The sequence below is a fragment of the Burkholderia sp. AU28863 genome (genome assembly GCF_002223195.1).
GTDB classification, from domain to species: domain Bacteria; phylum Pseudomonadota; class Gammaproteobacteria; order Burkholderiales; family Burkholderiaceae; genus Burkholderia; species Burkholderia sola.
In genome coordinates this window covers 973,172-1,203,279 of record NZ_NKFE01000005.1, presented here as the reverse complement: position 1 = coordinate 1,203,279, position 230,108 = coordinate 973,172, and the positions used below count along the sequence as shown (strand labels likewise).

The following is a 230,108-nucleotide window of genomic DNA, read 5'->3' as shown; positions in this document are numbered from 1 at the left end:
GCGCGACGTCCGCATCCTCGGCGACGATCACCGGCGCGTGCCCGCCCAGTTCCATCGTCGCGCGCTTCATGTGCTGGCCCGCGAGCGCGGCCAGCTGCTTGCCGACCGGCGTCGAACCCGTGAACGTGACCTTGCGGATCACCGGGTGCGGAATCAGGTACGACGAGATTTCAGCGGGATCGCCGTACACGAGACCGATCACGCCCGCCGGCACGCCCGCGTCGACGAACGCGCGCAGCAGCGCCGCCGGCGACGCCGGGGTTTCTTCCGGCGCCTTCACGAGGAACGAACAACCGGTGGCGAGCGCCGCGCTCAGCTTGCGAACGACCTGGTTGACCGGGAAATTCCACGGCGTGAATGCCGCGACCGGGCCGACCGGCTCCTTCACGACCATCTGCTGCGCGCCGAGATTGCGCGGCGGCACGATCCGGCCGTACACACGGCGCCCTTCGTCCGCGAACCATTCGATGATGTCGGCCGCCGACAGCACTTCGACGCGCGCTTCGGTAAGCGGCTTGCCCTGCTCCTGCGTCATCAGTTGCGCGATCGTGTCGGCGCGCTCACGCACGAGCGCGGCTGCCTTGCGCATCGTCGCCGCGCGTTCGTGCGCGGGCACCTTGCGCCATGCTTCGAAGCCGCGCTGCGCGGCGGCGAGCGCACGGTCGAGATCGGCGATGCCCGCGTGGGCCACCTTGCCGATCGCCTTGCCGGTCGCCGGGTTGACGACGTCGATCGTCTTGCCGCTCGCGGCGTCGACCCACTCGCCGTCGATCAGCAGTTGCGTATCCGTATAAGTCACGTTAGCCATCCAGACACCCCTACATTGCGTCGATAAAACGCGCGCTGCCGCGAACGGCCGCACGCCGGTTGACAGAAAAAGCCAAGCCGCCGGGGCAGGCACGCACCCGGCGGCGTCGACGGCAGGCACGGCGGCCCGCCCTCGTTGCGCGGCGCGCCGTGCTCAGTGCGCGGCCGCCGTCGCCTTGCGGAGTTTCGCGACGTCCGCCGCCTGCACGGCCGGCGCGCCGTTGTTCCAGCCGGCGCGCATGAACGTCAGCACGTCGGCGATCTGCCGGTCGTTCAACTGGTTCGCGAACGCCGGCATCGGATACGCGGACGGCACGCCGCCGATCACGAGCGTGTCGCTACCGTTCAGCGTCACGTTGATCAGCGACGACGCATCGGTCTCGAGCACGTTCGGATTGCCGGCGAGCGGCGCAAGCAGCGGCGCATAGCCGCGCCCGTCCACACCGTGGCAATGCAGGCAGTAAGCGTTATACACCTTCGCGCCCGGATCCGTTGCCGGTCGGCCCAGCGCGGCCTGCGTCGCCTTCGGATCATAGCGGTACGGCGGCGCGCCCGTGCCGCCTGCCGCCGGCAGCGATTTCAGATAGCGCGAGATCGATGCCAGATCGTCGTCGGTCAGTTCCTGCGTGCTGTGGTTGATCACGCTCACCATCGAGCCGAACGCGGTCGCGTGCTGGTTCGCGCCGGTCTTCAGGAACTGCGCGACGTCGGCCTCGTTCCAGCGGCCGAGCCCGGTGTTGTGCTCGCCGGTCAGGTTCGACGCGAACCAGTTGTCGATCGCCGCACCCGACAGGAACGCCGCGCCGCTTTCGTCGAGCGCCTTCTCCTGGAAGCCGACGCCGCGCGGCGTGTGGCACGACCCGCAGTGCCCGAGCCCCTGCACGAGATACGCGCCGCGGTTCCACATCGCGTCTTTCGCCGGCTTGTCCGCGTAAGGCGTCGTGTCGAGGAACACCACGTTCCACAACGCGAGCGGCCAGCGCATGTTGAGCGGCCACGGAATGTCGGACGGCCGGTTCGCCTGCTTCACCGGTTCGACGCCGTGCATGAAGTACGCATAGAGCGCCTTCACGTCGTCGTCCTTCAGCTTCGCATACGACGGATACGGCATCGCCGGATACAGGTTGTGACCGTCCTTCGCGACGCCCTTGCGCAGCGCGCCGGCGAACTCGGCTTCGGTATAGCCGCCGATACCCGTCTCCGGGTCGGGCGTGATGTTGGTCGTGTAGATCGCGCCCATCGGCGTGACCATCTTCAGGCCGCCCGCGAATGGCGTGCCGCGCGGCGCGGTGTGGCACGCGACGCAGTCGCCGGCTTTCGCGAGATACGCGCCGCGCGCGACGAGCGCACTGTCGGCGGGTGTCGTTTGCGCGGCCTGCGCGGCCGTGCCGGCCATCAATGCGGACAGCGCGAGCAGCGACGCGCGGAGCGCAGTCAGGTTCAGGGTGATATGTCGCATGGTCGTCCCCTCCCCTCAGGCCGTTTTCAACTGGTTGCCGACCGGCAGCTTGCGCAGCCGCGTGCCGGTCGCCGCGAAGATCGCGTTCGCCAGCGCCGCCGCGGTCGCGGCCGTGCCCGGCTCGCCGATCCCGCCCGGCGCCTCGCCGCTCTTCACCAGATGGACTTCGATCGGGGGGACCTCGTTGATTCGCATCATCCGGTAGTCGGTGAAGTTGCTCTGTACGACGCGGCCGTCCTCGATCGTGATCTCGCCGTACAGCGCGCCCGTGATCCCGAAGATGATGCCGCCCTGCACTTGCGCCTCGATCGTGTTCGGATTGACGAACATCCCGCAATCGACCGCGCACACGACGCGCTTGACCTGCACCTCGCCGCCATCCACCGCGACGTCGATGACGATCGAGAAGAAGCTGCCGAACGCATGCATCACCGATACGCCGCGTCCTTGCCCCTTCGGCAGCGACGCACCCCAGCCGGCCGCCTTCGTCGCGACGTCGAGCACGTTGCGTGCGCGCGGCGTCTTGTCGAGCAGCGCGCGGCGGTACTGGACCGGGTCGGTCTTGGTTTGCACGGCCAGTTCGTCGATGAAGCTTTCGACGACGAACGTGCTGCGCGTCGGCCCGACACCGCGCCAGAACGCGGTCGGTACGTGCCGCGGCTCCTGGCGCACGTAGTCGACGAGCTGGTTCGGCAGGTCGTAAGGCAGCTCGGCCGCGACCTCGACCGCGTCGGGATCGACGCCGTCCTTGACCGCGGGCGGCGCGAAGCGCGCGAGAATCGACGAGCCGACGATCCGGTGCCGCCATGCGACCGGCTTGCCGTTCGCGTCGAGGCCGGCCGAGATCGTGTCGTAGTAGCACGGCCGGTACATGTCGTGCTGGACGTCTTCCTCGCGCGTCCAGATCACCTTCACCGGTGCATTGACCTGTTTGGCGACCTTCACGGCCTGCCCGATCATGTCGGTCTCGAGCCGCCGGCCGAACCCGCCGCCGAGCAGATGGTTGTGCACGACGATCTTGTCCGGCGACAGGCCGGTGAGCTGCTGTGCGGTATCGCGCGCCCGCGTCGGCACCTGCGTACCGACCCAGATCTCGCAGCCGTCGCCGCGCACGTGCACCGTGCAGTTCACGGGCTCCATCGTCGCGTGCGCGAGCAACGGCTGTTCGTAGACGGCGTCGACGCGCGTCTTCGCGTTCGCGAACGCGTTGCCGACGTCGCCCTCCTTGCGTGCGACCGCGCCCTTGCCGTTCGCCGCCGCCTGCGCGAGATCCGCGAACAGATCCTTCGTCGACACCTTCGCGCCCGCGCCTTCGTTCCACTTCACGACGAGCGCCGAGGCGCCGCGCTTCGCGGCCCACGTGTGATCGCCGACCACCGCGACCGCGTTGTCGACGCGCACGACCTGGCGCACGCCGGGGATCTTCTTCGCGGCCGTGTCGTCGACGCTCGCGACCGTGCCGCCGAACACCGGGCTGTTCACGATCACCGCGTACAGCATGCCGGGCAGGCGCACGTCGAGTCCGAACTGCGCGGTGCCGTCGACCTTCTCCGGCGAATCGAGGCGCTTCGCGGGCGTGCCGATCAGCTTGAAATCCGCCGGCTGCTTCAGCGCGACGTCCTTCGGCACCGGCAGCTTCGCCGCGGCGTCGGCCAACTGGCCGTACGATGCGCGCCGGCCGCTCGGCGGATGTTGCACTTCGCCGTTCGCCGCGCGGCAACTGGCCGGATCGACGTTCCATTGCTTCGCGGCCGCCGAGACCAGCAGCGTGCGCGCCGTGGCGCCCGCGCGGCGCAGCGGTTCCCACGCGTAGCGTACCGACGTCGAGCCGCCGGTGAGCTGGCCGCCGAGCAGCGGATCGAGGAACAGCTTCTCGTTCGGCGGCGCATGATCGAGCGTCACGCTCGACAGCGGCACCTCGAGCTCTTCCGCGATCAGCATCGGCAGCGCGGTATAGACGCCCTGCCCCATCTCGACCTTCGGCATCACCAGCGTGACCTTGCCGGCGCGGTCGATCTGCACGAATGCGTTCGGGGCGAACACGCCCGACGGTGCGGGCTCGGCCGCGTCGCCGCCGATCACCGAGCGGCGCGCATCGTCACCCGCCGCCGGCAGGCTGAAGCCGAGCAGCAAGCCCCCACCGGCCGCCGCGCCGAGCGACATGCCGAGTTTCAGAAACGACCGGCGCGACACGCCCGCGCCGGCCCGACCTGCTTCGATCAGTCCTCGGGACATGTCATGCCTCCTTAGCGGCTTGTTTGACGGCCGCGCGAATCCGGTGGTACGTGCCGCAGCGGCAGATGTTGCCGGCCATGGCCGCGTCGATGTCGGCATCGCTCGGGTTCGGGTTCGACGCGATCAGCGCGGTGGCGGCCATCACTTGGCCCGACTGGCAGTAGCCGCACTGGACGACATCGAGCTCGCGCCACGCCTGCTGGACCTTGTGGCCGGCCGGCGTCGCGCCGACGGCTTCGATCGTCGTGATCTTGCGGCCCGCGACGGCGGCGACCGGCAGCACGCACGAACGCGCGGCCACGCCGTCGAGATGCACGGTGCACGCGCCGCATTGCGCGATGCCGCAGCCGAACTTGGTGCCGGTCAGGCCGACGACGTCGCGCAGCACCCAGAGCAAGGGCATGTCGTCGGGGGCGTCGACCGAGCGGGTTTCGCCGTTGATGTTGAGGGTGATCATTCAGCCTCCGGGGCCGTTGTATTGGGGAGCGGCGCGAACGATGCGCGCTGCGTCATGGGGGCGTCGCCGTTGCGTCGTGCGCAACGGGTGCCGCGCGGCCCGGGTGCGGGCGAGCCGCGGCGGCGGTGTTGCGGGCTTGCGTCGTTACTCGGCCACGTCGATGGCCGACAGCACCTTGATGACGGGCGGTGCGGTGAACCAGTCGGCCGACTTCGTGCGGAATTCGCCGAAATACGGGCTCGCGAGATGCGCGTCGAACGCCGCCTGGTCGTCGTAGATCTCGTACAGATGCAGGGTTGGCGAGCCGTCCTGCTCGCGGAACAGGTCGTAGCGCCGGTTACCCGGCTCGGTGCGCGTCTTCGCGACCATGCTGCGCAGTTCGGCCTCGGCGGCCTGCGCGTGTTCGGGTTTCAGGAACAGCGAAGCAATCACGTGAAGCGCCATTTTCTACTCCTTTGAAAACGGAAACGAGCATGCCACAAGCCGGCGTCTCGCGACGCCAGCGTGCAGCGGTTGTCTGTCGCCGAGCGGCGGGATCAGGCCAGTTCGTCCGGGCCGACGCGCACGACGACCTTGCCGAAATTCTTGCCGGCGAGCAAGCCGATCAGCGCTTGCGGCGCGTCGGCGAGATCGGGCACGACGTCCTCGAGCGTCTTGACCTTGCCCTGCGCGACCCACTCGCTCATGTCTTTCAGGAACGGCGCATAGCCGGTTGCATAGTGATCGAGGATGATGAAACCCTGCACGCGGATGCGCTTGCGCAGGATCGCGCCCATCAGCGCCGGCACGCGGTCACGGCCGGTCGACACGGCGTTGTCGTCGTATGCCGCGTCGTTGTAGTGCGCAATGATGCCGCAGACGGGCACGCGCGCATGGTCGTTCAGCAGCGGCCACACCGCGTCGAACACCGCGCCGCCGACGTTCTCGAAATACACGTCGATGCCGTTCGGGCACGCGTCCTTCAGCTTCGCGGCAAACGCCGGATCGCGATGGTCGACGCACGCGTCGAAGCCGAGCGTACCGGTCACGTATGCGCACTTGTCGGCGCCGCCCGCGACACCGACCACGCGGCAACCCTTCAGCTTCGCGATCTGGCCGACCACCGCGCCGACCGCGCCGCTCGCGGCCGCGACGACCACGGTTTCGCCGGCCTTCGGTTCGCCGATCTTCAGCAGCCCGGTATATGCGGTGAAGCCCGGCATGCCGAGCACGCCGAGCGCATATGACGGGTGCGCGAAGTCGCGGCCGAGCGGGATCAGGTCGCGTCCGTCGGACAGCGCGTAGTCCTGCCATCCGGCGCCGGCAACGACGAGATCGCCTTCGCGAAACGCGGGCAGATTCGACGACACCACGCGGCTGACCGTGCCGCCGACCATCGGCTGGCCCAGTTCGGCGGGCGGCGCATAGGACGGCGCGTCGCTCATCCGGCCGCGCATGTACGGGTCGAGCGACAACCAGACGGTACGTAGCAGCACCTGACCGGGGCCGGGAACCGGCACGTCGCCGGTTTCGGCGCGGAAGTTGTCCGGCGTCGGTGCGCCGACCGGGCGCGAATTCAGGACGATCTGGCGGTTTGCGGTCTTGCTTTGCGGCATGTGAGCCTCCGTCAACAGGAATGAACGTGCTTCGTGGGCACGATCGGATCAGGGATGGACCAGCGGAAAGTGCACGCCCGCGACGGCATCGGCGGTCGGGCCGGTGCGATCGCCGGCAGGGGTGGAAACGATCGGGACAGCGTAACGCGGCGTGAAGCGTTCGTCATGAATGATTGAGTAGACCAGTCGTCTAGGATCAACGCAAAAACAAGGCGCGCCCACGCGCGCCCGGGCTACGACTGCGCGCCGCCGGGCGCAGCCGGCGGCAGGTTCAGCATGCGCCGCGTTTCCGCCATCGCCCTTTCGAGCGGCTGGCGGTTGCGGTGAATCTTTTCCAGCAGCGTCGCGCCCAGCCACAGCTCGTACAGGATCGCGGCCGTGTGCGACGGATCGTCGACGCCGCTCAGCGAACCGTCGGCGAGCCCGGCCTCGATGCCGCACGCGAGCCGCTCGATGATCTGGCTGGTGCCGCGCCGCAGCACCGCGCGCATCGCTTCCGACAGATCCGACACCTCCGCGCCGAGCTTCACCGCGAGGCACTTGCCTTCCGGATCGTCCGCGCATTGCGTGTGCAGCCAGTTGCCCCAGTACGTCATCAGACGCTCGGCGCCCGTGCCGGCCTGCTGCTCGAGCAGATTGTCGAGATGCGCGAGATAGCCTTCGAAATACGATTCGAGCAGCGCTTCGCCGAATGCCTCTTTCGAGCCGAAGTAATGGTAGAACGAGCCCTTCGGGATGCCCGCCGCGGCGAGAATCTCGTTCAGACCGACCGCCGAGAACCCCTTGTGGAGCATGATCGGCTTCGCGATGTTCAGGATGTGCTGGCGGACTTCGGCGCCTGAAGATGCATTCATGATGGCGTATGGTAGCAACGATTAGACCGGTCGTCTAGTAACGTCGAGCCGGCATGTTGAGCGGCACTTTACCCGATCCCCGTCTCCTGCCCAATGCTTGGCCGGCGCGCGCCTCGCCCGCGTGTACCGTCTGCGGGTGACGCGTCATGTCGACGGCTCGGTTTCGCCGTCAGCGCGGCGCTTCGTCTGCGCGTTTTCTCGTGCGCGCCCGCCGCTCGCTCCGCTCGGCGGCCGGGATGGTCTTGATGCCGCGTAACGGCGGCCGGCGCACCAGCGCCGCCAGCTCGCGCCTCAGCGCATCGAGTTCGGTGCTGCGCGCCGCGTCGGCCGCCAGTGCGCCGTCGAGCTGCCCCTGAAGCACGCCGCAGCGATGCAACGCATCACCGAGTTGTGCCTGTAGCGCGGCCGCTTCCTTCCGCTGCTGCGCGTCGCGCTGTTCGGCGCGCGATGTCGCCGCGTCGAGTTCCTTTTGCAAGCGCGCGGCCGCGAGCCGCTCGCGATCGATTTCCTGAAGCGCCCGCTTCTCCGATGCACGCAGCCGCTCTTCGGCGCGGCCGGCGTCGTCGCGCAGCCGGTCGAGCTGAATGGTGAAGTCCGCACGAGCCTGCGCGAGTGCACGATCGCCCTCCGCGTTGTCGGCCTTCAGGCGTTCGATATCGGCTTGCATCGCTCGCCGCGATGCATCGTCCGCGGCTCTCACCTGCTCCAGTTCCTGAATGCGGACCTGCGCGGCCAGCAGCGCGGCCGTGCGTTGCTCCAGCGCGGTTTCGGTGCGGGCCAGTTCGGCTTGCAGCGTCGCCACTTCCGTCCGCGCCGCTGCCCGCTCGGCCTCGACTTCCGCGCGCAGCGCGTCGAGTGCGGCGGCCGCGTCGGTACTCGACCGGTTCCACAGCGCCGCGACCAGTTCGCCGGCTGCCGCCTGCAGATCGGCCGGCAGGTCCGGATGCTCGATGCGCACACGGCTCTTTTCCCGCAGCTCGGCCCAGAACTCGCCGAGAACCGCTGTCGGCGTGCTCATGCTCCCCTTGCGCACGAGCTGGTACAGGCGGTTGGCCGTCGGCGTGATGCCGAAACGGAAGAACAGCAGTGCGCAGGCTTCGCGGTACAGCTCGCGAGTTTTCGGGAAGTCGGCCTTGAGGCGCTCGATTTCGGCGGTCAGGCGGAGTTCGTCGGCAGCGAGATCGGACATGATCGGTTTAGGAGGAAATTTCGTCAATAATATAACGTAAACCGTTAAATATCCAATTACACTGAGATAAGTTTTGACATTATTTCTATAATGTTGAGAGTTTGTGAGCGGAGGCCTGTCCGGCTTGGCTAGTTACGGCGGCGTGGCACGGTGCGGCAACAAAACGCTGGAATCCCCTATCGGGTCATGGGCCGCAGATTCATTGAGTGTCTCGGGGACGCCGCCGGATCGAGACGGCCGCTATGTGCGCGGCTGGCGACCCGGTGCGATGGCGTCACGCGCCACACGCCCCGCAGGGCAACATAGGCATGCGTGCGATGGCCGCTCAGGGCGCGACGCGTTACGGCCGTGGGCCTCAGCGGCCGGGGGCGGCTTCCGTGAAGAAATCGATCAACTGCCGCGTCAGGAAGGCCGGATTTTCGTCCGGCAGCCAATGACCCGTGTCCGGCGCAACCGCTCCGCGAACGTCCAGCGCCAGTTCTCTCGCCATGTCGAACTCCTTGGCGCCATTGCTCTTGTCGCCGGCAAGCGCGAGCACCGGCATCGGGAGCTTGTGCTTCATGAACGCCTTGAACTGCGCCTCGTCCTGCGAGAATGCGCGATAGAGTTCGAACCCCGCGCGTAGCGCGCCCGGCGCGGCATAAGCATCCGCATAGACGGCGATATCGTCGTCCGACAGCGACGTGGGTTCGCTTCTTGTAGAAATCGAGAATGTAGGCGTGCTCCCTGCCCGCGATCAGCATCTCGCCGATATCGCGCTGCTGATGCAATCCGAAATGCCAGATCTGCGGATCGGAACGCGCCTTCGCTTCGTCCCAGATGCGCGTCCCCGGCACCGGAACGTCGAGCATCGCCAGCTTCAGGATCTCGGCGGGCCATTGAGCAGCGTACGCGTAGGCGACCATCACGCCGATATCGCGGCCGACCAGGTTGATGCGCGTCGCGCCGAGGTGGCGAACGAGTGCGCGGATGTCGCCTGCCATCGATGCTTTGTCGTAGCCGCCGAGCGGCTTGTCGGATTCGACCGCGCCACGGTAATCGACCGCGACGACCCGATATCCCTCTTCCGCCAGCGCCGGCATCACGTGACGCCACGTGTACCAGGTTTGCGGCCAGCCATGCAGCAGGATCACCATTTCGCCGTCGTCGGGGCCACCGGTCACGTAGTGGAGGCGAACGTCGTTGACGAGCGCGTAGCGTCGGCTGAATCGTCGATCGAAACCGGCCGGCAGGCCGGGCGCGGGCACTCCACGCATCGTGTCGGGCGGAGAAAGGCGTTGGCTGCCGAGCATCGGGTTGCTCAAGCGAGTAGGCAATGCATGTCGTTGCCCGACGGCGCTCGATGGCACTCGATGGCACTCGATGGCACTCGATGGCACTCGATGGCACTCGATGGCACTCGATTGCGGCCGAGAAGGACCTTCGATACGCCGTTTGGACGAACACGCCGGGCTGTCGCGCAAGCAACTCACGGCCCCGCTCGCAGGCCGGCCGCGTCGCTCATCGCAGGTCGGCGCGCCATCGGACGGCCTGCGTCGATGGCGCCGCAGTCCCACGCGACGCCGCCGAATTCGCCACCACATGAACGTGCGCTGTAATTTTTTCAGCACGATCGAAAGCGTTGAGCGCTACGGGTTGTCGGTCAGCGGATCGCCCGCCGTGCGCCGAATCCTCGCCCGGCGCCCGCGTTTCGTCTGTCATTTGCGTGCCACCGTAGGCCGGTAGCGTTCGAAGTCGTCCCCGATTCCGACAAGCGATCCGCCATGCAGCGCCCATCGCGCGCCACGTCCCACGTTTACGCAGCCACGTCCCGAGCCCTCGCCGTCAGCCTCGCGATCAACCTGCTGCTGCTCGCCGTCGAGGCGGCGGCGGCATGGTTCGCGCATTCGTCGGGATTGCTCGCGGACGTCGCGCACGCGGCGATCGATCTCGCGGCCGATGCGCTGATCCTCGTCGCCTGCCGGTTCGACGCACGCCTGCCGCCGGAGCGTCGTCCGACTTACGAGCCGCTCGCGCTCGCGGGCCTCGGCGCATTACTGGCCGTAACCGGCGCGCAGATGATCTGGCATGCGCTGACCCGGTTCAATGCGCCGCTGATCGTGCAGCCGGGCGCGGCCGCGCTCGCGCTGGTTGTCGTCACGCTCGCCGGCAAGGCCGTGCTGTCGTACTGGATGCTGCGCAAGGCGCGCGAGACCGGCTCCGCACTGCTCGAGGCGAGCGGCTGGCACGTGCGGACCGATGCGCTGTCGTCGTTGCTCGCGGCGCTCGCGATGGGTGCGGCGCTGGTCGGCTTCGGCCGTCTCGACGACCTCGCCGCGCTGGTGATCGGCGCGTTGGTGATACGCACGGGCGCGGGGTTCGTCCGGCGCGGCTGTGGGCAGTGGCCGGCGTTGGCCGACTGGGCGAATCGCTCGACGCGCGGGTCGTGAACGCTGCGGATGTCGCCCAACGTCCGATTCGCGCCCTTCCCTGGACGATCGGTCTCCGCATAACAGGCTATCGTTTGTTTTTGTTGATACAGGCTATGATTTGTATTTCTTCAATACATGCCATAGACTGTATTTTCCGATTACAAACGATCGCCTGTCATCTCGCGGAGCGCCCGATGGCCTTTCCTGTCCAGACCCTGACCCAGTTGCGCCCGATACTCGTCGGCTTCCGGAAATCCGCGGGGCTCACTCAGGCGCAACTGGCCGCCCGCCTCGGCATCACCCAGCAATCCTATGCCCAGCTCGAAGCCAACCCGTCGGCCGTCAGCATCGAGCGGCTTTTCAAGGTGCTGAACGCGCTCGGCGTTCGGATGATGCTCAGCCTGGACGAACGGGATGCGCCGGCGGAAGCGGCCGATTCGGCTTCCGGCGCCGAGCCGACGGCGCGCCGCAAGCCGGTCGCGAGCAAGCGCGGCACCACGGCCGCCAAAACCCCGACCGGCGCCGCGCGGAAGCGCCCCGCAGCAACGACTCGAGCCAGCCCGCGCGTGTCGAAGCGGGAGGACTGGTGACGATGGCCGCACGCGCCCGCCATGATCGGCTCGACCTATGGATGAACGGCATTCCCGTCGGGTACTGGGAAATCCGCCGCGGCGTCGAACGTCTCGTCTACCTGCCGGACTGGCTCGACGATCCCCAGGGCCGGCCCCTGTCGTTGTCGCTCCCCTTCACGCCCGGCAACCAGCCGCATCAGGGCGCGATCGTGGCCGATTATTTCGACAACCTGCTGCCGGACAGCGAGCCGATCCGCCGCCGCATCGCGCAACGTTACCGGCTCGGGTCGACGGCGCCGTTCGAATTGCTCGCGTCGATCGGCCGCGACTGCGTCGGCGCGATCCAGATGCTGCCGCCGGGTGAGACGCCGGTCGATCTCGAGGCGATCGAAGGCGCGACGCTCGACGACGCAGCCGTCGCCGACGTGCTGCGCCACGCGACCGCCGCACCGCTGCCTGGCAGTCGGGAGCCGGACGCCGACCTGCGCCTGTCGATTGCCGGCGCGCAGGAAAAGACCGCGCTGCTGCGTCAGCGTGATCGCTGGCTGCGTCCGTCGGGCAGCACACCGACGACGCACATCTTCAAGCTCCCGCTCGGGCGTGTCGGCAACATGCAGGCCGACATGCGCACGTCCGTCGAAAACGAATGGCTGTGCTCGAAACTCGTCGCCGCGTACGGCCTGTCGGTGGCGCCGTGCGAGATCGGCCGGTTCGACGACCAGAAGGCGCTGATCGTCGAGCGTTTCGACCGGCGTCCGTCGCGCGACGGCTCGTGGATCCTGCGGCTGCCGCAGGAGGACATGTGCCAGGCGACCGGCACGCCATCGGGGGCGAAATACGAATTGGACGGCGGCCCCGGCATCGAGACGATCATGAGCATCCTCGCGAATTCGGCTGACGCTTCCCGCGACCGGATGAATTTTTTCGTCGCCCAGATCGTGTTCTGGGTGCTGGCGGCGATCGACGGCCACGCGAAGAACTTCAGCATCGCGCACCTGCCCGGCAATGCATATCGCAGCACGCCGCTGTACGACGTGCTGTCCGCGCATCCGATCATCGGTACAGGCCGCAACCAGATTCCGCCGCGCCGCGCACGTCTCGCGATAGCTGTCTGCGGGAAGAACCGGCACTACGTGATCGGCGAAATCCAGCCGCGCCACTGGATCGCGCAGGGCCGCCGCGTCGGCCTGACCGAAGACGACGTGCGCGCCGCGATGGCGGCCGTCGCCGCACGGACGGAGCCCGCGATTGCCGAAGCCGCAGCGCAGATCCCGGCGGATTTTCCGGCGGACGTGGCCGACGCGATCTTCGACGGCATGCGTCGGCACAGCCGCAAGCTCGCGGCGGCCGATCGGGCGTGATCGAAGGCATGCGCGGCGGCGTAACGGCCGCCGGCGCCTGATCGTTCAGCCGGCGTCGCGCGCGCGGGCGAGTGCCGCGAGGTTGCCCTCGCCGAACCCGTGGTGCCCCTTGCGCTGCACGATCTCGAAGAAGATCTCGCCGGGGCGGCGTTTGACGAAGGTCTGGAAGAACAGCTTCGGCACGCCGTCGCTGCCGATTTCGCCGTCGACCAGCACCGCGCGGCGGCGCAGCGCATCGAGATCGACGCCATGCGCGGGCAGCCGCGCATCGACGTCGTCGTAATAGCGTGCGGGCGGTTCGATGAACTCGACACCGTTCGCACGCAGCGCATCGACGCACGCCAGGATGTCGTCGGTGGCCAGCGCGACGTGCTGCACGCCCTCGCCCGGATGGTCGGGCAGGTATGCATGCATCAGCTCGGTGCGCCGCGTACCTTCCTCGTACACCGGAATCCGTACCGCGCCGCACGGCGACACCATCACGCGCGATTCCTCCGACACATGCCAGTGCGCGTCGATCTGGTGGATCTCGCGGAAATGCAGCAGGTCATGGTAGAAATCCAGCCACTCCTGCATGCGGCCCGCGCCGACGGTTTGCGTGAAATGGTCGACCTGCTGCAGGCCGACGCCCGCGCAATCGAGATCGGTATGCGCGGTCGCGATGTCGATCGGCCGGAAATCGATGTCGAAGATCGAGATGTCGCCGACGCCGCCGCGCTGGCCGTCCCGCCCGCGCCAGCGGTCAACGAAATACAGGTGCGAATCGCCGATGCCCTGGATCGCCGGAATCTTCAGTTCGCCGACGCCGACCTTTTCGCCCTCGAACGCCCAGGCACCGAGCTGGATCGCCCGCTCGAACGCGCGCCGGGCGTTCGCCACGCGCAGCCCGATCGCGCAGACGCCCATCCCGTATTCCTCCGCATAGCGCGCGGCGAACGAATCGGGCTCGGCGTTGATCAGGAAATGCATCTGCCCCTGCCGGTACAGCGTGACGTTCTTGCTGACGTGCCGCGCGATCGCCTTGAACCCGAGCTGCTCGAAGCGCCGCGCAAGCGCGTCCGGCACGGGCGCCGCGAATTCGACGAATTCGAGGCCGGCCATCCCGAGCGGATTGTCGGCCGGATCGGCGACGGGCGGCGTATCGCTGGACAAGGGGTGGGAATTGCCGGGCATTCCAGTCTCCGGGGGCATGCGGTCGATGGGGGAATGGTGCCTGTCGCGTGCGGCATGCGCGGCCGATGTAGCGGCCCCGCTTCCGCCCCGGACGGGCGAGTTGTCGATGCTGCAGATTTTAACCAGATCGTTCACGGCGGCACACCCCGGCCGAACGGGATATCGGTGTGCCGCCTAGTGCAAACCCGAAAATCGTTCGATAATCGCACGGAATTGAACGATCATCGCGCACATTGTCCGATTGGCCAATTGCCGCCGTGCGGCGCGAGCCCTATTCTCCATTCACCCATCGACTTCAATGCAGCATCGGACGCGGCGCCGCCACGATTCCACGATGCGCCGTGCCAGGAGACATCGCCATGACCCCCACCTTCGACACCCTCGACGCCGCCGCCGGCGCCCGTGCGCGCAGCCAGGCCCGCAAGGCCGCGATCGGCAGCTTCGTCGGCGCCGTTGTCGACTGGTACGACTTCCTGCTGTACGGGATCGTCGCCGCGCTGGTATTCAATTCCGAGTTTTTCCCGAAGGTCAGCCCGACGATGGGCACGCTCGCGGCGTTCGCCACCTTCGGCGTCGGTTTTCTGTTCCGGCCGCTCGGCGGCATCGTGTTCGGCCACTACGGCGACCGGCTCGGCCGCAAGCGGATGCTCGTGCTGACCGTGATGCTGATGGGGCTGTCGACGGTCGCGATCGGCCTGCTGCCGACGTTTTCGACGATCGGCTGGTGGGCGCCCGTGCTGCTGGTGCTGATGCGCGCGATCCAGGGTTTCGCGGTCGGCGGCGAATGGGGCGGCGCGGCGCTGATGGCCGTCGAGAGCGCGCCGAAGCAGAAGAAGGCGTTTTACAGCAGCGGCGTACAGGTCGGCTACGGCGTCGGGCTCGTGCTGGCCACCGGCATCGTCTCGATCCTGAGCCATACGCTCGGCGAGGCCGCGTTCAAGTCGTGGGGCTGGCGCCTGCCGTTCGTGTTCAGCATCGTGCTGGTGCTGATCGGGCTCTGGGTGCGCAAGAACATGGACGAATCGCAGGAGTTCGTCGAGAAGGTCGAGCACGGCAACCGCAAGCTGCGCCTGCCGGTGCTGGAAGCGCTGACGCGCCACCCGAAGGCGTTCCTGCTGATCGTCGCGCTGCGGCTCGCCGAACTGTTCACGATGTACATCGTCACCGCGTTCGCGCTCAGCTATTCGACGACGAACCTCGGCATGTCGCGCGACCTGTTCCTGAACATCGGCCTGCTGGTCGGCGCGGTGAGCTGCGTGACGATCCCCTGCTTCGCGTGGCTGGCCGACCGCTACGGCCTGCGCCGCATTTATCTGGTCGGCGCGCTGATCGGCCTCGCGTCCGCGGTGCCGTTCTTCGTCGCGCTGGAGTCGCGCTCGATCGCGTGGATCGTGATCTTCTCGATCCTGCTGGCGAACGCCGCGCACGACATGGTCGTGAGCGTCCAGCAGCCGCTGTTCACCGAGCTGTTCGGCGCCGAATACCGCTACAGCGGCGCGGGCGTCGGCTACCAGTTCGCGAGCGTCGTCGGTGGCGGTTTCACGCCGTTCATCGCGGTCGGGCTCGTCAGCGTGGCCGGCGGTTCATGGCATCTCGTCGCCGGCTATCTGGCAGTCGGCTGCCTGATCTCGCTGGTGGTCGCCGCGCGGATGCGGGCGGCGCAATGACGCAACGAGCGCGTGGCGGGCCCGATACGCGGGCGGCCACGCGATCGGCCATTTCGCCATGCCGGCCGGTATTCGGCCAGCTACATCGCGGACGCGACGTCAAACACTGTCAGTTACGCGCTCCGATTCCCCTTTTTCCCCTCCGAACATTCCACGCCGCGTGCCGACCAATGGCATCATATGGGCCTACGTCAGTCACCGATACGCCCCCATATCATGTCGAATCTCATCGTCCACGGCGGCACTCCGCTGCGCGGGGACATCAAGCCGTCCGCGAACAAGAACGCCGTCCTGCCGATTCTGTGCGCCACCCTGTTGACCGATCAGCCGCTGCGCCTCGTCGGCGTGCCGGACATCACCGACGTGCGCAAGATTCTCGATATCTTCCGCACGCTCGGCAGCGACGTGTCGGTCGATTTCACGACGGGTCTGCTCGAGCTTCACCATCGCAACACGAAGTTCGATCCGGCCGTTCATCGGCTGCCCGAGGCGATGCGTTCGTCGATCATGCTGATTCCGCCGCTGCTCGCGCGCTTCGGCGTCGCGCGCCTCGAGAACGACGTGAAAGGCTGCACGCTCGGCGTGCGCGAGATCGATCCGCACGTCGAGGTGTTCGAACGTTTCGGCGCGCACATCGAACGCACGCCTGATTCACTGATCGTCCGTACCGACGGCCCGCTGACGGCCAACGATCACTGGCTCGACTACGCGTCGGTAACGACGACCGAGAACTTCGCGCTGTGCGCGACGGCCGCGAACGGCACGTCGACGCTGATGAACGCGGCATCCGAGCCGCACGTGCAGGAGTTCTGCCAGTTCCTCGCGATGATCGGCGTCGCGATCGAGGGCATCGGCACGTCGCGGCTTTGCGTGACGGGCGGCGGCAAGCTCGGCGGCGGCGAGTTCCGCTTCGCCGAGGATTTCCATGAAATCGCGACGTTCCTCGCGCTCGGCGCGATCACCGGCGGCGACATCACGGTGCGCAACTCGTCGCCCGAGCATTTCCCGCTGATCGACCGCACGTTCGCGAAGTTCGGCGTCACCGTCACGCACCGCGACGGCTGGTCGCGCGCGGAACGCGACGGCCCGCTGCGCGTGCGCCGGCCGTTCACGCAGAACATCCTGACCAAGGTCGAGGCTGCGCCGTGGCCGTACCTGCCGGTCGACCTGCTGCCGATCTTCATCGCGCTCGGCGTGCGCGCGGAAGGCAGCGCGATGTTCTGGAACAAGGTCTACGACGGCGCGCTCGGCTGGTCCGGCGAACTGTCGAAGTTCGGCGCGCACGTGCTGTTGTCCGATCCGCACCGGCTGATCACGTTCGGCGGACTGCAACTGACGCCGGCGCGCGTCGAGAGCCCGTACATCATTCGCGTCGCGATCGCGCTGCTGATGGTGGCCGCGAGCATCGAAGGCCGTTCGGAAATCATGAACGCGTTGCCGATTCGCCGCGCGCATCCGCATTTCGTCGAGAACCTGCGTTCGGTCGGCGCGAACGTCGAGTGGACGAGCAGCGAATAAGGTCATGACGGATGCGGCGCGCGTAATGGTCGCGTCGCATCCAGTTCCTTCGCTTTTCATGCCGTATCGGTCATTTCATGCGCGGCCGCGCAGCGTTCTGCCATCGGCCGCCATCTGTCCGGCGTCCGCACACTGCGTGCTGCTTCACGCCTCTTCCCGTAGTCGGCGCCAGTCCGACGACGCGTCATCGGGACGTTTACTCATGCGCCCCGCCGGCTTTTTCTCGCTCGCGGAAAGCGAGATTCAGACCCGTCCAATTGCCGAAACGTGAGTCCGGCCACAGACTGCCTTCCCGACCCGGCGGATACCGCCAAAAACCGCGCACCTGCGCGATAATCGCCCACTCCTGCGCGAATACCGCGCGCCACCGCCCATCCGTGATGACGAAAAAGCCGGAACTCGACCGACGCGACTGGATTGCCGGCCTCGAAAAAGGCCTGATGATCCTGGAGGCATTCGACAGCCAGCACGCGCGCATGACGCCCACGCAGGCCGCCGCACGCACCGGCCTCACGCGCACGGCCGCGCGGCGCTACCTGCTGACGCTCGAGTCGCTCGGCTACGTGTACACCGACGGCAAGCTGTACGGCCTCACGCCGCGCGTGCTGCGGGTCGGCTGGTCGTACTTCGATTCGGCGCGGCTGCCGCGTACGGTCCAGCCTTATCTGCAGCAACTGAGCGCGTCGCTGAACGAATCGGCGTACGTCAGCGTGCTCGACGGCTGGGAGCTCGTGTTCATCGCCCGCAACGGCGTGTCGCGCGTGATGACGACGGGCTTCGTGCTCGGCGCGCGCGTGCCAGCGCCGCTGACGTCGCCCGGGGTCGTGCTGCTCGCCCATCATCCCGATCGCGAAGCCGTGCGCGCGTGGCTCGACGAGACCGAGCTGCCGCCGTTCACGCCGCACACGATCACCAACAAGGCGCGGCTGCTCGAACAGGTCGACCGCGCGCGCGACGCCGGCTACGCGGCGATCGAGCAGCAACTGCAGGTCGGCGTACGCGGAATCGCGGTGCCGCTGAAGAATCGTCACGGCGAAGTCGTCGCCGCGCTGAGCACGAACATGCCGATCGGCGCGGAGACGACCGATGCGGCCGTGCGACGCGTGCTGCCGCATCTGCAGGAAGCCGCGCTCGCGATGCTCAACGTGTTGTAGCGGCCGGCGCCGCCGCCGTCACCCGATCCGCCACCACCGCGGCAGCAGGCTGCGCACTTCGCGCCGTCGGTAACGGTCGTCGATCAGATGCACGACGCCTTCGTCGTGCTCGGTGCGGATCACGCGCCCGGCCGCCTGCACGACCTTCTGCAGCCCCGGATACAGGTACATGTAGTCGTAACCGTTGCCGAAGCGCGCGTCCATCGCGCGCCGCATCTGCTCGTTGATGTCGTTGACCTGCGGCAGCCCGAGCGTCGCGATGAACGCGCCGATCAGCCGCTCGCCGACCAGGTCGACGCCTTCCGAGAACGCCCCGCCCAGCACCGCGAAGCCGACGCCGCGTCCGCCCGCGTCGAAGCGCGCGAGAAACGCGTCGCGCTCGCTTTCGGCCATGCCGGGCGCCTGAGCCCACACGGGGACGTCCGGATGGCGCGTCTGCATCAGCGCGACCACGCGCCCGAGGTAGTCGAAGCTGCTCAGGAAGCCGAGATAGTTGCCGGGTCGCGCTGCGTATTGCGCGGCGATCAGGTCGGCGATCGGTTCGAGCGAGCGGTCGCGGTCGCGCCAGCGCGTCGACACGTGGCTCGCGACGCGCACCGTCAGTTGCTCGGCGCGGAACGGCCCGTCGACGTCGAGCCAGCCCGTATCGCCGGGCAGCCCCAGCGTATCGCGATAGAAATGGAACGGGCTGAGCGTGCCCGAGAACAGCACGGTCGCGCGCGCAGCTTCGTAGCGCGGCGCGAGGAAACCGGCCGGGATCACGTTGCGCACGCACAGCGTCGACTGGACGCGGCGCCGGCGGCCAGCCGTCGCGACGCCGTCGAGTGCGGGCTGCCGCGGCATCGGTTCGCCATGCAGCGTCGCGTCGAAGATCGACGCGCTGTCGAATGCTTCGGCCAGCACGCCGAACTGGATCGCCTCGAAATGGAAACGCAGCAGCGCGTCGCCGTTCGCGCGCGGCGCGTCGGTCAGGTGCTCGCCGATCGCCGCGACGAGGTTTTGCACGGCCGACACGATCGGGCCGGGCACCTCCGGATAAGCCGCATAGCGCTCGGCCTGCGCGCGATTGAGCGTGCCCCACGCGCGGCCGAGCCGGTCGAATGCCTTGCGCAACGCCGCCGGCGCGGCTTCGCGCGCGGCCGCGAACGCGAACGGGTCGAGCGACGCGCTGTACATCTTGCGGGCGCGGTCGAGCAGGTTGTGCGCTTCGTCGACGAGCACGCCGACGCGCCACTGGTTCTGCTGCGCGAGCGTATGCAGCATCGCGCTGCCGTCGTAATAGTAGTTGTAGTCGCCGATCGCCATGTCCGACCAGCGCGCGAGCTCCTGCGCCAGATAGTACGGACAGACGTCGTGCGCGAGCGCGGCGGCGCGCACGGTATCGCGATCGAGCAGCCCGGCCTCGATCGCCGCATCGCGCGCGGCCGGCAGCCGGTCGTAGAAGCCTTTCGCGAGCGGGCACGATTCGCCGTGGCACGCGAGGTCCGGATGTTCGCACGCCTTGTCGCGCGCGACGAGTTCCAGCACGCGCAGCGGCAGCGCGGGCGTGCCGGCGCCGAGCGTCGCCGCCGCTTCGAGCGCGAGCGCGCGGCCGGGGGTTTTCGCGGTCAGGAAGAATACATGGTCGAGCTCGCCCTCGCCGCATGCCTTCAGCAGCGGGAACACGGTGCCCAGCGTCTTGCCGATGCCGGTCGGCGCCTGCGCCATCAGGCAGTGTTCGTCGCGCGCCGCGCGATAGACGGCCACCGCCAGCTCGCGCTGGCCGCTGCGGAACTGCCCGTGCGGGAACGCGAGCGCGCGCAGCGCCGCATCGCGCGCGGCGCGATGGGCCGTCTCGCGTTCGGCCCAGCCGACGAAGCACGCGCACTGCTCGGCAAAGAACGTCGCGAGCGTGGCGGCATCCAGCGTTTCCGTCAGCACCGTCTCGCGCTCGGACACGATGTCGAAATACACGAGCGCGACGTCGATTTCCTTGAGGTCGCGTGCGTCGCACATCAGGTGCGCATAGACCTTCGCCTGCGCCCAGTGCAGCGCGCGATGATTGGCCGGCATCGCGTCGAGGCTGCCGCGATAGGTCTTGATTTCCTCGAGCCGGTTCGCCACGGGATCGTAGCCGTCGGCGCGGCCGCGCACGGTAAGCGTGCCCCACGTGCCCGTCAGCGCGATCTCGGTTTCGTAGCGCGCGCCGCGCTTCGACGTGACCGCGCCGTGGCCGGCGATGCCTTCGAGCGCGGTCGGCGCGGGCGTGAAGCGCAGGTCGAGATCGCCGCGCCGCGCGGTGAACTCGCACATCGCCCGTACCGCGACGACGTAGCTCATGCGGACAACCCCGCCGCCTCGGCATGCGCGACGCCGTCGCCGGCCCACTCGACGTCGACGACGCGCACGGGCATCCGGTGGGCGAGGCAGTAGGCGAGCCAGCGCGTCTGGTTGTCCTGCAGCCGGTCGCCAGGGCCCTTCACCTCGATCAGCTCGTAGCGGCGCTCGTCGGGCCAGAAGCGGACGAGATCCGGCAAGCCGGACCGGTTGCTGCGGATATCCGCGAGCAGGCGCGTGAACCACAGCCGCAGGTGCTCGGGCGGCAGGCAGGCGAGCGCTTCGTCGAGCAGCGCGTCGGTCAGCACGCCCCAGAACACGAACGGCGACTGCAGCCCGGCCTTCGTCGCGAAATGCCGGCGGATCGTGTCGCGGTACGCGCCCGAATCGAGCTGCGCGAAGCAGGCGTCGAAGGCCGCCGCGCGCCGCATGGCGAAATCGGGTGCGTGCAAGTCGGCCGGGCCGCGCTGGAACGGGTGAAAGAATGCGCCGGGCACGGCCGCGAACACGGGTTCCCAGCACAACAGCCCGAACAGCGAATTGATCAGCGTGTTTTCGACGTAGTGGACCGGCGCAGCCGGCTGAGCGAGATGGTCGCGCACCGCGAATTCGACGCTGACGGACGCGTCGGGACGCGCGAGCACGAGCGTCTCGCGCGGCACGTTCGCGGCAGCGGCCGCGCGCTCGACGTGCTGGCCGGCGCGGCGCTGCAGGCGCGGCAGCATGCGTTCGACGCGCTGACGCTCCTCGTCGCTTTCGAAGCCGCCGCGGGCGTCGAGCGCCAGCGCGAGCGCGTCGTCGTCGCGCCCGCAGCGTTCGAGCACGCGGATGCGCCGGTGACGGCTGCCGGGCCATGCGCTGCGCGCGTACGCGTCGAGTGCGGCAGACCAGTCGGCGCGGCGTTCGCACGCCTGGCCGAGCGCGAACAGCAGCTTCGCGCGGCGCGTCGCGAGCCACGGTTGCGCGCAGTCCACCGCATCCAGCGCGCGAATCAGGTCGTCGAACGGCAGATCGTCGGGCCATGCATCGAGTGCGTCGCGGCACATCTGCAGCGCGAGATACGCGTCGACGTCGCCGCGCTGCTGGAACGCGCGCGACGACGGCGCGATCGGCACGCTTTCGTACTGGAACACGCCGAGATCGGCGAGCACGAATTCGCTCCAGTCCTGATGCAGATTGCCGAAGAACATCAGCCGCAGCCGGTCGCACAGCGCGCCGACCGTCACGCGCAACACCCGATCATCGGGCTGCGCGCACCACGCGTCGAGCGGTTGCGCGACGTCGTGCGCGGGCCGCAGCCGGTCGAGCCAGTCGGCCTTGCGCTCGCCCGCATGCGCGGCGAGCGCCGGAAAGATGCGCAGCAGATCGGCCTTGGTGGACAGCGCGAACAACTCGTCGAGCGTGAGCGCCGGCGCGGGATCGACCCAGCCGAGCGCGACGAGCGGCGCGACGGCGTCGAGCGTGCAGCCGATCTCGTCGTACACGAGCTTGCTCGCACGGAAATCGGACCCGTTGCGCATCAGCATCCGTACCAGTAGCGCGCGCGACGCCTGCGGCAGCGTCGCGAACTGCCGGACGAACGCGTGCTCGTGCGCGTCGAACAGGTCGTCGTAACGCTCGCCGAGCCAGGCCAGCGCACGTTCGAAATTGGTCAGGTAGTAAAACGCCGGAGGCGTCGGCGAGGCAGGCGTCACGGGGATCGATCACTGTACGTTTGTACAGGTCGCAATCATATCAAATATGACGGGCAATGCCGCACGCGGCGTCGCCCTTCCACCGCCCGGCCCCGGTCAGAACTGGTAATTCACCGACATGTCGAACACGCCGTTGGTCGACTGCTGCGTGATCGGGCTGCGCGCCGCGCGGCCGACGAGCTGCTCGAGCGCGCCGTCCACCGTGACGAACCAGTGCTTGTTCACGAACCACACCATCGTCATGCCCACGCCGGCCGACTTGATCCCGGCCCCCGACGAATAGGCCGGTAGCCCCGAGCGCGCGGCCGCGCCCGGGTTCACGCCGAACCAGCTGTTCATGTAGCGGGAGTCGGCGAACGTCACGGTCGGCCCGGCGAACCAGAAGAAGTGCTCGTTGCTGCCGGGCATCGGCATGTACGCGGAGAAATCGCCGGTCCAGCCGTTCGACCCGCCGATGCTGCGCCGGACGTCCGCGCGCAGCACGAGCGGGAAATCCTTCGAGACCACGTAGTCGGCCGCGAGCTTCATCACGGGCGCGGCGTTGATGTTGTCGAGACCGTTCAGATGACCGAGATCGTCGGCCGACCGGCGCCCGAGGTCATAGCCGACCGACAAGCTCACGCGCCAGTTCGGCCCGCGCAGCACGTTCGCGCCGAGGCCCTCGCCCGTCGACAGGAAGAACAGGTCGCGATAGCGGATGTCGAAGTTTGGGCCGCCCATCACGCGATAGCGGTCGGAGCCCGCGTAGCGTGGCTGCAGCGTCATCGCGGCGCCGACGCTCACCTGCCACGTGGGAATGTTCGGATCGAAGAGTTTCTGGAGCGGTACGCCCGCCGTGTATTGCCATTCGCCGAGCGGCGAAGGCGTCTGGGCCGACGCGTCACGGGCGCCGGCGGCGAGCGCCGCGAGTGCCGACAGGCCGGATACGAACCGGCGTACGCCGGGGGACAGCAACAGGCGAGCAACAGTGGTCAAGGCGGTCTCCGTCGGTTGCACGAAACGAACCTGAAGGAAAGCGCGTCGCGCTTCATCGGCTGCAACGGCAGGCAGCCTGCGGCGCGAACGTAGCATGCGCTGAATTAACGGACATCCTACGCGACGCGCGCGCGGACGCAAAGCGCCCGCTGTATGCGGGCACTTTGCCGGAAGCCGGCATGAGCCGGCGAATGATTGCGGAATCAGAAACGCTCGACGTGATAGTCGCCGGCGAGCGCGGCCGGACTGCGGGTCGACATCATCCGCGAGAAGCCGTCGGCGAGCCGGCCGAGCGCGAGCTGCTTCTGGCTCGCGTCCCAGTGCGTGTAGGTGTCGTAGGCGGCATCGTCGAACGAAACGGTGACGGCGACCGGACGGCCACTCGCGCGAAAGCCGATCTGCAGCACGCCGCCCGGCAATTCCTCGATGTGATAGCGGAGCGAACGCGATTCGAAATAGCGGCCCAGTACCTGAGCGATCGCGCGCTTGTCTGGCGATTGCACGTGAATGTCCATGACGGTCCTCCTTTTCAATGTTCGCGTGGCCGGTCGCCGTGCACGGCTCCCGCCCGGCATCCGCATCGGCGGCGGGTTCGACGGCGGGTCGCCCTGCGGCAGCCCGTCGGGCACGGGCGGATCGACCGGGTCGTCGTGCCCGAGCGGCGGCGGATCCGGATCGACGTCGGGTGTCGTCGGTTCGGGGCGGTGCAGCATGGATGGCGTGTTCATGTCACTCCTGCGCGACGGCGCGCGCCTTTCGATGGCAAGGCGAGCCCCCGCAAGCGCCGTACCTGCTCCGGCGCCGTGACCCTGGGTCGCTCGGCTTACTCGTCGTACGCCGCCATGACGAGCCACATCGTGCGCCCCTCGGCGGCCAGTTGCACGGCGAGCGCGAACGGATCCGACGGTTCGCATTGCGCGACGAGCGCCTGCTGCGCGCGTTCCGGGCCGTCGTAGACGGTGTCGTTCAGTTCGCGTACCTCGTCCTTGCCGTCGAACATGCGCCGCTCCGGTCGATAGACTCGCGATTCGCGCTTCCACGTATCGAAACGCTCGCGCACGTGGCCGAAATCGCCGCCGCATACGTTCGCGTCGTAACGTATCCTTTTCCTGGCTGCATTCATCACGATGCCCTCTCGTTCATCCCGGACGCGTGCCCGGCCGGTTACCGCCGGCTTGCAAGCGCCGTGCCGCGGCTGCCACGGGTACGGCGCTTGCGCGTTCTCATCCACAAGGAGGTTCGACCATGACCGTACACGCCACCGGCCGCCGCGACGCCGTGTCACCGGCCGCCGGACTGCTCCGGCTCGCCCCGTCGCGTCCGCCGTCTGAAGACAAGACGGAGGAGCGCATCGACGAAGGGCTCGAGGAGACGTTTCCGGCCAGCGATCCGCCCGCCGTCGGCGGTGCGACGCGTATCGACCCCACCAAGCCGTCCGGCGAGCACGAACGTCGCGCGCCGCACGTCCCTTCCCCGCCCCGCGATCACGGCTGACGGCGGCACCCGGCGCGCGTTGCGTGGCAGCGCCCCCGCGTCGGCCCAATCAGGAGCGATTCGATGAAAGTCCTTGAACGAAGATGGCACGAAATCAGTGGGGCGGCCGGCGTCGCGGCGCTCGCCGCGATCGAAAGTGCCGTGGTGCTGGTGATCGTCACGATGACGGGCATCGGCCACTGACGGCCCGTCGACAGCCCCCGGCTGCCGCCGTGGAAGATGTACAAGGGCGCTGGCAAATTTCTCCGCGCCCGACACCCCGGTGCAGGTCGGTGGTGGGCGTGAACAGGTCTTGGCCCCGGCGTGCGCGCCGCATGCGTGGCACGCGCGGTGCTCCCGTATCGTCCCGATCACCCAGGAGGCGTTCATGTATCGCGTCAACGAAATCATGTCGCGCGACGTAGTGTGCGTCGCGCCGACCGACACGATTCGCCATGCGGCCGAATTGATGCAGCGCTTCGATATCGGCGTGCTGCCGGTTTGCGACGGCGCCGAGCTCGTCGCGATCGTGACCGATCGCGACCTCGCGGTGCGGGCGCTGGCGCACGGCCATTCGCCCGATACGCCGGTGCAGGCGGTCGCGTCCAGGCCCGTGCAATGGTGTGTCGAGGACGACGGCGTCGGCGACGTTCAGCAGCGCATGGCCGACGTGCAGCTGCACCGCCTGCCGGTGCTGGACCGCAGCCTGAAGCTCGTCGGCATGGTGTCGCTCGGCGACATCGCGACGCGCGCGGGCGGCCCGGCGCGCGACGAGCTCGCCAATACGCTCGAGGACGTCTCGTTGCCGCGCCGTCGCTGACCGGTCGGCGTGCCCATCATCCCGCGGCCTGCTGCCCCGGCGCATTAGCCGCGCAACGAATTTGCGCGCGGGCCGGGTTGCCGCTTCGACCAGGAGGTTTTCGATGACAACGGACAAACCATCGCGCGACGCCGCGCGCATCGTCGGCGCGAAGCCGCGCACGGCCGCCGGCGGGCCGGGACCCGACGTCATGGCCGCCCGCACGCTCGAAGGCGATCGCGTGCTGACGATGGACGGCGACGACATCGGCAAGGTCACCCACATCATGCTCGACGTGCGCGCCGGGCGGATCGCGTATGCGGTCGTGTCGTCCGGCGGCTTGCTCGGGATCGGCGACAAGCTGCTCGCGGTGCCGTGGAACGCGCTCGTCCTCGATGCCGAACGCGAATGCTTCGTGCTGCCCGTCGGCACCGCACGTGTGCGCGAGGCGCCCGGCTTCGACAAGAGCCGCTGGCCGACGATGGCCGACCCCGAGTGGGCCGAAGCGCTGCATGCGTATTACGGCCGTTCGCCGTACTGGCTGATCGAGGAAGGCGAAACGGCGCTCGATTCGCCGCCGTACGAGGCGTCGCCGGGCGGCCCCGAAGACGGTACGCGGCAGCACTGAAGAAGCCTGTTCGAACTGCCCGCCCGACAGCGGGTCACTGCGCGGCTGCCACCGCCTTCGCGAGTTGCCGCGCGGCGCCCAGATGCGCGTTCAGCATCGGCAGCGTGCGGGCCGCGAACGCGCGAAGCTGCGGGTCGCGGCCTTCTTTCGCCTCGGTTTCGTAAAGCCGGATCGCCGCTTCGTGCGCGCGTGGTCCGGCCAGCGCCACGTACGCCGTATCGAAGGCGCGCCCGTCCTTCGCCCGCAATGCCGTCACCGCCGGGTCCACGAGCATTCGTGTCTGGACGGGCACACCCTTTTGCGCGCCGATGTGCCGCAATTCGTCCGTGATACGCGCGTGATCGTCGACCATCCGGCGCGCGAAGGCCTTCACGTCCGCGTTCGACGAGCGGTCGAGCGCCAGTTGGCCGGCTTGCCGTTCCACCTTGCCGATCATGCCGGCCTTGTCGACGAACTCGGCGTCGATGCCGGTCGGCCGCTGCGTCATGCCGGGCTCGTCGGCGGTCGGGCCGGGGAGGATGACGCCCGGGGCGACCTGCGCGGACGAGGCCGGCGTCTGCGCGTGCGAAGACGCGCACGCCAGGACGCCGGCGATGGCAGTCAGCCCGCTGGCCAGCGGCCGACGCGTGCGTTGCATGATCCGGTTTTTTGTCATCCGGGCCTCCGGGTGGGACGACGGAGCGGGGCCGGCCGCGCCGCTTGCCGTCACGCGGGACGATGGTCCGACGTGAAGAAATCGGTCCACGCGCCGTTGTGCCATGCGCCCTCGGTGCGCTCCACCGACAGCGCGCCGGCGGCGAGCATCGTCCGCTCCGCGAACGCGATCGTGCGCCGCGTCACATGCGCGGCCAGCACGACGCCGTTTTCGCATTGCTTCAACGCGCCATGCCCCTCCGGCGCATCGCCGCGCATCCGGCCCAGCGCGCCGCACAACGCACCGACATAGCCGCCCACGAGCGGCACGCCAATCCACGCGAGCGGCGAATGAAGGCCGCCCAGATACAGCAGTGCGGCCCCGGCGAGCCCGACGACCGCGCCGACGGCCACGCCTTCGAGCGCGCCGAGGCCGCCCGGTCGCGCGGCGGAGTCCGCATAGACATCGCCGCCGAGCCAGAACAGCGCGTGCTGCCCGGGCGGATTGAGAAAGAAGACCTTCACGTCGTCCCGATGGATGGCGTGGCCGCGCAATTGCTCCGCGCAGCGCTCCGCCTGCTCGAGCCGCGAGAAACGGCCCGCGATGATGGTGTCCATGTCGACCTCCTGCCCGGTGACGCGCAGGGTCGCGGGCGCGCGACGCCCGATCGGCCCGGCGCTGGCCCGCGCATCACGTTACTTCCGGCGAATCTGCAGCTTGTCGCGCACGCCGCTCACGCCGCTCACGTCGTGCGCGACGCGGATCGCGGTCGCGCGCTGCCGCTCGTCGGGCACGTTGCCCGTGAGTTCGACCACGCGGTCGCGAACCTGCACGTCGATGTCGCCGGAGGCCAGGCCGCGTTCGGCGACGAGCGCGGCCCGGACGCGGGACGCGAGCGTCGCATCCCGGATCTGGCCCCCGACGGCAGACGCCTGGCTCGCCAACTTGGCACGGGTGCCGTCGTCGGCCGATGCGTCGCCGGGCGTCGCGATCCATGCACACGACAGCATCAGTATGCTCGCGATCGGCACGACCGGCGTCCTGCGTCGGGTGCGTGCCGGCTTGCTGCCCGTGCCGTCGCGCCGCGTGTTGTCCGTTGCGTCCATCGTGCCTCCTTTTTCGTATGCGGTCGGCGGCCAGGCAACCAGAGTGCCTGCGCGGTCCGTGTGCGCCGCTACCGCTCGCGCGGCTTCCCGCCGCCCGCGTCGCGCCTGTCGTCCGGTACGACGTCGACGATCACGCTCGCGAGCGTCGGCATGTCGACCGGCTTGCACAGATACGCATCGAACCCGGCGGCCATCACGCGGCGCCGGTCGGCCTTGCCGGCGTGCGCGGTCACCGCGACGACCGGCAGATGCCCACCGCCGTCCGGCAGGCGCCGGATCCGGTCCAGCAGCCAGTAACCATCGCCATCCGGCATCGCGAGATCCGACAGCACGACGCTCGGGTGCTGCTGCCGCTCGAGCGCGTCGAGCGCATCGTGCCCCGATCGCGCGGTCGATACCTGCGCGCCCATCGTTTCGAGCGCCACCGCGAGGCTCGTCCGCGACGTCGGATCGTCGTCGACCACCAGCACGCGCTGGCCGTCGAGCGCGACCGTATCGGACCTGCCCTTCGCGCGCGGCGGCCGCTCCACCGGATCGTCGGCGTCCCAGCCGGCCGGCAGTGTCACCGCGACGGTCATGCCGCGTCCGACGCCCGCGCTCGTCGCGACGACTTCGCCGCCGTGCAGCTGCGCGATGTTGCGCACGATCGACAGACCGAGCCCCAGGCCGCGCTTCGGCGACGTGAACGCGCCTTGCGGCCGGCTGAATGTCTCGAACAGGTGCGGCAGGTATTCCGGCGCGATGCCTTGCCCGGTGTCGGAGACCGACAGCCGCACGCGCTCGCCGGCGCGCGTCAGCGACACGTTGACGCGTCCGCCCGGCGGCGTGAACTTGATCGCGTTCGACAGCAGGTTCGACAGGACCTGGCGCAGGCGTTCGCCGTCCGCCGGAATCACGCAGGCCGGCATCGCGTATTCGGTCGACAGCACGAGCCCGTTCGCCTCGGCCGTCGCGTCGAATTCACGCGCGGCGTCGCGCACGATCCGCACGACATCGACCGGCACGCGTTCGAGGCGCAGCCGGCCGGTCGCGAGGGACGACGCGTCGAGCAGGTCGGCGACCATGTGCGACAGCGACCGCGCGCTGCGATCGATCGCATCGACCGCCTGCTGCGTGAAACCCTGCCCGTCGGCGTTGCGCAGCACCTCGACCCAGCCGTAGATCACGTTCAGCGGCGTACGCAGTTCGTGCGACACCGTCGCCAGCAGTTCGTCCTTCAGCCGGTTCGACGCGTCGGCCTGCACGCGTGCGTCGCGCGCGCCGCGCAGCGAGCGAAGGTAGTGGCGTTCGTTGCGGCGGCGTTGGCCCGCTTCGCGCAGCGTCAGCGACAGGCCCGCGCAGTGACCCTGCGCGTCGACGATCGGCGACGCGGCGAAGGTCGCGCGGAAACGGCCGCCGTCGCGGCGCACGCACAGTACGTCGAGCGGCCCGACCGGCGCGCACAGGTTCGCGAACGACGCGGGCACCGCATGCCGGCGCAGCCAGCGCGGCGCGATCATCGTGACGATGTCGCGTCCGCTCGCCTGTGCCGGATCGACGCCGAAGATGCTTGCCGCGGCCGGATTCCAGCTGGTGATCCGGCGCTCGGCGTCGGTCCCGACGATCGCATCGGGCGACGCATCGACCACGTGGCGCAGCAGTTCGTCGTCGGACACGCGTGCGACGGACGACGGCTCCCGATGCGGCGGATACGGATCGCCGTCGTGGTCGCCGGTCCCGTGCGGACGATCGTTCGCGAGCAGCGGCTTCACGGCGGCCACCAGCACGCATTCGACGAAACCGATCGCGACGAACGCGCCGGCTTGCGTCAGCAGCGCCGCCAGCGGCGCGTCACGCCACCACCATGCGGCGATCACACCGGCGCTCGCGGCGGTCGCGACGAGGCCACCGCCGAACGACGTCAGCCATGCGGCGGCCGCCACGCCGGCATAAAAAGGCAGCGGCGCAAAGGGCGCGTGCTGGCCGACAGCCTGAATCGCCCACGCCTGCAGCGCGGACGCCAGCCCGACGGCCAGTACGACCCATGCACCCTGCCGGAACAGCTCGCGGGTCAGAGTCCTCATTGCGTCCTTGCATCGCGCCGGCTCCCGTCGTGCGGGGGGATGCCGCCTTTCGGCCATCCGGCATACCGTCGAGCGCGCCGGGCGAGCGTGAATGCGTCAGCAAACAGCGTACCCGGCCGCGGCTCCACATCGTATTCGTGGCACTGGATGGCTAGGCCTTGCGCCCGCGCGGGTGGTGGCCCGGGCGGTCGCGGTCGGCATCGCCGCGCGCGCCGCCGCAATGGGGCGTCGGCCGCTTTTTTCATCGGGTTTCTGTAAAAAAGCGCCGATCCGACCGGGACGCGGGGTCATGCCAAGGCGCCCGACAAAATCGATGGCCTGTTTCTTTCGCTGGTGCCGCCCATATTGGAATTTTCTATTCCGCGGCACCTTCACGGTTGTTTCGCTGTCGATGATAAATATTGCAATCAACGGGACGTGTGATGCCGTTTTGCAAAACGGCCCGCGAACGCCTATGGGTGAACCAGCCAACCGGACGAAGCAGCGCGCAGACGGCCGCCGGCTGTCCGGCCGGTCTGCCGCGATGCGCACGCTGCTCGCCCGTATCGACAAAATCGCGCCGACCCGCGCGAGCGTGATGATTGCCGGCGAAAGCGGGGTCGGCAAGGATATCGTCGCGCGCCGGCTGCACGATCTGAGCGCGCGGCGCGACGGCCCGTTCGTGCCGATGAACTGCGGCGCGATTCCGCCCGACCTTGCCGAGGCGCACCTGTTCGGGCACGAGAAAGGCAGTTTTACCGGCGCGATCGCGCAGCGCGAAGGGTTCTTCGAAGCCGCGCGCGGCGGCACGCTGTTGCTCGACGAGGTCGCGGAAATGCCCGCCGCGCTGCAGGTGAAACTGCTGCGGGCGATCGAGTCGAACACGATCGTGCGCGTAGGCGGCACCGAATCGATTCCGCTCGACGTGCGGTTCGTATCGGCCACCCGCCACAATCCGGCCGACGCGGTGCGCGACGGCCGGCTGCGCGAGGACCTGTTCTACCGGCTCGCCGCGTTCGCGATCTACGTGCCGCCGCTGCGCCAGCGCGACGGCGACGTCGAGACGATCGCGCAGGAATTCGTCGACACGCTGAACGCGCGGCATCGCGCGCACAAGCGGCTGACCGACGCGGCGATCGCCGCATTGCGCGCGTATTCGTGGCCCGGCAACGTGCGCGAACTGCACAACACGATCGAGCGCGCGTACATCCTGTCGGACGAAGGCATCGACGTCGCCCTGCCGAAGCAGCCGATGCCGGACGCCGACAGCACCTCGGAAGGCGCGATGGCGCTGCCGGTCGGCGCGACGCTGCACCACGCGCAGCAGCGCTTCATCGCGGCGACGCTGCGTCACTTCGACGGCAACAAGCCGCGCGCGGCGAAGGCGCTCGGCATCAGCCTGAAGACGCTCTACAACCGGCTCGCGCTGATGCGCGACCAGGACGGTTCGTAAGCGGCGCGGGCCGCGGGCCCCTGCTGCGTCAGGCGACCTTGAACTGCCCGACCGTCGTCGCGAGCGCGTTCGCCTGCGACTGCAGCGCGGTGGCTGCGGCGGTCGACTGTTCGACGAGCGCCGCGTTCTGCTGCACCATTTCGTCGAGCTGGCTGACCGCGCGGTTCACTTCCTGGATCCCGCGCGTCTGCTCGTTCGCCGCATGCGTGATCTCGGAGATGATGGTCGTCACGTTCGCCACGTTGGACACGATCTCACGCATCGTGTCGCCGGCCTGGCGCACCTGCCCAGACCCGGCCGACACGCTCGCGACCGTCGATTCGACCAGCACCTTCACTTCGCGCGCGGCCTGTGCGCTGCGTTGCGCGAGGCTGCGCACTTCCTGCGCGACGACCGCGAAGCCGCGGCCCTGTTCGCCTGCCCGCGCCGCTTCGACGGCCGCGTTCAGCGCGAGGATGTTGGTCTGGAACGCGATCCCGTCAATCACGCCGATGATGTCGCCGATCCGGCTCGACGCTTCCTCGATCTTCCCCATCGTCGCGACGACGTCCGACACGACCACGCCGCCGTGCGACGCGATCCGCGACGCGGCCGCCGCGCGCTCGTCGGCCTGACCGGCCGCCGCCGCCGACTGACCGACGGTCGCGGTGATCTCTTCCATCGACGCGGCGGTTTCCTCGAGGCTCGCCGCCGCCGATTCGGTACGCGACGACAGGTCCTGGTTGCCCGCCGCGATCTCGTTCGCGGCCGTGCGCACCGATTCGCTCGCGTCGCGGATCTGGCGCATCACGTCGTTCAGCTTGTCGACGAAACTGTTGAACGAGCGCGCGATGTCGGCGACTTCGTCCCGGCCGTCGGCCGGCAGCCGCTGCGTCAGGTCGCCGGCGCCCGAACCGATCGCGGCCATCGCCTGGCGCACCTGCGACAGGCGGCGGAACGCGGTCGCGGTGATTGCGCCGATGATCAGCGACGCCACGCCGACGATCACGATCAGCGTGATCAGTGAAGCGGTCAGCAGCGAACGCATCCCGGCCGTCGCCTCGGCCTTATCGAGCAGCACCAGCGCGTACCAGTCGGTGCCCGGCACCGGTTTCGCGCGCACCAGCTTCGCGTCGCCGCCGACACTGACCTCGACTGGCGCGTTCGCCGCCGCGATCGACGCCACGCCGAGCGAGCCGAGTTCGGGCGACACGTCGGCGACCGGCTTCAGCGTGAGCTTCGCGTCCGGGTGGGCGACGACGTGGCCGCTGCTGTCGATCAGCATCCCGAAGCTCGCCGGCGTCGGGCGGATCGACTTGACGTTCGCGATCACGCTGTCCATCGACAGGTCCGCGGCGACGACGCCCTTCAGCGAGCCGTCGCGCAGGATCGGCACCGCGAACGTGACGACGAGGTTGCCCGTGCCGGCATCGACGTACGGCGGCGTAACGACCGGCTTGCCGGCCTGCGCGGCCTGCTTGTACCACGGGCGGCCCGTCGGGTCGTAGTCGGGCGGGATACCGGTGGGGTCGGAGAAGTGGAACGCCTTGTCTGCGTAGCCCGCATAGACGTTCGTGAAGCCGCCGGCCGCGGCCATCTGCTTGAACACCGGCAGCGGATCGGGCGTCAGCGCGGCATCCTGCAGCGACGCGATCATCCGGCTGCGGGTCGCGACCCAATCGGCGATGCCGACCACGTGGCCGCTGGCGACGGAGGTCAGGTTGCGGTCGATCGCGTCGTCGTTGTACGCGCGTGCGATGAAATAGTTGATCAGGGTCGTGGCGACGAGCGCGAATACGACGATGGCGACGCACGCGGCAAGAATGCGGGCGCGAATGGACGAGAACATGGCAACGACTCGGTAAGAGAACGGGGAGCGCCCGGTTGGACGAATTCACCGGGTAAACGGCAAATCGGGCCACTTACTTGAGGTCGTTGTGACGGTTCGATGAAACGTATGACGACAGGCGTCCGAGACTGTCGGCCGATCGTCAGGATGGCCGGGTTCGACGGACGGCCTGCGCGCGGGCCGCGGCGCGCGGCCACCGCACGCTACAGCCGCTGGCCCGGACGCGGATCGGCGTCCGCGGGCGCCGCATCGGCCCGGGGGTCGCGGCTCAAATCGTCCTTCTGGCGCATCCGCTCGCGCAGGTGCCGGATCGCGAATACATGGATGTAGTCGTGCACGCGCGCGCCGGACGACAGCGCGCGCACTTCGTCGTCGAGCATCGCACGCAGCTGATCCGCGCCGATCGCGCGCCGTTCGGCGGCTTCCTTGAGTGAATCGAGCAAATTGTCCTTGGACATCGACAGACTCCTGACGGTCGAGGAACGAAAGATGACGGTACTGGAAGCTTAAAGACTGGACAGACGCGCGGCGTACGATGCGCCGGCGCGGGTTTGCGCGCGATCAACGGCACGTTGCGTGCCGCCCCGTCGATCCGTTTCCGAACCGTTCGCACAGGATCCGCGGCGCACATGGCCCGCGAACGAAACTGGAAGCCTTGCCACGCCACCCCGGGGCGCGGCATGGGCGACGGGCGGCGGGTAGACCGCCGGGCGACGCCGATGCAGTGGGGAAACTTAGACCGTCCGAAATCATGCGTCAAGCGCACCCCTGTCATGCATTCATCGGACGAACGCGGCGGTCCCGGCCGATCGGCCGTCGCGCGTGTCAGCGGATTCCGATAGCGTCGCGCAATTTCCTGACAGCGACTTCAGCGCGCGCCGCTTGGCAGCGCGCCGTCGCCACACGATACTGATCACATGAACCAGGCGTTCATACCGGAACATCGCTCAGTCGGCCATCGAGCCGGCACGCGGGGTCCGGCGCAGGAGACCAACCATGGCACATCGCAACTTCCCGGGCCGGGACGGCCAGCGGCGCGCGTCGGGCAACGCGCGCGCCCTGCCCGCCCGGGCCGCGTCGGCCGGCAGCCGTTCGTCCGACGACCTCGACACCTTGCTCGCGCTCGCACGCGAGGCCGGGCTGCTCGTCACGCTCGATGGGCAGATCGGCCGCGAGAAGTATCAGAGCGTCGCGGGGTCGGTCCTCGCGTTGCAGCGATTCGCCGCGGCGCTGTCCGCGCGCAACGCAGCCGACGCGCCGGCCGCGTCGGAGCCCCGTCGCAAGGCGCGCCCCGGCTGGCCGCATGCGAATCGTTTGCGCAGCCGCACATGCGGCGCATGTGCGCCGCTCCATGTCGTGCGTCCGCATGCACGGGTGCGTCGCTGCACGGGCCGCCGGCACGACCTGCGATCGATTCTTCGCTCCCTCTGATCGGCGCACGTCACCGACGCACGGCACGGAGCCGTGCATCGGTCGCGCGTCACGACACGCCCGCCATGCCGGGCCCGTCCTGCATGCGCCCTGTCCGCGACCCGTATCGAGGTGACCGCGCGCGATGACGCGCCGCTCGACGCGGCCGCATTCCAAACCATTCGTGCGGGGAAATGAATTCGACGGGGCCAGGCGGAAAGCGGACGGGGTGACTTCCACCCCGCCCGTCCTCCAAGGCAACCGTCGGTTGCCTACCCTCGTGCCAGAGAGTTTCCGGTCGGATGACGCGCCGGACAAACACGCGGCGCGGCTCCCGAACATGATGTGGCGGCGAGTGCGACAGTGATCGCCTTTCGCATGCGGGCGCGGCCATGGTCCCGCATGCATGCGAAGGCCAGTCGCGTCGGGGGACGCTTCGTCACTGTCTCACGCGATATGCGCCGCGTTTCTGATGCAGGTCAATCCGCGCCCGCTTCGATCGCGACGACGCGCGATTCATTCCGCACCGCGCACCAGCAGCACCGGCACCTGCGCGAGATGCGCGACCCGCCGCGCGACGCTGCCGATCAGCCAGGCGGCGATGCCGCGACGGCCATGCGTGCCGACCACCAGCAGCTCTGCCCGCCAGTGCACGGCATCGCGCATCAGTGCATGGGCCACGTCGTCGCTGGTTGGATGCGTCTCGACGATGCCGCGCTTGGTCGGATTGCCGGTCGCATGAAACAGCGGGCCGATCTTCGCGAGCGCATCCTCGCCCTCCGCGCGGTATGCATCCTCGAGCGCGCGCACCGGCACGACATCGGTCAGACGAACCGCGCGATCAACCACGTACGCCGCATACAGCAACGTCGTCGGCGCCGCGAAGCCGAGCCCGACGCGCACCGCGTGCAGCGACGGCTCGCTGCCGTCGACCGCGAACATCAGCCGCTGCAGCGGGCCGTCCGACGTCCGTGCATAGGCGGACGGCACGATCAGCAGCGCGCAGCGCGCGCGTTTCGTCAGCGTGTCCGACATCGCGCCTTCGACGAGCCGCAACAGCCCGTGATGCGGATTCGCGCCGATCGCCAGCACGTCCGCGTGCCACGTCGACGTATCGTTGACCAGGGCGTCGGCGACCGAGCCGCCCGTGACCGACGTATCGACGACCACCTGTTCGACTTCGATCCCGCTGTCGGTGAACAGCGCGGCGATTCGCGCGCAGGTGGCCTGCGCTTCGCGCATCATGTCCTCGCGTGCCGACGTCAGCAGCGCGTCGATGCGCGGAATGTCGGGCAACACGAGGCGCGGATTGTCGATCGCGCAAATGATGCGCAATCGCATGCCGGGACGCAGCAGCGTGCGCACGTAACGTGCGGCGGTCAGCGATTCGGGCGTCGGATCGACGGCCAGCGCGATCCGCGCGAGCGTCGGGATGGGCTGGGCAGGCTGCATGGCGAAGGTCTCCGTGCGTGCACGTCGTCGCCGGGCGACGACGGGGCGCTTCGCGCGGCGGCCGGACAGCCGCTGCGGTCGGGGATCGGCGGGATGCCACGCGAAGCGCGGACAAGCGATGCGTTCGTTCAGCATAGGCCGTCCGGCCCGCACGCGCATGATCGCGATCAACGATCGCGAACGGTCGCGCGGCACCCTGCCCGCGCGGCTTACGACTTCGTCGGCATCGACGCGGCCGGACGGTTCGCATGGAACAGCGTGTATGCGATGCCGAGCAGTACGATCCACACCGGCCCGATCACGAGCGCGACGCGCGTATCGGGCGTGAACGCCATCAGCACGACGACCAGCGCGAGAAAGCCGAGCGCGACGAACGAACCGAGCGGAAAGAGCGGCACGCGGATCGGCAGGCGCGCGATCTGGTCGGCCGACAGCGTGCGGCGAAACCGCATCTGCGCGATCAGGATCACGCACCACGTCCAGATCGCGCCGAACGTCGATACCGACGTGAGCCACGTGAACACGTGCTGCGGCGCGAGATAGTTGAGCAACACGCCGATCAGCAGCAGCGCGACCGACACGGCCACGCCATACACGGGCACGCCGCTGCGGTTCACGCGACCGAGCGCGGCCGGCGCCTGGCCCTGCTGCGCGAGGTTGTAGAGCATCCGCGCGGTGCTGAACAGCCCGCTGTTGCACGACGACAGCGCCGCGGTCAGCACGACGAAGTTGATGATGCCGGCGGCGGCCGGAATGCCGAGCCGGGAGAACGTCATCACGAACGGGCTGCCCTGCGTGCCGATCTGGTCCCACGGATAGAGCGACATGATCACGAACAGCGCGCCGATGTAGAAAATCAGCACGCGCCAGAACACCGAATTCACGGCCTTCGTCAGCGACTTCTCCGGATTACGCGCCTCGCCGGCCGTGAGGCCGAGCATCTCGACGCCGAGATACGCGAACATCACGATCGGCAGCGCGGCGATCACGCCGTTGATCCCGTTCGGCATGAAGCCGCCGTGCGACCACAGGTTCGAGATGCCGGTCGCGATACCGCCGTTGCCGATGCCGAACGCGATCATCAACCCGCCGCCGATGATCATCAGCACGATCGTGACGATCTTGATCAGCGCGAACCAGAATTCGAATTCGCCGTACAGTTTGACCGCGATGAAGTTCACCGAGCCCATCGCCAGCAGCGCCGCGAGCGCCCAGATCCAGTTCGGCACGCCGGGAAACCACATGTGCATGTAGACGCCGACCGCCGTGATTTCCGCCATGCAGGTGACGATCCACACGAACCAGTAGGTCCAGCCGGTCAGGTAACCGGCGAGCGGGCCGAGGTAGTCGCGCGCATAGCGGCTGAAGGCGCCGGCGACCGGGTTGGTGATCGCCATCTCGCCGAGCGCGCGCATGATCAGGAAGATCGCGAGGCCGCCCAGCAGATAGGTCAGCAGAATGGCCGGGCCGGCCGTGCGGATCGCGGTGGCCGAGCCGAGAAACAGGCCGACGCCGATCGTCGCGCCGAGCGCCATCAGATTGATGTGCCGTTCTTCCAGCCCGCGGTGCAACTGGTCTTCTGGTTGTTTCAAATTCGTCTCCTGGCGGCCGCGAGCGGGCCGCCGTCATTGTGTCGATGACAATGCGCGTCCGTTCATGCCGATTTCGGCAGCCGAAAACGAAATAATCCCTGCTGTCGATTTCTGAATGAGAAACGACGTGGATACCGCTTCAATTCGGTTGGAATTGCTGCGGATTATCCGTATTCCCCGGAACAATCTGGAAGTACGGATAGGGCCTTTCACGGAATACACCCGAGCGCCCCGCGTGACACGGCTGTGCGCGGGACGAGCGGTAACGGGATCCATCGCTTTCGGCGCGAACGAACGCGCGTCGAATGTGCGCAATCAAACGCACGCAATATGCAGGCGGGATTATAGGGAGGATCGGCGGTTTCACGCCAGACGATTTTGGGGAAAATCGCGGCAGGTGAAAGCGGTGTTGGATTGGAATGCGTGCGACGCGGCGGACGTATTTACGGCGGGCGTATTTATTTCGACAACGTCGCCCGTACCGTATATTCGCCTTCCAGCCCACCATGATCGGGCCGCACGAAATACCGCGACGAATCCAGATCGGCCGGCAGCGGCTCGACCGGATAACCGTGCTTTTCCCACGCATCGAGGCCGCCCTTCAGCGCGCGGATGTTGTGGATCATCTTCTTGCGCTGCATCTTCGCGATGAGCCGCTTCGCGGTCGCCTCGTTCGGGCACACGCAATAGACGACGATCGGCCGCTTCAGCACTTCGGGGGCCAGCAGGTCCGGCGAATCGAGATCGACCGGCACCGCGCCGGCAATCCGGTACGGCTCGCGTTCGCGAATCGCTTTCGGCCGTGCGTCGAAGATCAGCGGCGGTTCGTCGGACGTCATCATCTCGACGAGCTGCGGCGGCGAGATGCGCACCTGCGCGAGATAGCGGCGGAACTGCACGCGGCGCACCCAGCGGTACAGCAGGAACGTGATGAAGATCGCGAGGAACGCGTCGAGGATCGTGCCGCCGCTCGCGCGCACCCACAGCACGAACTGGACGATCTGGTCGTGAATGGCCGCGCCGCCGATCAGCCAGAACGCCGCCCACAGCGACGCGCCGGCCAGATCCCAGAACAGGAACACGCCGATGCCGATCGCGGTCGTGCCGAGCAGCGGCGCCGATACGAGGCCGAGGCCCGGCAGGAATTTCGACAGCACGAGCAGCGGCGCGCCGTACCTTTCGAATACATTACGCGCGAAGCGCAGCGTCGTGTCGAGCGACAGCGAGAAGCGCACGAGGCCGTTCAGCAGGCGCCGGCCGCGCGTGCGGCCCATGAAGAACCACAGCGAATCGGCCAGCATCGTCGCGCCGATCGCCGCCGCGAACATGCTGACCCAGGACGCCTGCCCCATCGCCGCCATCGTGCCGCCGAGGATCAGCATCGGCACGGCCGGCACCGGCACGCCGAGCTGCGTGATCAACACGCTCGCGAACACGGCCCACGGGCCGAGCGACGATGGAATTGCAATGGGAAAGTGCCACACGGCGGCGCTCCTCGAAGACATGCGGGCCGCGCGACAGGGCCGTCGGTACGGCGGCGCAACGGCCGCCGCGGCATGTCCGCGACCGACCGGTGCATCCTGCGCATTCTAAACGGGTTTGGCCTCGACCGCGCGGAACACGGGCCGTCCGCACGGGCTTTGCGCCCGGCGTGACGCGACCGTGACAGTCACGCGTCCGGGCGCTGCGCAAGCTGCGCGACGTGTTCCGCGTAGTCGGGAAACTCGGCCGCCAGCGCGGCCGCATCCGCCAGCTCGAATTCCGCGAATTCGAACCCCGGCGCCACCGTGCAGCCGACGAGCGCGACGTGCTCCGGCGACGCGCAGCGCGCGCCGAACCAGCTTCCGGCCGGCACGACCGCCTGGAACACGGTGCCCGGATGCGTGAGCGGGTTGCCGAGCCGGTGAATCGTCAGCCCGTCACGCGCGTCGAGCACCCACACTTCGATCGGATCGCCTGCGTAGAAATGCCAGACCTCGTCGGAGCGGATGCGATGCCACGACGAATACGCGCCGTCGCACAGCAGGTAGTAGATCGCCGTCGATGCGGCACGTGGCGCGCCGTCGGCCGGACGCACGACCGAATCGGTCGCGCGGTAGGTTTCACGGAAATAGCCGCCTTCGGGATGCGGCTGCAGGTCGAACTGGCGAATCAGGTCGGTCGCGGAAATCGGCATGGCGGATGACGTCGGTAAGGGTGGAAACCGGCATCCGGCGGGCTGCCCGATCCTCATTCTCGCGATCGCGTGCCGCCGGATGTCCCTGCGTCGATCGCCGCGGCCATGCACGCGGCGAACAAGCGGACACCGGCCGATGCTGCCAGAACTGCGTGCCGGGAGGCAACCGCCGACGTGCAATCACGCACCGGCGAACGTACCGGTCGCACGGCGCAGTACGTCGATCACGCCCGTAGGCGGCCAAGCGTGCGGCGCCCTGCGGCCCGCCAATGCGCGGGGCACGCAGCGTCGGCCGCCGTACCGCGTCGCTTACGCGGCCGCCGACGTCCCGGCCTCGTCGTGCCGCACCAGCAGCACGGGCCGGTCGGCCGCGCGCAGCAGCGACTCCGCCACGCTGCCGAGCAACAGCCTGCGCAGACCATGCCGCCCGCTCGTGCCCATTACGACCAGGTCGGCGTCGGCTTCGGCCGCCGTGCGCATCAGCACCGTCGCGATGTCCTCGCCGTACGCGTCGAGCGCGCGCACCGTGCCTCGCACATGCTGCTGCGCGAGCGCGGCTTTCGCGTCCTCGAGCACCGGCGTCGCGGCATCGGTCGCGGCGACGTCGCCGTCGCGCTCGGCTGCGAAGCCGGCGTCGACGTCAACGAGCTGCGGCCGATGTTCGACGACGTACGCACACGTCACTTCGCCGCCGGACGCGGTCGCGATCCGGATCGCCTCGTTCAGCGCGAGACGCGCGCTCGGGCTGCCGTCGAGCCCGACGAAAATCCGCTTGTACATAGTCCGTCCCTCCGACCGGCCGTGCGTCGCGCGTTGCGCCACCACGGCCCGTTACCGCGAACCGGCCCGGCGCCGGCTTGCCTGCCGAACAGTCTGCCCCACGTACCGACGCGTGCGTTGACGCGCGTCAAGCGTGGCCGGCGCGCCTGCGGCTGCACGCCGTTTGCCGCAATTTCAACTGCCCCCATTACAAAAAATGTGTAAAACGCGCACAATTTCGTCCTGAAAATAGTCGTTGCACGCAGCCGGTGCGAGTTTCCCCCGGTTTTGCCGCGCTGCCCGCGTGCCCCGGGCAGCCCGAACAACAGAATGGCCATCGAATGACCGTCAGTGGAACCCCGACGCGGGACGCCCGAGAGCCCACGCGCCTCGAGATCATGTTACGCCAGCCGTTCGCGGCCGGCGTCGTTGCGCTGTGCGCGGGCGCCGTGCTGTCGCTCGGCGTCGCGCTGCTCGTGCGCGAGCAGTGGCAAACCGCCGTTCATACGCGTTTCGAGCGTCGGACGACGCACGTGACCGCGATGCTGCGGCATGAACTGCAGGCCGGTGTCGCCGTGCTCGAAGGTGCGCGCGGCGCGTTCGGCCTCGTCCCGGACATGACGCCCGGCCAATGGCGCCGGTATGCGGAGACGCTCGATCTCGACAGCGGTCGCTCGCCGGTCCAGCAGATCGGCTATGCGCCGCTGACGCCCGCGGCGCGCGGCGCGCTGGCCGGCGCGAAGCCGCTGCCGGCCGATCCGCTCGCGGCAGCGACGCTCAGCGCCCCCGTCTCGAATTCGCCGGTCGTGCGCTTCGGCGCGTCCGACGCGGCGCCGCTCACGCGCGCGCTGCGGACCGGCGATATCGCGCTCGGCGTCCACCCTGCCGACGACGACGCGTCCCGCGACGCCCGCACCCTGACGCTGTTCCTGCCCGTGACGACCTCGCCGGTGGCCGCCGCCACGCCGTCCGGCACGCGCGAAGCCGGTGTCGACGGGATGCTGTTCGCGGCGCTGAGCCCGCGGCGTCTGGTCGAGCGCGCGCTCGACGCCGAACGCGGGATCGATATGTGGATGACCGCCAGCGGCGATTCGCGCGCGATCGTCAGCGTCGAGACGACGACCGACGAAGCGTCGGCGTCGCCCGACCTGATGCGGCGCACCGACGTGCTGAATTTCGGCGGCACCGCGCTGACGCTCGCCTATTCCGCGGACGGCCGGCCGAGCGCGACCGGCGCGCAGCGGGCGGCCGGCACCGTGCTCGCGGCCGGGCTGATCGCGTCGTTCGGGTTCGCGGCGCTCGTCCATGCGCTGCTGCGCGGCCGGGCCGATGCCGGCGCGAGCAGCCGTGGCAGCCTCAACGAGGCGCGGATGATGGGCATCATCCGTTCGTCGATGGAAGCGATCATCACGATCGACGAGAAGCAGACGGTCGTGATCTTCAATCCGATGGCCGAGCAGGTGTTCGGCGTGTCGGCGATGGAGGCGATCGGCGCGCCGCTGTCGCGCTTCATTCCCGAGCGGTTCCGCGCGGCGCACGCGAAACACGTCGACCAGTTCGGCGTGACGGGCGTGTCCGAGCGGCAGATGGGCCGCCAGCGCGTGCTGTTCGGCTTGCGGGCCAACGGCGACGAGTTCCCGATCGAAGCGTCGATCTCGCAGATCCGCGACGCGTCGGGCAAGCTTTATACGGTAATGCTGCGCGACATCACCGAGCGGCTGCGGGCCGAGAACGCGCTGAAGCAATCGCGCGAGGAATTGCGCGAACTGTCGGCGAACCTGCAGAACGTGCGCGAAGAGGAAAAGACCCGTATCGCGCGCGAGCTGCACGACGACCTCGGGCAGCAGCTCACCGCGCTGAAGATGGACCTGTCGGTCGTCGAACAGCAACTGCGCATGCCCGGCCGCGCGCAGCCCGACGCAGGCCTGCAGACGCATCTGCAAGGCATGCGGCGGCTGATCGACGCGACCGTCGCGTCGGTGCGGCGCATCGCGGCCGACCTGCGGCCGGTGATGCTCGACGACCTCGGCCTCGTGCCCGCGATCGAATGGCTCGCGAACGATTTCACGAACCGCTACGGGATCGATGTCGAGCGCCACATCGAAACGGGCGGCCTCACGTTCACCAGCACGGGCGCGACCACGCTGTTCCGGATCGTCCAGGAAGCGCTGACGAACGTCGCGCGCCATGCGGATGCGACGCGGGTGGCGTTGCGGCTCGACATCGAGGAAGGCAATTGCGTGCTGCGCGTCGCGGACAACGGCCGCGGCGCGGCGCCCGGCGGCCCGGCTCACGAGGACAAGTCGTTCGGCCTGATCGGCATTCGCGAACGCGCACACATGCTGGGCGGCACCGTGACCATCGACACCGCGCTCGCGCGCGGTTTCTCGATTACCGTCTCGTTTCCGCTCGGCACCGTTCAACAGGACACGCTCATCACATGATCAAGGTGCTCATCGCCGACGACCATACGCTCGTACGCGACGGTCTGCGGCACATCCTCCAGAACGCCACCGGATTCGAGGTGGCCGGCGAAGCCTGCGACGGCCCGTCGACGATCGCGCTGGTGCGGGCGACGCCCGCGCAGGTACTCGTGCTCGACCTGTCGATGCCGGGCCGCAACGGCGTCGAACTGATCAAGCAGATCAAGGACGAGAAGCCCGCGCTGCGCGTGCTCGTGCTGACGATGCACGCGGAGCAGCAATACGCGGTGCGTGCGTTCCGCGCGGGCGCGTCCGGCTATCTGACGAAGGAAAGCGCGAGCGCGGAGCTGGTCGGCGCGGTCACGAAAGTGGCGTCGGGCGGCGTCTACGTGAGCCTCGCGATGGCCGAGCAGTTCGCGCAGAGCCTGAACGAGCCGGCCGAAACGCTGCCGCACCAGCGGCTGTCCGACCGCGAATTCGACGTGTTCCGGCGGATTGCCGCCGGCCAGACGCTGACCGAGATCGCGAATGCGCTGTGCGTGAGCGCGAAGACGGTCAGCACCTACAAGACCCGGATCCTGGAAAAGATGCAGATGCCGCACGAAGCGGCGCTCGTGCGTTACGCGATGCGGCACAAGCTGCTCGACGAAACGGACGACGTGTAACCGACGACGTGTAACCGACGTGGCGCGGGCCTCGGCGGGCCCGCGCACAACGCGTTACTTCGCGGGCACCGGGCACGCGAGGTCGCCCTCCTCGCAGGACAGATAGCCTTTCAGCGTTTCGGTGCGCGCTTTGGTCAGATCGTCGAGGCAGGTTGATACGACCATCGGGTACGCACTGCCGCCCTCGGCATTCGCACTCGAGAAATGGCATTCGGCGTCGCGGTACGCGATCCACGCGCGCTGCGCGTCCACGAGCTTGTCGGCAAGCGGCCGCGCGTCGCGCAGGCGCGCGGTGACGGCCTGGTAGATCCGGTTCAGTTCCCCGTCGGATTTCTTGTACGCGCGATCGGCACACGCCGTCATCGTCGCCTGATCCGTCGCGTCCGCACAATTCGCCTGCGCATGGGCGACGCTCGCCGCCAGCGCCAGCGAGCCCAGCAGACCGGTCAAGACACGCATGGATGCTCCTTGTTGTTCGTTGAAGTGTGGAACCCGGTGCCTTGTTGCGTCCCGTGTGCATGGGTCGCGCCACCGCGGCGACATCGACGGCGATGCTAGCGCACGCGCGACGGATTGTCAGCGGGGTGCCGGGCTGACGCCCGAGACGCGATTTCGCTGGTTGTCGCGTTTTCCTGACGGCGAGCGCATCCGATCGTTGCGCAGCCATTGAAAAAGCCCGCACTCGTCACCGAAACGAGGGCGGGCTTTCTCGACATGCTTCCGGCCACGGCCCCCAAGGGCCGCGACACAACAGCCGGCTTAGTGGCCGAAGTACACCGACGAGCGGTCGTTGACGGCCGGCACGACCGCGCGCTGGCCCGACTGCGACGTCGCGACCGGGTTCGAACCGTAGCCGGTTGCGTCGGCTTGCGCGCCAGTGTTCTGCGCGGCGGCGATCTTGGCCTGGGCGGCCTGGATGTTTTCCGGATAGTTGATCCAGTCGTTCGGGTTGTAGCCGGCCTTTTCGAGCTGGACCAGCTCGGCGCGCACTTGTGCGCGCGTCAGCGGCTGCGGGTTCGATTGGGCGAACGAGACGACCGGTGCGGCCACCAGGGCGGCCAGTGCAACTGCCTTGATCAGCGATTTCATGATGCGTTACCTCCAGGATTGTTTTGTCAGGCGCTTCGGACTCGGGGTCGTTGCGCATGAGTAGAAGTCTAGGAGGCGCGACTATCAGGGTAAATACTTAAATCGCAAATTCACTGTTGATCGAAACCGTACAATCGCACGGGAATAACGCAATTCATCAGACGATTATCGACGCTCGCGCACCGAATGCCGCGCTTCGGCATCCAGCCCGCTCGGCAGCGCGTCAGCGCAGGCGATCGGTATTCACCGACGCCATCTGCCTGTCGAACAGCAACGCCTTGAGGCGCACCCGATCGTCGGCATCGATGTCGCCGAACGCCGCATGATGCAGCGTCAGCGTCGGGGCCGCCGGGTCGGCATGCACGGCCCGCACCGTGCCGTCGAGCGCCAGTTGCTCGACGCGGCCGCCGGTTTCGTACGGAAGCAGCACGCGCAACGGCTCGCCAGTGGCGGCGATCGGCCGGTCGACGGCGATCGACAAGCCGCTCAGGCTGATGTCGTGCACCATCCCGATGCTTTCCGCCCCCTGCGTCGCGCCGCTGCAGCAGGCCGCGATGCGCACCGGCACGCGCGGCTCCGCGCGCGCACGCAGCCGCTCGACGAAGCCGGGCGGCGACAGGATCATGAACGGCGCGGCGCCCGACGCCTGCACCGATTCGACCGTCGCGCCGAAACGGAATACCGCGGCGGCGCCGATCGCCACCGCTTCGATGTCGTCGCCGCGTGCGAACTCGAGCGCGGCGGCGGGTTGCGGTTCGACGAACAGCTCGCCCGACGCACCGACGCCGATCAACCGGCAGCGTTGCAGCGCGCGCGCCGTGCCGACCCGGCGGCGAATGCCGATCGCGGCGCCCGCCGACAAGGCCATGCGCGTGGCGGGTGTGCCCACCGTCCCGGGCACGCTCGGCTCGGTGTCGGCGTCCTCGCGGCGGCGTACGGGGTGGAAATGGTCGAACAGGAAAGCATGCTGCGCGGCATCCTGCAGCGTCGTGCCGGCCGGCAGGAGCGCGGCGCCGTCGGCGTCGTAGAGGTCGAAGCCGAGCGGGACGCCGGCGGAAAGATCGTCGCGCGCGAGCGCGACGTAGTCGGTGGAAAGCCGCATCGGAGAAGCGCGGAGCGACCGCGCGAGCTATCGTGACAACTTGATTACGGCAACATCGCGCGGATCTGAACGGCTTCGTTACTGCGAAGCGCCCGTGGTATCGGGCGCGGCCGGCACCGGCACCGGCACTGGCGGAGCGGGAGCGGGAGCGGGAACCGGAGCCGGCACGGCCGACGGCGCCGCGCCGATCCCGACGCTGCTTCCGCTCGTCATGCTGGCGCCTGCCGGCGGCTGCGCAGGCTGCGATGCACCCGCCGACAGCGCGGCGGCCGACGCGGCCACTTCGGACGCCGGCACCCATTCCTCGACGATGCCGCCGGACGCGGCATCCGGCGCCGATACGGCGGAAGCCGCCGACGCCGCCTCTTCGTCGGTCTCGGCCGGGCGCTCGATACGCTGCGTCCTGACCGGTGCGGGCGCCTTCTTCGGCTCGGGCGGAAACCACGTATCGAACAGGTCGGTCACGCGCTCGCGCAGCGATCCGAACCAGCCCGGCGACGGCTCGGTATCGAATTTCGCCTTCGTATCGACGATCCGGGCGCGCTGCGCGCGCTGGAAGAAATCGCCGACGATCGGCAGCGCGCTGTGCGCGCCCTGCCCCCAGTAATCGCTGCGCAGCGTCACGCGGCCGTCGTCGAATCCGACCCACGCGCCGGCGACGAGGCCCGGCTGCATCAGGATGAACCAGCCGTCCGCGTTGTCCTGCGTCGTGCCGGTCTTGCCGGCCACGTCGCCGCGGATCCCGAAGCGCGTGCGGATGCTGCCGCCCGTGCCGCGCGTCACGACGTCGCGCATCACGTCGAGCAGCGTCTTGTCGGTTTCGGCATCGAGCGCACGCTCGGGCGGCGCCGGCGCGCATTCGGCGAGCACCTCGCCCTGGCGGTTCTCGATACGCGTCACCATCTGCGGTTCGACGTACAGCCCGCCGTTGGCGATCGTCGCGTACGACACGACCATTTCCTTCAGCGTGACGGGGCTCGTGCCGAGCGCGAGCGACGGCACGCGTTCGAGCGGACTTTCGCGCACGCCCATGTCCCGCGCCAGCCGCGCGACGGCGGCCGGCCCGACCTTCTCCATCACCTGCGCGGTGATCCGGTTGCGTGACAGCGCGACGGCGTCGCGCAGCGTCATCGGCTTGCCGGTCGGCGGCGCATCATCGTTCGGCCGCCAGATCTCCCCGCCCTTCAGCGGGATCTCGACCGGCTGGTCGATGAACGTATCCTCCGGCTTCATCCCGCCCGCGAACGCGGCGCCATAGACGAACGGCTTGAACGTCGAGCCCGGCTGGCGCCGCGCCTGCGCGACGTGGTCGAACGGCTCGCGGGTGAAGTCGCGGCTGCCGACCCACGCGCGGATCTGCCCGTCGCGCGGATCGATCGCGAGGAAGCCGGCCTGCACGTCGGTCTTCGCCTTGCACAGCGCGTGCAGGAAGCCGCGGTCGGCCGCGAGCATCTTCATCGCCGCGGCATCGTCCTTGCCGGCATCCTGCGCGGCCTTGTACTCGGGCGATTCGCGCATGAACGTGCGGAATACCTCGTTGTCGGTGCCGCAGCCGTCGCGGCCGCTCCACGCGTTGTTCGCGATGCCCTGCAGCTGATTGCCCTGCAGCGTGAGCGCCTGCGTCGCCATCTGCTGGAGCCGCGAATCGATCGTCGTGCGCACGATCAGCCCGTCCGAGTAGATGTTGTAGTCGTTGCGGTCGGCCCACGCGATCAGCCACTTGCGCAACTGCTGCGCGAAATGCGGCGCCGGCCCGGGCGGCTCCTTCTGGCGCTCGAAGTCGATGCGCAGCGGCCGGCGCTGCAGCTGCGCGAACTGCGCCGGCGACAGCTTGCCGTACTTCACCATCTGGCCGAGCACCGTGTTGCGCCGCTGCAGCGCGCGCTCGGGGTTCAGCACCGGGTTGTAATAGCTGTTGCCCTTCAGCATCCCGACGAGCGTCGCGCTGTCGAGCACGTCGAGTTCGTCGGCCAACTTGTCGAAATAGGTGCGCGCGGCCATCTCGACGCCGTACGCGTTGTACAGGAACGGCACCGTGTTCAGGTAGGTCTCGAGGATCTGGTCCTTGCTGTAGACGGCCTCGATCTTCAGCGCGGTGATCGCCTCCTTCACCTTGCGCGTGAGCGTCGGCGCGCGGCCGATCTCGTCCGGATACAGGTTGCGCGCGAGCTGCTGCGTGATTGTCGAGCCGCCCTGGCGGCTGCCCGAGAACGTATGGAGCGCGGCCGACGCGGTGCGCTTCCAGTCGAGGCCGTGGTGTTCGTAGAAGCGGTGATCCTCGGTCGCGATCAGCGCGTCGACCATGTGCGGCGAGATCTGCTTGAGCGACACCCATTCGCGGTTCGACGGCTTGAATTCGGCCAGCAGCTTGCCGTCGGCGGACAGCACCTGCGCGGGCTGGTCGACGCGCGCCTTGCGGATGTCGCCGATGCCCGGCGTGAACGGGATGAGCGCGACGACGTACACCGCGAACAGGGCCGGCACGGCGGCGGCCGCGAGCAGCGCGCCACGGCGCGTCGGGTGGCGGACATGGCGCCACGCGGTGGCGGCGAGAGGCTTGACCCGCGCGACGGCGGCCGCCGCGACGGGTTGGGCGCGCGCGACCCATCTGGCACACAAGGCACGCACTGACGACACGTTTCGGCGATTCACGCGGGTGGAGCTCGGCTGAAAAGGCTGCATCGTACCAAACTCGCGCGGCCGGCCGGCCCGCGGCGGCCCTGGGCCGGCACACGCGGGGCGGGATGACGACGGCGCTCAAGCAAAAAAGGCGCGTGTCCGGCAACCGGAGCGACGCGCCAAACCTGGTACGACAACCTGAACGCCGCGCGACGGGGCGCGACAGCGGCGCGAGCCGCGCCGCGGCTCAGCGCACGAGAAATCCGTACGTGAGCGGATCGCGCTCGTCGACGATCCAGTTCGCGAACCCGCAGATATGCGCGCTGCCTTCCACTTCCGGGATCACGGCCGGGATGTCGCCGACCGTCGTTTCGCGCAGCACGCGGCCCTTGAAGACCGTGCCGACGATCGATTCGTTGACGAGCGTATCGTCTGCGGCGAGCAGCCCGCGCTGGTAGAGCTGCGCGACGCGGCCGCCGGTGCCGGAACCGGTCGGCGAGCGGTCGACCTCGCGATCCGCGAACACGCAGCAGTTCGCCTGCGTCGAACCCGCGTGGCGCGGCGCGTTCGCGATGATCGTGCCGTAGATATGGTTGATTTCCGGGATCTCCGGATGCGCGACCGGATATTTCGCGTTCGCGGCGGCCTTCACCTCGGCGCCGAAGCGAATCAGTTTCTCGACCGCCGATTCGCGCACCGGCAGGTCGAACGACGCGCCGTCGACGTAGAAATAGAACGCGCCGCCATACGCGATGTCGCCGGTCACGGTGCCAAACGACGGCGTGTCGACCGACACGTCGCGCCGCCAGATGAACGACGGCACGTTGACGAAGCGCACGGGCCCCGCATGCTCGCCATCCCACCGGACGAACGCCTCGATGAAGCCGCACGGCGCGTCGATGCCGACCCGCGTTTCCGGCACCGTGCGCTGCACCCAGCCGAGTTCGACGGCCGCGGTCGACAGCGCGATCACGCCATGTCCGCAATGGTCGCTGTAGCCTTCGTTGTGCACGAAGATCACGCCGAAATCGGCGTTCGGCGAGACGGGCTCGGTCAGATAGCCGCCGTACATGTCGGCGTGGCCGCGCGGTTCGAACATCAGCGCACGGCGAATCTCGTCGGCGTGCTCCTTGAGCCACGCGCGGCGCTGGACGATCGTGTCGCCGGGTAGGCGCGGCAACCCGCTGGTGACGATGCGGAACGCCTCGCCGCCGGTGTGCACTTCGACGGTGGACAGGGATCGGGAAATTTTCATGGCGGATCGGATGCGTTGAAACGAAAGACGGCGGCACGGCCGCCGTCCGATGAGAGGCGCGCGGCAATTACTTCGCGTACGGTGCCGGCAGCCCGTTGCGGATCACGTAGACGGTGGTCGGCGCGCCTTTCAGGTCGCCGTTCGCGTCGAACGAATAGGTGCCCGCGACGCCCGCGTAGTTCGACTTCGCGAGCTGCGCGCTCAGCTTCGCCTTGTCGGTGGTCGTGCCGGCCTTGACCATCGCGTCGGCGAGCAGCTTCACGCCGTCGTAGTAGTTGACGCCGTAGACCTGCGTATCGGTGTGATAGGCGTCGTGGTACTTCTTCAGGAATTCGCGCCCGGCCGGCGTCTTCTCGAGCGCGACGCCGCCCTGCGCGCAATAGACGATCGACGCGGCCTCGCCCGCGACCTTGCCCATGTCGGCCGAACAGATGCCGTCGCCGCCGAGCAGCTTCGCGCGCAAGCCGCGCTGCTTCATCTGCTTGGCCATCGGCGCGCCCTGCGCCGCATAGCCGCCGAGGAAGATCACGTCGGGGCTGGCGGCCTTGATCTTGGTGAGAATGCCGAGGAAATCGGTGGCCGACGAGTTCGTGTATTCCTGGTCGACGATCTTGATCCCGTTCGCCTTCGCGACGTTCATGAATTGCTCGGCGACGCCCTGCCCGTACGCGGTGCGATCGTCGATCACGGCGGCGGTTTTCGCGTTCAGCGTCTTCGCGGCGAACGTGGCCATCGTGCCGCCGAGCTGCTCGTCGCTCGCGCCGATCCGGAAGATGTTCTTGAAGCCCTGCTTCGTCAGCGCCGGGTTCGACGCAACCGGCAGGATCGGCACCCCGGCAGTCGAATACACGCGCGAAGCCGGGATCGCGACGCCCGAGTTGTATGGCCCGAGCACCGCGACGACGCCTTTATCGACGAGGTTCTGCGCGACCTGCACGCCTGCCTTCGGATCGGCCTGGTCGTCTTCGGAAACCAGTTTGAAGGTCACGGTCTTCCCGCCGACCTTCACGCCGGCCTTGTTGAGCTCGTCGATCGCGAGCCGCGCGCCGTTTTCGTTGTCCTTGCCGTTGGCGGCCTGCGGGCCCGTGAGCGGCGCCGAGTGGCCGATCATCACGACTTCCTGCGCATGAGCGGAAGTCAGCGCGCCGGCGGCAACCGCCACCGAAAACGCGGTCACGAGGTGTCGCATGATGTCTCCTGATTGGTTTTGTGTGAAACCAATGTAGGACATTCGTGGTCACATCTCAAGCAATTTCAAAATAATTATCGGGATTTTGGTCATATTGAAGACCAACGCCAATGGCGGGCCGGGCGCATCATTTCGGCGCAATATCGCGCCGCACGCGGCGAATGTGCTGTTCGACATAGAACGCGGCCGCATCGGCATCCCCGGACACGATCGCCTCGTAGATCAGCCGATGCTCGGACACGTAGAGCCGGATCCGGCCCGCGTCGTAGATGCCGTCGTCCTTCAGCCGCTTCCACAGCGGCTGATCCATCGTCTTCGCGACTTCGTCCGCGATCTTCACGATCAACGCGTCGCCGGTCATCAGCGCGAGCTGCCGGTGGAACAGACGGTCGCTCTCGTTCCACAGCGCGCGCTGATGCGGATCGTCGACGTCGGTGATGGTTTCCATCTGCGCGAGATAGCGCTCGGCGCCGGGGTCGGCGCGGCCATGGGCGGCCGCGAGGCGCGCGATCGCGGGCTCGAGGATCAGCCGCACGTCGAGCGTCGACGTCGGGCTGAAGTCCGCCTCGGATGCCGCGTGCGCGTCGCCGCGCTGGGCGAGCACGTCGAGCGGGGCCGCGACGACGTAGGTGCCCGAATTGCGCTTCGTGAACACGAGCCCTTCGTTCTGCAGCGCGCCGAGCGCTTCGCGCACGGCCGGCCGGCCGACCTGGAACAGCGCCGCGAGCTCGCGCTCGGACGGCAGCCGCGACTCGGCCGCGTAGCGCCCCGCGCGGATCTCGTCGCGGATCTTTTCGGCTACCTGCTCGTAGATCTGCAGCGGCCTGAAACCGCCTTCGAGTGAGTCGGGACGCGCGGACATCATCGTGTGGCTCCTGCCCGTTCGCGGGCGTGGATCTGGAATGGGTTCGCACTATACCGGAGCGGCGGGCGCAGCGCGGCAGCGGCGAGCCTTCTGGCCAGATATTAGAACCAAAATCGGCGGGGCGCTTTATTTTCTGGGTTGCAGGCGCGCCAGCAAGTGGTATAAATTCGACCCACACTGCCCTGTGTCACGGTACCCGGCAGACCTGCGGCGGCCGCGGCATGTGGCCGCCGTCCACGCTCACCGACGCCCCGACGTACACGATGACCGCCTTTTCCCCGATTCCCGTTTTCGATGCGGCCGACACGGCCGCGCTGCTCGACTACCCGGCGCTGCTCGCCACGCTCAGGCAAGCGGTCGTCGACTATGCGGCAGGCGACATCGTCAGCCCCGAACGCCTGGTCGTGCCGCTGCAAGGCGGCGGTGTGATGCTGTCGATGCCGTCGAGCGCACACGACCTGGCGAGCCACAAGCTCGTGAACGTGTGTCCCGGCAACGGCGCACGCGGGCTGCCGACGATTCTCGGCCAGGTCACCGCGTACGACGCGACGACCGGCGAAATGCGCTTCGCGCTCGACGGCCCGACCGTCACGGGCCGCCGCACGGCGGCGATCACCGCGCTCGGCATCCAGGCGCTGCATGGCGCCGCGCCGCGCGACATCCTGCTGATCGGCACCGGCAAGCAGGCGGTCAATCACGCGGAAGCGTTCGCGGCGATCTTTCCGGACGCGCGCCTTCACGTGCGCGGCACGAGCGCGGACAGCGCGGCCGCCTTCTGCGCCGCCCACCGCGCGCATGCGCGTCGACTCGCGCCGCTCGACGGCGACGCGATTCCCGACGCGATCGACGTGGTCGTCACGCTGACGACGAGCCGCACGCCCGTCTACCGCGAAGCCGCGCGCGAAGGCCGGCTCGTGGTCGGCGTCGGCGCGTTTACCGCGGATGCCGCCGAGATCGACGCGAACACGGTGCGGGGCAGCCGGCTCGTCGTCGACGATCCGGCCGGCGCGCGCCACGAAGCCGGCGACCTGATCGTCGCGCAGGTCGACTGGCAGCACGTCGCATCGCTCGCCGACGTGCTGAACGGCACCTTCGCCCGCGGCGGCCCGCTGCTGTTCAAGAGCGTCGGCTGCGCCGCGTGGGACCTGGCCGCATGCCGCACCGCGCGCGACGCGCTGGCCGCGCGCCGCGCCGGCTGACCGGGCCGCGCAACCGGTCGCGCCGCTCGCGCGGCATCGCATCGTCGGATTCATACCGGCGATTTCCCGTACGCGGTGTAGGAAACGCCCTACACCGCGTCGAAGCGGCCTACATGAAGTTCCAATTCGGCCGATTTCAATTTCGGCGGCGCACCACGATACTGCCGGCATGAATGTCAGCCTGTCGCCCGCCGCACTCAGGGTGTTTCTCGTCGATCACGCGGTTGCCGTCCGCCAGCGGATCGCGCTACTCGTCGGCGCGATCCGCGGCGTCGCCGTCGTGGGCGAAGCGGAAGACGGCCAGGACGCGTGGACGCATATCCGCAGCAGCCGTGCGGACGTGGTGATCGTCGACGTGCGGCTCGCGGACGGCAGCGGTCTCGACCTGATCGGGATGCTGTCGAAGGCTGCGCCGCGCATCGTCACGATCGTGCTGACGAACCACTCGGCGCCGGCATTCAGAGAGGCATGCGCGACGGCGGGAGCCGACTACTTCTTCGACAAGACCGTCGAATTCGACGCCGCATGCCGTGTCATCGAATCCCTGGTGCACGCGCGCGTGCGCCGCCCTTGACGAGCCGGAGCGCCTCATGTCCACCGCCACCGCCTTCGCCGACGTGTCCTTCGTACCCCGGCCAACGATTCCGCTGCGCCCGGCCGCGCGCGCCGACGCCGCCAAGCATCCGGCCGCACGCTGCTCGGCCTGCGCGATGCGATCGATGTGCCTGCCGCCGCACCTGACGCCCGCCGAATACGGCCGCCTCGACGCGATCATCTGCACGACGCGGCAGGTTCGCCAGGGCGACGCGCTGTTCCGCACCGACGATCCGTTCCAGAGCATCTATGCGGTGCGCGCGGGTTCGTTCAAGACGGTGATGATGCATCGCGACGGCCGCGAGCACGTGACGGGCTTCCAGATCGCCGGCGAAACGCTCGGGATGGACGGCATCGGCAGCGGCCAGCACTGCTGCGACGCGATCGCGCTGGAGGACAGCGTGGTGTGCATCATCCCGTTCGGCGCGCTCGAAGCCGCGTGCCGCGAGATCAAGCCGATGCAGCACTTCCTCTACCAGATGCTGAGCGGCGAAATCGTCCGCGAATCGAGCCAGATGTTGTTGCTCGGCACGATGTCGGCCGAGCAGCGCGTCGCGCATTTTCTGCTGAACCTGTCGTCGCGGTTCGAAGCGCGCGGCTATTCGGCGACCGAATTCAACCTGCGGATGACGCGCGAGGAAATCGGCTGCTATCTCGGGATGAAGCTCGAAACCGTCAGCCGGATGTTCTCGCGGTTCCATCGCGACGCGCTCGTCGAAACGCGCGGCAAGCGCGTGCGCATCATCGACGCGCAAGCGCTCGCGCGGGTCTGACACGCGGCGCCTGAGGACGGGCGCCGCGTCACTGCATCGCGTCGCCTGTCGCCGCGTCGCGCAGCGCGACCGTTGCGGCGCCTGCCTGCCACGTGAGCAGCGCCCGTTCGGCCTGCGCGAACGCGCGACGCAACGCGTCGTCCACGTCGGCTCCGACGCACGGCGGCAGCGGCCGGCGCGTCGCGTCGCGCATCACCAGGTCCAGCCGTACGTCGTACCGGCGCGCGCCATCGGTCGCCGTGCGCGATTCGATCGCGAGATGGCAGCCTTCGATCCACGCGCGAAACCGCTCAAGTCGCACCAGTTGCGCGCCGGCTTCGGCCTCGACCGCAGCCGAACCCGTGAATCCGAGGCAGGCGATCTGCATGCCCACGCCCATGTCGTCTCTCCTGACGGGGCCGCCCGCTCGTCGACCGCCTTGCATGTACCGGCCGCCTCACGATGTGGCGGCCCGTGTTTCCCGTGGCGCGGCGCGCATTTTTCGATCGCTGCCGGCCGATAGTCTGCCCGCGCCCGACAGGCGCGGGACCGTTCAGACGTTGAAGGTCTGCGATGCCTTCATCTCGATCCACGTCATGCCGGCCCGCAGTCCTTCGATCATCGCCTCGCGCTCCGTCGGATACGCGTGGCTGTGCTCGAACGTATGATGAAACCGCGCGGCGCCGGCGCCGTGCTCGACCGACACGCGGCAGCGGAATTCGCCCGATTCGCACGGGCGCGTCTCCACTTCGACCGACCAGTCGCGTTCGTGAATGTTGCCCTGCAGTGTCATGCGCCCTCCTGCGGTATCAGCCTTCGAGCCGGAAGTGCCCGCTATGCAGCAGCACCGGCCGGCCGCCGATTTCCTCGAGCATTCGTCGTGCCATCGCCTCGATGGCCGACCGGTGCGCGTCGAATGCGCCCAGTAGATCGCGTTCGAGCAGCGACCGCGCACCGAAATGGTCTTCCAGCGCCTCGGCCGTGACCGCGCACTGAACGCAACGCCCGTCGACCAGCGCCGAAAACGCGACGACCAGATCGCGCGCGCAGTATTCCGGCGGTTCGGACGGGAAAACGATGTGCATCGGTCGGTTCGTCATCGTCGTGATGGCTCCATGACGAGAGCATAGTGGCGCGCGCGGCCGCGCGCTTGACCCACGTCAACGGGCTCGCTGCACCGCACGATCGCGGTGCCGCCGCGCGCCCCCGCTTCAGCCGGCGCCGGGCTCGATCGCCGCGCCGCGCTGCGCGAGCAGCTCGCGCAGCACGCTGCGGTGACAATGGTTTTCGTCGTCGCAGTAGCAGCCGATCGAGAACGCGGTCGTCGCCGACAGCGCGGCCAGCAGGTCCAGCACCTTGGCCGGATCGCCGTGCGCCATCTCCGCGCGGAAGCGGCGCTTGAACGCGTTCCATTCGGCGTCGGTTTCGGCGGCCTGCGCCTGCGCGACGAGCTCGGGGCTTGGCGACAGCGTCGGCAACCATACATCATAGTAGTCGCGCGACGCGAATTCCGCCTTCGGTACGCCGCGCGGCGGCCGCCGCACCGTGCCGATCCTCAGGCCCTCGCCGGCCGCGCGCGGCGTGCCGAGCTGGATGATCCGGATGCCCATGTCGCTCCTCTGCATGGCGTACGATCCCGTGATCGTACCGCCGCGCCTGCCCGTGCGTCAGCCGCGCATCGCACATGACGGCCGCCCAACAAAAAACCGGCTGTTCCCGCGACGGGAAACAGCCGGTTCTTCACCGTTGCGCGCCGGGGCGCGCCGCGTTCAGACGCCGCTCTTCAGCACCTTGCCGATCGCGTCCGCGACGATGCCGACATTCGAGTCGTTCAGGCCCGCCACGCACATCCGGCCCGAGCGCAGGATGTATACGCCGTGCACCTCGCGCAGCGCGTCGACCTGCGATTCGGTCAGGCCCGTGTACGTGAACATCCCGCGCTGCTTCACGTAGCGCGTGAGCGCTTCGCCGCTCACGTGGTCGCGCAGGCCGTCGTGGATCGACTGGCGCATCCGCGCGATGCGGCGGCACATCGCCGACAGTTCCTCTTCCCACTGCTTGCGCAGCGCCGGCGTGCCGAGCACGGCCGCGACGACCTTCGCGCCGTAGGTCTGCGGGTTGCTGTAGTTCGAGCGCACGGCGCCGGCCAGCTGGCCGAGCACGCGCTCGGCCGCGGCCGCGTCCTCGCAGACGACGCTCAGGCCGCCCACGCGCTCGCCGTACAGCGAAAAGTTCTTCGAGAACGAGTTCGCGACGAGCGTCGGCACGCCGCGGCGGGCCAGTTCGCGCACCGCGAACGCGTCCGCGTCGAGCCCCGCGCCGAAGCCCTGGTACGCCATGTCGACGAACGGCAGCAGCCCGCGCGCCTCGATCACGTCGATCAGCTTCTCCCACTGGCCTTCGTCGAGATCGACGCCGGTCGGGTTATGGCAGCACGCGTGCAGCAGCACGATGCTGCGCGCCGGCAGCGCGTCGATCGCCGCGAGCATCGCGTCGAACTTCAGGCCGCCCGTGGCCTCGTCGTAGTACGGATACGTGTTCACCGTGAAGCCGGCGCGCTCGAAGATGAAGCGATGGTTCTCCCAGCTCGGATCGCTGAGCCACACCTGCGAATCCGGGAAATAGCGCTTCAGGAAATCGGCGCCGACCTTCAGCGCGCCCGAGCCGCCGAGCGTCTGCAGCGTCGCGATGCGGCCGGCCGCGCGGGCCGGATGATCGGCGCCGAACACCAGCGATTGCACGGCGTCGCGGTACGCGGCCAGGCCAACCATCGGCAGGTACGGCTTCGGGCCGCTGTCGCGCTGCAGCGCGGTTTCGGCTTCGCGCACGGCGCCCAGCACCGGAATCCGGCCTTCGGCGTCGAAATAGATCCCGATGCTCAGGTTGACCTTCTGATCGCGCGGATCTTTCTGGAAGTTCTCGTTGAGCGTCAGGATCGGGTCGCCCGGGTACGCGTCGATGTGTTCGAACATGGCTTGAGTCGGTCTCGTTTGAAGAATGGTCGGTCGTGTCCTGCGTCAGCGTGCGGACGCGCCGTCGTGTACCGCAAAGCCGGCATTCTTCTGACGGAAGCGATACCCGATCGCGAGCACCGCGAGCCATACCGGGATCAGGTACACCGACAGACGGAGATCCGGCGTCAGGTACATCACGACGAGAATGCCGGCCATGAACGCCAGGCACAGGTAATTCGTGAAAGGATAGCCCAGACTGCGGAAGGAAGTCTGCTCCCCGGCAGCACGCTTGGCCTGGCGGAACTTCAGGTGGATCACCGTGATCATCGCCCAGTTGATGATCAGCGCCGATACGACGAGGCCCATCAGCACTTCGAACGCCTTGCCCGGCATGAAGTAGTTCACCAGCACGCACACGCCGGTCGCGAGCGCCGACGCGCCGAGCGCGGCGAGCGGAATGCCGCGCTTGTTGACCGAGCACAGCACCTTCGGCGCGTTGCCCTGTTGCGCGAGGCCGAACAGCATCCGGCTGTTGCTGTACACGCCGCTGTTGTAGACCGACAGCGCGGCCGTCAGCACGACGACGTTCAGCACGTTCGCGACCAGGTTGCTGCTCAGCGCGTGGAAGATCAGCACGAACGGGCTGCCGCCGGTGACGACCTTCTCCCACGGATACAGCGACAGCAGCACGGCCAGCGCGCCGATGTAGAAAATCAGGATGCGGTAGATGACCTGGTTGGTCGCGCGCGGAATGCTGCGATTCGGATCGTCGGCCTCGGCCGCGGTGATGCCGATCAGCTCCAGCCCGCCGAACGAGAACATGATCGCGGCCATCGACATCACGAGCCCCGACACGCCGTTCGGGAAGAACCCGCCGTGCTGCCACAGGTTCGCGACACTCGCTTCCGGCCCGGCGTGGCCGCTCACGAGCAGCCAGCCGCCGAAGCCGATCATCCCGATGATCGCGGCGACCTTGATGATCGAGAACCAGAATTCCGTCTCGCCGTACGACTTCACGCTGGCGAGGTTCAGCAGGTTGATCGCGACGAAGAACACCAGCGCCGACACCCAGGTCGGCACGCCGGGCCACCAGTACTGGACGTAGATCCCCACGGCCGACAGTTCGGCCATGCTGACGAGGATGTACAGCACCCAGTAATTCCAGCCGGACAGGAAGCCGGTGAAGTGGCCGACGTATTTGTTCGCGAAGTAGCTGAACGAGCCGGCGACGGGCTCGTCGACGACCATCTCGCCGAGCTGGCGCATGATGAAGAACGCAACGATGCCGGCCACCGCATAGCCGAGCAGCACGGACGGGCCGGCCATCTTGATCGTCTGCGCGATGCCGAGGAACAGCCCGGTGCCGAGCGCGCCGCCGAGCGCAATCAGCTGGATGTGCCGGTTCTTCAGCCCGCGCTTCAGGCCGTCGCTCTCGTTTCCAGAAACCATGTCTTCTCCATTCTGCCCGCCTCCGCCGGAAGCGGTGCGGCGCGCCTCGGTGTGCCGGGCGCTGTTTTGCTGTGCCGGCGGCCGTTCGTGGAGCCGCCGGGTTGGGGACTGCAATTTTCGCGTGGCGAGCAGCCGATTCGCGTCGGTGTGCGGCCTGGCTGGCCGCCGACTCGTCCGCCCGCGCCGCACTGCTGCGGTCGTACACGAAAATCCGGCGTCAGTTTAGCGTCGCGACCGCGAAATCGGGTTGCGTAACCCGCTCATGCAAACCCTACATTATGAGATAAGATTGCATCCGGGAGACGAATGAGGAAACAAAAATGCCTGACCCGGTTCTCGATCGTATCGATCGTCAGTTGCTGTCGGTGCTGCAGGAGAACGGCCGCGCGTCGAACCTCGATCTGGCGAAGGCCGTGGGACTGTCACCCGCGCAAACGCTGCGACGTCACCGGCGGCTGGAGGAAATCGGCGCGATCCGCCGCTACGAAACCCGGCTCTGCCCCGACACGCTGGGCTTCGGCGTCACCGCGTTCGTGCACGTGACGATGGAACGCGGGCATATCCGCGATTTGTCGAAATTCCAGAAACTCGTGTCGGATCTCGCGCAGATCCAGGAATGTTTCTCGGTGACGGGCGATATCGATTACGTGCTGAAAGTCGTCGCACACGATCTGAAGGGGCTGTCGCGATTCCTGCTCGAGACGCTGATGCGCATTCCCGGCGTGAGCGGCGTGCATTCGAGCGTGTGCCTCGACGAGATCAAGTGTACGAGTGCGATGCCGGTGGAAAGCTGACCCGCCCGGCGCGCATCAGGCCGATGCGCTCACCGCACCGCCTCGAACGCACTGATCAACAACGCTCCGCAAGCAATCACCAGACACCCTGCCGCCCGGCGCGGCGTCAGCCGCTCGCCGAGATACACGCGCGCAATCAGCGCCGCGAATACCACGCTCGTCTCCCGCAGCGCCGACACCGGCCCCATCGGCGCGCGATCCATCGCCCAGATCACGATGCCGTACGCGAGCGCCGCGAACACGCCGCCGCAGGCGGCCTTCGCCGTCTCGCCGACCTCCTGCGTCAGCCGCAGCGGCCCCGCCCGCAGCCGGTAGTACGCGGCCATCATCGCGCCCGTCAGCACGAACATCCACGCGGTATAGCCGACCGTGCTGCCGCTCTCGCGCACACCGATCCCGTCCACCACGCTATAGGCCGCGATCGACACGCCGGTCGCGAACGCGGTCGGCAGCACCTGCATCATCCGGTGTTTCGCGCCGCGCCCGCGTTCCAGCCCGATCGCCATGATGCCCGCGCAGATCAGCACGAGCCCGCCTTGCGCGCCGAGGTTCAGGCGCTCGCCCGCGAACGCCGCCGCGCCGAGCGTGACGAGCAGCGGCGCCGTGCCGCGCGCGACCGGGTACGCGACGCTCAGGTCGCCGTGCTCGTACGCGCGGACGAGCAGCAGCGTATAGACGATGTGGATCACGGCCGACGCGACGACGCAGAGCCAGCTCGCCGGCGCGATCGGCGCGGCAGCCGGCAGGAACAGCAGCGCGAACAGCCCGATCGCGATCTGCAGCACCGTGGCCGAGCGCAACCGGTCGCCGCTGCTGCGCACCAGCGCATTCCATGACGCATGCAGGAACGCCGCGCACAGAACGGCAAACAGGACGGGAATCGGCACGCTGAAACCTCGCTGACGGGGCGGAGGCCGCGCGGTGCGCGGCAGGCGTCCATCGTAGTATGAATGCGTCACCAGATTGTCAAAAAAGCGACGCACGGCGCACCCTAAACGATCCGGCCGCGGCCCCCCATCGCCCCGCCCGGCGCTGCTTGCGCCGCAAGCAGCGCCACGCCCCGGCATGCGACGTGGACGTTGCTGGCGGTCCGCCCCTTTCCGTTCTCTTTCGCCTCGCGCTGCGCCGTAATGAAACCGATACCGCAGCGCAACCGTCGCGAAAACACTCCGTCCCCATATCTTCATACGCGGCTGTTCCAATGCGCGTGCTCCGTCACGAGCTTCGCGCCGAACCGACACGGCGACGGGGCCGTTCTCCACCATCGAAGACCTTACCTGGAGTTTCCCGATGTTCCGTCAAGCCTTGCTCGTCACCGCCTGCGCAGCCGCAGCGCTTGCGCTGTTCGCCTGCGGCGGCAGCGACGATTCCACGCCGACGCCCGCCGTGTCGTCGCAGGATGCGCTGCAGACCGCCACGCCGATCAAGCACGTCGTCGTGATCTACGGCGAAAACATCTCGTTCGACCACTACTTCGGCACCTACCCGAACGCGACGAACCCGTCGGGCGAACCGGCGTTCACCGCGAAGTCCGGCACGCCGACGCCGAACGGCCTGACCGGCACGCTGCTCACCGCGAACCCGAACTTCACGAATACGGCCAACGGCACCGACGCGGCGAACCCGTTCCGTCTCGACCGCACGCAGGCCGCGACCGCCGACCAGAACCACGCGTACACGGCCGAACAGCAGGCCGAGGACAACGGCCTGGCGGACCTGTTCCCGAAATACACGGGCAAGGGCTCGTCCGGCGGCGCCGGCGCATTCGGCACGAAGGGCCAGGTGATGGGCTACTTCGACGGCAACACGGTGACCGCGCTGTGGAACTATGCACAGCGCTTCGCGATGAGCGACAACACGTTCACGACGGTCTACGGGCCGTCGACGCCGGGCGCGCTGAACATCGTCGCGGGGCAGACCAATGGCATGCAGATCGTCAAGACGTCGAAGCAGCCGTCGACGCTCGCCGCGACCTCGTACTACATCAATGACGGCCAGGGCGGCCTCACGATGATCAACGACGTCGACCCGGGCTTCGACGTGTGTTCGAGCACGACCGACCAGGCGATGATGACGGGCAAGAATATCGGCGACCTGCTGAACGCCGCGAAGATCACGTGGGGCGGCTTCATGGGCGGCTTCAACCTGTCGACGACGAACGGCAACGGCACGACGGGCTGCGCGCGCAGCACGGTCGCGACCGCCGTGAACGCCGCGACGGCCGACTACATCCCGCACCACAACTGGTTCCAGTACTACGCGTCGACCGCGAACCCGCAGCACACGCGCCCGAGCTCGATCGCGGCGATCGGCTCGAGCGTCGAGACCGACGGCAAGACGGCCGAACCCGCGAACCACCAGTACGACACGGACGACTTCTTCGCCGCCGTGAAGGCCGGCAACTTCCCGTCGGTCAGCTACCTGAAGGCGCCGGCCGCGCAGGACGGGCACGCGGGTTATTCGGATCCGCTCGACGAGCAGGCGTTCGTGACGAAGGTCGTCAACTTCCTGCAGCAGCAGCCGGACTGGCAGAACACGGCCGTGATCGTCACCTATGACGACTCGGACGGATGGTACGACCACGTGTACACGCCGCCGACGCACGCGTCGTCGGACCCGGTCGACCAGCTCAACGGCGCCGGCAAGTGCGGCACGGGCGGCACCACCGGCGTGAACGGCGCGACCGTGAACGGCCGCTGCGGCCCGGGCGTGCGCATTCCGCTCGTCGTGATCTCGCCGTATGCGAAGCAGAACTACGTCGATCACACGATGCTCGACCAGGCGTCCGTCGTGCGCTTCATCGAGGACAACTGGCTCGGCGGCCAGCGTATCGGCGGCGGTTCGTTCGATGCGACGGCCGGCGACCTGCGCAACCTGTTCGACTTCACGTCGAAGCCGAACACGACGCCGCTGTATCTCGACCCGACGCTCGGCACCGCATTGAGCGCGGCCCCGGCGATCTGACCGGCACTGCCTGACCGCATGGCCGGCGCATCATGCGCCGGCCGTTTCCATTTCAACGCGTCGCCTCGTGCGACGCCCGATTTTCGATCGACAGCATGACAGCTCGCCCTGCGTTTCCGTCTCCCGATGCCGCCGGCACGCCCGTGCCGCGCGCCCCTTCCCGCCTGCTGCGCCGCGCGGCGGTCGCGCTCGGCGCGGCCGTGCTCGGCTATGGCGCATTCGCGATCGCGTTTCCCGCGCGGGTGCCGGCGGCGATCGGCACCGTGGTCGCCGACTGGACCGGCGCGAACCCGCATCCGGTCGTGCTGCAGCGGCCCGCCGCGCAGCCGCTGTCGGCGGTCGCGCAGCTCGGGCGCGCGTTGTTCAACGATCCGTCGCTATCGGCGTCGGGCAAGCAGTCGTGCGCGTCGTGCCACAGCCCCGATCACGCGTACGGCCCGCCGAATGCGCTGGACGTGCAGCCGGGCGGCCTCGCGATGACGCAGCAGGGCTATCGTCCGCCGCCGTCGCTGATGTACCTGTACCGCCAGCCGAATTTCAGCATCGGCCCCGATGCCGGCGAAAACGACGCCGCGCCGAGCGTCGCGCAGCAGGCCACGGCGGCGGCCGGCGTCGTCAAGGCGCAGAAGGTGGCCGGCACGTCGGCCGCGCCGCAGCTCGTGCCGCAGGGCGGCATGTTCTGGGACGGCCGCGCCGATACATTGCAGCAGCAGGCGTTCGGCCCGCTGTTGAATCCGGTCGAGATGGCGAATGCGAGCGTCGACGATGTCGCCCGCAAGCTCGCGCAGTCGTCGCATCGCGCGCAGTTCGAGCAGTTGTTCGGGCCGCGCGTGTTCTCCACCCCGCAGCTCGCGGTATCGGAGGCGATGTTCGCGATCGCGCGCTATCAGGTCGAGGATCCGTCGTTCCATCCGTACGACAGCAAGTACGACCGCTGGCTCGAAGGCCGTGCGCGCCTCACGCAGGCGGAGTTGCGCGGGCTGCGCCTGTTCAACGATCCGGACAAGGCGAATTGCGCGGGCTGCCACCTGTCGAAACCCGGCAAGGACGGGCTGCCGCCGATGTTTACCGATTACCAGTACGAGGCGCTCGGCGCGCCGCGCAACCGGGCGCTCGTGCAGAACCGCGACCCGGCGTTCTACGATCTCGGCGTGTGCGGGCCGTTCCGCGACGACCTGAAGGACCAGACGCAGTATTGCGGGATGTTCCTGACGCCGACGCTGCGCAATTCGGCGACGCGCCACGTGTTTTTCCACAACGGCATGTTCCACACGCTCGATCAGGTGATGGCGTTCTACAACGAGCGCAGCATTTCGCCGCAGAAGTTCTATTCGCGCGGCGCGGACGGCAAGATCGACGAATACGACGACATCCCGCCGAAATATCGCGCGAACGTCGACGTGACCGACGCGCCGTTCGATCGCAAGCCGGGCGACAAACCCGCGATGACGGCGCAGGACATCAAGGACATCGAAGCGTTTCTCGGCACGCTGACGGACGCCCCGGCGCAGCACTGAGCGCCGGCCGGGCGCCGTGCCGCATCAGCAGCACGCGCGAATGCACAGGAAGGCGGGCGCCAGCGTCAACTCCGCATGGAGCCGTTCGGATACGACCTTCATCTCCGGCAGCGGCGTCGGTTCGACGAAGCGGTCGAGCCGCCAGCCGCCGTCGGCGACCGCGTTCAGGATGTCGGCGAGCGGCCGCCGCCACGCTTCGACGTAGGGCCTCGGTTCGCCGAACCCCGACCAGTGGAAACCGAAACGCGAAGTATCGAAGTACGTGCCGTCGCCGCGCGTGCGTTCGTCCATCCAGTCGCGCATCGGATGCGCCATCGAGAACACGAGCGTTGCCCCCGGACGCGCGACGCGGCGGAATTCGCGCAGCGTCGGCGCGAGATCGCGCACGTAGTCGAGCGCGAGCGAGCACAGCACCTTGTCGACCGATGCGTCGGGCAGCCACGCGAGCGGCGCCTCGAGATCGCCCTCCGTGACGTCGACCGCCAGTCCCGCGCACCGCGTTCGCGCGAGCGCAACCATTTCCGGCGTCACGTCGAACGCATGCACGGTCGCGCCGTGCGCGGCGAGATGCGCGCTGCAGATGCCGGGCCCGCAGCCGGCGTCGAGCACCGTCAGGCCGTCGACGTCGCCGAGCAGCGCCATCGTTGCCGGACGTTCGTAAAGCGCGTTGTGCGCCTTCGTCGGCGCGAGGTCCGCATAGCGTTGCGCGAAGCTGGCGTACGCGCGGCGGCCGAGTGATTCGTTCGGTTCGGTCATGCGGCATCCGTCGGTCGAAACAGGGCAGGCCGATTCTGCCCGATCGGACGGCGAATGGCGACTACCGTCGCGCCTGCATCAGGACAGGCTGTCGAGCAAGCGATACCAGGCGACGCCGGCCGCGATATAGAAGCGCTGCAGCCCGTGCAACGGGATCGGCCGGATCGGCGTGACCCGGAACGGCAGCGGCAGTTGCGCATCGCCCGCCAGATGCGCGGCCAGATGCTTGCCGAGCGTCGTCGCCATCGCGATGCCGCGGCCGTTGTAGCCGAGCGCGATCGTCACGCCCGGCGCCGGCTCGTGCACGTGCGGCAGGAAATCCGCGGTGATCGCGACGCGCCCCGCCCAACGGTATTCGAACCGGACGCCTTTCAGTTGCGGATACAACAGCGTCGTCGCGCGTTCGAGATGTCGCCAGTCGCTCGGCGCGCGCGGGTCGGCAAACGGGCCGCGGCCGCCCATCAACAGACGCCCGGCCGCGTCACGGCGGAAGTACAGCAGCAGACGCCGCGCATCCGATGCGACCTCGCCACCGGCGAGGATGTCGCGGCCAAGCGCCGGCGCGAGCGGCTGCGTCGCGACGATGAAGCTGTTCGCGGCGATCACCGACTGGCGCAAGCCGGGCCATAGCCCGTCCGTGTAGCCGTTGGTGGCAACCACCACGCGCTCGGCCGATAGCGTCGCGCCGCCGGACGTCGCGATCCGCCAGCGGCCGTCGGCACGTGTCAACCCGACGGCGCGGGTCGAGCCGTGCACGACCGCCCCGCTCGCCTGCACGGCGCGCACGAGGCCGCGCGTATAGCTGAGCGGCTGCACGCTGCCCGCTCGGCGATCGATCCAGCCGCCCGCATACGCCGGCGTGCCGAGCCGCCGCGCGACGTCGTCACGGCTCAGCACGTCGACCGGCGCGCCGCGCGCGGCCCATTGCTGCGCGCGGCGCGCGACCGTGTCGAGCATCGCGGCGGTCGGCGCCGGCTGGATCCAGCCGTGCCGACGCGCATCGCAGTCGATTCCGTGCCGTGCGATCAGGTCGAACACGGTATCGGCCGCGCCGCCGACAATGCCGGCAAGCTGCTCGCCCGTCTCGTCGCCGAACCGGCGCACCAGTTCGTCGGGGTCGTATTTCAGCCCGGGAATCACCTGCCCGCCGTTACGGCCCGATGCGCCCCAGCCCGGCTGCGCGCCGTCGATCACGCGAACGTTCACGCCGCGTTCGGCCAGGTGAAGTGCGGTCGACAGGCCCGTGAAGCCGGCGCCGACGATCGCCACGTCGCACGACACGGACGCGTCGAGCGCCGGTGTATCGGGCGCCGGCGCGGCGGTCGCCGCCCACAGCGAATCCGGCCACGGCGAGTCGGGCCATCCGGGTGCCGCGTTCGTTGCGCTCATGTTCGATCCGGGTGGTCGGCGCCGTCCGACGCCAGCAGGCGACGCAGGAATTCCTGCGTGCGGGGATGGGCCGGCTGCGTGAGCACGTCGCGCGCCGGCCCGCTTTCGCAGATGGTGCCGTCGTGCAGGAAGCACACGCGGTCGGCCACTTCGCGCGCGAATGCCATTTCGTGCGTGACGACCACCATGGTCATCCCGTCGCGAGCGAGCCCGCGCATCACGCCGAGCACTTCGCCGACGAGCTCGGGGTCGAGCGCCGACGTCGGCTCGTCGAACAGGATCGCCTGCGGCGTCATCGCGAGCGCGCGGGCGATCGCGACGCGCTGCTGCTGCCCGCCCGACAGCTCCGACGGATATGCATTCATCCGGTGCGAAAGCCCGACCTTGTCGAGGAGCGCGCGGGCCTGTTCGCGCGCCTGCGCGGCCGGCATGCGCCGGACGTGCACCGGCCCTTCCATCACGTTCTCGAGCGCCGTGCGGTGCGCGAACAGGTTGAAACGCTGGAATACCATGCCGACCCGCATCCGCAGTTCGTGAATCCGCTTCGAATGCGCGTCGACCTTCACGCCGTCGATCGTGATCGACCCTTCGTCGTAGGTCTCGAAACCGTTGATACAGCGCAGCACGGTCGACTTGCCGGACCCGGACGGTCCGATCAGGCACACGACTTCGCCCGGCTGCACGTCGAGGCTCACGCCTTTCAGCACCGCGTGCTGCTGAAACCGTTTATGGATGGAATCGATCCGGATCATGCGCCTCTCCTCAGTGCGAGCCGCTTGCCGAGCCGGTTCACGCCGAACATCAGCGGCAGGCCGAGCGCGAGATACAGCAGCGCGACGAGCGTGTAGACGCTCATGTTCTGGAACGTCGACGACGCGATCAGCTGGCCGGCGCGCGTGATTTCCGCGACCGTGATCGTCGACGCGACCGACGAATCCTTCAGCAACATCACCAGCGTGTTGCCGTACGGCGGCAGCGCGATGCGGAACGCCTGCGGCAGCACCACGCGCCGCATGATCATCGGGCCGCGCATGCCGATCGCGTGAGCGGCTTCGATCTGGCCGCGGTCGATCGCCTCGATGCCCGCGCGGAAATTCTCGGCCTGATACGCCGAATATGCGATGCCGAGCCCGAGCACGCCGGCCTGGAATGCCGACAGTTGCACACCGAGATCGGGCAGCACGAAGTACATGTAGAACAGCTGCACGATGATCGGCAGCCCGCGGATCACGTTGACGATCGTGCTGCCGGCCGTCGAGACGGCACGATTGCGCGACACCTTCAGCAGCGCGAGGATCAGCCCGAGCACCGAACTGAGCACGAACGCGCATGCGGTGATCTCGATCGTGACCACCGCGCCCTTCAGCAGGATCGGCAGGAAATCGATCGCGTTCTGAAAAAACATGAGGCCTCCTGTGCGACGGCCGGACGGCCCGCCGCTGGGGATGCCCGCGACGCGCGGGCGATGCCGGTCGGGAATCGAATGCCGACGCTCAGCTCATGTGCCACTTCTGCAGGATCTGCTGCAGCGTGCCGTCGCTCTTCATCTTGCGGATCGCGCCGTTGAGCTGTTCGAGCGTCGCGGTGTCACCCTTGCGCACGATGAAGCACACCTGCCCCTTCACGACGCTCTGGTATTCCGGCACGAGCCGCACCTGGCGATTGACGCCGTGCTCGATCTGGTACGCGACGATCGGCTGGTCGGCGAAGCCGGCCTTGATGCGCCCGAGCGCGACGTCGCGCATGATGTCGGCGATCGAATCGTAGGTCCGGACTTCCTTGAAGATGCCCTTCTTGTTGAGCGCATCGACGAACGCCGTGCCCACCTGCGCGCCGACCACCTGGTCCTTGAAATCGTCCATCGACGTATAGCGGCCGGGGTCGTCGGCCTTCACGATCAGGCCTTCGCCGAACGAGTAGACGGTGTCGGAGAAATCGACGACCTGCTGGCGCGCCGGCGTCTTCAGCATCGCGGCCGAGATGATGTCGATCTTCTGCGTGGTGAGCGACGGGATCAGCGCCGAGAACACGGTCTGCTGCACGTCGACGCGAAACCCGGCCGACTTCCCGGCCGCGGTGATCGCATCGACCATCATCCCCTGGATCGAATTGCTCTTGACGTCGAGGAACGTGAACGGCACGCCGGTGGCCGTCGCGCCGACCTTCAGCGTGGGCTCGGCCGCCCCGGCGCTCGGCGACGCCGTGGAGAGTGCGATACAGGTGGCGAAACCGGCGGCCAGTGCGCCGAACCGCTTGATGAACGGAACCATGGTGACTCCTTCTCGAATAATCCGGGCGCCGGCCGGTCGCTGATCGACACTGCGACGATGACTTGATCTTAAAACGAATCAAAAACATCGCAAATAGATTTTTGTGTATCGATATTCGATACGATATGATGCGGTATCGAATCGATTCCGCCCTTCGCCATGGAAACGTCACCCGACCAAGCAAACGATCTGCTGTTCAACCAGTCGCTGGAAAAAGGGCTGAACGTGCTGCGCGCGTTCAGCGCGAAGCGGCGCACGATGACGCTGGCGGAAGTGGCCGACGCGGCGGGGATGACGAAAAGCTCCGCGCAGCGGATGGTCTATACGCTCGAGAAGCTCGGCTACATCCGCAAGCATCCGGTCACGCGGCGTTACCAACTCACGCCGCACGTGATGCGGATCGGCTTCAACTATCTCGCGGCCGATACGTTGATCGACGTCGCGAATCCGTTCCTGTCCGAACTCACGAACCTGACCGGCGAAACCACCAACCTCACCGAGCCGGACGAGGATGAAATGGTGTATGTCGCGCGTTTCGTGTCGACGAAGTTCGTGCCGATCCACATGCCGATCGGCAGCCGTATCCCGATGTACTGCACCGGCTCCGGCCGCGCGTTCCTGAGCGCGTTGCCGCCGGAAGAAGCGCGTGTGCGGCTCGACGGCATGGCGCGCACGCCGCATACGCCGCGCACGGTCACGGCGCTCGACGAGCTCGTCGCGCTGCTCGAGGGCGCGCGGCGCGAAGGCTACGCGACCAACCAGGAAGAACTGTTCATCGGCGACATGTCGATCGCGGCGCCCGTGCTCGGCAGCCAGGGGCAGCCGGTCGCGGCCGTGCACGTGGTCGCGCCGACGAGCCGCTGGACGTTCGACGACGCGCGCCGCAAGCTCGCGCCGGCGGTGATCGACTGTGCGCGCGGGATCAGCAATTCGATCCGGACGCTTGAATAGCGGCGGCGAAGTGGCATGCGGCGCGCCCGCGCAACGGCGTTCGATCGCTACTGCGGCTTCGGCGAATGCTCGGTGCGGTAGGTACGGTTCGGGCGCGATACGAATTGCTTCGCTGCAGCGTCCAGTTCCTTGCCGTGATACAGATCGATGCACTTCAGGAAGTCGAACTTCACATCCGCAACTTCCGATTCGACAACCGGATTCCGGTAGTCACGAGCCGGATACTTCGCGACCAGCGCGTGAACGACGTCCGGCGCACGCTCCATGTCGTAGTAGGTCCAGTCGCGCAACGCGCTGATGCTGCTGCCGATGTCCTTGCTCGTGCCGGGCGCCGGCTTGTACGCGGTAGCCAGGCACTCCGCGAGCACCATGTCCTTGAAGTTCTGCAGATAAGTACGTGAGCCGGCCTCGGGCGAGGGTTGTGCGACATCCTTCGCCACGACCATCGCCGGTTGAAACGCGATGCACGCCAACGCGGCCGCGATCCGGACTCCCCTCATGACAGGCTCCAAAAGTTTGCGCGACCGGAACGATACCGCGCGCCCGGTTCGTTGAAGTAACCATGGTCGCGCCCCCGCATGCTCGCCTCCGTCGCCCTCCGACGCCGGGCCTCGAGGATCGGATCAAACCCCGACGGGAAAAGTATTGCCGACTGTCGCCGACAGCCTCTTCGTCCACCCACCCCCTCGTTTTCCCCGATCCCGTTCGCCTTGACTCCGCCGCCCCGATCGACAAAACTTCGCACATCGTCAGTGTGATCACAGATCGCAGATCAAACCCAGGAGCGCCCCTTGCCGCCTCGTATCGTCCCGCCCGCACTGAAAGCCATCGAACAGGAAACGATGGCCGACAAGGTCTACCAGCAACTGCGCGAAGCGCTGATGAGCGGCCGGTTCGCGCCCGGCCAGGCGCTGAGCCTGCGCAGCGTCGCCGAAGCCGTCGGTTCGTCGACGATGCCCGTGCGTGCCGCGCTCACGCGGCTGCGCGCCGAACGCGCGCTCGTCGATGGCCCGAATCGCGCGCTCGTCGTCCCGCCGATGACGCTCGACATGCTCGACGAACTGCGCGACGTGCGGATCGCGCTCGAAGGCTGCATCGCCGAGCGCGCGTGCGAGCGGATGACCGACGCGCAGATCGCCGCCGTGCGCAAGACCTGCGAAACGATGCAGGCCCACGTCGAGGCCGGCCGCTCGCGCGCCTACCTGCAAAGCAATTTCGCGTTCCACAGCGCGATCTACGCGCACGGCGCCAGCGAAAACACGCTCGCCATCGTCGAGAACCTGTGGATGCGCGTCGGCCCGTTCCTCAACATGGTCGCGCTCGACATCCCGCACATGCGGCGCTCGATGGACGCGCACCGCGCGATCGTCGATGCGCTCGAACGGCGCGACGGCGCGGGCGTGCGGGCCGGCATCGCGCTCGACATCGGCGGCGCCGCGCACGATCTCGCCGAGACGCTGCGGGCCGAACGGACGCCGCGAACCGTGAACGCGAAGCCGTAGCGGCCGCTTGCGACGGCCGCCCGACACGCGCGCGACCGCCCCAATACATCAACGATGGAGACAACCCGGCATGACAGCTTCCGACCTGCTGAAACCCTATGACGGCCTGCGCGTCCTCGTGACGGGCGGCGCGTCGGGCATCGGTCTCGAAATCGCCGACGCGTTCGCCGAATGCGGCGCGCGCGTGCACGTGTGCGACGCGTCGCAAGCCGCGATCGCGGCGCTCGCCGACCGGCCGCCGCGCGCCGCGGCCGGCGCGATCAGCGCGACGCTGGCCGACGTATCCGACCCGGCCGCCGTGGAGCGCGTGTTCGCCGACGTGTCGACGCGGCTCGGCGGCCTCGACGTGCTGGTCAACAACGCCGGTATCGCCGGCCCGACCGGCGGCATCGACGAAATCGACCCCGTGCAGTGGGAACAGACCGTCGCGATCAACCTGAACGCGCAATTCCAGTTCGCGCGCCGCGCGGTGCCGCTGCTGCGCGAGTCGAAACACGGCGGCGCGATCATCGCGTTGTCGTCGGTCGCCGGCCGGCTCGGCTATGCGTTCCGCTCGCCGTATGCGGCCACCAAATGGGCGGTGGTCGGCCTCGTGAAGAGCCTCGCGATCGAGCTCGGGCCACTCGGCATCCGCGTGAACGCGATCCAGCCCGGCATCGTGCGCGGTCCGCGGATGCGCCGCGTGATCGAGGCGCGCGCGCAGCAGCTCGGCATCGGCTACGACGAAATGGAGCGACGCTATCTCGAGAAGATCTCGCTGCGGCGCATGACCGACCCGGCCGAAATCGCCGCGACCGCGCTGTTCCTGTGCTCGCCGGGCGGGCACGGCATCACCGGGCAGGCGATCTCCGTCTGCGGCAACGTCGAAGTGCTCTGACGCGTCCTGCATCGTTCATCGAAAGGAATCCATCCGTGGCAAACGCTCGCAAAGTCATCATCACCTGTGCGCCGACCGGCGCGATCCATACGCCGTCGATGTCGCCGTACCTGCCCGTGACGCCGCACGAAATCGAAACGGCCGCGGTCGCGGCCGCGCAGGCCGGCGCGGCGATCCTGCACCTGCACGCACGCAACCCGTCCGACGGCAAACCGACGCAGGATCCGGCCGTGTTCGCCGAATTCCTGCCGCGCATCAAGGCGCAGACCGACGCGGTGATCAACCTCACGTCGGGCGGCAGCCCGCACATGACGGTCGACGAACGGCTGCAGCCTGCGCTGCATTTCCAGCCCGAGGTCGCGTCGCTGAACATGGGCTCGATGAACTTCGGGCTGTATCCGATGCTCGAGCGCTTCCGCGAACTGAAGCATCCGTGGGAGCGCGAACATCTCGAGAAGAGCCGCGATCTCGTGTTCAAGAACACGTTCGCGGACATCGAGACGATCCTCACGCGCTGCGGCGCGAACGGCACGCGGTTCGAATTCGAGTGCTACGACATCTCGCATCTGTACAACCTCGCGCACTTCGTCGATCGCGGGCTCGCGAAGCCGCCGTTCTTCGTGCAAAGCGTGTTCGGCCTGCTCGGCGGAATCGGCGCGCATCCGGAGGACCTGACGCACATGCGCCGCACGGCCGACCGCCTGTTCGGCAGCGATTACGTGTGGTCGATCCTCGGCGCCGGGCGCAACCAGATTCCGCTCGCGACGATCGGCGCCGCGCAAGGCGCGAACGTGCGCGTCGGGCTCGAGGATTCGCTGTGGATCGCGCCCGGCAAGCTCGCGGAATCGAGCGCCGCGCAAGTCCTGAAAATGCGGCAGGTGCTCGAAGGCCTGTCGCTCGAGATCGCGACGCCGGCCGAGGCGCGCGCGATGCTCGCGCTCAAGGGCGGCGACGCGGTGAACTTCTGATCGCCGGGGTGCGCCCCCAACACGAGAATCCGCAAGCGCAGTGACAAGGCGCCGGCCCGAGCCGGCCGGCGCCAGGACGCCCTCGATCGCCCCGCTCCGTTCGAGCGCCGCCGGCGCGGCTCCGTCGACTGCCCATCCGCTGCCTGCATCGCAGCGGCATTTGCCGAACATGGCGCGCCGTGCTTGCCGTGCGCGCCGGTTCGCCCCTACCGGAGTCGTCCGCATGTCCACTCATCACGCTCAGGCCTTGTCGTCCGCCGCGACCGACGCGAATGCGTCGCTGAACCGGCTGCTGTTCCGCAAACTCATGCCGCTGCTGATCGCCGCGTATGTGATCAGTTTTCTCGACCGCACCAACATCGCGTTCGCCAAACATTCGATGGGCGTCGATCTCGGCATTTCGTCGGCCGCGTACGGACTCGGCGCGGGGCTGTTCTTTCTCACCTACGCGCTCTTCGAGATCCCGAGCAACCTGATCATGCATCGCGTCGGCGCGCGCTTCTGGATCACGCGGATCATGATCACGTGGGGCGCGCTGTCGGTTGCGATGGCGTTCGTCCGCGGCGAGACGTCGTTCTACGTGATGCGCCTGCTGCTCGGCGTGGCCGAAGCCGGCCTGTTTCCCGGCGTGATGCTGTATCTGACGTACTGGTTCGGCCGCGAGGAGCGGGCACGCGCGACCGGCTATTTCCTGCTCGGCGTGTGCATCGCGAATATCGTCGGCGGGCCGCTGGCCGGCGCGCTGATCGAACTCGACGGCACGCTCGGTTTCCACGGCTGGCAATGGCTGTTCGTCGTCGAAGGCATTCCGGCGATCCTGCTCGCGTTCGTCGTGTGGACGCGATTGCCGGATCGGCCGAGCGCCGCGCCATGGCTCTCCGCGGAAACCGGCCGCGCGCTCGAGCGCAAGCTGGCCGCCGAACAGGACGCGGGCGTCGCCGCGCACGACGGCCATGCGTTCGGCGCCGCGCTGCGCGATCCGCAGATCTGGCTCGCGATCTTCGTGTACTTCTGCCACCAGCTGACCATCTACACGGTGATCTTCTTCCTGCCGGGCATCATCGGCGCGTCGGGGCGCCTGTCGCCGGTCGCGGTCGGGTTGCTGACGTCGCTGCCCTGGCTCGCCGCCGCGCTCGGGGCCGGGACGCTGCCGCGCTTCGCACGCGAATCGCGTCATTCGCGGCGGATGCTGTGTGCGGGGCTGGTGGTCATGGCGGCCGGGATGGTCGGCGCCGCGCATGCGTCGCCGTTGGCGGGGCTGCTCTGCGTGTGCGTGGCCGCGTCGATGTTTTTCGTCGTGCAGTCGATCGTGTTCACGTTTCCGGCGTCGCGGCTCGCCGGCAGCGCGCTGGCCGGCGGGCTCGGGCTCGTGAATACCTGCGGTTTGCTCGGCGGCTTCGTCGGGCCGACCGTCGTCGGCGCGATCGAACAGGCGACCGGCAATGCGAAGAACGGGCTGACGCTGCTGGCGGCGGCACTCGTCGTCGCGGCGTTCGCGAGCCTCGCGTTGCGTCACGGGCACGAGCGCGCCGACGTTCGGTCGCGCGGCTGAAGACAGCGAGATTCGGGCTGGCGAGATGCGGGTTTGAGGGGCGGCCGGGATTCGTGAAATTCTCGCCAAAATTGCCTTAAGCGGCTGATTTGAAAGCGAAATCAAAGTCGATCGTCGGATCGAGCGGCGGCACTTTCCGCTGGAGGTCGAGCAGATAGGAGCCGAACCGGTTGATGTGGTCTCCGCGGTATGGCGAGAGCGCCTCGAGCAGGACGTTGACGATGTCAGGTAGTTCAGCCTTGGTGCGCGCGGCGCCTGCCACCGGTTGCGGGCGCGCCGCAGGCGAGAGCGCAACTACCGGCGCTGGGCGGATGGCGAAGCCGACGGGCAATATCCTGATGGATAAGGGGTCGATTCCACGATGGGCGGGCGCGCCTGCGGCAAGCCTGCCGGCCCCCGGCCTTACCCACGTTGCATCGGCGATACGTCGCGACACCCCCGGACGTTTCAGCGCCGAAACATTTCTCGAGGCCGGGCTCAGCGCCCCGCTTGCGCCACGGCGACGGTTCGCCACCGCCCCGCTGCCCTGCCATCTTGATCCGCGCACGAGAGCGTGAGCGCCGCCGCACATCGCGCCGCGCACGTCCGCAACGCCACGCGCATTCATTCGTATCAGATCCGAAACAAAATCGCCATTCGCGCCGGCCGGCCGGCTCGCGCAAGCACGCACCGTCATGCTGCGCGCGCCCACCACGCCATCTGGCCCGCTACTTGCTGTTGCTCCGACGTAAGGCAGTAGTCGACAAGCAGTCGCACCAAGCGACGGACATCGAACGAACAACATCGGGGTAGCGCATGAGCAAGACAAAGCGCTTGACGGCGGGGATATCCGCGCCGGGGGGACTGCCGCACCAGTCCGACCGTCACCTGCGTGGCGGCGTGTAATGCACGCCGCCACGACGGAAGCCGCGGCAGGCGCGCGTGCATGGGAGCTGCCCCACGGATCGGGCATCGAGGACGATCCGCTGCTGGGCTGCCTGCTCGTGCTGACGCGGCTGTTCGACCGGCCCGTGGGCGCCGACGCGCTCGTGGCCGGCCTGCCGCTGGCCGGCCAGCGCCTGACGCCGGCGCTGTTCATCCGGGCAGCGGCGCGCGCGGGCCTTTCCGCCAAACTGGCCCGGCGCGCGCTCGACGACATCCCGGACGCGGTCTTGCCCGTCGTGCTGCTGCTGAACGACGGGCAGGCATGCGTGCTGGTTCGCAGAAACGCGTCCGGCACCGTGCAGGTGATCCTTCCCGAAACCGGCTGCGGCGAGGCAACGCTCGCCCCGGCCGAGCTCGCGCAACGCCATGCCGGCCTTGTGCTGTTCGCGCGCCCCGCCCACCGGTTCGACGCGCGCGACGCGGAAAGCGCCGTGCCGCGCCCGCGCAACTGGTTCTGGGGCGTGGTCGCGCAGTCGTGGCCGATCTACGCGGAAGTGATGCTCGCGTCGATGCTGGTCAACCTGTTTGCGCTGGCCATGCCGCTGTTCACGATGAACGTCTACGACCGGGTCGTGCCGAACCACGCGCTCGAGACGTTGTGGGCGCTGGCGGTGGGCATCGTGCTCGTGATCGTGTTCGACGTGGTGATGCGCACGTTGCGCGGCTATTTCATCGACATGGCCGGCAAGAAGATCGATGTGATCCTGTCCGCCAACCTGTTCGAAAAAGTGCTCGGCATCCGGATGGCCGCGCGCCCGCCGTCGGTCGGCGGATTCGCGTCGCAGATCCAGGAATTCGAAGCGGTGCGCGATTTCCTCACGTCGGCCACCGCGGCGGCGCTGATCGACCTGCCGTTTTCGGTGGTGTTCATCGCGGCGATGTTCTGGGTCGGCGGCGGGCTCGGCTGGCTGCCGCTGACGGCGCTGCCGCTCGTGATCGGCGCGGGCGTTGCCGTGCAGGGGCCGCTCGCGCGGGCCGTGCAGGCCAGCCAGCGCCACGCGAGCCAACGGCAGGCGCTGCTGATCGAAACGCTGGTCGGCCTCGAAACGATCAAGGTCAACGGCGCGGAAGGGCCGATGCAGGCCCGCTGGGAGCAGTTGCTGGGCGAAATCGCGCGGCTCGGGCTCAAGTCGCGCCTGCTGTCGGGATGCGCGGTCAATTTCGCGATGTTCTCCCAACAGGCGGCCTATCTCGCCGTCGTCCTGTGCGGCGTCTATATGATTGGCGACGACCGCCTCACGACCGGCGGCCTGATCGCCTGCACGACCCTGACGGGCCGCGCGCTGGCGCCGATGGGCCAGGTGGCGTCGCTGCTGACCCGCTACCACCAGTCCCGCAGCGCGCTGGCGTCGATCAGCGGCGTGATGAACCTGCCCGGCGAGCGCCCGGCCGACCAGCGCTTCGTGCACCGGCCGGCGCTGCGCGGCGAGATCGAATTCCGGAACGTCGGCTTCGCGTACCCGGGCCAGAGCGGCACGTCGCTCGACGGCGTGTCGTTCCGCATCGCCGCGGGCGAGCGCGTCGGCATCATCGGACGCGTCGGCTCGGGCAAGACCACGATCGAAAAACTCATCCTGGGGCTCTATCCGCCCGCTTCCGGTAACGTGCTGATCGACGGCGTCGAGCTGCGCCAGTACGATCCCGCCGCGCTGCGGCGCGGGATCGGCCACGTGCCGCAGGACGTGATGCTGTTCAACGGCACCGTGCGCGACAACATCGTGCTGGGCGCGCCCGGCGTGGACGACGACGCCGTGCTGCGCGCCGCGCAGGTCGCCGGGGTCGCCGACTTCGTCAACCGCTTGCCGAACGGCTTCGATCTCGCCGTCGGCGAGCGCGGCGAAGCGTTGTCCGGCGGACAGCGTCAAGCGGTCGCGATCGCCCGCGCGATGTTGCTGTCGCCGCAGGTGCTGTTGCTCGACGAGCCCAGCAGCGCGATGGACAACCGGTCCGAGGAACTGTTCAAGGCGCGGCTCGCGGCCCGCCTCGAGGGCCGCACGCTGCTGCTCGTCACGCATCGCCCGTCGCTGCTCACGCTCGTCGACCGCCTGATCGTGATGGATCAGGGCCGCGTCGTCGCCGACGGCCCGAAGGACCAGATCCTGGCCGCGCTTGCAGGGAGGACGCTCCATGTCGCTGCTGGCTGAACCCGACGGCGCGGATACGCCGACGATGAACCGCGCCGCGGCGCTCAAGGCGCTGGCCGCACGGATCGGCGCAGCCCTCAGGCCGCGCGCCGACGATACGGCGTTCATGCGCGAACGCTGCGCTGCGGCAATGGAAGGGCCGCGCTATTTCAGCCACTGGATACTCTGGGCGACGCTCGCCTTCGTCGTTGTCGCCCTCGCCTGGTCCGGGTTCGCCGAAGTGGACGAAGTGACCGTCGGCGAAGGCAAGGTGATCCCGTCCAGCCGGGTGCAGGTGGTGCAGAACCTCGAGGGAGGCATCGTCTCCGAGATCATGGTGCGCGTGGGACAGGTCGTGCAGAAAGGCCAGCCGCTGATGCGCATCGACGATACGCGCTTCACGTCGTCGTACAAGGAAGGACAGGCGAAGGATGCCGCGCTGCTTGCCCGGATCGCGCGCCTCACCGCCGAGGCGAACGGCGCCGCGTTCGTCGCACCCGATCGGCTGGCGCAGACGAACCCCGGCCTGCTGGACGAGGAGCGCTCGCTGTTCGCATCGCGCCAGCGCGAATTGCAGGCCAATCTGGACGTGCTCAGGCAACAGGCCGAACAGCATCGCCAGGAGCTCGCGGAGAAACGTTCGCGCCAGGCGCAGCTGCAGCATAGCTATGGCCTCGTCGCGAAGGAGCTGGCGCTGACGAGCCCGCTCGTGCAGAAAGGCGCGGTATCCGATGTCGAAGTCCTGCGGCTCGAACGGCAGGCCAACGACATGAAAGGCGACCTCGACGCGACGCGGCTGGCGATGCCGCGGCTGGAAGCCGCCTATCGCGAAGCGCGCCAGAAGATCGACGAAACGACCGCGCACTTCCGCGCCGACGCGATGAAGGAGTTGAACCAGGCGCGCGCCGAACAGTCCGCGCTGAGCGCGGCCAATGTGGCGCTCGAGGATCGCGTCACGCGCACGCTGGTGCGGGCGCCGCTGAAGGGCATGGTCAAGCAGATCAAGATCAACACCGTCGGCGGCGTGATCCAGCCGGGGATGGACCTGCTGGAGATCGTGCCGCTGGACGACACGCTGCTGATCGAAGCGCGCGTGCGGCCCGCGGACATCGCGTTCCTGCATCCGGGGCAGGACGCGACGGTCAAGCTCTCCGCGTACGACTTTTCCATCTACGGCGGCTTTCCGGCCGTCGTCGAGGACATCAGCGCCGACACGATCGTGCCCGACCGCCCCGGCGAGAAACCCGACAGCTACTACCGCGTGCTGGTGCGCACGCGGCAGAACAAGCCGAGCGGCCGCAGCCAGCCGGTCGCGATCGTGCCGGGCATGATCGCGACGGTCGACATCCGGACCGGCCGCCGGACCGTATTGCATTACCTGCTCAAGCCCGTCATCAAGACCAAGGACATGGCGTTGCGCGAGCGCTGACACGACGACCGATTTGCAGTTCCGCGGGCGAGCGTCGCATCGGGCGGCGGAACGCCTGCATCAATACACATCAGACAGGACGAGGAGCACGACATGGCGACGACTTCGAACGGCACCGCGGTGTCCATGGGCAATACGCCTCAGGCGACAAACGACGTGTTTACGTCGGCGCAGACCGGGCTCACCGACAATACGCTCACCACCGTCTACCTGAACGTGATGGCGAACGATCTCGGTGGCGCGGCCAAGACGCTTTACTCGCTCGACTCCGGCACCGAAGCGACCGTCGCGCTCGAGCAGACTGCGCTGCTGACGCAGGACACGGCGAGAGCCGAAGCCGTGAGCATGGATTACAGCGCGCACGGCGCGCACATCTGGATCACGTCGGACGGCAAGGTCGGATACGATGCGAGCCACCTCGATGCGTCATGGCTGTCGAACAGCTTCAATACGCTCGGCTATGCGCAGGACAGCTTCACGTACGCGATCCGGCTGGGCAACGGCACGCTGAGCTGGGCGACCGCCTATGTCAACATTGCGCCGCCCGCCCCTGTCGTCGCGCTGGCGCACGACACGGGCTGTTCTGCCGCCGACAACATCACGTCGGACTGCACGCTTTCGGTCGGCGGAGTCGCACACGGCGCGACCATTCAGTACAGCACCGACAACGGCGCGCACTGGAACACGAGCTTCAGCGCGGTCGAGGGAACGAATACCGTGCTGGTCCGGCAAATCGATATCGCCGGCAATGCGTCGTCGGCGGCGTCCTGCTGTTTCACGCTCGATACGGCCGCGGCTGTGGCGCCTGGCGTGGCGCTGGCGGTCGATTCGGGGAGCAGTGGCGTCGATCACGTCACGAATGTCGGTACGCTGAATGTGACCGGGGTCGAGAGCGGCGCCACCGTGCAGTACAGCGTGGATGGCGGCGCGCATTGGGGCACCAGCTTCGGTGCGATCGAGGGCACGAACAACGTGCAGGTGCGGCAGGTTGACGTTGCAGGCAATGCGTCGGCGGCGACGTCGTTCAGTTTCACGCTCGATACGTCGGCTGCTGCGCCGGGTGTCGCGCTGGCGGTCGACTCGGGCAGCAGTGCCGTCGATCATGTCACCAAGGTCGGTACGCTGAACGTGACCGGGGTCGAGAGCGGCGCCACCGTGCAGTACAGCGTGGATGGCGGCGCGCACTGGAGCACCAGCTTCAGCGCCGTCGAAGGTATGAACAACGTGCAGGTTCGGCAGGTTGACGTCGCGGGCAATACGTCGGCGGTGACGTCGTTCAGCTTCACGCTCGACACGTCGGCTGCCGCCCCTGGCGTCGCCCTGACCACCGATTCGGGCAGCAGTGCGTCCGACCACGTCACCAACGTCGGCACGTTGAACCTGTCCGGTGTCGAAACTGGCGCCACTGTCGAATACTCGACCGACGGCGGCCATACCTGGAACACCAGCTTCAGCGCGGTCGAAGGCGTGAACGACGTGCAGGTCCGGCAAACCGACATCGCCGGCAACACGTCGTCGGCGACCTCGTTCAGCTTTACGCTCGACACGTCGGCTGCCGCCCCCGGTGTCGCTCTGACTACCGATTCCGACAGCAGCGCGTCCGATCACATCACCAACGTCGGCACGTTGAACCTCACCGGTGTCGAGAGCGATGCGACCGTCGAATACTCGACCGACGGCGGTCACACCTGGAACACCAATTTCAATGCCACCGAAGGCGTGAACGACGTACAGGTCCGGCAGACCGACATCGCCGGCAACACGTCGTCGGCGACTTCGTTCAGCTTCACGCTCGATACGTCGGCCGCCGTACCCGGTGTCGCACTGACCACCGATTCGGGCAACAGTGCCTCCGATCACATCACCAACATCGGCACACTGAACCTCACCGGTGTCGAGACCGGCGCCACCGTTGAATACTCGACCGACGGCGGTCACACCTGGAACACCAGCTTCAGCGCGGTCGAAGGCCTGAACGACGTACAGGTCCGGCAGACCGACATCGCCGGCAACACGTCCGTTCCGACTTCGTTCAGCTTCACGCTCGATACGTCGGCCGCCGCACCGGGTGTGGCGCTCGCCACCGATTCCGGCAGCAGTGCGTCCGACCACGTCACTAACGTCGGCACGCTGAACCTGACCGGTGTCGAGACCGGCGCCACCGTCGAATATTCGATCGATGGCGGCCATACCTGGAGCACCAGCTTCAGTGCCGTCGAAGGCCTGAACGACGTGCAGGTCCGGCAGACCGATATCGCCGGCAACACGTCGTCGGCACGTCGTTCAGCTTCACGCTCGATACGTCGGCCGCCGCCCCCGGTGTCGCTCTGACCACCGATTCCGGCAGCAGTGCGTCCGACCACGTCACTAACGTCGGCACGCTGAACCTGACCGGTGTCGAGACCGGCGCCACCGTCGAATACTCGACCGACGGCGGTCATACCTGGAGCACCAGCTTCAGTGCCGTCGAAGGCCTGAACGACGTGCAGGTCCGGCAGACCGACATCGCCGGCAACACGTCGTCGGCGACGTCGTTCAGCTTCACGCTCGACACGTCGGCTGCCGCCCCCGGTGTCGCTCTGACTACCGATTCCGGCAGCAGCGCGTCCGACCACGTCACCAACGTCGGCACGTTGAACCTCACCGGTGTCGAGAGCGATGCGACCGTCGAATACTCGACCGACGGCGGTCATACGTGGAACACCAGTTTCAATGCGACCGAAGGCCTGAACGACGTGCAGGTCCGGCAGACCGATATCGCCGGCAATACGTCGTCGGCAACGTCGTTCAGCTTCACGCTCGATACGTCGGCCGCCGCACCCGGTGTCGCACTCGCCACCGATTCCGGCAGCAGCGCGTCCGACCACGTCACTAACGTCGGCACGCTGAACCTGTCCGGTGTCGAGACCGGCGCCACCGTCGAATACTCGATCGACGGCGGTCATACCTGGAACACCGGTTTCAATGCCACCGAAGGCGTGAACGACGTGCAGGTCCGGCAAACCGACATCGCCGGCAATACGTCGTCGGCGACCTCGTTCAGCTTCACGCTTGATACCTCGGCGGCTGCCCCCGGTGTCGTCCTGACCACCGATTCCGGCAGCAGCACTGTTGATCACATCACCAACGTCGGCACGCTGAACCTGTCCGGTGTCGAAACCGGCGCGGTCGTCGAATATTCGACCGATGGCGGCCACACCTGGAGCACCAGTTTCAATGCAACCGAAGGCGTGAACAACGTGCAGGTCCGGCAGACGGACATCGCCGGCAACACCTCCAACCCGACCTCGTTCAGCTTCACGCTCGATACGTCGGCTGCCGCACTCGGTGTCGCACTCACCACCGATTCGGGCAGCAGCGCCTCCGACCACGTCACCAACGTCGGTACGTTGAACCTCACCGGCATCGAAACCGGCGCCACCGTGCAATACAGCGTCGATAACGGTTCGCATTGGAACACCAGCTTCAGCGCGGTCGAAGGCACGAACAACGTGCAGGTCCGGCAAACCGACGTCGCCGGCAATACGTCGTCGGCAACGTCGTTCAGCTTCACGCTCGACACGTCGGCGGCCGCACCCGGCGTCGCCCTGACCACCGACTCCGGCAGCAGTGCGTCCGACCACGTCACTAACGTCGGCACGCTGAACCTCACCGGCATCGAAACCGGCGCCACCGTGCAGTACAGCGTCGATAACGGTTCGCATTGGAACACCAGCTTCAGCGCCGTCGAAGGCACAAACAACGTACAGGTTCGCCAGATCGACGTCGCCGGCAATACCTCGTCGGCGACGTCGTTCAGCTTCACGCTCGACACCTCGGCGGCCGCCCCCGGCGTCGCCCTGACCACCGATTCGGGCAGCAGTGCCTCCGATCACATCACCAACGTCGGCACACTGAACCTCACCGGCATCGAAACCGGCGCCACCGTGCAATACAGCGTCGACAATGGCGGCCATTGGAACACCAGCTTCAGTGCAGCCGAAGGCGCGAACAACGTCCAGGTCCGCCAGATCGACGTGGCAGGCAACATCTCGAACGCGACCAGCTTCAATTTCACGCTCGACACGTCGGCGGCCGCCCCCGGCGTGGCCCTGACCACCGATTCGGGCAGCAGTGCCTCCGACCACGTCACTAACGTCGGCACGTTGAACCTCACCGGCATCGAAACCGGCGCCACCGTGCAGTACAGCGTCGACAATGGCGGCCATTGGAACACCAGTTTCAGCGCCGTCGCAGGATTGAACAACGTACAGGTCCGCCAGATCGACGTCGCCGGCAATACCTCGTCGGCGACCTCCTTCAGCTTCACGCTCGACACCTCGGCCGCCGCCCCCGGTGTCGCGCTCACCACCGATTCCGGCAGCAGCGCCTCAGACCACGTCACTAACGTCGGCACGTTGAACCTCACCGGCATCGAAACCGGCGCCACGGTGCAGTACAGCGTCGACAATGGCGGCCATTGGAACACCAGCTTCAGCGCCGTCGAAGGCGCGAACAACGTCCAGGTCCGCCAGATCGACGTGGCAGGCAACATCTCGAACGCGACCAGCTTCAATTTCACGCTCGACACCACCGCCCCGTCCACGCTGTCGTGGCAATACAGCGGGAACACGCTCACGGCCAACACCGACACGTCGAACGTCTGGAAAGTGACGGTCCACGACAACACCACCAACGCCGACTACAGCGCAACGCAACAAAGCGCCGGTACCTGGGCCTTCATGCAACAGAGCCTCAACCTCAACAAGGACTCCCTCACCGTGACCGAGTGGGACACGGCAGGCAACACGCGATCCTCGACGCACACGGCACCCGCCGGCGTCGCCGGATCCGAGATCAATCTGGCGCTGGCCGATCCGTCCGGCCATGCGTCCGACCTCGCGGTGACGATCGCCGGCATCCCGTCCGGCTGGACGCTGAACGCCGGCACCGACCTCGGCAACGGCGCATGGCTCGTCCCGACGAACGATCTCGGCGCACTCACCGTCACGCCGCCCGCGTCCTTCACGGGCGCCACGGTGCTCACCGTGACCGAAACCTGGACCGCCGCGGACGGCAGCCACCAGGCCGTCACGGTCGCCGACAACGTCGAAGCGTTCGCGGCCAACGCGCCGATCTTCGCGTGGTCCGGCGACGATCAGCTCACGGGATCCGCCGGCCACGACCTGTTCGTGTTCGCGCAGCCGATCGGCAACGACACGCTGCACAATCTCGACCTCGCCGCCGACAAGATCGACCTCGTCGGATTCACCGGCATCACGAGCTTCAGCGACGTCCAGGCCCACATGACGGACGACGCCAACGGCAACGCGGTGATTGCACTGGGCGACGGCGCGACCGTCACGGTGGCGGGCGTTCACGCCACCGACCTCACCAGCGACAATTTCGTGTTCGACCAGGAGGCGGTCACGACCAACGCCGGCGTCATGACGGTCAACGACGGCGCGATGCTTCCCGTCGGCGGCACGATCGACAACACGGGCACGATCGCGCTCGGATCGACGGGCGACCTGACCCGGTTCGAGGTGCTGGTCAGGAGCGCGACGCTGGAAGGCGGCGGTCACGTGACGCTGTCGGACGACAGCCACAACGTCATCTTCGGCAGCACGCCGGACGCGACGCTCGTCAACGTCGACAACACGATCGCCGGGGCCGGCCAGCTCGGCGCCGGCCAGTTGACGCTCGTCAACGAAGGGACGATCGTCGCCAGCGGCGCCAACGCGCTCGTGATCGACACGGGCGCCCACGCCGTCGTCAATACGGGCACGCTCGAGGCAACCGGTAGCGGCGGCCTCGTGATCGACAGCGCCGTGGCGAACACGGGCAACCTGTGGGCCAACAACGGCAACCTGACAATCCACGGCGACGTGACGGGCGCCGGTGGCGCGACGATCAGCGGCGCCGCGACCCTGGAGTTCGGCGGCGCGTCCGCGGAAAACACGACGTTCGCCGACGGCGCCGCCGGTACGCTCAAGCTGGACCAGTCCGCCGGCTTCACCGGCACGGTCAGCGGCTTCGGCGCGGCCGATACGCTCGATCTCGCGGATGTCCTGTTCAACGACCACACGACGCTCAGCTTCACGGCCAACGACACCGGAACGGGCGGCACGCTGACCGTCAGCGACGGCGCCCACACGGCGCAGGTTGCGCTGCAGGGCAACCTGTCGGCCGGCGGCTTCCAGCTTTCGCACGATCAAGGCAGCGGCACCGTCGTCACTTACACCCCGCCGCCGCTGCCCCACGTCCAGGAGGTCTAGCCGGCCGGAACGCCCCGCGAGCGACGCATGCACGCACGATCGAATGCAGCACGTCGTCGCTCGCGGCGGCAGGTCCGACGCATCCTGCGCAGCGCACCGACGCGAATATCTTCACGGGAAATCCGTCGAATGGACTAAGCTGCTAGAAGGCGCAACGTGATTCCGGCGAGCTGCGCCGGCCGCATGATTCCGAGCATCGCGAAATATCCGATCGTGCCTGAGCCGTGCTGCTTGCTGGCAGCCGTCAGGCGACAGGCGACAGGAAACCGAGTCGATGAACCGAAACTGCCCGCTGCTAGCCGTGCTCGCACTCGCGTCGGCGCTTGCCGCCGCCTCGTCGCTCGCCGCCGAGCAAAGTCTCCAGGAAGCAGTCGAGCAAGCGATCAGAACCAACCCCGAAGTCCGCGCCACCACGTATAACCGCGAAGCGGCCGATCAGGGCCTGAAGCAGGCGCGGGCCGGCTACTGGCCGCGCGTGGACGTCGACGCGTCGATCGGCAAGGAGCAGCGCGACGATGTGGAGACCCGCCTGCTCGGCCTGAACCGGACCACGTTCACGCATCGCAATGCCAACGTGACGTTGTCGCAGATGCTGTTCGACGGCTTCGCGGTCAGGAGCGAAGTGGCGCGTCAGCAGGCGCGTATCGACTCGTCCGCCAATCGCGTCGCCTCCACGTCCGAGGACGTGGCGCTGCGCGTGGTGGGCGCCTATCTCGAGGTGCTGCGCCGCCGGGAGACGACGGCCGCCGCCGAGGACAACCTCGAATCCCATCGCCGGATCCACGACCAGATCAAGCTGCGCAGCGACCGCGGCGTCGGGCGCCGCGCCGACCTTTACCAGGCTGAAAGCCGGCTGGCGCTGGCCCAGGACAACTTGCGCACCGAGCAAAGCAGCCTGAAGGATGCCGAAGTGGCTTACGCCCGTCTCGTAGGCTCGGCCCCGGATGCGCTCGTCAAGCCGGTGGCGCCGGAAGGCGCGCTGCCGCCGACCGAACGCCTCGCGCTGGACGCGGCGCTGGCGAACCACCCGTCGCTCGCCGGCGCCGAGGCGGACGTGGCCCAGGCACGCGCCCGGTACGACGGCGCCAAGGCCGCGCTGTGGCCGCGCCTCGACCTGGAGCTCAGCGCGAGCCACGACCGCGACGGCGTGCTCGGCCCGACCAACGACCGCCGCGTGATGCTGCGTCTTCGCTACAACCTGTTCCAAGGGGGCGCCGACAAGGCGCGCATCGGCGAAGCGCACGCGCAGATCCGCGAAGCGGAAGAGGAACGCAATCGCACGCGCCTCGAGATCCAGGAAAGCGTTTCGCATGCGTACAACGCGTACCTCACCGCGCGCGACCGGATGGTCGTGCTCAAGCAGTACGTCGATTCCAGTGCGGCGACGCGCGAAGCGTACATGCTGCAGTTCGGCATCGGGCAGCGCTCGCTGCTCGATCTGCTCAATGCCGAGAACGAGTATTACAGCGCGCGCATCGATTACATCGGCGGCCAGTATGCGGAAGCCGCGAGCGCCTACCGGGTGTTCGCCGGCATGGGACAGTTGCTCGATACGCTGCACGTCGGGCGGCCGGCCGAGGCGTGGGGAGCCGGCAGCGCGCGGCCGGCGGTCGCCTTCAATCGCGGCGCACAGGACACCGGGAAATGACACTCGCCCGGGCGGCGCGGCTGACCGGACCCGGCGCGCTCATGGGGGATGAACACGGTAAGCGCTTATGCTCTGCAGAGCATAATCACGAACCTTGTTGCCCCCCATATTTGGCGCGGTCGCCACGATGAAGGCCGTCCTGCCATACATGCGCGAGCGCCGCCGCGGCCACATTCTGAATATCACGTCGATGGGCGGCTACATCACGATGCAGGGAATCGCTTATTACTGCGGAAGCAAGTTTGCGCTGGAGGGCATCTCCGAGGCGCTTGGCAAAGAGGTCAAGCCCTTCGGTATTGCCGTGACAGCCGTGACAGCCGTGGCGCCGGGCTCATTTCGCACTGACTGGGCGGGCCGCTCGATGACGCGCACGCCCCGCTCGATTGCGGATTACGACGATATCTTCAATCCCATCCCGGGCCCGCGAGGAAAAAAGCGGCAAGCAATTGGGAGATCCCGGGAAAGCGGCGCGCGCAATGCTGGCCGCCATTGCTGTGGATCACGCGCCCTCGCATCTTTTGCTCGGTAGCGACGCACTCGGGCTCGTGCAAGACAAATTGTCGGCGTTGAACGTTGAAATCGGTGCGTGGGAGGCCACCACCGTTTCGACGGACGGCTGAAGAATGCGAAGCGCGACTTTCGCACTTCGCTCGTGACCGTCTCTTCAGGGTTGCGGACACTTAGCGCTGCCGTGCTCGGGTTAGGCCTTGCGAGACACCGCACTCGACCCCGGCGTGCCCACCACCGAACGAATTTCTCTTGCTGATCAATGCGTTAAACCGTTATTGGCGAAAATTTCACGAATCCCGGCCGACCCTCGGTTTCGCCCCGTCCGCCTCTCGCCCCGCTCCGTCCAAACAGATACATCCCCGCGACGAACACGACGCCCGAGAACAGCAGCGTCGTCACGCAATATCCGATGATGTCGCGCACGCCGAGCCCCGCGATGGCGCCCCGCTCCCAAGCGCCGGTCCCATCATGCATGTGCGATACCGTGAGCCGACGAACGCCCGTCTCGCCGATTCTCTTTCGGCAACCCCTGCCGCTAGCGCGTGTTCACGCCCTAGCGCAGTAGCGCAACGTTCTCGTCGATTCGACGCTGAATGTCCGTCAGGGTGTCTTCTGTGATGATCCGCTCGTAGCGGCGCTTCGCGCATGCTCTTCCCGTACGCACCAGTCGCCCTCCAGCTACGTCACATCGTGGATGGATCGCCGCGCTCATCGATACGTATACGCGCCCTGGCGTGAGCCCGCTAGCGAGCAACCGCCTCCGGCGTGCCGACGGCTGCGATCGCTGTCGCGCGCCGCTCCGCCAGCTTCTGCGCAAGCCGATACGCCACAAGCGACCCCGCCACGGCCAGCAGCATCGGCACGAGGCTGTCGTGATTCGCACGCGTGAATTCGAGCATCAACACGACCGCCGTGATCGGCATCTGCATCGACGCGGCGAGAAACGCGGTCGCGCCGATCAACGCGCATCCGCCGAGCGATGCACCCGGCCACACCACGCTCCACAGCCCACCGAGCACGACACCGAGCAGCGCGCCGTTCGCGAGACCCGGCGTGAGCAGCCCGCCTTCCGCGCCGGCCCGCAGGCTGCCGGCCTCGATCAGCACCTTCAGTACGAGCAGCGTCGCCGCGAGGCCGATCGTCAGCGTGCCGTCGAAACCCAGCGCCGCCGGGCCCTTGCCGTTGCCGAGCAGTTGCGGAAACCCCATCGCGAGCACGCCGATCACCGCGAAGTTCAGCAGCGCGAACACCGGGAGCCGCCAGTCCTTCGGCGCGTTCGCGCGCGCGCGGCTCGTGAGCCGCACGAAACCGTACGCGGCGAAGCCGAACAGCGGCCCGCAGACGATCGACCATGCGACGAGCGGCGTGCTCAGCACGAACGCCGGCACCGTGTACTGATGCTCGTTGCCGAGGCCGACCCACGCGACGACCGCCGCGATCGCGGACGTCACGACCGCCACGATCAGCGCCCGCGGTTCGAACGTGCCGAGCAGCACCTCGAGCACGAAGATCGCGCCGCCGAGCGGCACGTTGTAGACGGCCGCGAGCCCCGCGCCGGCGCCGCACGCGACCATCAGCCGGCAGTCGTCGGGCGTGAGCCGCGCCGCGTGGGCAAACCGCCCGGCGAGCAGCGAACCGATCTCGCGCGGCGCGACTTCGCGGCCGAGCGGCGAGCCGAGCGCGACGGTGACGATCTGCAGCAGCGCGTGAACCGTCGTGCTGACGAACGGCATCCGCGGATCGGCCGCGCGCACCGCGCGACGGATGCTGACGAGCGGCCGGCCATACCGGTAAAGCGCCCACCAGCCGCCGCCGGCGACGATCCCGCAGACGGCCAGCACCGCCAACCGGCGCAGCGGCTCGGCGCCGCTCACGCCACCGAGGAAGCTCTCGGCCCCGATCACGTGCGCGATGCTGTAGCCGTATGCGACGTGCTGGATCGCATGCAGCAGCAGCGCGAGCAGCATGCCGCCGAGACCCGCGCCGATGCCGGTCAGGACCGTGACGACGGCCATGCGCGCGAACGGGCTGGCGGTCGGTGAAGAAGCAGCGGGGGCGGACGGAAGATCGAGGCGCATGGGGTCGGCGAGCGAAGAGGGAAAGGACGGTGCGCACGTTGCACGCCGTCGTCAGGACCGAATCGTAGGCCCTCGCCTCTCATGAAACAAACGTATTTTTTGAATCGACTGATGCATTCCGCGAATACTCAAGGCCGGCGGTCGGCGAGCGCCCGCCTTCCCGTCAATCCGGATACGTCACGCGCTCCGGTTCGCGCCGCATGATGACCTTCCCGTCGCGCATCGACAGCGTGGCCTTCGCCTGCCGGCGTACGGCTTCGTAGTCGCTGTCCGCGTCGAGCACGACGAGATTGGCCGGCCGCCCGACCGCGATGCCGTAGCCATCGCCGAGATGCATCGTCGTCGCGCTGTGGTCGGTCACGAAGTCGAGGCAGCGCTGCAGGTCCTGGTAACCCATCATGTGGCAGATATGGAGGCCCGCGTCGAGCACGCGCAGGATGTTGCCGTTGCCGAGCGGATACCACGGGTCCTTGATCGAATCCTGTCCGAAGCACACGTTGATCCCGGCACGGTCGAGCTCCGCGACGCGCGTGACGCCGCGCCGCTTCGGAAACGTGTCGAAGCGCCCTTGCAGATGGATGCTTTCGGTCGGGCACGAGATGAAGTTCAGCCCCGCCCGCTTCAGCAGCCGGAACAGCTTCGAGCAGTACGCGTTGTCGTACGAACCCATCGCGGTCGTGTGGCTCGCGGTGACGCGCGCGCCCATGCCGCGCACGCGCGCTTCTTCCGCGAGCACTTCGAGAAAGCGCGAATGCGGGTCGTCGGTCTCGTCGCAGTGCACGTCGACGAGGCAACCCGTGCGTTCCGCGAGATCCATCAGGAAGCGGATCGAGCTGACGCCCTGCTCCCGGGTGTTCTCGAAATGCGGAATCCCGCCGACGACGTCCGCGCCGAGCTCGATCGCCTGCTCCATCAGCACGCGGCCGCCATCGAACGATTCGATGCCCTCCTGCGGGAACGCGACGATCTGCAGGTCGATCAGCCCGCGCGCCTCGTCCTTCACTTCCAGCATCGCCTTCAGCGCGGCGAGCGTCGGATCGGTCACGTCGACGTGCGTGCGCACGTGCTGGATCCCGTGATCGCGCAGCATGCCGATCGCGGCATGCGCGCGTGCTTTCGTGTCCTCGTGCGTGATCGTCGCCTTGCGCTCGGCCCAGCGCTCGATGCCCTCGAACAGCGTGCCGCTCATGTTCCACGCGGGTTCGCCGGCCGTCAGCACCGCATCGAGGTGGATATGCGGCTCGACGAGCGGCGGAATCGCAAGACGGCCGCCGCCATCGATATGGTCGGGATTCGTCGACGCGATCGGTCCGGTTTGCGCATCGATCCGCGCGATCTTGCCGGCATCGACGCCGATCGTGAACAGGCCGTCGCGGCCGCGCAGGCGTACGTTGAACAGGTTCATGGGGGCCTCTTGTCGTATGCGTTGACACGACCGCGCGATCTGCGCCGGCGGCCGTGCGGTCCGGGTGACCAGTATGGAGTAAAAGCGGCGATGCGCGCACGTACCGCGCATGTTGCATCGACACGACAGCCGGGCCGCGCCGGACGGAAGCCGCGGGCCGGCCGTCACGCAAGAATCGCCTGCCCGGCGCGCGCGCGACACGTCGTGTCGGTTTTGTGAACGACTCTTGCAGGATCTGGAACAGTGCGCTCGCGGCCGCCCGGCCCTTGCGCGCGACGCGCATTTCTATACTTGCGCCGAACTTTGATTTCCCGTCCCACACGCAGGAGCTCCACCATGAAAAAAACCCTGATCGCCGGCGCGTGCGCCGCCGCCCTGTTCGCGCCGCTCGCCCACGCGCAAAGCTCGGTCACGCTGTACGGCCTGATCGATGCCGGCATCGCCTATACCAACAACGTGAACGGCGCGTCGCAGTGGCGCATGGCGAGCGGCACGATCAACGGCAGCCGCTTCGGCCTGCGCGGCACCGAGGATCTCGGCGGCGGCCTGAAGGCGCTGTTCGTGCTCGAGAACGGCTTCAACGCGAACAACGGCGGGCTCGGCCAGGACGGCAAGCTGTTCGGCCGGCACGCGTATGTCGGCCTCAGCCAGGCCGGCTACGGCACGCTGACGCTCGGCCGCCAGTACGACACGATGGTCGACTTCGTCGCGCCGTTGTCGGCGACGTCCGGCGATTTCGGCGATGCGGGCTTCGCGCATCCATTCGACAACGACAACCTGAACCACTCGCTGCGCATCAACAACGCGGTCAAGTACACGAGCGATACGATCGCGGGCTTCAAGGTCGGCGCGCTGTACGCGTTCTCCAACTCGGCGAACTTCAGCGCGAACCGCGCGTACAGCGTGGCCGCGAGCTACACGAACGGCCCGCTGAAGCTGGCCGGCGCCTACCTGCAGATGAACGGCACGAAGGGCTCGACGAGCGCGAGCCCCGGCGCGACGGATTCGGCCGAAGCGAAGAGCCTGAACCAGGGCGGCTGGTCGATCGGCTCGGACCGCATGCGCACGTACGGCGGCGGCGTCAGCTACGTGTTCGGCCCGGCGACCGTCGGCTTCGTCTACACGCGTTCGCAGTACGACAACACGGGCGCGTTCGGCTCCAGCGGCCAGATCGCGTTCAACAACTACGACGTGAACGTGCGCTATGCGGTGACGCCGGCCGTCAGCGTCGGCGCGGCGTATGTGTACACGGACGCCAGCGTGTCGAATCCCGACAGCAAGCACGGCAGCGATCCGAAGTGGCATCAGGCCAACCTGCAGGCCGTGTACAAGCTGTCGCGCCGCACCGACCTGTACGCGGAAGCGATGTTCCAGCATGCGTCGGGCCGCGGCTACCAGGCGTTCATCAACACGTCGGGCGGCGCATCGAGCACGGCGAATCAGGTGGTCGGCACGATCGGCATGCGCACGCGGTTCTGATCGGCATCGCGCGACGTCGTCCGCCTGCCGGGGGGCCGTGTGCACGGCCCCCGTGTGCGCGGCGCCCGTGTTCCCCCACGGGTTCGGTGGCCCGCGGGCGACGCCGCCAATGTTGTTCCTTCTGGAACGCAGCCCTCCTGGAATCGGGGTGTTTGCACGCGGACTCGCTACGTAGACTGACGTCGAAGGTCGGCGCCGCGCGTCGCGTGTCGATCCGGCCACCCACCCCCTATTCAGGAGAACCTCGTGAAATCGCTCGTCGTTACCGCCGCCGCTGCCGTCATGCTTGCCGCACCGGCCCTGTCGTTCGCCCAGCAGGCGAAGTCGCCCGTCACGCGCGCACAGGTGCTGCAGGAGCTGGTCGATCTCGAATCGGTCGGCTACAACCCGGCGCGCGGTGAAGTCGGCAACTATCCGGACGACATCCTCGCGGCGCAGGAACGACTGCAGGCGAAGCGTCTCGCCGAGCGGAAAGCGGCGCGGGCCGCCTACGGCCCGGCCGGCGAGCCGGCAACCGAATCGGGCGCGGCGGCCAAGCCCGCGCTGTGACGGCGCGCGTCGCTCGCATCCGGCACGTGTGGCGAGCGACGCCGTTTCGGCATGGGCATGAAGCAACCCGCCGCGCGCCGATGCGCGCGCGGGGTCCAGGCGGCCTGCGCTCAGGCGGCCTGCGGCTCGCGGTCGATCGCGTTCAGCATTTCGACGTCGCGCGCGATCATCGTCGGCACCTGCGCGCGCAGCATCTCGACCCAGGTCCGCACCTTCGCATCGACGAAGCGGCGTGACGGGTACAGCGCATACACGTTCATCTTCTGCAGGATATGCGCGGGCAGCACACGGACGAGCGTGCCGTCGCGCAGCGCGTCGATCGCCGAATACAGCGGCAGCATGCCGATCCCGATGCCGTCGCGGATCGCGAGCGCGAGCGATTCGGCGGTATTGGTCTGCACCGGCCCGGCGACGTGGATCTGCTCGACGCCTTCGGGCCCTTCGAGCACCCATTCGTGCGTCGGAAACGCCGGCGTACACAGCGTCAGGCACGCATGCGCGGCGAGATCCTGCGGGCGGGCCGGCGCGCCGTGCCGTTTCACGTAGTCGGGCGATGCACACAGAATGCTGAACGTCGAGCCGAGCAGGTGCGACACGAGTTCCGAATCGGGCAGCGACGACGCGGTGACGACGGCCGTGTCGCTCGTGCCGTCGAACAGGTCGGGCATGCGCTGCGACAGCGACAGCTCGATCGACACGTCCGGAAACTGCGCGTGATAGCGCGTCAGCGTGGGCAATACATAGTGATGCCCCACGCTCGCGAAGCTGTGCATGCGCAGCACGCCGGCCGGGCGCTCGTGCGCGCAGCTCGCCTCTTCTTCCGCGCGATCGACGTCGGCGAGGATCTGGCGGCAGCGCCGCAGATAGCTTTCGCCGGCCGACGTGAGCGCGAGACGGCGCGTCGAGCGATTCATCAGACGGGTGCGCAGGCGCGCCTCCAGCTCGGACACCGCGCGCGACATCGCGCCCGTCGTCGAATTCAGCGATTGCGCGGCGGCGGTGAAACTGCCCGTTTCGACGACGCGCGAAAACACCCGCATGTTTTGTAGGGTATCCATTCCTGTGAGCGACCTGTAGCGGAGCCGCCATTTTCCTCCACTGGATGCGACAGATTGTTACTCCAGCTGCAACTATCGTTTCCCCGCAGCTGCGTTAATGCGCGAGCGCCGCACTCCTACAATCGGCGCCTCACCAGTCGAACGGACCCGTTCGGACGCGCCGCGGCACCTCGCGCGGTCGGCCTTGGGCCCTCTTTCCATGAAGCCACAACCTGCGATCGCGCGACCTTCCATCGAACCGGCACGATGGAGGCGATGGCTCGATCCGCTCGGCAACGCGGCGCGCGACTGGGCCATGACCGACGGGCTGATCTGGCTGCACCTCGCGAAAACCGTGCTCGCGGCGCTGCTTGCGATGGGTATCGCGATGCGTCTCGAGATGTCGCAGCCGCGCACCGCGATGACGACCGTGTTCGTGCTGATGCAGCCGCTGTCGGGGATGGTGTTCGCGAAGAGCTTCTATCGCGTGCTCGGCACGGCGGCCGGCCTTGTCGGCGCGCTCGCGCTCGGCGGGCTGTTCGCGCAGCAGCCCGAGCTGTACATGGCCGGCATCACGCTGTGGATCGGCGGCTGCATCGCGCTCGCGGTGCGCAACCGCCACTTCCGCTGGTACGGCTTCGTGCTCGCCGGCTACACGGCCGCGCTGATCGGCCTGCCGGCCGTGATGACGCCGCAGACGCTGTTCCAGTCCGCACTCACGCGCGCCGCGGAAGTCGCCCTCGGCATCGCGTGCTCGGGCGCGGTCAGCGCGCTGATCCTGCCGTTGAGCTCCGCGAAGGCGCTGATGCGCTCGTTGAGCGCGCGCCACGCGACGTTCGCGGCGTTCACGGCCGGCGCGCTCTCGGGCGACGTCGCGCGCGGCGATTTCGAGCGGCGCTTCGCCGATTTCGTCGACGACATCGTCGGCTTCGAAGCGAACCGCGCATTCGCGTCGTTCGAGGATCCGCACATTCGCGCGCGCAGCCGCCGGCTTGCGCGGCTGAACAGCGAGTTCATGAACGCCTGCACGCGGCTGCATGCGCTGCACCAGCTCGTCAAACGGCTGCGAGCGAATCGGTCGGACGCGGTACTCGATGCGCTGGCGCCGCACGTCGACGCGCTCGCCCTGCGCTTCGCCGCGTTGCGCGACGAACGCCAGCGCGGCATCGCGCCGGCCACCGGCGCGCTGCTCGAACTGCGCCGCTTTCACACTGCGTTGCCGAAGGCCGCGCGCGCGTCGCGGCGAGCCATCGAGGACCATGCGGCCGGCGGCCTGCTCGACTTCGATACCGCGATCGAGCTGCTGTACCGGTTCATCGGCGAATATCTCGGCTACGTCGACACCTACGCGTCGCTCGACCAGGATGATCATGCGTTCGAGCGCTCGGTCACGCATTACGCGGTGAAAACCAATGCGTTCTTCGTCGGCTTCGCGTTCCTGCGCACGGTGGTCGCCGTCGGCGCGATGAGCGCGTTCTGGATCGCATCCGAATGGCCGAGCGGCTCGCTCGCGGTGATCGCCACCGCGATCGCGTGCGCGCTCAGCTCGACGTCGCCGCGCGCGCCGAAGTTCGTCGCGCAGATGGGCGTCGGCGCGGCGTTCGCGACGGCCGTGGGCTACCTGTTCCTGTGCTACGTCTATCCGAACATCGACGGCTTTCCGCTGCTGTGCGCGGCGCTCGCCCCCGTCCTCGGCCTCGGCGCGTTTCTCGCGATGCGGCCCGGCCTGTCCGGCTACGGGATCGGCTTCGCGGTGTTCTTCTGCCTGCTCGCGGGCCCCGACAACACGATCGCGTATACGCCCGAAGTGCTGATCAACAACGGGCTGGCGGTCGTCGTCGCGATGCTTGCGTGCTCGCTCGTGTTCGCCGTCGTGTTCCCGACCCACATGCCCTGGCTCACCGGCCGGATCGCGCACGACTTGCGCCGCCAGGTGACGCTGGCATGCGAAGGCGCGCCGGAGGGCCTCGCACAGCGCTTCCAGTCGAGCACGCACGACCTGATGGCGCAACTGCGTACGCTGCTGGTGCGCCGCACGCGGCAGCATCGCGATGCACTGCGCTGGATGCTGTCGACGCTCGAGATCGGCCACGCGGTCATCGACCTGCGCGACGAGCTGCACGCGTTCCGCGCGGCGAAACCGCCGCAGACGCTGCGCTGGACCGGTTCGATCGATGCGGTGCTGCTCGAACTGCCGCGCTTCTTCGACGATCCGACGCCCGCCCGCCATGCGCGCACGCTGAAATCCGTGAATCTCGCGATCCGCGCGGCGCAGCACGCGCTGCAGGCGTGGTACGCGGTGCCCGACGCGCGTCGCAACATGCAGCGGATCGTCGGCTGCCTGCACTTCATGCGCAGCGCGCTGCTCGACAAGGACGCGCCGTTCAACCGGCATCGCCATTGAAGATCGATGCGCGCGCAACGGGATCGTTGTTCCCGATGGAAATAAGCTCTACAGGCGCGGCGATTAATCTTTAAGCAGTGCGAGCCTATAGTTTCCTCACTGCCAGCGAGACTGGCACTCACCCAGGAGAAACAAAATGAAGCCGCTGCACCTCGCCCTCGTTGCCCTGTCGCTCACCGCTGCCGTCGCTCACGCGCAGCCGGCGCCGGCAGACGCCGCACCGCAACAGGCGAACCGCGCCGAGGCCGTCAAGGCCGCAGGCCGCGTCGATCGTGCGCAATCGAAGCAGGAAGACCCGAACGCATGCGTCGGCCCCGTCAGCTTCTGCAACATCTACTTCGGCAGCTGAGCATGACGCCGCGTCGTCACGGCCAGGCCCGCATCGCCCGCACCGCATGCATGACATGCGCGGTCGGACGGCGGTCCGGCCGATCGCCGCATCGCCGTCCCGCACCACGCCGCTTCGATTGAAGCGGCGCTTGCCGTTTCAGGCGCCGCGCCCCGGCCGCCAGCCCACTTCGCGTAACGCATCCAGCAAGCGCGCCCGCCCGAGCCCTTCGACCCGCGCCCCGCGCGACTCGACGTCGCCGCCCGCAACCAGCGCATTCACGATCGCTTCCTCGACCGCTTCCGCCGCCGCGACGAACAGCGCGGAAATGTGGTCGTTGTTGACCATCCGCACGTCGGCGGTCGGCGTGCCCTTGCTGCCGTAGTTCACCGCCGGCAAGCCGGCGTTGCCGGTCGCGAACGCGAGGAAGATGTCGCCGCTCGAATCCTCGGTGCCGCCGCCGACGCGGGCGAGCCCGACACTCGCGCGCTGCGCGAGACGCGTGCATTGATGCGGCAGCAACGGTGCGTCGGTCGCGATCGTGACGACGATCGACCCCATGCCGGCCTCGCCTTTCGCTTCGGCTTCGCGGAACGGCGAATGCACGTGCCGCAGCACCTCGCCGACCGGGTAGCCCGCCACGCGCAGCATCTCGCGCACGCCGTAGTTCGCCTGCACGAGCGCACCGACGGTCCAGCCGCCCGCATCGGCCGCCAGCACGCGCGACGCGGTGCCGATGCCGCCCTTGAACTCGTGGCAGATCATGCCCGTCCCGCCGCCCACGCCGCCTTCGGCGACCGGCCCCGGCTGGGCGGCGGCCAGCGCGCGCTGCACGTGCGCGGCGTTCACGTGCTGTCCCCAGATGTCGTTCAGCAGCCCGTCGTAGGTCTCCATCACGACGGGCATGCACCAGTACACGCGGCCGGCCGCCGCTTCCCGTTCGTTCGCGACCAGCGCGTCGCGTACCACGCCGACGCTGTGCGTGTTCGTATAGGCGATCGGCGTGGTCAGCAGGCCGGCTTCGCGGATCCATTCGAGCCCGGTCGCGTCGCCATTGCCGTTCAGCACGTGCACGCCCGCGAAGCACGGCGAATCGTGCGCGGCGCCCGCGCGCGGCTCGATGACGGTGACGCCGGTGCGGATCGATGCGTCGCCGTTCTCGACGTTCAGCGTGCAATGCCCGACCCGCACGCCCGGCACGTCCGTGATCGCGTTGAAGCGGCCCGGCGTGCCGAGTCCGATGCGGATGCGGAGATCCCTCGTGCGCATGATGCAATTCCTCCTGTCTTTCAATGGTTCGGTGTATCGGTGCTGCCCGGTGTCGATCCGATGCTCAGAGCGCGCGGAATGCCGCGCTGTGGCGCGCCCACACCACGTACATCACGAGCGCCGCGGCCAGCAGCCCGGCGATGATGATCAGGTCGGTCGGCTTCGTCGCCGTCGCGAGCGTCGTGTAGAGCGTGTACGCAGCGCCCGCCACCGCGACGAGCGGCGTCACGGGCCACAGCGGCATCCGGTAATGATGCTCGACGTCGCGACGCACGAACCGGCTCGCCAGCGCGGCCAGCCCGACGACGAGGTAGATCAGCAGCAACAGGTCGACCGTGAACGCGGTCAGCGCGTCGAGGCTCGACACGAACACGAGCCCGGCCGACGGTATCGCGAGCGCGATCGTCGCGAGCCACGGCGATTCGAGGCGCGGATGGATCGTCGAGAACGCGCGGTTGCAGGTGCGCGACCAGAGCGCATGCCGGCCGCTGCTGTACAGCAGGCGGCCCATCGCGATCACGATCGCGATGATCGCGTTGAACACCGACAGGAAGATCCCGCCGCTGACCACGCGCGACACGGCCGGATTGCTCAGCGAGCGCACGACATAGCCGATCGGATCGCCGCTCTTCGTCAGTTCCGTCAGCGACGGTGCGCCCAGCACGATCGCGGTGAGCGGCACCAGCTCGACGACGAGGATCACGAGCAGCGAATAGATCACCGCCTTCGCGACGTTGCGGTTGCCGCCGCGCAAGTCTTCCGCGAGATAGGCGGCCGAGCCGAAGCCGTTGTAGCAGAAGATCGCGGTGCCGATCGCGGGCACGATGGCCGCGAGCGTTGCCGGCACCAGCGCGTTGCCGCTCGCGACGACCGGTGCGATCAGGACGTCGGCGCCGCGATGCGGCGATCCGAAGCCGAGCCCCGCGATCAGCATCAGCACGCCGATTTCGACGACCAGGAACGCACCGGTGATCCACGCATTCGTCTTGATGTTCAGCATGCCGAGCAGATAGCTGAGCAGCACGATCGTCAGCGCGACCGACTGGTTGCCGAAGTGCGTGCCGAGCGCGCTGTTCAGGTACGGCGCGGCGCCGCTCGCGAGCACGGCCGGGATGAACACGCTGACGGACAGCACCGTGATGAAGGTCAGGTAGCCGGGCAGCGTGCCGAACACGCGCTTGGCCATCACGTATTCGCCGCCCGCGCTGCGATGCGCGGCGCTGAGTTCCGCATAGCAGAGCGCGAACGCCAGCGCGAGCACGCCGCCGAGCACGAACGACAGCACCGCGCCGCTGCCGGCCTGCTGGATCGCGAACGGCGCGATCACGAAGATCGAGCTGGCCGGGGTCACGCCCGATACGGTGATCATCACTGCGTCGCGCACGCCGAGCGTCTGCGACAGCGCGCGTGGCGCATCTTCCGTTGCAGAGGCCGCTTGCAGCGTGCCCGTCGATTCCGACATCATCGCCATTTCGTGCTCCTTTGTTCCTTTGCCGCCTTTTTTTGAACACCCATACTCGGGCCCGATTGATTGCGTGGCAGTCTAGGAAGCCAATTTCAGGACCGCTATTCCCCCTTCGTGTTACGCCCTTCCGGTGGTGGTATGGATCGTCTCTTTTCCGAAATCGCGATGCACCAGGCACTCGGCCGCGCGATCGATCATCTCGGCCAACCGCGCTTCTGGCGGTTCCTCGTGCTGTTGCTCAATGAAATGGCGCCGTTCGACAACGCGCTCGCGACCGCGATCGGCCGCGACGGCGTGCCGCTCGTGCTCGACGAATACGACACGGGCGGCGCCGACACCGCGTCGCCGGTGCCGCTTTACCTGAACGGGTTATATCTGCTCGATCCGTTTCTGCAGGCCGCGCACGACGGGCTCGCCGACGGCTGCTACCGGCTCGAGGAAGTCGCGCCGGACCTGTTCCGGCAGAGCGAATATTTCCTCAGCTACTTTCGCGATGCGGTCGGCGACGACGAGATCCAGATTCTCGTGCGGCCGAACGCCGATACGCTGCTGTCGCTGTCGCTCGGTGCGTCGACGCGCTTCGACGTCGAGCCGCTCGGCAAGCTGACGGCCGCGATGCCGTGGGTGCTCGCCGTTATCCGCCAGCATTGGCGGCTGGTGGGCGATGCCGCGCGCGCCACGCCCGACGCGGACCTCGGCGCGCGCGTCGAGCAGGCGCTCGCGCGCTTCGGCGCGGGTGTGCTGACCGATCGCGAGATGGCGATCGCACGCATGGTGCTGCGCGGCAATTCGTCGAAGGCGATCGCGGAGCGGCTCGCGATATCACCCGAAACGGTGAAGGTGCATCGGCGGCACCTCTACGCGAAGCTCGGGATCTCGTCGCAGCCGGAGCTGTTTTCGCGGTTCATTCAGGCGCTGGGGGAAAACGACGCAGCCGGTTGAGCGGCGCGCGCGCCGTCGACCGGCGACGCCCCGGCAGGCAGCCCTTCGCGGGCGGCTCGCGACGGCGAAACGTCAGCTTCGCGCCGTGCGATTGCGTTCACGTGCCCGATTCGATGAACCCGCCATCCGGCGCCGGGTGCGGCACGTACCAGCCGAAATACACTTCGGCCTCGACGATCCGGCCATCGCGCACGCGCAACCGTTCGGCATTGCGGAACCGCCTGCCGGCGGTCGTGACGGCTTCGTATACGACGTACACGTATTCGCCGTGCACGGCGACGTCGACGAATGCGAAACCGGCGAGCATCGCGCTGTTCGGCCAGCAGCGCGCCAGATACGCGTCGCGATCGAGCCGGTTGTCGAGCGGGCTCGTGAAATGGAAGTCCGGCGCGATCAGCGCTTCGATCGCGTCGCGGTCCTTGTCGACATACGCGCGATAGCTGGCGCGCGCTACATCGCCTGGATCCTCAAGCATCGTCGTCACCTCCCGGAAGGATCGGCGCGAGCCCGGCCCGCGCTGACGGAAATATTCCGGCGGAATCCGCGCGATGTCATCCACGCAAACCCGTATCGGGGTCGTTGTCGTCGCAACGCATGCGCGGCGTACGTTCGGGGACGGATGCGGAATACCCGGGCACGACGACGATCGTCGCGCCGTTGCGCGCGGCGTGCAGGCCGCCGATATGCCCCCCGATCTTCTCGCAGCCCCGCCAAAAACCGCCTATCGTGAATAAGGCGCTCCGTTTGCCGCCAGTCGCCCGGGCGTCGCTCACGCGGGCGGGCGGCGACGGCGCCGTGCTCCGGCACCATTCATCGCGATTCCGGCGCACGCTCGCCCGTGCACGCGATCGCGGCCGCCCACCGGATTATCAGGAGGCACTCATGAAAGCCGCGCTGCTCGTCAGCTCCGCCCTGCTCGCCATTGCGTCAGCTTCGGCCACGGCCCAGGGCTCCATCACGAAGGAAGAAAACGGCGCACTCGTCGCCGCGAACGGGATGACCGTCTACACGTTCGACAAGGACAAGCCCAACGCCGGCACCAGCGCCTGTTCGGGCCCATGCGAAACCCTCTGGCCGCCGTACAAGGCCAGCGCGACCGACGTACCGGTCGGCCCCTACACGATCGTCAAGCGCGACGACGGCAGCCCGCAATGGGCATACAAGGGCAAGCCGCTGTACTTCTACTCGAAGGACATGAAACAGGGCGAACGCAACGGCGACAACTTCAAGAACGTGTGGCACGTGGTCGCGCCTTGAGCCTGCTTTCGCCGCGTTCCGCGCGTTTTGCGGGGACGTAAAAAAGCCCGCCTCCGATCGTCGATCGGGGCGGGCCGCGGCGGCGCCTCACGTCGCGCCGGCTGCATGCAGCCGGTGCGCACGTCGACTCAGCGGTTCGACGGGAAGCTGAACACCGTCCCTTCGCGCACGCCGGCCGACGGCCAGCGCTGCGTGATCGTCTTGCGCTTCGTGTAGAACCGCACCGCATCCGGGCCGTAGGCGTGCAGATCGCCGAACAGCGAACGCTTCCAGCCGCCGAACGAGTGGTACGCGACCGGCACCGGCAACGGCACGTTGATGCCGACCATGCCGATCTGGATGTTGTCGCTGAAGTAGCGCGCCGCCTCGCCGTCGCGCGTGAACAGGCACGTGCCGTTGCCGTATTCGTGCGCGTCGATCAGCGCCATCGCGTCGTCGAGCGACTTCAGGCGGATCACGCCGAGCACCGGCCCGAAGATCTCGTGCTGATAGATCGGCATGCCGGGCTTCACGTTGTCGAACAGGCACGGGCCGAGGTAGTAGCCGCCGTCGTGACCGTCGACCTTCACGCCGCGACCGTCGACGACGAGCGTCGCGCCCGCTGCCACGCCCGCTTCGACGAAACCCGTCACCTTCTCGAAATGCTGCTGCGTGACGAGCGGGCCCATGTCGACGCCCGCGCCGTTGCCCGGGCCGACCTTCATCTTCTCGATCTCGGCCTTCAGCCCCGCGACGACCTGGTCGCCCGTTTCGTCGCCGATCGCGACGACGAGCGGAATCGCCATGCAGCGCTCGCCGCACGAGCCGTACGCGGCGCCCATCAGCGCGTTCACCGCGTTGGGGATATCGGCATCCGGCATCACGATCGCGAAGTTCTTCGCGCCGCCGAGCGCCTGCACGCGCTTGCCGTGCGCGCAGCCGGTCGCGTAGATATATTCGGCGATCGGCGTCGAGCCGACGAAGCTCACCGCCTTCACGCGCGGATCGGTCAGGATCGTGTCGACCGCTTCCTTGTCGCCGTTCACGACGTTCAGCACGCCCGGCGGCAGGCCGGCTTCGAGCGCGAGCTCGGCCATGCGCAGCGTCGACGACGGCGTGCGCTCCGACGGCTTCAGCACGAACGTGTTGCCGCATGCGACGGCCATCGGCCACATCCACAGCGGCACCATCACCGGGAAGTTGAACGGCGTGATGCCGGCGGCAACGCCGAGCGCCTGGAATTCGCTCCACGAATCGATCGCGGGACCGACGTTCTTGCTGTGCTCGCCCTTCAGCAGTTCGGGCACATAGGACGCGTATTCGACGTTCTCGATCCCGCGCTGCAGTTCGCCCATCGCATCGGCGAGCACCTTGCCGTGCTCGGCCGTGATCAGCGCGCACAATTCTTCCGCGTGCTCCTCGAGCAGCGTCTTGAAGCGGCTCATCACGCGGGCGCGCTTCAGCGGCGGCGTGTTGCGCCATGCCGGGAACGCGGCCTGCGCGGACGCGATCGCGGCTTCGACGGTCAGCTTGTCGGCGAGCGCGACGCTCTTGTGCGATTCGCCGGTGGCCGGGTCGAACACCGGCTGGACCCGGCTGCCGCCGTCGACACGCTTGCCGTCGATCAGGTGGCCGACGGTGGAGGTCACATTGCTGTCGTGTTTCATGTGTCTGGCTCTTTGGTGGATTCGGTTGTCGCTGCGGGCGAGCAGTGGCTCAGTCCACTTCGTTCAGCGCGTCGGACAGCGCGTTGACCAGGTTGTCGATCTCGCGCTTCTCGGCGATGAACGGCGGCGCGAGCTGGATCGTGTCGCCGCCGTAGCGCACGTAGAAGCCCTTCGCCCAGCAGCGCATCGCGATCTCGTACGGGCGCCGTGCCGGCTCGCCCGGCAGCGCGGCGATCGTCAGGCCGGCGGCCAGCCCGTAGTTGCGGATGTCCGCGACGTGACGCTGGCCCTTCAGCCCGTGCACGGCCGCCTCGAAATGCGGCGCGAGATCGCGCACGCGGGCCACCGCGTCTTCCTTCACCAGCAGGTCGAGCGCCGCGACGCCGGCCGCGCACGCGACCGGGTGCGCCGAATACGTGTAGCCGTGCGGGAACTCGAGCATGTACTCGGGGCCGCCCGCGGCCATGAACGTGTCGTAGATTTCCTTCGTCGCGATCACGCCGCCGAGCGGCTGCACGCCGTTCGTCACCTGCTTCGCGAAGTTCATGATGTCCGGCACCACGCCGAAGGCGTCGGCGCCCGTCATCGCGCCGGCCCGGCCGAAGCCCGTGATGACCTCGTCGAAGATCAACAGGATGTCGTGCGCGGTACAGATGTCGCGCAGGCGCTTCAGATAGCCCTTCGGCGGCACGACCACGCCCGCCGAACCGGAGAACGGTTCGACGATCACGGCCGCGATGTTCGACGCGTCGTGCAGCGCGATCAGCTCGAGCAGGCGGTCGGCCAGCTCCGCGCCGTGTTCCGGCATGCCGCGCGAGAACTTGTTCTCGGCCAGTTGCGTATGCGGCAGGAAATCGGCGTCGAGGCCCTGGCCGAACAGCTTGCGGTTCGGCCCGATCCCGCCGACCGAGATGCCGCCGAAGTTCACGCCGTGGTACCCCTTCTCCCGGCCGATCAGGCGCGTCTTCGTGCCCTTGCCCTTCGCACGCCAGTACGCGCGGGCCAGCTTCAGCGACGTGTCGGCCGCTTCCGAGCCAGAACCCGTGAAGAACACGTAGTCGAGCCCGGCCGGCGTCAGTTCCTTGATCTTGTTGGCGAGCTCGAACGATTTCGGATGGCCGAACTGGAAGGCCGGCGCGTAGTCGAGCTGCGCGACCTGACGGCTCACGGCTTCGACGATTTCCGTGCGGCCGTGACCGAGGCCCGTGCACCAGAGGCCCGACAGGCCGTCGAAGATCTTGCGGCCTTCGCCGTCGGTGTAATACGCGCCCTTGCCGGACACGATCAGGCGCGGGTCGGCCTTGAACTGGCGATTGGCCGTGAACGGCATCCAGTGCGCGTCGAGCCATGCGGCGTCGGTGCGGAGGTTCGTGTCGTCGTGCTGCGCGGTGGTGATGTCGGTCATGTCGGTCGGCGCGGCGCGCCCCTCCTTCTCGTATTGATATTGCGCATTGTCGGGACGCCAATTAGTCTTTTGAATATCGCAATATCAATGTTCACTTGCGCAACTATGCAAGCAAAGAAACCGAAGAGCCGCGCGTTGCTCGGGCAGCTCAGCGACATGGATCTCCGCCTGCTGCGGGTCTTCAAGGGCGTCGTGCAGTGCGGCGGGATGGCCGCCGCCGAACTGGAACTGAATATCGGCATCTCGACGATCAGCCGGCACGTGAAGGATCTGGAGACGCGGCTCGGCCTCGTGCTGTGCCGGCGCGGCCGCGCGGGCTTCACGCTGACGCCCGAAGGGCAGACGGTATACGAGGAAACGCTGCGACTGCTCGCGTCAATGGAGGCATTTCGCAGCAGAATCGATGGCATTCACGACAAGATGGGCGGAGAACTGCATATCGCGGTGTTCGACAAGACGGCGACCAACCCGCATGCGCGCCTGGGCGACGCGATTCGCCAGTTCGCCGACGAAGCGCCGGACGTCGCGCTGAACCTGCACGTCGCGTCGATCAACGAGGTCGAGCGCGGGGTCATCGACGGCAGCTACCACGTCGGGATCATTCCCGCGCACCGCAACTCGGGCAGCCTCGTGTATTCGGCGCTGTTCGACGAACGGATGCTGCTCTACTGCGGCCGCCAGCATCCGCTGTTCGACGCGCCGCACGGCAAGCTCACGTGGACGACGATCCGCCACCACGCGTTCGCGGGGCTCGGCTTCCATTCGCCGAACATGGAACTCAGCCATCGCGCGAAGCTCACGCGCAGCGCGACCGCGTCGGACCAGGAATCGATTGCAACGCTGATCCTGTCGGGCCGCTATCTCGGCTTCCTGCCCGATCACTACGCGGAGAGTTTCGAAAACAAGGGGCTGATGCAGCCGATCGCGCCGCACCGGTTCAATTACCGGTGCCGGTTCGTAAGCCTGCTGCGACGCTCGCCGCGGCCGTCGCGGGCGGCGCTGCTGTTCCAGTCGTGCCTCGAAGCCGCGCATGCGACGGTGTTGCCGGCCGCGTAACGGCGGCTTCGGGTTCGGCTTCGTTCAGGCCCCGTCGTCGGCCGCGCGCGGCTGCGCACGCTTGCGCGTGACGAAATGGGTCGCGACGAGCGCCGCGGCAAAGCCGGACGCCGCGCCGACGCCGAGCGCCCAGCGCGGGCCGAGGTGGTTCGCGACCCAGCCCGCCACCGGCGCGCCGATCGGCGTGCCGCCCAATGCAACCGCGAGGCGCAGCGCCATCACGCGGCCGCGCATCGCCGGCTCGGTGGAGAGCTGCATCAGGCTGTTGGTGGAGTTCATGAAGGTGATCGCGGCGATCCCGGTCAGCACCAGCGCGGCGGCGAACGACCAGTAGCCGGGCGCCAGCGCGGCGAACGCGCAGCCGAGCCCGAACAGCGTCGCGCCGATCCACAGATGGCGAAACCGCGGTTGCTCGCGGCGCGCGGCGAGCAGCGCGCCCGAGATCGTGCCGACCGCCATCATCGACGACAGGAAGCCGAACCCGCGCGCATCGACGTGAAACACGCTGGCGGCCATCGTCGAAATGAACAACTGGAAATTGAGCCCGAACGTGCCGATCAGGAACAGCATCACGAGGATCGCCGTCAGGTCCGGGCGGCGCCATACGTAGCGGAATCCGTCGAGCAGGCTGCCGCGCGAGTGGCCTGCCCGTACGTTCGTGCGCAATTCGTCTTCCCGAAGCCGCGACAGCGACGCCAGCACCGCGAAGAAGCTGAGCCCGTTCGCGAGAAACGCCCAGCCGGTACCGACCGATGCGATCAGGAAGCCGGCCGCCGCCGGGCCGACCATCCGCGCGGCGTTGAACGACGTCGAATTGAGCGCGACCGCGTTCGCGAGCTCGCGGTCGCCGACGAGTTCCGCGACGAAGGTCTGCCGCACCGGCGCGTCGAACGCCGACGCGCAGCCGAACAGGAACGCGAACACATACACGTGCTCGAGCCGCACGGCGCCGGTGACCGTCAGCACGCCGAGCACGAGCGCCAGCGCACCCATCAGCGCCTGCGTGGCCATCAGCAGCTTGCGCTGGTCGAAGCGGTCGGCCGCATAGCCGGTCCACGGCAACAGCAGCAACTGCGGACCGAACTGCAGCGCCATCACCGTGCCGACCGCCGATGCGTCGTGATGCGTGAGCTGCGTGAGGACGAGCCAGTCCTGCGCGGTGCGCTGGATCCATGTGCCGATGTTCGACACCAGCGAGCCGATCGCCCACACGCGATAGTTGAAGCTGCGAAGCGAGCGAAATACGCCCGCGGCCGGCACGCTCATCGCCGCACCCGGCCGGGCGCGTTGCCGCCGTGCAGTTCGCCGAAATGCCGCGCGAGGAACAGGCCGAGCACGAGGATGCCGAGCCCGAACGCCGCCGCGTCGGCGGTGATCTTCAGGTCGAAATCGCCGACCCGGCGCACGAGCGCATAAGCAATGACGAGGTTCACGACGCCCCACACCACGTTCACGGTGGACGACGACAGCCCGCGCCCGGGCGGATGCGCGAACGGCGTCTGGAACGGCTCGCCGCGCAGCCCGCTGACGAGATGCGGCACGGCGTTCGCGAGACACGCGCCGCCGAAGAAGTACGACACGAGATGCAGGTAGCTCATGAGCGGGCCATCCTTTCGGCGAGCGGGTCGATACGGTTTACGGACGCGCCGGGTCCCGGAATTCGGCGAGCCGCTGCAGCAGCTTCACGGCCGTCGCGAGCTCCGCCTGTTCCGCCGCCGACAATTGCGCGTGCAGCGCACGGAACAGCCAGTCGTCCTTGGCCGCGCGGTTCGCTTGCAACACCTTGCGGAAACCGGGCGTGAGCGCGATCAGCGTCTGCCGGCCATCGGTCGGATCGGGCGCGCCGGCGACCGCGCCGAGTGCCTCCAGCGTCGCGACCGTCACGCGCATCGACTGCGGGCGCACGCTTTCGGCCCGTGCAAGCGCCGATACGGTCGCCGGGCCGTCGCGATCGAGCCGCAGCAGCACCGATTTCTGCGACGACGTGAGGTCGTTCGGATGGGTCTGCTCCCGCATCCGCCGCATCAGCTTGCCGACCGAGATGCGAAGTTCGCCGGCGAGACCGGCCAGTGGGAGCGTGTCGGCGGGAGGCGATGGCGAGTTCATGAATTCAAGATAGCACATCGACAGTCAAACTGTGCAGTTTGACTGTATATTTCGTCGCGCAAGAATCGGCCTGCCGCGCACGCTTTCGGCGCGACGCCGCGCCCCGTTCGGCCGCGCGATTCGCCTCTGCGATAATGCGGGCTTCCCGTTTCCGCCCGACTTCCGCCATGACGCAGCCGTCCGCCCCGCCCTCCACCGACCTGCCGCCGATCTCGTGCCTGCCCGGGGACGCGCTGCCGTGGCTGCCGATGAGCGCCGACCTGCCGGGGCTCGCGATCAAGTACCTGCACATCAACGCGGCCGAGGACACGCTGACCGCGCTGCTCAAGATGCCGGCAGGCGGCACGCTGCCGCGCCACCGTCACGACGGCGAGGTGTTCGTCCATACGCTGCAGGGTGCGTGGCGCTACCGCGAATACGACTGGGTCGCGCACGCCGGTTCGACGGTGCTCGAACCGGCCGGCTCCGTGCATACGCCGGAAACGCTCGGCGCGCCGGGCGAGGACGTGATCACGCTGAACGTGATGCGTGGCGACCTCGTGCTGCTCGACGACGACGGCCGCGAAACGGCGCGCGAGAACTGCCGCGTCGCGCTGCTGCGCCAGCGCAAGCATGCGCGTACGGCGCCGGAGGCGGCCACGGCGTTCGTGACGCGGTAAGACTCGAGACGGGCGGCGGCGTGGCGCGATCCGCGCGATGCGGCCGCGCCCGGTCGCCGGGATGGCCACCGGCGTACTTCGCACGCGTCGCTGGCCGCCCCGCTCGTTATCGAAAACGCCTGAAAAACCGCCGAATGTCGTCGGCGAGCAGATCCGGCTCTTCCATCGCCGCGAAATGGCCGCCGCTCGGCATGTCGGTCCACTGCGCCACGTCGAATACGCGTTCGAGCCAACTGCGCGGCGGACGGCTGATCTCCTTCGGAAAGCGCGCGAACGCGACAGGCACCGCCATGCGTTGTCCGGCCGCGAAGCGCATCGGCTGCAGCCGGTTTTCCCAATACATCTGCATCGACGAGCCAATGCAGCCGGTGAACCAGTAGAGCGAGATGCCGGTCAGCAGCGTGTCGTGTGAAAACCGCCGCGCGACGTCGCCGTCGCAATCGCTCCACGCACGGAATTTCTCGGCGATCCACGCCGCCAGCCCGAGCGGCGAATCGTTGAGCGCGACGGCCAGCGTCCGAGGCTTCGTCATGTGGACATACGCGTACCCGCCTTCCAGCGCCGCCCAATCGCCACGCTGCTTCAGGAATGCCTGCTCGTCGTTGGTCAGCGGCCGCGCGGCGTCGATCGGCGGTTCGTAGCTGCCGGGCAGATAGTTCAGATGGATGCCGTCGACCACGCCCTCGTGCCGCGCGCCGAGCGCGACCGACACGCCCGCGCCCAGGTCGCCGCCCTGCGCACCGAAGCGTCGATAGCCGAGGCCGGCCATCAATTCCGCCCAGCAGTCGGCGACCTGCAGCGCCGACGTGCCGGGTGCCGCCGGTGCCGGAGAAAACAGGAAGCCGGGCAGCGACGGCGCGACGATGTCGAATGCGTCGTCCGGATCGCCGCCGAACGCGGCCGGATCGCACAGGCGATCGATCAGCGCATGGAATTCGAACGCGGAACCGGGCCAGCCGTGCGTGACGACGAGTGGATAGGGTTTCGGCCCCGTGCCTCGCCGATGCACGAAATGCACGCGCCGGCCGCCGACGTCCGCGACGAACTGCGGCAGCCGGTTCAGCGCGCGTTCCGCCGCACGCCAGTCGAACCCGTCGGCCCAGTACGCGGCCAGCTCACGCAGCCACGTGCCGTCGACGCCCTGCTGCCACGGCTCGGCGGGCGTCAGGTTCGGCGGGCGGGTGTCGCGCAGGCGTCGACGCAGGTCGTCAAGTGCTTGGTCGGGTATCGCAACGTCGAACGGTTCGGCATGCATCGTGTTTCCTCGCGAAACATATCGACGAGATTCTGCGCGATTTTCCCGACCCGCGCAGGCGTGCGGCCGCGCGTCAGCCCGTTTCCCGCTGGCCCGCCCGCGCATCGCGCCGCAGCGCCTGCGGCGGCACGCCGAACCCGCGCACGAACGCGTCGCGCATGTGCCGGCGGTCGCGAAAACCATTCTCCTTCGCGATCACGTCGAGCGGATGGCGGCTCTGTTCGATCATCAGCCGCGCCGATTCGAGCCGCAGCCGCTCGATCGCCTTCGCCGGCGACTGCCCGGTTTCGAGCGTAAACACGCGGCTGAACTGGCGCGGGCTCAGGTGCACGGCCTCGGCCAGCGCCTCGACGGTCAGCGCGCGGCCGAGATTCCGCCGCGCGTAGTCGAGCGCGTTCTGGATGCGGTCGGATTTCGGCGCAAGCTCGAGCATTTCCGAATGCTGCGACTGGCCGCCGGCGCGGCGCTGATGCATCACCAGCTTGTGCGCGACCGACCGCGCGGCGTCGGCGCCGAGGTCCTTTTCCACCATCGCGAGCGCGAGATCGAGGCCGGCCGTCATCCCGGCCGACGTCCAGATCGGACCGTCGACGATGAAGATCCGGTCGTCCTCGACGCGAATCTCCGGGTAGTGCCGCTGCATGTCCCGGCCGAACGCCCAGTGCGTGGTCGCGCGGCGCTGCGCGAGCAGCCCGGCCTCGGCCAGCACGAACGCGCCCGTGCAGATGCCGGCGATCCGCCGCGCCTGCCCGTTCGCGCGGCGCAGGTAAGCAACGACACCGGCCGGCGCCGGCGAGGCTAGCGGATCGTTGACGCCCGCGACGATCCACGTATCGACGCCGATCCGCCCGCGCAGCGCGCGCGTGGCGACCGGCAGCCCGAGCGACGAGCGCACGTCGCCGCCGTCGACCGAATAGCTGTCCATCGCGTAGAACGGCGCGTCCATCCCCATGTTCGCGTACTCGAACACCGACTGCGCGGCGAGCGCCATGATCTGAAAGCCGTCGCTGATCAGAAAGCCGATTCGGTGCATCTGCGTTCTCCGGTTTCGTGCCCAATGGCCCGATGTCCGAAATCATACCCATCTACGTCATTTGTGTCGCCGCGCTTCGAGGCCAGAATGCCTTCACGCCATCCGGCCATCCTCATCGAAACGGAGTACATCATGACGCAAGCACATCGCGGTACCGCTGTCATTACCGGCGCGTCGTCGGGCATCGGCGCCGTCTACGCGGACCGCCTCGCGCGCCGCGGCTACGACCTGATCCTGGTCGCGCGCAGCCGCGACCGGTTGAGCGCCCTCGCCGACCGCATCACGAACGACACGCAGCGCGGCGTCGAGATCGTCGACGCGGACCTCAACGACCGCGCGGCGCTCGCCGCCGTCGAAGCGAAGCTGAAACAGGACGCGAGCATCACGCTGCTCGTGAACAACGCGGGCATCGGCACGCATGCGCCGCTGCTCGACAGCGACGTCGACGCGATGACGCGGATGATCGACCTGAACGTGACCGCGCTCACGCGGCTGACCTATGCGGCCGTGCCCGGCTTCGTCGCGCGCGGCCGCGGCGCGGTGATCAACATTTCGTCGATCGTCGCGATCTCGCCGGAAACGCTGAATGGCGTGTACGGCGGCAGCAAGGCGTTCGTGCTCGCGTTCAGCCAGTCGCTGCATCACGAGCTCGCCGACAAGGGCGTGCAGGTGCAGGCCGTGCTGCCCGGCGCGACGGCCACCGATTTCTGGCAGACGGGCGGCCTGCCGCTCGAGCATCTGCCGAAGGAAATCGTGATGACGGCGCCGGACATGGTCGATGCGGCGCTGGTCGGGTTCGATCGCGGCGAGCTCGTGACGATCCCGTCGCTGCACGCGGGCGACGAATGGGACGCGTACGAGGCCGCGCGCCGCACGATGGCGCCGCACCTGTCGGCCGATACGCCGGCCCCGCGCTACACCGCGGCGCGCTAGCTGCCGGCGGGGCCCGCGCCGCGCGGTGCGGCGCGCACGCCCAGCAGCATCGCGACCGCGCACGCGGCCAGCAAACCGGCGATCATCAGCATCGCCGAATCCATGCTTCCCGTGCGCGTGCGGATCACCCCGACGATCCACGGCGTGATCATTCCGCTCGACACGCCGATGCTGCTGATCAGCGCGATCCCGCCCGCCGCGCCGGCCCCCGCGAAATACGCGGACGGCACGGCCCAGAACACCGGATGCGCGGCGAAGATCAGCATCGCCGCGATCGACAGCAACGCCATCATCGCGACGATGCTCGGCAGGTGCAGCGTCAGCAACGCGAGGGCCAGCGCACCGCCGAACGCGCATGCGGCGAAATGCCGGCGCCGTTCGCGCTTGCGGTCGGAGCGCCGCGCGATCGCGATCAGGCCGGCCGCGCCGATCGCGTTCGGCACGATCGACAGCAGGCTGATGTGCACGACGTCGTGAATGCCGAATTCGCGAATCATCAGCGGCATCCAGAACAGCAGCATCAGCAGCGCGGTCGTCAGCGAGAAATAGATGAACGCGAACAGATAGGTGCGCGGCTCGGCCAGCACCTGCCGCAGCGAAGCAGCCGCGTGCGCGGGCGCATCGGCGCGATCGGCGGCGAGGTCGGCCGCGAGCCGCTGCCGATCGTCGTCGGACAGCCAGCGCGCGTGTTCGGGGCGGTCGCACAGCCAGAACCATGCGATCGCGCCGAGCAGGACCGCGGGCGCGCCCTCGATCGCGAACATCCATTGCCAGCCGTGCAGCCCGAGCACGCCGGCCATCCCGCGCATCAGCCAGCCCGACAGCAGCCCGCCGACCATCCCGGCCACCGCGACGCCCGCATAGAAGATCGACAGCACCGATGCGCGCCGGCGCGCCGGATACCAGTACGTCAGATAGAACACCACCCCGGGGAAGAAGCCGGCCTCGAACAGCCCGAGCAGGAACCGCAGCACGTAGAACTGCTTCGCGCTGTCGACGGTGATCATCGCGACCGACACCGCGCCCCACAGGACCATGATCCGCGCGAACGTGCGGCGCGCGCCGAAGCGGCGCAGCAGCGCGTTGCTCGGCACCTCGAACAGCACGTAGCCGACGAAGAACAGCACCGCGCCGAGGCTGTACATCGCATCGGTCAGCCCGAGATCCTGCCGCATCTGCAACTGCGCGAAGCCGATGTTGCTGCGATCGAGAATCGACACGATGTAACAGACGAACAGGAACGGCACGATCCGGATGCCGATGCGGCGGTACAGCGCGTCGTTGCCGGACGCGGCGGAACCGGACGCGGCCGCGTGCGCGGCGTCTGCTTGCAGGGGGATGGACATCGATCGTCTCCTCGATGGATGCGAATACGGGCCGGACGGGAAACGCGACGCCGACGTTCAGCCGCGCCGGGCGGATTCGCCCTTCACGCCGACCATCAGCGCCACGCCGCTCGCGACCAGCAGCGCGGCCAGCAGATACACGGCGAGATCCATGCTGCCCGTGCGCGTGCGGATCATCCCGATCACCCACGGGCTGACGATGCCGCTCGTGATCCCGATGCTGCTGATCAACGCGATCCCGGCCGCGGCCGCGTTGCCGGACAGGTAGCGGGTCGGCACGGCCCAGAAGATCGGCAGCGCGGCGAAGATCAGCGTCGCCGCGATCGACAGGCACGCGAGCATCGCCGCGAAGCTGTGCAGGTGCAGCGTCAGGGCCGCGAGCGCGAGGCCGCCGCCGATCGTGCAGCACGCGAAGTGCTTGCGGCGCTCGCCGGTGCGGTCCGAGCGGCGCGCGATCAGCATCAGCCCCACCGCGCCCACCGCATTCGGCACGACCGTGTAGAGGCTCACGGCCACGACGTCGGTCACGCCGAAGTCGCGGATCATCAGCGGCATCCAGAAGTTGAGCGTCAGCGATGCGCAGGTCAGCGAGAAATAGATGAACGCGAACAGGTACACGCGCGGATTCGCGAGCGCGGCCAGCACGCTGCGCCCGTCGTGTGCGTTGCCGTGTGTGCGGCCTTCGTCGCACAGCGCGGCGACGCGCGCCTTTTCGTCGGCCGTGAGCCACGTCGCGTCCCGCGGCCGGTCGACGAGGAGCGTGAACGCGGCGAATGCGAGCAGGATCGCCGGCGCACCTTCGATCGCGAACATCCACTGCCAGCCGTGCAGCCCGAGCACGCCACTCATGTCGCGCATGATCCAGCCGGACAGCAGCCCGCCGAGCACGCCGGCCACCGCGACGCCCGCGAAGAACACGGAGATCGCGGCCGCACGCCGGCTCGCGGGGAACCAGTAGGTCAGGTACAGCACGATGCCGGGGAAGAAGCCGGCCTCGAACACGCCGAGCAGGAAGCGCAGCACGTAGAAATGCGACGGCTGCGACACGAACATCATCCCGGTCGACGCGAGGCCCCACAGCAGCATGATCCGCGTGAACGTGCGGCGCGCGCCGAACCGCGCGAGCAGCATGTTGCTCGGCACTTCGCAGAACACGTAGCCGACGTAGAACACCGCGGCGCCGAGGCCGTACATCGCATCGCTGAAGCCGAGATCGTGCTTCATCTGCAACTGCGCGAAGCCGATGTTGATGCGGTCGAGAAACGACACGACGTAGCAGAGGAACAGGAACGGAACGATCCGCCACGCGATCTTGCGGAACAGCAGCGCATCGCCGGATGCGGAAGTCGGCGCCGAAGCGCTCGCGTGCGCGAGCGTCGCTTCGGCGGGAAGCGATTGGGGCATGTCTCTCTCCAAACGGGCCGCGCGATATCGAGCGCGCGGCAGTCTCCGAGGGCGTGCGTGCGCCCTGCTTTCTTGTGAGACCGGATACGGTTGCCGACGCCGCGGCGCGATGCCGCCGCGGATGCCGCAACCCTCAGTGAAACGGCGGGACGATCATGCGAACGCCGCCCCGCTACCGCGTGCCATTCACTCCTGCAGCGCGGCCCACATGTCCTTGTCGCGCTGCGCGGTCCAGATGCGCGGATGCGCGATGCCGCTCGCTTCGTCGAACGCGCGCGACACGTCGAACGGCAAACAGTGCTCGTAGATGAACACGTGGCCGAACTTCGGGTCCATCGCCTCGCGCGTGAGCGCCATCGCCGCCTTCAGGTCGAGATTGCGCTCGACGGCCTTGCGGCCCTGCGCGAGCAGCGTCGTGACGAAATCCTTCGTGTAGTCGAGGCCCTTGTTCACGTCGGCCGGATTCAGCAGCGCGGGGCCGCGGCCCGGCACGAGCTTCTCGGCGCCAAGCGCGCGCAGCGCCTCGAGCGTGGCCGGCCACTGTTCGAGCTGCGCGTCGCCGCAATAGCAGGCCGCGTCGTATTCGACGAGGTCGCCCGAGAACAGCACCTTCTGCGACGGCAGCCACACGATCGTGTCGCCCTTCGTGTGGCCCGAGCCGACGTGCATGATCTTCACTTCGAGCTTGCCGAGGAACAGCGTGATCTCGCGCTCGAACACGAGCGTCGGCCAGGTCAGGCCCGGCACCGTCTCGACGCCGGCGAACAGGCGCGGGAAGCGCTCGATCTCCGACTTCATGTCCGCCTCGCCGCGCTCGACGATCATCTCGTACGTGCCGCGGCTCGCGATCACGTGCTGCGCGCCTTCGTCGAAGTACGCGGACGCGCCGAGCACGCGCACCGCATGGTAGTGCGACAGCACGACGTGCTTGATCGGCTTGTCGGTCACGCTGCGGATCTTCGCGATCAGGTCCTGCGCCATCGCGGGCGTCGCGGTCGTGTCGACGATCAGCACGCTGTCGTCGCCGATGATCACGCCCGAGTTCGGGTCGCCTTCGGCTGTGTATGCGTACGCGTTCTCGGACAGCTTCGTCCAGGTGACTTTCTTCTCTTCCAGATCGGCTTGGGAGGCGAATGCTTTGGCCATTGTGCGTTCCGTGGCTGCGAGCCATGTGTTGAGGGGAATGGGCCGATCATCTGCCTGCACCCAATATTTGTCAATGGCAAATATGCTTGTTATTGTCTAATACGGGTAAACCTCCGGGCTGGCGCTGAAAACGGCGTCGGATACCATGCGAGGTTTCGTCAAACGGAAGAATCATCGCGTGCAGAACCACGAAGTCAGCGCGGACGACGCGCCGCCCAAGGCGCAACGCGGCATCCAGAGTGTCGAGGTCGGCGGCCGGCTGCTCGACGCGTTCGCGCGCCGGCGCAAGCCGCTTGGGCTGTCGGAGCTGGCCGCGGCGGCCGATCTCTCCACCGCGCAGGCGCACACCTATCTCGTGAGCCTGACGCGGCTCGCGCTGGTGAAGCGCGATGCGATCACCGGCGACTACGAGCCGGGCCCGCTGTCGCTGCGGCTCGGGCTGATGTCGATCGAGCGCCAGCCGGCCTACCGCGCGACGCTGCCGCATGCGGCGCGGCTCGCGGAAACGGTCGGCCTGAGCGTCGCGCTGTCGGTGCCGGGCGTGCTCGGCCCGACGATCGTGCGCATCGAGCACGGCGGCTATCCGCTGCACGTGAACCTGCACGTCGGTTCGGTGATGTCGCTCGACACCACGGCGACCGGCCGGGTGTTCCGCGCGTTCGGCGACGCCGCGCAAATCAACGCGATGGCGGCCAGCCAGGCCGGCGCGGGCGAGACGCTCGCCGGCGCCGAACGCGCGTCACGCGCGCCGGACCCCGACGCGCAACACGTCGACCTCGACGCGATCCGCGCGCGCGGCATCGAACGCAGCATCGACCGGCCGAGCCCGGGCGTCAGCGGGATGTGCGTGCCCGTCCTCGATGCGCACGGGTGCCTGCAGCTCGCGTTGACGGTCATCGGGTCGACGGGCTCGATCGATGTCGACTGGAACGGCCCGATCGCCGCGGCGTTGCGCGACGCGGCGCGGCAGGCCACCGCGTCGCTCGGCGCGGTGCGTGCGGAGCCGGCGCCCGCACCGGCGTCGGGTCCCGCGCGCGTACCGCCGGCGCTGGCCGACGACGCGAAGGCGCAGCGCGGAATCAATGCGCTCGACAGCACCGGCGACCTGCTGCTCGCGCTGGTGTCGGCGGGCCGCGCGCTGCCGCTGCGCGATCTCGCGACGGCGGCCGGCATGCCTGCGGCGAAGGCGTTTCCGCATCTGGTCAGCCTGCAGAAGATCGGCCTGCTGAGCCGCGACGAAGCCGGTTGCTTCGACGGCGGCCCGCTCGCGCAGGCGCTCGGCCTGATTGCGATGCAGCGCGTGTCGCCGACGCGCGACGCGGAAGCCGAGATCGTCGCGCTCGCCGGCGCGACCGACATGAGCGTGGCCGCCGCGACGCTCGGGCCGCTCGGGCCGACCGTGATCCGGCTGGAAGAATCGGCGCGGCCGCAGCACGTGAGCCTGCAGGTCGGCACCGTGATGTCGCTCGTCAATACGGCGATCGGGCGGATTTTCGCGTCCGGCATGTCCGACGACGTGCTGGCCGACCTGCTGGCCAACGAGCCCGTGCGCCTCGCTGGCGCGCCTGCCGCGCCGGACGACGCGGCCTTCCGCGCGCGGCTCGCGGCGATTCGCGCGGACGAACTCGATTTCGCGTTCGACGCGCCGGTGCCGGGCATCGGGACGATCGCCGCGCCGGTGTTCGATCACACCGGCAGCATCCGCCTCGTGATCGCGATCATCGGTTCGTCGCGCGGCTTCCCGCGCGAGCCGGAGAGCGAACTGGCGCACGCGCTGCGCGCCGCGACGCGGCGACTGTCCTGGCGCTTCGGGTGGATCGGCCGGTAGCCACGCCCTTCTCCCCACGTACCTTCGACTCCCTTTCTTTCTGCCCGCGAGGCCGCGCGGGCTGCCTCGTCACGCGTGCCCGACGAGCGCGGACTGCCAATATTCATGTTGCGCAGCAGCAACATCAATTGTCAGTAATTCTCATATAACGAAATCGCATTTCACAAAGCGGGGCCGTTTCGCTATGATTAGGGTTATCCCTAACTCGCCACCTATATGGGGCTTCGTCATGCAAACGTCTAATGTCTCCGATCGTTCCACCCAATCCACTGGCTGGCTCGCACGTGTTGGCGAGCTGCTGGCAGAAGCCTGGGCACTGCACCTCGAGAACTGCGAAGTCATCGCTGAAGCACACGCGCGCCTGCCGCGCTGAGCGAATCGCCGGTCGCCTGACGCGCGCCGCGAGCGGCTGTTGCGCCGGGCACGCGACGGGTGCGTCGGTCGGATAGCAAGAGGCCGGGCCCGGCCGAATGCGCTCGGCGCGTGGCGAGCGTTTCAAGAGCGTATCGAGGCCGTGTTTCAGGCCGATGCCGGCGCGGATGCATACGTATCGGCGCGGATCACTTGCTGCAAGCCGGTTGCCTCGGTGAAAAGCCATTCCCCTCCGACGGGCGATTAACACCGGCCATCCCGAACGGAAGATTCATCCGTTTTTGTGGCTCTGCGGGCAGTCCCGCCGGTGAGCCTTCCTTTCGGCCGTTCGCCGGTCACGTCCGCGTCGGCGCCTCGTCGCATGCACCGCCGCTTCAACGCCGGTCGCGCTCGCATTTCCCTTGCGTCACACCTGAATCGAAGGCACGTCCTTCATGCATCGCAGCGCGAACATCGAGCGGCTGTGGCGAATACTCGAGATCCGGTACAGCTTTTCGCGCAGGAAGCGCTCGTAGCCGGCCGTGCCGTCCACCGCGACCTTGATCCAGTAGTCGTACTCGCCCGACACCAGATACGCCTCGAGCACCTCGGGCAGCGCCGCCAGTTCGGCGCCGAAGCGCGCCAGCGCGTCGTCTTCATGGCGATCGAGCGTGACTTCGAGAATCACGATATCCGCATAGCCGAGCTTGCGCTGGTTGACCAGCGCGACATAGCCGTCGATGTACCCGTCGAGTTCGAGTTGCCGCGTGCGGTTCCAGCAGGCGGTGGTCGACATGCCGATCTGTTCGGCCAGTTCGGCGTTCGACAGACGCGCATTTTTCTGCAATGCGCCGAGGATCTTGCGGTCCTGATTGTCGAGCGTTTTCGGCGTGCGTTCGCGGGTAGCCATGATGAGAAGAATCTTCTACTGAAAAACGCGATTCTACCTGAACGACATTCCGGTTTCAGATCCGTTTTGCTGGAAAACAGGAAGCCTTTTAACCGGCCTGCTTGATACATTTTCTTCATGCCTGCTGCCCGGCACGCTCCCCGCGATCACCCGTCGCAGCGGGACGCACGACCGCAATCACGAGTTGCGGGGCCGGCCGGCAGACATGCGATTCCCCGCCGCCCGCACGCCTATCCGACCGCGTGCGGGGCCGGTGCCTGCTTCCTCGTTCCTGCCCGTCCGTCATGTCGTTCAAGCTTTATCTGTCGTTCCTCGCTGCTTCCGTCGTCCTCATCTACGCACCCGGCCCCGTCAACCTGCTCACGATGAACCAGGCGCTGCGCACCGGCTGGCGCCGTGCGCTGCCATGCGTCTGGGGCGGCACGCTCGCCGTGCTGCTGCAACTCGCATTGACCGCGCTGTGCCTGAACTCGCTGGTCCACCTCGACGAACACGCGCTAACCGTGCTGCGCTGGGCCGGCGCCGCGTATCTCGTCTGGCTCGGCGGCAAGCAATGGCTGAGCCGCGCGCCGGCCGGCGCAGCCGCGGCACCGGCCGATACCGGCACCGGCACCGCAACGGCAAGCGCCGCGCCGGACACCGACACCCGGCGCGCATTGTTCTGGCGCGGCGTCGCGACTTCCGGTCTGAATCCGAAGACGCTGCTGTTCTTTCCGTCGTTCTTTCCACAGTTCATCAGCCCGACTGCCGAGTGGAGCCTGAACCTTCAATATCTGCTGCTCGCCGCGACGTTCGCCCTGCTGTTCGCGGGCGGCGTCGCATCGATGGCGCTGTTCTCGCACCGGCTGAGCCGCGCGTTGCAGCGGCCCGCGCGGATGCGTGCGATGAACCGCGTGACGGGCGGGCTGCTCGTCGGGATGGGCGCGATCATGGTCGGCTGGAACTGAAAACCGCCGACGCGTTCCTTTCCGCACGACCGCACGACCGCACGACCGCACGACCGCACGACCGCACGACCGCACCGGCGGCGACGTCGCCAGTACAATCGCGCGATGCCCGAATTGCTCACTTACGGCGGCCTGTTCGCCGTGTCGATGGTCGCCGCGACCCTGTTTCCGCTCCAGTCCGAGGCCGTGCTCGCCGGCCTGCTGCTCGCCGGCCGCGAACCCGTGTGGGCGCTGGTGCTCGTCGCGAGCGTCGGCAATGTCGCCGGCTCGGCGATCAACTGGGCGCTCGGACGCGGCATCGAGCACTTTCGCGAGCGCCGCTGGTTTCCGGTCAAGCCGTCGGCGCTGGCGCGCGCCGAGGGCTGGTATGCGCGCTACGGCCGCTGGTCGCTGCTGCTGAGCTGGGCGCCGGTGATCGGCGATCCGCTGACGATGATCGCCGGCGTGCTGCGCGAACCGCTGCCGACCTTTCTCGTCATCGTGACGATCGCCAAGGTCGGCCGCTATCTGGCCGTCGCGTGGCTCGTCACCCACTGACCGCCGCTTTCCCTTCGCCCGCCTGCCGGTTCGCGATTCGCGACAGCCGCTAAAGATTTCGCGAAAGTTGCCGTGTTAACGGGTCCACGAGCGGTGACGCGTGCGTTCCGCCCCCTCTCACTCCCACTCAGGATGTTCCATGAGACTGACCCAATTGGGCCGGGTGAGCGTCGGCGCGCGTCTGGCCGCGCTCGCGTGCACGCTCGTCGCCCTGCTGTTTACCGTGTTCGCGTGGACGCTCGCCCATTTCGCCGGCCAGCAGCTCGCCGAGGAAGCGCACCTGCGGATCGACGACAGGGAGCAGTCGATCCGCGCGATGGTCGACCTGTTCGACAAGGCGCTGACCGCCGAAGCCAACCGCTCGATGTCGCTGTTCGCGAGCTTCCTGCCGGCCGATTTCTCGCTCGACCCGGCACGCACCGTCGATATCGGCGGCGTCGCCGCGCCGACCCTCTTCGCGGGCGGCCAGCCGCTCGACCTCGATTACTCGATTCCCGATCAGTTCCTGAAGAAAAGCGGCGCGATCGCGACGATCTTCGCGCGCGACGGCGACGATTTCGTGCGCATCACGACGTCGCTGAAGAAGCAGGACGGCGCGCGCGCCGTCGGCACGAAGCTCGACCGGGCGGGCCCCGCGTATGCGCCGCTGGTCGCGGGGCGCAGCTACACGGGCCTCGCGAAGCTGTTCGGCCGAACGTACATCACGCAGTACAAGCCGGTGACCGACGCGACCGGCCGCGTGATCGGCGCGCTGTTCGTCGGCCTCGACATCGGCGCCGAGCTCAAGCTCGTCCAAGACGGCATCCGCTCGCTGAAGATCGGCGACAACGGCTACTACTTCGTGCTCGATGCGTCGCAAGGCCCGTCGCGCGGCACCTTCGTCGTGCATCCCGACGCGGCGGGCCAGCCGGCCGACAACACGCGCGCGCCCTACGCGCAGATGCTCGCGACGGCCCAAGGCCGGCTCGCGTACACGTCGACCGACCCGGCCGCGCACGACCGCGGGCCGACCGCGAAAGTCGTGTCCTTCACGACGATTCCGCAGTGGCAATGGCTCGTCGGCGGCATCGCACTCGACGACGAACTGCTCGCCACGATGCGCGCCACCCGCAACCGCTTCCTGATGATCGGCGCCGTGCTCGTCGCGGCGTTCGCGACGCTGTTCGTGATCGTCGTGCGTCGCGTCGTGAGCCGGCCGCTGGAAGCCGCCGCCCGCGCGTCGGAGCGCTATGCGGCGGGCGATCTCAGCGTGCGGATCCGCGACGGCGCGAACGTGCCCGACCGCGCGGGCAACGACGAGATCGGCCGTCTCGTGCAGGCGGTCGACGGGATCGGCGACGGCCTTGCGCGCATCGTCGCGCAGGTGCGCAACAGCGCGGCCGACATCGCGCACGGCACGGTCGGCATCGCGGCCGGCAGCGGCGACATCGCCGCGCGGATCGCGACGCAGGCGAGCAGCGTCGAACAGACGGCCGCGAGCATGGAACAGATCACCGCCGCCGTGCAGCAGAGCGCCGAGCATGCGGCACAAGCCAACGCGCTGGTCGCGGACGCATCGGCCGCCGCGACGAACGGCGACGCCGCGGTGCAGCGCGTGGTCGCGACGATGGACGACATCGGCCGCGCGACGCGTCGGATCGCCGAGATCACGGGTGCGATCGAAGGCATCGCGTTCCAGACCAACATCCTCGCGCTGAACGCGGCGGTCGAGGCCGCCCGCGCCGGCGAGCACGGCAAGGGCTTCGCGGTGGTCGCGGCCGAGGTGCGCGCGCTGGCGCAGCGCAGCGCGGCCGCGGTCAAGGAGATCGACGCGCTGAGCGCCGAATCGTCGACGACCGTCGAACAGGGTTACCGGATCGCGGACGCCGCACGCGGCACGATGCGCGACATCGTCGCGCGGGTCGACCAGGTCCGCACGCTGATCGGCGAGATCAGCGCCGCGTCGCGCGAACAATCGACCGGGATCGAGCAGGTGAACCTGGCCGTCACGCAGATCGGCGAAGCGACGCAGCAGAATGCGACGCTGATCTCCGATGCCGAGCGCGCGGCCGTCGCGTTGCGCGACCAGGCCGCTCAGCTGTCGGACGCCGTCAGCGTGTTCCGGCTCGAACGCAGCGCGTGACGCACGACCGATGATCAACCTGGGCCGGGCGGCTCGCTTACTTCTTGTCGCCCGCCAGGTCGATCGCCTTGTCCGAGCCGACCGCATGGCGCAACTGGAACTTCTGGATCTTGCCGGTCGACGTCTTCGGCAGCTCGCCGAAGCGCACGACCTTCGGCACCTTGAAGCCCGCGAGCAGTTGCCGGCAGTGCGCGACGATCTCCGCCTCGGTCGCGCTCGCGCCTTCGCGCAGCTCGACGAACGCGCACGGCACCTCGCCCCACTTCGGGTCGGGCATCGCGACGACGGCCGCGACCGCCACCGCCGGATGCCGGTACAGCGCGTCCTCGACCTCGATGCTCGAGATGTTCTCGCCGCCGGAGATGATGATGTCCTTCTTGCGATCCTTGATCCGTATATAGCCGTCCGGCATCAGCACCGCGAGATCGCCCGTATGGAACCAGCCGCCGTGGAACGCCTCGTCGGTCGCCTTCGGATTCTTCAGGTAGCCCTTCATGCAGATGTTGCCGCGGAACATGATCTCGCCGAGCGTCTCGCCGTCGGCCGGCACCTGCGTCATCGTGTCGGGATCGAGCACCGTCGCGCCCGCTTCGAGGTGGTAGCGCACGCCCTGGCGCGCATTGAGCCGCGCGCGTTCCTCGTCGGACGCGGTTTCCCAGTGCGCCTGCTTCGCGCAGACGGTCGCCGGGCCGTAGACCTCGGTCAGCCCGTACACGTGCAGCAGGTCGAAGCCGATCTCCTTCATCTTCGCGATCACGGCCGGCGCGGGCGCCGCGCCCGCGACCATCGCGTGCACCGTATGGTCGATCCCCGCGCGCAACTCGGCCGGCGCGTTCGCGATCGCGCTCTGCACGATCGGCGCGCCGCAGTAATGCGTGACGCGCTCGCGGCGGATCAGGTCGAACACGGTCTTCGCGTCGAACTTGCGCAGGCACACGTTCACGCCCCCGCGCGCCGCGACGGCCCACGGGAAACACCAGCCGTTGCAGTGGAACATCGGCAGCGTCCACAGATACACCGCGTGCTTCGGCATGTCCCATTCGAGGATGTTGCTGATCGCCGCGAGATACGCGCCGCGATGATGGTAGACGACGCCCTTCGGGTCGCCGGTCGTGCCCGACGTGTAGTTCAGCGCGATCGCCTCCCATTCGTCGGCGGGCGGCGTCCATGCGTAGTCGGGGTCGCCGCCGGCCACGAATGCCTCGTAGTCGGTCGCGCCCGCGAAACGGTCGGGGTCGGCCGGCATCGCGTCGGCCACGCTGACGATCTTCAGGCCCGGCACCTCGAGCGCCGCGCGATGCGCGACCTCCGCGTATTCGGTGTCGACGATCAGCACCTTCGCCTCGCCGTGACGCAGCATGAACAGCACCGACGACACGTCGAGCCGCGTGTTGATCGTGTTCAGCACGGCGCCGGCGATCGGCACGCCGAAGTGCGCCTCGACCATCGCCGGGATGTTCGGCAGCAGTACCGCGACCGTGTCGCCGCGGCCGACGCCGGCCTGCGCGAGCGCGCTCGCCAGCTGCTTCGCGCGCGTGCAGGTCTCGCCCCACGTGCGCCGCACGTCGCCGTGCACGATCGCGAGGCGCTCGCCGTAGACTTCGGCCGCGCGGATCAGGAAATCGATCGGGGTGAGCGGTACGTAATTGGCATCGCGGCGGCCGAGCCCGGCCTCGAACATCTGCGTCATGATCCTGTCTCCCGTGTTCTGTCCACCGGGATGCGTGCACCCCGGATCGTCTTGATGTGGTTCAATTGCCGACAGCCTAACGGGCGCTATTGTGAGCCGTCTGTCATCGAAACGACAGAGTGCCGCTCGAGCGCTGCGCGTTATCCCTATCCTCGCAAACCCGCACTCATGCACGACCGTCCCGACGCGGCCGCCCAGCCGGCCGACACGCTCCCCGAACCGGGCCCGGTGCCGCCGCTCGCGACGCTGTTCGGCCAGTGCGCGTGGTTCCGCACGCTGGCGCCCGAACACCAGGCGCTCGTGCTCGCCCAGTCGCACGTCGAACAGTGCGACGCCGGCGACGTGATCGCGCACCGGCTCGCGCCGTCCGAATACTGGATCGGCGTCCATCAAGGGCTGCTGAAGCTCGCGATCTTCAACGTGTCCGGACGCGGCTGCACGTTTTCCGGCGTGCCGTCGGGCGGCTGGTTCGGCGAAGGCAGCGTGATCAAGCGCGAGCTGCGCAAGTACGAGGTCGTCGCGATCCAGCGCTCGACCGTGCTGTTCGTGCCGGTCGACACGTTCCATGCGCTGCTCGACACGAGCCTGCCGTTCACGCGCTTCGTGATTCATCAGCTGAACAACCGGATGGGCGAATTCATCGCGTCGATCCAGAACAGCCGGCTGCTCGACGTCGACGCGCGCGTCGCGCAGGCGCTCGCGCAGCTCTTCAACCCCGCGCTGTATCCGGATACCGGCCCGTCGCTGTCGATCTCGCAGGAGGAACTGGGGATGCTCGTCGGCGTGTCGCGCCAGCGGATCAACCAGGCGCTGCAGCAGCTCGAGAAGCTCGGCGCGCTGCGGCTCGCGTACAACCAGATCGAGGTCGTCGATCTCGACGCGCTCGCGCGCTTCGGCATGGAGCAGCTGTGAGCGCCGCCCGATGCGCGAAACCGTCGCCATCGCGCCCGCGCATTCCGTCTGCGGAATCGGCCGACGGCCGCCACGCCCCAACCTGACGATTCCGCCAGTTTCGCGACAGTAACCCGTTGCGGGCCGACGCCTATCATTCGGGTTCCCTTCACCGCCGCCCGATCACCGCCTGCCCCGCTGCCTCCATGTGGATCGTCAATCTCGCGCTCAGGCGCCCCTACACGTTCATCGTGATGGCCATCATGATCGTGCTGGCCACCCCGCTTGCGCTGATGCGCACACCGGTCGACGTGCTGCCCGCGATCAACATCCCGGTGATCAGCGTGATCTGGAATTACAGCGGCTTCTCCGCGACGGAGATGACGAACCGCATCACGTCCGTCCATGAACGGATCCTGACGACGACCGTCAACAACATCCAGCACGTCGAATCGACGTCGCTGCCCGGCATCGCGGTCGTGAAGGTGTTCCTGCAACCGGGCGCGAACGTGCAGACGGCGATCGCGCAGACGGTGTCGTCCGCGCAGGCGATCGTGCGGCAGATGCCGCAGGGCGCGACGCCGCCGCTCGTGATCACCTATTCCGCGTCGAGCATTCCGGTGATCCAGCTCGGGCTGTCGAGCAAGACGCTCAGCGAACAGTCGCTCGCCGACATCGCACTCAACTTCCTGCGCCCGCAGCTGATCACGGTGCCGGGCGTGCAGATTCCGTTTCCGTACGGCGGTCGCACGCGCGTGGTCGCGATCGACCTCGATCCGCGGGCGCTGCAAGCGAAGGGCCTCACGCCGGCCGACATCGTCAACGCGGTCAACGCGCAGAACCTCGTGCTGCCCACCGGCACCGCGAAGATGGGCCAGACCGAATACCGGATCGACACGAACGCGTCGGCCGATACGGTCGCCGACATCAGCAACCTGCCGGTCCAGACGATCAACGGCGCGACGACCTACCTGCGCGAGGTCGCGGCGGTGCGCGACGGCTTCGCGCCGCAGACCAACGTCGTGCGCCAGAACGGCCAGCGCGGCGTGCTGATCTCGATCCTGAAAAGCGGCGACGCGTCGACGCTCAAGGTCGTGTCGGACCTGAAGGCGCTGCTGCCGAAGGTGATCCCGACGCTGCCCGAGGGGCTCACGATCACCCCGCTGTTCGACCAGTCGGTGTTCGTGAACGCGGCCGTCCAGGGCGTGATCCACGAGGCGCTGATCGCCGCCGTGCTGACCGCGATGATGATCCTGCTGTTCCTCGGCAACTGGCGCAGCACGCTGATCATCGCGATCTCGATCCCGCTGTCGATCTTCACGTCGCTGATCGCGCTGTCCGCGCTCGGCGAGACCATCAACATCATGACGCTCGGCGGGCTCGCGCTCGCGGTCGGCATTCTCGTCGACGATGCGACCGTCACGATCGAGAACATCGAGCGGCATTTGCACCTCGGTACCGACCTGCACGAAGCGATTCTCGAAGGCGCCGGCGAGATCGCGGTGCCCGCGCTCGTGTCGACGCTGTGCATCTGCATCGTGTTCGTGCCGATGTTCTTCCTGACGGGTGTCGCGCGCTTCCTGTTCGTGCCGCTCGCGGAAGCCGTCGTGTTCGCGATGCTCGCGTCGTACGTGCTGTCGCGCACGCTCGTGCCGACGCTCGCGATGCTGCTGTTCCGCCCGCAGCAGGCGAGCACCGGCCCCGCCGCTTCGACGTCGCGCTTCGCGCGCATCCATCACGCGTTCAACCACGCGTTCGAACGGCTGCGCGCGTGGTACATCGTGCTGCTCAGCATCCTGCTCGTGCGCCGCCGCTTCTACGCGCTGTGCTTCCTCGCCTTCTGCGTGCTGTCGACGGGCCTCGTGTTCGCGCTCGGCCGCGACTTCTTCCCGAACGCCGATTCCGGCAACCTCCGGCTGCACGTGCGTGCGCCGACCGGCTACCGGATCGAGGAAACCGCGCGGCTCGCCGACCAGGTCGAGCGCGTGATCCGCGAAACCGTGCCGCCCGACGAGCTCGGCGCGATCGTCGACAACCTCGGCTTGCCGGTGAGCGGCATCAACCTGTCGTACAGCAACGCCGGCACGATCGGCACGCTCGACGGCGAGCTGCTGATCGCGCTGAAGCCGGGCCATCGCGCAACCGCGCATTACGTAGAGACGTTGCGCACGCTGCTGCCGCAGCGCTTCCCGGGCGTCGAGTTCTTCTTCCAGCCGTCGGACATCATCACGCAGATCCTCAACTTCGGGCAGCCGGCCGCGATCGACGTGCAGGTGCTCGGCAACGATCTCGCGAGTAACATGACGATTGCGAGCAGCCTGATGAAAAAGATCAGGCAAATCCCCGGCGCCGTCGACGTGCACGTGCTGCAACGTAACGACGAACCGACCCTGCTGGCCGACATGGACCGTACGCGCATGCAGCAGCTCAATCTCTCCGCGCAGAACGTCGCGCAGAACATGCTGATCTCGCTGTCGGGGAGTTCGCAGACGACGCCGTCGTTCTGGATCAACCCGCGCACCGGCGTGCAATACCCGCTGCAGATCCAGACCCCGCAATACAACCTGTCGTCGGTCGACGACCTGCTCGGCACGCCGATCTCCGCCAGCGGCCGCACGGGCATGCCGCTGCAACTGCTCGGCAACCTGGTGCAGGTGCGCAGCACCGTGAACCCGGCCGTGATCACGCACTACAACATCCGCCCGGCGATCGACGTGTACGTGAGCGTCGAGGGCCGCGATCTCGGCGCGGTCGCGGGCGAGATCGACCGCATCGTGGCCGACGCGCGCGCGACGCTGCCGCGCGGCACCGACCTCACGATGCGCGGCCAGATCGAGACGATGCGCACGTCGTATGTCGGCCTCGGCGCGGGCGTCGCGATGGCGATCGTGCTCGTCTACCTGCTGATCGTCGTCAATTTCCAGTCGTGGCTCGATCCGCTGATCATCATCAGCGCGATGCCGGCCGCGCTCGCCGGCATCGCGTGGATGCTGTTCATCACCGGCACGCACCTGAGCGTGCCCGCGCTGACGGGCGCGATCATGACGGTCGGCGTCGCGACCGCGAACAGCATTCTCGTCGTCTCGTTCGCGCGGCAACGCCTCGCGGCCGGCGCGCCGCCGCTCACGGCCGCGCTCGAAGCCGGCGCGACACGGATCCGCCCGGTGCTGATGACGGCGCTCGCGATGATCATCGGGATGGTGCCGATGGCGCTCGGTCTCGGCGAAGGCGCCGAGCAGAACGCGCCGCTCGGCCGCGCGGTGATCGGCGGGCTGCTGTTCGCGACCGTTTCGACGTTGCTGTTCGTGCCGCTCGTGTTCGGCGGCGTGCATGCGCGGCTGGCCCGGCGGCGCGCGCGCCAGGCCGGTCACTGACTTTCGCCCCACTACCCGGTTGAATTGGTTGAATTCATGGAAGAGAAACATCACAGCGCCGTCGGCATCCAGGTGGACGAACACGGCATGCACCTGCCGGCGCGCGCGTCGGTGTCGCGACGCGGGCGGATCGTCGCGATCGTGATCGGCGTGCTGCTCGTTGCGGGCGCCGCGCGCACCATCGTCGTCAACGTGCTGAACCGGCACCACCTCGACGCGGTCGCCGAGCAGAACACGCGCCAGTACGTAACCGTCGTGCATCCGTTCGACGCGGCCACCGGCGGCAAGCTGACGCTGCCGGGCACGCTGCGCGGCTTCGTCGAGGCGCCGATCTATGCGCGCGCCAGCGGCTACGTGCTGCGCTGGCAGGCCGACATCGGCGCGCACGTGAAGCAGGGGCAAACGCTCGCCGAACTCGACACGCCCGAGCTGAACCAGGAACTCGCGCAGGCCACCGCGCAGCGTCAGCAGGCGCAAGCTGCGCTCGCGCTCGCGAAGACGTCGTTCGACCGCGCGCAGCAGTTGCGCCAGCGCGATGCCGTGTCGCAGCAGGAACTCGACGACCGCCAAGGCGCGTTCAGCCAGGGCGCCGCGAACCTCGCCGCGGCCGACGCGAACATGCGCCGCCTCACCGAGCTGAAGGGTTTCCAGCGGATCGTCGCGCCGATCGACGGGATCGTCACGCAGCGCAACGTCGACGTCGGCGATCTCGTCAATTCGGGCAACGCCGGCCGCGCGCTGTTCACGGTCGTGCAGGCCGACCGGCTGCGCCTGTACGTGCAGGTGCCGCAGGCGTATGCGCAGCAGGTGAAGGTCGGCCAGCACGTGAGCGTTGCGCAGGCCGAGCTGCCGGGGCGGACCTTCGACGGGACGATCACGCGCACGTCGCAGGCAATCGACGTCGCCACGCGCTCGCTGCAGATCGAGATCACGCTGCCGAACCCGGACGGGCGGCTGCTGCCCGGCGCATACGTGCAGGCGACGCTGCCGATGACGCCGGTCGGCCGCCTGCAGGTGCCGGCCAATACGCTGCTGTTCCGCGCCGAAGGCCCGACGGTCGCGACCGTCGATGCGAACGGCAAGGTCCGGCTGAAACAGGTGACGGTCGTGCGCACGATCGGGCAGACGCTCGAAGTGGACGGGCCGATCACGCCGAACGATCGCCTCGTCGCGAACCCGAGCGACGCGCTCGCGACCGGCGACGCGGTCGTCGAGCAGGCGCCGGCGGCGCAGCCGGCCTCGGCCGTCGCGGGAGCGAAGTCGTGAGTGCGATACGCACCCGCGTGCACCCGGCCGCGGTCGGCGCCGTCGCGATCGTCGCGGCGGTCGCCCTCGCCGGCTGCACGCTCGGCCCGGATTACCGGCGCCCGGCCGTCGACACGCCGGCCGCGTGGCGGCTCGACCCGGCCGACGGATACTGGCAACCGGCCGCGCCGGCCCGCGCGCCGCTCGATCCGGCCTGGTGGACCGCGTTCGGCGACGCCCGGCTCGACGCGCTGGAAGCCGATGCGCTGCGCAACAACCAGAACCTGAAGGCGGTCGCCGCGCGCTACGACCAGGCGAAGGCGACGCTCGCGTCGGTCGCGTCCGCGCAGTATCCGGCCGTCGGGCTGAACGCGAGCGGCCAGCGCTTCAGGATCTCCGCCGACCGGCCGCAGACAAACTACGCGACGAAGAGCATGTCGACCGTGCAGAACGAGATCCAGGTCGGCGCGGCGGTCAGCTACGAACTCGACCTGTTCGGCCGGGTGCGGCGCAACGTCGAAGCCGCGCAGGCCAGCTCCGAGCAGGCGCGCGACGATTTCGCGAATGCGCGCCTCGTGCTGAGCGCCGATCTCGCATCGAGCTATTTCGCGCTGCGCGAGCTCGATACCGAGATCGACGTCGTCAGGCGCTCGATCGAACTGCAACAAAAGGCGCTCGATTACGTGAGCGCGCGCCACGACCTCGGCGCGGTGTCGGGCCTCGACCTGTTGCAGCAGCGCGCGCAGCTCGACGCGACGCGCACGCAGGCGCAGTTGCTGATCCAGCAGCGCGCGCAGGTCGAAACCGCGATCGCGACGCTGGTCGGCACGCCGGCCCCCGCGTTCTCGCTGCCGCCGCGCGTGGTGCCGATCAACGCGCCCGCGCTGCCGACCGGCATGCCGAGCGACCTGCTGCAGCGGCGCCCCGACGTCGCGTCGGCCGAGCGCGCGATGGCCGCCGCGAACGCGCAGATCGGCGTCGCGCGCGCCGCGTATTTCCCGCGCATCACGCTGTCGCCGGACATCGGCTGGGACGCGACGCGCTTCGCCGGCCTGTTCACCGTGCCGGCGCTGCTGTGGTCGGTCGGCGGGTCGCTCAGCCAGCCGCTGTTCGAGGGCGGCAAGCTGAAGGCCGGCGTCGATTTCGCGCAGGCCGGCTACGTCGCCGCGCAGGCCAGCTACCGGCAGACCGTGCTCACCGCGTTCCAGGAGGTGCAAAATGCGGTGACCGGCCTGTCGGTGCTCGCGCAGGCGGCGCAGCAGGCGTCGGCGGCCGTCGACGACGCGCGCAAGCTCGTGTCGCTCGCGCAGGACCGCTACGCGGGCGGCCTGACGCCGTTCATCGACGTGCTGACGGCCCAGCAGCAGTTGCTGACGAGCGAGCGCCAGGCCGTGCAGATCCAGGGCCAGCGCGCGGCGCTCGTCGTGTTTCTCGCGAAGGCGCTCGGCGGCGGCTGGGACGGCGCTGCGTCGAACGGCCCCGCGCCGTCCGACGTCGCGTCGGCGGCCCCGCCGCGCGGCGCGAGCGTCGGCCCTTGACCCGCCCTTAACCTGGTTACGCGGACAACCACCATGAAAGTGCTGATCGTCGAAGACGAACCGAAAGTCGTCGAATACCTGAAGAGCGGCCTGACCGAGGAAGGCTGGGTCGTCGATACCGCGCTCGACGGCGAGGACGGCGCGTGGAAAGCCGTCGAATTCGACTACGACGTGGTCGTGCTCGACGTGATGCTGCCGAAGCTGGACGGCTTCGGCGTGCTGCGCGTGTTGCGCGCGCAGAAACAAACGCCGGTGATCATGCTGACCGCGCGCGACCGTGTCGACGATCGCGTGCGGGGCTTGCGCGGCGGCGCCGACGACTACCTGACCAAGCCGTTCTCGTTCCTCGAACTGATCGAACGGCTGCGTGCGCTGACGCGCCGCGCGCGTGTGCAGGAATCGACGCTGATCTCGATCGGCGACCTGCGCGTGGACCTGATCGGCCGCCGCGCGACCCGCGACGGCGCGCGGCTCGACCTGACCGCGCAGGAATTCCAGTTGCTCGGCGTGCTCGCGCGACGCAGCGGCGAGGTGCTGTCGAAAACGACCATCGCCGAACTCGTGTGGGACGTGAACTTCGACAGCAACGCGAACGTGGTCGAGACGGCGATCAAGCGCCTGCGCGCGAAACTCGACGGCCCGTTCGCGGACAAGCTGCTGCACACGATCCGCGGGATGGGCTACGTGCTCGAGGCGCGCGACGACGGCGACACGGAGCGGCGCGCATGAAACGCTCGATCATCCTGCGGCTCTCGGCGATGTTCGGCATCGTGTCGCTGCTCGTGTTCACGCTGGTCGGCTGCGGGCTGTTCGTGATGATGGAGCGCCAGTTGTTCGCCGAATTGCGCGCGACGCTCGACACGCGCGCCAAGGTCGCCGCGATGATCGTGTCGCACGCGACCACCGCCACGCGCGGCCGCCTGATGCAGGAAAAACTCGCCGATCTCGAACCGCCCGACGGCTCGACGCACTATCAGGTGATCAGCACCGACCCCGCGTTCCGCTTCGGCAGCCCCGTCAACGGCGTGCCGCTCGATCCGCCGTTCGGCGCGTTCCAGCGCTACCAGCTCAACGACAGCAGCTACGCGGTGATGACGAAAACCGTCACGCTGGCCGGCGCCGGGGAGCGGCCGACGCTGCAGCTGGTCGTCGCGACGTCGTGCGAGCGTACGCAGCGGATGCTGCGCCGCTTCGGCTGGACGCTGGCCGCACTGATCGCGACGGCCACCGTCATCACGCTGCTGCTGAGCCGCGCGGTCGCGCGCTTCGGGCTCGCGCCGCTCGACCGGCTGTCGCAGGACGCGGCGAGCGTGAGCGCGACGAACCGCCGCCAGCGGCTGCACACCGACGCGCTGCCGACCGAGCTGCGCGATCTCGCGACGTCGTTCAACGGCGCGCTCGAACGCATCCAGCAAACCTACGCGCGGCTCGAAGCGTTCAACGCGGACGTCGCGCACGAGTTGCGCACGCCGATCAGCATCCTGATCGGCCAGACCCAGGTCGCGCTGACGAGCCGCGACCGCTCGGTCGACCGGATGCGCCAGACGCTGCAGTCGAACCTCGAGGAATTCGAGCGGCTGCGCGTGATCATCAACGACATGCTGTTCCTGTCGCGCAGCGACCGCGGCGAACGCGCGACCGACCTGAAGGACGTGTCGCTCGCCGACGAGGTGCGGCGCATGCTCGACTTCCTCGAGATCCCGCTCGACGAGGCGCGGTTGCGCGCCGAACTGCACGGCGATGCGCGTGCGGCCGTCGATCCGTCGCTGTTCCGCCGCGCGATGACGAACCTGCTGATCAACGCGATCCAGCATTCGGCGCCGGGCGCGACGCTGAACGTGACGATCGCGCGCCGCGACACGCTCGTCGAGATGGCCGTGTCGAACCCCGGCGAGCCGATCGATCCGGTGCAGCGCTCGCACGTGTTCGAGCGCTTCTACAGGCTCGAGGAAGCGCGCGCGAACAGCAAGGAAAACCACGGGCTCGGGCTGTCGATCGTCAAGGCCGTGGCCGAGATGCACGGCGGCGGCGTGTTCGTCGCGTGTTCCGGCGGCGTCAATACGTTCGGCTTCTCGGTGTCGACGCAGCCGTGGTCGGGCGGGCCGCTGCGCGCGGCCGACGCCCCGGCCGATTCCAGCGATTCCGCTGATCCGCACGGCGCTCGCCCGGCGCACGTGCCGCGCGCGTTGCATTGACGGCGGCCACGGCGGCCACGCCCGTCGACGTCCAGCCGCTTCCGATCGGCGCTTGCCTGCCGCGAACGCGGCCCAGGACGACGCGTTACGCGCGCGGCTTGCCGCCCTGCTCGCGCCACGCCCGCGGCGACATCGCGAACCGCTCGCGAAACACGCGACTGAAATGCGACATGTCGTTGAATCCCCAGCGCAACGCGATGTCGGACACGCGCAGCACCGCGCATTGCGGATTCGCGAGATCCTGCGCGCACCGCTCGAGTCGCAGGTTCAATACGTAACGCATCAGCGACGTGTTTTCGGCCTCGAACAGCTTGTTGATGTACCGCGACGAAATCCCGATCGACCGCTCGATCATCATCGGGCTCAGCTCCGGATCGTGCAGGTGCTCGAGCAGATGCCGCTTCACCCGCGTCAGCGTCAACGTCTTCATCCTCGATTGCGCGAGGTCGTTGCGCTGCATGCCCCCGAGGGTCATCGCGATCAGCGAGATCGCGGTATCCGACAACTGCCGCATCTCGTCCTCGGTCACGCTGCCGATCTGCGACGACATCTGCTCGAGAAACGCACGCATGACGCTGCCGACGCCCTGCCCGGTATGCGTCGGGCAGGCCGTGCGGTGCTCCATCCCGACGACGAGCTGGTTCAGCGTCGCGCGCGGAATGCTGACGACGATCTCGCGCCACGACTGGCCGAACTGCAGGTGGTGAGGCCGGGTCGCGTCGTAGATCGCGAAATCCCCGGGGTGCAGCGTGACGATCTTGCCGTCCTGCTCGACCGATTGGCTGCCCTCGAGCATCAATACGCCGAAATACTTGTCCTCATACTCGCTGCGCGCCTGGCGATAGCGCCGGATCACGGCCTGCTCGCTGGCGTAGATTTCCGAGATCCGCATCTTTTCGCATTTGCGCTGCCGCACTTGGCCGAAGAAATCGGCTTTCTGCACGGCCGCGATCTGCACGTCCGCGAACAAACGCAGAATCGTCTCGCGCCAAAACTCGATACGCTGGCTGACCGAGCCGTCGGTCGCCACCTCGATCGCCGAATTCGTCCATTGGTCCGGCGGACTGTCGTCGGCCGCCGGGCCGGGCGCGTCGCCGCTCGCGGCGCGCGGAAAAGGACGCATCGTCATGGTCGTGCCCCACATCGTTTAGCCAACATGCAGCCGGTAGCGTGCCCGTTCAAAAGCGCCTTGTCCAATCGGCAACCGTGCAAGCCGCGTTGCCGGTCGGACCGACATGCGGCGCGGCGGCGATGCGCTGCCGCGCCGCATGTCACGCGAACGTCGTCTGACGCCAGTCGGAAGACTGTTCATACGCATAGGCGCAGCGGTAGAGCGTCGCCTCGTCGAAGCGGCGCCCGACCAGTTGCAGCCCGATCGGCAGATCGTCGGCCACCCCGCACGGCAGCGACATGGCCGGATGCCCGGACACGTCGAACGGCGCGGTATTCGCGAGCATCTCGAACGCCCGCGTCAACGACTCGGACATCGCACAGCCGGGCTTCGGCAGTTCCGACGCGCGCATCGGGACGGTCGGCATTAGCAATACGTCATACGATTGCAGCGCCGCGTCGTAATCCGCTCGCAAGCGTCGCGCCAGGTTCTGGCACTTCGCGTAGTAGCGCCCGCGATACCGGCTCGTGAAATATTCGCCGAGCAGCATCGTCACCTTCACGGTATCCGGCAGCTCGTCGGCGCGCTCGCGCCAGCCCGCGTGATGATCGATCATGCCGGTCACGTACAGGCCGCCCCAGTTGAAGCCGTGGCTGTTGCCCTTCATCATCTGCTGCGTCGCACCCTCGGCCGCAATCGGCAGCCAGATCGCGGTGCCGGCCGCATGCAGCGGCACCGACACTTCGTCGACGCTCGCGCCCAACTTGCGCAACCGGAGCGCGGCGACCCGCACGGCCTCGTCGACCACGCTCTCCGAATTCGCGAGTCCGAACGCCTCGCGCAGAATGCCGATCCGCAGGCCCGCGATGCCGTCGCGGATCGCGCCGAGATAATCGGCGCGCGGCGGCAACATCCGTTGGCGCGGATCGAGCCCGTCGTCGCCCGCGATGACGTCGAGCAGCAGCGCGTTGTCGAGCACGCTGCCCGTCATCGGCCCGAGATGATCGACGGTCGCCTCGATCGGCATCGCGCCGGTGTACGGCACGAGCCCATGCGTCGGCTTCATTCCGTAGATGCCGCAATAAGCGGACGGGATTCTCACCGAGCCGCCCTGGTCGCCGCCGAGCGCCATGTCGACCTCGCCGCTCGCGACCAGCGCACCGCTGCCGGACGACGAGCCGCCTGACGAATATCCGGCCTTACGCGGATTGTGCACCGGCCCCGACGCGCTCGTGTGCGAGCCGCCGGAAAAACAGTAGTACTCGCAGGTCGCCTTGCCGGCGATCGTCGCGCCGGCGTCGAGCACCCGCGTGACGACGGTCGCGTCGATATCGGGCACGTAGCCCTCGAACGTGCTCGCGCCATTGCGCATCGGCACACCGGCGACGCAGATGTTGTCTTTCACGGCCACCGTCTTGCCACGCAGCTTGCCGTCGGCGGCGCCATGGATCGTGCTCTTGCGCGCCCATGCGCCGTAACGGTTCTCGTCGCCTTCCGGGCGGTAGCCGGGCGTGCGCGGATACGCGACGACGGGCAGATGGTCGGGCAGCGCGTCGATCGCGTCGTACGCGTCGAAGTTCGCCTGCAGCGCATCGTCGTATTCGGCGAGTTGGCGGGAATCGACATGAAAGCCGAAGCCGGCTGCAATGTCGGACAGTTGTTCGCGGGTCGGGCGTTTGATGGCCATCGACGTTCTCCAGTTCGGTAAGCGGCGCCGCGAGCCTGGGCGGCGCCGGCGGGATTCATCGCGCGACGGCGACGGCGTCGCGCATCAGCCCGGTGCGCGGATGACAGTTCACGTATTCGTAGACCTGATGCTTTGCGTCGAAGACGGAAACCTCGTGATACAGCCGCAGTTTCGACAGCCCGGTGACGACGCGGAAGAACGTGACGAAGATCCGCAGGTGCGTCGGGTGAGATTCGGCCCACCGCTCGAGGCGGTCGAGCGAGCGCCAGTGGCCGATGTTGTAACTCTCGTCGAGCTCGTTGCCGTCGAGATCGATCGAGCGCACGTAGCGGTTGCTGTAGCAGCCGACGTCCTTGCCGTTGTCGCGCAGGAACTCCATTCCGCTGCGCAGCGTCGGCTCGATCTCCTCCAGATACAGTCGGCGCTCGTCAGTCTCCGCGGCGCGCCAGTCCTGACCGGACCGAATCAGCGCGATGTTGTCGTGTGCCAGTACGACCACGCGGCCGCCGCGAGCCGGATCGCCGTCGACGATGCGCAACTCGCCGTTCGCGTTCATCCAGTCCGTCTGCGAGATCGGGAACCGGTCGCGCATCGATCCCCAGTAGCCGTGCTCCTCGATCTCGCCGCTGACGCCGTCCATGATCGCGCCGACGCCGGGGAAATCGCTCGTAAATGCGTAAAGCGTCTCGAACTGCTCGGCGCGCGGCGCGACGATTTCCCTGAAGTAGCCGATCCCGTCCGCGAGGCGTGCGTCGGAGGTCCACCATTCGACGAGCGCCGGCGACGCAATCCAGCGCGCATACGCGGCCGGATCGCGCCAGTAGCCGACGGCAATCAGGTTCTCGTGGTCCTCGTCGTCGGTGTGCTGCGTCAGGTCGAAATTGTTCGGGCCGTCCTGCCCGCCGAAATCGGCGACGATCCGGCGCAACGCGGCCAGCGCCGCCGCGCGCTTGTCGGCGCCGCGATACTGCACGCCGAAATAGCCCATCACGACCTGGCTCAGGTCTTCGGCGGCACGGGCGACGTACATCGGGAACGGCGGCTGGTAATCGTCGGCGACGCGGCGTGACAACTTCCGCGGGCAGATCAGGTGTTTGTCGATGGCGGATTCCATGCATGACCTCTCTGGAAAGGGAATCGGGTGTCGAGGGTTCGACGTGGGCGCAACGAACGACATGCACCGGCCATATCCCGGCGCATGCGGACCGTCAGAAGATGTGCGCGTAACGCAGGCCGGCGAGCACGCTGTTCTTCGGGCCGTTGCGCACGCTCAGGTCGGTGCCGAGCTGGATTTGCACCTGGTCGGCCTTCGTCACGAACTTCGCCGCGGTGATCCGCAGGCGCGTCGTGCGCAGCGCGTCGTTGTTGTCCGCGCCGTCGACGCTGGTTTCGCCGCCCCAGAGCTGGGTGATGCCGATACCGAGCGACGTGCCCGGATCGGGCATGTAACGCACCATCGCCTGGGCGCTGTAGCTCATCCGCTGATGCAGCGTCGCACCGCTCGCGCCGTACGACGTGTTGTTGCCGTACCAGATCGCGTCGCCGACGAGATCGAGTGCCCACTGCGGCGAAAAGTGCTTGACGTAGGCTGCCTGGAAATCGAGCGACCAGCGGTTGGCGCCGAGATTGAGCCCACGGTTCTGGTCGTAACTTCCGGTCGGCGCGTAAACGTAGACCGTCGCGGCGACGACGTCCTTCGCTTCGTTCAGCCGGAATTTCAACGGCGTGGTCAGGATCACGTCGCCGACACCGTTCGTACTGCCAAGCGCGCCAGCGCTGCCGAAGCTGCTGATGTGACCGAACGGCAGCAACACCTGCGGATCGATCGTGAGCCTGTCGGTGAGCTGGAACACATGCAGCAGGCGGGCGATGCCGACATTGGACTGCAGGTCGAAATCCGACGTCCGGTGGCCATTCGCGTAGTACGCGTTCGTCGCGGAATAGTTGTAGTACAGCACGCCGATCGTCGCGCCAACCGGATACTGCTCGTAGTCGCCGGGATCGACCTCGACCGCGCCCGCGTAATGCGATGCGACGACCATCAGCGACAGGCCGATCCACCGCGCGATTCGCTTCAGTTTCATTCTGTTGACGTTGTCCATCATGCTCCTCACCTGGATGCGCAGACACCGCCACGCTCGACGTACGACCAATGGAGACCGTTGCCGGAGCGTGGAATCGCGGGGTGCTGGCTGACTGTTGTTCCGCCGGTACTCGAGGGAGTGCCGACGATTCGCGACATCGAACGGCCGTCGCTTGAGGGTGAGAATAGAAAGGCAAAATCCGCATTTCTGTTTTCCGGCGGAACAAGAAATTGGCTGTGGCGGGCCTCCTCCGCCAGCGTCCTGCAGCGGGCGCAAAACGTGCGCCGGCGGCCGCCGTTTCGTGCCGGGCGCGCGGTCGATGCCGCGAATCGTTGCGAATCGCCGCGTATCCGTTGCGCATCGGCGCCTGCCGCGCAACGGGGCCGTCTCGGCATAGTTTCCGATCCGTGCCGGCAAAGAACCGCGTTTTTTCTCTTCTTACCCTGCTCGTCGAGCGTGACCGACATGACGCGCCCATCCCCCGCCACGGCAGTCGCAACGTCGTGGCGGCGGTCGCCCCGAACTACGACAAGGAGCCCCACGATGAACACGATTCCTTCCGAGGAAACAGCCTCGACGCCCGGCGAACGCGCCTGGGCGCTGTTTCGCGTGATGAAAGAGAAGAACCTGATCCCCGACGGCTATATCGAAGGTCTGACCGAGCTGATGTCCACGACCTGGGATCCGGCCAACGGCGCGCGCATCGTCGCGCGCGCGTGGGTCGATCCGGCGTTTCGCGAACTTCTGCTGAAGGACGGCACGGCCGCGTGCGCGCAGTTCGGCTACACCGGCCCGCAGGGCGAATACATCGTCGCGCTCGAAGACACGCCGACGCTGAAGAACGTGATCGTCTGCAGCCTGTGCTCATGCACGAACTGGCCGGTGCTCGGGCTGCCGCCCGAGTGGTACAAGGGCTTCGAATATCGTGCGCGGCTCGTCCGCGAAGGACGCACGGTGCTGCGGGAGCTCGGCACCGACCTGCCCGACGACGTCGTCGTGAAGGTCTGGGATACGACCGCTGAAAGCCGCTATCTCGTGCTGCCCGTGCGGCCGGCCGGCAGCGAGCACATGACCGAGGAACAACTGCGCACGCTCGTCACGAAGGACGTGCTGATCGGCGTGGCGCTGCCGCGCGCGCACTGACGCGCACCACGTTTCGCTCTCGACCTTCAATTCGGAGATCTTATATGGACGGCTTTCACGACCTCGGCGGATTCCAGGGTTTCGGCCCGGTGCCGCATACGATCAACAGTCTCGGCTACAAACCGGTCTTCAAGGAAGACTGGGAGCATCTCGCATACAGCCTGATGTTCGTCGGCGTGGATCAACTGAAAAAATTCAGCGTCGACGAGGTACGTCACGCAGTCGAACGCATCGACGTGCGCCAGCACGCCGGCACGCGCTACTACGAGCGCTACGTGATCGCGACCGCGACATTGCTCGTCGAAACCGGCGTGCTCACGCAGGACGAACTCGACCGCGCGCTCGGTTCGCACTTCCGGCTCGCGAACCCGCCGCGATCCGGCGGCCGGGCGGCCCCGCCCGACTCGACGCGGTTCGAGGTCGGCGATCGCGTCGTGGTTCGCGACGAACACGTCAGCGGGCACATCCGCGCGCCCGGCTACGTTCGCGGCAAGGAAGGTGTCGTGCTGCACCGGACGACCGAATCGTGGCCGTTCCCGGATGCGATCGGCCACGGCGACACCAGCGCCGCGCATCAGCCGACCTATCACGTCGAGTTCCGCGTGAAGGATCTGTGGGGCGATGCCGCCGACGACGGCTATGTCGTGGTCGACCTGTTCGAAGGCTACCTGGATCGCGCGTCCGCGCAGAGCGCATGACGACGCCGGCGAATCGACACGTGCCGGCCGCCCCGCCGCCGAGGATTCCGGTCACCGTGCTGTCCGGCTTCCTCGGCGCGGGGAAGACGACGTTGCTGAACCATATCCTGCGCAATCGCGCCGGCCTGAAGGTCGCCGTGATCGTCAACGACATGAGCGAGGTGAACGTCGACGCCGACGACGTGCGGCGCAACGTCGAGCTGCATCGAGGCGAGGACGAACTCGTCGAAATGAGCAACGGCTGCATCTGCTGCACGCTGCGCGCCGATCTGCTCGAGCAGATCAGCACGCTGGCGCGGCAGCATCGCTTCGATTATCTGCTGATCGAGTCGACCGGCATTTCGGAGCCGATGCCGGTGGCGGAGACGTTCGCGTTTCTCGACCGGGACGGTTTCAGCCTCAGCGAACTCGCGCGGCTGGACACGCTCGTCACGGTGGTCAACGGCGAGACGTTCGAGGACATGATCGCGTCGACCGAACCGGTCACGCGCGACGCCCCGCTCGCGAACGGCAACGATGCCGATCCGCCGCGCAAGCTGTCGGACCTGCTGATCGAACAAGTCGAATATGCGAACGTGATCCTCGTGAGCCGACTCGACCGGATCGGCCACGCGGGTTTCGAGCGGCTGCGCGCAATTCTGGCGTCACTGAATCCATCGGCGCGAATCCTGCCGATGCAGCACGGCAAGGTCGATCCGTCGGACGTGCTGGATACGCGGCGCTTCGATCTACCGGCGCTCGCCGAATCGCCGGGATGGATGCAACGCATGCAGGCCGACGAACGCCCGTCGGAATCGGATGCGTACGGGATCGCGTCGTGGGTCTATCGCGAACGTGCGCCGTTTCATCCGGCGCGGCTGCTCGCATGGCTGCGTCGCCCCTGGACCAACGGCCGACTGCTTCGCTGCAAGGGCTATGTGTGGGCTGCGCACCGATATGCCGAAACCGCCCTGCTCGTGCAGGCCGGCGACACGTTCCAGTGGGGTTACGTCGGCCGATGGTGGCGGTTTACGCCACCGTCGGACTGGCCGCACGACGACTATCGTCGCGAGGGTGTGCTGAAGAAATGGGAAGAGCCGACAGGCGATTGCCGACAGGAAATCGTGTTCATCGGGCAGTCGATCGATCACGTCCTGTTGCGCCGCGATCTCGATGCGTGCCTGCTGACGGTCGAAGAAATCGACGCCGGCCCGGAGTCGTGGCGCCGGCTTCCGGAAGCCGACGCGTTCGATGCACTGGCGACGCCCGCCCATCCGTGAAGTGGGACTCGATGGCGTCGGCGGCAGCGCCTGCGTCGTGTCGCTTTCGGTCGGCCCGTGAGCGCCTCGCGCGGTTCAGCGTGACGTAATACCGACCGCACCGCCGACGGCAGTTTTCTTCAATACGGGCCGACGCGGCGCCCGTAGTCTCGATGCGACTTTCAACATGTCGCATGGAGACACCTGATGAGCATGCTGGTTTCGATGGCCGCGTTCGCGCTCGCCTCGTCGATCACCCCCGGTCCCGTCAACATCGTCGCGCTCAGCGCGGGCGCGCGCCACGGCCTTGGCGCGAGCCTGCGCTACGCGGCCGGCGCGACGCTCGGCTTCGTCGCGCTGTTCCTGCTGATCGGCCTCGGCCTGCACGCGGCGCTCGCGCGCTGGCCCGTGCTGACGACGGCCACGCAGTGGTCGGGAATCGCGTTCCTGCTATACATGGCGCTGCGGCTCGCGCTCGACGACGGCCGGCTGGCGGCCGATCCGGACGCGGCCGGCCCGTCGGCGGCGGCCGGCGCGGCGATGCAGTGGCTCAATCCGAAGGCGTGGCTCGCGTGCGTGGCCGCGATGGGCGCGTATGCATCCGACGGCGACCGCGCGCAGGTCTGGCAGTTCGCCGCGCTGTATCTGGTGATCTGCTTCGCGTCGATCGCATCCTGGGGTTATGCGGGCGCGTCGCTGCGGCACCGGCTCGCGAACGCGCGGCGCATGCGCGTGTTCAACCGGCTGATGGCGCTGCTGCTCGCGGGGAGCGCGCTGTTTCTGCTCGACGTGTAGCCGCCGTCGCGTTCAGCGCCTGGCGCTGCGGTACTGCCCCGGCGTCGCGGCCGCGATTCGCCGGAATGCACGCTGGAAATGCGCCTGGTCCGCAAAGCCTGCGTCGAGCGCGACTTCGGCGATCGGCCGGCCGCGGCGCAACTCGGTGCGGCCGTATTGCACGCGCCGATCGATCAGGAACGCATGCGGCGTCATCCCGTAACGCGCATTGAACGCGCGGATCAGGTACGACGGCGACAGGTCGGCCGCCGCGCAGATCGCATCGAGCGTGACGGCCTCGCGGCAATGGGCGGCGATGTAGTCGGCCGCGCGCGCGAGCTTCACGTTGTCGTCTCCCGGCCGCGGCTCGGGCAGTTCGCGATCGAGCGCGCCGTGCAGCGCCGCGAAGAATTCGACCGCCGCGCTCTCCTTGCCGAGCGCATCGATGCCGGGCGACACCAGCGTGCGGTAGAAGCCGTCAAATTGCGCGAACAGATCGCCGCGCTCGGTCAACTTCGGCGAAAACCCGTGAAAATCGCGATTCGGATCGCGACCGAGCGAATGTTGCAGCCGCGCGAGCCATGGCACGTCGACATAGACCATCCGGTACGCCCACGCATCGGGACCGTACGGATTGCATGCGTGGACCTGCTCCGGATCGATGATCACGAGCACGCCGCGCCCGACGTGCGCGTGCGTCGCGCCGTTCACGTACGTGCTCGTGCCGCCGACGATCGCGCCCACCGAAAACGTGTCGTGCGTGTGCTTCGCATAGCAGATCGCGCGCCCGTCGTCGACGGTACGCGCCTCGATGAACGGCAGCGCGGTATCGCGCCAGAATGGCGACGATACGGCGGATCGGTTGGCGGTACGGCTCACGCGGCGGGCTCCCGGTTCGAACGGCGAACGCTCACCGTACAAGACTGTGCGGCGCCGCGCAACAGCGAGCCGACGCTTCGCGGCTGGATCGCCTAAGCTTTGAATTCGGCCGCCGCGGCACACGCGGCGGGTTCCGCTTTCTCTTCCAACCGGTACACACATGCAGATCGATCTGAAAGGCAAGACCGCGGTCGTCACCGCTTCCACCGCCGGCATCGGCTTCGCGATCGCTGAAGGACTCGCGCGCGCCGGCGCACACGTCGTCGTCAACGGCCGCAGCGACGCGTCGGTGCAGTCCGCGCTCGGGAAACTGCGCGACGCCGTGCCCGGCGCAAGCTTCGACGGCGTCGCCGCCGACCTGTCCGACGCGGCCGGCGTCGCGCGCGTCACGCAGCACACGCCGAACGCCGACATTCTCGTCAACAATGCGGGCATCTACGGCCTGAAGGCGTTCTTCGACATCGACGACGCCGAATGGGAACATTTTTTCCAGATCAACGTGATGTCCGGCGTGCGGCTGGCGCGGCATTACCTGAAAGGGATGATCGAACGCAATGCCGGGCGCGTCGTGTTCATTTCGTCGGAATCGGGCCTGAACATCCCCGTCGACATGATTCATTACGGGTTCACGAAAACCGCGCAGCTGTCGATCGCGCGCGGCCTCGCGAAGCTCGCGGCCGGCACCCGCGTGACCGTCAATTCGGTGCTGCCGGGGCCGACGATGTCGGAAGGCGTGCGCGAGATGCTGAAGGCGCAGGCCGACGAAACGGGCCGCAGCATCGACGACATTGCCGTGGAGTTCGTACGCAGCGAACGCGCGAGTTCGATCATCCAGCGGCCGGCGACGACGGAGGAAGTCGCGAACCTGGTCGTGTACGTATGCTCGCCGCAGGCCTCGGCCACGACCGGCGCGGCGTTGCGCGTCGACGGCGGCGTGGTCGACACGATAGCGTGACGGCCATATGACGGGCTCGTGCCGCGCGTGGCCGCCGCACTAGCGCGACGCGCGCTTGCCAGACTGAAGCGTGCCCTTGCGATCGGCGTCCATGCAGGTATCGAAGCCGGACTGCGTGACGACGCCGGCCTTGTCGAACACGACGAAGTACGCGCGGTGATCGTTGCCGTGCTCGATGAAGTAGTTGTAGCAGACGCCGCCGCCGTTACGGACCATCCAGACGCTGCGCGGGTTGCCGGCGGCGCGGACGACGTCGGCGCGCGTCGCGCCGTGCCGCGACGCGGCCCGTGCAAGCGGCGTGCGCGAATACGAGAACGGCAGCCACGAGTCGAACCACGCACAGCCATGCAACATCAGGCAGCTGGCGGCCAGGGACAGCGTCGCTGCGGGACGGGCCATCGGAATCAATCGCATGCTCGGGAAATCTGCTGCGCCATACCGGCGTGATCGAAAGCCCCATGCTACTCGACCTTTGGGTCCGGATCGAAAAGAAATGTAGAGATCTTTATCCGGATCCCTGCGTTTGCGGGCCTTCGCGCCGGCTGAATCGTCATCAATCGTTGCAGCCGGCGTGCGCGCATGCGCATCCGCACCACCGCACCGTTGTATCGAACCGGTGCAACGGCATGCGCGATCAGGCGATCCATTCGGCCCACAGCATCGTCAGCACCGTCATCAGCGCGGGGCCGACGAACAGCCCGATCAGGCCGAACGTCTCGGCGCCGCCGAGGATGCCGAACAGCACGAGCAGGAACGGCAGCCGTGTCGAACCGCCGATCAGCACCGGCCGCACGAAGTGCTCGGCGACGAACACGACGATGAACCCGAGCACCGCGATCACGACGGCCCACATGGTCGCCCCCTGCACGAACAGCCAGAGCGCCGCGCCGCAGAACACGACCGGCGCGCAGAACGGCAGCATCGCGGCGACCGCCGTGACGAGCCCGAGCAGCGCCGCGTGCGGCACGCCCGCGAGCGCATAGGCGATGCCGAGCAGCGCGCCCTCGCCGAGCCCGACGACGACGAGTCCCGTCACAGTGCCGTACACGGCCGCGACCATGCGCTCGATCAGTTCCGCGCCGTTACGGCCGAACGCGCGCCGCGCGCCCTGCAGCAACGCGCCCGACAGCTTGTGGCCGGCGCGCAGGATCACGAACAGCGTGACGAGCATGAAACCGAATTCGAGCAGCACGTGCGCGAGCTTCGTGCCGAATTGCCGGCCGAACGCGATGAATTTCTCGCCGTTGACGCCGTGCATCGCGGTGGCCGCATGCAGCGGATGGCCGAGATTGGCCTGCCACCATTCGGTGATCTGCGTCGCGCCGTACGGCAACCGGCCGATCACGTCCGGCAACGGGATGCCGTTGTCCTGGATCGTGTGCAGCCACTCGCGCAGGTCGTGCGCCTGCGCGATCGCCTGGGTCGTCGCGACCGCCACCGGCAGCACGACGAGCAGCGAGATCGCCGCCGTGATGACGGTCGCGATCAGCGTCGGCCGATTGCGGAACAGCCGGTGCGATTCGAAGCACTTCAGCAGCGGCCACATCGCGATGGCGATCACGCACGCCCATGCGATGGCGGGAAGGAAGTCGCGGATCACCCACAGCGCGAGCACCAGCAGCGCCGCATACAGCGCGACGCGGGCGACCTGCTGGGCGCGCGGCCGCGCGGCGGAATCGGGAGACGACGGGACATGTGCGCCCATGGCACCTCTGTCGAAATGAAAAAATGGCGGCTCGCCCAGGCAATCGGCCCGGACGAACCGCCATTCTATCCATCGGCGCCGGATCGGCGGCACGCGCGATCGATGCGCGGACCGCCCGCCGCCGCGTCGCCGCGCGCCGGTCAGGCCACCTTGTCGGCGATCCGGTAGCGCTCGAGCCAGTGCGCGTACGGCGCGGGCAGCGTCCACGACGGACGCTCGACGCCGAGCTGCTTGGCCGCGTAGTACGGCCAGTGCGGGTCGGCCAGGTGTGCGCGGCCGACCATCACGAGATCGAGCTGCTCCTCCGCCACCACGCGGTTCGCCAGTTGCGGCGTATCGATTCCCCACGCGGACGACACCGGCAAGCCGGCCTCGCGGCGCACGCGCTCGGCGACCGGCGCGAGGAACGCCGGGCCCCACGGAATCTGTGCGTCGGGCGTCGAGAAGCCGACCGACACGCTCAGCATGTCGAGCCCTTCCCGCTTCATCCGCTGCGTGAGCGCGATCGACTCGGCGAGCGTCTCTTCGTCTCGGCCGTCGTATTCGATCACGCCGAGGCGCGCGGTCAGTGGCAAGTGCTCGGGCCAGACCTTGCGAACGGCCGCGAGCGTGTCGACGAGGAAGCGGCCGCGGTTTTCCGCCGAACCGCCGTATTCGTCGGTGCGCTGGTTCGAATGCACCGAGAAGAAGCTCTGGCCGAGATAGCCATGCGCGAAGTGCAGTTCGAGCCATTCGAAGCCGAGGTCGCGCGCACGCCGCGCGGAGGCCACGAAGTCGGCTTGCACGCGGGCGATGTCGTCGTGCGTCATTTCGCGCGGCACCTTCGGCAGGTGCGCGCCGAACGGCACGGCCGACGGCGCGATGGTCTGCCAGCCGCGCGGATCGCCGTCGGCGATATGGTCGTCGCCTTCCCACGGGCGGTTCGCGCTCGCCTTGCGGCCCGCGTGCGCGATCTGGATGCCGGGCACAGCGCCGGCCGCCTTGATCGCCGCGACCGACGGCGCGAAGGCTTCGGCCTGCGCGTCGTTCCACAACCCCGCGCAGCCCGGCGTGATGCGGCCTTCCGGCGACACGGCCGTCGCCTCCGCGATCACGAGGCCCGCGCCACCGCGCGCGATGCCGGCCAGATGCACGTGATGCCAGTCGTTGACGACGCCGTCTTCGGCGACGTACTGGCACATCGGCGGCACCGCGATGCGGTTACGCAGCGTGACATCCTTGAGTTTGAACGGTTCGAACAGGGCAGACATCCACGACTCCTTTGTTGGGTTCTGCAAAACGGCTGGGAATGCGCCGTGCGCGACGCACGGCGCAACGATGCGGGCCGTCGGCGGGCCGGGTGCGCCCGGCGACGGCAAGGACGAGACGCCGGCCGAGCCGGCGCCGTGTTCAGCGGTGGCCGAGCTTCGCGAGCAGCGCCTCGGCCGCGGGCGCCGACGACGCCGGGTTCTGCCCGGTGATCAGCAACCCGTCGGTGACGACATGCGGCGCCCAGTCGGCGCTGCGCTCGAATTCCGCGCCATTGGTTTTCAGCATGTCCTCGACGAGGAACGGCACGACTTCGGTCAACTCGACGGCCGCTTCCTCGCTATTGGTGAAACCCGTCGCGCGCTTGCCGCGCACGACCGACTCGCCGGTCTGCGGGTGCTTCACGTGGCGCAGCACGCCCGGCGCGTGGCAGACCGCGGCGACCGGCTTGCCGGCCGCCAGCATGCGCTCGATCAGGCCGATCGAATGCAGGTCCTCGGCAAGATCCCACAGCGGGCCGTGGCCGCCCGGGTAGAACACCGCGTCGTAGTCGTCCGCCGACACATCGGCCAGCTTGCGCGTCGACGCGAGTTCGGCCTGGGCCGCCGCATCGGCGTCGAAGCGGCGCGTCGCGTCGGTCTGGGCCGTCGGATCGCTGCTCTTCGGGTCGAGCGGCGGCTGGCCGCCCTTCGGCGACGCGAGCGTCAACTCGACGCCCGCATCCTTGAACGTGTAGTACGGCGCGGCCAGTTCCTCGAGCCAGAAGCCGGTTTTCTTGCCGGTGTCGCCGAGCGTGTCGTGCGAGGTCAGGACAACCAGAATCTTCATGATCGGACACTCCTTCGAAAATGAACGGGGAACGGGGCCGCACGTCGACGCGGCGCACCTGTCGGTTAGTCCGCCCGCGCGCGGCAACGTGCGATTCATTCACCCGCATGCGATATACGCCTATTAGACCAGTCGTCTAGAAGCGGCCGAAATAAAACGACGGCGTCTCGCGGCATGAAGCTGCCGGGGACGTCGCCGCATTCACCGGACCGATGATATCCGTGAATTAGACCGGTCGTCTAGAAGAACGCGTATTCGCCCCTGCCATCGTCATGGCCTTTGCGACGGGGGCGCAGTCCGGCATCGCCGTCCCACCCTCCACCGTTTGCCCGCGGCAGCCGGCCGCTGCCGTCGCGCCGGCTCCCGACGATTACCCGCGCAAAGGCCCGTCCGTGTCCCCCGCTTCGATGACTGGCGCTTCGAGCCGGTGATCGCACACGCCGTCGTCCAGCAGCCGCAGCATCAGCTCCGCCAGCGCGCGGCCCGATGCGTGCCCGGTCGGCTGCACGACCGCCGTGACACGATACGGGTGCGCGATATCGGGCGGCACGCCGTCATAGACGATCAGCGACATGTCCGCGCCCAGGCGCAGCCCGCTGTCGACCAGCGCGCGAAACGCGCCGCCGCCCGCGATGTTGTTGTCGACCAGCAGCGCGGTCGGCGGCTCGCCGCGCGCGAGCAGCGCGCGCGCCGCCTGCTGGCCGCCGTCGTGCGTAAACGCGCACTCGACGAGCAGCGCCGGATCGGCCTCGATACCGGCTTCGCGCAATGCCGACAGATAGCCGGCGCGCCGCTGCGCGGCGAAATTCAGCCCCAGCGGCGCGCTGATCATCGCGATGCGCCGATGCCCGAAGCCGATCAGCCGGCGCGCCGCGTCGCGCGCGCCCGCCTCGTTGTCGAAGTCGAACCACGCATACGGGCCGGCCGCCTGCGTGCGGCCGTACGCGACATACGGAAACGCGCTCGCTTGCAGGTACGCGAGACGCGGATCGTCGACCCGCGTGCGCGCGACGATCAGCCCGTCGACGAGCTTGCCGTCGACGATGCGCCGATAAGTGTCCAGTTCCGCGTTCGGTCGCGCGGACGCGATGATGAAATCGAGATTTCGCTCGGCGAGCCGCTCGGTGATGCCCGCGACGACCTCGCCGAACCGCGGATCGCCGAGATCGCCGGCGCCGAACGGATAGACGATGCCGATCATGTCGGCCCGGCCGGTCGCCAGCCGGCGCGCGGTCGGATCGGCCACGTAGCCCATTTCGCGCGCGGCCTTCGCCACGCGCTCGCGCGTCGCCTCGCTGACGTCGTCGTAACCGTTCAACGCGCGGCTGACCGTCGTCCGCGACAGACCCAGCGCATCCGACAGCGCCTTCAGATTCACCTTCACCGTCATTCCTCGCATTCGCCGCCCCGCCCGGTCGCCCGATGCCCGGGACGCGCCGACCTGGTAATTATTTCCATTGAGTAATCATTACCGTCAAATAAATATCTTTTGCGTTCCAAACCGGTTTGAAATAGCATCCAAACCGGTTTGGACATCGATGCCCACTCAGCCGTTCATTTTCACCTGCCAAGGAAACAACGACGAGATGACATACTTTCCCCTTTTCCGCCCGATCACGACCAAACGTTTGCTGCTCGCTGGCGGCGCACTCGCCGCCTTCGCGTCCGTCGCGCACGCGCAGTCCAGCGGCACGGGCGCGCCCGTGCCCACGCCCCATACGCAGCAAGCCTACGATCCCGAAGGCAACTTCACGATGCGCTGGACGCGCGCGGACATCCGCCAGATCGTCGCGCAATCGCACACCGCCGGCGCCGACAAGAACTCGCTGCCGCAAGCGCTGACGATGCCGGACATCCCGCAGGATTTCCCGCTGATCAACTCGAACGTGTGGGTGTGGGACACCTGGCCGCTGGCCGACCTGCGCGCGAACCAGCTCAGCTACAAGGGCTGGGAGGTGATCTTCTCGCTCACCGCCGATCCGCACGCGGGCTACACGTTCGACGACCGTCACGTCCACGCCCGCATCGGCTTCTTCTATCGCCGCGCCGGCATCCCCGCGTCGCAGCGCCCGGCGAACGGCGGCTGGACCTGGGGCGGCCATCTGTTCCCGGACGGCGCGAGCGCCAGGGTGTTCGGCACCGCGCCGATGACCAACAACGCCGAATGGTCGGGCTCCGCGCGCCTCACGAACGGCAGCAACGTCAGCCTCTACTACACCGCGACGTCGTTCAACCGCTCGGCCCCCGGCGGCGCCGACATCACGCCGCCGCAGGCGATCATCACGCGCGCCGACGGCAACATCCACGCCGACGACAAGCACGTGTGGTTCACCGGCTTCGGCGATCACAAGGCGCTGCTGCAGCCGGACGGCAACTACTACCAGACCGGCCAGCAGAACACCTACTTCTCGTTCCGCGATCCGTTCGTGTTCACCGATCCCGCGCATCCGGGCAAGACCTACATGGTGTTCGAAGGCAATACCGGCGGCCCGCGCGGCGCACGCACCTGCACCGAGGCCGATCTCGGCTATGCACCGAACGATCCGAACCGCGAAGATCTCAACGCGGTGATGAATTCGGGCGCAGTGTATCAAAAGGCCAACGTCGGCCTCGCGGTCGCGACGAACCCGCAACTGACCGAGTGGAAGTTCCTGCCGCCGATCCTGTCGGCGAACTGCGTCGACGACCAGACCGAGCGCCCGCAGATCTACCTGAAGGACGGCAAGTACTACCTGTTCACGATCAGCCACCGCACGACGATGGCGGCCGGCGTCGACGGCCCGGACGGCGTGTACGGCTTCGTCGGCAACGGCATCCGCAGCGATTACCTGCCGCTGAACGGCGGCAGCGGCCTCGTGCTCGGCAACCCGACCGACTTCTCCGCACCGGCCGGCGCACCGTATGCGCAGGACCCGAACCAGAACCCGCGGGAATTCCAGTCGTATTCGCACTACGTGATGCCGGGCGGGCTCGTCGAGTCGTTCATCGACGCGATCGGCCCGCGCCGCGGCGGCACGCTCGCGCCGACGGTGAAGGTGAACATCAACGGCACGTCGACGGCGGTCGACCGCACGTATGGACGCGGCGGCCTCGGCGGCTACGGCGACATCCCGTCGAACCTGCCGGCGACGGGGGCCGGCCACAACGACGGCAACGGCCAGGCCAATTGAGCAACCGAAAATAACCATCGTCGATAAAGGCACGAGGTTCAGGAGGCGCGTATCGCGCGTGCCGCGTGCGCGCCTCCGCTTTTTCCCTTCGACTTTTTTTTGACCGTTGCGCATGCCGTCGTTGCAGGCGGCCTGCGCCCTCCTTTCCCGCTTCGTCCGACGAAGCGCCTCCGGCACCGCATGAAATCGACGTCTTTCCGCTTTTCCGTCCGCATCGTCCGGCTGCTGCTCGTCTGCATGGCCTGCACGCAGGCCGTCGCCGCGCCCTGCCACACGCAGGCCGACAACGGCACGCCGCAATGGCGGCCCGCCCTCCACTACACGCCGCAGCGCAACTGGATGAACGACCCGAACGGGCTCGTCTACGCGAACGGCCGCTATCACCTGTTCTATCAGTACAACCCGCTCGGCAACGACTGGGGCAACATGTCGTGGGGCCACGCGACCAGCACCGACCTCGTCCACTGGCGCGAGCAGCCGGTCGCGATGCGCGCGAACGCCACCGAGGAAATCTTCTCCGGCTCGATCGTCGCCGATACGCTGAACACGTCCGGCCTCGGCACACCGGGCCACACGCCGCTCGTCGCGCTCTATACGAGCGTCTACAAGCCCGGCTCGGGCCACGCACCGGGCATACAGGCGCAGTCGCTCGCGTACAGCCTCGACCAGGGCACGACCTGGCAGCCGTATGCGCACAACCCGGTGCTGACGCTCGATCCGGAATCGAAGGAATTTCGCGACCCGAAAGTGTCGTGGTATGCGGCGGGCGGCTACTGGTTGATGACGACGGTCGTCGCCGATGCGCACGTCGTGAAGCTCTATCGTTCCGACGACCTGATCCACTGGTCGTTCCTCAGCGATTTCACGCTGCCGGACGTGCCGCATGCGGGCGCGCTGTGGGAAATGCCGGACCTCATACCGTTGCCGCTCGACGGCGATCCGAAGCGAATCAAGTGGGTCATGATCGTCAACGTGAATCCGTGGTCGATCGCGGGGGGGTCCGGGGCCATGTATTTCGTTGGCGATTTCGACGGCCGCACGTTCACGCCCGACCGCGTCGCGCCCGCCGGCTCCGATCCCGCGCAATTCCGCTGGGTCGATCACGGCGCCGACTTCTACGCGGCCGGCACGTTCTCCGGCGCACCCGGCGCCCGGCCGGTCGCGATCGCGTGGATGAGCAACTGGGATTACGCGGCAAAAGTGCCGACCACCCCGTGGCGTGGCGCGACCACGCTGCCGCGCGAACTGTCGCTGAAGGCGATCGACGGCGAGCCGACCCTCGTCGTCGCGCCCGCCGCCGCGTTCGACGCATGGGCCGACGGCCGGCCGGCCGTGCATGAAGGCGACGTCACGGTCGACTCCGCTACCCGACCGCTGTCGGCCGCCACACGCGGCGTCGTCCAGCGCATCACGGTGACGCTCTCGCCGCAGCGTGCCGCGCGCGCGGGGTTGATCGTGCGGGATTCGGCCGACGGGTCGGTCGGCACCCGGATCGTGTACGACACCGCGAAGCGCACGCTGACGCTCGACCGCTCGCGATCCGGCGAAGCGAATTTCGCCGGCACGTTCAGCCGCGAGCACATCGTCGATCTGCCGCTCGAACACGGACAACTGCGACTCGAAATCGTCGTCGATCGCGGCTCGGTCGAAGTGTTCGCGAACGGCGGCCGCGTCGCGCTGACGGACCTGGTCTTTCCGCCGCTCGATGCGGATCGCGTGGCCGTGTTTGCCGAACAGGGCCGCGCGACGTTCTCGGGGTTGACGGTGACGCAACTGGGAACCGGCGACGATACGCGTGGCGCCTGTGCGTCCCGATAGGTGCAGGTGACGGTGCCGCTCGCCCGGCACCGCATCGGCCGGCTACGGTCCCCGCCCGCCTCGCCCCTCAGAGCAGCCCCATCCCGCCCGACGCGATGATTTCCGCGCCGACGATGAACGCGGATTCGGGCGCGCTCAGGTGCAGCACCGTCGACGCGATTTCGTCCGGCGTGCCGAACCGGCCGATCGGCACGAGGCCCTTGATCTTGTCGGCCGTCGCGTCGAGCGTCGCCGCATCGAGCCCGAGCTTGCCGTACAGCGGCGTCTGCACGGGCCCGGGGCTCACCACGTTCACGCGCACGCCGTGCGGCAGCAGTTCCGTCGACAGCGTCTTCGCGAACGAATTGACGGCCGCCTTGCTCGCCGCGTACACCGACGAGCCGGGCATCCCGACATGCGCGTTGATCGAGCCGTTGATCACGATCGATGCGCCGCGGTTCAGCAGCGGCACCAGCGACTGGATCTGGAAATACGCGCCCTTCACGTTGGTGTTGAACACGAGATCCCACATCGCTTCGTCGCTGTCGGCGAACGGCGCGAGTTTCGCGACGCCCGCGTTGACGAACACGGCGTCGAGCCGTACGCCGGCGATGGCGATCGCCGTCGGCCAGCGCGCGGGCCGACGCGACGCTGCCGGCTTCGTTGCGAATCGCCAGCGCCCCTTCGCCGAGCGTCTGGCGGGCGGCTTCCAGCGTTTCGGCGTCGCGCCCGGTGATGATGACCCGCGCACCTTCGGCCGCGAATGCCTTGGCGGCCGCCAGGCCGATGCCGCTGTTGCCGCCCGTGACGAGAACCGTCTTTTCTTCGAAGCGTTGCATGATGTTCTCCTGTGAACCGGTGAGTTGACCGTGAACACAGGATGCGCGCGCCGCGCGGCGTTGCCGTACGACCGGTGCGACGAACATGTTCGAAAACATCGAACATGTTGGCGGCAGCGCATTCAGCCGACCACGTCGATCCCGTCGAGCAGCCGCTGCGCGAGCCGCGGCTCGCGCAATTGCTCCAGCCACCATTGCAGCGCGCGACCGTCGCGGTCGTCGTGCCACGCGACGTACAGCAGATTCGGCTCGCGCGGATCGGCCGTCTGCTTCTCGACCAGTTCGCCGCGCGCGAACAGCGACGTCACCCGCCGGCGCGGCACCCAGCCGACGCCGAGCGCATCGCGCTGCGCGAGGATCTTCGCGCGCATCGACGGCACCGCGAGCACCGCCTGCCCGCCAAGCAGCCCATACGCGCGGCCGGCCGCGCGCCGCGACGAATCGGCGACGACGACCGATCGATGCGCACCGATCGCGTCGCGCGTCAGCACGCCGCTCGCGGACGCCAGCGGATGGCGCGGCGACACCGCGAACACCCACTCCATCGCGCCGAGTTCGAACCACTTGAGGCCCGGAATCGCCGGCGGCTCGTTGGTCGCGCCGACGACGAGATCCGCGCGGCCGTCGCGCAACGCTTCCCAGGTCCCGCCGAGCACCTCGTGCGTGAAGCGCAGCGACACGCCCGAATCGAGCGCATCGAACGCGCGGACGACCGGCAGCAGCGTATCGAACTCCAGCACCTCGTCGCTGACGATCCACAGCCGGCCCTCCCAGCCGCTCGCGACCTGCCGCACGCGCTGCGTCAGCCGGGCGACGTCGAGCGCCAGCCGCGCCGCCTCGTCGGCCAGCAATTGCCCGGCCGGCGTGAGCTGCAGCCGGTAGCCGCGACGGTCGAACAGCAGCGCGTCGAAGCGCGTTTCGAGCTGGCGCGCCGCGTGCGACACAGTCGACGGCGCCTTGCCCAGCCGCGCGGCGGCGCGCGACAGGCTGCCGGTGGCGCGGATCGCGTCGAGCAGCGCCAGTTCGTCTTCGGACAGCATGAGGTCGCTCCACGGTGAGGATGTCGTGGATCGTAAGGCACTGGCGGGCTGCGGTCCAATCGGGCGATCGCGGCTGCGGTCGGCCGGCGCGATCGCCCGCCTGCGCAGACGACTCCCGGTATGCTGATCGACGCGAATTCACCTGAATCTCGAGGCGACCACTGCAATGCGCGTCGCGATCCGCATCATGTGCACGATCACGCAGCCGCGCGGTCGCCGCCGCCGGATCTCCCTGTCCGCATTGCCCCCAGCGCGCCGCTTACCGTGCAGGCCGCAGCATGATGCCCGTCAGCGCGCCCGCGATGCACAGCACGCCCACGTACAGTTCCGGCGCGTGCGGATGCGATTTCAATAGTACCGAGACGAACACCGGCGTGAGACCGCCGAACATCGCATAGGCGACGTTGTACGAGAACGAGATACCGGAAAAGCGCACGGCTGGCGGAAACGCATGGACCATCGCGACCGGAATCGCCGCGACCGCCCCGACGCAGAAACCGCATAGCGCATAAAGCGGCAACAGCAACGCCGGATCGACGGCGAGTTGCGACGCCATCAGCCAGTACGATGCGCCGAGCATCAGGCAGCCGACGAAGATCGTGCGGCCGGTACCGAACCTTCCCGCGATCGAACCGGCGACGATGCATCCGATCGCCAGGCAGAGCGTCGCGGCCGAATTGGCCTGCAGCGCAAGCGCGGGCGCGATGTGAAATTGCCTGGCGACGAGGGTCGGCGTCATCAGGATCACGACGACGATCGCGGCGGTGAGCGTCCACGTGAGGATCATCGATACCAGCACGGCCCGACCGTGATCGCGCAGCACGGCCTTCAGCGGCACTTCGCGGGTCAGCGACCGGCTCCGCTTCATTTCGATGAATACGGGCGTCTCGTCGAGCCAGCGTCGCAGCAACGCGGACACTATCCCGAACAGGCCGCCGACGACGAAAGGCAATCGCCACGCATAGGCGCCGATCTCCGCCGGCGAATAATGACGATTGATAGTCGACGCGATCAGCGAGCCAAGCAGGATGCCGAGCGTCAGGCCGCCGGTCAGCAGGCCGCACGCATAGCCGACATGGCGCGGCGGCACATGTTCGGACACGAACACCCACGCGCCCGGCACCTCGCCGCCTACCGCCGCCCCCTGCAACAGCCGGCACAGGAGCAGCAGCACGGGCGCGGCAATGCCGATGGACTCATAGGTCGGCAGCAGCCCCATCGCCAACGTCGGCAGCGCCATCATCATCACGCTCAACGTGAACATGCGCTTGCGGCCCACCAGATCGCCGAAATGCGCGAGCACCACGCCGCCGAGCGGGCGCGCGAGATAACCCGCCGCGAAAATGCCGAACGTCTGCAACTGGCGCAGCCAGTCGGGAATCGATGGCGGAAAGAACAATTGGCCGATGACCGCGGCGAAAAACACGTAAATCACGAAATCGTAAAATTCGAGCGCGCCACCGAGCGCGGCGAGCACGAGCGTCCGGTGATCGCGGCCGGTCAGCGGGCGATGGGATACAGCCGGAATCTGAAGCGAGTCTGGAAAGTTCATCTGGAAGAGGTCCGGGATCAGGAACCGCGCGCCAACCCGATGACGCGCTACTGATTGACAACACCCGGGCGCCGCACGTCATTCCATTGCGCGTCGATTTTCCGCGGCGCCTGTTCCAGGCCGCGTTCGGCAACCTCCGTTGGCTGCAGGCCGAGCAATGTCGGACGCCGTGTCGCGAATCCGGTGCGACGCCGGGAATAAACGGCCGCCGTCGCGTGTTCCATGGGAATGGAGGGCGCACGAGCCTGCCGCTTGCGCGCGCCTCGCCCATGCGTGACACGTTCACGCCTTCTCCTTGGAGCAATCATGCGTTTTGCGGTTCTGGGCGCCGGCGCGGTCGGCTGCTACTTCGGCGGCATGCTGGCGCTGCACGGCCACGATGTGGTTTTCATTGGTCGTCCGTTGCACGTCGACGCGATTCGCGACCAGGGTCTGCGCGTCCAGACGCACACGTTCGACAGGCGCGTGCCGGCCGACGCGTCGACCGATATCGACGCCGCGGCATCGGCCGACGTGGTGTTCGTGTGCGTGAAGTCCGGCGATACCGCGCAAGCCGCGCGCACGTTGAGCCGCGTGCTGGCGCCGCAAGCGATCGTGGTCAGTCTGCAGAATGGCGTCGACAACGCAGCCGTGCTGCGCGCGGAGATCGCCGGCCCGGTCATTTGCGCGGCCGTCTATGTCGCGAGCGAGATGGCGGGCCCGGGGCATCTGCTGCATCATGGCCGCGGCGATCTCGCGATCGAAGCGTCGCCGTCCAGCGAACGGCTGGCGCAGGTGCTGCGGGCAGCGGCCATTCCGACCCGGATCGCCGACGACGTGCGCGCGGCCCTCTGGCACAAGTTCATCCTCAATTGCGCGTACAACGCGATTTCCGCCATCGTGCAGTTGCCCCTGGGCGAGATGTCGCATCGCGATGCGTTGCGCGAAACGATGCGTGCCGCCGTCGCCGAGTGCATCGCCGTCGCGGCGGCCGAAGGCGTCCATTTCGCCGACCGGCCGGCCGCGATCGTCGAGCAAATCGAAGCGACGATTCCGCCCGGCCAGTATTCGTCGACGGCGCAGGATCTGGCGCGCGGCAGACCCGGCGAGATCGATCACCTGAACGGCGCGGTCGTTCGGCGCGGGCGCGCGGCAGGCATCGACACGCCGGTCAATCGGACGCTCCATCTGCTCGTGAAGATGCTGGAAGCGAAGACGGCGGCGCGTTCGTGACGGACGGCGTTCGCGTGTGCCGCGCCGACCGTCACGGCGCGTCGAGCGGCGCCGGCCAGCCTGCGGCCGCGCCGCCGGCGACGTGACGTCGGGCGTCGAACCGGCCCGCCGGCCGCGATGCCGCGCGGCCGGCGGCGGCCGTCGCGCGTCGCCGATACCAGCCGCTATTCGCGTTCGCCGGCCAGTCGCGCGAGCGCCGCGGTGATCCCCGCGCCATAGGCCGGGTCGGCCCGCGAGCAGTTGTCGATGTGGCGCTGCCGGATATCCGCCGACACGCCGGCAAGCTGCCGTGCGGTGGTATCGAACAGGCACTGGCGTTGCCGCGCATCCATCAGCCGGAACAGGTCGCCCGGCTGCTGATAATGATCATCGTCGACGCGATGATCCCAATGCGCGGCCGCGCCGTTCAACTCGAGCGGCGGTTCGTCGAGCTGCGGCCGGTCCGACCACGCGCCCTTGCTGTTGGGCCAGTACGACGGCGCCGCGCCGAGATTGCCGTCGGTGCGCATCGCACCATCGCGGTGATAACTGTGGAACGGGCACTTCGGCGCGTTCACCGGGATCTGCGCGAAGTTGACGCCGAGCCGATATCGCTGCGCATCGCCGTAGGAAAACAGGCGTGCCTGCAACATCCGGTCCGGCGAGTAACCGATGCCCGGCACGACGTTCGCCGGCGAAAACGCGGCCTGCTCCGTCTCGGCGAAGAAATTGTCGGGATTGCGGTTGAGCTCGAATTCGCCGACTTCGATCAGCGGAAACTCGGCCTTCGGCCATACCTTCGTGAGATCGAACGGGTTGAACCGAAACGCTTTCGCCTGCGCGTCGGTCATCACCTGGATGTACAACGTCCAGCGCGGAAAATTGCCGGCCTCGATGCTGTCGAACAGGTCGCGCTGATGGGTTTCGCGGTCCCGGGCGATCAGCGCTTGCGCCTGCGCGTCGGTCAGGTTCTCGATGCCCTGCTGCGAGCGGTAATGGAACTTCACCCAGGTCCGCTCGTTCTCCGCATTGATCATGCTGTACGTATGGCTGCCGAAGCCGTGCATGTGCCGGAACGATCGCGGAATGCCGCGCTCGCTCATGACGATCGTCACCTGGTGCAGCGCCTCGGGCAGCAGCGACCAGAAATCCCAGTTGTTTTCCGCGCTGCGCATGCCGGTGCGCGGGTCTCGCTTGACGGCATGATTGAGATCGGGAAAGCGCAATGGATCGCGAAAGAAGAACACCGGCGTATTGTTGCCGACCAGATCCCAGTTCCCTTCCTCGGTATAGAACTTCAGCGCGAAGCCGCGGATGTCACGCTCCGCATCGGCCGCGCCGCGCTCGCCGGCGACCGTCGAGAAGCGCACGAACATCGGGGTCTGCTTGCCGATTTCGGAAAAGAGCTTCGCCTTCGTGTACCGCGAAATGTCGTGCGTCACGGTGAAGGTCCCGTATGCGCCGGCGCCCTTCGCATGCATGCGGCGCTCCGGGATCACCTCGCGATCGAAGTGCGCGAGCTTTTCGATCAGCCAGACGTCCTGCAGCAACGCCGGACCGCGCGCACCGGCCGTCTGGATGTTGACGTTGTTGCTGACCGGCGCGCCGTTCGCATGGGCAATTTCGCGCGGAATCGAATGCTCTGACATGTCCTGGTTCCCCCAACGGTATGTGATTTCAGTTCATGGGCCGCGCGGTCCGCCGTCGGTGCGGGGAACGCGCGTCGTACAGGCGGCCATCCGTCAGGCCGTCCACGGACAGATTGGAAATGGACAACGTATCCGGCGTTTGTCCGGTTTGTATCGCTTTGTACCGGGTTACGTCGACAGCCGGCTGTACCACGCACGTCGAGCAGGACCGCTGCGGCACGACGCTGTTTTGCCGGATCGTTTCGACGGCGTCGCCGCTTGCCCTCACGATCGTTCGCTATCGAGGATCCGGTCGCCGAGCGCGCCGAGGTCCGCATCGCCGGGAGCGGCGATCAGCGCATACGCGATTCCCGAGCGCCGCCACGTCACGACGTCCATGTTGCCGACCTGCTGACGGTCGGGCACGGTATCGGGCCGCTCGTCCTTCATCACGCACAGCGCGACGGGCGCGCCTTGGGCGGGCAGATAGACGATCTGCACCAGCGGTTTGCGATTGAAGCTCAGGCGCTGGATGCGCTTGAACGTCAGCCCGGCCGAGCGCAGGTCCGGAATCCGTATCCCCCGTCCGTCGTCCCGGCGAATCGTGTCGATCGTCTGCGCGGCGGCCGCGACGTTCGCCGAATCGGACGCCACGGTGTCGCGCGTATAGAGCCGCTGATAATTGACGGCCGCCATGATCCACGGCGACATCCGCGCCTGCGCGGCCACCGTTGCGGGTGGCGGCGCGAAGCGCAGTACGGCGGCGCTGCAGAACGCGCCGGCGACGAATGCGACCGCGAGCCACGGCGCCATCATGCGAACCCGCGAGCGAACCGGCGTGAACTGCCGCCTGCGTACACCGGGCTGCGACGGCCCCGATATCTGCCGACGATCGCCGCCGCCGACCGGCAGCGCCGACGGCGGCGCATGCGCGTGCGCGATGTCGGCGACCGTCCGGATCAGACTCTGCGGCACCGGCAGCCAGGGGTGACGCTGAAACGCACGCTGATAGGGCAACACCGATGCTTCGAGCAAGGCCACCCGCGTCGCGATCTCGGCCGACGTTCGGATCGCCCGGTCGACTTCCTCGCGCTGGTGCGACGTGAGCGCTCCGTCCACGTATGCCATGAGCAGGACGTCGTCCATTTTCAAGCCCCCTGATCCTCACTGTTCGCCGCGCTTTTCACGGGTCGTTCGTGTCGATCGGCGAACAGCGCACCGATCGCCTGGCGAGCACGCGACAGCCGGCTCATGATCGTACCGATGGGCACGCCGAGCACGTCCGCCGCTTCGCTATAACTGAGTCCTTCCACGCTGACCAGCAACATCACCGCGCGCTGCGCTTCGGGCAGCTGCTGCACGGCCCTGACGATCTGCGCATCCAGCGCCTGCTGCTCCAGTGTCGGTGCGGCGGGATCGGAGATGGTTTCGAGCAGGTCGTCGTCCCAGTCCATGCCCGAGCGCCGGCGCACGCTGCGCGCGCGAAGCTCGTTGAGCCAGGTGGACTGCACGATCGAGAACATCCAGCTGAGCGGTGCCGTTCCGGGCCGCAACTGATGCGCGCGTTCGAGTGCACGCACGCACGCGCACTGCACGAGATCCTCCGCGTCGTGCCGATCGCCGGAGAGGCGCAGCGCGAACGTCCAGAGGCGCGGAAGCATCGCGGGCAGCATGGCGGACAGTTCAGCCGCGGTCATCGACGTCGATCTCCGCAACGTGCAAGCCGGCCGACGCGGACAAACGGCCGTATCTGATGTGTATCCATGGGTTTAGGCGAAATTGAACGGGCAACACCCCTACAGCCCACGTAAACAGCTGGACGGCGCAGATATTCCATCCGCGGTCGCGTGTCGCCCGACAGGCCGGATCACGGGGCGCCGGCCGTACGTCGGCGGCGTGGCGCGCGATGCGCGTCAGATCACCGTGACGACCACGTCGACGTTGCCGCGTGTCGCCTTCGAATACGGGCACGTCTGGTGCGCGGCATCGACGAGCGCCTGCGCGACGTCCGCGTCGACGCCCGGCACGCCGACGTTCAGCCGGGCCTGCAGGAGGTACGCGCCGTCGGCCATGGCGAGATCGATTTCCGCATCGACGTGCGTATCGCGCGGCAGCGCAACCTTCAGCCGTTGCGCGGCCAGCCCCATCGCACCGATGAAGCATGCCGACCAGCCCGCGGCCAGCAATTGCTCGGGATTCGTGCCGGGCGCGGCCGAGCCGGGCCCGGAGAGCTTCACGTCAAGGCGGCCGTCGGCACTGCGGGCAGCGCCGTCGCGCCCGCCGGTGGTGCGAGTCTTGCCGGTGTACAGAACTTTGGTTTGCTGGCTCATGATCGGTACCGTGCTGGATGGGGGTGAATGAATGGAGAACGTATTCCGTCGTCGGGATGCATTAGAGCGCGGCCACGTATCGGTCATGTGTCCCGACGCCGGGCTATTGCAACGTCATGTATCCATTCGCGATGCGTACACATTGAGAAACGAATCCGCCACGCCGGCCACAGCCATTGCCGAAACGAAGCGGGAATAGCCCTGCGTCCTCCGGTGTTCTGTTGAGGCAGACAACCCTTCGGGAGTGAAACGGTGCAGAACCAGCAGCAGGAACTCGACGATCGTCCGGCGACCGCGCAAACACGCGTGCGGGCACTTGGCAGCACGGAACATCTGTTCTGGTTGCTGGACCGGAATCGGCCGACGCATTTCGCGATGGTCGCGGAAATCGACCGGCGGTTTGCGCCGGGTGCATGGCACGCCGCCTTTCAGGCGCTCCAGCGCAGGCATCCGCTGCTGTCGACCCGTATCGCCGCCGACGCGCAGCACAATTCGGCGTTCCATTCGGTACCCGGCGCCGAGGTGCCGTTACGCGTGATCGAGCACCACGCGACGTCGTGGCAGACCGAAACGGCCCGCGAAATCGCGACGCGCTTCGACTGGGCGACAGCGCCGCTGGTGCGCGCAACGCTGTTGCAGCGCGAATCGACGTCGACGCTGATTCTGGTCGCGCATCACGCCGTCCTCGACGGCATGGGCGCCGCGTATCTGATCGACGAACTGCTGCGCACGCTGACGGGCGAGCCCGTGACGCCGCTGCCGCTCGTGCAGTCGCTCGAGACGCTGCTCGAGGCCGACCTGAACGACGCGGCCACCCTGCCCGCGCCGCTTCCGGCACCGGAGCCGAAGGCGTTCCGTCCGGACACGGCGGCGCTGCCGCACATCGACGCCGTCGCGCTTTCAGCCGAAGCCACGCGCCGCCTCGCCGCGCGCGCCCGGCAAGCGCGCACGACCGTGCATGGCGCGATTGCCGCAGCCGTTCATGAAGCGGGCCGGCGCCTGTCGAGCGACTGGGCCGCGCGCGCGTTGAGAACCGTCACGCCGATCGACGTACGCGCGCTCGCCAGCGAAGCGGGCGTCGCGAACGGCGTGTACATCACCCAGACCGTCACGATCGACGATCACCCGCGCGGGGTCGACTTGTGGGCAGCCGCCCGCACGATCAAGCAGGACCTCGCGCCGTCGCAAACGCGTGCGAGCGTCGCGGCGGAGCTGAAGGCGCTGGATACCGCGATGGCGGCCCGACCGAGCGTCGAGCACGCGGCGGGCTTCCTGTCGAACGTGCTGGCCTTCGACGTCCTGCTGTCGAACCTCGGCGATCAACCCATCGCAGCCGCGTACGACGGCGTATCGCTCGACGCGCTGTGGGGTCCGTTCGTGACATCAGGATTCGCCGACGATCAGGTCATCGGCGCCTGCACGATCGACGGCGTCCTGCGGCTCGCGCATACGAGCCATCGCGCCATCCCGGGACTGCTCGGCGAAGTCCGCACGATTCTCGAGGACACCGCCGGCTGAAGGCCGGCGCGGCGCCGCGCCGGTTGCGCCGATTTCAGAACACCGCGAGCGACACCCGCTTGCGGTGCTCGACGACGGACAGCAGCAACGCCGCCAGCCCGCATGCGGCGATGAGCGTCAGCAGCATCGTCCTGCCCAGGGTGACCAGCACCAGGCTGCCGAGCGCCGGGAATCCGAACACGCCGACGAAGTACGATGCGACGAACCACGTGAGCACCGCGCGCCGATGCCGCGCAGCGGCGCTGTTGACGGCCTGCGCCTGGACGATCGGATAGATGAGGCCGTAGCCCGTACCGAGCAGCACGGCGCTGGCCGAATGAAGGAGCGCATGGTGCGGCACGGCGAACGTCACCGCGACGCTCAGGATCATGAAGCCGAGCAGGATCTGCGTGGTCGCATCGACGCGCATCCGGATCACGAGCGCGCTGAGCAGCCAGCGGATGACGACCACCGTGGCCGAATACAGCCCGAAGAACGTTCCGGCCTTCACGCCGGTTTCCTGCGCCATCGACATCTGGAACGTCATCAGGCCCGAGAAGACGCTCGAGCCGAGCGCGATGATGGCGATCGGATAGATCGCGTGCGTGCGGGCAATCGCCATCATCTCCCGGCCCCATCGTTGCCGCACCGGCCGCGCGGCGGGCAGCGACGCCGGCGACAGCCGGCCGAAGCATTCCAGCATGACGGCGGCCATCGCGCACAATCCGCCGACGGTGCAGAACACCGTCCCCGTCGTCCAGTGCCAGTTGCGTATCGCGAGCGACGCGACGGCCGGGCCGCCGCCGACGCCCGCCATCTGAAACGACCCGAACCGCAGGAACCAGCGCTCGCGTTCGGTATCCGTGGTGCGCTCGGCAAGCATCATCGGCGCCGCGAGGTAGAACGCGCCCCAGCCGACGCCGACCAGCAATCCGGGCACGACGCTCAGTGAGCCGGCGCGGTCGATCAGCGCAAAACCCACGACGCCCGCGCCGACGACGAGCGCGGCCAGCGCAGCGGTACGTGCGGTGCCGATCGAATGGGCAAGCCACGCGACCAGCGGCACGCCGATCAACGCGCCGACCATGGCTTCGACCAGCGCGACGCCGGTATCGACGTCGCCTCCGCCCGCCGAACGAAAATGCATCGACAACAGGAACGTCGCGCCGTATCCGCATGCCGTCAACAGCGCGCCCAGCAGCACGAACGATGCGCCGCGCGCAGACATCGTGTGGGGATCGGCCATCGTGCCTCCTGTCGTTTCGAAATTCCGGCCGGATCTGGGGTCGGCGGCCCGGGTGGGTTCACGCCCTGGGACAAGCGCGCCGCGGTCCTGAACAGCGATGCGCCGACCTCACCGACGAGCCGCTCGGCCCGCCGGTCCTTCAGTCGACCGTCGCAGTCCAGGAATGCCGCGCCTGCCTTCCCGATTGGACGCCCGCCATGTATCCGGCGTGTGTCGCCGGCGTATCGAAATGTATCGGGGAAACGGACGCCCCCCAGCGATGCGTTCATGCAGGCGCGAGCGGCAGTATCACCGTCGCCTCGAGGCCGCCGGTGCTGCGATTGTTCAGTTGCAGGTCCCCCTGCATCGCCCGCGTGAGCCGGCGGGCGATCGCCAGTCCCAGCCCCGATCCCGGCGCGCGCGCTGCCGTCTGCGGCGCGCGATACCAGGGTTTGAACACCGCCTCGAGCTCCGCCGGCACGATACCCGGCCCCGAATCCAGCACGGTCAACATCACGTGCCGCGCGTCGACGCGCACACACAGGCGGACGTCGTCCCCGTAACGCAACGCATTGTCGATCAGGTTGACGAGCACGCGGCGCAGCGCGTGCGGGAACGTCACGAGAGGATGCCCGACCCGTCCGTCGAGATCGACGGTCAGGCCCGCGTCGCGATAGCTGTCGACCAGCACACCGAGCATTTCGTCCGCGTCGACACGGCGCGGCGGCTCCGGCACGCTGCATTGAAGTCGGGCGCACGCCAGGCTCGCGTCGACCAGTTCGCTCATCTCGGCAAGATCGCGCTCGATCGCGTCGCGCAGCGCACCGTCATCCATCATCCCGCTGCGCAGCATCATTCGCGTGAGCGGCGTGCGCAGGTCGTGCGCATAGGCGGCCAGCACGTGCAGCAATTCCGTCATGCGTTCCGCATGCTGACGGTGCGCGCCGTTGATCGCGCGTGCGAGTGTCGCGATCGATGGCGCGCCGCGTTCGGCCCACGTATCGGGAAGCGCCTCGATACCTTGCTTGTCGATGGCGTCGGCAAGCTCGCGCACGATCGCATCCAGCCTGAGCATCCGTAGCCACGACCACAGCGCGGTCGCGACCAGCGCGAACAGGATCGCCACGGCCGCGGCGATCAGCAGACCCTCGCTTGCCACCGGGCGCAATGCGGTCGCGAACGTCGCGCGTGCGTCGTACATGCCGGCCGCGACCAGTGGCACGCCGGCGAGGAGCAGGAGGCGCACCGACCACACGACGAGTTCGCGCGGATGCGGGAACACTGCGCGGGCGACGCCGCGCAGGCTGCGCGTGGCCCGCGATTCAAACACAGTCGCTGACGATAAGGTAGGAATGTGCTCCATCTTCGTTCTCCTGTCGCCGTCGCGGCGGACGGTACAGGACAGATGAAAACACGCGCATGGGGGCGTGCACCATCAAACGAGCGGCCATTCACCCCCTACGAAGGTTTAGGTTGCCGCCGCGGCAACCGCAACCGCCAGGCGCTCAGCCGCGCCGGAGCGCGCGGGCGAGCCACCCTTCGAGTTCTCGCGCATCGATCGGTTTTTCGAGGAGACACAGCGCGGTGCTCGCGCGCACGCGCTCGCGCTGGCGGACGGTGGCGAACGCCGTGACGAATATGGTCGGAATGCGCGCGCCGGCGGCTTCGATCCGCGACAGCACGTCGATGCCGTCCATCCCGGGCATCTGGATGTCGCAGATCAGGCAGCGCGTGCGCGCCACCCGGTCGGACACGAGGAATGCCGGCGCCGACGCGAACTCGCACGCGTCGCCGCCCAGCGCGCGCACGAAGCTTCTCACGGCGGCGCGCACGAACGGATCGTCGTCGACAATCGCTACGAGATCGGTGACTGAGAGTGAAAGAGGCATCCGCGCTTATGGCCAGGGGAACGAGCAGGCTCGCCCCACATACTGCTACACAAGTCGCCAGCATACCGTCACGCCGCCGAGCCGCCACCATATCTACGTATGGGTCGGCTTGCTCCCGACGGCGCCGCCGCCGCTACCGCGACGGTAATTCAATGCCGAGCGCGGTCATCTTGCGCACCAGTTCCGCGACGGAACGGCACTTCATCTTTCGCATCGCCTGGCCGCGATGGATCTTGGCCGTGATCTCGGCGATGCCCATGTTGCCGGCGACCTGCTTGTTCATCAGGCCCGTCGCGACGTGTTGCAGCACCTCCCGCTCCCGCGGCGTCAACGATTCCCAGCATTCGCGCAGATCGCGCAGCGACTGGCTGGCCTCCAGCCGCTGCGCGTCGCGATCGAGCGCCGCGACCACCGCATCGATCATTTCCTGATCATGAAACGGCTTCGTCAGGAAATCCATCGCGCCGGCCTTCATCGCCTTCACCGTCATCGCGATGTCGCCGTGCCCGGTCATGAAGATGATCGGCATTTGCGGGCCGCCATTCTCGACCAGCGACTTCTGGAACGCGATCCCGCTCTGCCCGCGCAATCGCACGTCGAGCACGAGGCAAGACGGCCCCGCCCCCTTCGGCGCCGCGAGAAACGCTTCGGTCGACGCAAACGCGCATACCGCCAGATCGATCGAGCGCAACAGGCTGACGAGCGCAGCACGCACGAATTCGTCGTCGTCGACGACGTAGACGACACGGCCGCTCCGATCGTCGGATGAAGTCGCCACGTTCGGCATTCTGATCTCGGGCATTGAAATATTCGCTGATGAATTTGCTGGGATGGCCGCGTGGCGGCGCGAAGGCATCTCGATGCACGCGGTGCGGCCGCCGCTCGAAGCGGGATGCCCCGTTCGCATCGTGCGGCCGGGCACGTTGCCGCGACGCATGCGGACGATGCCCCAACGATCGCCCACTCTGCCGGCATCAATGAAAACACGCGAACGCTCCGATTATTCCAGTCGCAATTCACCGATGCAACCGCGTGCGCATCGCGCTCGGCCGTTCGTCGGCTTGCGCGCCCTCGTCACAGCGCATGACCGCCGGTCGTGCACCGGCGTCCGCGCGGAAACGGCGTTGCACATCGACCGCGCCGACGCACGCGTCGGTATCCGAATGTATCGGGCTTCGAGGCGGATACATGACATTGCAAAACACCGCGCGCCGGACACATGCGAGATACCTCCCCGGCGTTCAATACACACACGGCGGAACCTGATACGAACACGACGCCGCGGGCGCAGGCAGGCTCCCGACGCCATCAGGTGACGCAAATACGTTCCGATCCATCCTTCTTCAGGAGCCCAGCATGAACACTTCGAAAATCACGCTCGCATTCGCCGCGCTCGCGCTGACTGCATCGGCCTACGCGGCGTCCCCGGCGGAAACGGTCGCCGGACATTCCGACGTGCCGGCCGCCAGCCAGTGGGCGCCGCTCGCACCGATGGCGAAGACCCGCTCGGAAGTCCGTCAGGAGCTGGTGGCGGCGCGACAGAACGGCGAGCTCGACGCGCTGAGGAAACTCTATTCCGGGCATTGAACGGCAGCCCTCGTATCGGGCCCGGCACGGGCGGGACACCTCCGGCGTCCTCGCCAGCGCCCGGGCCGTCACTGCATTTCGTCCCATGCAGGGGGCACGCCCGTCTGCCAATGAAGCCAATCGAATTTTCAACGATGCTTCCCGACATGCTGCCGCGTCTGCGGTCGTTCGCGCTGCGTGTGACCGGGAATCGACACGACGCGGACGAGCTCGTGCAGCGCGCATGCATTCGCGCGCTCGAGCGGGCTCATCAATTGCGGTCCGATACGGCGCCGGTCAGCTGGGTCTTCTCGATCGTTCATTCGATCTGGCTCAACGAGCTGCGGCGACGCAATCGTCGCGACCGCCTGCTGCTCGCGTGCAGCGACGCGCTGCTGGAAACGGTCGCCGATCCGCGCGCAGCGCCGGAGACCACCGTGGCCGTCCGCCAGATCGTCGACGTCGTCGAACGGTTGCCCGAACCGCAGCGCATCGCGTTGCTGCTCGTCAGCGTCGACGGGCTGAGCTACCGGGAAGCCGCGTACACGCTCGACATCCCCATCGGCACCGTCATGAGCCGGATATCGCGTGCGCGCAAGGCGATCCGCATCGCGCTCGGCGGCGACGCGGCGCGCACGTCGCGACACAACTTCACGGGTTCCGTGACCGGCGGCTGATGCCCGTTGCCGCGGGCAGGTCAATCGACGCGGGGGCGCATCGCTCGCGGCGCGTCGCGGCAATGCACGAACGGCGACGGAATAAACGACGTGCGTGGCGTGTTCAGTGTAGGCAATCGCATCCGCCGCGGGGGATGCGACCGGGCGCCTACTACTCGACACGAAATATGTCAGCACTTTCCAGAATGCTACTCGTCTATGACGAAACCGACGAGGCACAGGCCGCGCTCGCGCGATGTGCGGCGCTCTCGCACGCGCTGTCCGCCGCGGTCGACGTCGTGACCGTCGTGGATCCCGTGACCGCGAACGCGCAGACAGGCGGCCTGCTCACCGATCTCGCCCATCATCGCCTCGAGGAATTCGCGCGCGACGCACTTCAGCGCGCGATCGTCACACTCGCGGACGACGGCATCGACGCGCGCGGTTTCGTGCGATTCGGACGCGCGGCCGACGCCGTCGCCGCCCACGCGCTGACCACCCGTCCGGACATGGTCGTCGTCGGACATCGCGCCAGCAGCGGGTTCGCGCGCTGGTGGCGCGTGCGCCCGGTTCACTTCGATCTCGCCGAGCGCCTTCGCGGTGCGGCGCTGATCGTCGTGACGGTCCCGTCCGCCTAGCGCCGCCGCTCGCACCGCCCGCATCACGCGTCCGGCTCGATCGCGTCGGGCACCGATACGCCGGCGCGCGACTGAATGGTCGCCGCGAGAATCATGCGTTGCCGGTTGGCGGGCAGGCAAACGTCGCTCGAGCGCGGACGGAACACGCGATCACCCCGCGCGATCGCGCTTCCCGTCAACGCGCAGACCGCCGGCTCGCGTGCGCGGCTGCGGCACCAGATCTGCTCGGTATACCGTCCCGAACGCGAGTCGCTCCATGACACGCTGATCATCGACGACGACAGGCACTCGATCACCTCGATCGCGTAAAGCGAGTCTTCACGCGCGAGCGTGTCGTCGTCGTCGCACCGGCGCCGGCCGAAGCGGCGCGACTTGTATCGCGTGCGCTGCGCTTGCCGGCAAACATCGCGTTGCTCCAGCGAAGGATCGAGGACATTGATCAACGTGCGAATCATGATGTCCGCTTCGGGCAGTGTCGCCATCATCGTTTCTCCCATCCGGTCGTGTCGGTCGTGTGAAAGCGGACGCACGCGAGCGCCACGGCGCGGCCATCCGCCTGCGGTGCGTCCGCCCGTCGCTCAGGCGCCGCCTTCCGAGCGCAGCGTGATCCGGCTGTTCACCGACGTGACGCCGCGCACTTTCCGCGCCGCGTCGACCGCCAGACGATCCAGGTCTTCGCTTTCCACCTGGCCCGTCAGCGTCACGCGTCCGGTCGACGCGTTGCCGAACACGACGATCGGCTTCCCTTCAAGCCCCTTCGTATGGGACAGTGCCTTCTGAACCGACCGCGAGAACGTGCGATTGGCCGCACGGACCGCCTTCTTCGACGTGCCGGCCGCCGGCGTCGACGTGAGCGCGGCATCCGCGCCGGCCGTATCGGGTCGTTCGTCCGCGAACGCGCGCAGGTTCGTGCCGGCGATCAGGGCGACGGCGAGGCCGCCGGAGGCGACGATGTGTCGGAGTTTCATGATGGGTTCCTTGGGTGTCTGGTATCGGGTCGACAAGCACATGTGTTCCGGCGACCTGCGTCGTCACGATGCGCACGCATCACGTCCGCGCCGCGTCGCGATTCCGACTCGCTGACGGGTCGGTCGAGCCGTCGTCAACGTGAATCGTGTACCGGTGAAGCGAGCATAAGGCGACGCGTCGGCGTGCTCCATAGCATCTGCAGCTAGCCGCATGACGCGTCGGCATGAGTCGCCGCATACGTTCGTATAGGCATCCGGTCTGCATTGCCCGCGACGTGCGCCGGTCCGCACCGATTCACGCCCCGACACATCGCACCCGTATCCGCTCACATGGAAGAAACCGGCAGTGTCACCGTGGCGCGCGTACCACCGTGCTCGCGCGGCGCAAGATCCAGCTGACCGTGGTGTGATTCAACGATGGACTTGCAGATGGACAGCCCCATGCCCATTCCGTGCGGCTTGGTGGTGAACAGCGGTTCGAACAGGCGCGCCGCCAGCTGCGGATCGAAGCCGTCGCCGTTGTCGTCGATCCGAATGCGCACGAGGTTCCGATCGGATTCGCATGTCAGGACGATGACACGCCGTCCATCAGGTGTACCAATCATCGATTCCGCGCCGTTCATCAGCAGGCTGATGATGGCCTGCTGCAGCGGCACGCGTTCGCCGCGCATCGGTATCGCGGACGCACATCCGTCGACACGCAAGTTCACCTTCATCGCGTCCAGCGTGCTTTCGAGTATCTCCGCCGCCTCGCGCAGCACATCGGCAAGGTCGAACACGGCGAGCACGGGCGCCGCGCGCCGTGCCCGGGCGCGCAGCGCACCGATGATGGTCCGCGCACGCACCGTGCACGCACAGATGTGCGCAAGCATCTCGCGAGCGGCTTCGATGTTCGGCGCGCCGCGATCGAGCCATTTCAGCCCGGCACGCGCGGACGTGTCGATCGCCGTGACGGGCTGGGCGACCTCGTGCACGATCGAGGCCGCAAGCTCTCCGTACGCGGTCAGCCGACTGGTGCGGTCCATTTCGGATTGCGTTTCGCGCATCGCGGCTTCGACGCCGGCCAGGCGTGCGCGCTGCGCGCCCAGCTCGTCGCGCAGCCGAAGGTTCTCCAGCACGCATCCTGCATGCGGCGCAATGATCTCGACCAGTGCGGCCTTCGCCGGCGTGAACATGCCCGGCAGGTCGCCATGCTCGAGATACAGTGCGCCGATCAGTTCACCGTTGCACCGTATCGGCACGCAGATCACCGAGCGCGGCTTGCGGCGGCGCACATAGTCGTCCGTTCGCCAATGGTCGGCGGCGCACGCATCGCGCAGCACCAGGCCGTTGCGCAAGTGCACGGCGGCGGCAATGATCGGCACGGGCAGCCGGTCGACCGGCCGCCGCTCGGTGTGCGGTCCGTTCGCGGCCGTCGCGACGGCCGCTGCCTGCCAGCCGCCGTCGCGCAGCACCGCGATCACGCCCCACGTTGCCCCCGCCCCCCGCAGCGCCGACTCGAGCAGGGTCGCGACGCGCGTCGCGGGCGAAGCCTCGTGCGCCATCGCGCGCGAAACGTCGCGCAACACGTGCATGTCGACCGACAGCAGCGATCGTGACATGAGTTCGTCGAAGGCCGGGCCCGCTTCGGCGCCGCCCGGATCGGCGAGCGATTTCCATGGCGTCCGCGCAGCGAGCGTGCTGCAGGCATCGTCGAGTTCGTTGTTCATGGGTCTATCTCCTGCTTGCCGGCATCGGCCTATGCCAACCTGAAATCAACATTTCATGTAGTGAGTACTCCACAAACGAATGGTAGCAGCAGTTTCTCAAAATAAAAATGTGAAGATAGGGTTCACACCTCCTCCATGCGGGCCGATACGTCGATCACGGCACCCTCAACCCATTGAATCAATTACCTATTTATGATTTGTTGCGAACCCGGCGAGAGTTCCGTAGAATCCTTAATTCATGTAGCGTTCCCTGTACGAAAGTTCGAGGAATGCCGCTGTTCCAGGTTTCTTTCAGGCGGCAAGACGAGGTTGCCGGTCGCCATAGGAGCGGTATGACTCAAGCAACAAAAGCCAAGACGGTGCGCGGAACCGGTGTCCGGGAGGCAGCGGCACAGGAAACCCGCGACAAGATCCTGCGCGCGGCGACCAAGGTCTTCGCGCGCTACGGCTACGAAGGCGGCAGCGTGGAGCGGATCTCCAGGCTGGCGAAGTCCTATGACCGGATGATCTACTACTACTACGGGAGCAAGGAGGGCCTGTTCGTCGCGGTGCTGGAAGGCATCTATCGGCGGATGGACGAGGCGGAGCTCAAGATGGCGCCCGATCCGTCGAATCCCGTGGAAGCGCTCAAGACCGTGATTCGCTTCAAGCTGGACTACTATTGGCGCAATCCCGATTTCATCACGCTGCTCAACACCGAGAACCTGCACCAGGGCAAGCATTTGGCCAGGCTCGAGCGCCGGGGCGAATATTCGTCGCATGCGGTGCAGAACGTGGCCAGGATTCTCGAAAGCGGCGCCGAACAGGGATTGTTCCGCACGGAACTGAACGCGCGCGACGTTTTCCTGCTGATCATTTCGGCAGCGTATTTTTATACGTCGAACCGCCATACGTTGTCCGCGTTCCTCGGCGAGGAACTGAATGCGCCGGAGGCCGTGCGCCGATGGGAGGCGTTCGTCATCGACAGCGTGCTGCGGGTCGTCCGCAAGGATCCGCCGATCGGCGATTGAGCGTGTAGCGGCACCGATGTCGCCCCTCGTGACCATGACGATGCAGAGATGAACTACGTTCGCGCCCATACCCTCGACGAAGTGCTCGGTGCGCTCGCGGCGCAGCCGCGGCCGCGCATCGTGTGCGGGGCCACCGACGCATTTGCCGATATCGGGCTCGTGCCGGCACGGTCGGCATGGCTGGATATCAGCCGCGTCGACGCGCTGCGCGGCATCGAGCTGAACGACGGCGTCGCCCGTATCGGCGCGGCCGCCACGTGGGACACCATCGCCCGCACGACATGGCTCCCCGTGGCGCTAACGGACGCAGCCGCTTCGATCGGCCCCCGGCAGATCCGCGTCCAGGGCACGATTGGCGGAAACGTGTGCCATGCATCCGCCGTCGCGGACGGCATTCCCGCGCTGCTGGCGCTCGATGCGAGCGTCGAACTGGCCAGCGTGCGCGGCATGCGCCGCTTGCCGCTGGCCGAATTCCTGCTGGGCAACCACCGGACCGCGCTGGACGCCGACGAATTGCTGGTGGCGCTGCTGTTTGCGCGCCCCCGCGCGCACGCGCGTACGTCGTTCATCAAGTGCACGAATCGCGACGGCGCGGCGATCGCCGTGGTGTCGGCCGCCGCGCAGTTGCGCGTGGGCGCCGCAGGGGCGATCGAGGCGGCCGCCGTTGCCGTCGGCGGCGCCTCCGCCGTTGCGCGCCGGATGCAGGTGCTCGAGAATGCACTGACGGGCCGACGGCGTGACGAACTGGCCGGCGTGCTTGCAACGTCGCCGCTGGACGAGCTGTCTCCGGCCGACGACTGCCGGGCGACCGCACTGCATCGCCTTCATCTCGCGCGGCTGGCAATCACGCGCGCTTTCACATGCTGCATCGAGGAGAACGCACGTGGCGCATCCCCGGCCTGACCCGCTTGCCGACGTTCGCGAGACCATCGCGGGCGACGGCCCGGCGATTTCGCCGGAACCGGACTGGTTCGACCTCAACGGCACGCGGCGGCGCCTGCCGGCGGACCGCTCGCAGCGCCTCGTCGACCATCTGCGTGCGGACCTGCGCCAGTTCGGCACCAAGGAAGGCTGCCGCCAGGGCGATTGCGGCAGCTGCACGGTGATCGTCGACGGCGACGCACGCTATGCGTGCCTGATCCCGGTCGGACAGATCGCGGGGCGTCGTGTCGTCACCGTCGAAGGCCTTGCCGGCGGCACGCGATGCGGCGGCCGCCTGCAGCAGGCATTTCTCGCCCACCAGGCGGTGCAATGCGGTTTCTGCACGCCCGGCATGCTCACCGCGGCGGCGGCGGCCATCGACGCCGGCGAGGTAAGCGACCGCGCCGGTGCGCGGGCCGCGATCGACGGCGTGCTGTGTCGCTGCACCGGCTATCAGAAGATCGTCGACGCGGTGACCGAGGTCGGATGCGGCGCCGCCGCGCGGTGCCGCACGCCCGCGCCGTCCGAAGGGCCGTCCGTCGGCGTGCCGCTCACGCGTCTCGACGGCCCCGAAAAAGTCGACGGCAGCCAGCGATTCGGCGCCGACGACTACCCGGCCGACAGCCTGTTCGTGCGCGCGGTGCGTTGCCCGCATCACCGCGCACGTTTCGCGTTCGGCGATCTCGCCGCCTTCGTCGACGCGCATCCGGGCGTGCATCGCGTTCTCACCCACGCCGATGTGCCGGGCATGAACCTGCACGGCGTCGCGACGCCGTACGCGGACCAGCCGGTCCTTCCGGATACCGAAACACGCCACCATCTCGAGGCGGTCGCGCTGGTGGTCGGCGAGCGCGCCTCGATCGCGGCGCTCGACCTCGACCGCTTTCCGGTGCAGTGGGCGCCGCTGACGCCGGTTCTCGCGATCGCCGACGCCGTGCTGGACGACAGTCCGCAGTTGCACGCCGATCGCCCCGGCAACGTGCTGATCGAGGGCGTCGTGCGCCGTGGCGACCCGGAGCGCGCGATACAGGATGCCCGTCACGTCGTCAGCGCAACGTTCCAGTCCAGTTTCGTCGAGCACGCGTACCTCGAGCCGGAGGCCGGCTGGGCGCGACGCGTGGGCAACGTGATCGAAATCCATTCGTCGACGCAGGCGCCGCACCCGCATCGCGCCGACCTCGCGCGCATTCTCGGCGTTGCGCCGGAACAGGTGCGCGTCGTCGCGACCGCGGTCGGCGGCGGCTTCGGCGGCAAGCTCGACATGACGGTCCAGCCGCTGCTCGCGATCGCGGCCTGGCATCTCGACCGGCCCGTCGCGATGGCGTTCTCGCGCGAGGAATCGATGGCCACGTCGACCAAGCGCCATCCCGGCCGCATGACGTCCAGCATGGCCGCCGATGCCGATGGCCGGCTGCGCGCGGTGACGTTCGAAGGCGACTACAACACCGGCGCGTTCGCGTCCTGGGGGACGGCCGTCGCGAATCGCGTACCGGTGCATGCGGGCGGCCCGTACGTGATTCCGCACTACGCGGCGCACACGCGGGCGATTCATACGCACGTGACGCCGGCCGGCGCCTTCCGCGGCTTCGGCGTGCCGCAGACGACGATGTCGCAGGAACAGCTGATCGACGAGCTGGCGTTCGCGGCCGACATCGATCCGCTCGAGTTCCGCGCGCTGAACGCGTTGCGCCCCGGCGATACGCTGCCGACCGGGCAAGTGCTCGACGACAGCGTCGGCCTCGTCGCATGCCTCGATGTGCTGCGTCCCGCGTGGCGTGACGCGCATGCGCGGATCGCGACGCTGAATGCGGCGTCGCCCGGCCACATTCGCCATGGCGTCGGCGTCGCGGCGTTCTTTTACGGCTGCGGCAACACCGCATTGCCGAACCCGTCGACCGTCCGCTTCGGCATCCGGCGCGACGGCACGATCGTGCTGCACCAGGGTGCGGTGGATGCCGGCCAGGGCGCGAACACGGTCATTCCGCAAATCGCGGCCGACGCGCTGGGCGTACCGGTCGACCGGCTGCGATTCGTCGGCCCGGATACCGCGCTGTCGCCGGATTGCGGGCGCACGTCGGCGTCGCGACAGACCTTCATCACCGGTCGCGCGGCGTTCCTTGCCGGCACGGCGCTGCGCCACCGGCTGCTCGCGTTCGCCGGCGCGGCGTCCGATGCGCGGATTTCGTCCGATGCGCGCGGCATCGCCGTCGACGGCCATCCGCTCGATCTGCGAACGCTGCCCGTCGATGCGCACGGCTACGTGATCGCGGCCGAGGAGCGCTTCGATCCGCCGACCACGTCGCTCGATGCGTCGGGGCAAGGCACGCCTTATGCAACCTACGCGTTCGGCGCGCAGATGGCGGAGGTCGCGGTGGACTGCGAAAGCGGGCGCGTGCGGGTACTCAAGGTCGTGGCCGCGCACGACGTCGGCAGGATGGTCAATCCGACGCTGCTCGAAGGACAGGTCGAAGGCGCCGTCGCGCAAGGCGTCGGCATGGCGCTGATGGAGAAGTATCACCCCGGCCGATACAACAATCTGCACGACTACGTGATTCCGACCGTGCACGACATGCCCGACGTGCAGTCGATCTTCATCGAGGCGCCGACCGCCGTCGGACCGTACGGAGCGAAAGGCATCGGCGAGCCGGCACTCGTGCCGACGGCCGCGGCCATCCTGAACGCGATCCATCACGCGACCGGCGTGCGCATCCGCGAAGCGCCGGCCACGCCGGACGTCGTGCGGCGCGCACTCGCGACCGGCAAACGGCCTTCCGCGCTTCGATAGCGCCATTCCTACTTCGCGAACAACAACAATGACGACGACGAGAGATGCCGACGAAGCCACACTGCGAATCGCGCCGCGCGCGTCGTGGTACGCCGAACTCGATTCCGCGGGCAAACGCGCGTTCAAGGCAGCGTTCGCCGGCTGGGCGACCGATGCGTTCGACTTCATGGTGTTCAGCTTCGTGCTGGCTTCGCTGATCGACCTGTGGGGACTCGATCGCGGCAAGGCCGGCCTGTTGAGCACCGTGACGCTGATTTTCTCGTCCGTGGGCGGCTGGATCGCGGGCATCCTCGCGGATCGATACGGACGGGTCAAGGTATTGCAGGGGACGATCCTGTGGTTCTCCGTCTGCACGCTGGCAATCGGTTTCGCGCAGAACTTCGAGCAGATCTTCGTGCTGCGCGCGCTGCAAGGGCTCGGCTTCGGCGGCGAATGGGCCGTCGGCGCCGTGCTGATCGGCGAAATCGTCGCACCCGCCCATCGCGGCAAGGCGGTCGGCCTCGTGCAGAGCGGCTGGGCCATCGGCTGGGGCGGCGCGGCGATCCTCTACAGCATCGCGTTTTCGGTCCTTCCCGAGTCGCTGGCGTGGCGCAGCCTGTTCTGGGTGGGTATCGTGCCCGCCCTGCTCGTCCTGTACGTACGCAAGCACGTGCCCGAACCGGAGGTGTTCGTGCAGGCGGACGCCGCCCGCAAACGAGGCGCAGGCCAGCCGTCGGTGTGGGCGATCTTCTCGCGCGCGCACGCACGGCGCACGGTGCTGGCCGCGCTGCTCTGCACCGGCATCCAGGGCGGCTTCTATGCGATGTCGACGTGGCTGCCGGCTTTTCTCAAGATCGAGCGGCACCTGTCGGTGCTCGATACGGGCGCCTATCTGTTCGTGATCATCGTCGGGTCGTTTTGCGGCTATGTCGTCGGCGCGTATCTTTCCGACTGGTGGGGGCGCCGACGCAACTTCATGCTGTTCTCCGCGCTCTCTCTCGTGTCGGTGTGCGCGTACCTGACCGTCCCGCTCTCGAATGCACAGATGCTGTGGCTCGGATTTCCGCTCGGCTTTTCCTCATGCGGCATCTTCAGCGGAGTCGGTGCGTACCTGACGGAACTGTATCCATCGACTTTCCGCGCCAATGCGCAAAGCTTCACCTACAACTTCGGACGCGGCATCGGCGCGCTGTTCCCGAGCCTCGTCGGGATGCTGAGCCATTCGCTCGGCCTCGCGCTGGCCATCGCGATCTTTTCCGGCGCAGCTTATGGCGTGGTGCTGCTCGCCGTCCTGCTGCTGCCGGAGACGAAGGCGAGGTCGCTTTGAATGCCGGATCGCGCAGCGCAATCTCGATGTGTTGATTCGCACCGACGTGTGGCCGGGTGACGCACGGCGTCCCGCCCTCGACCGCCCACCGGCCGAACAACCCGACAACACCGCAGCAGTTCGCCTTCGGACAGCACGGCCCCCTCGGTGGTGAGCGCGTCATGGATCGCAAGGCACCGACGGACGATGGCGACCGCGCCAGCCTGCCGCGAACGGCCGCCGCCCGGTCGACTTCCGGTATGCTGATCAAGGCGAAATCCCGGGAATCAAGGTAACCACTGCGATGGACATCGCGATCCGCATCGAAGGCCGTCACGACCTGACGGGGCAAATTTTCCGGCAACTGCGCACGGCGATCGTCGACGGGCGTCTCGAAGGCGGCGCGCGGCTGCCGTCGACGCGCGATCTCGCGAAACAGCTCGGCGTGTCGCGCAAGACGACGCTCGACGCGTTCGAGCGTCTCGTCGCCGAGGGTTACCTGACGACGCGCGCGGGCGACGGCACGTTCGTCGCCGGCGGCCTCGCGCGCGTGCCGCATGCCGCGGCGACGTCGGCGCCGTCGATCGTCGACGACATGCCGCGCATCGACGCGGTCGATGCACGCGCGCTGTGGAACGACCTGCCCGACGCACTCGCGATGCCCGCGCCGCAGGACTCCCCCGGCTTCGACTTTCGCGGCGGCGTAACCGACAAGACACTGTTCCCATTCGACGCCTGGCGGCGCTGCCTGCATCACGCGCTGCGCCAACAGGCACGCGGGCCCGGCCAGTACCACGACCCGGCCGGCGATCCGCAGTTGCGCGGCGCGATCGCGCGCTACGTCGGATTCAGCCGCGCGGTCGCCTGCAGTTGGGACGACGTGCTCGTCACGCAAGGCGCGCAGCAGGCGCTCGACCTGCTCGCGCGCGTCGTCGTCCGGCCGGGCGACGTCGTCGCGGTCGAGGATCCCGGCTATCCGCCCGCGCGCGCCGCATTCGCGTCGCTCGGCGCGACGGTGATCGGCGTGCCGGTCGACGCGCAGGGCCTCGTCACGGAACGGCTGCCGGACGACGCGCGGCTCGTCTACGTGACCCCGTCGCACCAGTTCCCGCTCGGCATGCCGATGACGCTCGATCGCCGCGTCGCGCTGCTCGAATGGGCACAGCGCCGCCGCGCGGTGATCATCGAGGACGACTACGACGGCGAATTCCGCTTCGAGGGCCGGCCGGTCGAATCGCTGAAGAGCCTGGACCGCACGGGCCTCGTTGCGTACGTCGGCACGTTCTCGAAGACGATCTTCCCCGAGCTGCGGATCGGCTACGCGATTCCGCCGCGCGCGCTGCGCGGCGCGCTGGCCAAGGCGAAGCAGATCGTCGACTGGCACACGTGCACGCTGACGCAGGCGGCGCTCGCGCGCTTCATGCTCGAAGGCGATTTCGCGCGGCACCTGAAGCGCGTGCAGAAGCACTACGACGCGCGTCGCAAGATGCTGGTCGCGCACCTGCGCGGCGGACTCGCGCCGTGGTTCGACGCGATCGTGCCGACCGCCGGCATCCATCTCGCCGCGCACCTGAAACCGGGGCTCGACGAAGCGGCGCTGGTCCGCGCGGCGCGCGCGCAGGACATCGGCCTGTACGGGATTTCCGCGTTCCACGTGGGCGTGCCGGCGCGCCCCGGGCTGCTGTTCGGCTATGGCGGGATCGACGCGCTGCGCATCGACACGGCGCTCGCGAAGCTGGCCGGCTTGCTGGAGGCCGGCATCGTAGACGGGTCGCCACTGGTTACCTGAATTTGCACGGAATTGGCTATTCAAGCAGGCCAATGCGGTGCTTAAAGTGGGTCCTGTCGCGCCACCCCGGCGCACCCAACCGAAGAGGACCTGCCATGCAACCGCGCCTGAACTTCTATGCCGCCAGCCCGAATGCGATCAAGGTGATGCGCAACGCCGAGGAATTCCTCGCGAAAAGCTCGATCGAGAAGCCGCTCGCCGAGCTCGTCCGCCTGCGCGCGTCGCAGATCAACGGCTGCGCGTTCTGCGTCGACATGCACACGACCGACGCGCGCAAGGGCGGCGAAACCGACCGCCGTCTCGCGACCGTCGTCACGTGGCGCGAAACGCCGTTCTTCACCGAGCGCGAACGCGCGGCGCTGGAATGGACCGAGGCGCTGACGCTGGTGGCCGGCAACCACGTGCCCGACGCCGTATGGGAAGCCGTGAAGCCGCACTTCACCGACGAGGAACTGTTCGACCTGTCGATGCTGATCGCGACGATCAACTCGTGGAACCGCTTCGCGATCGCGTTCCGCAAGATGCCCGAGTAAGGAGCCGACGATGATCCGTTCACCGCTCCATCGCGTCGCGCTGTGCGCCGGGCTCGTGCTCGCCGCGGCGCTGCCGGCCGCCGCTCACGCGCACGACGCCGGCGACAACGTGCACGCGATCATGCAGCAGGCCGTGCCCGAGGCGCCCGGCAAGCTCGCGGTCGTCGCGACGGTCGACTATGCGCCCGGTCAGGTGTCCGAACCGCACAAGCACCTCGGCTCGGTGTTCGCCGTCGTGTCGAAAGGCGAAGTGCTGTCGCAGGTGAACGGCGGCCCGCTGCGCCGCTATCGGGCCGGCGAAGGCTGGTACGAGCCGCCCGGCTCGCGCCATCAGGTATCGCGCAACGCGAGCGCGACCGAGCCCGCGCAACTCGTCGTGTTCGGGTTGACGGGCGAGCATCAGCCGCTGAAGTCGCCGATCGATCAGTGATCCGATGAGACGGATCGCGCATCGGCTCGCGACGTAAACGAAAAAAACCGGCCCGAAGGCCGGTTTTTCATCCCGCATGCCGTGAGCGGCGCTCGCGCGCCGCGCGACATCAGAAGCGGTGGATCAGGCCGACGCCGACAGCGATCTGGTTCTGCTTCGAACCTGCGCCCACACCGTCGCCGATCGAGGTCGTCGCCGCAACGATGCCTCCCGTCGGGGTAATCGTGTTGCCGCTCGCGTGCTGGTAAGCCTCAACTGCGTACAGGCCCGTGCGCTTCGACAGGCTGTAGTACTGCGACACCGTGACCTGATGGTACTTGGCCGCGCTGGAGACACCGTTCGACTGCGTTGCCGCCGTGTACGAGTAGCCTGCCGCGAAGTCCCACTGCGGCGCTGCCTTCCAGTGCAGCACGGCGCCTGCCGTGTTGAAGATCGCCGTGTTCTTAAAGCCCGACAGCGTGCCCGGGATGTACTGGACGTTCGAGTACGACACCGAGATGTCCCATGCCGGCGTGAACTGATAGCCGGCCGTCACTGCCACGCGCTGCTGCGACTGGGCGAACTGGTAGCCGTTGTTGATCGACGACACGGCGGGCTCGACGCCGTTGGTGCCCGCTGTGTTCAGGCCGTTCTGAACGGTCGAGTTCGCGCCCCACGCACCGCCGCCGAGCGATGAGTTGTTGACACGCTGATAGCCAACTGCGATGCCTGCCGGGCCGTTCAGGTACTGGATCGCCGCGCTCCACGTCGAGCCGCGGTTGAAGCTGCCCGCCACGCCGCCGAGCGAGTACGAGCCACCGACCGTGAAGCCATAGAACTTCGGCGACATGTAGACGATCGAGTTGTTCGCACGGTAGCTCGTATCCAGCGAGTCGATATCGCCCGGGTGCGCGCCGTAGTAACCGGTCAGCCAGGTCGTCGGGCTGTACGGCGACAGCAGCGTGTAGTACGCGGTGTACTGGCGGCCGGCCGTCAGCGTACCGTACGTCGGGTTCGTCATACCGACCCATGCCTGACGCGTGAAGATACCGCCGCCCTGCGACCATTGCGACGTGCCGTTATTCGCGTTGAAGCCGGCTTCCAACTGGAAAATCGCTTTCGTGCCGCCGCCGAGGTCTTCGCTGCCCTTCAGGCCGAAGCGGCTGCCCGCCCAAATGCCGGTGGCCATCTGCACCTTCGAGTGACCACCCGAGGTTGCGCCGGTGCCCGACGAGTTGTTCTGCCAAGCAATGGCGTTGTCGACGATACCGTACAGCGTCACGCTGCTCTGGGCGTGGGCGGCGGTAGCGGCTGCGAGACCGACTGCCGTCATGGCGAAAGCGACGCGCTTTTTCATTGATTCTCCGTCCTCAAAGAATGTTTCTTTTCTGGTGTGGTTTTATGACCGACACATGTGCGAGTACATGCCGACGCGATTCTGACGGATTACCGATTGTTTCCCAACATGTGCAGTCGGTCATCGTATGATCGACGCAACGCAGCGGTTCACCAAACGGTTACAAGACAGCCCCAAACGCTTGCTCAGCGGGTGTTTCCGGCATTTCCCGGTGAAAACCCTAGCTTTACATTTTTACGGGTGCAACACGACCGTCCGATGTCGTCAGACGCCTTCGGCGACAAAACGTCTTACCAATGCGCGATCGAAGCTGACGCCGCGATTCACGCCGCCGCGCAGGATCGCCGACGTTCGTGACACCCACATTTCGAGACACGAAATCATGAAAACGTTTTTAGTCGACGTGCCGGGAACCGGACGGGTACGGTCCGGCGAACGCGGACCGGGAGGCGATGCCGGCGCGTGTCGCGCCGGCGATCTTCAGGACTGCGTGGCGGGGCGCGCGAGCCGCGCGGACACAGCATCGGCGAGCGCGGTCAGGCGCGTGCGGATCGCCGTGTTCGAACCGACCAGCGCGAGCGACGCCGCCATGATCCGGTAGATACGCTTTCTCGGCACCTTGGCCGGCTTCGCCGGATCGAGCCACGCCGCGTGGCCGGCCAGCAGCTCGAGCGTTTCGAGGCCGATCATGATCGGCCACAGGCACGCGAGCCGCAGCCGCACGAAACGGCGCGGGATCGCGAGCGTATACAGGCAGGCGTCGCGATACTGGTCGAGCGCGACGCGCAGCAGGTCGACCAGCACGCCGCGCGCGCGCGCCGAACCCTCGGGCCGCATCAGGTCGGCCACCACGAGCCCGTGCGCGCGCAGCACGTCGTCGGGCAGGTAGCAGCGGCCGATGCGCAGGTCCTTCGCGCAGTCGCGCAGGATGTTGGTCATCTGCAGCGCCTTGCCGAAACGGATGCCCTTCTCGCGCATGTCCGCCAGATCCCAGCCGCGCGCGGCGCGCGTGTGCATCCCCGTCATGTCGGTCCAGAATTCGCCGACGCAGCCGGCGACGAGGTACGTGTAGCGGTCGAGCACGTCGCGCGTCGGCAGCGATGCGACCTGCCCCGACTGCTCGTCCGGAAACGTGCGCAGATCGAATTCCATCCCCGCGGTGAGCGTCGCGACGACCTTGCGGATCGACGCGCGATCGGCCTCCGGCTGCGCGCGCAGCAGCGCGAGCATCGGCTCCATCGAGCCGAGCAGCAGGTGTTCGTGCGAATCGGTCTGCATCCGCGTCACGTCGTCGAGCGAACGCGACAGCGCCACGCCGTCGCCGAGCCGCTCGATGTCGTCGCGCAGGTCGGTCAGCAGCGCCGCACGTCGGTCGGGCGCGACGAGCGCCGTGTCGGCGATCGTGTCGGCCGCGCGCGCCAGCAAATACGCGAGGCCGACCGGGTCGCGCATGCCGTCGGGCAGCACGCGCAGCGTCAGGTAGAAGGAGCGGGAAACGTTCTTCAGCAGCTCGCCGAGCAGATAGGCGGGATCGGTATGGGTCGTCATGGGTCGGGAAAAATCGGCCGGCGCGGGCCCCGGACGCCCACGGGCGCCGGGCGCCCGCGCCGGCCCGCGAGTCGCCGCATCGTCGCGCCAGCCGGGCGTGGGCCCCGGTGCGGCGATGCAAAATTCCCGCAAGTTTAGTGCATCCGGCGCGCGGGTTCGCTGTGACGGCCGGAATGCGGTGCGCGCCCGCCTGCCGTCACGCGCGCTGCCGTGCATGTCGCCGCCCCACAACGAAACGGAAAGGCTGACGTAATACATATGTAATTATTCAATGCGACGATCGCGCACCGTTCGACTCCGCAGCCCGGCGCCCTGCCGGGCCGCCGGCGCGAGCACCCTTTCCCGACTCCGTTTCGAAGGTTCATCGACATGCTCCTCAAGCGCCCGACCTCCCTGCGCTACGTCCCGTTCGCCTGCGCCGCCGCGTTCCTGCTCGCCGCGTGCGGCGGCGACGATCTGACGCGCGATCCCACGCAGCCGATTTCCGCGAAGGTCCAGGTGGTCGGCCATCGCGGCGCGAGCGCGCTGCGCCCCGAACACACGCTCGCGTCGTACCGCAAGGCGATCGAGGACGGCGCCGACGTGATCGAGCCCGACCTCGTGTCGACCCGCGACGGCGTGCTCGTCGCGCGCCACGAGAACGAGATCTCGGGCACGACGAATGTGTCGGCGCTGCCGCAGTTCGCGAGCCGCAAGGCGACCAAGACGATCGACGGCACGCCGTTGACCGGCTGGTTCACCGAGGATTTCACGCTCGCCGAGCTGAAGACGCTGCGGGCGCGCGAGCGCATCCCGCAGGTGCGCCCCGCCAACACCGCGTACAACGACCAGTTCGAGATTCCGACGTTCGACGAGATCGTCGCGCTCGCGAAGCAGATGTCCGCGCAGACCGGCCGCACGATCCACCTGTATCCGGAAACCAAGCATCCGACCTACTTCCAGTCGATCGGCCTGCCGCTCGAGGACCGCCTCGTCGACGCGCTGCTGAAGGACGCGTACACGTCGCGCACGGCAACCGTCTACATCCAGTCGTTCGAGGTCGCGAACCTGAAGACGATCCGCAACCGGATCAAGTCGAGCCAGCCGAACTGGAAGCTCGTGCAACTGATGGACGAAGCCGGTCAGCGCCCGTACGACTTCGTGAAGGCGAACGACACGCGCACCTACGGCGACCTGTCGACGCGCGACGGGATGCGCGAGATCGCGACCTATGCGAACGGCGTCGGACCGTACAAGACGTCGATCATCGCGGTCGCCGCGGACGGCACGCTGCAGCAGCCGACGCCGTACGTGCGCTATGCGCACGAGGCCGGCCTCGTCGTGCATCCGTACACGTTCCGCCCGGAGAACAACTTCCTGCCCGCGTCGCTGAAGGACGGCGGCACGCCGGCCACGCGCAACACGGCCGGCTCGGTGCGCGAGATCCAGGCGTACCTGCGCGCGGGCATCGACGGCTTCTTCACCGACGATCCGGCCGTCGGTCGCACGGCCGTCGATACGTTCAAGCGCTGATACCCGGCGCCGACCCGCATCGCGACCGGGCGCCGCGCACGACGGGCCGCGCCCGGTTGGCCCGCGTCGGTCAGATCGCCTTGAAGTGGTGCGTGCCGTCCCGCTTCAACTGGTCGACCAGTCCGTATTCCCAGTCGAGATACGCCTGCATCGCGGCGGCCGCATTGTCGGTGCCTTCGTACGGGCGCCGGTAGCGGTCGATGCGCGGCGACGCAAGCCGGGTCTCGCCGCGCTCGAGCGGCAGCCCGGCGTCGATCCACGCGGCCGTGCCGCCGGTCAGCACCCGGATCTCGGCCGACGCCGGCAGCAGCGCGCGGGCGTCATCCGCCGCGAACCGCGCGAGCAGGCTCGATCCGCACGTGAACACGTAGCGCTTCGCGGACGGAATCGCCGCCAGCGCGTCGCGCAACTGCGCGCGCACGGCAAACCACGCGCCCGGGATATGACGCTTCACGTAGTTCGCGCTGGCCGTCACGTCGACGATCGCGAGCTCGCCGGGCGCGGCTTCCTTCAGCCAGCCGGCGAGCGTCGCGGGCGACACGTCGGTCGCGGGCGGCGTCGCGGGCACTTCCCGCGGCGGCTGGCCGCGCTCGGTGAATGCCGCGGTGCCGGCCGGCTCGACGACGCGCACGTCCCAGCCCATCTGCGCGAGCCACGATGCGGTCATGTCCGCGCGCACGCCGTCATCGTCGGCCAGCACGATCCGCGCGCCGCGCACGGCCGCGTGATGGTCGGTCTCCTGCACGAGCTGGCCGCCCGGTGTGCTCAGGAAGCCCGGCAGGTGGCCGGCTTCGTATTCCTCCGGCGTACGCACGTCGAAGCGGTACAGCGTGCGGCCCGGTTCGTCGAGCGCCGCGACGTCGGCCAGTGCGATGCGCGGCACGCCGGCGCGCTCGGCCACCGCGCGGGCGGCCCGACGCGCTTCGTCGCGCTGCGTCGCGTCGATTTCGTCCGGAAAGCGGCGCGCCGCGCCGCGCTCGAGCGTCTGGCCGGCCAGCGTCCAGCCGATCGTGCCGTTGCGCAGCGCGGCGACCGGGTTCGGCAGCCCCGCGTTGACGAGCGACTGCGTGCCGATGATGCTGCGCGTGCGGCCCGCGCAGTTGACGATCACCTGCGTCCGCGGATCCGGCGCGAGCGCGCGCACGCGCAGCACGAGCTCCGCGCCCGGCACGCTGATCGACGTCGGGATGTTCATCGTCTGGTATTCGTCGAAGCGGCGCGCGTCGACGATCACGACATCGGCTTTCGCATCGATCAGCGCCTGCACCTGCTGCGCGGACAGCGACGGCGTATGGCGCTCGGCCTCGACCCATTCGCCGAACGACTTGCTCGGCACGTTCACGTCGATGAACAGTTCGCCGCCTGCGGCAACCCAGCCCGCGAGGCCGCCGTCGAGCAGCCGCACGTCGGTGTAGCCGAGCCGCGCGAGCGTCGCGGCCGCGCGCGGCGCGAGATCCTCGCCACCCGCTTCGCCGAACACGACGACCGGCGTGTCGCGGCGCGGAATCCGCGTCCATGCGTCGAGTTCGAGCTTCGACAACGGAAAGTTGGCGGCCCACAGCGGATGGCCCTGTGCGTACGGATCCTCCTCGCGTACGTCGATCAGCGCGATCTCGTCGCGGGCCAGCAGGCGCGCGCGTACGTCCTGGTACGACGCGACGGGAAAGCGGGAAGTGGAATCGGCGGATTGCGTCACGATGTCTCGATGTTGAATGTGTTGAAGTCGGTGAAGAAAGCGGAACGGATCGAGCGTGGCCCTGCCCGCGCGCACCCGCAACGGGCCGCGCGAGCGGGCCGGGCGTCAGGCATTCGAATAGCCGGACACGAACGGCTTCACGGTACCGTCGTCCAGATACACCGCGCGCTCGACCTTGCCGATGTTCGCGCCGTACACGTGGATGCTGATCGATACGCGGTCGGCGAACGCGTTGGTCACGCGATGCACGTCGCCGATGCGCGGCGACACGGCCTCGACCTCGCCCGGCTGCAGCCGCACGGCGTCGCCCGCGGGCACCGGCTTGCCGGCCGCGTCGAACCGGTACGGCTGCGAGAACTCGCCGCCGCGCAGCATCCCGATCAGCCCCCACACCGTGTGGTCGTGGATCGGCGTCGCCTGGCCGGGCCCCCACACGAAGCTGACGACCGAGAAGCGCTCGTCCGGGTCGAGATGCAGCAGGTACTGCCGGTAACGCTCGGGGTCGGGCTGCGCGAACGCGTCGGGCAACCAGTCGTCGTGTTCGACGAGCGCGGCGAGCAGCGCGCCGCCCTCGTCGAGAATGCGCGCCTCGTTCGCGCCGGACGCGAGCAGCGCATCCAGACCGTCGACGAACGGACGCAGCGGCGTCTGCTGCAACGAAAGCGTACTCATCGGCCGGCTCCTCGAATATGATGCGGAATATGATGGATCGTCATGATGCACCCGAAAGACCATGCAGAACAAACATGAAAATTAGCGATATCGACGCTTTTGCAGCGGTCGTCCGCTGCCAGACCCTGAGCCAGGCCGCGGCCGAGCTCGGGATGACGCAGCCCGCGATCACGCGGCGCGTCCAGAATCTCGAGGAAGCGCTCGGCGTGACGCTGCTCGACCGCAACACGAAGCCGCCGCGCCCGACCGACATCGGCCGGCAGGTGTTCGAACAGTGTCGCGCGATCCTGCGCGAGGTCGACGCGCTGCGCGAACTGACTGCCGGCGAGCAGCCGCCTGCCGGTGAATTCCGGATCGGGCTCACGCAAGGGCTCGGCGAGCTGATGCTGCCGGCGCTCATCGCGGATCTCGCCGCGCAGTGGCCCGCGCTCGCGACGCAGGTCACGACCGCATGGGGCGGCCTGCTCGTCGAACGTGTCGCCCGCCGCGAACTCGATGCGGCGCTGGTCTTCCTCGCCCGCGAGATGGTGCTGCCGGCGCAGGTCGAGGGTGAGCGGCTGCTGGACACGCGGCTCGTCGCGGTCGGCCGCAAGGGCGACTGGCCGCGCCGCAGCTACCGGCTCGCCGATTGCCACGCGCGCGGCTGGGTGCTCAATCCGGACGGCTGCGGCTTTCGTGCGGGCCTGCGGCGCGCGCTCGACGCGCAGGGCCTGCCGATGCCGGTCACGCTCGATGCATACGGCCGCGACCTGCAACTGCAGAGCGTTGCAAACGGCGTCGGCCTCGGGCTGATGCCGCTGCCGCTCGTCGAAGGCAGCCCGCGGCGCGACGCGCTCGACATCGTGCCGCTCGCCGATTTCAAGCCGCAGATCGACCTGTGGCTGCTGCGCCGACACGATGCGGCGCGCCTCGACGCGCCGCTGGCGGCCGTCGCCGCGCATGCGCGCACGGCGTTCGCGCTGCCCGAGCAATCGCACGACCAGGCCGCTTGACGTAGCCGCGGTGGCTGCGCGGCGCCCGCGTCGCGCAGCGCCGTTTCCGTGCGCGGCAACCCGGCCCGGCTCACGCATCGCGTCGACCGGCTTCGATCCCGTTGCGTGACGTTGCCTCCGCCGCCGCGTTCGTCTGCCCGCGCGTCGCCGCATCGAGCACCGCCCGCCCCGCCGCCGCCGCGATCGCGTCGTCCTGCGGCGTATGCACGCGGCTGCACAGCACGTCGCGATAGTGGCGTTCGAGCGGATTCGCGCGGCTCAACCCGTGATTGCCCGACAGCTTCAGCGCCTGCTCGACCGTCCGGATCGCGTGCTCGGTCACGGTGCGCTTGACGAGGCCGCTGGTCGTCAGCGACGGCGCGTTGCCTGCGTCGGTGCGCGCGATGTGCTCGTCGAGCAGCACGCGATTCGTATGCAGCCAGCCCTCGATTTCGCCGACCGCCTCCTGCACGCGCGGCAGCGTCGCGAGCGGCGCGCCGAGCCCGCTCGGCGCACGCGTCGTCGCGAACTCGATCAGCCAGTCGCGCGATGCGCGCGCCACCGCGTCGTACAGGCTGCCGAGCAGCGCGACCATCCACGCCTGCTGATCGGCCTGCGCGTCGGCATCCGCGTGTGCGGCAGCCGACACGGCCCATGCGTCCGGCGCGCGCACGTCGACCGCGTGATCGGCCGGCAGCGGCACGTCGTCGAACACGACCTCGTGGCTGCCCGATGCGCGCAGGCCGAGGTGATTCCAGCTTTCGATCACGCGGATGCGGTCGCCGTCGGTCTCCGGGTCGCGCGGCACGAGAAACACGCCGACACGCGGCGTCGGCTCGTCGGTACGCGCCCACACGGCCAGCCAGCGCAGCGCCGGAATTCCGGTGCTGTAGAGCTTGTGGCCCGACAGCCGCCAGCCGTCGCCATCGCGGCGCGCGACGGTGTCCGGCAGCCCGCCGCGCGACGGCGAACCGAGCGCGGGCTCGACGCGCAGCGCGTTGATCAGCGCGCCGTGCGCGACCGCGCTGTCGAACACCGCGCGCCGCACCTGCGCCGGCCAGCGGTTGTCCGCGCGGCCGAGCGCGCGATGCTGCAGATACGTCATCGTCAACACCAGCGCGGTCGCCGGGTCTGCCCGCGCGACGGCGGCGACGATCCGGCTCGCCCGCGCCAGCGTCGCCCCGGCGCCGCCGTGCTCGCGCGGCACGACCTGCGCGATCAGCCCGGCGCGATGCAGTCGCGCGAAGTTCTCGTGCGGAAAGCGGCCGTCGACGTCGTTGCGGGCCGCATCGGCGGCGAGTTCGGGGGCGAGGCGCTCGAGCAGCGCGGCGACGCGCGCGTCGCTCGTCTCGTCGGCGACGTCAGCCGCGTCGACCGGCAGAAGGCGCAGCGAAGGGTGCGGTGGCGGCGAGGAAACGGCAAGGCTGGCGGACATCGAAACGGATTCCCTGGGTAGGTCGAACACGACGGCAAACAAGGCGCCAACGCGCGCCCGATCATTCACGAGCCCACAGCGTATGCGCAACGCATGCGGCCCCAAACCATGCAAATCTGATATTCAAATCGGGATTGATTATTTCCATTCCGCATGATCCCGGCGTTAACCTGCGCTCCATTCCTGCCCGGCCGTACGCCGGGACGTCCCTGCACCGGAGACCCAGATGAGCGTCGAATTCATCGGCATGATCCAGAGCCAGAAACAGTCGGAAATCCACCCGGCGTCCGGCCCCGTCGTCGATCCCGACTATGTGCGCGACTTTGCCCGCGCCCACGAAACCGCCGGCTTCGACCGGATTCTCGTGCCGCATCACTCGACCGGCCCGTCGGCGACGCTGACGATCGCGTTCGCGGCAGCCGCGACCGAACGCATCCATTTCATGCTCGCGCATCGCCCGGGCTTCACCGCGCCGACGCTCGCCGCACGGCAGATCGCGACGCTCGACCAGTTCAGCCGCGGCCGGCTCGCCGTGCACTTCATCTCCGGCGGCTCGGACAGCGAGCAGCAGCGCGACGGCGACTTCCTCGATCACGACGCACGCTACGCGCGCACCGACGAATACCTGGGCATCCTGCGGCGGGTCTGGACCGAAGCGCAGCCGTTCGATCACGACGGCGCGCATTACCGCTTCAAGCAGGGTTTTTCGGAAGTGAAGCCGGTCCAGCAGCCGCATGTGCCGATCTACTTCGGCGGCGCATCGGAAGCCGCGCTCGCGGTGGCCGGCAAGCATGCGGACGTGTACGCGCTGTGGGGCGAATCGCTCGACCAGGTGCGCGACCTGACGACGCGCGTACGCGCCGAAGCCGCGAAACACGGCCGCCAGGTGCGCTTCTCCGTATCGTTCCGCCCGATCCTCGCGGCGACCGAGGACGAAGCGTGGGCGCGGGCGCACCGCATCCTCGACGAGACGCGCCGGCTGCGCGAAGCGGCCGGGCTCGGCGCCGGCGGCCCGCAGCAGAGCGAAGGCGCGCGCCGCCTGCTCGCCGCGGCCGAGCGCGGCTCGCGCGTCGACAAGCGGCTGTGGACCGAGATCGCGAAGCTCACCGGCGCGCGTTCGAACTCGACGGCGCTCGTCGGTACCCCTGAACAAGTCGCCGACGCGCTGCTCGACTACTACGACCTCGGCGTGACGACGTTCCTGATCCGCGGCTTCGATCCGCTGGAAGACGCGATCGACTACGGCCGCGAACTGATTCCGCGCGTGCGCAGCGCCGTCGCCGCCCGCGACGCGGCGCGCCGCGCCGCCTGAGCCCAACGAAGCCAACGGAGCCATACGCGATCATGTCCGCCGTCCTGTCCTCGCCCAACCGTACCGCATCGGGCCTCGTGCTCGCCGACACCCCGCGCCAGCACTTCTGGTTCGATCCGCCCGCGCCGCGCGTCGACGTCGCCGCCGAGCGCCGCCACCGGCAGGAGCGGCTCGCGGCCGCGTTCCGCCTGTTCGCGCGCTTCGGCTTCGCGGCGGGCCTCGCCGGTCACATCACCGCACGCGATCCGGAGCTGCCCGATCACTTCTGGGTGAACCCGCTCGGTGTCCATTTCTCGCAGATCAAGGTCTCCGACCTGCTGCTCGTCAACGCGCGCGGCGAAACCGCGATCGGCAAACGGCCGCTGAACAAGGCCGCGTTCGCGATCCATGCGGCGATCCACGAAGCCCATCCGCACGTCGTCGCCGCCGCGCACACGCATTCGACCTACGGCAAGGCATGGTCGACGCTCGGCCGCCCGCTCGATCCGCTCACGCAGGACGCGTGCGTGTTCTACGAAGACCACGCGCTGTTCGACGACTTCACGGGGATGGTCGTCGACACGAGCGAAGGCGCACGGATCGCCAATGCGCTCGCGAAACCGGACGGCACCACGCACAAGGGCGTGATCCTGAAGAACCACGGGATCCTGACGGCCGGCCCGACGGTCGAGGCCGCCGCATGGTGGTACATCGCGCTCGACAACGTCGCGCACACGCAGTTGCTGGCCGAAGCGGCCGGCACGCCGCAACCGATCGATCACGCGACCGCGCGCCACACGCACGGCCAGATCGGCGGCCCCGACGGCGCGCTGCACGCGTTCGACAGCCTGTTCGCGCGTGTCGTCGCCGACGAACCCGATCTGCTCGACTGATCCGCCCTTCAGCTACACCGGAGACCAGACCATGACCCAAACCACCGCATCCGCGCCTGCCGACGCACACGACGACCAACGCCGCCGCCTGCTGCGCGCGGCCGGCGCCGCCGCGCTCGCCGTGCCGGCGATCACGCTCGGCCGCAACGCGTGGTCCGCGCCGCCGCTGAAGAAACTCACGTTCGCGTGGAACCAGAACGCGTTCTGCCTGACGCCGATCGTCGTCGCGCAGGAGCGCGGCTTCTTCGAGAAGAACGGACTGAAGGTCGAGCTGATCAACTACAGCGGCTCGACCGATCAACTGCTCGAATCGATCGCGACGGGCAAGGCCGATGCGGCGGTCGGGATGATCCACCGCTGGCTGAAGCCGCTCGAAGCCGGCTTCGACGTGAAGATCATCGGCAGCTCGCACGGCGGCTGCGTGCGGCTGCTCGGCGCGAAGGCGGCCGGCGTCACGACGCTGCAGGCGCTGAAGGGCAAGACGGTCGGCGTCAGCGATCTGGCCGCGCCCGGCAAGCATTTCTTCTCGATCCTGCTCGCGAAGAACGGCATCGATCCCGAGCGCGACATCACGTGGCGGCAGTATCCGGCCGACCTGCTCGGCGTCGCGGTCGACAAGGGTGAGATCCAGGCGATCGCCGACGGCGACCCGAATCTCTACCTGCTCGAGAAGCGCAGCAACGGCGCGTATACCGAACTCGCGACCAACCTGTCCGGCGAATACGCGCGCAAGGTGTGCTGCGTGATCGGCGCGCGCGGCGACCTCGTGCGCAACGACCGGCCCGCCGCCGCCGCGCTCGCGCGCTCGATCGTGCAGGCCACCGAATACACGCACGACAACCCGAACGAAGCCGCAAAGGTGTTCGCGAAATATTCGCCGAAGATCAGCCCCGAGGATCTGCGCAAGCTGTACGCGACGCTCACCTACACGCACCACCCGACCAACGTCGACCTGCAGCAGGAAATCGCGTTCTACGCGGACGATTTCCGCCGCATCAGCGTGCTGAAGAAGAGCACGGACCCGCAGCGCTTCGCGCAGCAGGTCTATGCGAACGTACTGGGGTAACGCGATGTCGACGATCGAACACGCTTCCGCCGCACGCGCCGCATCGGCCCCGGCCGGCGACGTCAACGCTACCGCCACCGCGCGCGCAGCCTGCACGGCCTGCGAAGCCACGCTGGCCGCCGACGCGCGGCGCGCGCGCACCTGGCCGACCGGGATCGCCGCCGCATTCGCGTGGGCCGTGCTCGGCGCGCTCACGCAGCTGTGGCCGAACCGGATCGTCGGCTTCAGCGACTGGGCGTACACCGACACGTTCGGCACGGCCGCGTGGACGATCGCCGCGCTGCTGCTCGCCGCCGCGACGCTCGGCCATCTCGTTGCGGCGACCCGCACGCGGCTCGCACGGGTGCGCCCGGCCGGCCCGTGGCTCGTCGCGCTGCCGCTCGTGCTCGCCGCGTGGGAAATCGTCACCGCGAAAACCGGCTGGCTGCCGACGCCGTTCTTTGCGCCGCCGCAAGCGCTGATCGAGGTCTACGTCGACGACTGGCCGCGCCTCGCCGGCAGCGCCGGCAACACGCTGAAGCTGCTCGCGCTCGGGTTCGCGTACGGCGTGACGGTGGGCTTCGCAGTGGGCGTGTCGATCGGCTGGTCGCGCCGGATCGGCTACTGGGTGCATCCGGTGCTGCGTGTGCTCGGCCCCGTGCCGGCCACCGCGCTGCTACCGCTCACGTTCTACTTCTTCCCGTCGAGCTATTCGGCGGCCGCGTTCCTGATCGCGCTGTCGACCGGCTTCCCGGTCGCCGTGCTGACGTGGTCGGGCGTCGCGAGCGTGAACCGGCAGTACTACGACGTCGCGCGCACGCTCGGCGCGAACGCGCGCTTCCTCGTGCTGCGCGTCGCGATTCCGGCCGCGCTGCCGCACGTGTTCGTCGGCATCTTCATGGGGCTGAGCGCGTCGTTCACGGTGCTGGTCGTCGCCGAGATGATGGGCGTCAAGTCGGGGCTCGGCTGGTATCTGAGCTGGGCGCAGGGCTGGGCGTCGTACGTGAACATGTATGCGGCGCTGCTCGTGATGGCGCTGCTGTTTTCCGGGCTGATCGCGCTGCTGTTCGCGGTGCGCGACCGCGTGCTCGCCTGGCAGAAAGGAACCGTCAAATGGTAAGCGCCGCCGTACTCGAATCGTCCGTTGCCACCGTCGCAGCGCCGGCCGTCACGCCGCCGCGCGGCGCACGCATCGACATCCGCCGCGTGAGCCATGCGTTCGACGGCCCCGGCGGCGCGCTGCCGGTGCTCGACGACGTGTCGCTGTCGGTCGCGGCCGGCGAATTCGTCGCGCTGCTCGGGCCCAGCGGTTGCGGGAAATCGACGCTGCTGCGGCTCGTCGCGGGGCTCGACGCCGCGCGGCAAGGAACGATCGCGCAGGACGGCACGCCGATCGAGCGCCCCGATCCGTCGCGCATCGTCGTGTTCCAGGACCCGACGCTGTACCCGTGGCGGCGCGTGCGCGCGAACGTCGCGCTCGGCCTCGAAGCGCGCGGCGTGGCGCGCACCGCGCAGCATCGCGTCGACGATGCGCTCGCGCGCGTCGGGCTGCAGGACTTCGCGAACGTGTTTCCGCATCAGTTGTCCGGCGGGATGGCGCAGCGCGTCGCACTCGCCCGCGCGCTCGTCAACGATCCGCGCCTGCTGATCCTCGACGAACCGCTCGGCAAGCTCGATTCGCTGACGCGGCTCACGATGCAGGCCGAGCTGACCGCGCTGTGGCAACGCGACGGTTTCTCCGCGCTGCTCGTCACGCACGACGTGGAAGAGGCGCTGTTCCTCGCGCAGCGCGTGATCGTGTTCGGGCCGCGCCCGGCACGGATCGTCGCCGAACTGCGCGTCGACCTGCCCTACCCGCGCCATCGCGGCGACCCGCGCCTCGCCGCATTGCGCCACGATGCGCTGCGGCATCTCGGGCTCGATGCGAGCTGGTAGATGCCGGGTAGCGTTCGACGTTTGGCCGCAGCATGCCGGAGACGCGCGCGATGAACGCGCCGCCGTTCGCCGACTGGGCCATCGCGTTCCTGCAACTGCTGTATCGCGCGCAGATCGCGTTGGCGCGGGTGCTGCACGCGATCGGCCTGACCGGCGACGCCGACGGCCAGGCCGCGTGGCCGTGGACACACCGCATCGCGCTCGAAACGCTGCGCATCGACGCGGGGCTCACGCGGCAGCTCGCGTTCGCCTGTGGCGTGACGGCGCTGGCCGTCGTGCTCGCCTGTATCGCACTGGCTTCGCGCAAGTGGCGTGTCGCGTCGGCCATCGCCGCGCTCGCCGTCGCGTGGTTCGCGCCGTGGCCGCCCGCCTCGCTGTGGCTCGCGCCTGCCGTGCCGACGAGCTTCCAGCGCGATCCCGCGCCGTTTTCCGTATCGAACGTGATGCGCGGCGCGCACCTGTACACGCAACATTGCGCGGCCTGCCACGGCGCGGACGGCCGCGGCGAAGGGCCGCTCGCGGCCACGCTCGCGCACTGGCCGCCGACCTTCGCCGGCGCGCTGCTCGCGCGTCGCCTCGACGGCGAACTGTTCTGGCGCGTGCGTCACGGCACGCAGGACGAGCACGGCGCGTCGACGATGCCCGGCTTCGCGGCGACGCTCGGCCCGCAGGACACATGGGCCGTACTCGACTACCTGAAAGCGCTGGCCGCCGGCAGCGGCGCGCAGGCGGAAGGCGCGTGGCCGGCGCCCGTCCCGCTGCCGGCCCTCGACGTGCGCTGCGGCGACGCCGCCCCTCAGGCGCTCGAGCGCTGGCGCGAAGGCCAGCGCGTGCGCGTCGTCGCGCTCGCGCCGGGCGCGACGCCACCGCCGGAAGACGCGCGCTGGCAGACCTTGCTCGTCACCGAACGCGGCGCGCCCGTGCCAACGTCAGCCGGCGCGCGCGCGAACTGCGTCGCGACGACCGCCGACGCGTGGCTCGCGTTCGCGACGATTGCCGGCGTCGCGCCCGACGCACTCGGCGGCACGCAACTGCTCGCGGATCGGCGCGGCTGGCTGCGGGCGCGCGCGTTGCCGGGCAGCGCCGGCTGGTCGGATGCCGACCTGCTGTGCCGCTCGGATACGGCGGCTGTCCGGCCGTCCACGCCGGCCGCCCGCGGCGACGCACTGACCGCGCTGCTGCTGCGCGTCGACCAGGAACCCGTGCGCGACGTCCAGGCCGGGCTCCCGCATTGAATCCCAGAACCCCTTCTTCAACCGAACTTCACGATGAATCCGACCCGACGCCACTTCCTCGCGCAGGCGAGCGCCCTTGCCACGATCGCCGCCGCGCCGGCCGCCGTGCGCGCGCAATCGGGCGCCCGCCCGCTGCTGCGCGCCGGCGACCAGAAAGGCGGGCTGCGCGCGCTGCTCGAAGCGGCCGGCGAACTGAACGGCCTCGCGTACGACATCACGTGGACCGAATTCCCGGCCGCCGCGCCGCTCGCGGAAGCGCTGAACGCGGCCGCCGTCGACTGCGGGCCGATCGGCGACGCGCCGGTGATCTTCGCGCTCGCATCGGGCGCCCGCATCAAGGTGATCGGCGCGAACCGTTCCGCTCCGTACGGCACGGCCGTGCTCGTGCAGCCCGACGCCGCGCTGAAAGGCGCGGCCGACCTGAAGGGCAAGCGCATCGGCACCACGCGCGGCTCGATCGGCCATTTCGTCACGCTGAAGGCGCTCGACGCGGCCGGCCTGCCGCCCGATGCCGTGTCGTTCCGCTTCCTGCCGCCGGCCGATACGATGCTGGCGCTCGCCACCGGTTCGATCGACGCGTGGGCGACCTGGGAGCCCTATACGGCGCTCGCCGAAACGAGCGGCCGCGCACGCGTGCTGGTCAACGGCCGCGGGCTGTGGTCGGGCCTCAGCTATCTCGCGGCGACCGACGCGGCGATCGCATCGAAGCGCGACGTACTGCACGATTTCCTGCGGCGCGTCGTGCGCGCGCAGGCCTGGTCGTACCGGCACGTCGACGCGTATTCGGCCGCGCTCGCACGCATCATCGGCATTCCGCCGGCGGCCGCGAAGCTGCAGTTCGAGCGCCGCGGCACGCGCTGGCGGCCGATCGACGCAGCGGTGATCGCCGAACAGCAGCGCACCGCCGACTTCTACCTGAAGGCTGGGCTGCTGCGCCAACCGCTCGACGTGCGCACGACCTTCGACACGGGCTTCCCGCTCGCATGACGGGTGGTGGCCGCGCCCGGCCGCGCAAACGACTCGGGCATGATCTGGCACAATCGCGATTCGACCATCCCGCCTTCAGCCAGCGTCATGCCAGCCATCACCGAACTCTTCGTCTACCCGATCAAATCCTGCGCCGGCATCGCGCTGCCGCGTGCGCAACTGCTCGAAACGGGCCTCGCGTACGACCGCCACTGGCTGATCACGGATCCGCACGGGCAGATGCTGACGCAGCGTACGCACCCGCGCCTCGCGCTGATCCGTCCGGCGCTCGACAACGACGCGCTCGTGCTGAACGCGCCAGGCATGCCGGCCATCCGCACGCCGCTCGACGGGGATGTGACGCCCGCCACGCCGACGATGGCCGCGACCGTGTGGCGCGACACCGTCGACGCGATCGACACGGGTGCCGACACGGCCGCGTGGCTCACGGAATTCGTCGGCATGCCGACGAAGCTCGCGCGCTTCGGCCCCGACGCGCGCCGCCGCTGCAACCGCCAATGGACCGGCGAGATCGATACGCATACGCAATTCTCGGATGCCTATCCGCTGCTCGTGATCGGCCAGTCGTCGCTCGACGACCTGAACGCGCGGCTCGCCGCGAAAGGCGCGCCGGCGATCCCGATGAACCGCTTCCGTCCGAACATCGTCGTGTCGGATCTCGACGCATACGAAGAGGATTTCGTCGAGCACCTCGACACCGACGGCGACACGCCGGTGCGACTGCGGCTCGTGAAGCTGTGCACGCGCTGCCCGGTGCCGACGATCGACCAGGCCACCGGCGCGCCCGATCCCGCATGGCCGCACGAACCGACCGACACGATGCAGACCTATCGCGCGAACCCGAACTACGACGGCGCGCTGACGTTCGGCATCAATGCGATCGTCGTCGAAGGCGCGGGCGCGTGGCTCGAAGTCGGTCAGCCGGTCGAAGCGGAGATCGGGTTCGGCGACTGAGCCGCAGCCGGACAGCGCCGCCCGTTCCCTTCGCGTGCCGTATCGCCACGCGCGGTCACGCGGCGCGCGGCATCGCGTCGCTCGCCGCCGGCAGCCGGATCGTCACGATCAGCCCGCCGCCCGCCGCGTCGGTCAACGTCACGCTGCCCTGATGCACGCGCGCGATCTCGCGCACGATCGACAGTCCGAGCCCCGTGCCTTCGACCGTCTGCGTCTTGCTGCCGCGATGGAAGCGCTCGAACACCGCGTCGCGTTCGTCGGCCGGAATGCCCGGACCGTTGTCGATCACGTCGAGCCGCGCGTCCGCGCCGTCGTGCGACACGCGCACCGTGATCACCGCATGGTCGCCCGCATAACGGATCGCGTTGTCGATCAGGTTGCCGATCATCTCGCCGAGCAAGTCGGACTGCCCGAGCACGTCGACATCGGCCTCGTGCTCGAAACCGAGATCGATGCCGCGCGCGCGTGCGACGGGCGACCAGTCGAGCGTCACGCTGCGCGCGAGCCGATGCAGCGCAACCGGCTTGTGCGCGACCGCATGACCGCTGTCCGAATCGAGCCGCGACAACGACAGCAGTTGCTGGACGATCTTCGCGGCCTGCCGCACCGCGCCGTTCGCGCGCCGCAGGTGCACGTTCGCGCGCGGCTGCTCGTCGGGCCGCAACGCGAGCTCGACGCCCGCCTGCACGGCCGCGAGCGGCGTCTTCAACTGATGGGCCGCATCGGCGAAGAAGCGGCGCCGCGCCACCTGCATCCGCTGCGTGCGACCGATGTACTGGTTGATCGAATCGACGAGCGGCGTGAGTTCGCTCGGCATCGCGCCCGTGTCGAGCGGCGTCGTGTCGTCCTCGCTGCGCGCGGCGACCGTCGCCGACAGCCGGTTCAGCGGCCGCAGCCCGCGCCCGACGCCGAGCCACACGATCCCGAGCGCCAGCACGACGAGCAGCCCTTCCTGCAGCAGCGACCCGATCAGGATCTCGCGCGCGAGCGCCTGACGCGCCTCGATCGTCTCGCCGACCATCACCCACACGATGCGCGACTGCGCGGTCGGCACGTCGTGCACGGGAATACGCAACGCGGCCATCCGCAATTGCTCGCCGCGATACACGACGTCGTAGTAGCGCGTGACGAACAGCGCGCCGTCGCCCGCGTCGCGGCCATGCGGCAGCGGTAGATCGGGATAGCCGGTGACCGTGCGGCCGTTGTCCTCGCGGATCAGGTAGTAGATCTTGCCGCCGTCGCTCGATTCGAGCATTTCGAGCGCGAGATACGGCAAGTCGACCTCGATCTCGCCGGCGTTGAGCCGCACGCCTTCGCGAATCGACTTCAGCGACGACGACAGCGTGCGGTCGAACGCGACGTGCGCGGCGCTCATCGCGCGCTGGTACGTGAGCCACGAGTCGAGCGCGAGCAGCCCGAGCAGCGGCAGCAGCAGCCACAGCGCGACCTGCGCGCGCAGGTTCGGGCGGGTCATCATCCGGCTTGCCGAGCCGTCCGAGGCGCCGCATGCGCCCGCGCCGGGGGCAGCGAATGACGGTGAGCGCGAAGGCGGATCATGCTTCCGCCTTCGCTTCGAGCAGATAGCCGAGCCCGCGCAGCGTGACGATCGCGACGCCCGAGTTCTCCAGCTTCTTGCGCAGCCGGTACACGTAGATCTCGATCGCATCGGCGTTGACCGACTCGTCGAGCCCGAAGATCTTCTCCGACAGCGTGTCCTTGTTGATCGCGCGGCCGTTGCGCAGGATCAGCACCTCGAGCACCGAGCGCTCGCGCGGCGTGAGCGACAGCGGCTCGCCCGCGAGATGAAAGCCGCGGTCGATACTGTCGTACGAAAGCGGCCCGCATTCGACGCGCGAATGTTCGTGGCCGAGGCTGCGCCGGATCAGCGCGCGGGCACGCGCCTCCAGTTCGGTCAATTCGAACGGCTTCGCGAGATAGTCGTCGGCGCCGAGGTCGAGCCCCTTCACGCGGTCCTCGACCGACCCGTGCGCGGTGAGGATCAGCACCGGCACCGGGTTGCGACGGGCGCGCAGCCGCCGCAGCACCTCCAGCCCGTCGAGCTTCGGCAGTCCGAGATCGAGGATCACCAGCGCGTAATCCTGCGTGCGCAGCACGTGGTCCGCCGCCTCGCCGTCGGCCATGTGATCGACCGCGAAGCGCGCGGCGCTCAGCGCGTCGTTCAGCGACTGGGCCAGGTTCGGGTTGTCTTCGACGAGCAGCACGCGCATGGGGATTCCGGTAAGGTCAGCGACAGCCCGCTACATTACATGATCCTTTCCGTCTCCACGCCTCGCGCAAACACGGGTTGCGCGGGTGCCGCGAACCCGCCGCGGGCGGTGCCGGCGGCTGCCGCTCAGCGCTCGGCAGCCGGACGGTTGCGCGCCGCGATGCGCGCATCGCCGGTCACGCGCCGCTCGCGAAAACCGGCCACCACCGCGACGAACGCGATACTCGCGCCCGCCGTGACGACGATCATCGGGCGCGCGGTGCCGTCCGACAGCCATGCCAGCACGCCGCCGCACGCGGCCGTGATCGCCATCTGGATAAAGAAGAACAGCCCCGACGCCGTGCCGGCGATCCTCGTGTAGGGCTGCATCACCGCGAACTGGCAGGCCGGAATCGCGATCCCGACCGCGATCATCACGACAAACATCGGTGCGACGAGGGCCGTCACCGAAGTCGGGGCGATCGCGCCGCCGATCCCCAGCACGGCGGCCCCGACCAGATTGACGGCCGCCGCCGCCGCGATGACCGAATCGGCTGACCAGCGCGCGCTGATCCGCGCGAACATATTCGAACCGACCAGATAGCCGAGCACCGTCACGCCGAAGATCGCCGCATAGACCGGCCCGGACACGCCGATTTGCCGCTGGAACAGCGTCGACGATTCCGCGATGAACGGATAGTACGTGCAGTAAGCGCAGCTGATCGCGAGCGAATAGCGCAGGAAGCGCCGCTCGCGCAACAGGCCGGCATAGGTCCGCAGCAGCCCGGCGCCGGCTGGCGGCCGCGCATCGCGTTCGCGCGTCTCGGGCAGATAGCGCCGCACCATCGCGGTCGCGACCAGCCCGCCGGCCGCCAGCCAACCGAACACGCCGCGCCAGCCGAGCCACTCGGCAATCGCGCTGCCGGCCAGTGGCGCGACCACCGGCGACAACGCCATGCCGGCCGAAATATGGCCGAGCATCGTCGCCTGCGTCGCGGCCGGAAAGCGCTCGCGCACGATCACGCGGCCGATCACGGTGCCGCTGCAGCCGCCCAGCGCCTGGAACATGCGCGCGACGATCAGCGCAGGGATGCTCGTCGACCATGCGCATGCGACGCTCGCGACGACGTACACGCACAGGCCGCCGAGCAGCACCGGACGTCGGCCGTAGCGGTCGGACAGCGGCCCCGACACCAGCATCGACAGCGCATAGCCGACCATGTACAGCGTCAGCGTGAGCTGCAACTGCGCGTCGGTGCCGTGCAGCGCGTCCGCCATCGCGGGCAGCGACGGCAGGTACGCATCGATCGTGGCGCGCGGCAGGCACACCACGAGCATCAGCAGGAACAGCCAGCCCCATCGGGGTAACGAGCGCGTCTTCATGCGGTGAGTCCGTTTCGGTCAGGATGGTTGGGGCGACAGCAATCTAAGGCGAAAGTGATATAAGCTGAAGGACCATTAAATTGACCATTGACTGGACCACTATGCCGCGAGGCAAAGCCGCGATCCCGCTGGACCTGCCGCGCCCCGCCGGGCTGTCGGGCGGCAGCCCGCAGTCGAAGCAGGAATGCATCGCCGATACGATTCGCGACGCGATCCTGAAACGTCTGCTGCCCGCCGACAGCCCGCTGCCATCGAGCCGCACGCTGGCCGCGCGCTGGGACGTCGCGCGCGGCACCGTCGAAGCGGCATACGACATCCTGTGCGCCGAGGGCTACATCGCTCGCACCCAAGGGTCCGGCACGCGGGTCTGCGCGGTGGTGCCGGACAGTTATCTGCGCGCGGCCGCGCAGTCGCGCGGCGGCAGCCCGCTCCACGCCGCCTCCCCCGCGCCGGCAGCGGCGGCCGAACCCGAGCACGGCGTGCGTCCGGGCGTCCCGTTCGTCGCGCGGCTCGCCGATCCCGGCCTGCTGCCGATGCAGCAATGGAAGAAGGCGCTCGGCGCCAGCCTGCTTGCCGCGACGGCCGACGAGCTCGGCGCGACGCCGGCCCAAGGCGTCGAAAGCCTGCGCGCGGAAATTGCCGCGTACCTGCGGGAATACCGCGGCATCCCGTGCGGGGCCGGCGATATCGTCATCACGACCGGCATCCGCCACGCGATCGATCTCGTCGCGCGCACGCTGCTCGCGCCCGGCTCGACAGTGCTGATGGAGGATCCCGGCTATGCGTCGGCGTGGCAGATCTTCACGATCGCGGGCGCGACCGTGATCGACGTGCCGGTCGATCGGGAAGGCATCGACACCGCATCGCTGGGCCGCCATCCCGATGCGCGCGCCGCGTATGTGACCCCGGCCCATCAGGCGCCGCTCGGCGTCACGATGTCGGTCTCGCGCCGGCTCGAGCTGCTCGACTGGGCGCAGCGCAACCGCACGTGGATCATCGAGGACGACTACGACGGCGAATTCAGCTACCAGACCGCCCCGCTGCCCGCGCTGAAATCGCTCGATGCGTGCGATCGCGTGATCTACTGCGGGTCGTTCAACAAGACGCTGTTTTCCGGACTGCGCATCGGCTTCATGATCGTGCCGGCGGCACTGCGCCCGGCGCTGTCCGCCGTGTGGCACGCGACCGCGCGCTCGGTCGGCGTCGCGCCGCAGCTCGCGCTCGCGCGCTTCATCGGACACGGCGATTTCGCGAAGCACCTGCGCGCCGCGCGTCACGCGTACCGTCAGCGGCGCGACATCGTGCTCGACCAGTTGGTGAAGCATGCCGGCGGCCGGTACACGGTGTCCGGCGAGCACGCGGGCTTTCATTTCGTGCTGTGGCTGCCGCCCGGTATCGATGACGCTGCGTACGTCTCGCAAGCCCGCGCGGCCGGCGTCGAGTTGCAGCCGATCCGCGGCTTCTGTCGAAGCGCCCGGTGCGAAGCGGGCGTCGTCGTCGGATATGCCGCGCTGACGGCCGCGCACGCGCGGCATGGCGGCCGCCTCCTCGGACAACTGCTGGCCGCGTCCGCGTAGCCGGCAACCTCGCCCCTCTCCCTTTCGAGCCCTGCCGCGCCCCGCGAAACCCGCGGCCGGCGCCGCGTCGACCTCGGGAAATCCATGACACGAATGGCACGATTGCGAACGGAAATGAAAGCGGGCTGAAAGTGCCTCGCACTTAACATCCGCGTCACTCGAACAACATCGACGCATCACTGGAGGAAGACATGCCGTTTGCACCGAAGCACCTTGCCGCCGCGCTGGCGGTCGTTCTGGGCGCTGCCGCCGGTAGCGCCGCCGCGCAGGTTCCGGCCGGCTACCCGGGGAACTACCAGGGCGTGATCGACGCCGCGAAGAAAGAAGGCAAGCTGATCGTCTACTCGACGACCGACACGGGCCTCGTACGTCCGCTGATCAAGGACTTCGAAAGCCTGTACGGCGTGAAGGTCGAGTACAACGACATGAACAGCACCGAGCTGTACAACCGCTACATCAGCGAGAACGCGGCGAGCAGCACCAGTGCCGACGTGCTGTGGAGCTCCGCGATGGACCTGCAGGTCAAGCTCGTCAACGACGGCCTGATGGCCTCCTACGATTCGCCGGAAAGCCCGAACGTGCCGCAATGGGCGCAATACCAGAAGCAGGCGTACGGCACGACGTTCGAGCCGCTCGCGATCGTCTACAACAAGCGCCTGATCCCCGAGAACGAAGTGCCGACGACGCGCGCCGACCTGATCAAGCTGCTCACCACGCAGGCCGACAAGTTCAAGGGCAAGGTCACGACCTACGACATCGAGAAATCGGGCGTCGGCTTCAACTACCTGACCCAGGACGCGCACGTGAACGAGAAGGTCACGTGGGAACTCGTGAAGGCGATCGGCGCGACCGGCCCGAAGCTGCAGTCGAGCACGGGCGCGATGATGGAGCGCATCTCGTCGGGCGAGAACCTGATCGGCTACAACATCATCGGCTCGTATGCGTACGCGAAGGCGAAGAAGGACAAGTCGATCGGCTACGTGTTTCCGAAGGACTACACACAGGTCGTGAGCCGCCTCGCCACCGTGTCGAAGAAGGCGAAGAACCCGAACGCCGCGAAGCTGTGGGTCGACTACCTGCTGTCCAAGCGCGGCCAGACGCTGATCGCGAACCAGGCGAACCTGTATGCGATCCGTGCGGACGTGACCGGCGAGACGTCGGCCGCGAGCCTCACGAAGGAACTCGGCGATTCGCTGAAGCCGATCCAGATCGGCACCGGCCTGCTCGTCTATCTCGACCAGTCGAAGCGCCTCGCGTTCCTGAAGCAATGGCAGCAGGCGATCAAGCGCTGATGCGCTGATCGGCTTCGGCTGACCCAGGCCGCCCGCCGCCCGTCGCGCGGGCGGCTCCTTCTCCTCACCGACTTCCTTGAGGCGGCCATCCGGATGGCCGCAGGGGCGAACTCATGCTTTCAACCAGCACACGCGGCACGGCACCGGCCGCGCCACCCGCCGCCGGCCCGCGCGACGCCATTCCCGCGCTGCCGGTCAGCCGCCTGCAGCCGCTCGCCGGCATGCTGCGCTGGATCGTCGTCGCGGTACTGACCGTCGCGGTCGCGCTGCCGCTCGGCTTCATCCTGTTCCAGAGCCTGCTGTCCGCGCCGTTCTTCGACGCGAACAAGACGCTCGGCATCGACGGCTTCCGCTTCATCTTCAGCGATCCCGATTTCTGGTCGGCCGTGAAGAACTCGTTCATCATCGCCGGCGGGATGCTGTTCATCTCGATCCCGCTCGGCGGCATCCTCGCGTTCCTGATGGTGCGCACCGACCTGCCCGGCCGCCGCTGGCTCGAACCGCTGCTGCTCACGCCGGTGTTCGTGTCGCCGATGGTGCTCGCATTCGGCTACGTGGTCGCGGCCGGCCCGGTCGGCTTCTACTCGGTATGGTTCAAGGAACTGTTCGGGGCGCAGAACGTGCCCTGGAACGTGTATTCGATCTTCGCGATCACGGTGATCGTCGGCCTCACGCACGTGCCGCACGTGTACCTGTATTCGTCGGCCGCGCTGCGCAACCTCGGCTCGGACGTCGAGGAAGCCGCACGCGTGACCGGCGCCCGTCCGTTCCGCGTCGCGCTCGACGTGAGCCTGCCGATGACGATGCCCGCGCTGCTGTTCGCCGGCGTACTGGTGTTCTTCCTCGGCTTCGAGGTCTTCGGGCTGCCGCTCGTGCTCGGTGACCCGGAAGGCCATCTCGTGCTCGCGACCTACCTGTACAAGCTGACCAACAAGCTCGGCGTGCCGTCGTATCACCTGATGGCCGCGGTCGCCGTGTGCATCGTCGCGATCACGTTCCCGCTCGTGCTGCTGCAGCGCCGCCTGCTGAAGACGGCGAACCGCTTCGTCACCGTGAAGGGCAAGGCCGGCCGCGCGACGGTGCTGCCGCTCGGCGTGTGGCGCTGGGTTGCGCTCGCGATCGTCGCGCTGTGGCTGATGCTGACCGTGATCGTGCCGATCTCGGGCATCGTGCTGCGCGCGTTCGTGACCAACTGGGGCGAAGGCGTCGCGCTCGCCGAAGTGCTGACGCTGTCGAACTTCATCGAGCTGTTCGAGCAGGACAACCTGGTGCGCGCGATCGTCAACACGCTCGGCATCGGCGTGATCGGCGGCGCGCTCGCGATCGGCTTCTACTCGCTCGTCGCGTTTGCCGGCCACCGCCGCCCCGACTGGGCGACGAGGCTGCTCGACTACCTCGTGCTGCTGCCGCGCGCGGTGCCGGGGCTCCTCGCCGGTCTCGCGTTCCTGTGGATCTTCCTGTTCGTGCCGGGCCTGCGCGAGCTGAAGAACTCGATGTGGAGCATCTGGATCGCGTACACGGTCGTGTGGCTCGCGTACGGGATGCGGCTGATCCAGAGCGCACTGCTGCAGGTGGGCCCCGAACTCGAGGAAGCCGGCCGCAGCGTCGGCGCGACGCGCAGCCGCGTGTCGCTCGACGTGACGTTGCCGCTCGTGCGCTTCGGCCTGCTCGCCGCGTGGCTGCTGATCTTCATGATCTTCGAGCGCGAATACTCGACCGCCGTCTACCTGCTGTCGCCCGGCACCGAAGTGATCGGCGCGCTGCTCGTGTCGCTGTGGGCGACCGGCGCCGTCGACCAGGTCGCCGCGCTCTCTGTCATCAACATCGCGATGGTCGGCGCCGGTCTCGGCGTGGCCCTGCGCTTCGGAGTGAAACTTCATGGATAAGCTCATCGTCGACGATCTGCACCTCAGCTACGGCGCCAACCCTATCCTCAAGGGCGTGTCGTTCGAACTGAAGGCCGGCGAAGTCGTGTGCCTGCTCGGCGCGTCAGGCAGCGGCAAAACCACGCTGCTGCGCGCGGTGGCCGGCCTCGAACAGCCGTCCGACGGACGCATCCAGCTCGACGAGCGCGTGTTCTTCGACGGCGCGCAACGCATCGACCTGCCCGTCGAACAGCGTTCGCTCGGCCTCGTGTTCCAGTCGTACGCGCTGTGGCCGCACCGCACCGTCGCCGACAACGTCGGCTACGGTCTCAAGCTGCGCCGCGTCGCGCCGGCCGAACAGAAGCGCCGCGTGCAGACCGCGCTCGACCAGCTCGGCCTCGGCCACCTCGCCGAGCGCTTTCCGCATCAATTGTCGGGCGGCCAGCAGCAGCGTGTCGCGATCGCCCGCGCGCTCGTCTACAACCCGCCGGTGATTTTGCTCGACGAGCCGCTGTCGAACCTCGACGCGAAGCTGCGCGAGGAAGCGCGTGCGTGGCTGCGCGAGCTGATCGTGTCGCTCGGGCTGTCGGCGCTGTGCGTGACGCACGACCAGACCGAGGCGATGGCGATGTCCGACCGCATCCTGCTGCTGCGCAACGGCCGCATCGAGCAGGAAGGCACGCCGGCCGAGCTGTACGGCGCGCCGCGCTCGCTGTACACCGCCGAGTTCATGGGCAGCAACAACCGGATCGACGCGCGCGTCGCCGCGATCGACGGCGAATGCGTGACGCTCGCCGGCGACGGCTGGGAGTTGCGCGCCGTCGCCCGCGACACGCTCGCACCGGGCCAGGACGCCCAGGCCGTGATCCGTCTCGAACGCGTGCAGGTCGCCGACGGCCCGGGCGCGAACCGGCTGCAGGCCGACCTCGTCACGTCGATGTATCTCGGCGACCGCTGGGAATACCTGTTCCATTGCGGCGACATGCGCCTGCGCGCGTTCGGTCATGTGCCGCGCACGGCCGGCAAGCACTGGATCGAATTCCCGACCAACGATTGCTGGGCGTTCGCGAAAGCGGGCTGACCCGATCACGGCGGCTCGTGTGCCGCCGCTCAGGCAGTCGAGCACGCATCCCTTTGCGACTCGCATCGGCGGACGCTTCCTCGCGTCCGCCGATGGCGCGCTGCGTACCTGTTTTCTGTTTCACCTCACCCAAAACAATCCAAGGAGACACCGTCAAAATGAAGTCACGCGCAGAACGTTCGATTCGAACAGTAGTCCTCACCGGTTCGGCCGCGGCAGCCTGTCTCGCCGCGCCGGCCGCGCACGCGCAGTCGTCGGTCACGATATACGGGATCATGGACGCCGGCATCGAATACACGAACCATGCGGCACCGGATGGCGGCAATTCGTTCAAGCTGAAGTCGGGCAACAAGAACACGTCGCGCTGGGGCTTGCGCGGCGTCGAGGATCTCGGCGGCGGGTTGAAGGCGGTGTTCCGCCTCGAAAGCGGGATCGATCTCGCGAACGGCGCGTCCGACGACGGCCCCGACTCGATCTTCGCGCGCCGTGCGACGGTGGGCCTGAAAGGCAAATGGGGCGAGCTGACGCTTGGCCGCAACTTCACCGTCACATACGACTACATGCTGCCGTTCGACCCGATGGGTTACGCGCAGAACTACTCGTGGGCGACGTCGTCGATGGCGACCGGCGGCCGCAAGGACGGCCTGTTCACGCGCTCGTCGAACGCGGTGCGCTACGACGGCGAATTCAGCGGCTTCAAGTTCGGCGCGCTGTACGGTTTCGGCAACGTGCCGGGCAGCGTGAAGACCAGCTCCAAGTACGATTTCGCGATCGGATACGAGACGGGGCCGTTCGCCGCCGTCGTCACGTTCGACCGGCAGAACGGCGCGGCCGACAGCGTCACGCCGGCCGATACCGTCAACTATATCCAGGGCATCCATGCGGGCCTGAGCTACGACTTCGGCAACCTGAAAACGATGGCCGGCTATCGCAATTACAAGCGCACCTTCCGCACCGCGGCGGCGAACCAGTTGAGCGACATGGTCTGGCTCGGCGGGTCGTACCAGTTCACGCCGACGTTCTCGCTGATCGCGGCCGTCTATCACCAGAACATCAAGGGCGGCACGGATGCCGATCCGACGCTGGTGTCGGTGCGCGCGCAGTACGCGCTGTCGAAGCGCACGGTGCTGTATGCAGCCGGTGCGTTTGCGATCGCGAAGCACGACCAGAAAGTCGGCGTGTCGCGCGATTTCAACGGGTACGGCACCACGCAGGTCGGGGTAACGGCGGGGATCCAGCAGCGGTTCTGACCGTTGCGACGTGACGGCAAGCGGAGGACGGCACAAGCGTTTCGGGGGCGCGTCGTCATCCGCTTCGTCGAATGTCGGGGCACGGCATGGGCCACCGAAGAAACATGTTGAAACAGATGCGCGAGCAACGTGCCGGCGATTCGCTGAGCACGCGAACGCGATGGCGGCTCGTTCAGAGAATCGTCCGGTAAGCTTCGAGCGCCTTGCAGGTCTGAACCATCCCCTGCCGCTGCAGGATGTCGAGGTAACGATCCACCATCACCGGAGGATGCTTGAGCATTTCGCGTTGTCGCCGTGCTGCGGCGACAACCGCAGCCGGCTCGAGATCGAAGAGATTGTCGACGAACACGTCGGGATGCTGCGCCTCCACCCCGTACGCCGACAGCACTTCGTCGGGAAAGTCCTTCTGGTTGAACGTCACGATCACACTGGCGTTGCAGCGGATCGCGGCGGCCAGTACATGCCGATCAGCGGCATCCGGCAACGTCAGGCCCTCGATCAACGCTTCGTACCCGGTCACCAACGCATCAGGTATCGCCCGATCCATCAGACTCGCGGTACGGTCGAGTTGCGCGGCACTGAGGTCCGCGCGCTTGCGCAGCAGATTCCGTTTCCATTCGTTGTGGATATCGATACTCCAGCGAGCCCTGAAACATCCGCTCAATGCGAGCCACATCAGGAAATCGCGCAGCGGTGCCGGGTACAGCACGCAGGCATCATAGACCGCCGTGAATGGCGAACTCGTCATTCGTAGCCCATCCCGAACGCCTGCGCTTGCCGACTCAACTCTTCCATCGCACTGGCACTCGCCTGATCGCGTTCGGTCTTGTAACGCATCAGATCGGAAAAGCGCACACGACGGTGCTTGCCAGTCTTGTGATATGGCAGCGCCTTCAATTCGAGCAGCTTGATCAGGTGTGGACGGGACACATTGAGCAGGTCGGCTGCTTCCTGCGTGGTCAGTTCCGCGTGAACGGGTACGACCTTGACCGCATTGCCGTCTGCGAGCTCCGCGAGGATGTCGACCAGCAGACGCAGTGCAGAAGTCGGAAGCTCGACCTGATGCGCACGATTCTCGTCATCGAAAATCTGGATGCGCTGTATTTCCGTTCGCGTGGCCAGATAAGCCGCCAGCGCACGCTGTCCTTCGACCGCCGCCTGCACCTCCCGCTCCACCGGCAAGATCGTATCGGACATCGAGGTATGGGGCATCGCGCACTCCCAAGCAGGTTCTCAAATGCGCCATCTTATTCGAAACAAACGAAATTCGCAATAAACGAAAATTGATGTGGCCCTTATAATATCGCCGAACCTCGATATCAGTCAATACGCGCCGTCACTCGGCTTCTGGCCCTTACTCTTGGCGGGCGACGATCACTGCACGCCGATGCGCCGCTCACTAGCCGCGCATCGTGAACACCAAACGTACGACGCTGCTCGTATCGCTCCAATGTTCGCCGACCGCCGACAGCGGCACCGTGCGCGTGTCGATCGTGAGGCCTGCCTCACCGGCCGCTTCGAATACGTCGCGCACCGACGCCAGCAAGCGCGGCAACGACACGCTGCCGATCCCGCTGCCCATCAGTTCGATCGCGGTGGCCCGCAGCACGGCGCCGGGCACCAGCACGTCCGCGCCGCCGATCGAGCCGATCTGCACGAAACGCAGCCGCCGCCCGCCGGGTGTCGCTTTCGCGGCCGCGCCGAGCAGTGTCTGCGCGCTGGCGCCCCACAGATAATCGAGCACGACATCCACGCCCGCGCGGAAATGCGGTTCCAGCGCCCGCGCCAGATCGGCGTCGTCCTGCTGCAGCGACACGACGGCGTCCGCGCCGGCCTTCAGCAACGACTGCAACGCGGCCGCGTTTCGGCCCGTCGCGATCACCTTCACCGCACCGAGATGCTTCGCGATCCGCACCGCGAGCCGCCCCGACGTGCCCGTTGCGCCGTTGACGAGCACCGTCTCGCCCGCGACGAGCCGCGCACGTTCGGTCAGCGCCGCCCACGACGACATCCCGGGAATCGCGATCGCCGCGGCGGTGACATCGTCGAGCGTGTCCGGCAGCGGCACGCATTGCGTATCGGGCACGATTGTGCGTTCGGCCATCGCCCCGAACGGCACCGGGGCGCCGAAGAAGTAGACGCGCCGGCCATCGTCGAGACGCCCCACGCCGTCGACACCGACGACGAACGGATAACCGCCAACGGAGGAATAATGCGTCCCCGCCGCACGTCCCTGCGCGATGCGGCTCAGCGCGGACGCCGTCACGTCGATCAGGCGGTGGCCCGGCATCGCGCGCGGCGGTTCGAACGCCGTATAAACCGGGCGCTGTCCAGCGCCTTCAACGACTGCTGCTTTCATGCTGGTTCCTTCAATTCTGGAGAAAGGGCCTTTACCGGGCATCGAGCCACGCGCGCAGCGCGGGATCGCGTACTTCCAGCACGTCGAACAGGCCGAGCGCGCGCAGTGCTGGCAACGCATCGATCGCATCCGCCTCCGCGCGCGCCCGCTCCTCCGGCGCGGCGTTCGGGTCGATCAATACACGCGCATTGACCAGAAACGCACCAACGGTGCCCTTGCGAATCGTCGTACCGCCGGCATCGATCCGGTCGGCATGGTCGGGAAGCATCTGTTCGGCTCGCATCGCGTCTTACTCCGGTTGTCATCGATGGAATGCAGTGTAGGCGTGCGAAGCCGGCCAATCTCCGGTATAACAGCCATTCGATACCGATATCCGGCCATGTCCGATCCGCTCCTGCCCGCCCGCTTCGTCACGTCCGACGACGGCCCGTTCGTGGTCGCCGCCGTCCTGTCGCAACGCGACCCGCGCATCACCGCGCCGCATTCGCATGCGCGCGGCCAGCTCGTCGGCGCGCTGAGCGGGCTGGTGACGATCGGCCTCGACGACCAGGAATGGGTCGTACCGGCGATCCACGCGATCTGGATTCCGCCGCATTGCCGGCATTCGCTGCGCTCGTTCGGACCGATTTCGGGCTGGTCGGCGTTCGTCGCCGAAGCCCGCTGCGCGGCGCTGCCGGCGACGCCGCGCGCGATCCGCACGACGCCGCTGCTGCGCGAAGCCGTGCAGCGTGCGGCAAGCTGGGGGGATGCCGAACTGAATGCCGCGCGGACGCGGATCGCCGACGTGATCCTCGATGAAATCGCGGCATCGGAAGCCGAGGCGCTGGGGCTGGTCCGGCCGCGCGACCCGCGGCTCGTGAAGATCACCGATGCGCTGGCCGCGGATCTCGCGAACGACCGGCGGCTGGAGGAGTGGGCCGAATGGGCCGGCATCGGCGCACGGACGATGAGCCGCCGCTTCGTCGCCGAGACGGGGCTGACGTTCGCGCAGTGGCGTCAGCAGGCGAGGCTGCTGCGGGCGCTGGAGCGCATCGCCGACGGCGTGCCGGTGACGACGATCGCCCTCGATCTCGGGTACGACAACGTGAGCGCGTTCATCGACATGTTCCGGCGCGCGCTGGGGACGACGCCGGGGAAGTATATGGAGGCGGGAAGCCAAGCGCAGCGATAGGTGTGGCCCCGAATGAAGCCGCACGGCGAAAGGCCGGCGGTCGGCACACGAACACAGCCCGCCGCTGCATCAATACGTGCCGTCGCCCTTCTTCACGACATCACCGCCAATCCCCTTGAACTGCGCGGCAAGCCGCTCCGCGCTCCGTGCCAGCAGCGTCGTATCGACGCCGACCGCGACGAACAACGCGCCCGCTTCCAGATAGCGCCGCGCGGCTGCTTCATCCGCGCTCAGGATGCCCGGCGCCTTGCCGGCCGCCTTGATCGCGCGGATCGCGCCGTCGATCGCGGCCTGCACATCCGGGTGCCCGGGGTGGCCCAGATGCCCGAGATCGGCCGCGAGATCGGCCGGCCCGATGAACACGCCGTCCACGCCGTCGACCCGCGCAATCGCGTCGACCGCATCGAGCCCCGCGCGCGTCTCGACCTGCACGAGCACGGCCATCTCGTCGTTCGCGCGATGCAGGTACTCCCCGACGCGATTCCATCGCGACGCGCGTGCGAGCGCACTGCCGACGCCGCGCATCCCATGCGGCGGATAACGCGTCGCGGCCACCGCCACACGCGCTTCGTCCGCGCTCTGTACCATCGGCACGAGCAGCGTCTGCGCGCCGAGATCGAGCACCTGCTTGACGATCACCGGATCGTTCCACGGCACGCGCACGACCGGATGCGACGGATACGGTGCGATCGCCTGCAGTTGCGCGAGGATCGTCGGCACCGTATTCGGCGCATGCTCGCCGTCGATCAGCAGCCAGTCGAAACCGGCGCCCGCGACCACTTCGGCGCTGTACGGATTCGCGAGGCCGAGCCACAGACCGATCTGCGCGTCGCCGCGTGCGAGCGCGGCCTTGAAGACATTCGACGGAATCTGCATCGTTCGCTCACCTCACTCGAAGTAGCACTGGATCGTCCCGAGCGGGCCGTAGTCGACGCTGAACGTATCGCCCGAACGCGCCGCGCACGGCCGCGTAAACGATCCGCCGAGCACGATCTGCCCCGGCTCCAGCGCGACGTCGAAGCGCGACAGCCGGTTCGCGAGCCATGCGACGCCGTTCGCCGGATGGTTCAGCACGCCGGCCGCGACCCCGGTTTCCTCGACCACGCCGTTGCGCGACATGATCGCCGCGACCCACCGCAAATCGACGTCCTGCGGGCGCACCGGCCGGCCGCCGATCACGACGCCCGCGTTCGCCGCGTTGTCGGCGATCGTGTCGAACACTTTGCGCGGCCGTTTCGTGTCGGGGTCGATCGACTGGCTGCGCGCGTCGATGATCTCGAGCGCCGGCACGACGTAATCGACCGCGTCGTACACGTCGAAGATCGTGCAGTTGGGGCCGGCGAGCCGCTTGCCGAGCACGAACGCGAGCTCGACCTCGACGCGCGGCACGATGAAGCGGCCGGTCGGGATCGTGCCGCCGTCGGCGAAGAACATGTCGTCGAGCAGCGCGCCGTAGTCGGGTTCGTCGATCTGCGACGTGTTCTGCATCGCCTTCGACGTCAGGCCGATCTTGTGCCCCTTCAGCGTGCGGCCTTCCGCGAGCTTGAGGGTCACCCACGCGCGCTGGATCGCATACGCGTCGTCGATCGTGATGTCGGGATGGTCGAGCGAGATCTGGCGGATCTGCGTGCGTGCGCGCTCGGCGTCGTGCAGACGGTGCGCGAGCTGGTCGATGATGGCGGGTTCGAGCATGATCGGATCGGGAATGGGGTTCAGCCGGCCCGCTTGTAGCGGGCGTGGATGTTGTTGTGCTTGTACGAGCCGCTTTCGCTGAACTCGGTCAGCTCCATCGACAACGCGAGGGTGCGTTTCGCGTACAACTCGGCGAAATGGGCCTTGATCGCGTCGAACAGCGCGTCGCACGCGGCTTTCTTCGTTTCGTCGCTGCGGCCCGCGCCGATCTTCAGCGTCACGTGGACGAACGCGTCGTCCTCCGTGCCGTCGGCGACGCAGTAGTCGTGCAGCTCGATCGCGCGCGAGCGGATGCCGCCGGTGGGGAACACGCCGCCCTGCGCGATCAGCGTCGCGTTGATCGTGCGCAGCAGCGCGGGAATGCGTGCGTCGTCGCGGATGTTCGCGGTGTATTCGACGACGATGTGTGGCATGGCAACGCTCCAGTCGGTTTCGAAGGCATGGTGGACGGCAACGCTCAGGGCAACGGGAAGATCGCGTTGATCTGCCCGGTGCCCGAGCTCGCGAAATAGTCGGTGACGATCTCGACGGGCTGGTCGTAACGATCCCAGCCGAGCAGCCCGAGCAGCATCGCCGTGTCGTGCATCCCGCCTTCGCCGTGGCAATGCACGTTGTACTCGGGCAGCATCGCGCAGAAGGTCTTGAAATCGCCCTGCTTCCACAGCTCGACCACGCGCAGGTCGACCTGCCGGAAGAATTCGCGGCTGATCTGGTGGATCGATTCCTCGGGGCTGCCGTTGTCGTTGAAGCGGTGCGACAGCGACCCGCTCGCGAGGAACGCGACGTTCGAATCGCTCTTCTCGATCGCCTCGAGCAGCGCCTCGCCGAAGCGCCGGCTTTCGTCGAGCGTGTGCCACATGCACCAGCCCGCGATCGACACGACCTTGAAATGCTGGTCGCCGTTCATGTAGCGCATCGGCACGAGCGTGCCGTATTCGAGTTCGAGGCTGTCGATCTCGTGCGCACGCGTCGCGACGCCGCGCTCGGTGGCCGTTTCCGCGATCAGCCGGCCGAGCGCCGGGTTGCCCGGATACGCGTACTGCATGTCGCGGATGAAATGCGGCAGCTCGTTGCTCGTATAGGTGCCGGCGAACCGCGCATTGCAGTTCACGTGATAACCCGCGTTGACGAGCCAGTGCACGTCCGACACGACGATCGTGTCGACGCCGAGCGCGCGGCAGCGTTCGCCGATCAGCCGGTGGCCGCGGATCGCCGCATCACGGCAGCCGTGATGCTTGCCGGGCAGTTCCGACAGGTACATCGACGGCACGTGCGTGATCTTCGCGGCGAGGGACAGTTTGCCCATCGTTCAAGTCTCCTGTCGACCGGAGTTAGCGCTTTAGCGATTACTCCGGTCCCATGCTTCGCGGTCGACCGGAGTTAGCGCTTTAGCGGTTACTCCGGTCCCATGCTTCGCGGTCGACCGGAGTTAGCGCTTTAGCGATTACTCCGGTCCCATGCTTCGCGGTCGGCCGGAGTTGGCGCTTTAGCGGTTACGCTCCGGCCCCATGCTTGGCCGGCGTGCCGGCCAAGGAATCGTTCGTTCTTGCGGCGCCACGGCCCGCGCCCTTCAAACGCCCCAGCGAGGAATGTGATGCGAACCCATCGAGATGCACACGTTCTTGATCTCCGCGAACACCTCGAAACTGTACTCGCCGCCCTCGCGCCCGGTGCCCGATTCCTTCACGCCGCCGAACGGCTGGCGCAGGTCGCGCACGTTCTGGCTGTTCACGAACACCATCCCTGCCTCGATGCCGCGCGCGAGCCGATGCACCTTGCCGACGTCCTGCGTCCAGATGTACGACGCGAGGCCGTACGCCGTGTCGTTCGCGAGCCGCAGCCCTTCGTCTTCGTCCTCGAACGGGATGATGCACGCGACCGGCCCGAAGATCTCTTCCTGCGCGATGCGCATCCGGTTGTCGACGTCGGCGAATACGGTCGGCCGCACGAAGTTGCCGTGGCGCAGATGATCGGGCAGCCCGGCCGGCTTGTCCGCGCCGCCCGCGACCACGCGCGCGCCTTCCTGCTCGCCGATGCGGATATAGCCCGTCACCTTCTCCCAGTGCTGGCGCGTGATCATCGCGCCAAGGTTGGTGCCCGGATCGGTCGGATCGCCGACCACCAGGTTGTTCGCGCGGCGCGCGAATTCCTGCACGAAGCGGTCGTAGATCGTGCGCTGCACGAAAATCCGCGAGCCCGCGGTGCAGCGTTCCCCGTTGATCGAGAAGATCGTGAACAGCGATGCGTCGAGCGCGCGGTCGAAATCGGCGTCGTCGAAGATCAGCACCGGCGACTTGCCGCCGAGCTCCATCGAATACTTCTTGAGGCCCGCGCGCTCCATGATCCGCTTGCCGGTGACGGTGCCGCCGGTAAACGACACCGCGCGCACGTCAGGATGCCGCACGAGCGCGTCGCCGGCCGTCGCGCCGTAACCCTGCACGACGTTCAGCACACCGGGCGGGATGCCGGCTTCGAGCGCGAGCCGGCCGAGCTGGTCGGCCGTCAGCGGCGACAGCTCGGACATCTTCAGCACGGCCGTGTTGCCGAGCGCGAGACACGGCGCCGTCTTCCACGTGGCCGTCATGAACGGCACGTTCCACGGCGACACCAGCGCGCACACCCCGACCGGCTGGTACAGCGTGTAGTTCAGCATCTGGTCGTCGACCGGATAGGTACGGCCGTTCATCTGCACGCACACTTCCGCGAAGAAGTTGAAATTCTCGGACGCGCGCGGAATCAGCTGCTTGCTCGTCTGCGCGATCGGCAGGCCGGTGTCCTGCGTCTCCAGCGCCGCGAGCATCGGCACGTTCTTCTCGATCAGTTCGCCGAGCTTGCGCATCAGCTTCGCGCGCTCCTTCGCCGGCGTGTTCGCCCATTTCGGGAACGCATCCTTCGCCGCGCGCACGGCCGCGTCGACCTCGGCCTCGCCGCCCGACGCGACGTCGGTGATGACGTCGCCCGTCGCCGGGTTCAGCGTCGTGAAGGTGTCGCGGCTCTCCACTTCGCGGCCGCCGATCCAGTGCTTGATGGTCATGTGCTCTCCTTCGTTGGCGACGGCCTCAACCGGCGCGATAGTAGTCCGCTTCGCCGACGATCGTGTTCACGAGCCGGCCGATCCCTTCGATTTCGGTCACGACCTCGTCGCCCGGCTGCGTGTCCGCCAGCCCCTCGGGCGTGCCGGTCAGGATCAGGTCGCCCGGCGAGAGCGTCATGAAGCTGCTGATGTGCTCGATCAGCGCCGGCACGTCGAACACCATGTCGCGCGTGCTGCCGCGCTGCGTCTCCCGGCCGTTCACGGTCGTGCGCAGCGTCAGGTCGCGCGCGTCGCCGATCTCGTCGCGGCTGACGAACCACGGCCCGAGCGGCGTGCAGGTGTCGCGGTTCTTCACGCGCAGGTTCGGCCGGTAATAGTTCTCGAGATAGTCGCGGATCGCGTAGTCGTTCGCGACCGTATAGCCGGCCACGTAGTCGATTGCCTGCGCACGGCGCACGTGGCGCGCGGGCCGGCCGATCACGACGGCCAGCTCGCACTCGTAGTGCATGTGCGCGGCGTCCGCCGGGCGCACGGTCAGCGACCGGTGGCCGACGAACGTGTTCGGCCCCTTCAGGAAGATCAGCGGCTCGCTCGGCGCGTTGAACGCGAGTTCCTTCGCATGGTCGGCGTAGTTCAGGCCGAGCGCGAACGTCGTGCGCGGCGCGACGGGCGGCAGCCACGCCACGGCCTCCTCGGCCACCACGCGCCCCGTATCGATGCGGATCGCGCCGTCGCCGGCCGGTTCGGCCGCATGCAGTGCGCCGTTGTAGATCACGCGCGCCGTCTTCATCGTGCCTCCTCCGCCGTCAGCGTATGCCGCAGCGTGCCGATCCCGGCCGCGGCGATCTCGATCGTGCTGCCCGCGCGGGCATGCGGTGCGCCGCCCGCGACGCCGAGCAGCAGCACGTCGCCCGCGTCGAACGACATGAAGGCCGTCACGTCGGCGATCAGCTCGCGCACCGGGCGAATCAGCGTCGCGGTCGACGCGGACGCGCCCACCTTGCCGTCGATCCGCACCGTCAGCCCGATCGCGTCGACATCGGCGAGCGCGGCGGCCGGCACGATCGCCGGGCCGAGCGGACAAAAGCCGTCACGGCACTTGAAGCGCACGGCCGGACGGTAGTAATCCGGATGCGGCACCGACACGTCGCTCGCGAGCGTGAAGCCGTGCACGTAGTCGAGCGCACGCGCGGCCGCCACGCGCGTCGCGCGACGCGCGAACACGACAGCCACCGACGCGCCGATTTCCAGCGCGTCGACGCCGGCCGGCACGACGACGGCGGCGCCGTCGGCCGCATGCGTGTTGGCGGATTTGATGTACAGGATCGGCGCCTGCGGCGGTCGGCCGTAAGGCGGTGCGTTCACCGCGTCGCCGAGCGCGGCGAGCGCCGCGCGCTCGTTGAGCAGCGCACCGTAGACGGTACCGATGGCGACCGGCAACGGCGGCGCCGCGGCGGTCGTGCAAGACAGCTCCATGCGTCATTCCCCTGCCGCGCGTCGCGGCGCATCGTCAATAGTTAATATCTTAAGTAAACAATCGGGCGCTGACAACCTCGATTACCCTGATACACGAAATTCATCAGCTTCGGCTGTTAAGATTGATGCGTCCCCCGTCCTCTGCTCACCCCGATGAACCGTACGCTCGACCATCGCAATCTGGCCATGCTGCTGCTCGAGGCCCGCGAAACGCTGATGGGCCTGTTTCGCCCCATTCTCAAGGAATTCTCGCTGACCGAACAGCAATGGCGGATCATCCGCGTGCTCGACGGCGAGCCGGCGCAGGCGCTCGAAGCCGGGCAGATCGCGAAACGCTGCTGCATCCTGAGCCCGAGCCTGACCGGCGTGCTGGAACGGATGGAGCGCGACGGCCTGATCACGCGCACGCGCGCGCAGGAGGATCAGCGCCGGCTGCTGGTCAGCCTGACGCCGCAAAGCAGGAAACTGGTGACGGAAATCGGTCCGCGCATCGACGAGCAATACCGTCAGCTCGAAGCGCGATTCGGCGAGGACGGCCTCGACGACATCTACCGCGCGCTCGACCGGCTCATCGAACTCGGCAACCAGGCATAAAGACGGCGCCCGCGCCCGCAACGTACGGGAACGGGCGCCGGGGCGATGCGGCCGGTTAGTGGACCGCGCCGCGCATCAGCTCGGTCACCGCCACGCCGCGCGACGTGCGCATGCATTCCTCGACGTAGTCGATGAACGGCAACGGCTCGAAATCGATTTCGTCGCGCACGCGGCGATTGTCGAACACGCGATCGACCGTCGCGAATTCGCCGCAGCGCTGCAGCGCCCGGCCGATCACGCGCTCGAGCGCCGGATCGGGGCGCCCGAGCACGTCGCGCACGACGAGCGGCAGTTCGGCCGGCGCGCATGCCACGTAGCGCGGCGCCCCGGTCATGCCCGCCGCCTCGTCCATCGCGCGCACGATCTGCGCGACCTGGGGCGCCTCGTCGCCGGCCGATACGTGATAGACGTCGTGCGCGAGCGTCGGCTTGACGGCCAGCAGCATCGTCGCGCGAGCCACGTCGTCCACCGACACGATGTCGATGCGCGTCATCGGCCGCGCGGTGAAGCGGCGCGCCGCATGCGCGAGCCGGAACATCCAGAACGAATTCGGCGCGGGCCGCGTACCGAGCACCGTGTGGCCGACCACGTGCGACGGCCGCACGACGACGAGCGGCAGCCCGAGCGCGCGCAGGCGCTGCTCCGTCTCCGCCTTCGCGTGCAGGTAGTCGGCCGCGAGCACCGCGCCCGGCAGGCCGTCATCGGCCCGCGGCGCGACGTCGTTCCCCGTGCGCTCCGCCTCTTCCTGCACGATCCCGCCGCGGCCCGCATGCGCGTAGGCCGTGCCGACGTACACGAAGCGTTGCAGGCGCGGCGCGCGCGCAAAGCGCTCGGCGAAGCGCACCGCATCGGCGATGTCGGCCTGCAGGTGCGCGCCGTCGGCCGGCGACGCATGGCCCGCGCAGTGAATCACATGCGTCGCGCCGGCCAGGCGCGGCGCATCGGCGCCGAGCCATACATCGCCGAGCGCGCCGACGATCACGTTCGCATCGGTCAGACGCGACGCCCAGTATGGCGCGAGCCCCGCGCGCAACGCGGCTTCACGCAGCCGCGCGACCGCATGGCCGCGGTCCTGCGCGCGCACGACGCAGACGATGCGTTCGAGCAGCCCTGCATTGACGAGCGCCGTCAGCACGGTACTGCCGATGAAGCCGGTGGCGCCGGTCAGCACCAGCCGTCCGACGTTCGCCGCCGCGACCGGTGCGCTGGCCGGCGACACGAGGCTCGTCCGCCAGTTGAGCGACAACGCGGTTTTCCAGATCAGCACGATAGTCTCCTTCGAAGAATCGGCCGGGCGGCGCGGCGCCCGCGGTTGCGGGCGGCGCCCGGCTCGCCGGCCGGGCCGGGGCCGACGCGGGCCCCGGCGGCTCCCGACCGGGCGTGCGGCCTGCGATCGCGTCGATCGCGCTCTGGCACGAGACGGCGGCAGCCGGCGCGGATGGGCGTCCGCGGCACAGGATCGGGAAGTTCCCAGTGTGGGGCCCGACCGCTTGCAAGTCTGTCCCGAAAGTTTCGTGAAAGTGTGCCGATTTGTACGCGATTGTCGGAGTGTGTCGTGCCGGCCATCTGATCAAAACGATGAAACGTTCGATCGGCTGCATTCGACCGGTGCCGAAACGCGCCGGTCGGCCCGGTTGCGATGGCGGCCGGTGCGCGACAGATCGACGCGGCCGGCGGCCTTGTCATCCCATGTCTCGACCGCCGCGCGTGCCCGAACGGCCACGACTATCGCCGGTATCGCGCGCCTGTGCTGACGCGTCGGGAATGACCATGAATCGTCAGACGTCCTTTCATCTGGAATCGAAATAGGCCCAATATAAATTTATTGCGGATTATCACTTGCGTTTCACACCAGTCTATCTAGACTGTTCAAGTTCAAACGGTCGAATGTGTCTTTTTTCAGGAGACGATGCAATGCGCCTCACCATTCGGATTAATGGCAGCGAATCGGCAACCCAGCATTCCTTCGCAGTCTTGTGGGTCGATACCGACGAGGGTCTGTGGTCGCGCGAGGCACATCAGGGCATCGACCTTCCGACCTGGGGCAAGGTCCGCGACATCGAAGGTGCGATGGCGCTCTGTGCGGCCGACAGCGGCAATGCCGTCTGCCAACTGAAGGGACTGTCGTTCGACGCGATGCGCCGCGAACAGGGCCCCGCGGTGCTCGCCGGCGATCATCCCGACGGCGCGTGGCGCCTGCAGGCGGTCGATACCTGCACGACCGAGCCGGAATACCGGGAATTTATTTCCGTTGCCCGATAGGTATTATTGACATGAATCGTCTACGGTTGTCGGGTTCATTCCGGCAGTAGTGATATTCATTTCGATATTCAACATGGATGGCGCCTCCGTTCGAGGCGCTTTTTATTTTCAAGAGTAGAGAAATAATCGCCGCGCGGGCAATTGATCGTGGGCCCGGGATGATTGCGTTCGAGCGATGGCGGAAATCGCGGCCCCGAATCGGCATGCGATGAGTCAACCCGCGTTTCACCATCGGCGCCCGCCGCGAAAACCCTGCGTCGGCCTCGCCTTTCCGGTCCGTTCCTCTCGCTCTCCCCGATGGCCTGCCGTTCGCCTTTTTTGCGGGGCCGGAACATACTTTCCTCACACGGTGTTTACTCATTTATTACAATCGCATTATTCAGACTGACCAGCCGCCATCCGGCGGCTCCACCCGGCCATTGCATGAGCGTGAAAAAGAAGACCCACCCTGCCGATCCGTATGCAGCGGCGACCAAGAATCCGATGCTCGCGGCGCGCCTGCCGATGTGGCGCTCGCGGCTGATCGTGGTCGTCGTGTTCCTCGCATTCGCCGCGCTGATCGTGCGCGCTTTCTGGGTGCAGGTCGCGAACCAGGATTTCTACGTCGGCCAGGGCCAGAAGCGCTATCAGCGCACGATCGAACTCGACGCGATGCGTGGGCGCATCGTCGACCGCAACGGCGCGATGCTCGCGGTCAGCCTGTCGACCTATGAAATCTGGGCGAACCCGAAACAGGTCGCCGACACCGACTACCCGCAGATCGCGAAGCTGCTCGACCTGCCGCTCGCCGAGGTGAAGCGGCGTCTCGGCAACGACAAGACGTTCGTGCTGCTCAAGCGGCAGGTCGACGCGGACACCGCCAGCCGGCTCGACAAGCTCGCGATCGACGGCATCACGCAGATCGCCGATTCGAAACGCTTCTACCCGGAGGGCGAATCGGCCGCGCACGTGGTCGGCTTCACGAACGTCGAGGACAAGGGCCAGGAAGGCGTCGAGCTCGCGGCGAATGCACGCCTGCAAGGCACGTCCGGCCAGCGCGAGGTGATCCGCGACCGCCTCGGCCGCATCGTGTCGGACACGCGCCCGCTCGTCCCCGCGCAGCACGGCGCGACGATCGAACTGACGATCGACCGCCGCATCCAGCAACTCGCCTTCAGCCAGCTCAAGGCGGCCGTGATCGAGAACAACGCGGTGGCCGGCAGCGTCGTCGTGCTCGACGCGCAGAACGGCGAGATCCTCGCGCTCGCGAACTATCCGACCTTCGACCCGAACGACCGCGCCCGCCTCACCGGCCAGCAATTGCGCAACCGCGCGGTGATCGACACGTTCGAACCGGGCTCGACGATCAAGCCGCTCGTCGTCGCACTGTCGATCGACGAGCGCAAGGTCACGCCGAACACGATCATCAACACGTCGCCGGGCACCTACAAGATCGGCCCGGCGGTGATCCACGACACGTCGAACCACGGGTCGCTGACGGTATCGCAAGCGCTGCAGAAGTCGAGCAACGTCGCGCTCGCGAAACTGGCGCTGAACCTGCCCGCCGAAACGATCTGGAACAAATACCAGGAGTACGGGATCGGCCGCGCGCCGGAACTGACCTTCCCGGGCGTCGCGTCGGGCCGGCTGCGCGGCTACAAGCGCTGGCGGCCGATCGAGCAGGCGACGATGGCGTACGGCTACGGGCTGTCGATGTCGCTGCTGCAGATCGCGCAGACCTACACCGCCTATGCGGGCGACGGCACGCTGCACCCGGTGTCGCTGCTGAAGAACGGCACCGACCAGCAGACGATCGACGCGCACCGCGGGCATCGCGTGACGTCGCCGCAAACGGCCGCCGCGATCCGCTCGATGCTCGAGATGGCGGTCGGCGAAGGCGGCACGGGGCGCCGCGCGCGCGTCGACGGCTACCGGATCGGCGGCAAGACGGGTACCGCGCGCAAGCAGGTCGGCGCGAGCTATGCGAAGGGCAAGTACCGCGCGCTGTTCGCGGGAATGGCGCCAATGAGCAACCCGCGCCTGATCGTCGCGGTGATGATCGACGAGCCGCGCGGCAAGGGCTACTACGGCGGCACGGTCGCCGGCCCGGTGTTCGCGTCGGTCACGAGCGGCTCGCTGCAGTTGCTCGGCGTGCCGCCCGATGCGCCGGTCGAACCGGAGAAGAATGCGCCGGCGCAAGCCGCCGCGGCGCAGAAAACGGTCGCGGCGCCGGCAGCGACGACCGTCACGCAGAAACCGGCGGCATCGTTGAAGACGGCCGCGCAATCCGGTACCGCCGCGCCCGCGAAGGCGGCTACCGCGGGCTGACGAGGCCCGACGCGCCGCCGCGCGCCGTCAATGCGCGGCCGCGACAGGCTTCGCCATCCGGCCGAGCACGTGCTCGGTCATCCCGCGCGCGAGTTCGGTCTCGCCCATGAACACGGTGCCGATGCCCTCGCTCGACAGTAGCGCGGCCTCGTCGCCGCTGTTCGTGCACAGCACGACCTCGAGCGTCGGGTTGAGCGTGCGCGAGATCTCGACGATCTGCCGCACGTCGAACACGTCGGGCAGCGTGACGACCAGCATCCCGGCGCGGGCGATATGCGCCTGCACGAGCACGATCGGCTCGATCGCGTCGCCCGACACGGCCGCGGTGCCGTCCGCGCGCAGCTTCTCGACGAGCTCGCGATTCTGCTCGACGACGACATAGGCGATCCCGCGCTCGTCCAGCGCATGCGCGATCCGCGTGCCGACCTTGCCGTAACCGACGATCACGACCTGCCCGGTCAGATGCGTCTGCGGCGTCGACATCGGCAGCGCGGCGAGCGGATCGTCACGCGCCTCGAGCTTGCGTGCGAATGCCGAATGCTTGCGGATCCACGCGAGCGCCGGATCGATCATCGCGAACAACAGCGTGTTCATCGCGATCGAGATCAGCGCGACCGCGAGAATCAGGCTCTGCCCCTCGGCCGACAGCAGCCCGAGTGCGCGGCCGAGTCCCGCGAGGATGAACGAGAATTCGCCGATCTGCGCAAGGCCCGCGCCGACCGTCAGCGCGGTGTTCAGCGGATAGCGGAACGCGATCACGAGCGCGACGGCCGCGAGCGTCTTGCCGACCAGCACGATCGCCGCGACCTCGATCACGTGCACCGGCTCTTCGATCAGGACCTTCGGGTCGAACAGCATGCCGACCGAGATGAAGAACAGCACCGAGAACGCGTCGCGCAACGGCAGCGTCTCGTCGGCCGCGCGCCGGCTGAATTCCGACTCGCGCATCATCATCCCCGCGAAGAACGCGCCGAGCGCGAACGACACGTCGAACAGCTTCGCCGCGCCGAACGCGATGCCGACCGCCGCGGCAATCATGCAAAGCGTGAACAATTCGCGCGAACCCGTGCGCGCGACGAGCCACAGAATGCGCGGGAACACGCGCTTGCCGACCACCAGCATCAGCGCGATGAACGCGGCGACCTTCAGCATCGTGACGCCGAGCGTCCCCCACACGCTGCCGCCGGCCGCATGCGCGTCGCCGGGCGGCGTGCCGCCGAGCAGCCCCGCCACCGGCGGCAGCAGCACCAGCACGAGCACCATCACGAGATCCTCGACGACCAGCCAGCCCACCGCGATGCGCCCGTTGACCGTCTCGACGAGCCCGCGCCCTTCGAGCGCGCGCAGCAGCACGACGGTACTCGCGACCGACAGCGCGAGCCCGAACACGAGCGCCGCTCCCAAGCTCCAGCCCCAGGTGAGCGCGAGCCCGCCGCCGAGCAGCGTCGCGACGGTGATCTGGACGATCGCGCCCGGCAGCGCGATCTTGCGCACCGCGAGGAGATCACCGAGCGAGAAATGCAGGCCGACGCCGAACATCAGCAGCATCACGCCGACTTCGGCGAGTTGCTGCGCGAGCGACAGATCGCCGACGAAACCGGGCGTGCCGGGGCCGATCACGATCCCGGCGAGCAGATAGCCGACGAGCGGCGGCATTTTCAGCAGCGACGCGAGGTAACCGAAGATCATCGCGAGACCGAAACCGGCCGCGAGCAACGCAATCAGGCTGACGTCATGAGGCATCCCCCCTCCCAAGCTCTTGTAACTATTTAGTAAGGTTCAAGAGTGAAAGGATAAGGGATGAGGCGGAAGAATGGCGCGCAGCCGGGGAAAATTTCACGGCGTTGCGCGCGGCGCGGGGTACAACCCCGGCGAAGGGAAAGGCGTCGCGGGCCGCCGCGCGTGAGCGTCAACGCGGCGGCAGGCGGGGCTCACGCCCCGCCGCTCCCGTCAGCGCGACGCTTGCGGGAACCGCGCGCCGGGCGGCGGCTCGGGCCGCGTCGACGGCACGCTCTTGCGCACCTTCGCGACCTGCGCGGCCGTCACCGGCGCGCCTGTGTTACCCCAGCTCGTACGCACGAAGTTCGACACGTCCGCAACTTCCTGGTCCGACAGCCGCCAGCCGAACGGCGGCATCGTGAAGGTCGACGGCGCGGTGCGCGTACCCTGCAGTGCGCTGCCTTCCAGCACGACGTGGATCAGCGACGTCGGATCGTCGCCCTGCACGACCGCGTTGCCGGCGAGCGCCGGGAACACGCGCGTGTAGCCGTGACCGTCGCTGCGGTGGCAGGCCATGCAGTTGTCGCGATAGACGGCCGCGCCCGGCTTGCTCGCGTCGCCCGTCTGCAGCGCCTTCGCCGCGGCCGCGTCGTACACGTGCGGCTGCTCGCCCTGCACGCGCGGCGGCAACGTCTTCAGGTAGCGCGCGATCGCGTTCAGGTCGTCGTCGGTCATGTGCTGCATGCTGTGGCCGACCACGTCCGTCATCCCGCCGAACGCGGCCGTACGCAGCGTGCGGCCGGTCTTCAGGAACTGCACGATCTCGGTTTCGTTCCACGTGCCGAGACCGGTGCGCGGCTCGCCGCGCAGGCTCGTCGGCACCCAGCCGTCGATCGCCGCGCCGCCGGCCAGGAAGTCGGGGCCATCGGCGTCGGTCAGCCCGCGCTCCTGCATCGTCGGCGCGCGCGGCGTGTGGCACGCGCCGCAGTGGCCGAGCCCCTGCACCAGATACGCGCCGCGCGCGACCACCGGGTCGGGGTACGACGCCGCGTCGAACGGCTTCGGCGACGGCGCGAACAGCTTGCGCCAGATGCCGAGCGGCCAGCGCATCGACAGCGGCCACACGATGTCGACCTTGCGGTTCTCGTGCTCGACCGGCGCGACGCCGTGCATGAAGTACGCGTACAGCGCCTTCATGTCGTCGTCGGTCAGCCGCGCGTACGACGGGAACGGCATCGCCGGATACATCGTGTCGCCGTTCTTGCGCACGCCTTCGCGCACCGCCCGAGTGAAGTCCTGGTAGGTCCAGCCGCCGAGGCCCGTCTTCGAGTCCGGCGTGATGTTCGTCGAGTAGATCGCGCCGATCGGCGTGTCGAACTTCAGCCCGCCCGCGAACGGCTTGCCGCCGCTCGCGGTGTGGCAGGCGATGCAGTCGCCCGCGCGCGCAAGATATTCGCCGCGCTTGATGAGGGCCGCGTCGGCCGACGGGGTGGCAGGTGCAGCCGCCGGGCCCGAAGCCGCGGCCGGCGCGGCCGCCGGCTGCGCGAACGCGGCGCCGCCCGCGAGACCGAATGCCGCCCATGCCGTGCCGATCGCCAGCGCGCGCCGCAGCGGGGAAACCGGGTGGGCGGCGTTGTGGTGGTTCATCGTCCTCTTCATGCGGTCACCAGCGGGGCAGGATTTTTCAGGTATTGCTCGCGGATCGCACGTGCCGACCAGTAGGCCAGCGCCGCGATGATCCCGGTCGGGTTGTAGCCGATGCCCTGCGGCAGCGCGGATGCGCCCATCACGAACACGTTGTGCACATCCCAGCACTGCAGGTAGCGGTTCAGCACGCTCGTCTTCGGGTCGGTGCCCATGATCGCGCCGCCGACGAGGTGGGTCGTCTGGTACTGGCGCGAGTCGAAATGCTTGCCGAACTCGCGCGTCGACACGCCGATCGCCTTCGGCCCCATCGCCTCCGCGATCTTCTTCATCTGCCCGGTCACGTACTGCGCCATCTTGATGTCGTTGTCCTTCCAGTCGAACGTCATCCGCAACAGCGGCTGGCCGTACGAATCGCGATAGGTCGGATCGAGGTCGAGATACACGTCGCGGTACGACATGTTGGTGCCGTGCGCATCCATCGAGATCGTGTGCGCGTAGTTGTCCTTGACGGCCTTCTTCCACGCGGAGCCCCACTGCGGCGTGCCGGGCGGCGTCGCGATGCCGCTGATCGGCTTCACGCCGGCCTGGTTCACCCACAGCGGCGAGCCGCCGACGAAACCGAGCGGGCCGTGGTCGAAGTTGTCCGCGTTGAAGTCGTCCACCGCGACGCCGTTGCCACCCGCGCCGATGAACGGATTCGTGTAGGTATCCTTGTCGAAGAACGCCTTGATCGTCGACAGGTTCTGATACGCGAAATTGCGGCCGACCACGCCTTCGCCCGAGATCGGATCGTACGGCTTGCCGATGCCCGACAGCAGCAGCAGGTGCACGTTGTGATACTGGAACGCGGCCACGATCACGAGATCGGCCGGCTGGTGCACTTCGCGCCCGGCCGGATCCACGTAGGTCACGCCGGTCGCGCGCTTCTTCGTGTCGTCGAGGTCGACGCGCAGCACGTGGCACTTCGAGCGCAGCTCGAAGTTCGGCGCCTGCTTCAGCGCCGGCAGGATGTTCAGGTTCGGCGACGCCTTCGAATACATGTAGCACGCGTAGCCGCTGCAGTAGCCGCAGAAGTTGCACGGGCCCATCTGCACGCCGTACGGGTTCGTGTACGGGCCCGACGTGTTCGCCGACGGCAGCCGGTACGGGTGCAGGCCGAGCGAATGCGCCGCGTCGAAGAAGCGCTGTGCCGAATACGTATTGAGCTGCGCGGGCAGCGGGAAATTGTCGCTGCGGTTGGCCTCGAACACGTTGCCGTCGCCGACCACCTTGCCGCCGACCTTGTACGCCTGCCCCGAGGTGCCGAACACCTTCTCGGCGAAATCGAAATGCGGCTCGAGCTCGTCGTACGTGACGCCCGTATCCTGGATCGTCATCCCTTCGGGGATGAATTTCTTGCCGTAGCGCTCTTCATAGTGGCTGCGCAGGCGCAGCTCCTCCGGCGTGATCCGGAAGTGCACGCCCGACCAGTGCAGCCCCGCGCCGCCGACGCCTTCGCCCGGCAGGAACGCCGCGAGCTGCCGGTACGGCAGCGCGGTGTCCTGCAGGCCGTGGCGGATCGACACGGTCGTCTTCGACAGGTCGAGGAACAGCTTCTTGCGGATGTTGTAGGTCAGCTCGTCGATCGTGTTCGGATACGCGCCGTCCGGGTAGGTGTCGCGATATTCGCCGCGCTCGAGCGCGACGACGTTCAGGCCCGCTTCGGTCAGTTCCTTCGCGAGAATCGCGCCGGTCCAGCCGAAGCCGACGATTACCGCATCGACATGCGGCTTCTTGTCTGCGGCCATCAGCTGCGCTCCCCGTTGATCGAGACGGGGCCGTACGGATACGGCTTGCCGCTCTGGTTGACGAAATCCATGAAGTCCGCGCGCGCGCCCGGGAAACCGATCATCTTCCACGCGGCCATGTCGCGATTGCCGCCATGCACCGGATCGCAGAAATAGCCTTCGCGCGTGTTCTGCAGCAACTGGCCGAGGAACACGCCGGGCGGGACGTCGTCGATCTGCGCGCCGCCCTTCTCCAGCGCGCCGAGCACGGCGTCGCGCGTCGGCGCGTCGAGATCCGCGAACGCCTTGCCGTGCGCCTTTTCGCAATAGCGGTTGACCGCCGCGATGCCGAGCCGGTAGATGTCGCGCGGCACCAGCTTCAACTGGTAGCCGAGCTCGGGCACGCCCTGCTGGAACGGCCCCTGCATGTACCACGTCGCGCCGTGCGCATACGGCGTCTCCATCTGGCGATCGATGAATTCGGGCACGCCCGCTTCGAGCGCGCCGGGGCCTTCGGCGTCGGCCGGAATCAGCCGGTCGACGGCGGCCTGGACGAACGCCCATTCCTTCGCATCGAAAAAGGTCGGCTTGTACGGCGCGCGGTCGGCGCTGGCCGCCGCAGTGGACGCGTTGCCGGCCGTCGTCGCGGACGGCGACGACGAGCGCAGGTCGCAGCCGGCGACCGACGCGATCGGCACGAGCGCGACCGATGTGCGCAGAAAACGGCGACGCGAATTGGGTTTGTCAGGTGGCGTGGACATGGTCGGATATTGATCGTTGGGGATCGGGGTTCGGACGCGCGCATTCCGCATGCAGCGTGCCCGGCAGGCAGCCGTGCCGCAGGCGGCCGGTCGCCCTGTTCTTTCGTGTGTTGCGCACAACCTCGATGCAGGGGGCCAGCCGCGACTAGCGGGGCCCCTTATTGCAGCCGCGCATCGCCCCGGATGCCGGCGGCGGGCTGCACGGATTGCCCTGTTCTCGGGCCTATCGTCGGACAAATACCGGCATTGGCCTGCATCTGTCCGCCATCGCCCGAACCCTTGTTCAACTTAGACGTCGCGTCTGCACACGGCAAGCGCAACGTGCACGACCCTCTTTCGGGTCCGGCGACGAGTGCGGGCGATTATATATGGAACCGGTTCCATTGCTAGGGGGTTCAATGCAATTCAGTGCATCGAAGTTAGCAACAATGGGAAATCTTGAAGCCGGAATGTGCAAGGATGGCGAGATCGCGGCAGCCTCGCCGGTCGGGAGAACGATCAGGCTGCGGCGCGCGCGTGTCGCTTTCCGGCGACGCCGAGCAGATGACGGTATCGAGTTGCAGCGCGCTCTGATAGCCTCCGCAACTCATGAATACCGAGAAAAACAAACAGCCGGCGCCCGATGCGACCGGCAGCAGCAAATATTTGAGCTACGTGCTGCGCCACGAGCCGCAGGCCATCGGCCTGCAACTGGACGCCGAAGGCTGGGCCGACATCGACGCACTGATCGCCGGCGCCGCCCGTCACGGACGCCAGCTCGATCGCGACGATCGAAAGCGTGTGCGCAACCAGCGACAAGCAGCGCTTCGCGCTGTCGGATGACGGTCAGCGCATCCGCGCGGTACAGGGTCATTCGACGCCCGCCGTGCAGCGCCAGTATCCGGCCGCGCAACCGCCCGGGCGTCTCTATCACGGCACGGCGACGCGCTTCCTCGATTCGATTCGCGCGCAAGGGCTGAAACCCGGCGCCCGTCATCACGTACACCTGTCGGCGGACGTCCGCACGGCGCTGGCCGTCGGTGCGCGCTACGGCGTGCCCGCGATCCTCGCAGTCGATGCGCGGCGCATGCATCGGCAGGGCCATACGTTCTTCGTCGCCGAAAACGGCGTCTGGCTGACCGATGCCGTACCGGCCGAATACCTCGAGTGGATC

198 protein-coding genes and 4 pseudogenes (2 of these 202 running past the window's edge) are annotated in these 230,108 nt (G+C 68.1%); 88 read left to right on the top strand and 114 right to left on the bottom strand.

What is annotated here, in order from left to right:
* The 9 genes from CFB81_RS21895 to CFB81_RS21855 all read right to left on the bottom strand — a co-directional run.
* Positions 1 to 808, bottom strand: the 5' portion of a protein-coding gene (locus tag CFB81_RS21895; protein ID WP_089436484.1) for an NAD-dependent succinate-semialdehyde dehydrogenase. 638 nt of this gene lie to the left of the window's left edge; 808 of the gene's 1,446 nt are visible here — the first part of the coding sequence; its start codon is at positions 806 to 808; its stop codon lies beyond the left edge, outside the window.
* Between the two features lie 153 nt (positions 809 to 961).
* On the bottom strand, positions 962 to 2,266 hold the full coding sequence (locus tag CFB81_RS21890; RefSeq protein WP_089436483.1) for a cytochrome c: 1,305 nt from the start codon (positions 2,264 to 2,266) through the stop codon (positions 962 to 964).
* A 15-nt stretch (positions 2,267 to 2,281) separates the two neighbouring features.
* The gene (locus CFB81_RS21885; protein WP_069616577.1) at positions 2,282 to 4,501 is read right to left on the bottom strand and encodes a xanthine dehydrogenase family protein molybdopterin-binding subunit; all 2,220 of its coding nucleotides are present in this window, start codon (positions 4,499 to 4,501) and stop codon (positions 2,282 to 2,284) included.
* Between the two features lies 1 nt (position 4,502).
* Entirely contained in the window at positions 4,503 to 4,958 is a 456-nt protein-coding gene (locus tag CFB81_RS21880) for a (2Fe-2S)-binding protein (protein ID WP_006479019.1), read from the bottom strand.
* Between the two features lie 144 nt (positions 4,959 to 5,102).
* Positions 5,103 to 5,402: a putative quinol monooxygenase gene (locus CFB81_RS21875; protein ID WP_069616576.1), complete on the bottom strand. Its 300-nt coding sequence runs from the start codon at positions 5,400 to 5,402 to the stop codon at positions 5,103 to 5,105.
* A 92-nt stretch (positions 5,403 to 5,494) separates the two neighbouring features.
* On the bottom strand, positions 5,495 to 6,553 hold the full coding sequence (locus CFB81_RS21870; protein ID WP_089436481.1) for an NADP-dependent oxidoreductase: 1,059 nt from the start codon (positions 6,551 to 6,553) through the stop codon (positions 5,495 to 5,497).
* Between the two features lie 233 nt (positions 6,554 to 6,786).
* Positions 6,787 to 7,407 carry a TetR/AcrR family transcriptional regulator gene (locus tag CFB81_RS21865; RefSeq protein WP_089436480.1) on the bottom strand — a complete coding sequence of 207 codons (621 nt, stop codon included), beginning with the start codon at positions 7,405 to 7,407 and terminating at the stop codon, positions 6,787 to 6,789.
* A 169-nt stretch (positions 7,408 to 7,576) separates the two neighbouring features.
* Complete coding sequence (locus CFB81_RS21860; RefSeq protein ID WP_089436479.1) at positions 7,577 to 8,596, bottom strand: DNA-binding protein; 1,020 nt, start codon at positions 8,594 to 8,596, stop codon at positions 7,577 to 7,579.
* A 176-nt stretch (positions 8,597 to 8,772) separates the two neighbouring features.
* Entirely contained in the window at positions 8,773 to 9,888 is a 1,116-nt protein-coding gene (locus tag CFB81_RS21855; protein ID WP_256976293.1) for an alpha/beta fold hydrolase, read from the bottom strand.
* A gap of 471 nt (positions 9,889 to 10,359) precedes the next feature.
* On the opposite strand from CFB81_RS21855, the gene CFB81_RS21850 reads away from it, so the two are divergent.
* The 3 genes from CFB81_RS21850 (at position 10,360) to CFB81_RS21840 (ending at position 12,940) form a co-directional block, all read left to right on the top strand.
* A complete protein-coding gene (locus CFB81_RS21850; RefSeq protein ID WP_089436478.1) occupies positions 10,360 to 11,025 on the top strand; it encodes a cation diffusion facilitator family transporter in 666 nt (221 codons plus the stop codon).
* A 176-nt stretch (positions 11,026 to 11,201) separates the two neighbouring features.
* Entirely contained in the window at positions 11,202 to 11,597 is a 396-nt protein-coding gene (locus CFB81_RS21845; RefSeq protein WP_089436477.1) for a helix-turn-helix transcriptional regulator, read from the top strand.
* Between the two features lie 2 nt (positions 11,598 to 11,599).
* Complete coding sequence (locus tag CFB81_RS21840) at positions 11,600 to 12,940, top strand: type II toxin-antitoxin system HipA family toxin (protein ID WP_089436476.1); 1,341 nt, start codon at positions 11,600 to 11,602, stop codon at positions 12,938 to 12,940.
* Between the two features lie 45 nt (positions 12,941 to 12,985).
* Here the strand turns inward: CFB81_RS21840 and CFB81_RS21835 are convergent, their stop codons facing one another.
* On the bottom strand, positions 12,986 to 14,113 hold the full coding sequence (locus CFB81_RS21835; protein WP_089436475.1) for a 4-hydroxyphenylpyruvate dioxygenase family protein: 1,128 nt from the start codon (positions 14,111 to 14,113) through the stop codon (positions 12,986 to 12,988).
* Between the two features lie 359 nt (positions 14,114 to 14,472).
* Between CFB81_RS21835 and shiA the strand changes: the two genes are divergently transcribed.
* From shiA to CFB81_RS21815, 3 genes are all read left to right on the top strand, one after another.
* A complete protein-coding gene (shiA, locus tag CFB81_RS21825) occupies positions 14,473 to 15,780 on the top strand; it encodes a shikimate transporter (RefSeq protein ID WP_069616567.1) in 1,308 nt (435 codons plus the stop codon).
* 216 nt (positions 15,781 to 15,996) lie between these two features.
* Positions 15,997 to 17,298 (top strand): UDP-N-acetylglucosamine 1-carboxyvinyltransferase, encoded by a 1,302-nt coding sequence (locus CFB81_RS21820; RefSeq protein ID WP_012340028.1) that lies wholly within the window; start codon positions 15,997 to 15,999, stop codon positions 17,296 to 17,298.
* A 380-nt stretch (positions 17,299 to 17,678) separates the two neighbouring features.
* A complete protein-coding gene (locus CFB81_RS21815; protein ID WP_089436474.1) occupies positions 17,679 to 18,452 on the top strand; it encodes an IclR family transcriptional regulator C-terminal domain-containing protein in 774 nt (257 codons plus the stop codon).
* A gap of 18 nt (positions 18,453 to 18,470) precedes the next feature.
* Here CFB81_RS21815 and CFB81_RS21810 read toward each other — a convergent pair whose 3' ends face one another.
* The 5 genes from CFB81_RS21810 to CFB81_RS21790 all read right to left on the bottom strand — a co-directional run bounded on the left by CFB81_RS21810 (position 18,471) and on the right by CFB81_RS21790 (position 24,560).
* Positions 18,471 to 20,771 carry an ATP-dependent DNA helicase gene (locus CFB81_RS21810; RefSeq protein WP_089436473.1) on the bottom strand — a complete coding sequence of 767 codons (2,301 nt, stop codon included), beginning with the start codon at positions 20,769 to 20,771 and terminating at the stop codon, positions 18,471 to 18,473.
* Positions 20,768 to 22,462: a VRR-NUC domain-containing protein gene (locus CFB81_RS21805; protein ID WP_089436472.1), complete on the bottom strand. Its 1,695-nt coding sequence runs from the start codon at positions 22,460 to 22,462 to the stop codon at positions 20,768 to 20,770. The genes CFB81_RS21810 and CFB81_RS21805 overlap by 4 nt, the downstream gene beginning before the upstream one ends.
* 96 nt (positions 22,463 to 22,558) lie before the next feature.
* Positions 22,559 to 23,437 carry a MipA/OmpV family protein gene (locus tag CFB81_RS21800; protein ID WP_069616562.1) on the bottom strand — a complete coding sequence of 293 codons (879 nt, stop codon included), beginning with the start codon at positions 23,435 to 23,437 and terminating at the stop codon, positions 22,559 to 22,561.
* A 203-nt stretch (positions 23,438 to 23,640) separates the two neighbouring features.
* Positions 23,641 to 23,952: a hypothetical protein gene (locus CFB81_RS21795; protein WP_041492268.1), complete on the bottom strand. Its 312-nt coding sequence runs from the start codon at positions 23,950 to 23,952 to the stop codon at positions 23,641 to 23,643.
* A gap of 308 nt (positions 23,953 to 24,260) precedes the next feature.
* Entirely contained in the window at positions 24,261 to 24,560 is a 300-nt protein-coding gene (locus tag CFB81_RS21790; protein ID WP_089436471.1) for a hypothetical protein, read from the bottom strand.
* A gap of 122 nt (positions 24,561 to 24,682) precedes the next feature.
* On the opposite strand from CFB81_RS21790, the gene CFB81_RS21785 reads away from it, so the two are divergent.
* The 3 genes from CFB81_RS21785 (at position 24,683) to CFB81_RS21775 (ending at position 26,337) form a co-directional block, all read left to right on the top strand.
* Complete coding sequence (locus CFB81_RS21785; RefSeq protein WP_089436470.1) at positions 24,683 to 24,931, top strand: hypothetical protein; 249 nt, start codon at positions 24,683 to 24,685, stop codon at positions 24,929 to 24,931.
* Positions 24,932 to 25,298: 367 nt separating this feature from the next.
* Complete coding sequence (locus tag CFB81_RS21780; protein WP_069616559.1) at positions 25,299 to 25,730, top strand: CBS domain-containing protein; 432 nt, start codon at positions 25,299 to 25,301, stop codon at positions 25,728 to 25,730.
* Between the two features lie 103 nt (positions 25,731 to 25,833).
* Positions 25,834 to 26,337 carry a PRC-barrel domain-containing protein gene (locus tag CFB81_RS21775; protein ID WP_069616558.1) on the top strand — a complete coding sequence of 168 codons (504 nt, stop codon included), beginning with the start codon at positions 25,834 to 25,836 and terminating at the stop codon, positions 26,335 to 26,337.
* Between the two features lie 34 nt (positions 26,338 to 26,371).
* Here the strand turns inward: CFB81_RS21775 and CFB81_RS21770 are convergent, their stop codons facing one another.
* From CFB81_RS21770 to CFB81_RS21755, 4 genes are all read right to left on the bottom strand, one after another.
* On the bottom strand, positions 26,372 to 26,992 hold the full coding sequence (locus CFB81_RS21770) for a DUF4142 domain-containing protein (RefSeq protein ID WP_089436469.1): 621 nt from the start codon (positions 26,990 to 26,992) through the stop codon (positions 26,372 to 26,374).
* Between the two features lie 50 nt (positions 26,993 to 27,042).
* The gene (locus tag CFB81_RS21765; RefSeq protein ID WP_069616556.1) at positions 27,043 to 27,588 is read right to left on the bottom strand and encodes a hypothetical protein; all 546 of its coding nucleotides are present in this window, start codon (positions 27,586 to 27,588) and stop codon (positions 27,043 to 27,045) included.
* Positions 27,589 to 27,666: 78 nt separating this feature from the next.
* Positions 27,667 to 28,077 carry a BON domain-containing protein gene (locus CFB81_RS21760; protein ID WP_069616555.1) on the bottom strand — a complete coding sequence of 137 codons (411 nt, stop codon included), beginning with the start codon at positions 28,075 to 28,077 and terminating at the stop codon, positions 27,667 to 27,669.
* A gap of 68 nt (positions 28,078 to 28,145) precedes the next feature.
* Complete coding sequence (locus tag CFB81_RS21755; protein WP_089436468.1) at positions 28,146 to 30,140, bottom strand: ATP-binding protein; 1,995 nt, start codon at positions 30,138 to 30,140, stop codon at positions 28,146 to 28,148.
* Between the two features lie 391 nt (positions 30,141 to 30,531).
* Between CFB81_RS21755 and CFB81_RS21750 the strand changes: the two genes are divergently transcribed.
* Positions 30,532 to 31,572 carry a sigma-54-dependent Fis family transcriptional regulator gene (locus CFB81_RS21750; protein WP_069616553.1) on the top strand — a complete coding sequence of 347 codons (1,041 nt, stop codon included), beginning with the start codon at positions 30,532 to 30,534 and terminating at the stop codon, positions 31,570 to 31,572.
* 28 nt (positions 31,573 to 31,600) lie between these two features.
* Here the strand turns inward: CFB81_RS21750 and CFB81_RS21745 are convergent, their stop codons facing one another.
* A complete protein-coding gene (locus CFB81_RS21745) occupies positions 31,601 to 33,400 on the bottom strand; it encodes a methyl-accepting chemotaxis protein (protein ID WP_089436467.1) in 1,800 nt (599 codons plus the stop codon).
* A gap of 203 nt (positions 33,401 to 33,603) precedes the next feature.
* Complete coding sequence (locus CFB81_RS21740) at positions 33,604 to 33,858, bottom strand: DUF3562 domain-containing protein (RefSeq protein WP_089436466.1); 255 nt, start codon at positions 33,856 to 33,858, stop codon at positions 33,604 to 33,606.
* Positions 33,859 to 34,396: 538 nt separating this feature from the next.
* Here CFB81_RS21740 and CFB81_RS21735 point away from each other — a divergent pair.
* Complete coding sequence (locus CFB81_RS21735) at positions 34,397 to 34,831, top strand: hypothetical protein (protein WP_089436465.1); 435 nt, start codon at positions 34,397 to 34,399, stop codon at positions 34,829 to 34,831.
* 495 nt (positions 34,832 to 35,326) lie between these two features.
* Here CFB81_RS21735 and CFB81_RS21730 read toward each other — a convergent pair whose 3' ends face one another.
* The 5 genes from CFB81_RS21730 to CFB81_RS21705 all read right to left on the bottom strand — a co-directional run bounded on the left by CFB81_RS21730 (position 35,327) and on the right by CFB81_RS21705 (position 40,810).
* Positions 35,327 to 36,262, bottom strand: coding sequence for a universal stress protein (locus CFB81_RS21730; RefSeq protein WP_089437099.1), 936 nt, complete (start codon positions 36,260 to 36,262; stop codon positions 35,327 to 35,329).
* Positions 36,263 to 36,471: 209 nt separating this feature from the next.
* Complete coding sequence (locus CFB81_RS21725; RefSeq protein ID WP_069616548.1) at positions 36,472 to 37,854, bottom strand: amino acid permease; 1,383 nt, start codon at positions 37,852 to 37,854, stop codon at positions 36,472 to 36,474.
* 458 nt (positions 37,855 to 38,312) lie between these two features.
* Positions 38,313 to 39,338, bottom strand: coding sequence for a DedA family protein/thiosulfate sulfurtransferase GlpE (locus CFB81_RS21715; RefSeq protein ID WP_069616547.1), 1,026 nt, complete (start codon positions 39,336 to 39,338; stop codon positions 38,313 to 38,315).
* Between the two features lie 185 nt (positions 39,339 to 39,523).
* Positions 39,524 to 40,030, bottom strand: a complete 507-nt coding sequence (locus CFB81_RS21710; protein WP_069616546.1) for a cupin domain-containing protein — start codon at positions 40,028 to 40,030, stop codon at positions 39,524 to 39,526.
* Positions 40,031 to 40,339: 309 nt separating this feature from the next.
* Positions 40,340 to 40,810 (bottom strand): universal stress protein, encoded by a 471-nt coding sequence (locus CFB81_RS21705; protein ID WP_069616545.1) that lies wholly within the window; start codon positions 40,808 to 40,810, stop codon positions 40,340 to 40,342.
* Between the two features lie 320 nt (positions 40,811 to 41,130).
* Between CFB81_RS21705 and CFB81_RS21700 the strand changes: the two genes are divergently transcribed.
* Complete coding sequence (locus CFB81_RS21700; protein ID WP_089436462.1) at positions 41,131 to 43,233, top strand: PAS domain S-box protein; 2,103 nt, start codon at positions 41,131 to 41,133, stop codon at positions 43,231 to 43,233.
* Positions 43,230 to 43,877 carry a response regulator transcription factor gene (locus CFB81_RS21695; protein WP_006483707.1) on the top strand — a complete coding sequence of 216 codons (648 nt, stop codon included), beginning with the start codon at positions 43,230 to 43,232 and terminating at the stop codon, positions 43,875 to 43,877. Before CFB81_RS21700 ends, CFB81_RS21695 begins: the two co-directional genes overlap by 4 nt.
* 54 nt (positions 43,878 to 43,931) lie before the next feature.
* Here CFB81_RS21695 and CFB81_RS21690 read toward each other — a convergent pair whose 3' ends face one another.
* The 7 genes from CFB81_RS21690 to CFB81_RS21660 form a co-directional block, all read right to left on the bottom strand.
* Positions 43,932 to 44,336, bottom strand: a complete 405-nt coding sequence (locus tag CFB81_RS21690) for a lysozyme inhibitor LprI family protein (RefSeq protein ID WP_069616543.1) — start codon at positions 44,334 to 44,336, stop codon at positions 43,932 to 43,934.
* Between the two features lie 300 nt (positions 44,337 to 44,636).
* Complete coding sequence (locus CFB81_RS21685) at positions 44,637 to 44,966, bottom strand: DUF4148 domain-containing protein (protein ID WP_069616542.1); 330 nt, start codon at positions 44,964 to 44,966, stop codon at positions 44,637 to 44,639.
* A 223-nt stretch (positions 44,967 to 45,189) separates the two neighbouring features.
* A complete protein-coding gene (locus CFB81_RS21680) occupies positions 45,190 to 46,068 on the bottom strand; it encodes a flagellar brake protein (RefSeq protein ID WP_089436461.1) in 879 nt (292 codons plus the stop codon).
* A gap of 78 nt (positions 46,069 to 46,146) precedes the next feature.
* Positions 46,147 to 48,750 (bottom strand): penicillin-binding protein 1A, encoded by a 2,604-nt coding sequence (locus CFB81_RS21675; RefSeq protein WP_089436460.1) that lies wholly within the window; start codon positions 48,748 to 48,750, stop codon positions 46,147 to 46,149.
* A gap of 184 nt (positions 48,751 to 48,934) precedes the next feature.
* The gene (gene lhpH, locus CFB81_RS21670; RefSeq protein ID WP_089436459.1) at positions 48,935 to 49,942 is read right to left on the bottom strand and encodes a trans-3-hydroxy-L-proline dehydratase; all 1,008 of its coding nucleotides are present in this window, start codon (positions 49,940 to 49,942) and stop codon (positions 48,935 to 48,937) included.
* A gap of 67 nt (positions 49,943 to 50,009) precedes the next feature.
* Positions 50,010 to 51,131 (bottom strand): branched-chain amino acid ABC transporter substrate-binding protein, encoded by a 1,122-nt coding sequence (locus tag CFB81_RS21665; RefSeq protein ID WP_089436458.1) that lies wholly within the window; start codon positions 51,129 to 51,131, stop codon positions 50,010 to 50,012.
* A gap of 127 nt (positions 51,132 to 51,258) precedes the next feature.
* A complete protein-coding gene (locus tag CFB81_RS21660) occupies positions 51,259 to 51,996 on the bottom strand; it encodes a FadR/GntR family transcriptional regulator (protein ID WP_069616537.1) in 738 nt (245 codons plus the stop codon).
* Between the two features lie 263 nt (positions 51,997 to 52,259).
* Between CFB81_RS21660 and lhpI the strand changes: the two genes are divergently transcribed.
* The 3 genes from lhpI to CFB81_RS21645 all read left to right on the top strand — a co-directional run bounded on the left by lhpI (position 52,260) and on the right by CFB81_RS21645 (position 54,562).
* Positions 52,260 to 53,195, top strand: coding sequence for a bifunctional Delta(1)-pyrroline-2-carboxylate/Delta(1)-piperideine-2-carboxylate reductase (lhpI, locus tag CFB81_RS21655; RefSeq protein ID WP_089437098.1), 936 nt, complete (start codon positions 52,260 to 52,262; stop codon positions 53,193 to 53,195).
* Between the two features lie 169 nt (positions 53,196 to 53,364).
* Positions 53,365 to 53,769: a response regulator transcription factor gene (locus CFB81_RS21650; protein ID WP_069616536.1), complete on the top strand. Its 405-nt coding sequence runs from the start codon at positions 53,365 to 53,367 to the stop codon at positions 53,767 to 53,769.
* A 16-nt stretch (positions 53,770 to 53,785) separates the two neighbouring features.
* Entirely contained in the window at positions 53,786 to 54,562 is a 777-nt protein-coding gene (locus CFB81_RS21645; RefSeq protein ID WP_069616535.1) for a helix-turn-helix domain-containing protein, read from the top strand.
* A 28-nt stretch (positions 54,563 to 54,590) separates the two neighbouring features.
* Here the strand turns inward: CFB81_RS21645 and CFB81_RS21640 are convergent, their stop codons facing one another.
* The 6 genes from CFB81_RS21640 to CFB81_RS21615 all read right to left on the bottom strand — a co-directional run bounded on the left by CFB81_RS21640 (position 54,591) and on the right by CFB81_RS21615 (position 58,944).
* Entirely contained in the window at positions 54,591 to 54,941 is a 351-nt protein-coding gene (locus tag CFB81_RS21640; protein WP_089436457.1) for a metal ABC transporter ATPase, read from the bottom strand.
* Between the two features lie 153 nt (positions 54,942 to 55,094).
* Complete coding sequence (locus tag CFB81_RS21635) at positions 55,095 to 55,334, bottom strand: hypothetical protein (protein ID WP_006479066.1); 240 nt, start codon at positions 55,332 to 55,334, stop codon at positions 55,095 to 55,097.
* 16 nt (positions 55,335 to 55,350) lie between these two features.
* Positions 55,351 to 55,641: a DUF1488 domain-containing protein gene (locus tag CFB81_RS21630; protein WP_069616533.1), complete on the bottom strand. Its 291-nt coding sequence runs from the start codon at positions 55,639 to 55,641 to the stop codon at positions 55,351 to 55,353.
* 111 nt (positions 55,642 to 55,752) lie between these two features.
* Entirely contained in the window at positions 55,753 to 56,151 is a 399-nt protein-coding gene (locus CFB81_RS21625; protein WP_069616532.1) for a DUF488 domain-containing protein, read from the bottom strand.
* 159 nt (positions 56,152 to 56,310) lie between these two features.
* Positions 56,311 to 57,513, bottom strand: coding sequence for an amino acid aminotransferase (locus tag CFB81_RS21620; RefSeq protein ID WP_069616531.1), 1,203 nt, complete (start codon positions 57,511 to 57,513; stop codon positions 56,311 to 56,313).
* A gap of 45 nt (positions 57,514 to 57,558) precedes the next feature.
* Entirely contained in the window at positions 57,559 to 58,944 is a 1,386-nt protein-coding gene (locus CFB81_RS21615; RefSeq protein ID WP_089436456.1) for an amino acid permease, read from the bottom strand.
* Positions 58,945 to 59,264: 320 nt separating this feature from the next.
* Between CFB81_RS21615 and CFB81_RS21610 the strand changes: the two genes are divergently transcribed.
* A complete protein-coding gene (locus CFB81_RS21610; RefSeq protein WP_069616529.1) occupies positions 59,265 to 59,738 on the top strand; it encodes an Lrp/AsnC family transcriptional regulator in 474 nt (157 codons plus the stop codon).
* Positions 59,739 to 59,767: 29 nt separating this feature from the next.
* On the opposite strand, the gene CFB81_RS21605 is transcribed toward CFB81_RS21610, so the two are convergent.
* Positions 59,768 to 60,625, bottom strand: coding sequence for an EamA family transporter (locus tag CFB81_RS21605; protein WP_089436455.1), 858 nt, complete (start codon positions 60,623 to 60,625; stop codon positions 59,768 to 59,770).
* Positions 60,626 to 61,028: 403 nt separating this feature from the next.
* Between CFB81_RS21605 and CFB81_RS21600 the strand changes: the two genes are divergently transcribed.
* Positions 61,029 to 62,702: a phospholipase C gene (locus CFB81_RS21600; RefSeq protein WP_069616527.1), complete on the top strand. Its 1,674-nt coding sequence runs from the start codon at positions 61,029 to 61,031 to the stop codon at positions 62,700 to 62,702.
* A gap of 95 nt (positions 62,703 to 62,797) precedes the next feature.
* Positions 62,798 to 64,219: a cytochrome-c peroxidase gene (locus tag CFB81_RS21595; protein WP_089436454.1), complete on the top strand. Its 1,422-nt coding sequence runs from the start codon at positions 62,798 to 62,800 to the stop codon at positions 64,217 to 64,219.
* Between the two features lie 24 nt (positions 64,220 to 64,243).
* On the opposite strand, the gene CFB81_RS21590 is transcribed toward CFB81_RS21595, so the two are convergent.
* From CFB81_RS21590 to CFB81_RS21570, 5 genes are all read right to left on the bottom strand, one after another.
* A complete protein-coding gene (locus CFB81_RS21590; RefSeq protein ID WP_089436453.1) occupies positions 64,244 to 64,975 on the bottom strand; it encodes a class I SAM-dependent methyltransferase in 732 nt (243 codons plus the stop codon).
* A gap of 78 nt (positions 64,976 to 65,053) precedes the next feature.
* Complete coding sequence (locus CFB81_RS21585) at positions 65,054 to 66,364, bottom strand: FAD-binding oxidoreductase (RefSeq protein ID WP_089436452.1); 1,311 nt, start codon at positions 66,362 to 66,364, stop codon at positions 65,054 to 65,056.
* Positions 66,361 to 67,116, bottom strand: a complete 756-nt coding sequence (locus tag CFB81_RS21580) for an amino acid ABC transporter ATP-binding protein (protein ID WP_069616524.1) — start codon at positions 67,114 to 67,116, stop codon at positions 66,361 to 66,363. Before CFB81_RS21580 ends, CFB81_RS21585 begins: the two co-directional genes overlap by 4 nt.
* Complete coding sequence (locus tag CFB81_RS21575) at positions 67,113 to 67,769, bottom strand: amino acid ABC transporter permease (protein WP_006482843.1); 657 nt, start codon at positions 67,767 to 67,769, stop codon at positions 67,113 to 67,115. Before CFB81_RS21575 ends, CFB81_RS21580 begins: the two co-directional genes overlap by 4 nt.
* Before the next feature lie 88 nt (positions 67,770 to 67,857).
* A complete protein-coding gene (locus tag CFB81_RS21570; protein ID WP_069616522.1) occupies positions 67,858 to 68,634 on the bottom strand; it encodes an ABC transporter substrate-binding protein in 777 nt (258 codons plus the stop codon).
* Positions 68,635 to 68,793: 159 nt separating this feature from the next.
* Between CFB81_RS21570 and CFB81_RS21565 the strand changes: the two genes are divergently transcribed.
* The gene (locus tag CFB81_RS21565) at positions 68,794 to 69,585 is read left to right on the top strand and encodes an IclR family transcriptional regulator (protein ID WP_089436451.1); all 792 of its coding nucleotides are present in this window, start codon (positions 68,794 to 68,796) and stop codon (positions 69,583 to 69,585) included.
* A gap of 47 nt (positions 69,586 to 69,632) precedes the next feature.
* Here CFB81_RS21565 and CFB81_RS21560 read toward each other — a convergent pair whose 3' ends face one another.
* Positions 69,633 to 70,085: a type VI secretion system amidase immunity protein Tai4 gene (locus CFB81_RS21560; RefSeq protein ID WP_089436450.1), complete on the bottom strand. Its 453-nt coding sequence runs from the start codon at positions 70,083 to 70,085 to the stop codon at positions 69,633 to 69,635.
* Positions 70,086 to 70,376: 291 nt separating this feature from the next.
* Here CFB81_RS21560 and CFB81_RS21555 point away from each other — a divergent pair, with 291 nt between their 5' ends.
* From CFB81_RS21555 to CFB81_RS21540, 4 genes are all read left to right on the top strand, one after another.
* The gene (locus tag CFB81_RS21555) at positions 70,377 to 71,087 is read left to right on the top strand and encodes a GntR family transcriptional regulator (protein ID WP_069616519.1); all 711 of its coding nucleotides are present in this window, start codon (positions 70,377 to 70,379) and stop codon (positions 71,085 to 71,087) included.
* 70 nt (positions 71,088 to 71,157) lie between these two features.
* Positions 71,158 to 71,964: an SDR family oxidoreductase gene (locus CFB81_RS21550; RefSeq protein ID WP_089436449.1), complete on the top strand. Its 807-nt coding sequence runs from the start codon at positions 71,158 to 71,160 to the stop codon at positions 71,962 to 71,964.
* A 35-nt stretch (positions 71,965 to 71,999) separates the two neighbouring features.
* Entirely contained in the window at positions 72,000 to 72,932 is a 933-nt protein-coding gene (locus CFB81_RS21545; RefSeq protein WP_089436448.1) for a 3-keto-5-aminohexanoate cleavage protein, read from the top strand.
* Positions 72,933 to 73,155: 223 nt separating this feature from the next.
* A complete protein-coding gene (locus CFB81_RS21540) occupies positions 73,156 to 74,484 on the top strand; it encodes an MFS transporter (protein WP_069616517.1) in 1,329 nt (442 codons plus the stop codon).
* A 76-nt stretch (positions 74,485 to 74,560) separates the two neighbouring features.
* On the opposite strand, the gene CFB81_RS36195 is transcribed toward CFB81_RS21540, so the two are convergent.
* Positions 74,561 to 75,160: a hypothetical protein gene (locus tag CFB81_RS36195; RefSeq protein ID WP_179236024.1), complete on the bottom strand. Its 600-nt coding sequence runs from the start codon at positions 75,158 to 75,160 to the stop codon at positions 74,561 to 74,563.
* A 208-nt stretch (positions 75,161 to 75,368) separates the two neighbouring features.
* On the opposite strand from CFB81_RS36195, the gene CFB81_RS21530 reads away from it, so the two are divergent.
* The 6 genes and pseudogenes from CFB81_RS21530 to CFB81_RS21510 form a co-directional block, all read left to right on the top strand.
* A complete protein-coding gene (locus CFB81_RS21530) occupies positions 75,369 to 77,552 on the top strand; it encodes a type I secretion system permease/ATPase (RefSeq protein WP_089436446.1) in 2,184 nt (727 codons plus the stop codon).
* The gene (locus tag CFB81_RS21525) at positions 77,536 to 78,960 is read left to right on the top strand and encodes an HlyD family type I secretion periplasmic adaptor subunit (RefSeq protein ID WP_089436445.1); all 1,425 of its coding nucleotides are present in this window, start codon (positions 77,536 to 77,538) and stop codon (positions 78,958 to 78,960) included. Before CFB81_RS21530 ends, CFB81_RS21525 begins: the two co-directional genes overlap by 17 nt.
* Positions 78,961 to 79,053: 93 nt before the next feature.
* The gene (locus CFB81_RS36645) at positions 79,054 to 81,291 is read left to right on the top strand and encodes an Ig-like domain-containing protein (RefSeq protein ID WP_256976292.1); all 2,238 of its coding nucleotides are present in this window, start codon (positions 79,054 to 79,056) and stop codon (positions 81,289 to 81,291) included.
* Positions 81,288 to 85,217: an Ig-like domain-containing protein gene (locus tag CFB81_RS21520; RefSeq protein ID WP_256976335.1), complete on the top strand. Its 3,930-nt coding sequence runs from the start codon at positions 81,288 to 81,290 to the stop codon at positions 85,215 to 85,217. Before CFB81_RS36645 ends, CFB81_RS21520 begins: the two co-directional genes overlap by 4 nt.
* Before the next feature lie 274 nt (positions 85,218 to 85,491).
* Positions 85,492 to 86,865 carry a TolC family outer membrane protein gene (locus CFB81_RS21515; RefSeq protein ID WP_089436444.1) on the top strand — a complete coding sequence of 458 codons (1,374 nt, stop codon included), beginning with the start codon at positions 85,492 to 85,494 and terminating at the stop codon, positions 86,863 to 86,865.
* Positions 86,866 to 86,971: 106 nt separating this feature from the next.
* A pseudogene (locus CFB81_RS21510) lies at positions 86,972 to 87,485 on the top strand (SDR family NAD(P)-dependent oxidoreductase); the annotation flags it as partial.
* 235 nt (positions 87,486 to 87,720) lie between these two features.
* Here the strand turns inward: CFB81_RS21510 and CFB81_RS35655 are convergent.
* The 3 genes and pseudogenes from CFB81_RS35655 to codA form a co-directional block, all read right to left on the bottom strand.
* Positions 87,721 to 87,816: pseudogene (locus tag CFB81_RS35655) on the bottom strand (TIGR00366 family protein); the annotation flags it as partial.
* A gap of 302 nt (positions 87,817 to 88,118) precedes the next feature.
* Positions 88,119 to 89,453, bottom strand: a complete 1,335-nt coding sequence (locus CFB81_RS21500) for a chloride channel protein (RefSeq protein WP_089436442.1) — start codon at positions 89,451 to 89,453, stop codon at positions 88,119 to 88,121.
* A gap of 163 nt (positions 89,454 to 89,616) precedes the next feature.
* On the bottom strand, positions 89,617 to 90,858 hold the full coding sequence (codA, locus tag CFB81_RS21495) for a cytosine deaminase (RefSeq protein WP_089436441.1): 1,242 nt from the start codon (positions 90,856 to 90,858) through the stop codon (positions 89,617 to 89,619).
* Positions 90,859 to 91,194: 336 nt separating this feature from the next.
* Between codA and CFB81_RS21485 the strand changes: the two genes are divergently transcribed.
* Positions 91,195 to 92,337 (top strand): porin, encoded by a 1,143-nt coding sequence (locus CFB81_RS21485; RefSeq protein WP_089436440.1) that lies wholly within the window; start codon positions 91,195 to 91,197, stop codon positions 92,335 to 92,337.
* Between the two features lie 246 nt (positions 92,338 to 92,583).
* Positions 92,584 to 92,886 carry a DUF4148 domain-containing protein gene (locus CFB81_RS21480; RefSeq protein ID WP_069616513.1) on the top strand — a complete coding sequence of 101 codons (303 nt, stop codon included), beginning with the start codon at positions 92,584 to 92,586 and terminating at the stop codon, positions 92,884 to 92,886.
* A 110-nt stretch (positions 92,887 to 92,996) separates the two neighbouring features.
* Here CFB81_RS21480 and CFB81_RS21475 read toward each other — a convergent pair whose 3' ends face one another.
* The gene (locus CFB81_RS21475) at positions 92,997 to 93,944 is read right to left on the bottom strand and encodes a LysR family transcriptional regulator (protein WP_069616512.1); all 948 of its coding nucleotides are present in this window, start codon (positions 93,942 to 93,944) and stop codon (positions 92,997 to 92,999) included.
* A gap of 199 nt (positions 93,945 to 94,143) precedes the next feature.
* On the opposite strand from CFB81_RS21475, the gene CFB81_RS21470 reads away from it, so the two are divergent.
* Positions 94,144 to 96,327 carry an FUSC family protein gene (locus tag CFB81_RS21470; RefSeq protein WP_089436439.1) on the top strand — a complete coding sequence of 728 codons (2,184 nt, stop codon included), beginning with the start codon at positions 94,144 to 94,146 and terminating at the stop codon, positions 96,325 to 96,327.
* Between the two features lie 136 nt (positions 96,328 to 96,463).
* Positions 96,464 to 96,676, top strand: coding sequence for a hypothetical protein (locus CFB81_RS21465; protein WP_069616510.1), 213 nt, complete (start codon positions 96,464 to 96,466; stop codon positions 96,674 to 96,676).
* Between the two features lie 138 nt (positions 96,677 to 96,814).
* Here the strand turns inward: CFB81_RS21465 and CFB81_RS21460 are convergent, their stop codons facing one another.
* Together CFB81_RS21460 and CFB81_RS21455 are read right to left on the bottom strand one after the other, a co-directional pair.
* The gene (locus tag CFB81_RS21460) at positions 96,815 to 97,924 is read right to left on the bottom strand and encodes a P1 family peptidase (protein WP_089436438.1); all 1,110 of its coding nucleotides are present in this window, start codon (positions 97,922 to 97,924) and stop codon (positions 96,815 to 96,817) included.
* Between the two features lie 64 nt (positions 97,925 to 97,988).
* Positions 97,989 to 99,395, bottom strand: a complete 1,407-nt coding sequence (locus CFB81_RS21455; protein WP_089436437.1) for an APC family permease — start codon at positions 99,393 to 99,395, stop codon at positions 97,989 to 97,991.
* Positions 99,396 to 99,527: 132 nt separating this feature from the next.
* On the opposite strand from CFB81_RS21455, the gene CFB81_RS21450 reads away from it, so the two are divergent.
* The gene (locus tag CFB81_RS21450) at positions 99,528 to 100,331 is read left to right on the top strand and encodes a helix-turn-helix transcriptional regulator (RefSeq protein ID WP_069616507.1); all 804 of its coding nucleotides are present in this window, start codon (positions 99,528 to 99,530) and stop codon (positions 100,329 to 100,331) included.
* 97 nt (positions 100,332 to 100,428) lie between these two features.
* Here CFB81_RS21450 and CFB81_RS21445 read toward each other — a convergent pair whose 3' ends face one another.
* Positions 100,429 to 100,806: a nuclear transport factor 2 family protein gene (locus tag CFB81_RS21445; protein WP_069616598.1), complete on the bottom strand. Its 378-nt coding sequence runs from the start codon at positions 100,804 to 100,806 to the stop codon at positions 100,429 to 100,431.
* Positions 100,807 to 101,213: 407 nt separating this feature from the next.
* Between CFB81_RS21445 and CFB81_RS21440 the strand changes: the two genes are divergently transcribed.
* Complete coding sequence (locus tag CFB81_RS21440; protein WP_069616506.1) at positions 101,214 to 101,588, top strand: hypothetical protein; 375 nt, start codon at positions 101,214 to 101,216, stop codon at positions 101,586 to 101,588.
* A gap of 128 nt (positions 101,589 to 101,716) precedes the next feature.
* On the opposite strand, the gene CFB81_RS21435 is transcribed toward CFB81_RS21440, so the two are convergent.
* Together CFB81_RS21435 and CFB81_RS21430 are read right to left on the bottom strand one after the other, a co-directional pair.
* Positions 101,717 to 103,234: a CoA-acylating methylmalonate-semialdehyde dehydrogenase gene (locus CFB81_RS21435; protein WP_089436436.1), complete on the bottom strand. Its 1,518-nt coding sequence runs from the start codon at positions 103,232 to 103,234 to the stop codon at positions 101,717 to 101,719.
* A 49-nt stretch (positions 103,235 to 103,283) separates the two neighbouring features.
* Positions 103,284 to 104,639, bottom strand: a complete 1,356-nt coding sequence (locus CFB81_RS21430) for an aspartate aminotransferase family protein (protein WP_069616504.1) — start codon at positions 104,637 to 104,639, stop codon at positions 103,284 to 103,286.
* Positions 104,640 to 104,744: 105 nt separating this feature from the next.
* On the opposite strand from CFB81_RS21430, the gene CFB81_RS21425 reads away from it, so the two are divergent.
* Positions 104,745 to 105,695: a LysR family transcriptional regulator gene (locus CFB81_RS21425; protein WP_089436435.1), complete on the top strand. Its 951-nt coding sequence runs from the start codon at positions 104,745 to 104,747 to the stop codon at positions 105,693 to 105,695.
* A 24-nt stretch (positions 105,696 to 105,719) separates the two neighbouring features.
* On the opposite strand, the gene CFB81_RS21420 is transcribed toward CFB81_RS21425, so the two are convergent.
* The 3 genes from CFB81_RS21420 to CFB81_RS21410 are packed head-to-tail and all read right to left on the bottom strand — an operon-like array spanning position 105,720 to position 107,819.
* Positions 105,720 to 106,961, bottom strand: coding sequence for an MFS transporter (locus CFB81_RS21420; protein ID WP_089436434.1), 1,242 nt, complete (start codon positions 106,959 to 106,961; stop codon positions 105,720 to 105,722).
* Positions 106,958 to 107,293 (bottom strand): hypothetical protein, encoded by a 336-nt coding sequence (locus tag CFB81_RS21415; protein WP_089436433.1) that lies wholly within the window; start codon positions 107,291 to 107,293, stop codon positions 106,958 to 106,960. The genes CFB81_RS21420 and CFB81_RS21415 overlap by 4 nt, the downstream gene beginning before the upstream one ends.
* Positions 107,294 to 107,330: 37 nt before the next feature.
* Positions 107,331 to 107,819, bottom strand: a complete 489-nt coding sequence (locus CFB81_RS21410; protein WP_373452653.1) for a MarR family winged helix-turn-helix transcriptional regulator — start codon at positions 107,817 to 107,819, stop codon at positions 107,331 to 107,333.
* 149 nt (positions 107,820 to 107,968) lie between these two features.
* On the opposite strand from CFB81_RS21410, the gene CFB81_RS21405 reads away from it, so the two are divergent.
* The gene (locus tag CFB81_RS21405; protein WP_089436432.1) at positions 107,969 to 108,460 is read left to right on the top strand and encodes a 2,4'-dihydroxyacetophenone dioxygenase family protein; all 492 of its coding nucleotides are present in this window, start codon (positions 107,969 to 107,971) and stop codon (positions 108,458 to 108,460) included.
* Between the two features lie 106 nt (positions 108,461 to 108,566).
* On the opposite strand, the gene CFB81_RS21400 is transcribed toward CFB81_RS21405, so the two are convergent.
* Positions 108,567 to 109,715: an epoxide hydrolase family protein gene (locus tag CFB81_RS21400; protein WP_089436431.1), complete on the bottom strand. Its 1,149-nt coding sequence runs from the start codon at positions 109,713 to 109,715 to the stop codon at positions 108,567 to 108,569.
* A gap of 73 nt (positions 109,716 to 109,788) precedes the next feature.
* A complete protein-coding gene (locus tag CFB81_RS21395) occupies positions 109,789 to 110,748 on the bottom strand; it encodes a GlxA family transcriptional regulator (RefSeq protein WP_089436430.1) in 960 nt (319 codons plus the stop codon).
* Positions 110,749 to 110,880: 132 nt separating this feature from the next.
* Between CFB81_RS21395 and CFB81_RS21390 the strand changes: the two genes are divergently transcribed.
* Positions 110,881 to 111,681: an SDR family oxidoreductase gene (locus tag CFB81_RS21390; protein ID WP_069616497.1), complete on the top strand. Its 801-nt coding sequence runs from the start codon at positions 110,881 to 110,883 to the stop codon at positions 111,679 to 111,681.
* Here CFB81_RS21390 and CFB81_RS21385 read toward each other — a convergent pair.
* From CFB81_RS21385 to CFB81_RS21375, 3 genes are all read right to left on the bottom strand, one after another.
* Entirely contained in the window at positions 111,678 to 113,027 is a 1,350-nt protein-coding gene (locus tag CFB81_RS21385) for an MFS transporter (RefSeq protein WP_069616496.1), read from the bottom strand. The genes CFB81_RS21390 and CFB81_RS21385 overlap by 4 nt on opposite strands.
* A 57-nt stretch (positions 113,028 to 113,084) precedes the next feature.
* Complete coding sequence (locus CFB81_RS21380) at positions 113,085 to 114,431, bottom strand: MFS transporter (RefSeq protein ID WP_089436429.1); 1,347 nt, start codon at positions 114,429 to 114,431, stop codon at positions 113,085 to 113,087.
* Between the two features lie 186 nt (positions 114,432 to 114,617).
* The gene (locus CFB81_RS21375; RefSeq protein ID WP_069616494.1) at positions 114,618 to 115,577 is read right to left on the bottom strand and encodes an MBL fold metallo-hydrolase; all 960 of its coding nucleotides are present in this window, start codon (positions 115,575 to 115,577) and stop codon (positions 114,618 to 114,620) included.
* Between the two features lie 178 nt (positions 115,578 to 115,755).
* Here CFB81_RS21375 and CFB81_RS21370 point away from each other — a divergent pair, with 178 nt between their 5' ends.
* Positions 115,756 to 117,405 (top strand): IclR family transcriptional regulator, encoded by a 1,650-nt coding sequence (locus CFB81_RS21370; RefSeq protein ID WP_089436428.1) that lies wholly within the window; start codon positions 115,756 to 115,758, stop codon positions 117,403 to 117,405.
* A gap of 778 nt (positions 117,406 to 118,183) precedes the next feature.
* Here CFB81_RS21370 and CFB81_RS21360 read toward each other — a convergent pair.
* Entirely contained in the window at positions 118,184 to 118,666 is a 483-nt protein-coding gene (locus CFB81_RS21360; protein ID WP_006479115.1) for an Lrp/AsnC family transcriptional regulator, read from the bottom strand.
* 284 nt (positions 118,667 to 118,950) lie between these two features.
* Between CFB81_RS21360 and CFB81_RS21355 the strand changes: the two genes are divergently transcribed.
* The 3 genes from CFB81_RS21355 to CFB81_RS21345 all read left to right on the top strand — a co-directional run bounded on the left by CFB81_RS21355 (position 118,951) and on the right by CFB81_RS21345 (position 122,272).
* On the top strand, positions 118,951 to 119,613 hold the full coding sequence (locus CFB81_RS21355) for a LysE family translocator (protein ID WP_089436427.1): 663 nt from the start codon (positions 118,951 to 118,953) through the stop codon (positions 119,611 to 119,613).
* A 105-nt stretch (positions 119,614 to 119,718) separates the two neighbouring features.
* Entirely contained in the window at positions 119,719 to 120,150 is a 432-nt protein-coding gene (locus tag CFB81_RS21350; RefSeq protein WP_089436426.1) for a YqaA family protein, read from the top strand.
* A 139-nt stretch (positions 120,151 to 120,289) separates the two neighbouring features.
* The gene (locus CFB81_RS21345; protein ID WP_069616492.1) at positions 120,290 to 122,272 is read left to right on the top strand and encodes a methyl-accepting chemotaxis protein; all 1,983 of its coding nucleotides are present in this window, start codon (positions 120,290 to 120,292) and stop codon (positions 122,270 to 122,272) included.
* Positions 122,273 to 122,309: 37 nt separating this feature from the next.
* Here the strand turns inward: CFB81_RS21345 and CFB81_RS21340 are convergent, their stop codons facing one another.
* Positions 122,310 to 123,962 carry an acyl-CoA synthetase gene (locus CFB81_RS21340; protein ID WP_089436425.1) on the bottom strand — a complete coding sequence of 551 codons (1,653 nt, stop codon included), beginning with the start codon at positions 123,960 to 123,962 and terminating at the stop codon, positions 122,310 to 122,312.
* A 168-nt stretch (positions 123,963 to 124,130) separates the two neighbouring features.
* On the opposite strand from CFB81_RS21340, the gene CFB81_RS21335 reads away from it, so the two are divergent.
* The 6 genes from CFB81_RS21335 to CFB81_RS21310 all read left to right on the top strand — a co-directional run bounded on the left by CFB81_RS21335 (position 124,131) and on the right by CFB81_RS21310 (position 133,205).
* Positions 124,131 to 124,874: a Crp/Fnr family transcriptional regulator gene (locus tag CFB81_RS21335; RefSeq protein ID WP_179236022.1), complete on the top strand. Its 744-nt coding sequence runs from the start codon at positions 124,131 to 124,133 to the stop codon at positions 124,872 to 124,874.
* Between the two features lie 185 nt (positions 124,875 to 125,059).
* A complete protein-coding gene (locus tag CFB81_RS21330; RefSeq protein WP_089436424.1) occupies positions 125,060 to 128,227 on the top strand; it encodes an efflux RND transporter permease subunit in 3,168 nt (1,055 codons plus the stop codon).
* Positions 128,228 to 128,263: 36 nt separating this feature from the next.
* A complete protein-coding gene (locus CFB81_RS21325) occupies positions 128,264 to 129,493 on the top strand; it encodes an efflux RND transporter periplasmic adaptor subunit (protein WP_089436423.1) in 1,230 nt (409 codons plus the stop codon).
* A gap of 5 nt (positions 129,494 to 129,498) precedes the next feature.
* Positions 129,499 to 131,010, top strand: a complete 1,512-nt coding sequence (locus CFB81_RS21320; RefSeq protein WP_089437095.1) for an efflux transporter outer membrane subunit — start codon at positions 129,499 to 129,501, stop codon at positions 131,008 to 131,010.
* A 33-nt stretch (positions 131,011 to 131,043) separates the two neighbouring features.
* Positions 131,044 to 131,739, top strand: a complete 696-nt coding sequence (locus CFB81_RS21315; protein ID WP_069616487.1) for a heavy metal response regulator transcription factor — start codon at positions 131,044 to 131,046, stop codon at positions 131,737 to 131,739.
* Positions 131,736 to 133,205 (top strand): heavy metal sensor histidine kinase, encoded by a 1,470-nt coding sequence (locus CFB81_RS21310; RefSeq protein WP_069616486.1) that lies wholly within the window; start codon positions 131,736 to 131,738, stop codon positions 133,203 to 133,205. The genes CFB81_RS21315 and CFB81_RS21310 overlap by 4 nt, the downstream gene beginning before the upstream one ends.
* 85 nt (positions 133,206 to 133,290) lie before the next feature.
* Here CFB81_RS21310 and CFB81_RS21305 read toward each other — a convergent pair whose 3' ends face one another.
* From CFB81_RS21305 to CFB81_RS21290, 4 genes are all read right to left on the bottom strand, one after another.
* Positions 133,291 to 134,334, bottom strand: coding sequence for a helix-turn-helix domain-containing protein (locus tag CFB81_RS21305; RefSeq protein ID WP_069616485.1), 1,044 nt, complete (start codon positions 134,332 to 134,334; stop codon positions 133,291 to 133,293).
* A 142-nt stretch (positions 134,335 to 134,476) separates the two neighbouring features.
* Complete coding sequence (locus CFB81_RS21300) at positions 134,477 to 136,003, bottom strand: amidase (protein ID WP_069616484.1); 1,527 nt, start codon at positions 136,001 to 136,003, stop codon at positions 134,477 to 134,479.
* 55 nt (positions 136,004 to 136,058) lie between these two features.
* A complete protein-coding gene (locus CFB81_RS21295) occupies positions 136,059 to 137,117 on the bottom strand; it encodes a phenylacetaldoxime dehydratase family protein (RefSeq protein WP_089436422.1) in 1,059 nt (352 codons plus the stop codon).
* Between the two features lie 94 nt (positions 137,118 to 137,211).
* Positions 137,212 to 138,108, bottom strand: coding sequence for a transporter (locus tag CFB81_RS21290; RefSeq protein WP_089436421.1), 897 nt, complete (start codon positions 138,106 to 138,108; stop codon positions 137,212 to 137,214).
* 522 nt (positions 138,109 to 138,630) lie between these two features.
* On the opposite strand from CFB81_RS21290, the gene nthA reads away from it, so the two are divergent.
* The 4 genes from nthA (at position 138,631) to CFB81_RS21270 (ending at position 141,961) form a co-directional block, all read left to right on the top strand.
* Positions 138,631 to 139,230 carry a nitrile hydratase subunit alpha gene (gene nthA, locus CFB81_RS21285; RefSeq protein ID WP_069616481.1) on the top strand — a complete coding sequence of 200 codons (600 nt, stop codon included), beginning with the start codon at positions 138,631 to 138,633 and terminating at the stop codon, positions 139,228 to 139,230.
* 44 nt (positions 139,231 to 139,274) lie between these two features.
* On the top strand, positions 139,275 to 139,928 hold the full coding sequence (gene nthB / locus CFB81_RS21280; protein ID WP_089436420.1) for a nitrile hydratase subunit beta: 654 nt from the start codon (positions 139,275 to 139,277) through the stop codon (positions 139,926 to 139,928).
* Complete coding sequence (locus tag CFB81_RS21275) at positions 139,925 to 141,187, top strand: GTP-binding protein (protein WP_089436419.1); 1,263 nt, start codon at positions 139,925 to 139,927, stop codon at positions 141,185 to 141,187. The genes nthB and CFB81_RS21275 overlap by 4 nt, the downstream gene beginning before the upstream one ends.
* 186 nt (positions 141,188 to 141,373) lie before the next feature.
* Entirely contained in the window at positions 141,374 to 141,961 is a 588-nt protein-coding gene (locus CFB81_RS21270; protein WP_089436418.1) for a LysE family translocator, read from the top strand.
* 12 nt (positions 141,962 to 141,973) lie between these two features.
* On the opposite strand, the gene CFB81_RS21265 is transcribed toward CFB81_RS21270, so the two are convergent.
* Complete coding sequence (locus CFB81_RS21265; protein ID WP_089436417.1) at positions 141,974 to 142,819, bottom strand: AraC family transcriptional regulator; 846 nt, start codon at positions 142,817 to 142,819, stop codon at positions 141,974 to 141,976.
* Positions 142,820 to 142,979: 160 nt separating this feature from the next.
* Here CFB81_RS21265 and CFB81_RS21260 point away from each other — a divergent pair, with 160 nt between their 5' ends.
* Positions 142,980 to 143,774, top strand: coding sequence for an SDR family NAD(P)-dependent oxidoreductase (locus CFB81_RS21260; protein WP_089436416.1), 795 nt, complete (start codon positions 142,980 to 142,982; stop codon positions 143,772 to 143,774).
* A 39-nt stretch (positions 143,775 to 143,813) separates the two neighbouring features.
* On the opposite strand, the gene CFB81_RS21255 is transcribed toward CFB81_RS21260, so the two are convergent.
* The 5 genes from CFB81_RS21255 to CFB81_RS21235 form a co-directional block, all read right to left on the bottom strand.
* Positions 143,814 to 144,188: a hypothetical protein gene (locus tag CFB81_RS21255; RefSeq protein ID WP_069616475.1), complete on the bottom strand. Its 375-nt coding sequence runs from the start codon at positions 144,186 to 144,188 to the stop codon at positions 143,814 to 143,816.
* Positions 144,189 to 144,408: 220 nt separating this feature from the next.
* Positions 144,409 to 145,479: an AI-2E family transporter gene (locus tag CFB81_RS21250; protein ID WP_089436415.1), complete on the bottom strand. Its 1,071-nt coding sequence runs from the start codon at positions 145,477 to 145,479 to the stop codon at positions 144,409 to 144,411.
* 140 nt (positions 145,480 to 145,619) lie between these two features.
* Complete coding sequence (locus CFB81_RS21245) at positions 145,620 to 146,729, bottom strand: NADH:flavin oxidoreductase/NADH oxidase (RefSeq protein WP_089436414.1); 1,110 nt, start codon at positions 146,727 to 146,729, stop codon at positions 145,620 to 145,622.
* A 139-nt stretch (positions 146,730 to 146,868) separates the two neighbouring features.
* A complete protein-coding gene (locus CFB81_RS21240) occupies positions 146,869 to 147,555 on the bottom strand; it encodes a type 1 glutamine amidotransferase domain-containing protein (RefSeq protein WP_089436413.1) in 687 nt (228 codons plus the stop codon).
* Between the two features lie 370 nt (positions 147,556 to 147,925).
* Entirely contained in the window at positions 147,926 to 148,954 is a 1,029-nt protein-coding gene (locus CFB81_RS21235) for a substrate-binding domain-containing protein (RefSeq protein ID WP_089436412.1), read from the bottom strand.
* 187 nt (positions 148,955 to 149,141) lie between these two features.
* On the opposite strand from CFB81_RS21235, the gene CFB81_RS21230 reads away from it, so the two are divergent.
* A complete protein-coding gene (locus tag CFB81_RS21230) occupies positions 149,142 to 150,725 on the top strand; it encodes a glycoside hydrolase family 68 protein (RefSeq protein WP_069616470.1) in 1,584 nt (527 codons plus the stop codon).
* Positions 150,726 to 150,905: 180 nt separating this feature from the next.
* Positions 150,906 to 152,543: a glycoside hydrolase family 32 protein gene (locus tag CFB81_RS21225; RefSeq protein WP_089436411.1), complete on the top strand. Its 1,638-nt coding sequence runs from the start codon at positions 150,906 to 150,908 to the stop codon at positions 152,541 to 152,543.
* A gap of 67 nt (positions 152,544 to 152,610) precedes the next feature.
* Here CFB81_RS21225 and CFB81_RS21220 read toward each other — a convergent pair.
* From CFB81_RS21220 to CFB81_RS21210, 3 genes and pseudogenes are all read right to left on the bottom strand, one after another.
* Positions 152,611 to 153,361: pseudogene (locus CFB81_RS21220) on the bottom strand (SDR family oxidoreductase).
* 122 nt (positions 153,362 to 153,483) lie between these two features.
* Entirely contained in the window at positions 153,484 to 154,401 is a 918-nt protein-coding gene (locus CFB81_RS21215; RefSeq protein WP_089436410.1) for a LysR family transcriptional regulator, read from the bottom strand.
* A gap of 259 nt (positions 154,402 to 154,660) precedes the next feature.
* Positions 154,661 to 155,953, bottom strand: coding sequence for an MFS transporter (locus CFB81_RS21210; RefSeq protein ID WP_089436409.1), 1,293 nt, complete (start codon positions 155,951 to 155,953; stop codon positions 154,661 to 154,663).
* Positions 155,954 to 156,259: 306 nt separating this feature from the next.
* On the opposite strand from CFB81_RS21210, the gene CFB81_RS21205 reads away from it, so the two are divergent.
* Positions 156,260 to 157,165, top strand: coding sequence for a ketopantoate reductase family protein (locus CFB81_RS21205; RefSeq protein WP_089436408.1), 906 nt, complete (start codon positions 156,260 to 156,262; stop codon positions 157,163 to 157,165).
* A gap of 164 nt (positions 157,166 to 157,329) precedes the next feature.
* Here CFB81_RS21205 and CFB81_RS21195 read toward each other — a convergent pair whose 3' ends face one another.
* The 4 genes from CFB81_RS21195 to CFB81_RS21180 all read right to left on the bottom strand — a co-directional run bounded on the left by CFB81_RS21195 (position 157,330) and on the right by CFB81_RS21180 (position 161,102).
* Positions 157,330 to 158,793 (bottom strand): catalase, encoded by a 1,464-nt coding sequence (locus tag CFB81_RS21195; protein ID WP_069616463.1) that lies wholly within the window; start codon positions 158,791 to 158,793, stop codon positions 157,330 to 157,332.
* 264 nt (positions 158,794 to 159,057) lie between these two features.
* On the bottom strand, positions 159,058 to 159,900 hold the full coding sequence (locus tag CFB81_RS21190; protein WP_256976290.1) for an anti-sigma factor: 843 nt from the start codon (positions 159,898 to 159,900) through the stop codon (positions 159,058 to 159,060).
* Between the two features lie 20 nt (positions 159,901 to 159,920).
* The gene (locus CFB81_RS21185; protein ID WP_069616461.1) at positions 159,921 to 160,469 is read right to left on the bottom strand and encodes an RNA polymerase sigma factor; all 549 of its coding nucleotides are present in this window, start codon (positions 160,467 to 160,469) and stop codon (positions 159,921 to 159,923) included.
* Between the two features lie 216 nt (positions 160,470 to 160,685).
* A complete protein-coding gene (locus tag CFB81_RS21180) occupies positions 160,686 to 161,102 on the bottom strand; it encodes an organic hydroperoxide resistance protein (RefSeq protein WP_089436406.1) in 417 nt (138 codons plus the stop codon).
* 252 nt (positions 161,103 to 161,354) lie between these two features.
* Between CFB81_RS21180 and CFB81_RS21175 the strand changes: the two genes are divergently transcribed.
* Positions 161,355 to 162,620: a condensation domain-containing protein gene (locus CFB81_RS21175; RefSeq protein WP_089436405.1), complete on the top strand. Its 1,266-nt coding sequence runs from the start codon at positions 161,355 to 161,357 to the stop codon at positions 162,618 to 162,620.
* Between the two features lie 34 nt (positions 162,621 to 162,654).
* On the opposite strand, the gene CFB81_RS21170 is transcribed toward CFB81_RS21175, so the two are convergent.
* The 4 genes from CFB81_RS21170 to CFB81_RS21155 all read right to left on the bottom strand — a co-directional run bounded on the left by CFB81_RS21170 (position 162,655) and on the right by CFB81_RS21155 (position 166,515).
* Positions 162,655 to 163,845: an MFS transporter gene (locus CFB81_RS21170; RefSeq protein ID WP_089436404.1), complete on the bottom strand. Its 1,191-nt coding sequence runs from the start codon at positions 163,843 to 163,845 to the stop codon at positions 162,655 to 162,657.
* Positions 163,846 to 164,110: 265 nt separating this feature from the next.
* Entirely contained in the window at positions 164,111 to 165,187 is a 1,077-nt protein-coding gene (locus tag CFB81_RS21165; protein ID WP_089436403.1) for a HAMP domain-containing sensor histidine kinase, read from the bottom strand.
* A gap of 142 nt (positions 165,188 to 165,329) precedes the next feature.
* The gene (locus CFB81_RS21160) at positions 165,330 to 165,713 is read right to left on the bottom strand and encodes a response regulator transcription factor (RefSeq protein WP_089436402.1); all 384 of its coding nucleotides are present in this window, start codon (positions 165,711 to 165,713) and stop codon (positions 165,330 to 165,332) included.
* Positions 165,714 to 165,846: 133 nt separating this feature from the next.
* Positions 165,847 to 166,515, bottom strand: a complete 669-nt coding sequence (locus tag CFB81_RS21155) for a response regulator transcription factor (RefSeq protein ID WP_069616455.1) — start codon at positions 166,513 to 166,515, stop codon at positions 165,847 to 165,849.
* Positions 166,516 to 167,069: 554 nt separating this feature from the next.
* Between CFB81_RS21155 and CFB81_RS21150 the strand changes: the two genes are divergently transcribed.
* The 3 genes from CFB81_RS21150 to CFB81_RS21140 all read left to right on the top strand — a co-directional run bounded on the left by CFB81_RS21150 (position 167,070) and on the right by CFB81_RS21140 (position 168,573).
* Positions 167,070 to 167,300: a DUF4148 domain-containing protein gene (locus CFB81_RS21150; RefSeq protein ID WP_089436400.1), complete on the top strand. Its 231-nt coding sequence runs from the start codon at positions 167,070 to 167,072 to the stop codon at positions 167,298 to 167,300.
* A 110-nt stretch (positions 167,301 to 167,410) separates the two neighbouring features.
* A complete protein-coding gene (locus tag CFB81_RS21145) occupies positions 167,411 to 167,956 on the top strand; it encodes an RNA polymerase sigma factor (protein ID WP_089436399.1) in 546 nt (181 codons plus the stop codon).
* Between the two features lie 185 nt (positions 167,957 to 168,141).
* Positions 168,142 to 168,573 (top strand): universal stress protein, encoded by a 432-nt coding sequence (locus tag CFB81_RS21140; RefSeq protein ID WP_089436398.1) that lies wholly within the window; start codon positions 168,142 to 168,144, stop codon positions 168,571 to 168,573.
* A gap of 23 nt (positions 168,574 to 168,596) precedes the next feature.
* On the opposite strand, the gene CFB81_RS21135 is transcribed toward CFB81_RS21140, so the two are convergent.
* The 3 genes from CFB81_RS21135 to CFB81_RS21125 form a co-directional block, all read right to left on the bottom strand.
* On the bottom strand, positions 168,597 to 169,055 hold the full coding sequence (locus CFB81_RS21135) for a DUF3331 domain-containing protein (RefSeq protein WP_089437094.1): 459 nt from the start codon (positions 169,053 to 169,055) through the stop codon (positions 168,597 to 168,599).
* A 96-nt stretch (positions 169,056 to 169,151) separates the two neighbouring features.
* Entirely contained in the window at positions 169,152 to 169,541 is a 390-nt protein-coding gene (locus CFB81_RS21130) for a BON domain-containing protein (RefSeq protein WP_089436397.1), read from the bottom strand.
* A 326-nt stretch (positions 169,542 to 169,867) separates the two neighbouring features.
* A complete protein-coding gene (locus CFB81_RS21125; RefSeq protein ID WP_249190214.1) occupies positions 169,868 to 171,115 on the bottom strand; it encodes a sensor histidine kinase in 1,248 nt (415 codons plus the stop codon).
* A 467-nt stretch (positions 171,116 to 171,582) separates the two neighbouring features.
* Between CFB81_RS21125 and CFB81_RS21120 the strand changes: the two genes are divergently transcribed.
* The 7 genes from CFB81_RS21120 to CFB81_RS21090 all read left to right on the top strand — a co-directional run bounded on the left by CFB81_RS21120 (position 171,583) and on the right by CFB81_RS21090 (position 180,003).
* Positions 171,583 to 172,260 carry a TetR family transcriptional regulator gene (locus tag CFB81_RS21120; RefSeq protein WP_069616448.1) on the top strand — a complete coding sequence of 226 codons (678 nt, stop codon included), beginning with the start codon at positions 171,583 to 171,585 and terminating at the stop codon, positions 172,258 to 172,260.
* A 48-nt stretch (positions 172,261 to 172,308) separates the two neighbouring features.
* Complete coding sequence (locus CFB81_RS21115; protein ID WP_089436395.1) at positions 172,309 to 173,163, top strand: xanthine dehydrogenase family protein subunit M; 855 nt, start codon at positions 172,309 to 172,311, stop codon at positions 173,161 to 173,163.
* Positions 173,144 to 175,966: a molybdopterin cofactor-binding domain-containing protein gene (locus CFB81_RS21110; RefSeq protein WP_089436394.1), complete on the top strand. Its 2,823-nt coding sequence runs from the start codon at positions 173,144 to 173,146 to the stop codon at positions 175,964 to 175,966. The genes CFB81_RS21115 and CFB81_RS21110 overlap by 20 nt, the downstream gene beginning before the upstream one ends.
* A gap of 28 nt (positions 175,967 to 175,994) precedes the next feature.
* Positions 175,995 to 177,272 carry an MFS transporter gene (locus CFB81_RS21105; RefSeq protein ID WP_089436393.1) on the top strand — a complete coding sequence of 426 codons (1,278 nt, stop codon included), beginning with the start codon at positions 175,995 to 175,997 and terminating at the stop codon, positions 177,270 to 177,272.
* A 283-nt stretch (positions 177,273 to 177,555) separates the two neighbouring features.
* Positions 177,556 to 179,040 (top strand): PLP-dependent aminotransferase family protein, encoded by a 1,485-nt coding sequence (locus CFB81_RS21100; protein ID WP_089436392.1) that lies wholly within the window; start codon positions 177,556 to 177,558, stop codon positions 179,038 to 179,040.
* Between the two features lie 95 nt (positions 179,041 to 179,135).
* Complete coding sequence (locus tag CFB81_RS21095; protein WP_027805767.1) at positions 179,136 to 179,573, top strand: carboxymuconolactone decarboxylase family protein; 438 nt, start codon at positions 179,136 to 179,138, stop codon at positions 179,571 to 179,573.
* 10 nt (positions 179,574 to 179,583) lie between these two features.
* A complete protein-coding gene (locus CFB81_RS21090; RefSeq protein WP_089436391.1) occupies positions 179,584 to 180,003 on the top strand; it encodes a cupin domain-containing protein in 420 nt (139 codons plus the stop codon).
* Between the two features lie 109 nt (positions 180,004 to 180,112).
* Here CFB81_RS21090 and CFB81_RS21085 read toward each other — a convergent pair whose 3' ends face one another.
* Together CFB81_RS21085 and CFB81_RS21080 are read right to left on the bottom strand one after the other, a co-directional pair.
* On the bottom strand, positions 180,113 to 181,339 hold the full coding sequence (locus tag CFB81_RS21085; protein WP_089436390.1) for a porin: 1,227 nt from the start codon (positions 181,337 to 181,339) through the stop codon (positions 180,113 to 180,115).
* A gap of 480 nt (positions 181,340 to 181,819) precedes the next feature.
* Positions 181,820 to 182,887 (bottom strand): squalene/phytoene synthase family protein, encoded by a 1,068-nt coding sequence (locus CFB81_RS21080; protein ID WP_089436389.1) that lies wholly within the window; start codon positions 182,885 to 182,887, stop codon positions 181,820 to 181,822.
* Between the two features lie 369 nt (positions 182,888 to 183,256).
* Between CFB81_RS21080 and CFB81_RS21075 the strand changes: the two genes are divergently transcribed.
* Positions 183,257 to 184,399, top strand: a complete 1,143-nt coding sequence (locus CFB81_RS21075; protein WP_089436388.1) for a glycerophosphodiester phosphodiesterase — start codon at positions 183,257 to 183,259, stop codon at positions 184,397 to 184,399.
* Between the two features lie 70 nt (positions 184,400 to 184,469).
* Here the strand turns inward: CFB81_RS21075 and CFB81_RS21070 are convergent, their stop codons facing one another.
* A complete protein-coding gene (locus tag CFB81_RS21070; protein WP_089436387.1) occupies positions 184,470 to 186,095 on the bottom strand; it encodes a rhodanese-related sulfurtransferase in 1,626 nt (541 codons plus the stop codon).
* Positions 186,096 to 186,200: 105 nt separating this feature from the next.
* A complete protein-coding gene (locus CFB81_RS21065) occupies positions 186,201 to 186,767 on the bottom strand; it encodes a cysteine dioxygenase (protein WP_069616438.1) in 567 nt (188 codons plus the stop codon).
* A gap of 17 nt (positions 186,768 to 186,784) precedes the next feature.
* Between CFB81_RS21065 and CFB81_RS21060 the strand changes: the two genes are divergently transcribed.
* On the top strand, positions 186,785 to 187,759 hold the full coding sequence (locus CFB81_RS21060) for a LysR family transcriptional regulator (protein ID WP_179236020.1): 975 nt from the start codon (positions 186,785 to 186,787) through the stop codon (positions 187,757 to 187,759).
* A 70-nt stretch (positions 187,760 to 187,829) separates the two neighbouring features.
* Here the strand turns inward: CFB81_RS21060 and CFB81_RS21055 are convergent, their stop codons facing one another.
* Complete coding sequence (locus CFB81_RS21055) at positions 187,830 to 189,173, bottom strand: acyl-CoA dehydrogenase family protein (RefSeq protein ID WP_089436386.1); 1,344 nt, start codon at positions 189,171 to 189,173, stop codon at positions 187,830 to 187,832.
* Positions 189,174 to 189,399: 226 nt separating this feature from the next.
* On the opposite strand from CFB81_RS21055, the gene CFB81_RS21050 reads away from it, so the two are divergent.
* The 8 genes from CFB81_RS21050 (at position 189,400) to CFB81_RS21015 (ending at position 197,513) form a co-directional block, all read left to right on the top strand.
* Positions 189,400 to 190,485 (top strand): LLM class flavin-dependent oxidoreductase, encoded by a 1,086-nt coding sequence (locus tag CFB81_RS21050; RefSeq protein WP_089436385.1) that lies wholly within the window; start codon positions 189,400 to 189,402, stop codon positions 190,483 to 190,485.
* A 32-nt stretch (positions 190,486 to 190,517) separates the two neighbouring features.
* Positions 190,518 to 191,357, top strand: a complete 840-nt coding sequence (locus CFB81_RS21045) for a class II aldolase/adducin family protein (RefSeq protein ID WP_089436384.1) — start codon at positions 190,518 to 190,520, stop codon at positions 191,355 to 191,357.
* 31 nt (positions 191,358 to 191,388) lie between these two features.
* Positions 191,389 to 192,423, top strand: coding sequence for an ABC transporter substrate-binding protein (locus CFB81_RS21040; RefSeq protein ID WP_089436383.1), 1,035 nt, complete (start codon positions 191,389 to 191,391; stop codon positions 192,421 to 192,423).
* Positions 192,424 to 192,427: 4 nt separating this feature from the next.
* Entirely contained in the window at positions 192,428 to 193,522 is a 1,095-nt protein-coding gene (locus CFB81_RS21035; protein WP_089436382.1) for an ABC transporter permease, read from the top strand.
* Positions 193,516 to 194,337: an ABC transporter ATP-binding protein gene (locus CFB81_RS21030; RefSeq protein ID WP_089436381.1), complete on the top strand. Its 822-nt coding sequence runs from the start codon at positions 193,516 to 193,518 to the stop codon at positions 194,335 to 194,337. The genes CFB81_RS21035 and CFB81_RS21030 overlap by 7 nt, the downstream gene beginning before the upstream one ends.
* Before the next feature lie 50 nt (positions 194,338 to 194,387).
* Positions 194,388 to 195,572 (top strand): cytochrome c, encoded by a 1,185-nt coding sequence (locus tag CFB81_RS21025; protein WP_089437092.1) that lies wholly within the window; start codon positions 194,388 to 194,390, stop codon positions 195,570 to 195,572.
* 33 nt (positions 195,573 to 195,605) lie between these two features.
* On the top strand, positions 195,606 to 196,559 hold the full coding sequence (locus CFB81_RS21020; RefSeq protein WP_089436380.1) for an ABC transporter substrate-binding protein: 954 nt from the start codon (positions 195,606 to 195,608) through the stop codon (positions 196,557 to 196,559).
* 87 nt (positions 196,560 to 196,646) lie between these two features.
* The gene (locus CFB81_RS21015; RefSeq protein WP_089436379.1) at positions 196,647 to 197,513 is read left to right on the top strand and encodes an MOSC domain-containing protein; all 867 of its coding nucleotides are present in this window, start codon (positions 196,647 to 196,649) and stop codon (positions 197,511 to 197,513) included.
* Positions 197,514 to 197,568: 55 nt separating this feature from the next.
* On the opposite strand, the gene CFB81_RS21010 is transcribed toward CFB81_RS21015, so the two are convergent.
* The 3 genes from CFB81_RS21010 to CFB81_RS21000 form a co-directional block, all read right to left on the bottom strand.
* Complete coding sequence (locus CFB81_RS21010) at positions 197,569 to 198,987, bottom strand: sensor histidine kinase (protein WP_089437091.1); 1,419 nt, start codon at positions 198,985 to 198,987, stop codon at positions 197,569 to 197,571.
* A gap of 79 nt (positions 198,988 to 199,066) precedes the next feature.
* Positions 199,067 to 199,741, bottom strand: a complete 675-nt coding sequence (locus CFB81_RS21005; RefSeq protein ID WP_069616428.1) for a response regulator — start codon at positions 199,739 to 199,741, stop codon at positions 199,067 to 199,069.
* Positions 199,742 to 199,866: 125 nt separating this feature from the next.
* Positions 199,867 to 201,102 carry a multidrug effflux MFS transporter gene (locus CFB81_RS21000; protein WP_089436378.1) on the bottom strand — a complete coding sequence of 412 codons (1,236 nt, stop codon included), beginning with the start codon at positions 201,100 to 201,102 and terminating at the stop codon, positions 199,867 to 199,869.
* A gap of 101 nt (positions 201,103 to 201,203) precedes the next feature.
* On the opposite strand from CFB81_RS21000, the gene CFB81_RS20995 reads away from it, so the two are divergent.
* The 5 genes from CFB81_RS20995 (at position 201,204) to CFB81_RS20975 (ending at position 208,167) form a co-directional block, all read left to right on the top strand.
* Positions 201,204 to 202,679, top strand: coding sequence for a PLP-dependent aminotransferase family protein (locus CFB81_RS20995; protein WP_089436377.1), 1,476 nt, complete (start codon positions 201,204 to 201,206; stop codon positions 202,677 to 202,679).
* 191 nt (positions 202,680 to 202,870) lie between these two features.
* On the top strand, positions 202,871 to 203,971 hold the full coding sequence (locus tag CFB81_RS20990; RefSeq protein WP_069616425.1) for an ABC transporter substrate-binding protein: 1,101 nt from the start codon (positions 202,871 to 202,873) through the stop codon (positions 203,969 to 203,971).
* A 113-nt stretch (positions 203,972 to 204,084) separates the two neighbouring features.
* Positions 204,085 to 205,857 carry an iron ABC transporter permease gene (locus CFB81_RS20985; protein ID WP_069616424.1) on the top strand — a complete coding sequence of 591 codons (1,773 nt, stop codon included), beginning with the start codon at positions 204,085 to 204,087 and terminating at the stop codon, positions 205,855 to 205,857.
* Positions 205,850 to 206,917 carry an ABC transporter ATP-binding protein gene (locus CFB81_RS20980; protein ID WP_089436376.1) on the top strand — a complete coding sequence of 356 codons (1,068 nt, stop codon included), beginning with the start codon at positions 205,850 to 205,852 and terminating at the stop codon, positions 206,915 to 206,917. Before CFB81_RS20985 ends, CFB81_RS20980 begins: the two co-directional genes overlap by 8 nt.
* Positions 206,918 to 207,075: 158 nt before the next feature.
* Positions 207,076 to 208,167, top strand: coding sequence for a porin (locus CFB81_RS20975; RefSeq protein WP_089436375.1), 1,092 nt, complete (start codon positions 207,076 to 207,078; stop codon positions 208,165 to 208,167).
* A gap of 172 nt (positions 208,168 to 208,339) precedes the next feature.
* On the opposite strand, the gene CFB81_RS20970 is transcribed toward CFB81_RS20975, so the two are convergent.
* The 4 genes from CFB81_RS20970 to CFB81_RS20955 form a co-directional block, all read right to left on the bottom strand.
* The gene (locus CFB81_RS20970; protein WP_089436374.1) at positions 208,340 to 208,915 is read right to left on the bottom strand and encodes a PIN domain-containing protein; all 576 of its coding nucleotides are present in this window, start codon (positions 208,913 to 208,915) and stop codon (positions 208,340 to 208,342) included.
* Positions 208,912 to 209,379: a helix-turn-helix domain-containing protein gene (locus tag CFB81_RS20965; RefSeq protein ID WP_069616420.1), complete on the bottom strand. Its 468-nt coding sequence runs from the start codon at positions 209,377 to 209,379 to the stop codon at positions 208,912 to 208,914. The genes CFB81_RS20970 and CFB81_RS20965 overlap by 4 nt, the downstream gene beginning before the upstream one ends.
* Positions 209,380 to 209,566: 187 nt before the next feature.
* Positions 209,567 to 210,526 carry a zinc-binding alcohol dehydrogenase family protein gene (locus tag CFB81_RS20960; protein WP_089436373.1) on the bottom strand — a complete coding sequence of 320 codons (960 nt, stop codon included), beginning with the start codon at positions 210,524 to 210,526 and terminating at the stop codon, positions 209,567 to 209,569.
* Between the two features lie 31 nt (positions 210,527 to 210,557).
* Complete coding sequence (locus tag CFB81_RS20955; protein ID WP_069616418.1) at positions 210,558 to 210,809, bottom strand: hypothetical protein; 252 nt, start codon at positions 210,807 to 210,809, stop codon at positions 210,558 to 210,560.
* A gap of 96 nt (positions 210,810 to 210,905) precedes the next feature.
* Between CFB81_RS20955 and CFB81_RS20950 the strand changes: the two genes are divergently transcribed.
* A complete protein-coding gene (locus CFB81_RS20950; RefSeq protein ID WP_089436372.1) occupies positions 210,906 to 211,697 on the top strand; it encodes a helix-turn-helix domain-containing protein in 792 nt (263 codons plus the stop codon).
* Between the two features lie 69 nt (positions 211,698 to 211,766).
* Here the strand turns inward: CFB81_RS20950 and hpaI are convergent, their stop codons facing one another.
* From hpaI to CFB81_RS20915, 7 genes are all read right to left on the bottom strand, one after another.
* On the bottom strand, positions 211,767 to 212,573 hold the full coding sequence (gene hpaI / locus CFB81_RS20945; RefSeq protein ID WP_069616416.1) for a 4-hydroxy-2-oxoheptanedioate aldolase: 807 nt from the start codon (positions 212,571 to 212,573) through the stop codon (positions 211,767 to 211,769).
* A 12-nt stretch (positions 212,574 to 212,585) separates the two neighbouring features.
* On the bottom strand, positions 212,586 to 213,389 hold the full coding sequence (hpaH, locus tag CFB81_RS20940) for a 2-oxo-hept-4-ene-1,7-dioate hydratase (protein WP_069616415.1): 804 nt from the start codon (positions 213,387 to 213,389) through the stop codon (positions 212,586 to 212,588).
* 20 nt (positions 213,390 to 213,409) lie between these two features.
* Positions 213,410 to 213,802: a 5-carboxymethyl-2-hydroxymuconate Delta-isomerase gene (locus CFB81_RS20935; RefSeq protein ID WP_089436371.1), complete on the bottom strand. Its 393-nt coding sequence runs from the start codon at positions 213,800 to 213,802 to the stop codon at positions 213,410 to 213,412.
* Between the two features lie 44 nt (positions 213,803 to 213,846).
* Positions 213,847 to 214,695 carry a 3,4-dihydroxyphenylacetate 2,3-dioxygenase gene (gene hpaD, locus CFB81_RS20930; protein WP_069616413.1) on the bottom strand — a complete coding sequence of 283 codons (849 nt, stop codon included), beginning with the start codon at positions 214,693 to 214,695 and terminating at the stop codon, positions 213,847 to 213,849.
* 264 nt (positions 214,696 to 214,959) lie between these two features.
* Positions 214,960 to 216,423 carry a 5-carboxymethyl-2-hydroxymuconate semialdehyde dehydrogenase gene (hpaE, locus tag CFB81_RS20925; RefSeq protein WP_089436370.1) on the bottom strand — a complete coding sequence of 488 codons (1,464 nt, stop codon included), beginning with the start codon at positions 216,421 to 216,423 and terminating at the stop codon, positions 214,960 to 214,962.
* Between the two features lie 25 nt (positions 216,424 to 216,448).
* The gene (locus CFB81_RS20920; RefSeq protein ID WP_089436369.1) at positions 216,449 to 217,213 is read right to left on the bottom strand and encodes a fumarylacetoacetate hydrolase family protein; all 765 of its coding nucleotides are present in this window, start codon (positions 217,211 to 217,213) and stop codon (positions 216,449 to 216,451) included.
* Positions 217,210 to 217,899 carry a fumarylacetoacetate hydrolase family protein gene (locus CFB81_RS20915; protein ID WP_089436368.1) on the bottom strand — a complete coding sequence of 230 codons (690 nt, stop codon included), beginning with the start codon at positions 217,897 to 217,899 and terminating at the stop codon, positions 217,210 to 217,212. Before CFB81_RS20915 ends, CFB81_RS20920 begins: the two co-directional genes overlap by 4 nt.
* 153 nt (positions 217,900 to 218,052) lie before the next feature.
* Between CFB81_RS20915 and hpaR the strand changes: the two genes are divergently transcribed.
* Positions 218,053 to 218,493, top strand: coding sequence for a homoprotocatechuate degradation operon regulator HpaR (gene hpaR, locus CFB81_RS20910; protein WP_050010892.1), 441 nt, complete (start codon positions 218,053 to 218,055; stop codon positions 218,491 to 218,493).
* Between the two features lie 55 nt (positions 218,494 to 218,548).
* Here the strand turns inward: hpaR and CFB81_RS20905 are convergent, their stop codons facing one another.
* Positions 218,549 to 219,760: an SDR family oxidoreductase gene (locus CFB81_RS20905; RefSeq protein ID WP_089436367.1), complete on the bottom strand. Its 1,212-nt coding sequence runs from the start codon at positions 219,758 to 219,760 to the stop codon at positions 218,549 to 218,551.
* Between the two features lie 647 nt (positions 219,761 to 220,407).
* On the opposite strand from CFB81_RS20905, the gene CFB81_RS20900 reads away from it, so the two are divergent.
* Both CFB81_RS20900 and CFB81_RS20895 read left to right on the top strand, forming a co-directional pair.
* A complete protein-coding gene (locus CFB81_RS20900) occupies positions 220,408 to 220,755 on the top strand; it encodes a DUF3564 family protein (protein ID WP_089436366.1) in 348 nt (115 codons plus the stop codon).
* 423 nt (positions 220,756 to 221,178) lie between these two features.
* The gene (locus tag CFB81_RS20895; RefSeq protein WP_089436365.1) at positions 221,179 to 223,062 is read left to right on the top strand and encodes a penicillin-binding protein 2; all 1,884 of its coding nucleotides are present in this window, start codon (positions 221,179 to 221,181) and stop codon (positions 223,060 to 223,062) included.
* Between the two features lie 27 nt (positions 223,063 to 223,089).
* On the opposite strand, the gene CFB81_RS20890 is transcribed toward CFB81_RS20895, so the two are convergent.
* From CFB81_RS20890 to CFB81_RS20875, 4 genes are all read right to left on the bottom strand, one after another.
* The gene (locus CFB81_RS20890; protein WP_069616405.1) at positions 223,090 to 224,805 is read right to left on the bottom strand and encodes a cation:proton antiporter; all 1,716 of its coding nucleotides are present in this window, start codon (positions 224,803 to 224,805) and stop codon (positions 223,090 to 223,092) included.
* A 207-nt stretch (positions 224,806 to 225,012) separates the two neighbouring features.
* A complete protein-coding gene (locus CFB81_RS20885) occupies positions 225,013 to 226,440 on the bottom strand; it encodes a cytochrome c (protein WP_089436364.1) in 1,428 nt (475 codons plus the stop codon).
* On the bottom strand, positions 226,437 to 228,215 hold the full coding sequence (locus CFB81_RS20880) for a GMC family oxidoreductase (protein WP_069616403.1): 1,779 nt from the start codon (positions 228,213 to 228,215) through the stop codon (positions 226,437 to 226,439). Before CFB81_RS20880 ends, CFB81_RS20885 begins: the two co-directional genes overlap by 4 nt.
* Positions 228,215 to 228,955, bottom strand: a complete 741-nt coding sequence (locus CFB81_RS20875; RefSeq protein ID WP_089436363.1) for a gluconate 2-dehydrogenase subunit 3 family protein — start codon at positions 228,953 to 228,955, stop codon at positions 228,215 to 228,217. Before CFB81_RS20875 ends, CFB81_RS20880 begins: the two co-directional genes overlap by 1 nt.
* Before the next feature lie 588 nt (positions 228,956 to 229,543).
* Here CFB81_RS20875 and CFB81_RS20865 point away from each other — a divergent pair.
* Positions 229,544 to 230,108 (top strand): annotated as a pseudogene (locus CFB81_RS20865) (RNA 2'-phosphotransferase) (it continues 21 nt past the right edge of the window).

Coding starts and splice junctions, on each gene's coding strand:
- CFB81_RS21225 (WP_089436411.1), top strand. CDS start 150,906: ATGAAATCGACGTCTTTCCGCTTTTCCGTCCGCATCGTCCGGCTGCTG.
- CFB81_RS21290 (WP_089436421.1), bottom strand. CDS start 138,108: ATGATGGACAACGTCAACAGAATGAAACTGAAGCGAATCGCGCGGTGG.
- CFB81_RS21030 (WP_089436381.1), top strand. CDS start 193,516: ATGGTAAGCGCCGCCGTACTCGAATCGTCCGTTGCCACCGTCGCAGCG.
- CFB81_RS20950 (WP_089436372.1), top strand. CDS start 210,906: ATGTCCGATCCGCTCCTGCCCGCCCGCTTCGTCACGTCCGACGACGGC.
- CFB81_RS36195 (WP_179236024.1), bottom strand. CDS start 75,160: ATGACGGTGCGTGCTTGCGCGAGCCGGCCGGCCGGCGCGAATGGCGAT.
- CFB81_RS21145 (WP_089436399.1), top strand. CDS start 167,411: ATGAAGCCAATCGAATTTTCAACGATGCTTCCCGACATGCTGCCGCGT.
- CFB81_RS20895 (WP_089436365.1), top strand. CDS start 221,179: ATGAGCGTGAAAAAGAAGACCCACCCTGCCGATCCGTATGCAGCGGCG.
- CFB81_RS20960 (WP_089436373.1), bottom strand. CDS start 210,526: ATGAAAGCAGCAGTCGTTGAAGGCGCTGGACAGCGCCCGGTTTATACG.
- CFB81_RS20920 (WP_089436369.1), bottom strand. CDS start 217,213: ATGAAGACGGCGCGCGTGATCTACAACGGCGCACTGCATGCGGCCGAA.
- CFB81_RS21240 (WP_089436413.1), bottom strand. CDS start 147,555: ATGAAGATTCTGGTTGTCCTGACCTCGCACGACACGCTCGGCGACACC.
- CFB81_RS21120 (WP_069616448.1), top strand. CDS start 171,583: ATGACTCAAGCAACAAAAGCCAAGACGGTGCGCGGAACCGGTGTCCGG.
- CFB81_RS21470 (WP_089436439.1), top strand. CDS start 94,144: ATGAAGCCACAACCTGCGATCGCGCGACCTTCCATCGAACCGGCACGA.
- CFB81_RS21080 (WP_089436389.1), bottom strand. CDS start 182,887: ATGACGACCCATACCGATCCCGCCTATCTGCTCGGCGAGCTGCTGAAG.
- codA (WP_089436441.1), bottom strand. CDS start 90,858: ATGAACCTGTTCAACGTACGCCTGCGCGGCCGCGACGGCCTGTTCACG.
- CFB81_RS21270 (WP_089436418.1), top strand. CDS start 141,374: ATGAGCATGCTGGTTTCGATGGCCGCGTTCGCGCTCGCCTCGTCGATC.
- CFB81_RS21235 (WP_089436412.1), bottom strand. CDS start 148,954: ATGCGAGGAATGACGGTGAAGGTGAATCTGAAGGCGCTGTCGGATGCG.
- hpaI (WP_069616416.1), bottom strand. CDS start 212,573: ATGCAGATTCCGTCGAATGTCTTCAAGGCCGCGCTCGCACGCGGCGAC.
- CFB81_RS21250 (WP_089436415.1), bottom strand. CDS start 145,479: ATGGGCGCACATGTCCCGTCGTCTCCCGATTCCGCCGCGCGGCCGCGC.
- CFB81_RS21050 (WP_089436385.1), top strand. CDS start 189,400: ATGAGCGTCGAATTCATCGGCATGATCCAGAGCCAGAAACAGTCGGAA.
- CFB81_RS21870 (WP_089436481.1), bottom strand. CDS start 6,553: ATGCCGCAAAGCAAGACCGCAAACCGCCAGATCGTCCTGAATTCGCGC.
- CFB81_RS21325 (WP_089436423.1), top strand. CDS start 128,264: ATGGAAGAGAAACATCACAGCGCCGTCGGCATCCAGGTGGACGAACAC.
- CFB81_RS21180 (WP_089436406.1), bottom strand. CDS start 161,102: ATGAGCCAGCAAACCAAAGTTCTGTACACCGGCAAGACTCGCACCACC.
- CFB81_RS21530 (WP_089436446.1), top strand. CDS start 75,369: ATGCACGCCGCCACGACGGAAGCCGCGGCAGGCGCGCGTGCATGGGAG.
- CFB81_RS20990 (WP_069616425.1), top strand. CDS start 202,871: ATGCCGTTTGCACCGAAGCACCTTGCCGCCGCGCTGGCGGTCGTTCTG.
- CFB81_RS21525 (WP_089436445.1), top strand. CDS start 77,536: ATGTCGCTGCTGGCTGAACCCGACGGCGCGGATACGCCGACGATGAAC.
- CFB81_RS21770 (WP_089436469.1), bottom strand. CDS start 26,992: ATGACAAAAAACCGGATCATGCAACGCACGCGTCGGCCGCTGGCCAGC.
- CFB81_RS21340 (WP_089436425.1), bottom strand. CDS start 123,962: ATGACGCAGATGTTCGAGGCCGGGCTCGGCCGCCGCGATGCCAATTAC.
- CFB81_RS21575 (WP_006482843.1), bottom strand. CDS start 67,769: ATGTTTTTTCAGAACGCGATCGATTTCCTGCCGATCCTGCTGAAGGGC.
- CFB81_RS21645 (WP_069616535.1), top strand. CDS start 53,786: ATGTCCACCGCCACCGCCTTCGCCGACGTGTCCTTCGTACCCCGGCCA.
- CFB81_RS21415 (WP_089436433.1), bottom strand. CDS start 107,293: ATGAGCTACCTGCATCTCGTGTCGTACTTCTTCGGCGGCGCGTGTCTC.
- CFB81_RS21580 (WP_069616524.1), bottom strand. CDS start 67,116: ATGATCCGGATCGATTCCATCCATAAACGGTTTCAGCAGCACGCGGTG.
- CFB81_RS20965 (WP_069616420.1), bottom strand. CDS start 209,379: ATGCCCCATACCTCGATGTCCGATACGATCTTGCCGGTGGAGCGGGAG.
- CFB81_RS21485 (WP_089436440.1), top strand. CDS start 91,195: ATGAAAAAAACCCTGATCGCCGGCGCGTGCGCCGCCGCCCTGTTCGCG.
- CFB81_RS21045 (WP_089436384.1), top strand. CDS start 190,518: ATGTCCGCCGTCCTGTCCTCGCCCAACCGTACCGCATCGGGCCTCGTG.
- CFB81_RS21595 (WP_089436454.1), top strand. CDS start 62,798: ATGACAGCTCGCCCTGCGTTTCCGTCTCCCGATGCCGCCGGCACGCCC.
- CFB81_RS21160 (WP_089436402.1), bottom strand. CDS start 165,713: ATGCCTCTTTCACTCTCAGTCACCGATCTCGTAGCGATTGTCGACGAC.
- CFB81_RS21435 (WP_089436436.1), bottom strand. CDS start 103,234: ATGAAACACGACAGCAATGTGACCTCCACCGTCGGCCACCTGATCGAC.
- CFB81_RS20880 (WP_069616403.1), bottom strand. CDS start 228,215: ATGGCCGCAGACAAGAAGCCGCATGTCGATGCGGTAATCGTCGGCTTC.
- CFB81_RS21850 (WP_089436478.1), top strand. CDS start 10,360: ATGCAGCGCCCATCGCGCGCCACGTCCCACGTTTACGCAGCCACGTCC.
- CFB81_RS21095 (WP_027805767.1), top strand. CDS start 179,136: ATGCAACCGCGCCTGAACTTCTATGCCGCCAGCCCGAATGCGATCAAG.
- CFB81_RS21790 (WP_089436471.1), bottom strand. CDS start 24,560: ATGAATGCAGCCAGGAAAAGGATACGTTACGACGCGAACGTATGCGGC.
- lhpI (WP_089437098.1), top strand. CDS start 52,260: ATGACCGCCTTTTCCCCGATTCCCGTTTTCGATGCGGCCGACACGGCC.
- CFB81_RS21085 (WP_089436390.1), bottom strand. CDS start 181,339: ATGAAAAAGCGCGTCGCTTTCGCCATGACGGCAGTCGGTCTCGCAGCC.
- CFB81_RS21840 (WP_089436476.1), top strand. CDS start 11,600: ATGGCCGCACGCGCCCGCCATGATCGGCTCGACCTATGGATGAACGGC.
- CFB81_RS21750 (WP_069616553.1), top strand. CDS start 30,532: ATGATAAATATTGCAATCAACGGGACGTGTGATGCCGTTTTGCAAAAC.
- CFB81_RS21705 (WP_069616545.1), bottom strand. CDS start 40,810: ATGTACAAGCGGATTTTCGTCGGGCTCGACGGCAGCCCGAGCGCGCGT.
- CFB81_RS21815 (WP_089436474.1), top strand. CDS start 17,679: ATGACGAAAAAGCCGGAACTCGACCGACGCGACTGGATTGCCGGCCTC.
- CFB81_RS21335 (WP_179236022.1), top strand. CDS start 124,131: ATGCACGACCGTCCCGACGCGGCCGCCCAGCCGGCCGACACGCTCCCC.
- CFB81_RS21550 (WP_089436449.1), top strand. CDS start 71,158: ATGACAGCTTCCGACCTGCTGAAACCCTATGACGGCCTGCGCGTCCTC.
- CFB81_RS21690 (WP_069616543.1), bottom strand. CDS start 44,336: ATGCGTGTCTTGACCGGTCTGCTGGGCTCGCTGGCGCTGGCGGCGAGC.
- CFB81_RS21610 (WP_069616529.1), top strand. CDS start 59,265: ATGCCTGACCCGGTTCTCGATCGTATCGATCGTCAGTTGCTGTCGGTG.
- CFB81_RS21755 (WP_089436468.1), bottom strand. CDS start 30,140: ATGAGGACTCTGACCCGCGAGCTGTTCCGGCAGGGTGCATGGGTCGTA.
- CFB81_RS21185 (WP_069616461.1), bottom strand. CDS start 160,469: ATGACCGCGGCTGAACTGTCCGCCATGCTGCCCGCGATGCTTCCGCGC.
- CFB81_RS21820 (WP_012340028.1), top strand. CDS start 15,997: ATGTCGAATCTCATCGTCCACGGCGGCACTCCGCTGCGCGGGGACATC.
- CFB81_RS21780 (WP_069616559.1), top strand. CDS start 25,299: ATGTATCGCGTCAACGAAATCATGTCGCGCGACGTAGTGTGCGTCGCG.
- CFB81_RS20915 (WP_089436368.1), bottom strand. CDS start 217,899: ATGGAGCTGTCTTGCACGACCGCCGCGGCGCCGCCGTTGCCGGTCGCC.
- CFB81_RS21015 (WP_089436379.1), top strand. CDS start 196,647: ATGCCAGCCATCACCGAACTCTTCGTCTACCCGATCAAATCCTGCGCC.
- CFB81_RS21475 (WP_069616512.1), bottom strand. CDS start 93,944: ATGGATACCCTACAAAACATGCGGGTGTTTTCGCGCGTCGTCGAAACG.
- CFB81_RS21355 (WP_089436427.1), top strand. CDS start 118,951: ATGTCGTTCAAGCTTTATCTGTCGTTCCTCGCTGCTTCCGTCGTCCTC.
- CFB81_RS21620 (WP_069616531.1), bottom strand. CDS start 57,513: ATGTTCGAACACATCGACGCGTACCCGGGCGACCCGATCCTGACGCTC.
- CFB81_RS21885 (WP_069616577.1), bottom strand. CDS start 4,501: ATGTCCCGAGGACTGATCGAAGCAGGTCGGGCCGGCGCGGGCGTGTCG.
- CFB81_RS21675 (WP_089436460.1), bottom strand. CDS start 48,750: ATGCAGCCTTTTCAGCCGAGCTCCACCCGCGTGAATCGCCGAAACGTG.
- CFB81_RS20970 (WP_089436374.1), bottom strand. CDS start 208,915: ATGACGAGTTCGCCATTCACGGCGGTCTATGATGCCTGCGTGCTGTAC.
- hpaR (WP_050010892.1), top strand. CDS start 218,053: ATGAACCGTACGCTCGACCATCGCAATCTGGCCATGCTGCTGCTCGAG.
- CFB81_RS21155 (WP_069616455.1), bottom strand. CDS start 166,515: ATGCCCGAGATCAGAATGCCGAACGTGGCGACTTCATCCGACGATCGG.
- hpaD (WP_069616413.1), bottom strand. CDS start 214,695: ATGGGCAAACTGTCCCTCGCCGCGAAGATCACGCACGTGCCGTCGATG.
- CFB81_RS21640 (WP_089436457.1), bottom strand. CDS start 54,941: ATGGGCGTGGGCATGCAGATCGCCTGCCTCGGATTCACGGGTTCGGCT.
- lhpH (WP_089436459.1), bottom strand. CDS start 49,942: ATGAAAATTTCCCGATCCCTGTCCACCGTCGAAGTGCACACCGGCGGC.
- shiA (WP_069616567.1), top strand. CDS start 14,473: ATGACCCCCACCTTCGACACCCTCGACGCCGCCGCCGGCGCCCGTGCG.
- CFB81_RS21875 (WP_069616576.1), bottom strand. CDS start 5,402: ATGGCGCTTCACGTGATTGCTTCGCTGTTCCTGAAACCCGAACACGCG.
- CFB81_RS21275 (WP_089436419.1), top strand. CDS start 139,925: ATGACGACGCCGGCGAATCGACACGTGCCGGCCGCCCCGCCGCCGAGG.
- CFB81_RS21315 (WP_069616487.1), top strand. CDS start 131,044: ATGAAAGTGCTGATCGTCGAAGACGAACCGAAAGTCGTCGAATACCTG.
- CFB81_RS21115 (WP_089436395.1), top strand. CDS start 172,309: ATGAACTACGTTCGCGCCCATACCCTCGACGAAGTGCTCGGTGCGCTC.
- CFB81_RS21630 (WP_069616533.1), bottom strand. CDS start 55,641: ATGACGAACCGACCGATGCACATCGTTTTCCCGTCCGAACCGCCGGAA.
- CFB81_RS21680 (WP_089436461.1), bottom strand. CDS start 46,068: ATGCGGCTTTCCACCGACTACGTCGCGCTCGCGCGCGACGATCTTTCC.
- CFB81_RS21395 (WP_089436430.1), bottom strand. CDS start 110,748: ATGCACCGAATCGGCTTTCTGATCAGCGACGGCTTTCAGATCATGGCG.
- CFB81_RS21710 (WP_069616546.1), bottom strand. CDS start 40,030: ATGCCGATTTCCGCGACCGACCTGATTCGCCAGTTCGACCTGCAGCCG.
- CFB81_RS21635 (WP_006479066.1), bottom strand. CDS start 55,334: ATGACACTGCAGGGCAACATTCACGAACGCGACTGGTCGGTCGAAGTG.
- CFB81_RS21195 (WP_069616463.1), bottom strand. CDS start 158,793: ATGTCAGAGCATTCGATTCCGCGCGAAATTGCCCATGCGAACGGCGCG.
- CFB81_RS21860 (WP_089436479.1), bottom strand. CDS start 8,596: ATGTCCGATCTCGCTGCCGACGAACTCCGCCTGACCGCCGAAATCGAG.
- CFB81_RS21810 (WP_089436473.1), bottom strand. CDS start 20,771: ATGAGCTACGTCGTCGCGGTACGGGCGATGTGCGAGTTCACCGCGCGG.
- CFB81_RS21795 (WP_041492268.1), bottom strand. CDS start 23,952: ATGGACATTCACGTGCAATCGCCAGACAAGCGCGCGATCGCTCAGGTA.
- CFB81_RS21295 (WP_089436422.1), bottom strand. CDS start 137,117: ATGGAATCCGCCATCGACAAACACCTGATCTGCCCGCGGAAGTTGTCA.
- CFB81_RS36645 (WP_256976292.1), top strand. CDS start 79,054: ATGGCGACGACTTCGAACGGCACCGCGGTGTCCATGGGCAATACGCCT.
- CFB81_RS21450 (WP_069616507.1), top strand. CDS start 99,528: ATGGATCGTCTCTTTTCCGAAATCGCGATGCACCAGGCACTCGGCCGC.
- CFB81_RS21020 (WP_089436380.1), top strand. CDS start 195,606: ATGAATCCGACCCGACGCCACTTCCTCGCGCAGGCGAGCGCCCTTGCC.
- CFB81_RS20985 (WP_069616424.1), top strand. CDS start 204,085: ATGCTTTCAACCAGCACACGCGGCACGGCACCGGCCGCGCCACCCGCC.
- CFB81_RS21035 (WP_089436382.1), top strand. CDS start 192,428: ATGTCGACGATCGAACACGCTTCCGCCGCACGCGCCGCATCGGCCCCG.
- CFB81_RS21735 (WP_089436465.1), top strand. CDS start 34,397: ATGGCACATCGCAACTTCCCGGGCCGGGACGGCCAGCGGCGCGCGTCG.
- CFB81_RS21540 (WP_069616517.1), top strand. CDS start 73,156: ATGTCCACTCATCACGCTCAGGCCTTGTCGTCCGCCGCGACCGACGCG.
- CFB81_RS21760 (WP_069616555.1), bottom strand. CDS start 28,077: ATGGACGCAACGGACAACACGCGGCGCGACGGCACGGGCAGCAAGCCG.
- CFB81_RS21465 (WP_069616510.1), top strand. CDS start 96,464: ATGAAGCCGCTGCACCTCGCCCTCGTTGCCCTGTCGCTCACCGCTGCC.
- CFB81_RS21215 (WP_089436410.1), bottom strand. CDS start 154,401: ATGCTGTCCGAAGACGAACTGGCGCTGCTCGACGCGATCCGCGCCACC.
- CFB81_RS21210 (WP_089436409.1), bottom strand. CDS start 155,953: ATGAACTTTCCAGACTCGCTTCAGATTCCGGCTGTATCCCATCGCCCG.
- CFB81_RS21865 (WP_089436480.1), bottom strand. CDS start 7,407: ATGAATGCATCTTCAGGCGCCGAAGTCCGCCAGCACATCCTGAACATC.
- CFB81_RS21500 (WP_089436442.1), bottom strand. CDS start 89,453: ATGCGCCTCGATCTTCCGTCCGCCCCCGCTGCTTCTTCACCGACCGCC.
- CFB81_RS21615 (WP_089436456.1), bottom strand. CDS start 58,944: ATGGTTTCTGGAAACGAGAGCGACGGCCTGAAGCGCGGGCTGAAGAAC.
- CFB81_RS21025 (WP_089437092.1), top strand. CDS start 194,388: ATGAACGCGCCGCCGTTCGCCGACTGGGCCATCGCGTTCCTGCAACTG.
- CFB81_RS21105 (WP_089436393.1), top strand. CDS start 175,995: ATGACGACGACGAGAGATGCCGACGAAGCCACACTGCGAATCGCGCCG.
- CFB81_RS21150 (WP_089436400.1), top strand. CDS start 167,070: ATGAACACTTCGAAAATCACGCTCGCATTCGCCGCGCTCGCGCTGACT.
- CFB81_RS20955 (WP_069616418.1), bottom strand. CDS start 210,809: ATGCGAGCCGAACAGATGCTTCCCGACCATGCCGACCGGATCGATGCC.
- CFB81_RS21260 (WP_089436416.1), top strand. CDS start 142,980: ATGCAGATCGATCTGAAAGGCAAGACCGCGGTCGTCACCGCTTCCACC.
- CFB81_RS21090 (WP_089436391.1), top strand. CDS start 179,584: ATGATCCGTTCACCGCTCCATCGCGTCGCGCTGTGCGCCGGGCTCGTG.
- CFB81_RS20995 (WP_089436377.1), top strand. CDS start 201,204: ATGCCGCGAGGCAAAGCCGCGATCCCGCTGGACCTGCCGCGCCCCGCC.
- CFB81_RS20890 (WP_069616405.1), bottom strand. CDS start 224,805: ATGCCTCATGACGTCAGCCTGATTGCGTTGCTCGCGGCCGGTTTCGGT.
- CFB81_RS21230 (WP_069616470.1), top strand. CDS start 149,142: ATGACATACTTTCCCCTTTTCCGCCCGATCACGACCAAACGTTTGCTG.
- CFB81_RS21570 (WP_069616522.1), bottom strand. CDS start 68,634: ATGGTTCCGTTCATCAAGCGGTTCGGCGCACTGGCCGCCGGTTTCGCC.
- CFB81_RS20935 (WP_089436371.1), bottom strand. CDS start 213,802: ATGCCACACATCGTCGTCGAATACACCGCGAACATCCGCGACGACGCA.
- CFB81_RS21380 (WP_089436429.1), bottom strand. CDS start 114,431: ATGCCCCAATCGCTTCCCGCCGAAGCGACGCTCGCGCACGCGAGCGCT.
- CFB81_RS21140 (WP_089436398.1), top strand. CDS start 168,142: ATGCTACTCGTCTATGACGAAACCGACGAGGCACAGGCCGCGCTCGCG.
- CFB81_RS21410 (WP_373452653.1), bottom strand. CDS start 107,819: ATGTGCTATCTTGAATTCATGAACTCGCCATCGCCTCCCGCCGACACG.
- CFB81_RS21420 (WP_089436434.1), bottom strand. CDS start 106,961: ATGAGCGTGCCGGCCGCGGGCGTATTTCGCTCGCTTCGCAGCTTCAAC.
- CFB81_RS21385 (WP_069616496.1), bottom strand. CDS start 113,027: ATGTCCATCCCCCTGCAAGCAGACGCCGCGCACGCGGCCGCGTCCGGT.
- CFB81_RS21170 (WP_089436404.1), bottom strand. CDS start 163,845: ATGGCCGATCCCCACACGATGTCTGCGCGCGGCGCATCGTTCGTGCTG.
- CFB81_RS21345 (WP_069616492.1), top strand. CDS start 120,290: ATGAGACTGACCCAATTGGGCCGGGTGAGCGTCGGCGCGCGTCTGGCC.
- CFB81_RS21390 (WP_069616497.1), top strand. CDS start 110,881: ATGACGCAAGCACATCGCGGTACCGCTGTCATTACCGGCGCGTCGTCG.
- CFB81_RS21125 (WP_249190214.1), bottom strand. CDS start 171,115: ATGCACGTGTTGCGCGACGTTTCGCGCGCGATGGCGCACGAGGCTTCG.
- CFB81_RS21375 (WP_069616494.1), bottom strand. CDS start 115,577: ATGGCCAAAGCATTCGCCTCCCAAGCCGATCTGGAAGAGAAGAAAGTC.
- CFB81_RS21785 (WP_089436470.1), top strand. CDS start 24,683: ATGACCGTACACGCCACCGGCCGCCGCGACGCCGTGTCACCGGCCGCC.
- CFB81_RS20885 (WP_089436364.1), bottom strand. CDS start 226,440: ATGAAGAGGACGATGAACCACCACAACGCCGCCCACCCGGTTTCCCCG.
- CFB81_RS21245 (WP_089436414.1), bottom strand. CDS start 146,729: ATGTCTGCCCTGTTCGAACCGTTCAAACTCAAGGATGTCACGCTGCGT.
- CFB81_RS21350 (WP_089436426.1), top strand. CDS start 119,719: ATGCCCGAATTGCTCACTTACGGCGGCCTGTTCGCCGTGTCGATGGTC.
- CFB81_RS21515 (WP_089436444.1), top strand. CDS start 85,492: ATGAACCGAAACTGCCCGCTGCTAGCCGTGCTCGCACTCGCGTCGGCG.
- CFB81_RS21625 (WP_069616532.1), bottom strand. CDS start 56,151: ATGGGCATCCGGATCATCCAGCTCGGCACGCCGCGCGCGGCCGGCGAG.
- CFB81_RS21845 (WP_089436477.1), top strand. CDS start 11,202: ATGGCCTTTCCTGTCCAGACCCTGACCCAGTTGCGCCCGATACTCGTC.
- hpaE (WP_089436370.1), bottom strand. CDS start 216,423: ATGACCATCAAGCACTGGATCGGCGGCCGCGAAGTGGAGAGCCGCGAC.
- CFB81_RS20875 (WP_089436363.1), bottom strand. CDS start 228,955: ATGTCCACGCCACCTGACAAACCCAATTCGCGTCGCCGTTTTCTGCGC.
- CFB81_RS21745 (WP_089436467.1), bottom strand. CDS start 33,400: ATGTTCTCGTCCATTCGCGCCCGCATTCTTGCCGCGTGCGTCGCCATC.
- CFB81_RS21040 (WP_089436383.1), top strand. CDS start 191,389: ATGACCCAAACCACCGCATCCGCGCCTGCCGACGCACACGACGACCAA.
- CFB81_RS21440 (WP_069616506.1), top strand. CDS start 101,214: ATGAAAGCCGCGCTGCTCGTCAGCTCCGCCCTGCTCGCCATTGCGTCA.
- CFB81_RS21005 (WP_069616428.1), bottom strand. CDS start 199,741: ATGCGCGTGCTGCTCGTCGAAGACAACCCGAACCTGGCCCAGTCGCTG.
- CFB81_RS21650 (WP_069616536.1), top strand. CDS start 53,365: ATGAATGTCAGCCTGTCGCCCGCCGCACTCAGGGTGTTTCTCGTCGAT.
- CFB81_RS21255 (WP_069616475.1), bottom strand. CDS start 144,188: ATGCGATTGATTCCGATGGCCCGTCCCGCAGCGACGCTGTCCCTGGCC.
- CFB81_RS21190 (WP_256976290.1), bottom strand. CDS start 159,900: ATGGCATACGTGGACGGAGCGCTCACGTCGCACCAGCGCGAGGAAGTC.
- nthB (WP_089436420.1), top strand. CDS start 139,275: ATGGACGGCTTTCACGACCTCGGCGGATTCCAGGGTTTCGGCCCGGTG.
- CFB81_RS21010 (WP_089437091.1), bottom strand. CDS start 198,987: ATGACCCGCCCGAACCTGCGCGCGCAGGTCGCGCTGTGGCTGCTGCTG.
- CFB81_RS21455 (WP_089436437.1), bottom strand. CDS start 99,395: ATGGCGATGATGTCGGAATCGACGGGCACGCTGCAAGCGGCCTCTGCA.
- CFB81_RS21060 (WP_179236020.1), top strand. CDS start 186,785: ATGATGCGGAATATGATGGATCGTCATGATGCACCCGAAAGACCATGC.
- CFB81_RS21600 (WP_069616527.1), top strand. CDS start 61,029: ATGTTCCGTCAAGCCTTGCTCGTCACCGCCTGCGCAGCCGCAGCGCTT.
- hpaH (WP_069616415.1), bottom strand. CDS start 213,389: ATGCTCGAACCCGCCATCATCGACCAGCTCGCGCACCGTCTGCACGAC.
- CFB81_RS20975 (WP_089436375.1), top strand. CDS start 207,076: ATGAAGTCACGCGCAGAACGTTCGATTCGAACAGTAGTCCTCACCGGT.
- CFB81_RS21405 (WP_089436432.1), top strand. CDS start 107,969: ATGACGCAGCCGTCCGCCCCGCCCTCCACCGACCTGCCGCCGATCTCG.
- CFB81_RS21430 (WP_069616504.1), bottom strand. CDS start 104,639: ATGACCGACATCACCACCGCGCAGCACGACGACACGAACCTCCGCACC.
- CFB81_RS21330 (WP_089436424.1), top strand. CDS start 125,060: ATGTGGATCGTCAATCTCGCGCTCAGGCGCCCCTACACGTTCATCGTG.
- CFB81_RS21855 (WP_256976293.1), bottom strand. CDS start 9,888: ATGCTCGGCAGCCAACGCCTTTCTCCGCCCGACACGATGCGTGGAGTG.
- CFB81_RS21065 (WP_069616438.1), bottom strand. CDS start 186,767: ATGAGTACGCTTTCGTTGCAGCAGACGCCGCTGCGTCCGTTCGTCGAC.
- CFB81_RS21565 (WP_089436451.1), top strand. CDS start 68,794: ATGGAAACGTCACCCGACCAAGCAAACGATCTGCTGTTCAACCAGTCG.
- CFB81_RS21135 (WP_089437094.1), bottom strand. CDS start 169,055: ATGGCGACACTGCCCGAAGCGGACATCATGATTCGCACGTTGATCAAT.
- CFB81_RS21055 (WP_089436386.1), bottom strand. CDS start 189,173: ATGTCCGCCAGCCTTGCCGTTTCCTCGCCGCCACCGCACCCTTCGCTG.
- CFB81_RS20900 (WP_089436366.1), top strand. CDS start 220,408: ATGCGCCTCACCATTCGGATTAATGGCAGCGAATCGGCAACCCAGCAT.
- CFB81_RS21000 (WP_089436378.1), bottom strand. CDS start 201,102: ATGAAGACGCGCTCGTTACCCCGATGGGGCTGGCTGTTCCTGCTGATG.
- CFB81_RS21075 (WP_089436388.1), top strand. CDS start 183,257: ATGCTCCTCAAGCGCCCGACCTCCCTGCGCTACGTCCCGTTCGCCTGC.
- CFB81_RS21400 (WP_089436431.1), bottom strand. CDS start 109,715: ATGCATGCCGAACCGTTCGACGTTGCGATACCCGACCAAGCACTTGAC.
- CFB81_RS21730 (WP_089437099.1), bottom strand. CDS start 36,262: ATGCAGCCTGCCCAGCCCATCCCGACGCTCGCGCGGATCGCGCTGGCC.
- CFB81_RS21700 (WP_089436462.1), top strand. CDS start 41,131: ATGACCGTCAGTGGAACCCCGACGCGGGACGCCCGAGAGCCCACGCGC.
- CFB81_RS21445 (WP_069616598.1), bottom strand. CDS start 100,806: ATGCTTGAGGATCCAGGCGATGTAGCGCGCGCCAGCTATCGCGCGTAT.
- CFB81_RS21310 (WP_069616486.1), top strand. CDS start 131,736: ATGAAACGCTCGATCATCCTGCGGCTCTCGGCGATGTTCGGCATCGTG.
- CFB81_RS21835 (WP_089436475.1), bottom strand. CDS start 14,113: ATGCCCGGCAATTCCCACCCCTTGTCCAGCGATACGCCGCCCGTCGCC.
- CFB81_RS21890 (WP_089436483.1), bottom strand. CDS start 2,266: ATGCGACATATCACCCTGAACCTGACTGCGCTCCGCGCGTCGCTGCTC.
- nthA (WP_069616481.1), top strand. CDS start 138,631: ATGAACACGATTCCTTCCGAGGAAACAGCCTCGACGCCCGGCGAACGC.
- CFB81_RS21665 (WP_089436458.1), bottom strand. CDS start 51,131: ATGCGACACCTCGTGACCGCGTTTTCGGTGGCGGTTGCCGCCGGCGCG.
- CFB81_RS21460 (WP_089436438.1), bottom strand. CDS start 97,924: ATGCGCACGAGGGATCTCCGCATCCGCATCGGACTCGGCACGCCGGGC.
- CFB81_RS21300 (WP_069616484.1), bottom strand. CDS start 136,003: ATGGCCATCAAACGCCCGACCCGCGAACAACTGTCCGACATTGCAGCC.
- CFB81_RS21685 (WP_069616542.1), bottom strand. CDS start 44,966: ATGAAATCGCTGATCAAGGCAGTTGCACTGGCCGCCCTGGTGGCCGCA.
- CFB81_RS21130 (WP_089436397.1), bottom strand. CDS start 169,541: ATGAAACTCCGACACATCGTCGCCTCCGGCGGCCTCGCCGTCGCCCTG.
- CFB81_RS21585 (WP_089436452.1), bottom strand. CDS start 66,364: ATGAGCGCAACGAACGCGGCACCCGGATGGCCCGACTCGCCGTGGCCG.
- CFB81_RS21695 (WP_006483707.1), top strand. CDS start 43,230: ATGATCAAGGTGCTCATCGCCGACGACCATACGCTCGTACGCGACGGT.
- CFB81_RS21100 (WP_089436392.1), top strand. CDS start 177,556: ATGGACATCGCGATCCGCATCGAAGGCCGTCACGACCTGACGGGGCAA.
- CFB81_RS21205 (WP_089436408.1), top strand. CDS start 156,260: ATGCGTTTTGCGGTTCTGGGCGCCGGCGCGGTCGGCTGCTACTTCGGC.
- CFB81_RS21660 (WP_069616537.1), bottom strand. CDS start 51,996: ATGATGTCCGCGCGTCCCGACTCACTCGAAGGCGGTTTCAGGCCGCTG.
- CFB81_RS21880 (WP_006479019.1), bottom strand. CDS start 4,958: ATGATCACCCTCAACATCAACGGCGAAACCCGCTCGGTCGACGCCCCC.
- CFB81_RS21360 (WP_006479115.1), bottom strand. CDS start 118,666: ATGGCTACCCGCGAACGCACGCCGAAAACGCTCGACAATCAGGACCGC.
- CFB81_RS21165 (WP_089436403.1), bottom strand. CDS start 165,187: ATGGAGCACATTCCTACCTTATCGTCAGCGACTGTGTTTGAATCGCGG.
- CFB81_RS21305 (WP_069616485.1), bottom strand. CDS start 134,334: ATGACGATGCGTCCTTTTCCGCGCGCCGCGAGCGGCGACGCGCCCGGC.
- CFB81_RS21765 (WP_069616556.1), bottom strand. CDS start 27,588: ATGGACACCATCATCGCGGGCCGTTTCTCGCGGCTCGAGCAGGCGGAG.
- CFB81_RS20980 (WP_089436376.1), top strand. CDS start 205,850: ATGGATAAGCTCATCGTCGACGATCTGCACCTCAGCTACGGCGCCAAC.
- CFB81_RS21740 (WP_089436466.1), bottom strand. CDS start 33,858: ATGTCCAAGGACAATTTGCTCGATTCACTCAAGGAAGCCGCCGAACGG.
- CFB81_RS21560 (WP_089436450.1), bottom strand. CDS start 70,085: ATGAGGGGAGTCCGGATCGCGGCCGCGTTGGCGTGCATCGCGTTTCAA.
- CFB81_RS21425 (WP_089436435.1), top strand. CDS start 104,745: ATGCAAGCAAAGAAACCGAAGAGCCGCGCGTTGCTCGGGCAGCTCAGC.
- CFB81_RS21775 (WP_069616558.1), top strand. CDS start 25,834: ATGACAACGGACAAACCATCGCGCGACGCCGCGCGCATCGTCGGCGCG.
- CFB81_RS21590 (WP_089436453.1), bottom strand. CDS start 64,975: ATGACCGAACCGAACGAATCACTCGGCCGCCGCGCGTACGCCAGCTTC.